The organism is Paenibacillus sp. J22P59 (assembly GCF_059383895.1).
This window is the reverse complement of record NZ_JBXENX010000011.1, coordinates 1-189,111: the sequence shown is the minus strand read 5'-3', so window position 1 is coordinate 189,111 and position 189,111 is coordinate 1. Positions and strand designations below refer to the sequence as shown.

Annotated in this window: 169 protein-coding genes, 3 pseudogenes and 3 riboswitches; of the genes and pseudogenes, 32 read left to right on the top strand and 140 right to left on the bottom strand. The window is 45.2% G+C overall.

The window, feature by feature from the left end:
• Positions 1-382 precede the first annotated feature (382 nt).
• The 5 genes from AC50YO_RS19545 to AC50YO_RS19525 form a co-directional block, all read right to left on the bottom strand.
• Positions 383-1,039, bottom strand: a complete 657-nt coding sequence (locus AC50YO_RS19545; RefSeq protein WP_494849849.1) for a DNA alkylation repair protein — start codon at positions 1,037-1,039, stop codon at positions 383-385.
• 45 nt (positions 1,040-1,084) lie between these two features.
• A complete protein-coding gene (locus tag AC50YO_RS19540) occupies positions 1,085-2,284 on the bottom strand; it encodes a serine hydrolase domain-containing protein (protein WP_494849848.1) in 1,200 nt (399 codons plus the stop codon).
• Between the two features lie 279 nt (positions 2,285-2,563).
• Positions 2,564-3,079 (bottom strand): hypothetical protein, encoded by a 516-nt coding sequence (locus AC50YO_RS19535; RefSeq protein ID WP_494849855.1) that lies wholly within the window; start codon positions 3,077-3,079, stop codon positions 2,564-2,566.
• A 17-nt stretch (positions 3,080-3,096) separates the two neighbouring features.
• Complete coding sequence (locus AC50YO_RS19530; RefSeq protein ID WP_494849847.1) at positions 3,097-3,690, bottom strand: P-loop nucleotide/nucleoside kinase family protein; 594 nt, start codon at positions 3,688-3,690, stop codon at positions 3,097-3,099.
• A gap of 23 nt (positions 3,691-3,713) precedes the next feature.
• Entirely contained in the window at positions 3,714-4,214 is a 501-nt protein-coding gene (locus AC50YO_RS19525; protein ID WP_494849846.1) for a CYTH domain-containing protein, read from the bottom strand.
• A gap of 187 nt (positions 4,215-4,401) precedes the next feature.
• Here AC50YO_RS19525 and AC50YO_RS19520 point away from each other — a divergent pair, with 187 nt between their 5' ends.
• A complete protein-coding gene (locus AC50YO_RS19520; RefSeq protein WP_494849845.1) occupies positions 4,402-4,581 on the top strand; it encodes a hypothetical protein in 180 nt (59 codons plus the stop codon).
• 135 nt (positions 4,582-4,716) lie between these two features.
• Here AC50YO_RS19520 and AC50YO_RS19515 read toward each other — a convergent pair whose 3' ends face one another.
• Complete coding sequence (locus AC50YO_RS19515) at positions 4,717-5,259, bottom strand: hypothetical protein (protein ID WP_494849843.1); 543 nt, start codon at positions 5,257-5,259, stop codon at positions 4,717-4,719.
• 22 nt (positions 5,260-5,281) lie between these two features.
• On the opposite strand from AC50YO_RS19515, the gene AC50YO_RS19510 reads away from it, so the two are divergent.
• On the top strand, positions 5,282-5,626 hold the full coding sequence (locus AC50YO_RS19510; protein ID WP_494849841.1) for a DUF4358 domain-containing protein: 345 nt from the start codon (positions 5,282-5,284) through the stop codon (positions 5,624-5,626).
• 161 nt (positions 5,627-5,787) lie between these two features.
• Here the strand turns inward: AC50YO_RS19510 and AC50YO_RS19505 are convergent, their stop codons facing one another.
• The 3 genes from AC50YO_RS19505 to AC50YO_RS19495 are packed head-to-tail and all read right to left on the bottom strand — an operon-like array spanning position 5,788 to position 8,875.
• A complete protein-coding gene (locus AC50YO_RS19505) occupies positions 5,788-6,627 on the bottom strand; it encodes a metallophosphoesterase (RefSeq protein ID WP_494849839.1) in 840 nt (279 codons plus the stop codon).
• Positions 6,624-7,352 (bottom strand): alpha/beta fold hydrolase, encoded by a 729-nt coding sequence (locus AC50YO_RS19500; RefSeq protein ID WP_494849837.1) that lies wholly within the window; start codon positions 7,350-7,352, stop codon positions 6,624-6,626. The genes AC50YO_RS19505 and AC50YO_RS19500 overlap by 4 nt, the downstream gene beginning before the upstream one ends.
• Before the next feature lie 17 nt (positions 7,353-7,369).
• Positions 7,370-8,875, bottom strand: coding sequence for a DUF4153 domain-containing protein (locus tag AC50YO_RS19495; protein WP_494849835.1), 1,506 nt, complete (start codon positions 8,873-8,875; stop codon positions 7,370-7,372).
• 129 nt (positions 8,876-9,004) lie between these two features.
• Here AC50YO_RS19495 and AC50YO_RS19490 point away from each other — a divergent pair, with 129 nt between their 5' ends.
• The 4 genes from AC50YO_RS19490 (at position 9,005) to AC50YO_RS19475 (ending at position 16,318) form a co-directional block, all read left to right on the top strand.
• Entirely contained in the window at positions 9,005-10,789 is a 1,785-nt protein-coding gene (locus AC50YO_RS19490) for an ABC transporter substrate-binding protein (RefSeq protein ID WP_494849833.1), read from the top strand.
• 161 nt (positions 10,790-10,950) lie between these two features.
• Positions 10,951-12,708 carry a methyl-accepting chemotaxis protein gene (locus tag AC50YO_RS19485; protein WP_494849831.1) on the top strand — a complete coding sequence of 586 codons (1,758 nt, stop codon included), beginning with the start codon at positions 10,951-10,953 and terminating at the stop codon, positions 12,706-12,708.
• Between the two features lie 247 nt (positions 12,709-12,955).
• A complete protein-coding gene (locus tag AC50YO_RS19480; RefSeq protein ID WP_494849829.1) occupies positions 12,956-14,875 on the top strand; it encodes a S8 family serine peptidase in 1,920 nt (639 codons plus the stop codon).
• 216 nt (positions 14,876-15,091) lie between these two features.
• Positions 15,092-16,318 (top strand): DUF5780 domain-containing protein, encoded by a 1,227-nt coding sequence (locus AC50YO_RS19475; protein WP_494849827.1) that lies wholly within the window; start codon positions 15,092-15,094, stop codon positions 16,316-16,318.
• Positions 16,319-16,369: 51 nt separating this feature from the next.
• On the opposite strand, the gene htpG is transcribed toward AC50YO_RS19475, so the two are convergent.
• The 4 genes from htpG to AC50YO_RS19455 form a co-directional block, all read right to left on the bottom strand.
• Entirely contained in the window at positions 16,370-18,250 is a 1,881-nt protein-coding gene (gene htpG / locus AC50YO_RS19470; RefSeq protein WP_494849825.1) for a molecular chaperone HtpG, read from the bottom strand.
• Positions 18,251-18,535: 285 nt separating this feature from the next.
• Complete coding sequence (locus AC50YO_RS19465) at positions 18,536-18,712, bottom strand: DUF3934 domain-containing protein (RefSeq protein ID WP_494849823.1); 177 nt, start codon at positions 18,710-18,712, stop codon at positions 18,536-18,538.
• Between the two features lie 160 nt (positions 18,713-18,872).
• Entirely contained in the window at positions 18,873-19,283 is a 411-nt protein-coding gene (locus tag AC50YO_RS19460; protein WP_494849821.1) for a hypothetical protein, read from the bottom strand.
• Positions 19,284-19,426: 143 nt separating this feature from the next.
• Positions 19,427-20,293, bottom strand: a complete 867-nt coding sequence (locus tag AC50YO_RS19455; protein ID WP_494849819.1) for a phosphorothioated DNA-binding restriction endonuclease — start codon at positions 20,291-20,293, stop codon at positions 19,427-19,429.
• 120 nt (positions 20,294-20,413) lie between these two features.
• On the opposite strand from AC50YO_RS19455, the gene AC50YO_RS19450 reads away from it, so the two are divergent.
• Entirely contained in the window at positions 20,414-21,211 is a 798-nt protein-coding gene (locus tag AC50YO_RS19450) for an AIM24 family protein (RefSeq protein WP_494849817.1), read from the top strand.
• An 81-nt stretch (positions 21,212-21,292) separates the two neighbouring features.
• Here the strand turns inward: AC50YO_RS19450 and AC50YO_RS19445 are convergent, their stop codons facing one another.
• The 5 genes and pseudogenes from AC50YO_RS19445 to AC50YO_RS19425 form a co-directional block, all read right to left on the bottom strand.
• Positions 21,293-21,868 (bottom strand): GNAT family N-acetyltransferase, encoded by a 576-nt coding sequence (locus AC50YO_RS19445; RefSeq protein WP_494849854.1) that lies wholly within the window; start codon positions 21,866-21,868, stop codon positions 21,293-21,295.
• Between the two features lie 276 nt (positions 21,869-22,144).
• A pseudogene (locus AC50YO_RS19440) lies at positions 22,145-22,675 on the bottom strand (aminoglycoside phosphotransferase family protein); the annotation flags it as partial.
• A gap of 238 nt (positions 22,676-22,913) precedes the next feature.
• On the bottom strand, positions 22,914-23,228 hold the full coding sequence (locus tag AC50YO_RS19435) for a hypothetical protein (RefSeq protein WP_494849814.1): 315 nt from the start codon (positions 23,226-23,228) through the stop codon (positions 22,914-22,916).
• Between the two features lie 176 nt (positions 23,229-23,404).
• On the bottom strand, positions 23,405-23,806 hold the full coding sequence (locus AC50YO_RS19430; protein ID WP_494849809.1) for a hypothetical protein: 402 nt from the start codon (positions 23,804-23,806) through the stop codon (positions 23,405-23,407).
• Positions 23,807-23,975: 169 nt separating this feature from the next.
• Positions 23,976-24,215, bottom strand: coding sequence for a nucleoside/nucleotide kinase family protein (locus AC50YO_RS19425; RefSeq protein ID WP_494849807.1), 240 nt, complete (start codon positions 24,213-24,215; stop codon positions 23,976-23,978).
• 504 nt (positions 24,216-24,719) lie between these two features.
• On the opposite strand from AC50YO_RS19425, the gene AC50YO_RS19420 reads away from it, so the two are divergent.
• The 3 genes from AC50YO_RS19420 (at position 24,720) to AC50YO_RS19410 (ending at position 28,114) form a co-directional block, all read left to right on the top strand.
• Positions 24,720-25,226, top strand: a complete 507-nt coding sequence (locus AC50YO_RS19420) for a MauE/DoxX family redox-associated membrane protein (protein ID WP_494849805.1) — start codon at positions 24,720-24,722, stop codon at positions 25,224-25,226.
• A complete protein-coding gene (locus AC50YO_RS19415) occupies positions 25,223-25,789 on the top strand; it encodes a TlpA family protein disulfide reductase (protein ID WP_494849803.1) in 567 nt (188 codons plus the stop codon). The genes AC50YO_RS19420 and AC50YO_RS19415 overlap by 4 nt, the downstream gene beginning before the upstream one ends.
• Before the next feature lie 480 nt (positions 25,790-26,269).
• Positions 26,270-28,114 carry an ABC transporter ATP-binding protein gene (locus AC50YO_RS19410; protein ID WP_494849801.1) on the top strand — a complete coding sequence of 615 codons (1,845 nt, stop codon included), beginning with the start codon at positions 26,270-26,272 and terminating at the stop codon, positions 28,112-28,114.
• Between the two features lie 306 nt (positions 28,115-28,420).
• On the opposite strand, the gene AC50YO_RS19405 is transcribed toward AC50YO_RS19410, so the two are convergent.
• The 12 genes from AC50YO_RS19405 to AC50YO_RS19350 form a co-directional block, all read right to left on the bottom strand.
• On the bottom strand, positions 28,421-29,080 hold the full coding sequence (locus tag AC50YO_RS19405; protein ID WP_494849800.1) for a hypothetical protein: 660 nt from the start codon (positions 29,078-29,080) through the stop codon (positions 28,421-28,423).
• Entirely contained in the window at positions 29,062-29,667 is a 606-nt protein-coding gene (locus tag AC50YO_RS19400; RefSeq protein ID WP_494849798.1) for a DUF2087 domain-containing protein, read from the bottom strand. Before AC50YO_RS19400 ends, AC50YO_RS19405 begins: the two co-directional genes overlap by 19 nt.
• 627 nt (positions 29,668-30,294) lie before the next feature.
• On the bottom strand, positions 30,295-30,978 hold the full coding sequence (locus tag AC50YO_RS19395; RefSeq protein WP_494849797.1) for a hypothetical protein: 684 nt from the start codon (positions 30,976-30,978) through the stop codon (positions 30,295-30,297).
• Between the two features lie 224 nt (positions 30,979-31,202).
• Positions 31,203-31,856 (bottom strand): M48 family metallopeptidase, encoded by a 654-nt coding sequence (locus AC50YO_RS19390; protein ID WP_494849795.1) that lies wholly within the window; start codon positions 31,854-31,856, stop codon positions 31,203-31,205.
• A gap of 14 nt (positions 31,857-31,870) precedes the next feature.
• Positions 31,871-32,521, bottom strand: coding sequence for a hypothetical protein (locus AC50YO_RS19385; protein ID WP_494849793.1), 651 nt, complete (start codon positions 32,519-32,521; stop codon positions 31,871-31,873).
• A gap of 139 nt (positions 32,522-32,660) precedes the next feature.
• Entirely contained in the window at positions 32,661-33,014 is a 354-nt protein-coding gene (locus tag AC50YO_RS19380; RefSeq protein WP_494849792.1) for a VOC family protein, read from the bottom strand.
• Positions 33,015-33,075: 61 nt separating this feature from the next.
• Entirely contained in the window at positions 33,076-33,807 is a 732-nt protein-coding gene (locus AC50YO_RS19375; protein ID WP_494849788.1) for a peptide ABC transporter permease, read from the bottom strand.
• 27 nt (positions 33,808-33,834) lie between these two features.
• Complete coding sequence (locus tag AC50YO_RS19370; protein ID WP_494849787.1) at positions 33,835-34,770, bottom strand: UCP032817 domain-containing protein; 936 nt, start codon at positions 34,768-34,770, stop codon at positions 33,835-33,837.
• 21 nt (positions 34,771-34,791) lie between these two features.
• A complete protein-coding gene (locus AC50YO_RS19365; protein WP_494849785.1) occupies positions 34,792-35,181 on the bottom strand; it encodes an iron chaperone in 390 nt (129 codons plus the stop codon).
• 208 nt (positions 35,182-35,389) lie between these two features.
• Entirely contained in the window at positions 35,390-35,878 is a 489-nt protein-coding gene (locus tag AC50YO_RS19360; protein ID WP_494849783.1) for a cation:proton antiporter regulatory subunit, read from the bottom strand.
• Between the two features lie 26 nt (positions 35,879-35,904).
• The gene (locus AC50YO_RS19355; RefSeq protein WP_494849781.1) at positions 35,905-37,119 is read right to left on the bottom strand and encodes a cation:proton antiporter; all 1,215 of its coding nucleotides are present in this window, start codon (positions 37,117-37,119) and stop codon (positions 35,905-35,907) included.
• Positions 37,120-37,375: 256 nt separating this feature from the next.
• Positions 37,376-38,368 carry a fibronectin type III domain-containing protein gene (locus AC50YO_RS19350; protein ID WP_494849780.1) on the bottom strand — a complete coding sequence of 331 codons (993 nt, stop codon included), beginning with the start codon at positions 38,366-38,368 and terminating at the stop codon, positions 37,376-37,378.
• Between the two features lie 237 nt (positions 38,369-38,605).
• Here AC50YO_RS19350 and AC50YO_RS19345 point away from each other — a divergent pair, with 237 nt between their 5' ends.
• Positions 38,606-39,259 (top strand): formylglycine-generating enzyme family protein, encoded by a 654-nt coding sequence (locus tag AC50YO_RS19345; protein WP_494849853.1) that lies wholly within the window; start codon positions 38,606-38,608, stop codon positions 39,257-39,259.
• On the opposite strand, the gene AC50YO_RS19340 is transcribed toward AC50YO_RS19345, so the two are convergent.
• The 3 genes from AC50YO_RS19340 to lpdA are packed head-to-tail and all read right to left on the bottom strand — an operon-like array spanning position 39,260 to position 42,460.
• Positions 39,260-40,432 (bottom strand): ABC transporter permease, encoded by a 1,173-nt coding sequence (locus AC50YO_RS19340; RefSeq protein WP_494849778.1) that lies wholly within the window; start codon positions 40,430-40,432, stop codon positions 39,260-39,262.
• Positions 40,416-41,048, bottom strand: a complete 633-nt coding sequence (locus AC50YO_RS19335) for a biotin/lipoyl-containing protein (protein ID WP_494849777.1) — start codon at positions 41,046-41,048, stop codon at positions 40,416-40,418. Before AC50YO_RS19335 ends, AC50YO_RS19340 begins: the two co-directional genes overlap by 17 nt.
• Positions 41,049-41,071: 23 nt before the next feature.
• A complete protein-coding gene (gene lpdA, locus AC50YO_RS19330; protein WP_494849776.1) occupies positions 41,072-42,460 on the bottom strand; it encodes a dihydrolipoyl dehydrogenase in 1,389 nt (462 codons plus the stop codon).
• A 188-nt stretch (positions 42,461-42,648) separates the two neighbouring features.
• Between lpdA and AC50YO_RS19325 the strand changes: the two genes are divergently transcribed.
• Positions 42,649-43,215, top strand: a complete 567-nt coding sequence (locus tag AC50YO_RS19325; RefSeq protein ID WP_494849775.1) for a TetR/AcrR family transcriptional regulator — start codon at positions 42,649-42,651, stop codon at positions 43,213-43,215.
• A gap of 505 nt (positions 43,216-43,720) precedes the next feature.
• Here AC50YO_RS19325 and AC50YO_RS19320 read toward each other — a convergent pair.
• The 6 genes and pseudogenes from AC50YO_RS19320 to AC50YO_RS19295 form a co-directional block, all read right to left on the bottom strand.
• Positions 43,721-44,230: pseudogene (locus AC50YO_RS19320) on the bottom strand (DUF6933 domain-containing protein).
• A gap of 153 nt (positions 44,231-44,383) precedes the next feature.
• The gene (locus AC50YO_RS19315; RefSeq protein WP_494849774.1) at positions 44,384-44,728 is read right to left on the bottom strand and encodes a hypothetical protein; all 345 of its coding nucleotides are present in this window, start codon (positions 44,726-44,728) and stop codon (positions 44,384-44,386) included.
• Between the two features lie 14 nt (positions 44,729-44,742).
• The gene (locus tag AC50YO_RS19310) at positions 44,743-45,162 is read right to left on the bottom strand and encodes a hypothetical protein (RefSeq protein WP_494849773.1); all 420 of its coding nucleotides are present in this window, start codon (positions 45,160-45,162) and stop codon (positions 44,743-44,745) included.
• Between the two features lie 210 nt (positions 45,163-45,372).
• On the bottom strand, positions 45,373-45,765 hold the full coding sequence (locus AC50YO_RS19305; protein WP_494849772.1) for a hypothetical protein: 393 nt from the start codon (positions 45,763-45,765) through the stop codon (positions 45,373-45,375).
• A gap of 85 nt (positions 45,766-45,850) precedes the next feature.
• Entirely contained in the window at positions 45,851-46,456 is a 606-nt protein-coding gene (locus AC50YO_RS19300) for a sugar O-acetyltransferase (RefSeq protein ID WP_494849771.1), read from the bottom strand.
• 179 nt (positions 46,457-46,635) lie between these two features.
• Positions 46,636-47,844: an MFS transporter gene (locus AC50YO_RS19295; protein WP_494849770.1), complete on the bottom strand. Its 1,209-nt coding sequence runs from the start codon at positions 47,842-47,844 to the stop codon at positions 46,636-46,638.
• Positions 47,845-47,966: 122 nt separating this feature from the next.
• On the opposite strand from AC50YO_RS19295, the gene AC50YO_RS19290 reads away from it, so the two are divergent.
• On the top strand, positions 47,967-48,773 hold the full coding sequence (locus tag AC50YO_RS19290; protein WP_494849769.1) for a helix-turn-helix domain-containing protein: 807 nt from the start codon (positions 47,967-47,969) through the stop codon (positions 48,771-48,773).
• 114 nt (positions 48,774-48,887) lie between these two features.
• Here AC50YO_RS19290 and AC50YO_RS19285 read toward each other — a convergent pair whose 3' ends face one another.
• Together AC50YO_RS19285 and AC50YO_RS19280 are read right to left on the bottom strand one after the other, a co-directional pair.
• Positions 48,888-49,832, bottom strand: a complete 945-nt coding sequence (locus AC50YO_RS19285; RefSeq protein WP_494849852.1) for an alpha/beta fold hydrolase — start codon at positions 49,830-49,832, stop codon at positions 48,888-48,890.
• 280 nt (positions 49,833-50,112) lie between these two features.
• A complete protein-coding gene (locus tag AC50YO_RS19280; RefSeq protein WP_494849768.1) occupies positions 50,113-50,472 on the bottom strand; it encodes a winged helix-turn-helix transcriptional regulator in 360 nt (119 codons plus the stop codon).
• 217 nt (positions 50,473-50,689) lie between these two features.
• On the opposite strand from AC50YO_RS19280, the gene AC50YO_RS19275 reads away from it, so the two are divergent.
• Positions 50,690-51,259 carry an NAD(P)H-dependent oxidoreductase gene (locus AC50YO_RS19275; protein WP_494849767.1) on the top strand — a complete coding sequence of 190 codons (570 nt, stop codon included), beginning with the start codon at positions 50,690-50,692 and terminating at the stop codon, positions 51,257-51,259.
• Positions 51,260-51,314: 55 nt separating this feature from the next.
• Here AC50YO_RS19275 and rbsK read toward each other — a convergent pair whose 3' ends face one another.
• From rbsK to AC50YO_RS19240, 7 genes are read right to left on the bottom strand one after another with little or no spacing between them, the layout of a single operon-like run.
• The gene (gene rbsK, locus AC50YO_RS19270) at positions 51,315-52,253 is read right to left on the bottom strand and encodes a ribokinase (protein ID WP_494849766.1); all 939 of its coding nucleotides are present in this window, start codon (positions 52,251-52,253) and stop codon (positions 51,315-51,317) included.
• Between the two features lie 56 nt (positions 52,254-52,309).
• The gene (locus AC50YO_RS19265; RefSeq protein WP_494849765.1) at positions 52,310-53,257 is read right to left on the bottom strand and encodes a nucleoside hydrolase; all 948 of its coding nucleotides are present in this window, start codon (positions 53,255-53,257) and stop codon (positions 52,310-52,312) included.
• 18 nt (positions 53,258-53,275) lie between these two features.
• The gene (locus tag AC50YO_RS19260; RefSeq protein ID WP_494849764.1) at positions 53,276-54,709 is read right to left on the bottom strand and encodes an MFS transporter; all 1,434 of its coding nucleotides are present in this window, start codon (positions 54,707-54,709) and stop codon (positions 53,276-53,278) included.
• 16 nt (positions 54,710-54,725) lie between these two features.
• The gene (locus AC50YO_RS19255) at positions 54,726-55,538 is read right to left on the bottom strand and encodes an energy-coupling factor ABC transporter ATP-binding protein (RefSeq protein WP_494849763.1); all 813 of its coding nucleotides are present in this window, start codon (positions 55,536-55,538) and stop codon (positions 54,726-54,728) included.
• Positions 55,507-56,388 carry an energy-coupling factor ABC transporter ATP-binding protein gene (locus AC50YO_RS19250; RefSeq protein ID WP_494849762.1) on the bottom strand — a complete coding sequence of 294 codons (882 nt, stop codon included), beginning with the start codon at positions 56,386-56,388 and terminating at the stop codon, positions 55,507-55,509. The genes AC50YO_RS19255 and AC50YO_RS19250 overlap by 32 nt, the downstream gene beginning before the upstream one ends.
• Before the next feature lie 28 nt (positions 56,389-56,416).
• The gene (locus AC50YO_RS19245; RefSeq protein WP_494849760.1) at positions 56,417-57,181 is read right to left on the bottom strand and encodes an energy-coupling factor transporter transmembrane component T; all 765 of its coding nucleotides are present in this window, start codon (positions 57,179-57,181) and stop codon (positions 56,417-56,419) included.
• A 13-nt stretch (positions 57,182-57,194) separates the two neighbouring features.
• A complete protein-coding gene (locus AC50YO_RS19240) occupies positions 57,195-57,827 on the bottom strand; it encodes an ECF transporter S component (protein ID WP_494849759.1) in 633 nt (210 codons plus the stop codon).
• 253 nt (positions 57,828-58,080) lie between these two features.
• Here AC50YO_RS19240 and AC50YO_RS19235 point away from each other — a divergent pair, with 253 nt between their 5' ends.
• A complete protein-coding gene (locus tag AC50YO_RS19235) occupies positions 58,081-59,979 on the top strand; it encodes a PfkB family carbohydrate kinase (protein WP_494849758.1) in 1,899 nt (632 codons plus the stop codon).
• Positions 59,980-60,152: 173 nt separating this feature from the next.
• Here AC50YO_RS19235 and AC50YO_RS19230 read toward each other — a convergent pair whose 3' ends face one another.
• The 18 genes from AC50YO_RS19230 to AC50YO_RS19145 all read right to left on the bottom strand — a co-directional run bounded on the left by AC50YO_RS19230 (position 60,153) and on the right by AC50YO_RS19145 (position 80,404).
• Positions 60,153-61,070 (bottom strand): ABC transporter substrate-binding protein, encoded by a 918-nt coding sequence (locus AC50YO_RS19230; RefSeq protein WP_494849757.1) that lies wholly within the window; start codon positions 61,068-61,070, stop codon positions 60,153-60,155.
• A gap of 126 nt (positions 61,071-61,196) precedes the next feature.
• Positions 61,197-62,177: a helix-turn-helix transcriptional regulator gene (locus AC50YO_RS19225; protein WP_494849756.1), complete on the bottom strand. Its 981-nt coding sequence runs from the start codon at positions 62,175-62,177 to the stop codon at positions 61,197-61,199.
• A gap of 627 nt (positions 62,178-62,804) precedes the next feature.
• Positions 62,805-62,957 (bottom strand): hypothetical protein, encoded by a 153-nt coding sequence (locus AC50YO_RS19220; protein WP_494849755.1) that lies wholly within the window; start codon positions 62,955-62,957, stop codon positions 62,805-62,807.
• Positions 62,958-63,007: 50 nt separating this feature from the next.
• A riboswitch (cyclic di-GMP riboswitch) is annotated at positions 63,008-63,095 on the bottom strand.
• 230 nt (positions 63,096-63,325) lie between these two features.
• Positions 63,326-64,843 (bottom strand): lipopolysaccharide biosynthesis protein, encoded by a 1,518-nt coding sequence (locus AC50YO_RS19215; protein WP_494849753.1) that lies wholly within the window; start codon positions 64,841-64,843, stop codon positions 63,326-63,328.
• 18 nt (positions 64,844-64,861) lie between these two features.
• Positions 64,862-65,635 carry a glycosyltransferase family 32 protein gene (locus tag AC50YO_RS19210; RefSeq protein WP_494849748.1) on the bottom strand — a complete coding sequence of 258 codons (774 nt, stop codon included), beginning with the start codon at positions 65,633-65,635 and terminating at the stop codon, positions 64,862-64,864.
• Between the two features lie 27 nt (positions 65,636-65,662).
• On the bottom strand, positions 65,663-66,766 hold the full coding sequence (locus AC50YO_RS19205; RefSeq protein ID WP_494849747.1) for an EpsG family protein: 1,104 nt from the start codon (positions 66,764-66,766) through the stop codon (positions 65,663-65,665).
• 36 nt (positions 66,767-66,802) lie between these two features.
• Positions 66,803-67,747 carry a glycosyltransferase gene (locus AC50YO_RS19200; protein ID WP_494849746.1) on the bottom strand — a complete coding sequence of 315 codons (945 nt, stop codon included), beginning with the start codon at positions 67,745-67,747 and terminating at the stop codon, positions 66,803-66,805.
• Positions 67,744-68,589: a glycosyltransferase gene (locus AC50YO_RS19195; protein ID WP_494849745.1), complete on the bottom strand. Its 846-nt coding sequence runs from the start codon at positions 68,587-68,589 to the stop codon at positions 67,744-67,746. Before AC50YO_RS19195 ends, AC50YO_RS19200 begins: the two co-directional genes overlap by 4 nt.
• Positions 68,590-68,610: 21 nt before the next feature.
• Positions 68,611-69,921: a UDP-glucose dehydrogenase family protein gene (locus AC50YO_RS19190; protein ID WP_494849744.1), complete on the bottom strand. Its 1,311-nt coding sequence runs from the start codon at positions 69,919-69,921 to the stop codon at positions 68,611-68,613.
• A gap of 35 nt (positions 69,922-69,956) precedes the next feature.
• Complete coding sequence (locus AC50YO_RS19185) at positions 69,957-71,123, bottom strand: glycosyltransferase family 2 protein (protein ID WP_494849743.1); 1,167 nt, start codon at positions 71,121-71,123, stop codon at positions 69,957-69,959.
• 13 nt (positions 71,124-71,136) lie between these two features.
• Entirely contained in the window at positions 71,137-72,273 is a 1,137-nt protein-coding gene (locus AC50YO_RS19180) for a DegT/DnrJ/EryC1/StrS family aminotransferase (RefSeq protein WP_494849742.1), read from the bottom strand.
• 1 nt (position 72,274) lies between these two features.
• Entirely contained in the window at positions 72,275-72,910 is a 636-nt protein-coding gene (locus AC50YO_RS19175) for an acetyltransferase (protein WP_494849741.1), read from the bottom strand.
• A gap of 1 nt (position 72,911) precedes the next feature.
• Positions 72,912-73,529, bottom strand: a complete 618-nt coding sequence (locus tag AC50YO_RS19170; protein ID WP_494849740.1) for a sugar transferase — start codon at positions 73,527-73,529, stop codon at positions 72,912-72,914.
• Between the two features lie 4 nt (positions 73,530-73,533).
• Positions 73,534-74,418 (bottom strand): UTP--glucose-1-phosphate uridylyltransferase GalU, encoded by an 885-nt coding sequence (galU, locus tag AC50YO_RS19165; RefSeq protein ID WP_494849739.1) that lies wholly within the window; start codon positions 74,416-74,418, stop codon positions 73,534-73,536.
• Positions 74,419-74,526: 108 nt separating this feature from the next.
• Positions 74,527-76,350, bottom strand: a complete 1,824-nt coding sequence (locus AC50YO_RS19160; protein WP_494849738.1) for a polysaccharide biosynthesis protein — start codon at positions 76,348-76,350, stop codon at positions 74,527-74,529.
• A 52-nt stretch (positions 76,351-76,402) separates the two neighbouring features.
• A complete protein-coding gene (locus AC50YO_RS19155) occupies positions 76,403-77,842 on the bottom strand; it encodes a tyrosine-protein kinase domain-containing protein (protein WP_494849737.1) in 1,440 nt (479 codons plus the stop codon).
• A 716-nt stretch (positions 77,843-78,558) separates the two neighbouring features.
• Positions 78,559-78,954: a DUF5071 domain-containing protein gene (locus tag AC50YO_RS19150; protein ID WP_494849736.1), complete on the bottom strand. Its 396-nt coding sequence runs from the start codon at positions 78,952-78,954 to the stop codon at positions 78,559-78,561.
• Between the two features lie 469 nt (positions 78,955-79,423).
• Positions 79,424-80,404 (bottom strand): phosphotransferase enzyme family protein, encoded by a 981-nt coding sequence (locus AC50YO_RS19145; protein ID WP_494849734.1) that lies wholly within the window; start codon positions 80,402-80,404, stop codon positions 79,424-79,426.
• A gap of 900 nt (positions 80,405-81,304) precedes the next feature.
• Here AC50YO_RS19145 and AC50YO_RS19140 point away from each other — a divergent pair.
• Both AC50YO_RS19140 and AC50YO_RS19135 read left to right on the top strand, forming a co-directional pair.
• On the top strand, positions 81,305-82,534 hold the full coding sequence (locus AC50YO_RS19140) for a chymotrypsin family serine protease (protein ID WP_494849732.1): 1,230 nt from the start codon (positions 81,305-81,307) through the stop codon (positions 82,532-82,534).
• Positions 82,535-82,574: 40 nt separating this feature from the next.
• Positions 82,575-82,934, top strand: coding sequence for a DUF3221 domain-containing protein (locus tag AC50YO_RS19135; RefSeq protein ID WP_494849731.1), 360 nt, complete (start codon positions 82,575-82,577; stop codon positions 82,932-82,934).
• Positions 82,935-83,448: 514 nt separating this feature from the next.
• Here AC50YO_RS19135 and AC50YO_RS19130 read toward each other — a convergent pair.
• The 3 genes from AC50YO_RS19130 to AC50YO_RS19120 form a co-directional block, all read right to left on the bottom strand.
• On the bottom strand, positions 83,449-84,231 hold the full coding sequence (locus tag AC50YO_RS19130; RefSeq protein ID WP_494849730.1) for a DUF6155 family protein: 783 nt from the start codon (positions 84,229-84,231) through the stop codon (positions 83,449-83,451).
• 447 nt (positions 84,232-84,678) lie between these two features.
• A complete protein-coding gene (locus AC50YO_RS19125; RefSeq protein WP_494849729.1) occupies positions 84,679-85,737 on the bottom strand; it encodes a beta-glucanase/beta-glucan synthetase in 1,059 nt (352 codons plus the stop codon).
• Between the two features lie 120 nt (positions 85,738-85,857).
• Positions 85,858-86,256: a hypothetical protein gene (locus AC50YO_RS19120; RefSeq protein WP_494849728.1), complete on the bottom strand. Its 399-nt coding sequence runs from the start codon at positions 86,254-86,256 to the stop codon at positions 85,858-85,860.
• A gap of 276 nt (positions 86,257-86,532) precedes the next feature.
• Between AC50YO_RS19120 and AC50YO_RS19115 the strand changes: the two genes are divergently transcribed.
• On the top strand, positions 86,533-87,111 hold the full coding sequence (locus AC50YO_RS19115) for an RNA polymerase sigma factor (RefSeq protein WP_494849726.1): 579 nt from the start codon (positions 86,533-86,535) through the stop codon (positions 87,109-87,111).
• Between the two features lie 865 nt (positions 87,112-87,976).
• On the opposite strand, the gene AC50YO_RS19110 is transcribed toward AC50YO_RS19115, so the two are convergent.
• From AC50YO_RS19110 to AC50YO_RS19090, 5 genes and pseudogenes are all read right to left on the bottom strand, one after another.
• On the bottom strand, positions 87,977-90,928 hold the full coding sequence (locus AC50YO_RS19110; RefSeq protein ID WP_494849725.1) for a type I restriction endonuclease subunit R: 2,952 nt from the start codon (positions 90,926-90,928) through the stop codon (positions 87,977-87,979).
• A 2-nt stretch (positions 90,929-90,930) separates the two neighbouring features.
• Positions 90,931-91,524 carry a DUF4145 domain-containing protein gene (locus AC50YO_RS19105; protein ID WP_494849851.1) on the bottom strand — a complete coding sequence of 198 codons (594 nt, stop codon included), beginning with the start codon at positions 91,522-91,524 and terminating at the stop codon, positions 90,931-90,933.
• Positions 91,524-92,819: a restriction endonuclease subunit S gene (locus AC50YO_RS19100; protein WP_494849724.1), complete on the bottom strand. Its 1,296-nt coding sequence runs from the start codon at positions 92,817-92,819 to the stop codon at positions 91,524-91,526. Before AC50YO_RS19100 ends, AC50YO_RS19105 begins: the two co-directional genes overlap by 1 nt.
• Positions 92,816-94,633, bottom strand: a complete 1,818-nt coding sequence (locus tag AC50YO_RS19095) for a type I restriction-modification system subunit M (protein WP_494849723.1) — start codon at positions 94,631-94,633, stop codon at positions 92,816-92,818. Before AC50YO_RS19095 ends, AC50YO_RS19100 begins: the two co-directional genes overlap by 4 nt.
• 266 nt (positions 94,634-94,899) lie before the next feature.
• Positions 94,900-95,131, bottom strand: a pseudogene (locus AC50YO_RS19090) (IS5/IS1182 family transposase); the annotation flags it as partial.
• A gap of 872 nt (positions 95,132-96,003) precedes the next feature.
• Here AC50YO_RS19090 and AC50YO_RS19085 point away from each other — a divergent pair.
• Positions 96,004-97,257 carry an ISL3 family transposase gene (locus tag AC50YO_RS19085; protein WP_494849722.1) on the top strand — a complete coding sequence of 418 codons (1,254 nt, stop codon included), beginning with the start codon at positions 96,004-96,006 and terminating at the stop codon, positions 97,255-97,257.
• A 289-nt stretch (positions 97,258-97,546) separates the two neighbouring features.
• Here the strand turns inward: AC50YO_RS19085 and AC50YO_RS19080 are convergent, their stop codons facing one another.
• The 8 genes from AC50YO_RS19080 to AC50YO_RS19045 form a co-directional block, all read right to left on the bottom strand.
• Positions 97,547-98,713, bottom strand: a complete 1,167-nt coding sequence (locus AC50YO_RS19080; protein ID WP_494849721.1) for a site-specific integrase — start codon at positions 98,711-98,713, stop codon at positions 97,547-97,549.
• 27 nt (positions 98,714-98,740) lie between these two features.
• A complete protein-coding gene (locus AC50YO_RS19075; protein WP_494849720.1) occupies positions 98,741-98,986 on the bottom strand; it encodes a helix-turn-helix domain-containing protein in 246 nt (81 codons plus the stop codon).
• A gap of 88 nt (positions 98,987-99,074) precedes the next feature.
• On the bottom strand, positions 99,075-99,782 hold the full coding sequence (locus AC50YO_RS19070) for a hypothetical protein (RefSeq protein ID WP_494849719.1): 708 nt from the start codon (positions 99,780-99,782) through the stop codon (positions 99,075-99,077).
• On the bottom strand, positions 99,779-100,306 hold the full coding sequence (locus AC50YO_RS19065) for an ATP-binding protein (protein ID WP_494849717.1): 528 nt from the start codon (positions 100,304-100,306) through the stop codon (positions 99,779-99,781). Before AC50YO_RS19065 ends, AC50YO_RS19070 begins: the two co-directional genes overlap by 4 nt.
• A gap of 167 nt (positions 100,307-100,473) precedes the next feature.
• The gene (rlmD, locus tag AC50YO_RS19060; RefSeq protein ID WP_494849715.1) at positions 100,474-102,165 is read right to left on the bottom strand and encodes a 23S rRNA (uracil(1939)-C(5))-methyltransferase RlmD; all 1,692 of its coding nucleotides are present in this window, start codon (positions 102,163-102,165) and stop codon (positions 100,474-100,476) included.
• Between the two features lie 144 nt (positions 102,166-102,309).
• Positions 102,310-103,224, bottom strand: a complete 915-nt coding sequence (locus AC50YO_RS19055) for a diacylglycerol kinase (protein ID WP_494849713.1) — start codon at positions 103,222-103,224, stop codon at positions 102,310-102,312.
• A gap of 87 nt (positions 103,225-103,311) precedes the next feature.
• Positions 103,312-104,088 (bottom strand): sirohydrochlorin chelatase, encoded by a 777-nt coding sequence (locus AC50YO_RS19050; protein ID WP_494849712.1) that lies wholly within the window; start codon positions 104,086-104,088, stop codon positions 103,312-103,314.
• Positions 104,089-104,094: 6 nt separating this feature from the next.
• Positions 104,095-104,385 carry a YerC/YecD family TrpR-related protein gene (locus AC50YO_RS19045; RefSeq protein ID WP_020619046.1) on the bottom strand — a complete coding sequence of 97 codons (291 nt, stop codon included), beginning with the start codon at positions 104,383-104,385 and terminating at the stop codon, positions 104,095-104,097.
• Between the two features lie 297 nt (positions 104,386-104,682).
• Here AC50YO_RS19045 and AC50YO_RS19040 point away from each other — a divergent pair, with 297 nt between their 5' ends.
• Both AC50YO_RS19040 and AC50YO_RS19035 read left to right on the top strand, forming a co-directional pair.
• Complete coding sequence (locus AC50YO_RS19040; protein ID WP_494849710.1) at positions 104,683-105,225, top strand: tyrosine protein kinase; 543 nt, start codon at positions 104,683-104,685, stop codon at positions 105,223-105,225.
• Between the two features lie 315 nt (positions 105,226-105,540).
• Positions 105,541-106,200 (top strand): DUF559 domain-containing protein, encoded by a 660-nt coding sequence (locus AC50YO_RS19035; protein WP_494849709.1) that lies wholly within the window; start codon positions 105,541-105,543, stop codon positions 106,198-106,200.
• An 834-nt stretch (positions 106,201-107,034) separates the two neighbouring features.
• On the opposite strand, the gene AC50YO_RS19030 is transcribed toward AC50YO_RS19035, so the two are convergent.
• The 3 genes from AC50YO_RS19030 to AC50YO_RS19020 form a co-directional block, all read right to left on the bottom strand.
• On the bottom strand, positions 107,035-108,030 hold the full coding sequence (locus AC50YO_RS19030; RefSeq protein WP_494849706.1) for an inorganic phosphate transporter: 996 nt from the start codon (positions 108,028-108,030) through the stop codon (positions 107,035-107,037).
• Between the two features lie 29 nt (positions 108,031-108,059).
• Complete coding sequence (locus AC50YO_RS19025; RefSeq protein WP_494849705.1) at positions 108,060-108,671, bottom strand: DUF47 domain-containing protein; 612 nt, start codon at positions 108,669-108,671, stop codon at positions 108,060-108,062.
• A gap of 230 nt (positions 108,672-108,901) precedes the next feature.
• A complete protein-coding gene (locus AC50YO_RS19020; RefSeq protein ID WP_494849704.1) occupies positions 108,902-110,029 on the bottom strand; it encodes a DUF3048 domain-containing protein in 1,128 nt (375 codons plus the stop codon).
• 104 nt (positions 110,030-110,133) lie between these two features.
• Here AC50YO_RS19020 and AC50YO_RS19015 point away from each other — a divergent pair, with 104 nt between their 5' ends.
• Genes AC50YO_RS19015 through AC50YO_RS19005 form a run of 3 tightly spaced genes read left to right on the top strand, consistent with a single transcriptional unit; the run spans position 110,134 to position 113,885 of the window.
• Positions 110,134-111,261, top strand: a complete 1,128-nt coding sequence (locus AC50YO_RS19015) for an endospore germination permease (protein ID WP_494849703.1) — start codon at positions 110,134-110,136, stop codon at positions 111,259-111,261.
• Entirely contained in the window at positions 111,227-112,729 is a 1,503-nt protein-coding gene (locus AC50YO_RS19010) for a spore germination protein (protein ID WP_494849702.1), read from the top strand. The genes AC50YO_RS19015 and AC50YO_RS19010 overlap by 35 nt, the downstream gene beginning before the upstream one ends.
• A gap of 4 nt (positions 112,730-112,733) precedes the next feature.
• A complete protein-coding gene (locus AC50YO_RS19005) occupies positions 112,734-113,885 on the top strand; it encodes a Ger(x)C family spore germination protein (RefSeq protein WP_494849701.1) in 1,152 nt (383 codons plus the stop codon).
• A 59-nt stretch (positions 113,886-113,944) separates the two neighbouring features.
• Here AC50YO_RS19005 and AC50YO_RS19000 read toward each other — a convergent pair whose 3' ends face one another.
• The 19 genes from AC50YO_RS19000 to purE form a co-directional block, all read right to left on the bottom strand.
• On the bottom strand, positions 113,945-114,766 hold the full coding sequence (locus tag AC50YO_RS19000) for an alpha/beta hydrolase (protein WP_494849700.1): 822 nt from the start codon (positions 114,764-114,766) through the stop codon (positions 113,945-113,947).
• Positions 114,767-115,096: 330 nt separating this feature from the next.
• A complete protein-coding gene (locus AC50YO_RS18995) occupies positions 115,097-116,488 on the bottom strand; it encodes a sensor histidine kinase (protein WP_494849699.1) in 1,392 nt (463 codons plus the stop codon).
• Positions 116,485-117,228: a response regulator transcription factor gene (locus tag AC50YO_RS18990; RefSeq protein WP_494849697.1), complete on the bottom strand. Its 744-nt coding sequence runs from the start codon at positions 117,226-117,228 to the stop codon at positions 116,485-116,487. The genes AC50YO_RS18995 and AC50YO_RS18990 overlap by 4 nt, the downstream gene beginning before the upstream one ends.
• A gap of 20 nt (positions 117,229-117,248) precedes the next feature.
• Positions 117,249-118,673, bottom strand: coding sequence for an FG-GAP repeat domain-containing protein (locus tag AC50YO_RS18985; protein WP_494849695.1), 1,425 nt, complete (start codon positions 118,671-118,673; stop codon positions 117,249-117,251).
• A gap of 15 nt (positions 118,674-118,688) precedes the next feature.
• Entirely contained in the window at positions 118,689-119,693 is a 1,005-nt protein-coding gene (locus AC50YO_RS18980) for a polysaccharide deacetylase family protein (RefSeq protein ID WP_494849694.1), read from the bottom strand.
• A 282-nt stretch (positions 119,694-119,975) separates the two neighbouring features.
• On the bottom strand, positions 119,976-120,116 hold the full coding sequence (locus tag AC50YO_RS18975) for a hypothetical protein (protein WP_494849693.1): 141 nt from the start codon (positions 120,114-120,116) through the stop codon (positions 119,976-119,978).
• A 378-nt stretch (positions 120,117-120,494) separates the two neighbouring features.
• Positions 120,495-120,632, bottom strand: coding sequence for a hypothetical protein (locus AC50YO_RS18970; protein ID WP_494849692.1), 138 nt, complete (start codon positions 120,630-120,632; stop codon positions 120,495-120,497).
• Positions 120,633-120,668: 36 nt separating this feature from the next.
• Entirely contained in the window at positions 120,669-121,937 is a 1,269-nt protein-coding gene (gene purD / locus AC50YO_RS18965) for a phosphoribosylamine--glycine ligase (protein WP_494849691.1), read from the bottom strand.
• 33 nt (positions 121,938-121,970) lie between these two features.
• A complete protein-coding gene (gene purH / locus AC50YO_RS18960) occupies positions 121,971-123,521 on the bottom strand; it encodes a bifunctional phosphoribosylaminoimidazolecarboxamide formyltransferase/IMP cyclohydrolase (protein ID WP_494849690.1) in 1,551 nt (516 codons plus the stop codon).
• Between the two features lie 122 nt (positions 123,522-123,643).
• Positions 123,644-124,261, bottom strand: a complete 618-nt coding sequence (gene purN / locus AC50YO_RS18955; protein WP_494849688.1) for a phosphoribosylglycinamide formyltransferase — start codon at positions 124,259-124,261, stop codon at positions 123,644-123,646.
• Positions 124,261-125,304, bottom strand: coding sequence for a phosphoribosylformylglycinamidine cyclo-ligase (gene purM, locus AC50YO_RS18950; RefSeq protein WP_494849850.1), 1,044 nt, complete (start codon positions 125,302-125,304; stop codon positions 124,261-124,263). Before purM ends, purN begins: the two co-directional genes overlap by 1 nt.
• 36 nt (positions 125,305-125,340) lie before the next feature.
• Complete coding sequence (gene purF / locus AC50YO_RS18945) at positions 125,341-126,819, bottom strand: amidophosphoribosyltransferase (RefSeq protein ID WP_494849686.1); 1,479 nt, start codon at positions 126,817-126,819, stop codon at positions 125,341-125,343.
• Entirely contained in the window at positions 126,804-129,050 is a 2,247-nt protein-coding gene (purL, locus tag AC50YO_RS18940; RefSeq protein WP_494849684.1) for a phosphoribosylformylglycinamidine synthase subunit PurL, read from the bottom strand. Before purL ends, purF begins: the two co-directional genes overlap by 16 nt.
• Positions 129,028-129,723 carry a phosphoribosylformylglycinamidine synthase subunit PurQ gene (gene purQ / locus AC50YO_RS18935; protein ID WP_494849682.1) on the bottom strand — a complete coding sequence of 232 codons (696 nt, stop codon included), beginning with the start codon at positions 129,721-129,723 and terminating at the stop codon, positions 129,028-129,030. The genes purL and purQ overlap by 23 nt, the downstream gene beginning before the upstream one ends.
• Before the next feature lie 3 nt (positions 129,724-129,726).
• The gene (gene purS, locus AC50YO_RS18930; RefSeq protein ID WP_494849681.1) at positions 129,727-129,969 is read right to left on the bottom strand and encodes a phosphoribosylformylglycinamidine synthase subunit PurS; all 243 of its coding nucleotides are present in this window, start codon (positions 129,967-129,969) and stop codon (positions 129,727-129,729) included.
• A gap of 75 nt (positions 129,970-130,044) precedes the next feature.
• On the bottom strand, positions 130,045-130,941 hold the full coding sequence (locus AC50YO_RS18925; protein WP_494849679.1) for a phosphoribosylaminoimidazolesuccinocarboxamide synthase: 897 nt from the start codon (positions 130,939-130,941) through the stop codon (positions 130,045-130,047).
• Between the two features lie 16 nt (positions 130,942-130,957).
• On the bottom strand, positions 130,958-132,253 hold the full coding sequence (purB, locus tag AC50YO_RS18920; RefSeq protein ID WP_494849678.1) for an adenylosuccinate lyase: 1,296 nt from the start codon (positions 132,251-132,253) through the stop codon (positions 130,958-130,960).
• Between the two features lie 8 nt (positions 132,254-132,261).
• Positions 132,262-133,434 carry a 5-(carboxyamino)imidazole ribonucleotide synthase gene (gene purK, locus AC50YO_RS18915; protein ID WP_494849677.1) on the bottom strand — a complete coding sequence of 391 codons (1,173 nt, stop codon included), beginning with the start codon at positions 133,432-133,434 and terminating at the stop codon, positions 132,262-132,264.
• Positions 133,431-133,916 (bottom strand): 5-(carboxyamino)imidazole ribonucleotide mutase, encoded by a 486-nt coding sequence (gene purE / locus AC50YO_RS18910; protein WP_494849675.1) that lies wholly within the window; start codon positions 133,914-133,916, stop codon positions 133,431-133,433. The genes purK and purE overlap by 4 nt, the downstream gene beginning before the upstream one ends.
• A 237-nt stretch (positions 133,917-134,153) precedes the next feature.
• Positions 134,154-134,253, bottom strand: a riboswitch (purine riboswitch).
• A gap of 347 nt (positions 134,254-134,600) precedes the next feature.
• Here purE and AC50YO_RS18905 point away from each other — a divergent pair.
• Positions 134,601-135,878 carry a glycoside hydrolase family 18 protein gene (locus tag AC50YO_RS18905; protein WP_494849673.1) on the top strand — a complete coding sequence of 426 codons (1,278 nt, stop codon included), beginning with the start codon at positions 134,601-134,603 and terminating at the stop codon, positions 135,876-135,878.
• A 60-nt stretch (positions 135,879-135,938) separates the two neighbouring features.
• Here AC50YO_RS18905 and AC50YO_RS18900 read toward each other — a convergent pair whose 3' ends face one another.
• The 4 genes from AC50YO_RS18900 to msrB form a co-directional block, all read right to left on the bottom strand.
• On the bottom strand, positions 135,939-137,558 hold the full coding sequence (locus AC50YO_RS18900) for an MDR family MFS transporter (RefSeq protein ID WP_494849671.1): 1,620 nt from the start codon (positions 137,556-137,558) through the stop codon (positions 135,939-135,941).
• A 17-nt stretch (positions 137,559-137,575) separates the two neighbouring features.
• Complete coding sequence (locus tag AC50YO_RS18895; RefSeq protein ID WP_494849669.1) at positions 137,576-138,022, bottom strand: MarR family winged helix-turn-helix transcriptional regulator; 447 nt, start codon at positions 138,020-138,022, stop codon at positions 137,576-137,578.
• Positions 138,023-138,271: 249 nt separating this feature from the next.
• The gene (locus AC50YO_RS18890) at positions 138,272-138,844 is read right to left on the bottom strand and encodes a nitroreductase family protein (protein WP_494849667.1); all 573 of its coding nucleotides are present in this window, start codon (positions 138,842-138,844) and stop codon (positions 138,272-138,274) included.
• A gap of 507 nt (positions 138,845-139,351) precedes the next feature.
• Positions 139,352-140,311: a peptide-methionine (R)-S-oxide reductase MsrB gene (msrB, locus tag AC50YO_RS18885; protein WP_494849665.1), complete on the bottom strand. Its 960-nt coding sequence runs from the start codon at positions 140,309-140,311 to the stop codon at positions 139,352-139,354.
• A gap of 258 nt (positions 140,312-140,569) precedes the next feature.
• Between msrB and AC50YO_RS18880 the strand changes: the two genes are divergently transcribed.
• Both AC50YO_RS18880 and AC50YO_RS18875 read left to right on the top strand, forming a co-directional pair.
• Positions 140,570-140,995: a hypothetical protein gene (locus AC50YO_RS18880; RefSeq protein ID WP_494849663.1), complete on the top strand. Its 426-nt coding sequence runs from the start codon at positions 140,570-140,572 to the stop codon at positions 140,993-140,995.
• Positions 140,992-142,062 (top strand): phosphodiester glycosidase family protein, encoded by a 1,071-nt coding sequence (locus AC50YO_RS18875; protein WP_494849662.1) that lies wholly within the window; start codon positions 140,992-140,994, stop codon positions 142,060-142,062. The genes AC50YO_RS18880 and AC50YO_RS18875 overlap by 4 nt, the downstream gene beginning before the upstream one ends.
• Positions 142,063-142,913: 851 nt before the next feature.
• Here the strand turns inward: AC50YO_RS18875 and AC50YO_RS18870 are convergent.
• The 15 genes from AC50YO_RS18870 to AC50YO_RS18800 form a co-directional block, all read right to left on the bottom strand.
• Complete coding sequence (locus tag AC50YO_RS18870) at positions 142,914-143,813, bottom strand: fumarylacetoacetate hydrolase family protein (protein WP_494849660.1); 900 nt, start codon at positions 143,811-143,813, stop codon at positions 142,914-142,916.
• Between the two features lie 88 nt (positions 143,814-143,901).
• Complete coding sequence (locus AC50YO_RS18865) at positions 143,902-145,293, bottom strand: NCS2 family permease (protein ID WP_494849659.1); 1,392 nt, start codon at positions 145,291-145,293, stop codon at positions 143,902-143,904.
• Between the two features lie 123 nt (positions 145,294-145,416).
• Positions 145,417-145,517, bottom strand: a riboswitch (purine riboswitch).
• A gap of 139 nt (positions 145,518-145,656) precedes the next feature.
• Positions 145,657-146,910 (bottom strand): ABC transporter substrate-binding protein, encoded by a 1,254-nt coding sequence (locus tag AC50YO_RS18860; RefSeq protein WP_494849657.1) that lies wholly within the window; start codon positions 146,908-146,910, stop codon positions 145,657-145,659.
• 230 nt (positions 146,911-147,140) lie between these two features.
• Positions 147,141-147,986 (bottom strand): PIG-L deacetylase family protein, encoded by an 846-nt coding sequence (locus AC50YO_RS18855; RefSeq protein WP_494849655.1) that lies wholly within the window; start codon positions 147,984-147,986, stop codon positions 147,141-147,143.
• Positions 147,987-148,022: 36 nt separating this feature from the next.
• A complete protein-coding gene (locus tag AC50YO_RS18850) occupies positions 148,023-148,868 on the bottom strand; it encodes a carbohydrate ABC transporter permease (RefSeq protein ID WP_494849653.1) in 846 nt (281 codons plus the stop codon).
• A gap of 40 nt (positions 148,869-148,908) precedes the next feature.
• The gene (locus AC50YO_RS18845; RefSeq protein ID WP_494849651.1) at positions 148,909-149,778 is read right to left on the bottom strand and encodes a carbohydrate ABC transporter permease; all 870 of its coding nucleotides are present in this window, start codon (positions 149,776-149,778) and stop codon (positions 148,909-148,911) included.
• 100 nt (positions 149,779-149,878) lie between these two features.
• Complete coding sequence (locus tag AC50YO_RS18840; RefSeq protein WP_494849649.1) at positions 149,879-151,153, bottom strand: ABC transporter substrate-binding protein; 1,275 nt, start codon at positions 151,151-151,153, stop codon at positions 149,879-149,881.
• A gap of 133 nt (positions 151,154-151,286) precedes the next feature.
• On the bottom strand, positions 151,287-152,513 hold the full coding sequence (locus AC50YO_RS18835; RefSeq protein ID WP_494849646.1) for an ROK family transcriptional regulator: 1,227 nt from the start codon (positions 152,511-152,513) through the stop codon (positions 151,287-151,289).
• An 89-nt stretch (positions 152,514-152,602) separates the two neighbouring features.
• Positions 152,603-153,496, bottom strand: coding sequence for a hypothetical protein (locus AC50YO_RS18830; protein ID WP_494849644.1), 894 nt, complete (start codon positions 153,494-153,496; stop codon positions 152,603-152,605).
• A 128-nt stretch (positions 153,497-153,624) separates the two neighbouring features.
• Positions 153,625-154,941 carry a 6-phospho-beta-glucosidase gene (locus AC50YO_RS18825; protein ID WP_494849640.1) on the bottom strand — a complete coding sequence of 439 codons (1,317 nt, stop codon included), beginning with the start codon at positions 154,939-154,941 and terminating at the stop codon, positions 153,625-153,627.
• 116 nt (positions 154,942-155,057) lie between these two features.
• On the bottom strand, positions 155,058-155,234 hold the full coding sequence (locus AC50YO_RS18820) for a hypothetical protein (RefSeq protein ID WP_494849637.1): 177 nt from the start codon (positions 155,232-155,234) through the stop codon (positions 155,058-155,060).
• Between the two features lie 135 nt (positions 155,235-155,369).
• Positions 155,370-156,344, bottom strand: coding sequence for an N-acetylglucosamine kinase (locus AC50YO_RS18815; RefSeq protein WP_494849634.1), 975 nt, complete (start codon positions 156,342-156,344; stop codon positions 155,370-155,372).
• A 126-nt stretch (positions 156,345-156,470) separates the two neighbouring features.
• Entirely contained in the window at positions 156,471-157,343 is an 873-nt protein-coding gene (locus tag AC50YO_RS18810; protein WP_494849632.1) for a helix-turn-helix domain-containing protein, read from the bottom strand.
• A gap of 69 nt (positions 157,344-157,412) precedes the next feature.
• On the bottom strand, positions 157,413-158,462 hold the full coding sequence (locus AC50YO_RS18805) for a restriction endonuclease (protein WP_494849631.1): 1,050 nt from the start codon (positions 158,460-158,462) through the stop codon (positions 157,413-157,415).
• A gap of 12 nt (positions 158,463-158,474) precedes the next feature.
• The gene (locus AC50YO_RS18800) at positions 158,475-158,720 is read right to left on the bottom strand and encodes a helix-turn-helix domain-containing protein (RefSeq protein WP_494849630.1); all 246 of its coding nucleotides are present in this window, start codon (positions 158,718-158,720) and stop codon (positions 158,475-158,477) included.
• Positions 158,721-158,855: 135 nt separating this feature from the next.
• Between AC50YO_RS18800 and AC50YO_RS18795 the strand changes: the two genes are divergently transcribed.
• The gene (locus AC50YO_RS18795; protein WP_494849629.1) at positions 158,856-160,586 is read left to right on the top strand and encodes an Eco57I restriction-modification methylase domain-containing protein; all 1,731 of its coding nucleotides are present in this window, start codon (positions 158,856-158,858) and stop codon (positions 160,584-160,586) included.
• Between the two features lie 840 nt (positions 160,587-161,426).
• Here AC50YO_RS18795 and AC50YO_RS18790 read toward each other — a convergent pair.
• Positions 161,427-162,020, bottom strand: coding sequence for a hypothetical protein (locus AC50YO_RS18790; protein WP_494849627.1), 594 nt, complete (start codon positions 162,018-162,020; stop codon positions 161,427-161,429).
• Between the two features lie 472 nt (positions 162,021-162,492).
• Between AC50YO_RS18790 and AC50YO_RS18785 the strand changes: the two genes are divergently transcribed.
• Positions 162,493-163,293, top strand: coding sequence for an SDR family NAD(P)-dependent oxidoreductase (locus AC50YO_RS18785; RefSeq protein ID WP_494849625.1), 801 nt, complete (start codon positions 162,493-162,495; stop codon positions 163,291-163,293).
• Between the two features lie 371 nt (positions 163,294-163,664).
• On the opposite strand, the gene guaA is transcribed toward AC50YO_RS18785, so the two are convergent.
• The 10 genes from guaA to AC50YO_RS18735 form a co-directional block, all read right to left on the bottom strand.
• Positions 163,665-165,203: a glutamine-hydrolyzing GMP synthase gene (gene guaA, locus AC50YO_RS18780; protein WP_494849624.1), complete on the bottom strand. Its 1,539-nt coding sequence runs from the start codon at positions 165,201-165,203 to the stop codon at positions 163,665-163,667.
• A 118-nt stretch (positions 165,204-165,321) separates the two neighbouring features.
• A complete protein-coding gene (locus tag AC50YO_RS18775) occupies positions 165,322-167,679 on the bottom strand; it encodes a DUF4129 domain-containing transglutaminase family protein (RefSeq protein ID WP_494849623.1) in 2,358 nt (785 codons plus the stop codon).
• Complete coding sequence (locus tag AC50YO_RS18770; protein WP_494849621.1) at positions 167,666-169,156, bottom strand: DUF58 domain-containing protein; 1,491 nt, start codon at positions 169,154-169,156, stop codon at positions 167,666-167,668. The genes AC50YO_RS18775 and AC50YO_RS18770 overlap by 14 nt, the downstream gene beginning before the upstream one ends.
• Positions 169,153-170,169, bottom strand: coding sequence for an AAA family ATPase (locus AC50YO_RS18765; protein ID WP_494849620.1), 1,017 nt, complete (start codon positions 170,167-170,169; stop codon positions 169,153-169,155). The genes AC50YO_RS18770 and AC50YO_RS18765 overlap by 4 nt, the downstream gene beginning before the upstream one ends.
• Positions 170,170-170,281: 112 nt before the next feature.
• A complete protein-coding gene (locus AC50YO_RS18760) occupies positions 170,282-171,562 on the bottom strand; it encodes a polysaccharide deacetylase family protein (protein ID WP_494849619.1) in 1,281 nt (426 codons plus the stop codon).
• 727 nt (positions 171,563-172,289) lie between these two features.
• Positions 172,290-173,720 carry a serine hydrolase domain-containing protein gene (locus AC50YO_RS18755; protein WP_494849618.1) on the bottom strand — a complete coding sequence of 477 codons (1,431 nt, stop codon included), beginning with the start codon at positions 173,718-173,720 and terminating at the stop codon, positions 172,290-172,292.
• Positions 173,721-173,996: 276 nt separating this feature from the next.
• Complete coding sequence (bcp, locus tag AC50YO_RS18750) at positions 173,997-174,467, bottom strand: thioredoxin-dependent thiol peroxidase (RefSeq protein ID WP_494849616.1); 471 nt, start codon at positions 174,465-174,467, stop codon at positions 173,997-173,999.
• Positions 174,468-174,504: 37 nt separating this feature from the next.
• Positions 174,505-175,296, bottom strand: a complete 792-nt coding sequence (locus AC50YO_RS18745) for an ABC transporter permease (RefSeq protein ID WP_494849615.1) — start codon at positions 175,294-175,296, stop codon at positions 174,505-174,507.
• 5 nt (positions 175,297-175,301) lie between these two features.
• Positions 175,302-176,096, bottom strand: coding sequence for an ABC transporter permease (locus tag AC50YO_RS18740; RefSeq protein WP_494849613.1), 795 nt, complete (start codon positions 176,094-176,096; stop codon positions 175,302-175,304).
• Positions 176,093-177,166: an ABC transporter ATP-binding protein gene (locus tag AC50YO_RS18735; RefSeq protein WP_494849611.1), complete on the bottom strand. Its 1,074-nt coding sequence runs from the start codon at positions 177,164-177,166 to the stop codon at positions 176,093-176,095. The genes AC50YO_RS18740 and AC50YO_RS18735 overlap by 4 nt, the downstream gene beginning before the upstream one ends.
• A gap of 244 nt (positions 177,167-177,410) precedes the next feature.
• Between AC50YO_RS18735 and AC50YO_RS18730 the strand changes: the two genes are divergently transcribed.
• Both AC50YO_RS18730 and AC50YO_RS18725 read left to right on the top strand, forming a co-directional pair.
• Positions 177,411-178,454, top strand: coding sequence for an LCP family protein (locus AC50YO_RS18730; protein ID WP_494849609.1), 1,044 nt, complete (start codon positions 177,411-177,413; stop codon positions 178,452-178,454).
• A 90-nt stretch (positions 178,455-178,544) separates the two neighbouring features.
• Positions 178,545-179,855, top strand: coding sequence for a glutamate-1-semialdehyde 2,1-aminomutase (locus tag AC50YO_RS18725; RefSeq protein ID WP_494849607.1), 1,311 nt, complete (start codon positions 178,545-178,547; stop codon positions 179,853-179,855).
• A gap of 142 nt (positions 179,856-179,997) precedes the next feature.
• Here the strand turns inward: AC50YO_RS18725 and AC50YO_RS18720 are convergent, their stop codons facing one another.
• The 6 genes from AC50YO_RS18720 to AC50YO_RS18695 all read right to left on the bottom strand — a co-directional run bounded on the left by AC50YO_RS18720 (position 179,998) and on the right by AC50YO_RS18695 (position 185,657).
• A complete protein-coding gene (locus AC50YO_RS18720) occupies positions 179,998-180,849 on the bottom strand; it encodes an inositol monophosphatase family protein (protein ID WP_494849603.1) in 852 nt (283 codons plus the stop codon).
• Positions 180,850-180,950: 101 nt separating this feature from the next.
• The gene (locus tag AC50YO_RS18715) at positions 180,951-181,772 is read right to left on the bottom strand and encodes a sulfite exporter TauE/SafE family protein (protein ID WP_494849602.1); all 822 of its coding nucleotides are present in this window, start codon (positions 181,770-181,772) and stop codon (positions 180,951-180,953) included.
• A 77-nt stretch (positions 181,773-181,849) separates the two neighbouring features.
• The gene (gene uvsE, locus AC50YO_RS18710; RefSeq protein ID WP_494849600.1) at positions 181,850-182,869 is read right to left on the bottom strand and encodes a UV DNA damage repair endonuclease UvsE; all 1,020 of its coding nucleotides are present in this window, start codon (positions 182,867-182,869) and stop codon (positions 181,850-181,852) included.
• Positions 182,870-183,187, bottom strand: coding sequence for a hypothetical protein (locus AC50YO_RS18705; RefSeq protein ID WP_494849598.1), 318 nt, complete (start codon positions 183,185-183,187; stop codon positions 182,870-182,872).
• Between the two features lie 64 nt (positions 183,188-183,251).
• Positions 183,252-184,367 carry a D-alanine--D-alanine ligase gene (locus tag AC50YO_RS18700; protein ID WP_494849596.1) on the bottom strand — a complete coding sequence of 372 codons (1,116 nt, stop codon included), beginning with the start codon at positions 184,365-184,367 and terminating at the stop codon, positions 183,252-183,254.
• 24 nt (positions 184,368-184,391) lie between these two features.
• On the bottom strand, positions 184,392-185,657 hold the full coding sequence (locus tag AC50YO_RS18695) for an amidase domain-containing protein (RefSeq protein WP_494849594.1): 1,266 nt from the start codon (positions 185,655-185,657) through the stop codon (positions 184,392-184,394).
• A gap of 109 nt (positions 185,658-185,766) precedes the next feature.
• Here AC50YO_RS18695 and acnA point away from each other — a divergent pair, with 109 nt between their 5' ends.
• Positions 185,767-188,475 carry an aconitate hydratase AcnA gene (acnA, locus tag AC50YO_RS18690; protein ID WP_494849592.1) on the top strand — a complete coding sequence of 903 codons (2,709 nt, stop codon included), beginning with the start codon at positions 185,767-185,769 and terminating at the stop codon, positions 188,473-188,475.
• Positions 188,476-189,111: the final 636 nt, after the last annotated feature.

The following is a 189,111-nucleotide window of genomic DNA, read 5'->3' as shown; positions in this document are numbered from 1 at the left end:
TCTCGATGTGTTTTGATTGCTCATAAACATTTTTATTGCTTCTCCATCAATCCGAGGATCAATGGGGCAGTTTCGCTCGTTGTTCAGTTTTCAAAGAACAATTACTTTTTCAACAACGCCTATTATCTTATCATGTCAGCGTTTGTTATGTCAAGCTCTTTTTTTCTTTCCTGCAAAACTTATTGGTATGTAGGAAAGTGATCATCGCTTGTTTGTTTTGTTCGTTTCCGTCCATCTCTCTCGGCCGGAATTAGAATATACCATAGGCTTATATACCATTGCAAGCTTTTTCTCAAAAAACTTTTGTGATGCTTTGTTTTATGGTTATCTTCCTACTAATAAAAGACGAAGCAGATAAGTATACCACCCGCTCCGTCTTCTTTTATAAATGCTTAAGGGCTTCTCTTATACTCAATGGAGATAGTGTCGTACGCTCTACGAAACGGCGTACTGCGTCTCCGTCTGTCTTCCCATACTCACGAAGCGCCCATCCAATAGCTTTACGAATGAAAAATTCCTCTTCCTCTTTGCAAGCTCCAATAAAGCTAAATAAACGATCAACATTTGTTTGCTGTTTATAACGAAGCTGATACAAGAGGGCAGTCCGACGAAGCCACATTTCATTAGAATAAATCCATCGCTCTGTATAAGCAGGAATCAAATCAGGAAATCGTTTGAAGAAATCCCCTACATGATGAGCAGCCAAAATATCTACCGTATCCCACCAAGACTGCTCTACTATCCATCTTTCCAGTAAGTCGATATGCTTTGCATCAGCATACCGTCCATACTTGCCAAGCAGTTCGATTGCTACATAATGAAATTCGCGCTCAGGCAATGCCCATAAGTATTCTGCTGTTTCGAGCAGTTTGTCTTTAGGCAAACCATGCTCTTGTATGAAGGATCGTACATATTTGGTGCGATCGGGAGCTTTTATACCTAGAAAAACAAAGTTCCCGCGCATATAAGCTTCCATCGGAGCTGCCTTAGCTGGGTCCGCAAAGCCTCGCAAATGCTTTTCTAATTCTGCTGCCAACATGATATGCTCTCCTCTGTTTCTTTTACTGGTACTTATAATAGGTTCTTATAAAGAGGCTTCCTTTACAAGTCTCTTCACTAGCATATACGTATTCGCCGCACGTATATCCAGCTTCAATCCCTGATTCATAAATATAATCAGACCGGTTTTTTTCTCTGGGTTGGCAAGTGCAATTGTAAATGCTCCTGGATCACCGCCGGTATGACCGAATATCGAAGGGTTATCCAATCCCTTCATATAAAGGCCCTCCAATATCGAATAGCCCCACCCAAGTGACTGCTTCCCTACATTAGATTGAGGCTCCAGCATTTCTTCCAAGCTCTCCTTCGTTAAAATAGCTGTATAATCACCGCTCTCTCCAGACATTATGCTTATAAGAAACTTGGAATAATCAATTGTGCTTGTCTTCAGACCCCCGTCTGGATAAGTCGGAAAAGAGTAATTCACTAGAACTTCGGAGCCTTCATAAGGAATGGCTAGCTGATCAGATGGATTCAAATCCTTATGCAGCCATTTGGTTTGTTTCATTAAAAGGGGATTGAAAATATGCTGCTGTGTATACTCAGGAAAGCTGGACTTGGTAACCTGTTCTACTAAATAGCCCAATAGGCCATATCCTACATTACTATATAGAAACGCTTCACCCGGCTTTTTGCTCGAAAAGTTCTTCTCTTCATCATACCAGGTACCGCCTTTCACTAAAAAATTGAATACGAATTGCTCTAATGATATATCGGAGTCGCCACCGCCATCCTTAATATTGTACAACGACTCATACAACTCCCAATTATTATCTATGCCTGAAGTATGGTTGAGCAGCATCCGGAAGGTAATCGCTGTATCAGGAAACTTGGGATGGACAATCGGAACAGGTAAATAGTTGGTTATGGGATCATCCAGATCAATCAGGCCGTCTTCGTACATCTTCATAACAGCAGTAGCCGTAACGGTCTTGGATACCGAAGCAATCTGGAAGACGGTATCGCTAGTCACCTTCTTCTCAAGCTCCACATCTGCATAGCCATAATTAAGCAGGCGATCTACTTTATTATCTTTAATGATTGCGACTGAGATTCCCGCTGCACCCGACTTATCCATCTTCGCCTTGATGAATTGATCCAGATCCTTCGGATTAGAGAAGTCTACCTGAGTCCAAACGATTACCCCAAGTACAAGCACAACTACTCCAATAAGGCCCCCAACTATTTTGAAAATCCTTGCTGCTAAACTTTTTTGCGCTTTCATGGCTACATCACTCCCATATCGTATAAATGGCTTTCTTTATCAACTGGTTTAATTTTACCAATTTAACCCATGTCCTTCTCCCTTCTGAGGTCACAACAACAGCCTAGACTTATGTCTGGCATAATAAAAAAAGCTCTGTCCCAAAGCGTCGAAAGAGTCCCCCAACGAAAAAGAAGCTCCGAATCCATAAGTAAAATGGATTCGGAGCTTCTTTTTTCTTCTATTTCGATGGGGGGCTGTCTACTAACCAATGGCTTTGTGGGACATCTTTATTCTTTGTTACTGCATGCTCTGATTTAATTCGTTTAAAGTCTGAACCATATGATCAATTAGTTCCGGAATGTCTTCCATTTGTTCTTCATCAATTCGTCTATCGAAACGAAGCGCGATCGTATTGCGGAAGGTAGGCTCGGCTTCCCCGTGAATATAGCTGATCGTCTGTATCGGCTTCAGCTCCCATATCCGCTCTATTATATCTTCCGCAAGCTTACACTGAACCGCGATATCTTGCACACACATTCGAAACCGAAGCTCTAGCCTGCAACCGGGCTTTTCTCCCTGCCATTCTAACAGCTCCGCAGCCAATTCCTTCAAAGAGGCTTCCAGCCGCAGCTCGGCAGAAATTTCACTTTCGCCGGTGAGCTTGAACGTTATAGCGAATTCGCGGGACATCACAGCCATCTCTAAACGGTCCGACCGGTTGGTGACTAGGATCGTCCCATCCAGATTGTCCAGATCATAGACCTGATTCTCCACAGCGACCTTCAAGTTATCAAACACAGTAGGATCAAACATCGGCTCACCACTTCTCATTAGTTAGATTGATTGAATATAAACTGCTCAAGTGTGGTGATTGTCTCTTCACTCAGCTCTTGTGAATTATCCAGATACAGAATGGATTGTTCCGGCAGCTCCCATTGAAGCTCACGCTTCGCAAGTGAAGGACTGAATTCATTCCAATGGGCCAGCTTCCAGCTGTCCATTGCAAGACCCCGTGCTTTAATGCGGCTGTAGTGCTGCTCCTGATTCTCAAGATAGACGATCACAACCTTCACTTCTACCGTTTGTAGGGAAGCCCCTATCTTCGCCAATTCATTTCCGATCCAATGCCGATCCTCCGTCTCCTTAGAGAAAGGACCGATAACAATGGTATCCGTTCCGATATCCACATTCTCAAGAGCAGCATCCATCGTAATCCGATAACCTAGGTCACGGCATAACGACTTGTACATAATCGAATCGCGATCCTTCGGATCATGTCCAGCTATCGTCATTATGCTCTCCGCTGCTGGTCGAAGCAAAGTGTCCATATCAAGGAGCACCATTCCTCTACGCCTTGCCAGCGCTTTGGCTAACGTCGTCTTACCCGCTCCAGCTCCACCGACGAAAAACACTAATCTACGCATGTCACATTCAGCCTCCAAGCTTATCAAGCCGATGCTTCTTGCAGCAGCTTCCACACCGTTTTGTTGCTATACTGTCTCTCCGAGCTAATATCCTGGCCGAACCAATCCGGTGGCACGAATGCATTCGCTTCATCAATGGACTCAAATTCCACTTCAACAACCGCTAGCTTGATCTGGTCATAGCTGTCGATCTCGATAACGATATCGCCCCACTCTGCCGTTATGCGATTCTTCGTCAGGGCTACCGCTCCGAAAGCTTGAATGACCTGCTCATAAATAGCTTCTGAAATTGAATATTCAATTTCCTCTCGAATAAGGCCATTTCCTTTTTTAAAGGTATGTGTAAACTCCACCTCACCCGAGGCTAGATCCTTGATCCGGCGAACCCTTAGTTCTTGATCTGCATCCATAGCTAAATACGTCTGGTCAATACGATGTTCAGACTTCACATGAAGCTGCGCCTCACTTATAACGGCGTCCAAGGGACGAGCCAGTAAAAACTTCCGTTCGATTTCTAATGACATAGTTAATAACCTCCAACTGCTGATTGACCATAATTGTACAAAACTTGTTTCCTAGGAGCAAACTATTTTGCTGAGCTCCCAACAATTAAATTCCGTCATGAAATTGTCCTTTAATGAAGACTTTCCTATTAATAAAGATATGATATACTGCTACTGCAACCCATTAGTACATCGGAGGTAAAACCACTTGAAAATTTATGTCATTCTCTCGTTCAATGAGGACGGGATGGAAAATGTATATGTAGGGGAAGACGAAGAAAAAGCATTGTCATTAAAACCGGAGGACTTCGAGAACTGCGATGCTCTATTCGTTGAAATCTGGGAAGACGGCGAAAAAACCGATGATTACCGCTTGGAGCAAGAATAACTCTCGGCTTGCTTATTAGCCCGGAAGCCAGCGTATTAACTGGCTTCCGGGCTTTTATAAGCATATTAGATTACTCAGAAACTCATCAGAGAGCCGGATGGGTTCTGCAACCTTTTTAAGAACCGTATCGTCTAATCATAGACTTTCATCATGCATACATAAGATAGGGGCGAACAACTTGTCAAACAAAAATAAGTTACGTACGAAACTAGCCGTATTTATTCTCGCTGTATCCATCGTTGCTTCAGGCTGCAGCAATGGCGGAAAAGAAGCTGCGAACAATTCCAATACGGGCAATGAAATCGTAGCCGGCACCACAGAGCCCGGAAAAGATAACAACGCGAATAATTCAGTAGAAACAGAAGTGCCTGAAGAGAGCGAAGCGCCTGCAACAGAGCAGCCAGCTACGGCTACTCCAGAAGCATCGCCTTCTGCTACACCAGCACCATCGGAGCAGCCAACTGCTTCAGAGAAACCAATTGCTTCTGAAAAACCTTCAACCAAGCCATCTCCTAAGCCTTCCGTGAAACCGGAGGCAACGCCAAAGCCGAAGCCAGTAGCAACACCAAAGCCTACGCCGAAGCCGACACCTAAACCAACTGAGAAGCCTGCTCCAACACCAAAGCCTACAGTGAAGCCTTCCAAGCCTTCACCGAGCAGCATCAAAACAGCTGACATTTGGACCAAAATTACAGATGAAATGGAATTTCCAATGCTAATGACAGCCGAGAGTGATCGGGTCAAGGATAGCTATGGTCTTGATGTGAGTATGTTTAAGGACAGTATTTTCTTACAGCCGATGATGAATGTCAAAGCTACCGAGGTCGCTATTGTTCATCTGAAGTCGGATAAAGATTACGATAAGGCTGCGGAAGGGTTCAAAAAACGCGCTCTAGATATCCAAAAAACATTCGAGCATTATTTGCAGGATCAATACGAGGATGCCCAAAACTATCAAATCGTTCGTGAAGGCAACTATGTCCTGTTCTCTATCTCTAGCGAGAATGATAAAATAAAAAAGCTTTTCAAAGCTGCTGTTAAATAATTCATTCTATTAAGTAAAAAAGCCATGCGCTCTGAGCTTCTTCCGGTATGTTACCGGGGCAGCTCAAAGCGTATGGCTTCTTTTATCATTTCCAAAAGAGACTCTTAGTGAGTGAGGCTACTCTTTTTTTATAACATCCTATGCTCTAACTAAGCACTTGCTTAATTAGCAGCAGCCAAATCAACCACTACCAGCTCGGGCCGATTGAACAAGCGCTGTGGAATAATGCTATTGCCAAGACCTCTGCTAACAATCATCGTTGATTGCTCGTTAACGAATGAGCCTGCATCGTATTTCGGGAAGAAGCCTTGACCAGGAGCAATCAGCCCTCCTAAGAACGGCAATCGAAATTGCCCGCCATGGGCATGCCCTGAGAAGGTCAAATCGACTCCATGCCCACTATAAGATTCAAACAGCTCTGGTCGATGAGATAGTAGAACTGTATATTCATCCTGTTCAATAACAGGGAGAGCTGTTCGCAGCTGTTCCTCCATCTCGATGCCAAATGCCGGATCATCGACACCAGCAAGCCGGATTACACCTTGCTCAAGCTTGATTGTCTCACTGGTATTACGCATAACCTGCACACCCAGGTCGATCAGTTTTTTCTCTAAGGCCGGATATTTCCCCGAATTCCATTCATGGTTACCGTTGACGTAATAGACTGGGGCAAGCTTCACAATTTCTTTTATAAGCGTAAGGCTTATTTCTTCCTCATACTTCTTGGAATCAACCAAATCGCCGGTAACTACGATAAGATCAGGCTGAAGCTTATTAACCTTCTGAATCAGCTTACTCTGATCAGTGCCAAATTCTTTATTATGCAAATCAGAGAGCTGTACAATACGATAACGCTCGAGCCCTTCAGGCAGTTTGTCTGAGGCAAGCTTATACTGCGTAACAACAATCGCATTATTCTCAAAATAAAGGAATGCTAGAAGAACAAATAGCAGAATCGGAATAAACAGAAGCAAACGCCGCTTCGTTACTAATCGTTTCAATACCCGTATCTCCTCTCACAGCAGTTAAGTGAATGCTCGTTCATCAACCCTCGTATAGCATTTCTTACAGGCTGCGGTTGATGAATATGAATAGCAGGCCAGCTTACATCAACTACCTTGTGCCTCGTCTCATTCATAAAGGGGTTCAGCTCTAATGAATCACACGGCCATGCTTCATTTCCTTCACCTGAACGCAATACGAATACGGGCAAATCTGGACGCAGCGGCTGCGCTATGGCTCTTTCCTCTGAAGCTTGCAATTGGCTATGGGCAGACCGTAATCGCCTAGAACCAACCACTCGCTTTGCTCCTTCTATAATCCCCCTCAGGAACAGCAAGCCGCCAGGCTTGAACGATCCGGCATTTTTCGTACGCTCTTTCCTTCGTACCGGCGCTGCCTTTTCGTATAAAGTGCCTTCATCCGTGGAATCTATTACGACTAATCCGATTACCTCCTCGGAATACTCTGCTGCGAATAGCCTCATAACTCTCTCTCCGAAGCCATGGCTAACTAATAAATAGGGAGGCTGAGCCATTATTGTCTTCAATAATGCTCTTAAGTCATTCACATAGGCCGCACACGTCGGCTGATTAAGCAGCGAAGCCTCACAGCCTTGATCATAGGTGATGACAGTCGCTTCCTGTGAAAATTCTGGAGCAACGAGAGACCAATGAAGCTCACATTCTCTTGTTGCCGATTCGATTACGATTTCAGGCCTCTGCATATGCCACCTCCAATATATTATTTGATCCGTTGCTGCGACAAATTCCACGATTGCCAGCTATCATAGTACTTGGCTTTGCGCTGCAGGGTCTGGATAACCTCATCCAATCCCTCTATATCTGGATGCTTCGCTTGCAGCTTCAGCAAGGCAGGAGCTGCATCCGCAGACAGGTCGTTCAGATAATACACATCAATGACACCTGTGCGCTCGAAGCGATCACTATTATTAGAAGCAATTCGTGCGTCCAGATTAGCGTAATTCATCACAACATAAGCAATAATCGCGCTGCAAATATATACTTTGCTAAGTGAGAAGTTTTCCTTCCAGATTCGGAACAGAGCTACAGCTAGCAATACAGCCAGGAAAATCATAAAACCATGTACTAACAATCTAATCTGCGTGTAGCCATAAGCCTCTTCATATAAAGAAAGACGGCTGTACGCTGAAATTAACATCACAAGCGTACAACTAATTAATATAGTAAGCGAGAGCTTCCGCGTGAGCTCTGCCATTCTCCCCCCGGGACGAATCAAGTGGAGACCGCCTAACAATAGGCCCATATTAAGGAGTGCGACAGCTACCAATTCGGCGAAGCCTCTTCGTGCATATTCCGCATAAGCTGTTCCTTCTGGAAGCAGGCCATCTGCCGCACCGAATAAATAAGTGAATTGAATAGCTGCGAACAGCACATAGACCAGATTAATGCAGATGAAGAAGGTTGCTGCCGTAACAGGGTCCAGCCCTGGGCGCTCTCTCGGGACTGGAGGGTTGGCATTAATGATCTCTTGCAGCCCTCCCATTTTGTTAACCGATTCTTTGAGCGGGAATAATAATCCCCATATATAGCAGAACGAATACAGAGCCAGCCATCCCCCAACCAACACCCGGGCAAATCCATCTCCAATGTGAAAGTCAAACACTTGGGGCAATTCATTAAGCCATTTTAGAAAAATAAGATCGGCAGAAGAAAGCAACATGAGAATAACAATGAGCAGCGGTGCTGCCAGCAGCAAGCCAAAAGCTACTTTGCTAGCTTGGCTTCTCGTCGTATTCGTGCGGTCACCGGCTTTGAACATTCCACCCAGCGTACTGAAAGGAACGGCGATATGAGCAAGTGGCTTGACTAGCCATTGCAGCAGCATGTCGACATAAAAGGGAATACGATGCCAAGGCTGTGATCCGCTGCGGGTAAGCAGCATGGTCTGTGCTACGATAAGGATAAAAAGAGCAAGCACGTTCAGCACTCGGAAAATAGAATTAGCGAATATCGCATATGTAAGAGACAGCAAGAAGATCGGGATCAGCAGCAGCCATCCTGCTCTAAGCTGTCCCTGCCATTTCTCGAAGCCTCCGATTCTGCCTCTAACCGAATAAAAGAATAAGCCATAAAAACTAATGATGAATAACGGTACAGATATCCCCGCCTCAACTCCAACAAATAAATACTGACCGATTAAACCAAAAAGCAAGGCGAGCAACACCATTCTTTCGTACTTTTTTTGCCATGGCGCAGGATCTCTCATGCTTTTACACTTCCTTTTCTATACAAACTTATTTGTTAATTACCTCCTTTTATTGTAACCTGTAAAACAAGAAGAAAAAGTGTAAGATATATGATTTAAATTTCATGTTTTATGATAGGAGCAGCTATTGTGAAAATAAGGCGGCATTATTTGACGCTCAGGCGTTCATATCCCCACATTCAAGAGAATAGTCCCTTCGAAGCTACAACACAGGAATTGGCCGATATATTGGATTGTACACAGCGTAATATGGTGCTGCTCCTCAAGCGGATGCAGCAAGAGCAATGGCTGTCTTGGACGCCAAAGCGAGGTCGGGGCAATCGTTCCCTGCTGTCTTTCCTTGCAAGCAAAGAAACCGTAGCTCTTGAGGAAGCACAGGAGATGGTGCAGAAGCAGGACCTCTATTCCGCTCTAGAGCTGCTGGAGCAGGTGGACAAATCGCCTATGCTCCGCGACCAGTTCCAGGAATGGCTATCCGGTCAGTTCGGCTTTCATTCCAATGTCCAAGGCAAACGAAGAACGGATATTTTGCGATTCCCGCTGCCGCAGACGATCCATTCTCTGGACCCGGCGACCATTCATTATTTTGGCGAGTCTCATCTCGTTAATCAGCTTTTCGATGGTCTTGTTCGAATGGATGCCAAGGGCGAAGGGATTATCCCCCATCTTGCTCACGCTTGGGAGGTCGATGACTCTCGCATGGTATGGACGTTTTATTTGCGTAAAGGCGTTCTCTTCCATCACGGCGGCGAGCTGCGTTCGTCAGATGTGGTCTATTCGCTCGAACGCTTGAAAAAGCTTGCTCCCCAGGGGCTGTACAGCTGGGTCTATTCTGCAATTGTCGCAATGGAGACGCCCGATGATACGACAATCCGAATTCGGCTAGCGGAGAGAAACGAGACTTTCCTCTCCTTTCTAACAACGAATCGAGCTTCCATCGTACCGCAGGATGCCTGCGAGGCAGCAGGGCAAGAGTTCGCAATGAGGCCGATTGGAACTGGTCCCTTCCGCCTAAGCGGGAATGAACAAGGGGTATGGATATTAGAGGCATTCGCTCCTTACTTTCAAGGAAGGGCTTTCCTTGATCGGGTGGAGCTGTGGACGTTAACCGAGGGGCGGGAGAAATCCAGCTACGAGGAGCTGCGGCATTTTCAGGTGATGCATAACGTTCGGCTAACGGACCGAGGCTCTGAGCAATGGCAGCAGGTACGCCAATCCGGCATGACCTGTAAATTCATAACCATTAATGAACTGAAGAATGGTCCTTTAGTCCATGCAGAGGCAAGAGCAGCCATAGATATGGCCATTCATCGACATAGCCTGCTGGAGCTATTATCAGGGGATGTGATCGAAGGGATTAACAGCTTCTGGCCTATTGGGGAAGATCATGACAGCCAATATAAACAAGCTGCCCTGCCTGAGAAACATGCCGGGTCAGGAGCACTAGGCTTTCACGGTGCGCCTCTAGTGCTCGCTACAATTCCGCAGTATGAAGCGGATGCTAAGCTCATCGTACAGCTCTGCCAGCAATCAGGGATAACGGTACAGATTCACCTAATTCCTGCGGAGGAATTCAAAGGCACAGCTCGCATGTCTGCCGACCTGCTACTCTTCGCCGTCATGCTGGACGAGCATCGTGAGCTCCGTCTTGTCGATCTGTTCAAGAGTATGCAGCAGCATATGCTCCCAAGTATGCAAGCGATGCTGGAGAACGTGATCTCGCATATTCTAGCTGAGCCAGATACTGCGAAACGAGCCGCTCTATTTCAACAGCTAGAGAAGGATTTGAAAGAACGGCATAGCCTTCTCTTCCTCTATCGCAAGCATTTGAAAACAGCCTTCCATCCATCCGTTCGCGGAATATCGCTCGAATCGCTCGGCTGGGTTCGATTCCGAGATATCTGGTTTATCTAGATAACGGATTCAGCATACGTAGCAAATAAAGGAGTTCTAAAAATAAAGGCGAATATTACCGATGATAATCTGAGGGGTCAATTTCACTTATCTACAGAAGATTTTTTTATCACAGCTCAGAAGTACCAACACATTACAGATAAAGTGAGGAATCCACATCTATGAATTTTGTCCAAAAGCTTAACCCGAGAACAATCAAGCTCTCTTTCTTCGGTAAAAACCTGCTTCTCTCCAGTGTGAACATCGTCTTAATTGCTTTCATTCTGATCACATCCAGCTATTTCATTCAAGAAAATACGCTTGTTAAGACGCTCAACCAACAATCTATTTCTTTCTCCGCACTAGCTGCCGATCAATTTGAATTGACAGATATTAATGAGAGTATCGCAAAGCAAGAAGTGAATACGCCTCTTCAGAAAAAGCTAACGTTACAGCTCGATTATCTCAAGCAAGTGAATAAAAGCGTTTCACAAGGCTATATTTATACGGTTGATCTGCCAGACGGCAAAACATCAACCCTGCTAGCTGTTCCTCAGGATTATTTAGATGGAGGGTATAATCCTGGTTCGACCTATGAGCAATCCCCCACCATGCTCAAAGCATTAAAAACCATGCTGGAAACAAAGCAGGCTGCAACGACCGGCATTTACAGCAATTCATACGGGGATTGGCTAACCGTTATCCAACCTATTCTGGATGACAGCGGCAATATAATCGCTGCCTTTGCAATCGACCTTGATGCCCATATCGTATCCGAAGGAAAGCAAGAGCTGCTGCTGTGGACTTTGTCTGTCCTGGTTATTGCTCTAGTTATCGTTCTGCTCATTCAATTCTTCACGCTTCGCAAAGTGCTCGCGCCGATCAAAGAGCTCCATTATGCTTTCAGCAAGGTGACTGAGGGGCAGCTGGATGTCAGTCTCCCTACGAAACGAAGCGATGAATTAGGCCTGTTAAGCGCTCATTTCAATAAAATGGTGAAGAGCTTGCGCGAAATTATTAGCGGCGTGCAGGAGCATGCCCAGCTATCCGCTGCGCAGGCTAAAGAACTAGCAAACAATGTGGAGGAGAACACCAAGCATTCCAGCGGAATTTCGCTTCATATCGCTGAAGTAGCATCTGGTGCGAGAACACAAGAGCAAGTAGCCATTGAAAGCTCGCGAGCGATGGAAGAGGTCGCCCTTGGCATTCAGCGCGTGGCTGAATCCTCCTCCGTCATGGCCGATGCCTCGGAAGAGATGTCGCAAGGGGCCTACCACGGCAATGAATTCATCCAGAGGGTCATTGACCAAATGAAGCATATTGAGCAATCCGTCAACGAATCATCTGCATCCGTAACCTCTCTTAGTGATCGCTCGCAGGAGATTGCCCAGATTGTCGATGTTATTACAGGTATTGCCTCGCAGACCAATCTGCTTGCCTTGAATGCGGCCATCGAAGCTGCTAGAGCAGGCGAGCAAGGAAGGGGCTTCGCTGTAGTAGCTAGCGAAGTCAGGAAGCTGGCTGAGCAATCCGAGCTTGCAGCGGGCAAAATTGGTGCTCTGATACAAGAAATTCAACAAGAAATGGTGAAGACTGTTCAAGCGATGAGCAGTGGTACGAGGGATGTCGAGCAAGGGATGGTCATTGCTGAGGAGACCGGAGAAAAGTTCCAAGCCATATATGCTTCTACCAAACATGTGTCTGACCTGATTCAGGATGTCTCGGCTGTCACCCAGCAGATGTCAGCCGGATCGGAAGAGGTAGCTTCCTCCGTGCAAGAGCTATCTCAAATTGCGAAGAAGTCATCCGCCCTCTCCACTGAAGTAGCTTCCGCCTCAGGCGAACAGTTGACTTCGATTAAGGAAATAGGAGCAGCCTCTATTACTCTGAACGATATGGCTCGACAGTTACAAGAGCTGAGCAGCAGATTCAAATTATAAAGCTTTCTTCAACAGCGTTGGCGTTTCACTGCCAGCGCTTTTTTTACATTTTATTATTATAAAATCTAGTCGCTCTATCTAATTGGAAGAAAGCGATGAATAATTCAGAATTAAGAAGATTGAAGTTGATTTATTAGTATATATACGATTTGACCATTCTCTACCTTTCACTTTATAGTAACATTTGTAATATAGTCTATTAATTTTATTTTATTTACTAGATTTACAAATCGAGAGGAGAGAATTAATGGTTAAGAACAAGGTTTTACATTTCATGATGGCAGTTGTGCTGCTATTATCGGTGGCGTTCGTACAGGGTGGAGCAGCAGTCAACGCTAAGAGCAGCGAGCAGCCTCAGGTCCCAGAGTTGAAGTACCCAGAAGAGATTGTGGTGAAGTTCAAGCCCCATGTCGACATTCCTTATGCCGATCAAGTGGAGGATGAGCTAAAGGCAAAGCAAGACCTATCGCTAAGCCGTGCGTTCTCCGACGTTCCACAATTGCAGTTCAACCGCTTATTCCAAAGCCTTGATGAAAAATCAGCAGCAGGGCTCGCAAAAAACACTGATGCTTCTGTCTTTACCCAATACTACACAGTCTCTGTTCCAGAGGGTGCTGATATCAACCTGCTTCTTAAGCAGCTAAATAGCTCGGCACTTGTGGAAGAGGCCTATGTGAAGCCTCAGCCAGTAGCCCCTCCTTCCGTAACTCTTGCACCGAATTCCACACCCGTGCAGCCGAGTGACGATCCTAGATTCCCGCTTCAAGGCTATGCGTTCGATGCGCCGCAAGGCATTAACTCCCCTTATGCTTGGCAGTTCGAAGGCGGTGACGGAAAAGGCATCACATGGGTCGATGTCGAGCAAGGCTGGGCGTTCAATCATGAAGATCTGGTTGCCCATTCCATTGTAATGCTGCCCGGCAGCGTGAACATGACGTCTTTCGGACATGGCGCAGCCGTGTTCGGGCAAGTGTCGGCCGTAGACAATACGATCGGCAACCTTGGTCTAGCCAGCAAATCCAAGCCCTATGCCTCCTCTCAATATCGGACTAATAATACGTACAATACAGCAGAAGCTATTCTATCTGCGACAACGGTACTGACCGCAGGCGATGTTATCCTGCTTGAAGTACAGACAAGCTACCCTACAACTCCACCGCTCGGCTATATTCCGATCGAAGTCTATCCTGCAGAATTTGATGCGATTCAATATGCTGTAAGCCTCGGCATTACAGTAGTCGAAGCAGCAGGCAACGGCAGCGTGGACCTGGACACATTCAAGAACGTGAATGGCAAGTATGTCCTGAATCCGAATCATCCTGACTTCCGTGACTCAGGTGCCATTCTGGTTGGTGCTGCCTCCGCCAGCTATCCTCACTCCCGCATGTATTTCAGCACTTATGGCAACCGCATTGATGTCTACGGCTGGGGCTCTTGGGATGTAAGCACACTTGATGCAGTAGATGCCAACTCCACCACAGGCTATACGGATACCTTCGCAGGCACGTCATCAGCGTCGCCGATCATCACTGCGGCAGCGATTTCCTTGCAAGGGATAGCGAAAGCAAAGTTCGGCACCCCATACTCTCCTGCCGAGATTCGCAAGCTATTGAAATACGCAGCCTATAATACGCCTTCAAGTGCGCCTTCCAATGACAAGATTGGTCATATGCCTAACCTGAAGAACATTATCGACAACCTGCCAACACCAGGCAATGCGCCAAGTGATACTGTAGCGCCTCTGGCACCAACTAATTTGGTTGCTACAGCGGTTACTAAAGACTATGTGTCTCTCTCATGGAATGCTTCTACGGATGATATTGCACTGACCGGCTATGATATCTTTGTAGACGGAAGCCTTATACCAAGCGCTTGGACATCAGACACCAGCACAACCTTATATAATTTGAGCGCAGGCAATCGCTCCATTACGGTTAAAGCAAGAGATGCAGCCAATAATCTCTCCGCTGCAAGCAGTATCAATGTGAACGTACCCTCACCATCTATCTGCGTGGGGATTGAATGGAATGCGTCAGCTTCCTATTCAACAGGAAACAAAGCCTCCTATAATGGCAACGTCTATCAAGCCAAATGGTGGACACAGAATGATCGGCCAGACCTTAAGAGCGGACCTAATGATGTATGGGCGCTCATTGGTCCCTGCTAATTCGCTTTAGCAATAGGAATAAAAAAAAGCCTCTGAGATAATTAATCTCAGAGGCTTTTTTGCCTCCTTTGGTTGTCAGGAAATATATCCCTTAAAACTATTATATTTCATCCAAAACAAGAAAAATCATGATATAATGAGCGGAATGTGATTCTATAGTCCTAGTACTCAAGGGATATATTGTCGTAATAACTAGAAAAGAGGGGTTTTACTATTATGCAATGTAATAAATGTGGCACAGTGCTTCCTGAGAACAGCTCGTTTTGTATTAGCTGTGGCGCCAAAGTGACCGAGCTTCCAACTGTTAGCCAAAAACAACCGTCGAGCAAAACAAAATGGATTGTGATCGGGAGTGCTGCTGGCGGCCTGATTCTCATTATTGTCGCAGCCTTGCTGTTTATTCTCTTGAATAATAGCCCTGTAGATAAATTCAAAAAAGCCATTCATGAAAATAACTATGAGAATGCAATTACCCTCTACGAGAAGGAAATCGAAGGGGACATGAAGCAAGAGACTGAGGTTGAAGCCTTCCTTAAGAAGAATCTGGAGGCTACTGTACGAGAATTCGAGGAAGAAAGCATTAACTTCAAAGAAGCTGCCAAGCTTCTGGAAACGATAGAAAAAACCAAGCTTATTAAAAGCGACGTAAGCAAGGCAGAGCAGCAAATTACCGAGCTTCACGACTCTAGAACCGCATTCAAAACTGGGAAAGAGCTGTTGGAAGAAGACAAGATCAAGGATGCAATTGAGAAACTAGGCAAAGTGATCAAGGATGATCAAGCCAATTATGAGGAAGCGCAAGACTTAATTGAGGAAACCACTGCTGACTATAAAAAAGCAGTCTTAGCGGACGCAGACAAGCTCTCTTCCGAAGAAAGCTATGAAGAAGCCATTAAGTTGATTGATGATGCTTCTGCTCTGCTAGGCGAGGATTCCGACTTGGCTGCCAAGAAAACTGTCTATGTCAAGAAGCAAGAGGATAAGGCTGCTGCTGAGCTTCAAAAGAAAATCGACTCGCTAAAAACAAAAGAAGAAGTAGTCGTTGAATCAGCAGGCATTATTATTCAAGACGATACTTATAAATCTTTATATCCCGATATGATCCAGGTCGTCGTCAAAAATAAATCCAACAAGAAGGTCAAAAACATGACGATCGCCATGCTTGCCTTCGACAATAACGGTCTGCCTATTAAAATTCTGCCTCAATTCAGCTTCTCTGGCGGCGCTTATGAATATACGGGCACAGCTGACGATGCGAATATCATGCCTAATCAAACCTTCGGCAAGGATAAGGGCTGGAGCCTTGATGAAGCCCATGGGATTACGACCGTAATGGCTATTGTCCAAGAGGCTGAATATTACGACGGAACGAAATGGACGAATGAATATTATGAGTATTGGATCGAGCAATACAAAGAGAAGCCATTGAATAAAGTCGTATAACAAAAATCCCCCACCTGCTCGAAATCATTCAGCAGGTGGGGGATTTAATAGTTACACCATTATTTTGCACATATCATTCGTGAATTCTACTGGATCTTGAATAGGCAGACCCTCAATTAGAAGCGCTTGGTTATACAAGAGATTCGTATACAAGCCCAGCTTCTCTTTGTCTTGCTCATAAGAAGCTTTCAGCGATTGATACACCTCATGATTGACATTGATCTCCAGCACCTTGTCGGCTTTGACATCTTGGCTGTTCGGCATAGCCTTCAAGATTTTTTCCATCTCAATCGTCACTTCACCTTCGGTGGATAAGCAGACAGGATGGGATTTCAGCCTTTTCGACGCCTTCACCCTTGTCACTTTGCCAGCCAGCAGGCTGGTCATATGAGCGAACAGATCCTTGCTGTCATTCTCTTCTTCTGTAGAAGCATTCTCTTCTGCATCCGCTTCAATGCCCAGATCGCCGCTGGATACGGATTTGAATTCCTTCTCTTTGTAGGTCTGGATCATCTTAATCGCGAACTCATCAATATCGTCAGTGAAGTAAAGAATCTCATACCCTTTATCTGCCACCAGCTCTGTCTGAGGAAGCTTCTCGATCCGCGCAATCGACTCTCCGGAAGCATAATAGATATACTTCTGATCCTCTGGCATTCTCGATACGTATTCATCTAGAGTAACCAGCTTCTTGTCCTGGGAAGAATGGAATAGCAGCAAATCCTGCAGCAGCTCTTTGTTCATGCCATAATCGCTGTATACGCCATACTTCAGCTGTCTGCCGAAGGCGTTGTAGAATTGCTCATACTTCTCTCTTTCTTCCTTCAGTAAGCTTTGCAATTGGCCTTTGATTTTGTTCTTAATATTCTTAGCAATAAGCTGCAATTGGCGATCATGCTGAAGCAGTTCTCTAGAAATGTTCAGTGACAGATCCTCCGAATCGACCATCCCTTTGACAAAACCAAAGTAGTCGGGGAGCAGATCCGAGCATTTGTCCATAATCAGTACACCATTAGAATACAGCTCAAGACCCTTCTCGAACTCTTTGGTGTAATAATCAAATGGTGTGTTCTCTGGGATATACAGGATCGCATTATATACCACCGCGCCGTCAGCGCTGATGTGAATATGCTTAAGCGGCTTGTCGAAGCCATAACGCTTCTCGAAATAGAAGTTCTCGTAATCCTCTGCCGTCAGCTCGCTCTTGTTCTTGCGCCAGATCGGAACCATACTATTAACGGTCTGCTCTTCTAGATAATCCTCAAGCTCATCGTCGCTGCCCTCTTTGGGCTTCTGGCCCTTCACATCCATCTTGATTGGGTAGCGAATGAAGTCGGAGTATTTCTTGATAATCGCTTTAAGGCGATACTCATCCAAATACTCGTCATATTGCTCATCCTCGGTGCTCTCTTTAATTTTCAGTGTAATCTCCGTACCTACCGAATCCTTCTCGGTTGTCGTAATCGTATAGCCTTCAGCGCCAGTAGATTGCCACTTAAAAGCCTCTTCACTGCCCAGCGCTTTGCTGACAACCGTAACGACATCTGCCACCATGAACGCAGAATAGAAGCCTACCCCGAACTGGCCAATAATATTGTGGCCGTCCTTGGCTTCATTCTCCTTCTTGAAGGCTAAGGATCCGCTCTTCGCAATGACCCCCAGATTATTCTCCAGATCTTCTTTGGTCATGCCGATACCCGTATCTGCAATCGTTAACGTACGGTTATCCTTATCCGCCGTTACCTTAATATAATAATCCTCTTGGTTGAATACTAATTGGTCGTCGGTTAAGGCCTTGTAATATATTTTGTCGATAGCATCGCTGGCATTAGAGATGATCTCTCTGAGGAATATTTCCTTTTGCGTATAAATGGAGTTGATCATCATTTCCAATAATCGTTTGGACTCTGCTTTAAATTGTTTCTTTGCCATTGAATAGGTCTCCTTTCAATCTACACAACTGAACTGATAAGGTGAAACAGTCCTAATGATTATACCATTAGACAGGAGAATTAGCACTCAAATCATCAGAGTGCTAACGCTTCTTTTTATATAACATAAATTAATTTTGCATGTCAATATGTGTAAGTTATCTTTTCCCTTTTGTCTGGAATTAATGAAGCTGCATTTACAGGAGTAAATTAAGTACAGGGAAGGAGGGGCGTGCGAGGACTATTTGTACAATCTGTAATAAAAAAAATCAAGCCATCCCCTGTCTTAGGCGTTTGGCTTGTTTGATTCGGTTGTGCCCTTTGTTGCATCTGGTTTTTTGGTGCCTTTGCTTTTATATGGCTTTGGTGTATTTGCCGCTTTTTTGGCAGCAGCCTGCCAGCGGTTCCAGCCCTTCTTATCTGTCCCTCTGCCCGTTCCACCTTTTGCCTTAGCTTTACTCATATGCTCACTCCGTTTTGTTTGTAGGTTAGTTTTGCTTGTCTGATGAAATATACAACAAATAAGGCAGGCATTCAACTGCGGACTGAACTTAAATAACAGTTTCAATTATAAAACGCCTGTCTCCAGCCTTAGAATAGGCAGTCAACAGGCGTTCTTTCTATTATCTATTAGCTAAAGACTTTGGCAGTCTCCAAGCCGTAATTACGGCAAACAGAACAAATACAATATCCATGCCACCGAAAAACTCTCCGATATTCTCAATAAAGATCGACATCGTATCGCTTCCGAATATTCCGCCGATGCTTTCTTTCATAAAGTAGCCAAAGATGAAATACTTGCCAAGTAAGATCCCGATCAAGCTTAGTATAACAGCGATAACTTGATGGACCACTGTAATGGTTGGTCTTGAGAAAATCGTAACCGCAAAGCCAACGAGACCCCCGATTCCCCATGCAATCAAGCCAAGCTCATATTCGGTTAGTATAGCAATGAGCGCCCAAATCGCTCCTCCAATAATAGCAGCTAACAAAGCCGCTACTACGGATAATAATAATCCCCCACTCTTGTTCACGTTCAAAATCCCCCTAATAAATTATGACAGCATTGTGATTATATCATAATCATTCATAATGCGACATATTATTACTATATTAGACAAATTTATATTACGTTTTGTTATTATTTATATGAATTATTCAGGTTAATTTCCTATGCCTAAGCTTTATATCTCGCAGGCCCTTTGAATACTTCTCTGCTATGCCATCCTGTAAAGCTGTCTTTAGGCTGGTAGATGGGACTAATCGGAGCCCTAATCCTCTGTCCATGGAAGCGCATCAACCATTCTTCGAATCCTTTCGTACCATGCGCTTCTTCCGCAACAAGCAGCTCCCGTTCCTCCGTAATAGTGAAGACCCCTCGATCAAACAATTTATGATGGAGTGAGCATAAGGCAATGCCATTCTCTTCGATATCAGGACCTCCCACTTGGTGCCACTTGATATGTGCGGCATCAATACCTACAAGATGATTGCCTAACCGTACATTAAATCCACATACCGCACAGCTATATTCATAGGCCCTCAATATTTTGAGCCTGAAATCAGAATCACGACGAAGCTTCTTCCTCATTGCATATTCAAAGCCTATTTCTTCAAGGATATCCTGATGGATCGTTTCCGGAAAATGATCTTCGAGCAGCTGCCCCGCTATTTGTTGAATGAGTTCGCCATTACCTCTAAGCAGCGTAAGAACATCCTCAGGGAAGCCCCCTTCTATTTGATTCATTACTAGCTGCTTATCGGAAAAGCGATTAGGATCAACAGGAGCATTCAATTCCCAAACCCCATCCTTGACCAGCCTGACGAAGGGCTCCTCTGGATGAAAAGACTTTCTAGGCGGACCGAACTCCATCAGCATGTTTTTTAATTTTCCTCGTATACTGTCATATGGCAAAACAAGCTCTCCCTGCTGAAGCTGGGCGAGTGCAATCAGAATCAATAGCGGCTTATGGGGTGCTCGTTGTCCGTTCTTTTTCCAGATCGTCAAATTCTTCATCTTGCTCTTTAACTCATCTGCATCCATTCAAAGCTGCACTCCCTCATTCTAACTCATTCAACAATTCACGTGGTTAAATATGTAAATACATAGTACAATATACTCGAATCTCATACAACTACTAACTCATTTAGGAGGCATTATTTAATGGCCATTAAAATTAACAATGTATTAGATAATAGCAACGTCGTTGTGAAAGAACAGCTTGGTGTTTTTCGCGTAATAGAGTATCTACAGGACCTTAGCTGCACCAACTCATCAGATGCTCAAGAAAATTTCTATATGAATCAGAGCAATATGAGAAAAAGACAAATCATGGTCGAGCTCAATAATAATGAAATATCTATGAGCGCAGGAGCCATGCAGTATATGGCCGGCAATATCGAAATGACAAGCGGCATAAAAGGGGTTGGCGGACTGCTGCGGAATGTCGTATCCGGTGCAGTAACTGGCGAAAGTGCCGTTAAGCCTGTCTATAAAGGTACAGGGACGATCATGCTTGAGCCTACCTACAAGTATTTGTGGTTAATCGATGTCGATAATGACCACATCGTTATGCAGGACGGCATGTTCCTCGCATGTGAAAGCACGTTAGAGCTAAAGGTAACGGCCAGGAAAAAAGCTTCCGCTGCCGTATTAGGCGGAGAAGGCTTTTTCAATTTAAGCGCCAGGGGCAAAGGAGTGCTAGCTCTGGAATCACCGATTCCAACAGAAGAAGCCGTCATGGTCGAGTTGACTAATGATGTGCTTAAAGTAGACGGCAATTTCGCAATCATGTGGTCCAACTCCTTAGATTTCACCGTTGAGAAATCTGGCAAGTCGATCATGGGCTCACTTGCATCAGGTGAAGGACTAGTCAATGTATACCGAGGAACTGGTAATGTGTGGCTAGCCCCTCTAATCGACTACAAAGTACCAGCCCCAGGCGCTGTACGTACATCTTAATTTGCATAAAAACAGTAGAAAGGCTGCAGCCTTTCTACTGTTTTTGCACGTATACCCACAAGAGACGGATTCAGGCACAATTTACTTTTCTGCTTCATACTCCTCTTTTAAAATGCTATAAATCTCTAGGTCCACCACACCCTTGCCAGCCCACAGTGCTGCTTGCCTTAATGTCCCCTCCTGAATGAAGCCATTCTTCACCAGTACCCTCTTGGAAACTCCATTCAGCGGCATAACCTCTGCTTGTATTCGATTGACATTAGCATCGTTGTACATAAAAGACAGCAGCGTCTTCACGGCTTCCGTTGCCACTCCATGCCCCCAATACGATTCCGCCAAATAATACCCAATCGTCACCATATTCACCTTTTGATTGAAATCAAAAGCTTCAATAATCCCTGCCAATTGATCTGGTTCTCGCTGGGTGAATATCCCCCATTTGATTCGTGAACGCTTCATGAAATCTCTTTCGAAATGTCCGATCATGTTACTAACCGTATCCTTATTATGCTTAGGAATAATTCCGCAATATTCAAACACGTTATCATTATTATAAATCTCGAATAATGAATCGAGATGGCGTGGTTCTATCTTTTTCAGGATACACTCTTCTGATTGCAGCACTGGAAAACGATCAAATATGACCGCTATATTCATGCTGGCGGCATTGCTTGCCTTCTTTATGATCGGAAAATCGTGCAGGGCTGCTTCTCTCAAATTGGAGTTGCTCTGGATCAGTTCCCGAACCCTCTTCATCGTATCTGAGCCTTTAGGAACGAAGCCCATTCTATGGAGCAAAATCCATCTGATGCAGGCTATCGCTTCGAATAGCTCAAGCTCTTGCTCTGACATCGAGTTGACAGATAAATAGACGGACCGGAATATCGAGGCATACTGCTTGGGAATATAGATATTTTTTAATAGAAGAGACCATGAGAAATCATAGCGGGCATCTCCTAATTGAGCGTTCGTCCAGTCTATCACGGTATACCGTCCATCTGCCTCCACTATATTTCCTAGGTGAAAATCGCCATGTATAACTTGTTCCTGCTTCAACTGAGCAAGATCAACAAGAGGCTGGAGTAATGAATAGAGATCGGCATGTTCTTTGATCTGAGGATAGAAATAATCAATAAAATCATAATGCGGAAGCTGTACCTGTCCCAAGTCATCCACAGATGTCTGATGCAGGCTTACCAGCATGGTCGCAATGCTCGTTATTTCATTCTCACCCAGCTTGACGACGGGCGCCCCGTCGAAGCCAGTTAATAAGACATCATGCCCTTTCGAGTCTGTTCCCCAGCCGAGCGGCCTCGTAACTGGCAATCGTTGATCATAGAGAGCGTGCAATAAATGGTATTGGAACCCAACATCCGGCGCTGCGTTTCTATTCCATACCTTCATTACAAAGCTTGCTTGATCGGAGCTTAGCTTCACAACCTCAGCCTCAAAGCCCTGATCCATAACATCCGTCGTTAAAGCAACCTCTGCGTGCAAGAGCTCATCCAATCTTTCATTTCGTTCTATCCATTTCACATCCTGAATGTTTGCAGCATTCATCAAGTAAACCTTCCTTCCAGAAAATAGTCGAATCTATTCAATCCAATCATTTAATGTTATATCCATTATTATACACAATAAATAAATCTCCTCTATCAAATGATAGAGGAGATTTATAGATAATCATGAAGGGAGCCTATCTTCAAAACATGAATATTTGAAGAATGCCTAGAACAATCGATGCAGTAACGAGCAACTTAGCTGCAAAAGCCTTGTGCATAAGCTTCATGACAATACCGAGAATCGCAAGAAAGCCGAACAAAGCGGCAACAATCTGCGAAGCAATCCAATTGCTCGGCTGGGCCGTCACATTCATATAAGTAATAAGAAGAGCTAATACAAAGGTAACTGCAAACATTATATTATTGATTCGTGGATCTTTCACCAAGAATAACGATGCAATAGTAATGAAGCTAAATACCACTATAATAATCAGTAAGATCCCTAATACTGCCATATAGAATTCCTCCTTTATTTCCGCCAGCTCTATTACTCGAATGATATTATTTACCCAAAAAAGCACAGGTTCTCACCATAATGAGCAAGAAGATAGCAATATTATAGAAATTAGAGGAGGGAAACCGTTTCAGACAATGAGGTTATATTCTCAAGCATTTTATAGGTACATCAATATTATTGAGATTTCACCAAGTTTAAGACCTCTCTCATATATGGGGTTATCTCCCAACTATCTTCCAACTCTTCTTCTGCCCTTGACCAATAGAGGATTGTATTCATGTGAATCTTACTATCGCTCACGAGAGTACGCTTAATTTGTTCCCAAACCGTCAACTCCATTCCTTTTTCGCTTAATAAGTCGTTGAATGATGAAATGACAACGATCATCAATGCAAACTTCTCATCAGATTCTAAGTGTCCATTTTCGTAGAAGATAAGAAATTCATCAATTCTTGATGGGTTGGCTACTTCGTATTCCCAGTCTTGACTATATTTATCTGGTTCAGGTAAGTTGAGTTTCTCCGCGAGTGCGTACATTACTTCTCTTGTAACATATTTAGGGTAATTATTTTCCATGTTCCCTCCAATATAATTAACTTAATCTTTTGGTTTCGAAATAGGATAGCTACTAATATAAGGATAAGCAGTTCTTATAGAACCATCTTCTTTTATAACAACTCTAAATCTATTTATGAAATTCATCGCCTGTTTGTAGGGGAAACAATAATTCTTCTATGAGTTACTCTTATCTCCATTGCAAATAATAATACCATTCCTCATGCAAATTGTTATAACGAACTTGTCTAGGATGTACGAAATCATCAATATGCAGCACGATTGCTTTGAACCCTATGCTATTAAGGTCATTAACAAGCGATTCCACTAAAGTCGTTTTTCCTGCACTGCCAAGACTATCAATTCCAACTATAAAGCTGCGACGAATGCCGTTGGACGTTATTCGCTCCTGTATCTCAATAATAAGCAAAGTTATTAACCTCCTAAACGAGCTATAATGTAGCCTCTTGTTATTGCTATTATAGCTCTCCATACATATACGAATGAAAAGCTGCCAGTATGCCCATTGTTAATTACAAGGCTACTACCTATGAGATATAGGGTAGTAGCCTCTTTTGATTTTTGTTTCAACTTATATCAGCAGTTCTATTTAATCGGATTCAGCCTTTAATCCGTCTCTTTTCCACTAAGAGGGTATGAGCAAACGCTACCCCAATATGACAAACTGGGCAAAAGAAAAGCAGATAAATTACACATTACATGTACTCCCTGTCGTTTTTCACTCCATGTTCAGACATGATTAGCCAAACGATTAAAGTCAATACAGCCTTAGTACCTGTTTATTTTTTTTAATACACTATTTAGGTATTTATTATCATTATTAATATTTTTAACAAAAAATAGTTGATATCTATTCAAAGCGCATTGTATGATGTGTGCATGGAATAAATAACAAATTTTGGGGAGGATGAAGGTGAATATTAATTTATCAATATCTATTTTTTTATCAACTATATTATTATATTCGTCTATAACTAAAATCATTTCTTACAAAGATTTCAAAAAAACAATCGAGAAATTACGCTTCCCATTATACTCGACCTGGCTAGTTATAGCAGCTGAAATTATTATTGCAGCATTACTATTGGCAGACCCCACTCGAAGGTTTGGTGAAATAGGATCTCTGCTCTTATTTCTCTGCTTTTGCTTCGTAGCTGCCTACTCCATTCATAAGAAGCTGGACGTGCCGTGCAATTGCTTCGGCAAAGCAAGCGAAGAAAAACTCGGTTGGGGCACCATAGCGAAAGCAACTCCTTTCTTTCTTTTATCCCTTGCAGGAGTAACGAGAGATGAATCTACCTCCCTTCTCTCTACAGACATAACTGACTTGATTGGGGGATTCGGACTTTCCCTTGGACTAATTATGATTTACCTTTTATTCAAGAATAAAAATTTATTCAAGGGAGATGCCAATTCATGAGCCTATTTCAAATTTCTTATCTTTTTTTATGGTTGATTGTCGTTATACAAACCTACTTGCTTATTCAATTAGGTAGAACTAAGCGGGCACAGCCTATCAAAATAACAGAATTATCACACCAGCATACTCTCATAGAGGAAGATCACGGCATTCCTCGGGGAGAGGTATTCCCGCAATTGCAGTTTAAATCGGTAAACAAAGGATCAATTAATCTCAAAAGAATTCCAGCCAGTGGAGGATTTTTAATAGCGCTTACTTCTCTTGGATGTAGCCAGTGCAAAGCCATCTATCCCCTTCTAGAAAAGTACAATAAAAATTTTCTAAGCCTACAAATTGTTTTATTGAGCGAAGGAAAAGAAGAGGATGTCCTACAAAATATGATTACTCATCATCTGACTATGCCTGTCGTTCCTATATCAAATTTACTTGACTTTCAAACATCATTTGCTCCCTTCTTCTATTACCTCTCTCCTCAAGGGGAGATCATTGCCAAGAGCGTTGTCTTAGAAGAAGAACAACTGGTGTTATTGCTTAACAAAGGAAATTTTCTTCAAGCGTCTTGATAATAGACTCTAGTAATCCATATGAGATAGTAAAGGCTATTGCCTTTCACTATAAATAATTTGCATGAAAGGAGGTGAATCTTATGTGTCAACTATCTACTTACTGTCATAAATGTGTGGGGGCAGGATATTCAGGAATTCATACTTATCATTGCGGCGGCGGAACGAGTCACAGTGAGGATAAGCCATGTGGGCAATGCTAATTTATAGAAGTAGGTGATTATGCTGTACACCACTTCTATCAACACAAGAAGCGCTCTTATAAGATAAGCAACATTATACTTTTGCAACAAAGGAGGTGAAAGATATGTGTCAACTGATTACTTATTGCAATAGATGTGCAGGATCAGAACCGAAATATTCTGGAACTCACGTCTATGAATGCGGAGGAGGTTTGTCTCACTCTGTGCCTATGTCATGTGGTGATTGCTAATCTAGCCTTACAAAGTGAAGAGCGAATTCCGCTCTTCACTTATATTTATGAAGGTGCAGGTGAATATGGTGCGCACAATTCCTTTCAACAGCAAGAAGCCCTCTTTTAATGATAAGAAACACGTAGTAATTGATGTGTTCCGACGATTCTTGCCTATTATGTTCAAGGTAATACCAGGATCGACACTACTTCTGATTTTAATCAAAGCAATTTCCTCTCTCGTACCTCTCGTTCAAATTTATATTATCAAAGAATTAGTTGACACCGTCACACAAATATTCTCAGGTCAACAACAGCTATTAACCACTGCTTTACAACTACTAGCTTTACAAACGATCGTTGTATTAACTGAACGAATATGCTCTTACTTAGAATCTATTATTGCATTGCGGGCACAGCAAAATCTTAAATACCATTTTGAAAGAGTGTTGATGGAAAAATCATCAAAACTTCCTCTTAGCTTCTTTGACCGTGCAGACTATTATGACCAGTTAGAACGAACTACCTTTGGTCTAGATCTCAAGGGATTCAGAATATTTAATCAGTTATCAGATGCTGGACGAACTTGTATCTCTTTAATCGGCTTAATTGGAATTATACTTTCCTTTCATTGGATACTGGCGGTCGTAGTCCTTCTCATGATTGTCCCAACTATACTCGTAAATACTTATTTTGGAAGAGAAAAATTCCTTCAAATGCTACTTCAAACACCTGAACAACGAAAGACTCATTATCTACTGCAAACTATTCTAAGTCGTAACGCTGCTAAAGAAATTCGTGTGTATAATCATATTTCTTATCTGCTCTCCAAATGGAAAAAGCTTTTCTGGAAAACTTCTAACGAACGCTATGAACTAGAAAAACGAGCAGGCTCCCGAATGCTGCTGGTTCATTTATTCGAATCGCTTATGGATATTGCCGTCATCGCCGTGCTCATCTTGTTCGGTATGCGTGGATCATTAACAATTGGTCATTACGTCTCCCTGACCCAAGCTCTTGGGCAGATACAGGGCATGATTATGAGTCTTGGAACCGGTATAGCAAGTATCTACGAAGAATCTTTATTTGTGAGCGAAGTTCTAAATTATATAGATTTGGATGAAGAGAACACGAGCGATAGGATTGAGCAATTCCCTCTCCAATTAACAGATCAAATTGAAGTTGATAATCTATCATTTACTTACGCTACCCATACTTCTCCCTTGCTTAAAAATATTAGCTTTTCAATTAAACCTGGTGAAAAAATCGCAATTGTAGGGGAAAACGGTGCCGGAAAAAGTACACTGGTCAAATGTCTACTCGGGCTTTACATGCCAAATAAAGGAACCATTCGATTCGATGGAATTGATATCCGTTTCATTAATCCAAAGAGCATGCGCGACAATGTGTCAGCAGTTTTTCAGGACTTTGTAAGTTATCAAATGACCGCCCGGGAGAACATTGCTATGGGGCATGATCAAATAGGTGATAATGCTTCTGTAGAGAGGGCAGCAGACAAAGCAGGACTTAGATTAGCGAAGCTGCCCAATGGGCTTGATACGGAGCTCGGGGTCATGTTTAACAATGGCTATGAATTATCCGGTGGTCAATGGCAGAAAATTGCACTAAGCCGTGCATTTATGCGAGATGCTCAGATTGTCATTTTGGACGAGCCAACAGCCGCCTTGGACCCTAGAGCAGAAGCCGAGATTTACGACAACTTCGCCAAGCTTTACGAGGGTAAAACAAGCATTATGATTTCCCATCGCTTAAGCAGTTGTAGGCATGCCGATAAAATACTCGTCATGCACAACGGCGAAATTATTGAAGAAGGAAGACATGACGATTTATTAAGATACAACGGAGCTTATGCCGAAATGTTTAATACTCAGGCCAAACGATATACAGCTTAACCAAACTATCGTAATCTCTTCTTACCGATAGTTAAGGCATCTGCCTGCCTTTAACTATATATATGTTTCTAGAGAGGGGGACTTATAATGTGTACGGTACATGAGTTTTGTTCTTCCGACATGTGCTGGGTACTGCGTGACGAAAGAAATATTCGTGTACGTTTTCCGGTGAATTGCAATTCCGAAGTTAATTTTCCAGGCATTTGCTCTCATTAATTTATGTAGGTAGGATAAAGAGGAGAGTAACAGCACTCCCCTCTTTATCCAGTATTATTAACAAATCCCAGATGATATCATATTTCATCCTTATTTATTTAAAGGATAAACCAGCAGTAATTCCCTCTCCTCCACTAACCCCTCATACAACACATGATTATGGTCAGCTCCTACAATACATAGAATTCGTTTTCCACAATGTTTCTTGATCGCATTTTTTATTCGCTGAATCATAATCAAGTGCCGACATACCCACCTGAATAAATGGGCTTGCGGATTTATTTGTTCCAACCATTGGTACATTTCTCTCGTGACCTTATCATATTCGAGTGAATTTAACGGAATAGCACCGGCATCCCATGTGGCAAGCTGCCGTTGGAACCATTCGTTTAGCTCACCATTCAGTTGTTGCCTCTGTTCTTCCTCATAGTGGTTAAAAGGATCAAAATCCATCCAAACATCCAGCTCCACCCAATCAATCGGAATGAATTCATAATGATTTTGTATGCATAAGGGAAAAATTAGTTCCCAGTATTCGCTCGGCGGCTCTCCCCAATATCCGCGGTAACTGCTATCTCTCTTATATTGCTCCCAGCTCTCAGGCAGCACTTCCCCACAAATAACATCAGGTTCGAATTCTATAATTAACTCTTCTATCAGCTCCAGCGGCAAATGATACTTTCTCCTAAGCTCTGGATCATGTGTTACACCAAGAATACCTAGCGTAGTGGTCACGATAGCGTCTCCCATCTCGCCCACAGCTCCCGTGGATTCAATTCATAAACTTCACTTTCACGGAACATGAATTGATGCATAATAAATTCTCTTCTTATCGTTGCAAAATCCTCATGGAAGTTTTTGATGAAGGCGTTAATTTCCTTCTCATTATATTTGCGCCCTTTGTCCAACTGAGACACCAGATGCTCCAGCACAATGAGCTTCTTTTTAAGCTGAGCAGGAATGCTCTTCAGCTTCCCTTCAGGCGTGAAGAAGTTTCGAATGGCAGCATCCTTTAACCGTTTATGTTCATCACCCATAACGTCCGTCACCTCTTGGAAATCCACTTTACGGTAGATCAGATTTTCTGTTGCTGAGGCGTTGCTCTTGATGAAGTAATGATTTAATGAAAAAAAGATCGTGTTCTTATCCCGTCGCTCATTAATCAGACTAGCTGCTCGGAGCTTCGCAGCATGGTGCGTGACGGTTGCCGGGGTAACACATAGCTTTTCTGCCAACACTTGCCCATTAAGCTCTCCATCCGCAAGCAGAATTAATATCTTTATTCTCGTAGCATCTGCAAGGGCCTTGTGATAAGCGACTACCTTCTCTAATTGCATCGACGATGTATTTCCCCCTATCTAATTTAATTATTATCTAATTTAATAAATGTTAAAATAGATGTTACAACTCCTTTCATTTACTGTCAATATTTTCTTGCTACTCCTACCTTACTGGCAACATACGGGATCAGAGTGATTGGGCGAGTACGTCCATATCCTATTAAAGTACAACGTACAGGAAGCTAGTTAACCAACCATTCCCATACTGCACTGTACACGGTACCTCACTTTTATATGAGTCTATCTTCATCCGTACTACCTAGTTTCCATTACTAAAGATCATTCTATGAGGCTAACCTCATCGCTCAGGAGCCCGGCCTCCTGAGATGTAAGGCTAGCCTCATACCTCCCGCTACTTTCAATAAATCGCACATATTCTATGTGGTTTCCCTCATTCATTAGCGAAATCACCTCACTGCAGGACCTTGCTCAAACGCTTTTGTGCCTCAAACGCTAAATCAAATCACTAATTAACACGGTACGCTTTTCGAATCCTCAAAGAAAATAGTCTTTTCAAAAACAAAAAAACGACCCTCCCTTCGCATGGAATGGAGAGTCATCTTTCTTATACCTATTCACAGATACCTAATTGCAAACGCGGACGAATGCTTCTTCTAATCTCTCTTATATCGTCCATTGATCATGGATAATGCCAACGAGGGCTTGATCTTCTCCTATTTTCTCAAAGACAAGACGCAAGCTGCGCCAATCCATGCCTTTGACCTCCGGATCAGTTTCTTCGATGTAATATTCCACAAAATTATGGTTAGCCTTCGGGTATACATCATTTAAATTATTGATGGTGTTGCCTTTCCCGAGCTGTTCATTCAATGAGATCTCAGCATCCTTAAAAAAATCGGCGTCATAGACGAAGCGTTTATGATACTCCGAATACTTCAGCTTGATTAATTCACCCGATCCATCCATAGTTCCCCACTCACGAACCTCAGATTCATCCATTAGCCCCTTGAGCTCTTGCCTGGAGAACACAAGATCCTTCTTTGTATCAACATAGGCATAGGGAGAAAAGCGAATTCCCTTATCCGGATGTGCCCACGCAGCGAGCGTTCTCATATTCCCATCCTTAAGTGCCCTCATAACGGTAGTCGCAGCTTCCAGCACGGTTGGCGGAGTTCCCTCTACGGGTTGCTCCTCATTGGGATTCTCCTCATACGGCTGCTCTTCTTGTGATTGGCCTTCTGTTGGTTGTGGTGATTCAGACGCCTCCTTATTTGTCCCATTACAGGCAGCAAGAACAAGTAATGAAGCCAGTACAATTAGCCACCCCACATATTTCATCCTATGCATAGCACTCTCCCTTTCTATTGCGATTTTTCTAATTCAATTGTTTACGCAGATTAATAGTATTACGGATAAGTTCTTTTATTCCCAAGAAAATGACAACTCATCCCCCATTATTTACCCTTCTTCCCATCTAACAAAACCAGAACAACGGGAAGACCCATTCCTGCATATATACCAGAAATAAAAAACGCAATAAAAAACCTCCCTTTAGGTGGGAGGCGTCATTCTCAAAGTGTCATAGATTGCCCATATCTGGCTAGAAACTCTTCCTTTTCCTTATAGTCCGGCATAATGCTTCCGACGCGCCTCCAAAAAGAGCGGTCATGATTCATATGATGCAGATGACACAGCTCATGAATAATGACATAGTCTATCACCTCTATTGGAGCCATAGCCAGACGGTAATTAAAGGTTAGTTTTTTATCCGAGCTGCAGCTTCCCCATTTGGTCCGAGACTCGACGATTTCAATGGATTTTGGCTTAACTCTCAACTGTGTTTGATAGGGAACGATTCGTTCTCCGATTATTTTCTTGCAGCTTGCGAAGTAGAACTTTTTGAGATTTCGTTTCAGTTCATCTTCATTTAAATCTCCAATGTCAATTAACTGATGCAGATAATGCTCTTTCCCCAGATGCAGAAACTTTCCTTCATCCTGATATTCCCTTGCCGTAGGAAGCTCCCGAGCTTTAGCAACTTTTCGTAATTGCTCTAGAATCCATATGCTGTGACGTTCCACCATACTTATAATGATCTCATCACTTGTGCCGTTGGGCACTTTGGCTGTCACAAGTCCATTCGAGTCTATATGAAGGGAAATCTTCTTCCTGTTCCCATATTGAACATTCAGCTCTATACTTTCATTTTCCATTGTAATCTTCATAATCATCATCGTTTCTATAAGGGTTTTATACCATCATACCTTATTTCACCCAACCAGACATCTCCTACCTTTACATGAAGGAGTGTATCCACACCATTGCCTAACTCAACAGACTCTAGATGATAAGCTTTGGCTTTTATCGTTTCCATTTCTTTTTCTGTCCCCAATCCTAATTCGATATCCTCCTGCAGTTGAGAGAGCCAATAGTAATCAGAGTCCTTATAAAGTCCCCATTCAAACTGCTCCAGAGCATCTGCATTTCCGAAAATTTGTGTAGGAAAGGCTTTATTTTCATTGTTTTTATCAAATGTTTGATCATAGAAATGTATGCATTCACGAAAAGCAACAACGATTTGGGATTGAATAAAATTGGGATGATAAAGCCAAATTTTAAGATAAAATGGTTCATCCAAATGCTTCAGCGTTCGATGCCAGCTATGATAAACCTCAACCATCGCCGCAAGCAGAAGTCTAAAAAACCACACAGGAGGGTTACGTCTGGTGAGCCTATAGAATGGATCAATCGATAACTTCACATAATCTCTTTGGTGAACCTTCAATTGTTCCATATTCAATTCAATATAGCGTAATTTCCATTGTTCGATCTGTTTGATTCGACGCTTCCAGCCGCGAATCTTCTTCTTATTAGATAGTGGGTTCCCCATAGGCTACTCCTTTTTTATTAACTGCTCGAACTACACGGAGAATAAGATTTCATGGTCCACTCGCGAAAAGTTTTAAACGCTCAACTAAATTGATTGTAGATAGTTGTTCTGTCTACTCTGTATCGTCCCAAGAGGTTCATTAAGCCAAATGCGCAAGAATATTAACAAGCTTCCCGAATGGATCACGGACGTAGAAGCGCCGAACGCCCCATGGTTCATCTACTGGCCCATATTCGATGCGAAATCCAGCTCTCTCCATACGCTCGAATGCCGTATCCACATCATCCACTTCAATGGATAAATCAGGAGTCGAAGTACCTGAACCACCCTCCGAAGCAAAACTGATCTGAACACTCATCTCCGCTTGCGAGCCATAGGTTGCGATCCAGCCATGGTCCATCAATAACTCCAGACCCAATACATCTTGATAAAAGCTTTTCGCTGCCACTATATCTTGCGCAGCTATATTTGTAACGATGCGCTTGACCTTCATGATTAACCTCCTTGCACTGAAATGCTATAATCTCCGATATCCAATCTATTGTTCCTCAGGATTATAGTTGATAATTCTTTATCGTCCACTCATTTCTTTTATATACAAGCCAACATTCTGACCTTGCTCTTGCCTTATATCTGTCCATATTGTTATACACATCGTCGGGGTCCTTGATCCTTCCGATTACGTAAAAAGGAATCTCCACGCTATTCCTCGATTTAATCATCCGATACAGATCCATTAGCAAGCCATCACTGGCGAATGAAGCAAGCTGCTCGCTTATTTCCACGCTTAATGGCGGCACTTTCTTCTTATATGGCATCAATCGGTTAGGAATGAACTGTGTTAACAAATCAATATAATCATTCTGATCCTTATAGTAAACCTTGTTGTACCACCCATCATCATGCGCCAAATAGACAAACCTGTTACAGAGCTTATCTGAAAATGGACTGCCTAGCGGCTCCTTATAGTGACCCAAATACAATAACTCTGCTTTATCTTGCGATGTGAGATGATCAAGAGAGGTAATATCACCGAAGTCCATCCAACAAAAATCACCGTATCCATATACATCTTCATTATAAAGATCATTCAAATGCTCTTTTCTTACGAACTCTAACCTTAGCCCAGAATGAAAGTCTTCTCCGGCGTACCCCGATTCTAGCAGTAAAATATTATTGGGCTTAACAGTTAACGATGCAATAAAATCTTTAAATTCAATACCCATTGCTATTACCGCATGTTCCTCTTGGTTATGAATCATGTAAAGCACATCTTTTGTTTTCATTCGCAATCCTCTCGTATTCCACTCGAACTAACTGCTGCAGCCTCCGCCGCAGCTGGACCCTCCAGAATCTCCCCCTGAATCTCCTCCGCCAGCATGATGATCAGAAGAGCTGCCGCACGCAAAGCCTGAGCATGAAGAGCCCCCGTTCTGGCTTGCCGCTTTATATTCCTGAGGCAATAGATGCCCCATCTGCTCTTGGTACTGCTCGTTCTCATAGATAGAATAAAAGACGGCTGCCCCAAGTGCATAATTATACATTTTGGCATTCGAAGACGGACGTACATTTTGGGATATGCTCCCTTTCTTCCTCTGATCAGCTTCATTAATTTCAATTTTCATTTTAAGAATTAAGTAGCTTTTTACTTCATGCCAATCCTTATCATTCTTGAAATATTTAATAAGCAGCTCTTTCTCCGACATCTTCCTGAAATCATTAATGATTTTTTTGGACATAGGATGTTGTAAAAAGCCTCCCCAAATCACTCTGCTGTTCGGCGTTGCTTCGAATAGGCTTAAATAAATCCAATCGAAGAACGCTCTCTCATCAGGAATTGGCTTACGATCCATATTAGGAGTGTGGTGCAGCAGCTCTTGATAGAACCCTTTCGAGAATTGCTCATATTCCCTTGTAAACATCAGCATCTGATGCCAAATATCATCAGCCCTTGCACTGAACATCGGTACCGATTTCAACAGAGCGTTCATAACGAAATACCGTTTCAGCTCAAAAAATGCCCACTCAAATTCATGACTCGCCCATTTAGGATGCTCCAATAATACTCGTTCCCTCACCTGCTCTGCATAGGAGCTTGATAAAGCCTTATTCAAGCCTTCGACGATCGGGAGCCCTTCCTCAATTTGAATGCCTAACTGGCTCGGCAATACATCATTCTTCAAGGGCTTATTATTATATTTTTTTGATGATCCGCTGCCTTTAAACCACCCAATCACTGTCTTTAACATTCGCATTCTCCTTTTTGCCCATTACTTCTTCTTTCTTGCTTTCAACTCCGCTTGCGCTATATTCTCAGCCACTCTGAATCGTACCATTCTGCTTATTAATTCATAAGGCAGAGGCTTGTCGATAGGAAATTGCACAGAGCCTTTGGCTCCTTTATAACCCAACAACTCTTGTTTGAAGGCATGGATTCCGCTTGGCGCCGGGTAGAAGCCTATATGGTTTTTGTATGCAGCGAAATGCACCAAATTGCCATGCAAAGCGAACGTGGGCATTTGATAGCTAATTCTTTCCTTAGCATCAGGCGCAGCCTCTTTTATAACTTCTCTTAATTTCTCTAGCAGCTCCTGAACCTCCGGAGAGAATCTCGAAATATATTCATCAATTGAACTAGGGGGCGTTTGGTTTATTTCCATAATGTCTCCTCTCTAACTCCTGAGCATGAATATCTCTTACACTAATTTCGACTATATCCGATATTTCCCTGCTCCTCTAGCATACTCAATATCATCATTAGGTATAATTAAGCATCCTCACTAAATTAAGGAACAGCTAAAAACCTGTACAAAAAAAGTTGCACAGGCTTTCAGGTCTTTTTATTCGATAAAGCATTACTTTATTGTATTAACCATTGACCAATAATTCTTTGAGCTGCTTAATTTGCTTTCTTTCTCCGGCGATTACAAGCGTCATGTCCGCTAATAGAATATCCTCTGGACCCGGGTTAATCTTTTGCTTATGCTTTTCCACAACAGCAAGGATCGTGGCTCCCGTTTTCTGACGAACCTGCAATTCCGCAATAGACTTATTCACACATTTATAATGGGATTCCACTTTACACCATTCAATAACCAATTCATCAAGGCTGACTTCAATTGTTTCCAATGCTTTTGGCTTATATTGCATGCCACCAATGATCGCAGCGACCTGCCTAGCCTCTTCATCCTCCAAGCTAACCATTGAAATACTCTCGTCCTGATCATCGTCTTCAAAGTGAAAAAGCTCTCTCCTGCCGTCATCATGAATTACGATAACCATCTTGTCGCCTGACTTTGCATCCACCTGATATTTTCTGCCGATACCGGGTAAATCTGATTCTCTAATCGTCCCCATTGCTCCATTACCTCCGCTTCAAAGTTTCACTTCGCTTCAACTTTTTCTTTTGCTGTAGTCCATTTGAATATTCTATTAAGGCCCTTATAAATATGTTTTGATTCTTTCGCTAGCATCGGTCCTACTATCGCCAATATTAAGACATAGAGAGCAGAGAATGAAGTAAGCTGCGGCATCAGTCCTGCGGCGATACCCAGGTTTGCTACGATAATTGTGAATTCACCGCGCGCCATAATGGTAAGTCCTATATTTAAGGATGCTTTATGGGAAAGCTTCGCTTGGCGACCCGCAATCATTCCCGATACAACGTTAGCGAGAATAGTCAGTGCAACCGCCCCGACAGCGACCCATGCAGAGCTTCCCAGTGTTAGCGGATTAATACTTAGCCCGAAGCTAAAGAAGAAGATGGCTCCGAAGAAATCCCGGAATGGGACAACGAGATGCTCAATTCTTTTACTATGCTCCGTTTCAGATAATGCAAGACCGAACAGCAGTGCTCCTATCGCTTCTGCTACGTGAAGTTTTTCCGAGAAGCCTGCGATGAAGAACAGAGCGGAGAACACAACAATAATGAATATTTCATTTGAACTAATATTTAATAGCTTGTTTAAAATTTTGGGTCCTTTTCTCGCAATAACAAAGAACAGCAGCATATATCCAATCGAGATCGCGATCGAAATCAGCATTCCACCGATCGACGTCGCGCCTCCGAGCAGCACGCCTGACATGACTGACAAGAATACAGCAAGGAAAATATCATCGAATAGAATCATGCCCAAGATCAATTCTGTCTCAGAGTTACCCGTGCGCCTTAACTCCACGAGCGTCTTCGCAACAATCGCAGTCGAGGATACGGATAGCATACCCGCTATAATCAAGGTCTCATACAGTGGGAAATTAGTTGCAAAACCGTATGCTAACCCGATTACAAAATTCATTACTACATAAACGGTTCCACCAAATACAATGTTGCGGCCTGATTTGACCAATTTTGATACGGAAAATTCCAGCCCTAGGTAGAATAACAGAAAAAGCACTCCAATTCGACCTAAAAATGAAATAATCTCTTGACTGTGTATGAACTTGAGGTCAAATATCCCAATCGTTGGCGCATGTGGTCCAACGAGCATCCCTAGAATAATTAAGAATGGAATAATGGATATTTTTAATTTTCCAGCAAGTAACGAAGCAATTGCGACTAACAGTAGAGCGGTTCCAACTTCAAATATCATGTGTTCCATACAACGTCTATCCCTCCCTGTTTAATTAGTTCCTCCTCTACATTTCTTAACAAATATAAAGGGGTTTCAAAAAAACGATAAGATACTCTTATATTATATATGATTATGCATAAAAAACCAACGAAATGCTGAAATATTCAGTTTTTTTATTGTTTCACACTTTTTTCCTCCTTAATTTAGGGGAGAACACAGACGAAAGGCAGCATACTCCTCACAGAGCGTGCTGCCTTTCGTCTAATAAACTATCTTTCAAGCGTTATGGTGCCACAACCTCGTATTCATCTACTTCGAAGGTAAGTATTTTGCTGAACAGTACATATTCCGTTCTCGATTTAAATGGTCCGATGTTCCAAGTCTTTACAAATTTATATTTCTCGGAGCCAGTACCTGATGCTTTCAAGTCGTACCACGCAATGAAAGCATTAATGTCCGACATTGGCAAATCGTACTCCTTCTCCAGACCATTGATCATTGTAATCGTTAGAATACCGCGGCCCAAGTCAGGCTCAACTGGTGTAGCTATAACCGTGTTATCCTGCAATGATTCATTGCCAGCTGTATCAACCGCCGTCACTCTGAAAGAATATGGCGTGCCGTTCGTTAGTCCCGTCGCCTTATATGTCGTAGTTGCGGCAGGGAGCTGTGTTACATAAACGTTGTCTTTATAAATTTTATAGATTAATACATCCGGTTCAACATTGGCCGTCCAGTTAAGCACAACTTCACCATTCCCCACTGTTGCCAGTAATGGAGCAGGGCTGGCAGGAGGGATGATATCCGGTGTTACTACTCCGAATACATCAAATTCGCGGACTGTGATATTACCAGAGGTACGAATATTTTTGAAAGATACTTTTGCTACATTACTCACTTCTGTTGGAAGATTAATCGTGATCTTCTGATCTCCAGTGCTCCAAGTATAGTTGTAAGTATAGATAATGCTATCCGATTGATCATAAAAATTAATTTCCATATGGTCGTTTGCCAGCAGCTCAATACTGCTTATGGTAACGGCCTGTTCAAATTTGTACCAACCCATCTTACGCAGATTAGAATCTAATGTATAGGTGGTATTCTCATTGCCATCCGTCCACTGAGTCACACTATAATTCGACTGAGTGATATTGGGTCCTCCGTTAATCGTTTTGCCATGAAGCAGTCCTCCTGGATAAGCGCTAACCATATCACCAGGCTTAATCACTGTCAGTACAAAGGATAGCATTAAAAATAATACTACTAGTTTCTTCATTACTTAACCCCCTATTATTGTTAGTATTCACAACTCAACATTTCAAACCATTAACTCCCTTACATTTAGTTTCATCTAATTATAATCATTTATAGATAAAAATAGCAGTCTGTTAATTCTTGCTACTAAATTGTAAAATTGAGATTTAAGAGGGCTGTTTAAAAAGCCATTTTGATGATAAAGATGAGGGGGGCTAGTAGATTGGTACATTTAATGCAAGGCGATATGAATGATCTTATGCTTCCAATTCCGGGTGGAGAAATACAATTAAGGGATGATCGTACAAAAAGGGTGTGGAAGGAGGAAATAAAACCATTCCTTCTTGCCCAATATCCTGTAACCATGGAACTGTATGATGCGATTACGAGGAAATCACCCCGTTCTATGGACAGCAATCACAAACCAGTTGTTAATATTTCATGGAATGAAGCCATTTACCTATGCAATCTTCTTTCCCAGAGGGCCGGATTGAAGGAATGTTATTCTATAAACAATCATCAGGATGAAATCAGTTGCGATTGGGAAGCAGACGGTTATCGCCTTCCATCAGAAGCAGAGTGGCAGTATGCATGTAAAGCAGGCACTACAGGTTATCGCTACGGGGATATAGATAAAATCGCTTGGTATAATGAAAATTCAGCAGGTGAAATTCATGAAGTAGGAAAAAAAGAAGCAAATGCATGGGGTCTGCACGATATGCTGGGGAATGTCTGGGAATGGTGCTGGGATCTATATGATGAGAGGGTATATGGTTCCTACCGGATTTTTCGTGGTGGCAGCTGGGCTGAGGAGGAAAGAGGCTGCGGAGCCTCATGCCGTCGCCGCAGTCACCCCTCATTTTGCATTGATGATCTTGGATTCCGCCTTGCCCGAAGTGTGACCTCCTATTAGCTAGCCGCTGCTCGGCAGAATATTCGTATTCACTAGCGATTCTTGGCTGGAGCTCACATTCCGTGCTTCTCGTAAGAATAATAATCCTATTAATAAGGATACAACGCCAATAATAATCAGCAGCGCCCCGAGTTCCTGACTGTAGGCTGACAGCTCGCCATCTCGGAAGCCCATTCCGCGGATGAGGCGGTTAAGCCAGTTCATAGGCAATGCCCAAGCGGAAATTTGAAAAAACGCTGGAAACGCAAGCGGCGTCAGTTGAATGCCGGTTGCAAGAAAGGACGGATACACGACAAAGTTCGTTCGTAAATTAACCTTCGACAGGTCTTTGGCCGAGTAGCCGATCAACAGGCCCATAAGCGACAAGACATAGGCATAAACAAGCAACGGAAGAATAAAAAGATAAGGCTCCGCTTCAAACCGCATTCCCCCGACCTGCTTTAATAAGCCATAGCAAATGAGCAGCGAAAGGGAGGTCAAGACCGCATAAGGTATAATCCGAACCCACAGCTGCAGCGGCGAGCTTCCGTTTGCAAAGAGCTTTCCTTCCTTACGCAACCTAGGGGCAATCGCGCCCGCTGCGCTTGTTGTGATCATCAGAACGACAATATTCACGAATCCTAGCACCATAAAGCCTACATAGCTTGTGGTCGGATTAAACAGCATACGCTGCTGAAGGGATAATGGAGAAACAAGCCCTTTAGAGGCCTCAGCATCCATCCCTTTCTGAGCCAAGCGGGTCATAGAAAGGTTCATATTTTCCGTTAGAATAATTTCCTGAATCGCGGTTCGGATGCCGGTTAGCCCAGAGGGCATCGTATTATCCATTAAAATGCCAATATTCGTCGATATCCCCTGCTGCTGGAGCAGCTCCAACTGCTTGGGCAGCATAATGACGGCTACAGCTTGTTCATTCGCCAGCAATCGTTCTGGGTTCATGCGGCTGGCATATACGTTGGTAACGTTCATGTAAGGGGAAGCATCTAGTTTAGAGATCAGCTGCCGTGAATATGAGCTATGATCCTCATCAATGACAACAACAGGCGATTCGCTGATCTGATTCTGCGAGAACATTAGACCAAAAAATAGAGCTGCGATAAGCGGGCCAATAAAGATCAGGCGAGAATATTTGCTGCCCGCTACATACTTCCACTCGTCAATCAGTGAGTTCATCGAGCTTCACCTCCGCTGTCATACCCGGAAGCAAGTCAGCATTCGAATCCATAGCTATTCGAACAAGGAACATGCTTAGATCTGCCTGCCCTTTTTCACGTGACATGCGCAAGCTTGCGAATTGAGGGGCGACTGAGATTGAAGCAACAACACCTGTAACCTGGGCAGGCTCATTCAAATATGGAAAATGAACGCCGATGCTTTGATTAATCTCCAGCTTTTGAATTTCACTTTCCTGTATGTAGAGGTCTGCATAATAGTTGTTTTTCTGCAAAATCGCCATCGGCGCTCCTTGTTTTACTTGATCCCCTGGCTTTACAACAATTCGAGTGATTAATCCATCATGCGGCGCAAGTACATCCATTTCCCCTTCTTCCGCTGACTTCACTGTGAATAGCACATCTCCCTGTTTCATAGATTCGCCTACAGCCGCACCGACCTCTATAATTGCCCCTGGACTTTTCTCATAAAACAGTGTCGTTTGCTCCGCCTCAAGCACACCCTGCTTCCTGTTCTCAGCCTGGCTGACGGCATCCTTTCCTTTCACCGCAAGAAGCGAGCCTCCCACAATTAGCGCAATCGCTATCCCAATATAAAACCCTGCTTTGATCTTCATTCTTCGATCTCTCCTATTCCATTCTATTTACTTTGCAGTCTCATTTTTCTTACTGCGTTCTCCGCAGCCTCCATAATGACTTCCCCTAATGTAGGGTGAGGGTGGATTGTCAGAGCCAAATCCTCTACGGTAGCTCCCATCTCAATCGCAAGGGCAAGCTCCGAGATAAGTGTGGATGCCTCTACCCCAACGATTTGTGCACCAAGTACGATTCCTGAGACCGGATCAGCCAGAAGCTTAACGAACCCTTCAGTTTCCCTCAATGCCAATGCTCTCCCGTTGATCGCGAAAGAGGATTTGCCAATCACAATCGGGATGACCGCTGCCTTCGCCTCCGTTTCACTTAGCCCAACGCTTGCTAACTCCGGATGAGAAAAGACAACAAGCGGAATCGCGTTGTAATCAATCTGTGAGGCATGGCCTGCAATCGCTTCTGCCGCAATCTTGGCCTCATAAGATGCCTTGTGAGCAAGCGCTGGACCAGCCGTAATATCTCCAATAGCGAAAATATGTGGAATAGCTGTTCTGCATTGTTCATCCGTAGCTATCAATCCTCTGCTCGTCACTGGCAAGCCTATGCGTTCCAGCCCTAACTGTCCGTCTGTATTTGGTTTTCTGCCGATCGTAACTAACACATATTCCGCCGTAACCTGATGCTTCTCCTCATTTGTTGCATAATGCAATGTAATGGCGTCGGCATGGTCCACTGCGTGCTCAGCTATAGCCCCGGTAATCAGGTTAATACCATCGGCTTTCAGCTGCCGGACAACAGGACCCACTAGCTCCGCCTCGAATCCAGGCAGCACTTGCTCTCCTCCTTCGAGAATGGTTACCTTTGCTCCGAATTTGGCATACATTTGCCCCAGCTCGATACCAATATATCCACCGCCTATAACGACTAGGCTGGCTGGAACCTCAAGGAGCGATAGAGCTTCTGTAGAAGACAAAATACGTCCCCCAATCGGAAATGCTGGCAGCTCAATCGGACGAGAGCCTGTTGCCAGTATGGCATGCTTGAACGAAATGGTTTGCTCCTGTCCAGCTTGATTGATAATAGCGGTATGCTCATCAACCAAACTAGCCTCTCCTTCCAAAATACTCACACCTGCAGCCTGTAATAAATGACCCACTCCTCTTGCCTGCTTACTCACAACTCCTTGCTTGAAATTCTGAGCAATCCCGAATGACGCTGCTGCATCAGCAACGTTGAACCCTCTGAACAATTGATAGCGCTGCGATTCTGCAATTAATGCTTTGGATGGGATGCAGCCAACATGCGTACAGACTCCGCCAAGCAGATTGCGCTCGACAATCGCCGTCTTCATACCAAGCTGTGAAGATCGCAGCGCCGCCACATAACCTCCCGGACCTGATCCAATGACCAACGTTTCAACGGATTCAAGCTTATTCATAGCCTGACACCTCCACTACTTTAAAATATGATGAACATAATATATTATAGTCATCATATTTTACAAACGTCAACATCCCTTTTCAGTCCTTCTAAAGCTAGCCTCTGCCGAACCACTAAATTGACAGCTCTTATTATGACGATTATAATATTTTGAAAGCAGCATCATGAAGCCGTGGAGGGATTACAATGCCTTATCCAAAAGGCCATAAAATGAAAGTACGGAATAAAATTGTGGAAAGTGCTGCCCAGGCTTTTCGCACGAATGGTATTAACGAGGTAAGTGTTCCGTTCATTATGAAGGGAGCGGGTTTGACTCATGGAGGGTTTTATTCACACTTTGACAATAAAGAACAACTGGTCGCCGAAGCCTGCCAGTATGCCATCAATGATACCATCACTCTTCTGCAGACCATTGCTGATCAAGAAAAGCAGCATCCTAGAATCCATACGGTTATTGATTATTATCTAAGTCCCTATCACCGCGACAAAACAGAGATGGGCTGCATTCTTCCTGCTCTTTCTAGTGAAATTGCTCGCTCCTCAGAAGAGATTCGACAGGTATTTACTCAGGAGCTCGAGCGGATGATTGCCTTCATCTCCACTCTGGCTGAAATTGACTCCTCCAAAGGAAGCGCATTGATCAGTACCATGGTTGGCTCGCTCGTTCTCGCACGAGCTGTTAGTGACCCTGATCTCAGCGACAGCCTGCTCTCGGCAGGCAAACAGCAGGCCAAAATGCTGCTTATGGCTTAGTTATGTGAGCCGTTCAGCTCTTATAGACATAGAAGGCCCAACCTTTTGGATACGAATTCATTCAAACACAAAGGGACTTTCCCAAAAGGTAGGCTCCCAAGCTAGAGATGGAATGTCATGTACAATTTAATGAATACATTTGCTCTATCTCACTACTCAGACAGGTAAAAAGGGCCAACAGTGAAGTTATGTTCACTAGTGGAGCAGATCGGTTTCCGACTACTGAATCTAGCTGACGTTATCTCCGATATGCCCCCAGATCAATCCCACTTTTACGAAAAATGCTTCATAAAATAGGGTAAGCTCTTCCTATGCGCTATCTGTAGCGTAAGGGAGAGAGCTCCTAGAATTTTAGGAGCTCCTACCTTTAAAATACCTGTGAAAGAAAGAGGCTGTCCCAAAAATCATCTTCATGATTTTTGGGACAGCCTCTTTCTTGTTTCTTACAGCTAATTTTGCATAAATACCATTGGAGTTCCCTTTAGACCTACAACAATGTAATCGTCTATAGCTCTCTCAAAGCTTTCTTCATCGTCTCACCAGAATACGCTAAAGGTAGCTTCAGCATAACATACTCATTTAAAAGTCGATTAACATTATTAAGTTTAGGATCACCGATACTTGCCATATTGGCTCCCATCTCATAGTGGGCGACCATAATCATTTCATTAATTTGACTAATGATACTTCTCTCGCTAGTTGGCGTACATATGAATTCAACACAATTTCGGAAATACTTATCAACCATCGCTTGTTTCATTCCATCCGCAAGCAGATTCTCAGCAATTTACTCGCGAATCAGCTCATCGAACCGTTTGAAATCAGCTTTCACCAATCCGTACATCACGAAATTGTATCTAGTTTCGTTATTCATTATCAAAGCACATTTTCGACGATTAAAAGTAAATAAATGAGCATGCCAGCAGTATAACGGGCTAGTAAGCTGCGGCTTTTCATCAGAAAAAGGAGTAATGAGCTCACCCTTCAGCTTCTTTGTACATTGAATGATTAGCATAGCAGAATACCCCCTATAGACCCATAGAATATATAACCAGCATGACGTAAAGCTGCGCAGATTTCTCTATAAAAAAGCCGGCAGCCATTGTTATGGCAACCGGCTTACTTATTAGGCAATCGCTATGTATGATTGCGGTTATCTCCAATACACTTACCAGCTAGAATTCGGCCTTTGAATGGTATCCGTTTCTCTGTCGATGTCATTCATCATTTGCTTGAGGCGGTCCAAGCCTTGTTGAAGCTGCTTTTGATGAGCATCAAGGCGATGAGCAAGAGATCTAACTTGCCCTTGAGTCGGAGGCTGTGGCGCAACAGAAAGCTCCATCAGCTCTTTCTCTATGGCATCAATGCCGATCAGACCCGTTCCGAGCATCTCGATACCAAACTTTGCTTTGTCAGCAATATGGTCGATCTTGAGAGCCGTTTCTCTGGATTGATGGTTTCCCCATCCAGTATTGTAGTTAGGCTGTCCTACAGGCGGTGTGTAATCACTCATACTAACAAACCTCCTTATTTTTGATATTTATCTGTAATCTCATCAATTTTATTAGTTAGCTTGTCAATTTCATCCGTTAAGGTATCAATTTCATTCGTTAGTTTGTCTACATCCTTGATGTTCCGTTGAACCTCGTCAATATTTCCAGTCGCAGCAACGACTTTTGACATGACTTCTTGTGCAATGGATGATACAAGAACCTGTACGTGATCAGGAGCGTTCTGGCCAACTTGTCCAACTAGTCTATCAATAAGAGGCTTAACTTGAGATAAAGTAGTCGCAGCGTTCGTTAATTCACGGCCGCAGGAATTAAGCTCTGAGTCAATTTTATCGGCTACTCGGTCAATTTTCGACTGCGTCAGCTGATCAATCTCCCTAACTATTTTATCAATATCATTCGCCATTTCACGTACTGCACCTTTTCCAACTAACATGGACTTCTCCCCCATTGTGCTTACAAATTCTTGAATCTCCTCTGATTATAAGGGAAGATTCGACATTCTTCAATCAAATATATCATCTTCAAACATTACCATAATAAAAAGATCAATAGAGGATTGGCTTGAAGAATCAAGGCTGCCCCTCCATTCCTTCATCCATTCCCCTATTGATCCTATACAACGCACAAGAGCTCTAGCCATTGTCTACTTTAGGTTCAAAACCTCATTAAAAACTTGTCCCTCTTCACCCAATTTAATGATCTTAAGGCGACTCGTAGCTTTAATAAATATGGTCTTATATTGCTTATGGCCTTCTTGGTCAATAAGGAGCAGTATACGTTTGCCTTCGTTATCCGTTACCGTCTTGAAGCTATAGTCCTCCTTGTCGATCTGCTGCATAATGGCATCATATTCGGGTAACGTGGACCATTTCTCATTATTTGGACTTGCTTCCTCGGGTTGATTGTTTACCTGCGTACCTTCTTTTTGCGCGGATGGCTGATTCTTCACCATGTCATTGGTTCTATTAGCTTGATTATTCGTACAAGCTGTCAGCAGGCTTGCAGCTGCCATTAAAAGAATTATGCTTTTTTTCATCATTTAAGTCATCCCCTGATGTAGTGTAGCTATTTATTACCCAATTCAACTATTTAAGCAACAAGCGTCTGCCAAGTGGCCCCTCTTACTCAAGATCAATTTTTCTGTCTTTGTAATAGTATTCTTTGTCACGATCATTGATTTCTCTGAGTATACGGCAAGGATTGCCGACCGCAACTACATTGGCCGGAATATCTTTCGTTACGATGCTGCCTGCGCCGATCACGGTATTATCGCCAATTGTAACTCCTGGAACAATAATAACTCCTGCACCAATCCAGACGTTCCTGCCTATATGAACCGGAAGATTAAACTGTACTACTTTCTCCCGAAGCTCGGGAGCGATGGGATGGCTTGCGGTCGCAACCGTCACATTTGGGCCAAACATCGTATAGTCCCCTACATAGATGTGCGTATCATCAACCATCGTCAGATTAAAGTTGGCATAGACATGATTGCCCAAATGCACATGCTTGCCGCCCCAGTTGGCATGAAACGGCGGCTCAATATAGCAGTCATTCCCCATTTCAGCGAACATTTCTTTCATAAGCTGCTTGCGTTTTTCGACCTCAGACGGGCGAGTTGCGTTAAAATCATATAGTCTCTCCAAGCATTTTCCCTGCTCTGCCATCAAATCCTCATCGGAGCAGTTATATAATTCACCAGCATGCATTTTTTCATATATAGTCATTATCCCATCCTCCAATACATGTACTGCTCATCTTCATCCTACAACCTTTATTCTAACACAATAGGATACCCCCAGCTTTTCACCCTAGATTAGCCTCAGGTACTAATAACAAAAAAAGCATTAATGGAAGCTTAGTAAGCCTGCATTAATGCTTTTTCTATACATTTTCAAACTGGATTCTAAGCTTTCTTCGCTTCACTGCCCATAATGACAGAATCCTTCGGCAGCAGCAGGGCAAATATCCCTAGCAGCGGCAAATATGCACATAGCTGAATAATGAGGGAGACGCCATAGGAATCCATTAACCATCCCATGAGAACTGAGCCTAACCCTGCCAGACCGAAAGATAATCCGAAAAATAGTCCAGCTACCGTACCAACATGACCTGGCAATAGCTCTTGTGCATATACGATAATGACCGAGAAGCCAGACATGAGAATTAATCCGATAATGACACATAATATCATGGCCATCGTAGGGCCTGCATACGGAAGTAATATGGAGAATGGTGCAGTGCCAAGAATAGAGAACCATATAATCTTCTGGCGTCCAAAGCGATCAGCCAGGGGCCCGCCAATAAAGGTTCCTACCATGCCTGCAAATTGTAGAGCGAACAGACACATCTGCGCCCGTGACAACGGCAATTCATACTTATCCATGAAATAAAAAGTGTAGTACCCCGTCATGCTAGCTAAATAGACAAACTTCGAGAACAGCATCAAAATAAGAATAAGCATGACATATCCAATAAAGGGCTTGCTGAACGCTTTACGAGGCGCCTCTGCTGGAAGTGAGCGTTTGCTGATAGCTACCTCCTTCACCTTCTTGCCATACCACCGTCCCACCATATATTGCACGACAATTCCAATGAGCGCTAATATCGTAAACCATAAAAAACTGGATTGACCAAGCGGCAAGATCAAGACTACGATAATGACAGGTGCCAGCGCTTGACCGAAGTTGCCTCCTACCTGAAAAATAGACTGGGCTAGTCCTTTCCCTTTACCCGCTGCCAAATGTGCGACGCGTGATGATTCTGGGTGAAGAACAGAGGAGCCGACACCAATAAGGGAAGAGGCTACCAGTAGGAAGCCAAGGGATGGTGCAAAGGCTAAACCAATCATGCCTAACAGGGTGAATACCATCCCTATGGGCAGCAGCAGCGGCATCGGTTTGCGGTCTGTACAATAACCGATCAGCGGCTGTAGAATAGAGGCTGTAACATTCAGCGTAAAAGCAATCCATCCTACCTGTGTGAAGGATAGATTCAAATTTTGCTGAAAAATTGGAAATGCGGCCGGCACGACCGATTGCATAGCATCGTTTAGCAAATGTGCAAAACTAACGCCAAACAGGACGGTCATTGCCGTTTTTGTTGTGTTTGTCATAGATGACATCCTTCCCTTGTTTTTGATAAGAGTAATTGTACCGAAAGAAGAAGGGGGAAGTCGCCGTCAAAATTGCGATATTCTATGCAATTGTTGCTACCTATCAGAGAGGTGATTGATTTATGCATATGCAAATTGTTTTTCCCCAGCTGGCGCTGCACAGCATAGAGAGCAGCTTCACCAATGATCCGCATGTTCATCCGGCTCATTACCAAATGACTATTCCACTACGTGGAAATTGCCATTTCACGCATAATAGCAAAGAAAGAAGATTAGTGGCTGGCGAGGGGCTGTTGCTTCCTCCACATGACCAGCATCATTTCCATCAAGGCTCTGAGGATGGCCTTATTATTTTTCAAATCAATGATGATAGCCTATATCCTGACGATGCCTCCGCATTTCCTGAGCCAAAAGATAAATACGAGTTCGATCCAACCGAAGTGTCCACCTTCCTTCATCAATGGAGCTCCTCGTTCTTTCCTACTGGAGCTTCAGAACGGTTAGCCATTGAGGAGAAAGAACTGCAAGCACTCCATTATGTACATCGCTTAATTTGGGGACTGGAATCCAGCAGCACTAAGCAGCTTCGCACACAGTACGACCAAGATAACCGCTATATGAGCAGAGTGCTAGATTATATCCATGCTCATTACTCTGAAGCTATCCGAATTGAGGAACTATCAGCAATCGCCCTGCAAAGCCGTTACCACTTTATTCGATGCTTTAAGGCCAATACTGGCTTTACCCCCTACCAATATGTGCTTAGACTACGAATAGAGAAGGCACAGCAGGAGCTTAAACAAACGCAAAAATCCGTAATGATAATTAGCCTAGAATTAGGGTTCGCAAGCCCGCGCCAATTCCATCGCTCCTTCATTAAGAATGTTGGCATTACGCCCGAGCAATATCGTCTGGCTACGACGAGCTAGAATGGATTAGATTTGGAACAATATCTGAATATAAAAAAGAGAAAAAGGCATGAATGGACGGGGATGCTCCCAGTCTTCATTCATGCCTTTCCATGTATATCACGTCAGCTTTTCTTATTTAATCCCTTCCATATATGCCCTTAATTTTTCGACGATTTCTTTCGCCTCGGTACGATACAAATAATGATCTGCTTCAAATGTCATCACTTTACCATAGACAGAATCTTTTATTTGCTTCTCATGCTCTGGTACCCATCTCTCAGTTACTGGATGGTTGGCTTGTATAAAGAAAGCAACGGGAAGATTTTTCGGGAATGTTAAGCTTTCAGCCCTATTAAAGTTAGAATACATCATTTCGATCTCATTGAGTTGGCTTGGATTATACATGTTTCTGAGACCAATCATTCTCATTTGTTCTTTTGTTTCATCATCATAAGGTAGCTCAGCATATGGGTCATCACCTAGCTTTGCATGCAATCTGGCGAAACCTAACTTTTTGATAAGACCTACAGCTCTTAAAGTTGATGATTCAATCTTTTGTTCGCGCAGCGTTGGAACACTGCTATCGAGCCCAACAAATGCGCTCACTTCATGTTCATATTTGTTCACATAATCTAATCCGTAAATGCCCGAAATCGAGTGAGCCATTAGAATATAACGCTCGATTTGCAGACTCTGCAATGCTTGATGAATTTCACTCACAATATTTTCTGTCGTTCGTTCCTTATCGGTTAGATCACTTAATCCATAACCAAAAGGCTCAATCACGACAACTCTGTAGAACGGTGATAGTTCATCTATTAACGGCTTAAAATCAAGTGCTGGCGCCGCAGTTCCAAAACCAGGCAAGAGCACGATTGTTTCTTCCCCTGTTCCTTGAATCACAGCGTTCATCTTTTTCCCATCTACAAGCACTAATTGACCATAGGATTGTATTCTTGCCTGCTCCGTTTTAGTGGCGACCTTATCAACGATAAAAACAATAGCTATAAATACAACCACTAATATAGCTAATACTGCTAATGCTTTCAGTAAAAAGAAAAGCACTTTTTTTATCATTGGAGTTGGTTTTTCACCTGTAGTCGGATCTTTCTTCCGTTTTATTAACTCACTTAGTTTCACTCAGATCTACTCCTAACCTCACCTATTTATTAGCTGCAATTCCCTGAAGAAAGCTTACACGACAAATATGGACTCTTTATAACGACAATATGAACGGAATATGAACAGGTAAAGAATTAGTGGCAACAAGAAAAAGGCATGAATGGCGCTGGGGTTTTCCCCCATCACCATTCATGCCTACCCCCTGCTTGTCACTTCTTTATTCAGGCGTTATTAGTTAGGTTAGTAACTCATCCTCCAGCAAGAGAATATCTTCTCCTTGCTGTTGTCTTATTTTAATATTATCTTTCCCCCAAGCACACATAACATCCACGATTGTATTGGCGGTAACACCGTATTCCGTGAGGCTATATTCGACTTTTGGCGGCATTTGCTGGTACACATATCTACTTACGAGCCCATCCTTCTCAAGCTCGCGAAGCTGCTGAATCAGAACCTTTTGTGAAATGCCTTGAATATTGCGCTGTAATTCACTTGTTCTCTTCACACCGGACATTAACATGCATATGATCAGCGATTTCCATTTCCCGCCGATTATTTCAAGAGTTGCTTCTATGCCGAGATTATAACGTTTCATAGAGTAACACCTCGTTCCTGCTGATCTAATAAAGCTAGTCTAAAATTTCATTGTTGCATATATTTTTATTTGAGTCTAGTACGTACTTTGAGGTAACTGCCTTACTTTATTGTGTGTATTTTCTTTTTGTTATACCTACAGGATAATGATGATATCGAATAAAAAGAGGCGATCTGAAGTTATATCCTCAATAGATACCGAGATAGGAGAATTCATAATGAAAACACTGGTGATTTTGGCACATCCGAACCTTGAGACTTCAAGGGTGAACCAACGCTGGAAAGAAGAGCTGCAGCAATATTCGAATGATATTGCCATTCATGAGATTTACAAAGAGTACCCTAACTGGAACATTGATGTTCCTAAAGAACAAAAGCTATTAGAATCCTATCAGCATGTGATCTTGCAATTCCCGTTATATTGGTACAGTTATCCCCCTTTATTGAAAAAGTGGTTTGACGATGTTCTTGCTTACGGATGGGCTTATGGATCACAAGGTGACAAGCTTAAAGGGAAAAAGCTAGGACTTGCCATGTCCATCGGAGATAAGAAAGAAAATTATTCGCCGGAAGGCTCTATTTCCTTTACCGTGGATGAATTGATCACCCCTTTCAAAGCCAGTATGGGCCATGTAGGCGCAGTGGCATTACCCTATTTTGCTGTCTTCGGGGCTTCATATCAAGCTAGCGATGACGAAATCAATCAAAGCGCGAAGGAATATATCCAATATATTGTTAAGCATCAGCCTATATTGCGTAGCGCACCGCAAAAACCCCTGACAAGATAGAACTTGTCAGGGGCATTACCTAAATGAATTCAACTCACAACTCAGAAATCGTTAGTTACTCTGTCACTAAGCTGTTTGCTTCAGATATGTTGATTTCTGATTCGTATGGGATAGATTGCTGTGCTCCATATCTTTGAACGGTTAACGATGCGGCTTTGCTTCCATGTATAATTGCTTCCTTAATATTACTACAATCAGCAGAAATTTTGGTAGCTAATACGCCAATAAATGTATCCCCAGCAGCCGTAGTGTCCACTGCCTTAACTTTGAATGCTGGTACAAAGCCTGTATTTCCATTTGCAAAGGAATAGAACGCGCCTTTACTTCCCAAAGTGACAATCACGATTTTAATCCCCATATCATGTACCTTTTGTGTTGCTGCAATCAACTCTTGTTGATTCGTAATTACTTGTCCAGAAATTATTTCTAACTCTGTTTCGTTAGGAATCAATATATCTGTTAATTGAATAATCCGTTCAGGAATAATTGCTCTCGCAGGTGCCGGATTCAAAATCGTTGTAACATGATATTGTTTCGCGATTTCAAAACCTCTCTCGATACTGGACAAATTGGTTTCAAATTGAGCGATTACATAGTCACTCTCAGCGATTAAACCGCGCATCTCATCTATATGGTCGTCTGTAATCGCTTGATTGGCACCGCCATGAATGAAAATACTGTTCTCGCCTTCATCGTTGACCATGACATAAGCACTGCCTGTTCTTGTTGTATCTAACTTCCTAATACCTGCAGTATTGATATGATCTCGATCGAGCAATTCCAGCAAAGCTTTTCCTGTATCATCATTTCCTATTGCACCAATAAAGTTAACTTGCCCGCCATTCCTGGCGGCAGCAATTGCTTGATTAGCTCCTTTACCGCCACCATTAGTAAACAGTCCTTTAGAATGAACGGTCTCACCTGGTTTTGGTAGATGCTCTGTTCTGATAGTGGTATCAAAATTAATACTACCAATTACTGTAATTTTATTCATTTTGTTTCTCTCCATTTAGTACCGCCCTATCAACGAGTGGCAAACATCATTTTGTTTTAGGAAAAATACTTAATAGTATCCATAGTTAATTTTTTGAATTTAGCTAAGTCAAGATTAAACGCCACCAGGACATTTTTCTCTTTTTTATACACATTGTCATAATCAACAACTGTGCTGCCCAGTGCTAGTGTTTCACTAGTCTCAACTTGTACATTCATCGGATAAACAGTAAACATATCGGGATCAATTACATACGCAACGGCACAAGGGTCGTGCATATGAATGCCTTCAACATGATTCTCATCTGCCCAGAATGGGCGAGTTGTTGTTAAATTGAAGAAATCCAATAAGTCAGCCATTGTTCGTGCAACGTCATTCCCGACTTCTCTAATTTCCTTGATGTCATTTTCAAACAATTGAGCTTTTAACGTAACATCTAAACCAAACATCGCTACAGGGACCCCTGATTTCACAACAATATCTGCGGCTTCCGGGTCAACATAGATGTTGAACTCGGCATGGGGAGTGATATTCCCTCCGAAGCATGCACCGCCCATGAATGAAATCATTTCAATTTTTTCTTTCAGTTCAGGATGTGACAACAGGAAAATAGCGATGTTGGTTAAAGGTCCTGTCGCAACAAGCGTCACTTTCTCCTCAGATTCTCTTAATATCTTAGCTATCAATTCATTGGCAGGAATACCTAGATCCTCAATGTTAGATTCAGGCAATTCTGCCCCATCGATCCCTGACTCTCCATGAACATCATCAGCAATAATCAGATTTCGACGCAAAGGTTTGGATGCACCTTTTGCTACTGGAATATTTTCACTTTTCGCTAAGGTTAACAATCTTTTAGCGTTTAAATATGTTTTTTCGGGAATTTGATTGCCCGCAGAAGTAGTTACTGCTAGCAAATCAATTTTTTCAGAGGCGATAGCCATCAATAAAGCTAATGCATCATCATGTCCGGGATCACAATCCAAAATAACTTTCTTTGTCATATTCTTCTCCTCCGTAAATCAATCAATTTTTTGTTGAACTTTTTCAGCATGTGCATAAATCATTTTTTTGGTAGCGAGGAAAATGACCAATGCTACTAATATAACGCCACCGCCAATCAAGAAAACATTAGCATATGTGGAGGCTAGTCCAGCTCCAGTACCAACCATACTTCCTCCGCTCATAACACCTGATGACATCATCCCAACAAATACAGCTACACCGACAGAACCAGTAATGGCTTGAACCAGGTCATTAACACCAAGTACCCGACCTGATTCTTCCGGTGTTACGGTTAGTGTTGCGGTATCCACGATTGGTGAATAGAGGAAGGAGGTACCAAAGTAATAAATACATGGTGCTATAGCTAAAGCCAGAACTTTGCCGTAAGGAATGAAAAACGCAACTGCAATCAATCCAAGCCCCATGAATAGCAAAGCCATAATAATTGAAGCTGAGCGGCCAATCCTCTTAACAATTGGACCAGACACAAAGCCCAGAATAGCCGCCAGAAGAATCGACCACACTAATAGCAAGGCAACTTGTGCAGAGTCAATACCAAATACGTTCAATCCAATAGCATTCACACCCGCATTTAGGGTATAACTGAAAAAGTAACCGATGAAGATAACCGTCATTGTTGCGATAAAAGCCGGGTTCTTCAAAAATTTAGGAGTAATAAATGGATTCTTAGCTTTGTTGATGTAGACAAGGAACAAAATCAACGTAACAACAGAAGCAATAGCCCAGAAAAGATTCATATCTGTAAAGAACATAGTCATCGCAGCGGCGAACGCGCCGATAAGTATAAATCCGGGCCAATCTATATTTGCACCCTTAGCATGTTCATTTGGCAAGTTTTTAAGTAAAGACGGAATGAACAGTACAGCAATCAGTGGTACTGCAAAAAGCCAGCGCCAGTCGATGTTTGTGATATATCCTGCAGCTACTACGCCTAATGCAGCAGAAAAGCGGAAAACAGCAACGAAAATGCCATAATAAATAACGCGATTTACTTTTGAAATATATTTAGAAACAAGTACTAGGAATACTGAGCCTGCCACCTGACCCCCTGCAGACTGCAATACGCGAGCAATAACGACTGCCCAAATACTACTTGGTCCAAAAATAAACCCAATCGCTGAACCAGCAACAAACAGGACTAAGCCTAAAAGGGTCATTTTCTTAAGCGAAACAAAATCACCTAGTGCCCCATAAATAACACACACAATGCCCAAAACAATACCTGGAATTGAAGTAATTAACGAAGCTAAATTGGGTACTCCTAACTGTTCGCCAATATTAACAAAAATCATTCCAAATGCTTGTTGCTCCAAAATACCTAATGTAAAAATCAATAAAACAAGCGGAATGGCCCTCTTTGCCATTTTATTCATACGCTCAAATTCTGCTGTCCCTTCTTTTGGAACAGGAACACCAATTACTTTTTCCATTTCAGCTGTCCTCACTTCATCTATGATGTATTCTTCTTGCGAAGTTATCGATAAACTCCTCTTTACTGAATGAAATTTCTTTAAGTCCCAACGCTTGTCCTACACGTGTGATAGGTGGTGGAGCAACATGGCTCTCTAATAAAGTTTTTACATCAGAAAATATATTATACCTACTGCCGGACATCAAAATCTGGCCTTTTGACATCACGATGATCTGATCAAAGTTACGAGCGACAAACTTCATATCATGAGTAATCGTTATACAAAGTCGATCATTGTTCTTAAGATAGCTGATGATCTCAGCTAATCTTTGATTACCTTCAACATCCTGACCGCAAGTTGGTTCATCCAAGATGATTACTTTGGGATCCATCATTAGTATGGAACCAATAGTACAAAACTTTTTCTCAGTCGCATTGAGATCAAAGGGATGTGTTGAAAGCCGATGTTTTAGTCCAACCAATTCTGAGATGAATTCCATGCGCTCACTAATTTCATGTCTTGACAAGCCTTGTTTCTTAGGTCCAAATTCAAATTCTTTTCTTACCGTTTCTAGAAAAAGTTGATTATCGGGATTTTGAAACACATAGCCGATATACTTTGACCAGTAGGCAGTCGTGTGTTCATTGATACTCTCGCCATCAATCAGAATTTGGCCTTCGGTAGGCCGCAATAAACCGTTGAGGTGTTTAGCAAAGGTCGTCTTGCCGGCTCCATTTTGGCCGATTATGGCTATAGGCTCACTTCCTTCAAAAGTAGTATTTATTTCTTTGAGAGCCTCACCTCCAGAAGGGTATTTATGTTTGAGGTTCTTGATTTCTATCTTCATAGAGAACAACCTCCTGTAATAATGCAATCGCCTGACTTTCTGTTAAAGCAAAATCTCTTTCACTATAGCCGGGTTTGATAAAACCCTTGGTTATCTCATAATAATCAGGCGGATTTACTGAGAACTCTGCTAGATGCGGTGAACAAAACACTTCCTCGGGTGTGCCTCCTAGAACAATCGAGCCATGCTGTAAGACATAGACTTTATCTGCCAACTCAGCTACCCTTTCCATGTCATGATCTACCATTACAATCGTCATTCCGCTTTCATTTAACTTTTTAATACTATCCATTATTTGTTTGCTGCCAACAGGATCGAGCTGTGTTGTACACTCATCCAAGACGAGAATTTTCGGTTCTAGAATTATGGCTGATGCCAATGCGACTCTTTGAACCTGACCTCCTGAAAGTTCAAGGGGGTTTTTATCCAATAATTCCTCTATCTGAATTAGCTCGGCTATTTCCTTTATCTTGCTGAACATCTGGTCCCTCGGAAATCCACGATTACCAAGCCCATATGCTAATTCTTCAGCAACAGAATCTGCCGTATAAGACAACTGATTAAAAGGGTTTTGAAAAACAAGTCCAATGGTTTGCGAAAGTTCCCCCACACTCACGGAAACCGTATCTTTTCCATCAACTATTATGCTCCCTTCACTAAATCCAACAAAAAAATTAGGAATCAGCCCTACTAAGGCATTACATAATGAGGATTTCCCTGAACCATTAGCACCAATCAATGCAACAAATTCACCCGCTGCAATTTCAAAATTGACATTCTTCAACGCAAATTCCGGTTCTTGGTTGTAACGATAAGAAAAATTACTGACTTGTATTAATTTACTCGTCATTCTTGTCACCTCCCCTCTTCTTCCATAATCAGAGGAACCTTGGGACTAAACTCGAGATTAAGAAACAAATTGCAATGATTCTTAGGACGATGTCCACCCTTGTAGTTTCAACCTTTATATAACTCGTCGGTTTGACTCCACTGATTCCAAACCCTCGGGTTTCGAGTGTCATTCCTCTTTCTTGAGCGTCTGTTAAAGAGGAAAGAACAACCGGTCCGATAAGCGGCAAAAATGCTTTCGTACGTTGTATGAATGTTCCTGAGGTTTCAACACCACGTGATTCTTGCGCTTCTTGAATAACCTTAACTTTTCTCTGCATTTGAGGGACAACATTAAGGCTTGCCAAAATTAAATATCCTATTTTCTTATTAAGCCCCGACTGTGTTAAGGTAGCTACAGTCTCTGAATTTCTTGTTGTTTGCAGCATTAAGTAGAAGGCGGCTAAGAATACTAAAAGAGTTGACGAAATCTTTAATGCGTACATCGTTCCCTCTAGTCCCATTTGTGCAAAACCGAAGTCAGCAATAATTGTTTTATTGTTAGGACTATATAAACCTTGGATAAACAGCAGCATTAGTGTTACCGGAATACCAAAACCAAATACTAGCTTTAAAACCTTTTTTCCTTGTCCGATTAGAATACCCAGTAGTACAAGCAAACCTAAAATTCCGTATCCAACAAACGGTAGGGGGTAAATTAGACAGCCAATTCCGAAACAAAATACGATAAGCAGCTTCGTGATCGGATTTAATTTTCTAACTAGAACAGATAGAGATTTATTGATCATTTGCATTGTTCCATCACCTTCATGACCTTTTGCGGCTTGTATTCAAGTAATAATCCTTGTCCAACGGAGCGTACTGGCTTGAAAAACGTCGTGGGATTTTCTTTACTAACCAGTAAGCGATTAGAAATACAATCCCTTTGTCGATGAGATTTTCGAGTATTGAAGTCGAAAATACCGAAAGCATGATTTCTTTTGTAGCTGCGATCAATGCTGCTGTAAAGAGGGAACTGCTGTTAATGCCTGTAGCGCCACCATAAACAAAAATCGTAATGAAAGCCGCACTTATCGCATTAGTTAAAGAACAAGCCAGCCAAGTGATCACTACACCAACAACATTCTTAAAGAAGCCTGCTTTGACCAAGTAGCCAGTTACCAATCCACATAAAACGCTTACAATTGCAAACGGCAGGTACACTGGATTAGTGACGATGGATAGAAATAAATTTGTTGTCAATCCACTAAGTGCGGCAACCCAAGGACCTGCAAGACATGCAATCAAGACCGTTCCGATCATATCCAAAAAAAGCGGTAACTTTAAGGTTGAGCATAAGGTACCTCCAATTAAATTTATCCCTACAGCGATAGGTATCAAAACCAATGCTTTCGTAGAAAATTGTTTTTGAAGAAACCTTCGAAAAAAAGAGTATGTCATAATAGCCCTTCTCTTAAAAAATGTAATATAATGATTTGAGAAAGTGATTTCGGAAAACACTTTCCTGTAACAGAGACTATCATCGATAAATTGAAATGTCAACAGGATGCTTTTATTATCAGGTCTAGCTGTTTACTAGAACTTATCTTTACCTTGTCTAATTTTGATGATTATGTAGAATTAAAAATGACACACTAAAGTCTTGATGCAACTACTTGACGGGTTTCAAAAGACACTATGAAGGGAGAAGGCTATGAATATCAAAGATATCGCCAATTTGGCAGGAGTTTCCGTTTCCACAGTTTCAAAAATTGTGAATAAAAAAGATCAAAGCATTAGTAAAGATACCCGTGAACGAGTATTAAAAATAGTCCATGAATACAACTACACTCCTTATTCGTCTAGTATTAGCAAATCGACTTCTAGTGGAATAATAGGGGTTTTGATAAATTCAACCGTTTCGACAGACTCTACGCTAAACGGAATTATTAACGAAGCACAACGCAATGGATATAGTCCATTGATTTTTAATAGCTGTGGGGATTTGAACCAAGAGTTAAAAAACATGACTTCACTAATTACGAAGCAAGTGGATGGAGTGATATGGGAACCTGTAAATGGCGAAAGCTTAAAACATCGTATTCATTTTGATTCATTAGACATCCCCGTTGTATTAGTCGGAGGGGGTGAAGAAGCTAATTCTCTGGAATTACCTTATGAGTTGGCAGCTTACTTCCTTACAAAACAATTGATTGATAAAAAACATACGAAGATCGCATGTATATTAGGGGAAGGACATAGAAAGAAGGCCTTTATAGAGGGGTATAAGCATGCGCTTTTTGACAATAATCTAAAATTCCAAGAATCTATGGTGCTTTCATCGCTTGACGAAACCATTAATGACTTTATCATAGGAGGACAAATTTCAGGGTTTATTTCCTCGCATTTATATAAGTCTATTGAACTTTATAATTTAACTATTCAGAGCGGTTTGAAATCACCAAAGGACTATTCATTGCTTTCCATACAAAATGACTACGACCTCTCTTTGGTTACAGATCAAAGCAAGATATCTACCGTAACCGTCAATAATTCTAGCTTTGGCACCTATATTTGTAATGTACTGATCAACTCCATAGCTGGAGCTGATGCAATAAAACCTTATGAGGAAAAAATGGTATTAGACAACACCAACACTTTAGCTTTCCCAGATGAGGTTGGGAAGCCTAAAATCCTAGTTGTTGGAAGTATAAATATGGATACTTATCTCTACTCCCCTCAACTGCCGCATAATGGAACAACGAATTTTATATCTAGCTTCACAAAACTTCCAGGTGGAAAAGGGTTCAACCAAGCAGTAGGAACGGCAAAGCTTGGACACCGGGTCAGGCTTATTGGATGCTTAGGATCTGATATGGAATCAAACAGCATCTTCCAAGAGTTGGAGAGGAATGGTGTCAGCACAATTGGAATCACACGTTCAAGTAATACTGAAACAGGTCAGGCATACATTTTTGTCGAATCTAGCGGAGATTCTATGATATCCGTCCTTCCAGGAGCAAATGCAGATCTTTCGCCCAAAAAAATAGAACAACAGACAGGACTATTTTCTGATGCTAAATTTTGTTTGATTCAAACAGAAATTCCGATCAAGACCGTTGAAAAGGCTTGCTCCATTGCAAAAAATGAAGGACTAACCATCATTCTCAAGCCTTCAGCATCAAAGATCATTCCAGATGCGATCTTGAAAGAAATCGATTATTTGATTCCGAACGAAGACGAGCTCTTGGAGTTGTGTCCCCAATTCGATTCTATAGAACAAAAAGTGGATTTTCTTCTATCTAAAGGAGTCAAAAATGTCATCGTAACATTAGGGAAAAAAGGATGCTATTTAAAAACAACAAATGTTGAAAGATTCTTCCCTGCAGCAGAGTTTTCTGCTGTCGATAGTACTGGTGCAAGTGATGCTTTTATTAGTGCATTAGCATCCTATTTGCTAAGAGGATGCTCTCTGGTGGATGCGATTCAAATCGCAACCTATGCCGCTGGTTTTTCAGTTTCCCGCGATGGAGTCACCAATTCATTAGCTGATCGAGCTACTCTAGAAAGCTATATTGCGAAGAAGGATCCGAGATTATTATCCTCACATTAGAAACTGGAGGCGGCCGCCTAGATGTGTATGTGTGGAAGGAAATTGCTATTCCACCTCCGTACATTACAATTAAGGCGGCTATACTGCAATGGCTCCCCATTGCAGTATAGCCGCCTTGTCTATTGCTCTCGCTTATCCAGAAAAGCTCCCTTTTCGACTATTACAAGCTTAACCTACCTTTTATTGGCGCCTAATATTTGTTCGGAGAGCTGTTCCAGCAATGCTTTTTTCCCAATTGCAAAGAACGCCTCGTTGTAGTTTTGTCTGCTTGTTATCTGATAAACATTGCCATTCTTAACGGCCTTAATTCTGTTCCAGATTTCACTTGATTGCAACAGTTCACTCTCCGTATCCGCCAAAAGAATTATATGATCGGGATCCATGACCGACAGACCCTCCAAGCTGGTTACCTTGCCTCCCCATTGATCCGGGTCAGGAGTATTGGGTGATTTAGGCAATTTCAAATCATTAAACAGCATATCTGCGACACCTGTCGCTGAATAAATGCGGATTTCTTTCTCTGCTCCTTCGATAACAGCAAAATTCTCACCGTTTGTAGCGGCTGAAATCTGATCATGCAGCTCGCTTGCTCGCTTATCATAGTCAGCAAGCCACTTTTCCATCTCTTGTTTTTTCCCCATTGCCTCGGCCACAAATGCAAATCGATCGCGGAAGGCATTAAAACCATGAGGAACACGGATCACCGGAGCGATTTTCTCCAATTGCTTCATATTTTTCTCTTGTGTAGGGCCAGCAAGAATAAGGTCAGGCTCAACTGCTGCAACAGCTTCAATATTAATATCCGTTTGAAACCACCCAGCGATAACTACACCAGGCAATGCCTCATTTACAAGCGGGACAGGTTTTGTCGGATCACCCATATCTGTATTTCCTGTCAATACTGGCTTGAATCCCAGCACCAGAAGCTCTTCTGTTGAACCGGAAATATCTGCAATCCGTTTCGGATCGGCAGGAATCCTCGTTTCATTCTGCTTGTCCGCAGGCTCTTTAGACGTACTACAGCCATTAAGCATCGCTCCCAATACAATCAATATTGCACCAACCACATACAGCCTTCTAAGTTTTAACATTGTTGTTTAACCCCTTTTCCATATTGATAATGATTCTCAAATACTGAATCAATTGTAGCCCCCTTAACGAAAGGTAACTACCCCACAATGGATTTTTATGCGGTTAAACGGATTAATTTTATCGGGCTATTCCAAGGCCTTGCTTCTACGTAAAAGCTCAGACGGGTTAATGCCGAATTGCCTGCGAAACGCTTCTGCAAAATGGCTTGCATTCGTATAACCAGCCATTGATGCGGCCTGGCCAACATTATACTTGCCGATTAGCAATTGCTCTTTGGCCCTGTCCAGCTTCAAAAGGCGCAAATAAGCAAAGACAGACATGCCATATTCTTCTTTAAAGCCTTTTTTTAATTTAAAATCGTTGATACCCGCCATTTTGGACAATTGAAGCAGCGAGGGCGGCGAGTCCATCTGGCTGACGATCAAACTACGCGCCTCTCTAATCTTCTGCCTATCCGTTCTGGAGAAATGAAAGTGGTCTTCTTGCTTGCTTCCTCTCTCATATAAAAGCTGCTGCAGAAGAAGAGAAAGAAGCTCCAGCGCCTTGCTTTCCGTATATAGTTTGTATGCAGAGCCGGCATAAACATTTGAATCCAGCTCATGAATAATTTTCCACGCATCCGGACTGATGCCCGTTCGGAAGCTGCAGAAAGAACGTCCTCCGAGTATATTCTTCCAATCAGCTTCAGGCTTGCTTGTTTGCCCGCTTGAATAGTATTCGTACAAGGAGAACGGCATGCCAATGGACAATGTGCGCACAGCCGTATTCGGCTTATAGTGAAAAGAAGCGGAGAAGTTATGCATAAACTGCAATGCGCAATTACCCTGAACAAGCTCATGCTCGCTGTCCGCCAATTGAACATAGCCTTCGCTTTCAAACATAAATGTCAGTTCAACCATGCCTGATTCTGAGCTTACTTGAACAGGCTCCTTGCCGGTAAAAATAAAATTGCACGGCGCAACTGTCAGCCCGGAAGGAGCTATGAACCGTTTATCCCCATACACAGCCGTTGACTGCCTGATTTGTTCATCCCTATTTGTCCATCCTGTATTATAAGCAGAAACAGCTTCAAAATAAGCACTAAAAATCGGTTCTACAGTATGCAAAGCATTGCACTCCTTTCAATAAAGATCATCTAATAATTTAAGTCATTTATTCATTCAAAAATATAAAAGTAATAAGTCATTTGAAATATTGATAATGATTATCAATATCATGTATAATTTATACTAAACTAGCGCATTTGTCTATTGTGTATGACTGTACTTCACTATATTGAGAAAGAACTAATCGCGATATGACCAATCATTTCTCTGCTGCCTATGAGGATTGCGAGACAAGCAGCCTTATTAAGGCTGATTAAAGATAGACGAACCATCCGCAAATTTGAAGAAGGAAATCTACCGTCCGCTTTGCTCTACAAACTTCTTCAGGAATCTGCTGAACTGACAATAGGACCCGACAGCGAAACTCCTTTTCGATTCATTCTTGCAGTAACAGCCGAAGAAAGAATTTGGCAGCAGCTATTATTATGCTATATAAGTTGAACAAATGCTCCTCTCAAACAAGGGGCAGAATTTAATTCTGTCCCTTATCATTACGAGGAGTACAGTTTTCTCTTATATTGCGTACGGGCTGTTTTAAGCATAAAAAGAATGCCTCCTGAAGTAGGAGACATTCTGAAAAAACCGGCCCATATGCTGCGTCCCGATATCATTACTTAGATCCATCTCTTAGCCTTGCGATAGTACCAGCTTATTCTGATGTCGGACGATCTTCAAGTAAATCTCGACTCGCTTCTCTTCATCCAAACAGCCTTCTAACAGCCACTCATGAAATCCAATACAGAGAACATGCCACTCTTTCAATAATGATCCTCGCATCATGAACAATTCCCTCCATTGAGCCATATAAACTTCACGTTGGAGGCACGATATTCGGTAGCTGGCTGGCGTACTCGATTTGCGAGATTAGCCCCTATAGCTTTGCGCCGCCATTTTTCAACGGTTTTGCCATTATCGTCCAGTTTATATGGTAATTATTTCTCTTTATTGTAACAAAATTCATAGTGGGTGTATACATGAATCGACAACGAATTTAAGAGAATATGTCGAACAATCCGTCTAAACTCCTCTATTTAAGGCTTAACTCACCAGATTTCTATTATTTTCGCACCACTTAATCGCCTGAGTAATCCCTGTAACAAAGTACTACTTCCAGTATTAAAGCACTATATCCAATAACGATAGAGCCTCTACACTCTTCTTAACAAAGAATGGAGCAGTTTGGAAAATCGGCTTATAACAGCTTTCATTTCTCCTGCTTCTCTTGCGAAATTAATTGCAAAGACTAGTAAAGCTGTCCAAACCGAGAATAGCAACGCCGTAATCATCCACTCCAGAAAATTGTCGGGGGAAGGAAGCTTCAATAATTTATACGGAGCAATAGATATGACAATAGCAATGATTAGTCTGGCTACTCTTTTACCCGTATTCTTGAATGGAATTCCAATGAGCTTGCTGCTATACAGCATATCGATAGACCGATATACAAGCCCTATAATACTTCCTATTAATACGCCTTTCATTCCCATCATATTCACAAGTGCTACAGAGGACACGATGGTAACGGCCGCTTCAATGATCGCTCTATTTCTCGTTTCCTTGAAGTGGCCTGCTGATGCAATAATAGTAGACTGAGGCAGCTTGTAATTATTAAGAATACCCATAATAACAAACAGCATAAACAATTCACCATCTACATAATTAATATCAGAAATTCCTCTCGTATAGATGGTTACGAAGGGAAGCCCCAATATGACTACGCAAGAAAAGACAACCGCTAAAATCATATAAAAAACAAACTCATATTGGGAATAGGCTTTTCTTAGCACAGAATGATTTGGCTCAGCGAAGAGCTGGCCGAATCCAGCCGTAAAGCCGTTGCTGAATACGCCCATAATCATGCTGACCCCTGTAAATATAAGCGCATAAATGGAGTATACACTCACATCATTCAACGAACAGAATAAGGTAAGCAAAATAATTGGCGATCCAAATACAATCATAGCGGAAACTTGATGAAGCAGCACATCATACCGTTTCGATAAAGCATCGAGATCGGGCTCCGTATTAAAGTCGATGTAAGGATGCATTTTTCTAGCAATCTTAACGACCAGAAGCATCTGCACAATATTAGCTGCGAGCGAGATAAAGAATACGGTAGACAGTGAGATCTGCTCATTTATTAATACAACCATAATGATTGTATTAATAATTAAATATACAATTCTGGTAAGCGACAAGACATACCCGGCCTGTGCCGCTTGAAGCAGGACATTATATTTCGCAATAGTGAAATAATTAATAATACCCGATACTCCGATTGCAAGCACGAGCAGCATGACATCCACATACGTAATTTCGTCAGTTGTTACGAAAAAGGGATAGATAAGAACCATCGCCGTGACCAGTCCGCTAAAGTATAGGCCGATCTGGTTGTACGATTTTTTCGCGGCAGCCAATATACGATTGATTGTGCCTACATTATGCTCAGCCAAGGGCTTATATAGGGAATAGATCAAAGCGCCTCCAAGGCCCATTTCAATCATATAGAGATAGCCTAAAAACTGTGTAATGGAGGCTCGTAGTCCATTAAACGACGAGCCGTACACCTCGATGATCAAGCGGGGAATAATTAAGCCTACAATAAATGTTGCCACTTGCACGAAGATTGCAGTAAGTGTGTTGTAAATCGCTTTTTTAGTGCGCATAATAGCCCCTTAACAGCTCTACTTTATTACTAGTTTTTTTATTCGATTATAATTGGCTTCGCCCAGTATACGCCTTGTCCATTTTACGCCCACTCGAATGACAGGCCCCCCATAAATCCATAGCAGGCTGCTTCTTCTCTTTTTCACTGTCACATCATGCCAAGAACCAGAGAAGTGATGAATCACATAAGTATGATTAGAATAGACCGATTTATTAGAGTCCCATTCTAATGGGGAAAAATAGGTTTTGGGATAAATAGCAAGAGAATTGCCCAGCATTTGATAGCTGTCGTTAAAGTTCAATCCATTCTCAATGCAATGTTGGGTGAATACTTTAACATTAGTCGTCATATCCAATGAGCCATCATCCAGATAGAAGGACCGATTCTCATAATAATCTTTAAACTGCTTGATAATCGGACTTCCCTTAGCTGCGCCTATAATACAAGTCGCAATTGCTTTATTCGATTCAAACCCAGAGAATGCCGCATGGCTTAGGAAACCATCCAGCGATTGAACCACTTCAACATCGGTATCGAGATAGATGCCGCCATGCTGATACAAAGCGTGGAGCCTAACATAATCAGACACAAACGCGAATTTTTTATTCGTATAAGCCTCTTTGACATATTGGTTACTGCTTGTATCAAAGTTATCTTCATTCCAGAGCATCAATTCATAATCGGGAAGCATGGCCTTCCAGCTTGCCAGACATTTTCTCTCCAATTCCGGCAAGGGGCCTTTGCCAAACCAGCAATAATGAATAATTTTGGGGATGGAGTGCTGCGTCATTATAATCTCCCATTCTTGAATAATAGTTTACTGCGTATAGAACAGATACGGCATTTGCCCTTGCCCGCCTTCACTTAACGCCCTATAAAATAAATAGAAGCACAGGCAGACTACTCCCATCTTCACAAGCATATGAAGCCAGTTCCGAGTGATCAAAGCATAAAGCACGATTTCATACATCATGGCATACGTACCGAGACGTTCAATATATCGAATGAAGTAACCCATCATTGTGAATCCAACCCCAGACAAACAAATGACGATTAGCGGCCTAATAAATGCGCGTTCCTCACCTTCAGCCTGATTCCACAGCAAGAAGCTAATCAACCCTATAATCATAAGACGGATCAAGAAAAAGAAGCCTAGCTGTGTTTCGCCGCCCCCTGCTCCTGATAAATAGGTATTCTGATATTCATCTAATGTGCCGGATAGCCCAGTAAGTGCCATAATCTGATTGGAAAATAAAACAAGGGGAAGGAAACCAGCAGCGATTAGTAATCGATAGGTCAGCGACATTTTTTTCGATAAGAGCATATGTATAAAAACAAAGGTGATCGTCGTAAACGCTGTCGTGTGGATAGTTCCTGCTACTATAACAAAAGCAATAAACACCTTATAGTTAGCCTTAAGAAGATAGCGGAAAGCAAAAAATAGGATGGCAACGGCCAGCCATTGCCTTACAATATTGAAGGTTTGAAAATAATACATGCAAATATAAACAAGCATCGCAAGAGAAAAATTGATTCGGTACCGCATATTCCACAAGGAGATGATGATTAAACCATTCGTTAGTAGAGCAAAAACTAGCAGTACGAAATGCGGCTCATCCAGCAGATTAACTAAAAATTTCGTAATGAACTGGAAGCCGGGCTCATAGTAGGTATAAAAGAGCTCTCCTGAATAACTGTCGTGCGCACTTTGGATAATTTGCAGGTAGGTAATCGTATCCAGACCGACAGTCACTCCTCGGAGGCCTGCCGGAATGGATACGATCAGAATAATAATAACAATGAGAACAATGGACAGCTTAATTTTTCTTAAAATCTGCGCGAAAAAGGCAAGCGCAACCGCAAAAAAAAGAATACCCGTGTACAATAGCGCTGAATCGGGAAAAAACGCAATATAATCCATCTGTCTCCTCCTCCTGGCTACGCACCGACGGCATTCTTATTTCGTAAGGTTATTCACATATTTATAAAGATGCTTATTCAATACAAATAGCGCGACTTTCATTTTGTTCTTTCTTGACTGCGCTTTGCCGAATAGAAACCGTTTATTGTACAGCTCGCGATGCTGCTTCCCGTACAAGCTGCCTAGATGAACAGCGCTCAAGAACTTAATCGCAAGCAGGTCGAGCAGCAGCTTTCTAAACGATTCGTCCTCCACCTTGTTATACAACTGTTCAAGCTCATAGCAGGTATGAATAATATCAATGCCGTTCTTCGTTTTATCCTTCTTTTTGGTAATCGAATCCGTTCTTATTATATAGTAGTAGAAAGCATACGAAGTGTACATAACCCTTGCAGCCTTCAGGAACACTCTTGGCGTATATTGCTCATCCTCATGAAGAAGTCCTTTCTTAAATTCCAGCCCGTGCTGAGTCAGAAAGGATCTTTTGTACAGGTTGAGCCAAGCAGCCATATGCATGGCCTGATGCTGAATCTGCTCCTTCATAAAAGCTGGACCCGTCATCACTTTATTCTCGGATACTTGATGATGCCTTAGACCAGTTGACTGGCCATCCTCCACCTTTAAAGCGTCACCTGCAACGATATCAAGGTCATCCCTCAGAGCAAGGCCGTACAATTTTTCGCAAGCTGCCTCATCTATATAATCATCCGAATCGACGAATAGAATATATTGCCCCTCTGCTATGCGCAGTCCACTGTTTCTAGCATCGGAGAGCCCTCCGTTCTGCTGATGAATGACCTTTACCCGCTTATCATGCTTAGCATATTCGTCGCAAATTTGTGGACAGAGGTCTGGGCTGCTGTCATCCACTAATATAATCTCAATTTCCTGTAAGGTTTGATGAATCAGGCTGTCCACGCATCGCCGAATTTCATTCTCCACCTTATATACCGGTACAATTATGGACACTTTTACACTCATAGTGGTCTCCCGTGCTCCTCGCTATTCAAGCTTTTCCCCGCTTGTATCCACTCACTGTACGACTTGCCTTTTCTGAATCCTCTCATTCCGCGCGTTAAATGAAGCAGTCTCTGCTTAATAGACAGCGTAGAACGCTTGCCGAATCGAAGAGCCAAATATAAGGCAGCCGCATATTTAAGCTTAGGGAAAAGAGCCGCAAGCAGCGCCCCTTTATCATAAAAAAACTTCTCGTTGTAGCCGCTGAACCATGAGGAGCGATTCTGCTTCACCGTCGCGATGACAACTGGATACGTGTAGATCTTCAGCCCTTTGCGAAGCGATTCTCGCAGAAACAGGCTATCTTCTCCCGAGCCGTATATCGCCCCTCCGCCAAACCAGACCGAGAACCATATGTTTTTGGAAAATACCTTTTTTCTGCGGAATGCGATTCTCGCAGTCCCATAATTCATAAAGTTGTGCAGCCCAACTCTCGATACTTTATCGTTTAATCTCCGCATCGAATCGCCTTCGGTTCGAATATTAAAAATAATAATATCGGCATCGGGGATTTCGTCGAAGGCCTGCTCCACAGCTTGGCCATAGCCATCAGCATAGACCATATCGTCATCACTGAACATACAAATATCCGAAGCAGCATTGAGCAGTGCCACATTCCTATTCTTCCCTACGCCTCGACCTGTTGTCGAATACATTCTGATTTGCTTTCCTTTGACCGTCTTATCCTGATAGGCATATTCCTCGGACTGATTGGCCAATACAGCGTCGGTCTGCAAATTCATTTCCTCGTACTTCGACAAATCCGTCTGGTTCATCGTTGCAACAAGCACTTCCACTTTCGACACCCCGATCTTGCCCCCTGCCGCCTAATTCCTTCCGATACAATCATAAGCGATTCCAGCCTGCTTCATTGCACTTGGCTCATAGCAGTTCCGGCCATCCAGAACGATAGCTTTCTTCATTAACCTAGCAAAGCTCTTATAATCATACTCTCTAATTTCCAACCATTCGGTAAAAATAAAGCAAATGTCCGCGTCTTTGATCGTATCATCGATAGTGCTGCAGTATTCAATCGCTTGATAGGATTCGATATCGCTATGCTCCATTGCTCTTTGAAAGTTTGGAATACCAACAGGATCATAAGCCTTAATTCTAGCCCCATCCTCTAGCAGGATCGGCACATTTGCAAGCGATGGCGCTTCTCGCAAATCATCCGTTCCAGGCTTAAAGGTCAGGCCAAGAACGGCTACCGTCAGCCCTTCGAAGCTGTCATAATATTTTTTTGCTTTCTTAATGAGCTTTAGCTTTTGCTGCTCATTCACTTCAATAGCTGCTTTTACTGTCTTCAATTCATAATCATTCATATTAGCCAGCCAGTGAAGTGCTTTTGTATCCTTTGGAAAACAGCTTCCGCCATAGCCGATACCAGCATTCAAAAACTTATTTCCGATTCGAAGGTCAAAGCCCATTCCTGTCGTTACTTCTTCAATATTTGCTCCGACAATTTCACACAAGTTAGCAATTTCATTAATATATGAAATTTTTAATGCCAGAAAATCGTTAGAAGCATACTTCACCATCTCAGCGCTTCTTCTGCTCGTCACGACGAGTGGCGCATCAAAACCTTTATAGAGGCTGCGCATCATCTCCTCGGCGAATGGGCTCTCGACTCCGATGATGATCCGGCTAGGATGCAGCGTATCCTTAATCGCAGTTCCTTGGGCAAGAAACTCTGGATTGGACACCACTTCTATATGAACATCCTGATTTTTATTCTCCTTAATCAGATGCTCGATTTTATCATTGGTCCCTACTGGAACCGTTGATTTCACAACTACAACACAGTGATTTTCCGCAGATTGGGCGATTTGCTGCGCTACCTTGAATATAAAAGCAAGGTTCGCTGAACCATCCTTCTTCTCAGGAGTACCCACCCCAATAATAACAAGGTCCGCCTTCTTATAAGCTTCCCTATAGTCAGTGGTATAGTGAAGCCTATCTGAATTGCGCAGCATCAATTCCTCTAGCTGCTCTTCGTAAAGGGTGGCCTTTCCTTCTCGAAGACTATTAATCTTCTGCTCATCAATATCTACACAAACGACGGAAAAGCCCTTCTCTGCCAAGCATACGGCTGTCACTAAGCCGACGTATCCTGTTCCCGCTACTGCTATTCTCATTTTACGATCCCTTCCATATCTCTCGTAATGGCAGCTCAGCGCGTACTCTCCGCTTTTTCCCAGAACGGCTTGGCCTTTCCGCTTATTACTCGGTAAGCTCCTACCCACTGGGCTATAATTGCAACGGTATAATAGTAAACGATATTTAATATTTTATGATTCGATTTAGTAGCCAGCTTAATAAGAGCTAGTATATAAAACACCACTTGGCCTAGAAAGAAAACTGCATATAGGCCCGCATAAGGAGCCAGGTATCCGCTTGTTAGGAGCAGCAGCAAATGCGCAATCCATAGCAAATACCTGCAGGTTCTATGACCGAAGTAAAAATAGGAAAACCAGCCTAATCGAAACACATTCAGCAGCTTAATAGAAGGAAGAATATGCTTTAATATAATCCGGTTCATTCGAACCTTTCGGCCAAACTCATCTTGGATCGTTTCTCCAGCCTTCTCATAAGCAACGGCATCGTGGTTGGCAATCGCCCTTTTGCCCTTTAAGGCATAATATAAAGGCATCGCGCTATCATGGCACTCGATCGGATTGAAATCGTAGTAGTCACTTGTTCGGCAAGCATAGATAGCGCCGTTGCCTGCCGTAATTGCTTGAATTCTGCTCTCAATCTCGCGAATAAAGAGATCGCTGTCCCAATAGCTTTTTTCAGAATTGCTCACATCGTTGGCATTATCATTGACGATCGACAGCTTGCCGCTGACGTATGCAATATCGCTAGAGGTAAAAGCGGCCATTAGCTCCTTGACGGAATCGCGCTCCATTCGTGAGTTCGCATCTGTCATAACCAGAAATGGTGTCGTCACTGTTTTGTGTGCTTCATTCTGAGCGTTTGTTTTGCCTTTGCGGGATTGCACCTCGAACAGACGGAGGTTAAGGTCTGGATGCTTCTTAATAAACGATGCAACAATTTCATTCGTGCGATCCGTGCTATTATCAGATGACACGATAAATTCGATTTTATCCTTGCAGTAATCGAGCTCTAGCAAATTATTCAATTTCTGAAGAATAACCTTCTCTTCATTGTGCGCAACCACCATAACGGTAACGGCAGGCTGGTGACTATAGTCCTTGAGAAGCTTTCTATTCTTATAAAGCTTTCCTAGCCATTTAATCGACAGCGGATAACCGATCATCGCCCATACAATAATAAAACCGCTCAAATAAAATAGAACCTCGATGGTTATCAACATACCCGCCTCACCCTTAGAAAGATTTCAGACATTCCTGAACAATCGCAATAACCTTATCCTGCTCGTCTACAGTAAGCATACCGCCCGAGGGCAAACAGATTCCTCTTGTGAACAAATCCACGCTTACATCCGCATCATGAGGGAAAAACGGAAGCTCCGCAAAAACAGGCTGCTCATGCATCGGTTTCCATACCGGCCTTGATTCAATATTCGCCGCTTCCAAGGCCCGTATAATACGCTCCGGACTGACGCTGCAGCCCTGATCGACCGTTAATACGGATAGCCAATAGTTCGGGCTGCCTTGCTTGGCTATTGGCAGCATCGTTACAGGCAAACCCTTGAACTGCTCGGCATATTTTTCAAAAATTTCTTTTTTGCGTTTGATTCGATCCTCCAGCACGAGCAGCTGTCCACAGCCTATTGCCGCGCTGACGTTGGACATTCTATAGTTGTAGCCGATTTCCTTATGCTCGTAATAGCTGACTGGTTCTCTTGCTTGTGTCGACCAGAACTTCATTTTCTGAATCGCCTTTTCGTCATTCGAGACAACCATTCCTCCGCCGGAGGTTGTAATAATCTTGTTGCCATTAAACGAGAATATTCCGATATGGCCGAATGTTCCGCATGGTTTGCCTTTATAGGTCGCCCCCAAGGCCTCTGCCGCATCCTCAATGACAGGTACGCCATATTTCTGGCAAATGGGAAGCAATTGATCATAATCTGCGCTTTGTCCGTACAAATCGACGATAATAATCGCTTTCGGGATTTTATTCTCTTTCTCCGCCCACTCAAAAGCTTTCTCAAGAGCTTTCGGAGACATATTCCATGTATCTGGCTCTGCGTCGATAAAGACCGGAATCGCTTGCTGATACCTAATTGGATTGCAGCTGCCTGCGAAGGTGAGGCTGGAGCAAAACACGTAGTCTCCTGCACCTACACCCAAATATTTTAGCGCCAGATGAATGCCTGCTGTGCCTGAGGTAACAGCCAGACTATGATTCATGTCGACATAACGGCTGAGCTCTCGTTCGAACGCATCCAAGTGGGGGCCAACAGGAGCAATCCAATTCGTATCAAAGGCTTCTTGAACGAATTTAATTTCCTCTCCTCCCATTTGAGGCGGAGATAGAAATATTCTTGGAGATTCCATTCTAATCTGCTCCTATCTTCTTTTTAATAAGTGCGGGAACCCCGGCAGCCATCACATAATCCGGTAGGCTGCTTATGACCGCAGCTCCGGCAGCAACAATAACATGGCTCCCGATCGTTACATTGTTAATAATGTTCGATCCCATACCCGCCCAACTGCAATAACCGATTCGTACTGTTCCCCCGAGCCGGGCTCCCGGAGACAGATGTACCCCGTCATCCAGCACGCAATCGTGATCAACGCTCGCTCCGGTATTAATAATACAGCCTCTTCCGAGCTCAGCATTCGTTTGGATGATTGCCCCGCTCATAACAATGCTGCCGGGCCCGATGCTGCTGAAGCGGCTAATGATGCTCGATGGATGCTGCAATACTGGAACTTGAAAGCCCTGCTCCAGCAAACGGCCGATCCAATCGAGCCTCGTGCGATTATGTCCAATTGCAACAAATGCCTCCCACTTAGTGGGCTCAAATTGCTCTAATTTCTGGAAGGAACCGTAAACGGGAAGCCCCAGCACGCTGATTATCCCCGTTCTATCATCCAAAAAGAAGATCTCACTCCAATGACCCAGCTCCAAGGCTATGTCAGCAGCTACCTTGCCCTGTCCTCCGGCACCTATAATAATTAATCTTCGCATATTACTCCTTAGCTTCACCTGCAAATACTGACATCGTATTGTCGCTTGAGCTGTTAATCCCCTTTGGGGCAAATACATGTTGAATGGTCAAGTAGGCGATTTTAAGATCCGTCATTAAACTGATGTGATCCACATACCATACATCGAGCTCGAACTTTTCTTCCCAGCTGATTGAATTTCTTCCGTTCACTTGAGCCCATCCCGTTATTCCAGGCGCAACTTCATGCCGACGCCTTTGAACGGGAGAATAGTGGGACAAGTATTGAACGAGAAGCGGCCTAGGTCCAATAAAGCTCATTTCACCTTTTACAATATTAAATAATTGCGGGAGCTCATCAATGCTTGTCTTGCGTATAAAGGCGCCTACAACTGTTATTCTTTCCATGTCCCCTAGCGGGGTTCCATCACTCCGTGCTGTCTCCACACGCATCGTTCTGAATTTATAAATAGCAAAAACCTTGTCGTTCTTCCCCGGCCTCTGTTGTTTGAACAAAACCGGACCTTTCGAGTCCAGTCTTATTGCTATTGCGGCAATCGCCATAATCGGTGCTGTCACAATCATTAATGGAACAGCGCACAGCAAATCCAATAGTCTCTTTACTACGACATAAGGCTTCATCGTATCACCTGATCAATTTTTCTTTTTCGATAATAGCAGCCATATAGTCCAGCAAGCTGCTTCTAAGATCATCGCGCTGGAGAGCAAATTCAATCGTCGTTTGAATAAAGCCCATTTTTTCACCTACATCATACCGCTTGCCGTCAAAATTATAAGCGTAAATATTCTCATGTTGCAGCAGCTCCGCGAGTGCATCCGTAAGCTGTATTTCTCCTCCAGCGCCTGGCTTTTGTTGATCCAGTATTTCAAAAACTTTCGGGGTTAGAACATATCGGCCCATAATCGCAAGATTAGAAGGAGCATCTTCCCGTCTAGGCTTCTCTACCAGATTCGTTACCTGATAGAGCCGATCACTCTTCCATAGCCCCTCTACAATTCCGTATCTCGAAACTTCTTCATCGGATACTTGCTGCACGCCAATAATAGAGGACTCGTTCTGCTCAAATTGATCCATCATCTGTTTCAGAGATGGCTGCTTGGCCTGTACGATATCGTCGCCTAATAGGACAGCAAAAGGCTCATTCCCGATAAATTTCCGCGCACACCATACGGCATGCCCCAAGCCTTTTGCTTCCTTCTGGCGAATATAATGAATATCAACCATTTTCGAAGACTTCTGGACCTCATTCAACAATTCAACCTTGCCTTTTTCAAGCAAGCTTTGTTCCAGTTCAAAAGAATGGTCGAAATGATCCTCTATCGCTCGTTTGCCTTTTCCGGTCACAATAATAATATCTTCAATTCCCGACTCAACCGCCTCTTCAACGATATATTGAATAGTCGGCTTATCTACAATCGGCAGCATCTCCTTCGGCATCGCCTTCGTTGCCGGAAGAAACCTCGTCCCCATGCCCGCTGCTGGAATAATCGCCTTGCGGACCTTCATCATTGTCCACTCCCTTAGATAGTTGTTATTTTATTTCTTATACTCATCTAGTTGAATTAAGCTTTATCTGCCTCCATCTGAAAAGAAACGACCAATCCCCGCACTCCCTTATTAGGATACGTGGGAATAAAACGGAACCAAATGCTTGATCGCTGCTCTTACCGCATTTTGATTTTCTCCCAATACCTTTTCGAACAATTTCAACTGCAGGTCCAGCTCCGATTGGCTAATATTTGCCGACTTGCCGATAAAAATTCGCTCATGCTGCGTTGACGTTACAGCTTCTTCACTCGTTAACAGTTCTTCGAACAGCTTCTCGCCTTCCCGCATGCCGCTAAACTGGATAGGAATATCTACGTCCGGCTCATAACCCGATAAGCGAATGAGATCTTGAGCCAAATTAAGAATGCTGACCGGCTTGCCCATATCCAGAACAAATATTTCTCCGCCTTGGGCGAAAGCGCCAGCTTGAATGACCAATTGTACCGCCTCCGGAATGGTCATGAAGTATCTCACCATGTCAGGGTGGGTAACCGTCACAGGGCCTCCCGCAGCAATTTGCTCTTTGAACCTTGGAATAACGCTCCCACGGCTGCCAAGCACATTGCCGAACCGGACCGCAACAAACTGAGTATTGCTCAATTGATTCTTGCTTTGAATATACATTTCGGCAATGCGCTTCGTTGCCCCCATGATGCTAGAGGGATTGACCGCCTTATCCGAGGAAATCATGACGAACCGCTCCGAATGATATTTATCTGCACAATCGGCGACATTCTTGGTGCCAAATATATTGTTCTTCATCGCTTCTGAAGGGTTACGCTCCATTAATGGCACATGCTTGTGCGCTGCGGCATGGAATACGACCTGCGGTCGGAACTGATCGAACACCTCATCTATGCGGCTTCGATCCTGTATGTCTGCAATGATCGTAGCCAGCTGGAGCTCTGGAAACTTGTTTTTCAGCTCCATTTCAATGAGATAGATACTGTTCTCTCCATGACCTAGCAGAAGCAGATTGGATGGCCCAAATGAAGCGATCTGGCGACATAGCTCAGAGCCGATTGAACCGCCTGCGCCTGTTACGAGCACCACTTTGTCGGTCATATATTGGGCGATGCCTCCCAAATCCGTAACAACCGGCTCACGGCCAAGCAGATCCTCTACCTCTACGTTGCGAAGCGTCGTAGCAGCCAGCTTCCCTTTAATGAAATCGTTAATGGCAGGAATCATTTTTACTTTAGCGCCTGTCAATTTGCAAATATTAATGATATCCGAAATATCTGCACGTTTTGCCGAAGGCATTGCAATAATAATGTCCTGAATATTGTTTTTCTCCACGATTTCTTTAATCTTTCTACGATTGCCGAGCACCGGCAAGCCTACAACCTGCATATTCAGCTTCTGGGGATCGTCATCAATAAAGCCCACAATACGATTTCCAGCAAAGCTGCTGCTCGTCATCATTTCTTTAGCAATTAAAGCTCCGCAGTCCCCCGCCCCAACTACAAGCACGTACTGTCTTGAATCTGCCTTTCTGGTTCTGTTCACCCGGAACAATCGCCACAAGAACCGCGAGCCTCCCATGAACAGCAGCATTAATTCAAGCGTTCGAGTCGCAATAGATAATGGCACCCGTTCTCCGCTAAGCAGCAGGGTTGCCAGATAGGACAAGGTAACGCCGACAATGATCGCTTTGATCAGTTCGATTATTTCGCCAATGCTGGCATACTGCCACATTCTCCTATACATTCGGAAGTAGCCCAAGCTAATCGCGCAAATCGTTGTCGTAAGCACTGCAAATATAATAGATTGCATTTTGTAGAACGGAGAAATTTCTCCATTGAACCCAAGGAAATAAGAAATCACGATCGTAATCCAGATAATGAATATATCTACAACCAATATGACCAGCATTCTATTTCTATTGTTCATCTAACTGCCCCCTCCACAACGGCAACATTCTACAAATGATCAGATGAGCGCCCTATTTGTCATGTGTTCCATAGTAGTGGTAGTAGGCTTCCTCTATCGGTTTGCGCTTTGCGTTATTTAATACAACGCCAACTATTCTCGCCTTGACGCTCTCGAGGCCCTTCACAGCCTTCTGAGCAATTTCTCGTTTTACCTTTCCCTGTTCAAGAACAAGAACAACCCCATCGCAGCGGGCAGCGATCAACTGCGCGTCCGTAACAGGCAGAAGAGGAGGCGTATGAATTAGAATCATTTCGTATGCTGAACGGAGCTGTTCAAGGACAGCACCCATTCTTGCCGAAGCCACCATCTCCGCTGGACCCGGAGGAATCATTCCTGAAGGGAGCAAATCCAGCATCGGAATATCTGTTGCGTAAATCGCATCCTCCAGCGCGCAATTTTGCGAGAGAACCGAGGACAGCCCCAGGTGATTTGGTACCCCGAACGTATGATGCACGCTAGGCTTGCGCAGATCGGCATCAACAAGAATGACCTTCCTGTCTGCCTGGGCGTAAGTATTAGCCAAATTCGCAATTAACGTTGCGTTGCTCTCGTTAGCTCCTGCCGACGTGACCATCACGACTTGAAGGTTCTCATCAGGCAAGGAGAAATCGATATTCGTGCGAAGCATTCGATACGACTCAGATACCGGCGATTTTGGATGCATACGGGTTACGAGCGGTCGTTTATTTCTCGAAGTGACCCGAGGCGGTTCGCTATCCTTGTTGCTTTTACGAAATTTTCTTTTTCGTGCTAAATACGCCTTCTCTGAACCTAACTTTGCAATTAATGCTAGAGTCGACATTTTAAGCACTTTCATAACATCTTCTTCCGTCCTAATGGTATCATTCATGAATTCAAGCAAAAAGACGAAGCCAACAGCAGCCATAGACGACAATGCAAACGCAATGGCGATGCTGAACGGAATATTAGGAGACACTGGGCCAGGCTGTTCGTCTGCCGCCGCGTAATTCAGAATAAACACATTATCCACCTTGAAAATATTATGGATCTCCTTCTGAAACACATCCGATACCGCATTGACAATATTGACAGCTTTGGCATATTCGCTGTCGTGCACAATAAGCGTCATGACCTGCGTGTTGTTCACAGAGCTGACTTGAATTTTGGCTGCCAATTGATTCGCTGAAAGCCCCCATTCGGGATGTACCTCAACCGCTTTGGCTGTTATGGCCGGTGTTTTGATAATCTCCTTATACGTATCGATCATCTTAATATTGGAGTCGATTTGATTGATATCAAACTGCCCCGTAGCCAGTTGAACAGTCGTCTGATTCACGATAATTTTGGTCGACGCTTGATAGATAGGGGTCTTGAAATTTTTACTATAGAGGGCTGCCAACACGGTACACAGAAGGACGAATAGAAAGATCAGCTTCCATCGCTTCTTAATGATTGCAATATATTGATGCAAGTCTAGCTCATTAGACACTTTTAACTCCTCCATTGGTTACAGAAGATGTCATTCATGTTGCTTCCCAAGGATCTATATCCTTGTGCATATTCATCTGGCAAATGCCTAGTCATTTGATGCTGCAAGCCTAAGCTTCCCTCAAAGTCACTTTCCTTCACCTCATCTAACTAGATCTACCTCGGCAATACCTCCTACAGCTTCTTTTTCTCTGAGCACACAAAAGAACCCGACGTGCAGCGCTCTGTAAGCTGTCGCTGCTTTGGGTTTTTTTATTACAGTTGATATAGCTGTTCTCTTGTAGAAACTCCTCTATGCTGCTCATGCCATTCAATTGTCTTGTGAAGCCCATCGCGAATAGCCCCATGTTGCCTAACTCTGCACACGTTAACTGCAAGCCATATGGGGATAACAGCAAATCATGCTATTATACGAATTCGATAACACCACTCTCCATTCTAGTAACTATAACTATTTCGGCCTATAGTTTACATAACTGCATCCAATATCTATATCGACAGATTATATTGCATTATTTACATCAAATATGCTGTTTTTAAAAGTATTTCCGAACTATTTCTTATGAAGGGAATGAAAGCGTACGTCAATTTCCTGATAAGTGGAAGATAAAATGGGAAGGGAGTGCGAATTTTCAGAAATTAGTGAATATTCCTTTTGGAATCAGACTAGCAAAGCTGCAACTGATAACCTATAGTGATTTCCAATCAACGAGGCATTTAAGTGCTTTGTAATTTCTCCAATATCTCTAGCGCTGTTAGGTGTACTTCTTCAAGAAATTCCCCATCTGTAGGTTCGAAAGCAATTCTTCTTGCTGCTTCTTCAAATTTCTTCATTAATTCAAGTGGCAATTCTAATATAAAGTAACGTAAACACCATTCTTTCCATGCATCATCATCACCTCTGAGCACATTGAATACATAAGGTAATGTTTTATCTGGAACAGTTAATAGTATTTCTGAAATGGCTTCAGCTATTGGCCAGTTCATATTCTGCAGCCACTCCAACAGATCAGGTATGATCGTTTCAAGCTCTTTTTTATCTAAATTTTTTAGAGCATTTACTCTTTCGAAATCATGCTTATCTCGAGGTAGATGCTCATTTGAATTTTTCATAGAGCTTTCTCCTTATTTCTATAGCAATCGTTTTTAAATTTCTTCAACCTAAATGATCAAGTTTCCTTAAAAAGCATTTTAAAAGCGCTTACATTGTTACTATTATACTATATATTAGGACTATTGCATCATATAAAATTCACATAATAGCTAAATAGGATATATACGGGATGTAAATCCCATACTATTCGTATGCATGCTGTTCCCTCTTCTGAGAACACCTACAAAAAAAATGCCCTCTCAATAACGAGAGAGCACTTTTAACCTCTTAAGCGATTGAAAATAGGCTATATGCTATTTTATTTAATTCAGAAAATAAAAAATACCTTTTTATGCAACTGTTCAAAATCTATGCTTTCTCAACTAACCTACCCGTTACTTCAATAAAAAATCAGCAACACAGTTTGACAGAGCCAAAACAAACAAGATCCACCTTGCATTACACTTGGTAGATCTTGTTTTTCACTTCTCAGTGTTGCTCTTGAAATCCCCGTCTCAAATTATCTCTAACACGAGCGAACTTTAACTTTACATCATCAAGCCACTTGGGTGCATCTGCGACCTCGGAGCCTTCCAACGACCACAACAATTTCGAGAACCTATATAACTTCATTAGTCTTTGAAAATACGGAAACTGGTTAATATCCTCATTGCACAGCGGAATTACTGAACAGTAACCTTTTAGAAACGATTTCACTTGAGAGTTATCCAAGTTCATATCATCACCAAGAAAATCATCAAGTGCAGTTACAATGTCGTGAGCGTACCAACTATAAACAGCATCATCAAAATCAATAACACTGAACGCACGATTATTCTCTTCATAAAAAATGTTGTCCAGATGAAAATCATAATGGATTAATCCATAGTTGTTGGTTGAAATAGGAAACGATTGGAGCCGCTCAGTAAGTATACCAAGTTCCTCAATCGCTTCTTTTTCATCTGGGTAGGCTTGTAACATAGCATCAATCTTCCGTAGTATATCCTGCCAGTTCAATCTTTTCGTACTGAAAGTCTCGTACACCCTTGATAATTGATGCAAGTAAGCAAGTGATCTTCCCCAGTCCTCACATCGCACTTCGGTTATGTTTTCATCCAATGTAGTGCCTCTGGCTGAACTAAACACAACTGCAAAATACGCTCCTTCTGAGTTCTGTACTGTCTCAATATACTTACCATTTACTGAAAGAATAGGAGAAACACAAGGGTAATGTTTCGACTTCAAATATTCCATGAATTCAAGCTCAGCTTTAATTTGTTCGATTGAATTTTCTTGATCATAGCTGAAGCGCAAAAAATATTTCTCCTGCTTATTCTCGAAAGCATATACGAAATTTGAACTGGCACGCCAGTACTTTAATGAGCCATCGTCATGTTCCCAATTTTGAATAAGTCTTTTGGCAACGGCATCCGAAGCCATACCTTTAACCATGTTACATAACTTCATCATTTTGTTATTTTCCTCCCGTTATTTATGAGAGGACTGAACTCCGCTAAGAGGCAAGCCCTCTCATAGACACACAATTTTGATTATCCTTCCTTTTCAAAACAAGTCACCCCTTCCATCATTTTCAGCAATAAACAACTTACACCAATATGTTACCATAAAATGTAACAAGCTGTATGATTAAGAATCACTTTAAGCAATTCTTCCAGTGGGTGCATAGAAACTATAGGAAGCCAGATGAATATAACATCATGACAAACACTTTGATGGTGACATGCTCAAAATGAATATGACGATTACTTAGCTTCTTTAAACCAGGAAATAGACGAAATGATCAAACGAAAGTATGAACTCGACAAATCACTTCAAGTGAGTGACAATACATTAGCCTTTACAGAACTAAAAAAGAGCCTTGATGACTTTATGTCATTCAATGAACTCACTCCAGAATTACTTCACAAACTAATAGACCGAATTGAAATAAAAGCAGAAGGGTTCGAGAATCTTTTACAGATTCTCGAACCCTTCTGCTTATTCTTTACTTCTCACTATCAACGCACAGCATTCAACGTGTGTAGAGACGTGAAAGGGTTATAAACTTAAAATTGAATTTGGTTTTAGTTAGTTTTTTGTAAAATAAAATCAACAAATTGTTCATTGATCCATTGAAAACATTTTGCAAAAGGAACAACTGAATTGGGTAAACCTTTCTCTAATGAAGAAACTGAAGAAGTGTCTATAGCACATAAAGTAACTGGCATATGTTTATCAATTTTCCCGACCTCCATAACACCAAGATAATTTAGCAAAACAATAAAAGTTTACTTTTTGTGTAAAATATTCTAAAATATACTTAATAATGATGTTTGTTCTTCCTCATTATACATTTCTGGAGATGTAAGAATGTTTCAAAGAATAGTATTGTTCACATCCATTTTAACCATGTTGTCTATTTTTATGGTCACGAGTGTTGGAGTAGCGCAAACAAGCAATGAAGTTAGAGTTTATCATTATAATGGCAAGGAGTACCGCACAATTTCAGGAGTCTTTAGTGAAAATGAAACAAGTCAATCACAATCTCTCTATGGTAATCAAACTAAAATTATAGAAGATAGAACAAAAATCAGAGATTGGGTAATTAAAGAGTATCCAGAGTATTATGGCGGTGTGTATACTGAAGGTGAAACCAATGTAATATTAGTTACAAGCAATTCAAAAATTGAAGATCAAATCAAGAATATTAGCAGAGATTCTAACAATACAGTTATTAAACTTGTTAAATATAGTGAGAAAGATTTGATAACAGCAAAAGATAAGCTTGTGAAATTAATGCGCACTAAGAGTTATGATATTAGTGGTGTGGGAAAAAGTAATAAAGATAATAAGGTAAACATATATATATCTCAAGTAAGTTATGAGAAAAATAAAGAAAAAATATTAGCTGAATATAATGAAGATATGATTAACTGGGTAATTGGAGATTTTAAAACTGAGCTTAATGCATATAATATACGAGCAGGAGAAGAAATAAATCAACCGTATGATTATTTTTGCAGTGTAGCGTTTAATGCTACAGCTGGAACTAAAAAAGTTTCTGTTACAGCAGGTCATTGCAATACGGGTACTTGGTATGATTATGAAGATGGGACTGCTTCAATTGGTACTAAGCCTTTTGGTATTGGTGGTCATGGTGCAGGAAGTCCTTATGATGCAGGATATATCCAACTGGTATCTGGTGTTACTCCAACTTATTATTTGAATAATATTCCATTAACGCTTGGTACTATTGATTACAATGGATCGCGCAGAGAAGTTGGGGATTACGTTAAAGGGATCGCACGTTCAGGCAATTTCTCGACTTCTGTTCAAATAGTTGATGATTCATTTGCGGCTATGAATGGACCTGACGATGCTTTTCTTACTAACCCTATTGGGATGACATTTGGTGATAGTGGTGGGTTGATTTATTCAATGATTAATAACGGAGTAAAAGATTTTGCATGTGTAGAAGGGGTTTATAGTGGGAGACAGATAAATACTTCAAATGGACTCGCATATAGTGTCGTTTCCAAATTTGATTTAGTTTATGATGGTTTGGGATTGACTGGTGTTTATGTTGACCCTGCTTATTAAATAATTGAGATTTATACTTCATATCAATAGGAGGACTTCCTTGAAAAAATCAATTGTAGTGTTGATGTTAACAGTTGGTTTATTAGGATGCAGCAACAATTCCGAACAACAGGAAACTTACGAACCGCCACAAGGCGAATGGGATTATAATACAGGTTATATTGTAGAAAAAGAAGACCCTAACAAGGTTCTTGTTGTGAGATATTTGGATTCCAAGGGTGTGAAATCTAAGGAAGTTCTCGGTCTCCCGGAACAAGGAGCAATTTGGTTTACTGTAGAAGAACAGGATCAGTACGACCCACTTAAAGTCGGTGATAAGGTTAAAGTAGTCAATAATGGAGGCATACTAGATTCTTATCCAAGCCAAGCAATAGCAACAGATATTACGAAGATTGATTAATATGTCTTACAAAGGACTAAGTATCGTTCGAGTTAACACGTAGAGCGGATGCTTAGTCCTTAATTGTTTAGATATAAAGTAGTAACCGCCTCTACACCCATTAAAATGTTAGTATTCTTCTATGTATAACTACCTATCATCTGTATGAGGTAATCGTCTTTTCCACGTAAAAGCAAGACCCCAAGGGACAAAACTCCCCCGAACCACTAGTCCGAGGGAACATAATATACAATTCAATATTCACCTGAAATTAACCAAACCTATTGATATCAAGCGATATTGCCTTACCACGCTTTTATTCTCGCTTGATGAAACATATCATCATTTTCTTCGATGTAATCAAGGCATTAGGCAAGATTCCCTTCAATTAAGCTATGCCACTGCCCCGTATGACATTGCGAATCAACTCCATACTTATCTCCTTGTGCATCACAAAGTACAATACGAGCTATTGGAAACTCCACGTATTTTCACAAATTAGGGGATTCACGAACTTCATATCAGGAATAAATGCTTATTCTTCTATAACTCTGCTACCATGCTCGCAGTCAGCGCAGCTTCCTTGAAGGATAATGCCATACTTATTTAATTGTACCGAGAAATCTCTGATCGTTGTTACATCCGAGCATTTTCCGCACCAGACATTACTGATATATTTTTGACGTACATCCTCTGGTATTTTAATCCACTTGCTCATTGCTGCATAGGAAACAACACCCGAGGCATGATCAATGTCGTTTTCTTCCTCATCGGGATCTACCCATTGAAGATTCGAATATGAGCCTGTTAACGAGTCTTGTATTCCCCAGCTATCATATTCAAGTATCTGAGCAATAGCCTTCACACGGCCTTTATACTTCTCAAATAGATCGGGTGTTTTCTCTTTATTCAATATCTCAATTACCTCTTCATAAACATCAGTTACAAAGTCCCCCATATCTTCACCTATATCTGCATCCTCATAAATATACTGCACTGCTACTTCACAGAAGTAAACCATCAATTCAAAGGGCCTAATCGTACCCTTACCTATTGTCATCATTTCAGAAAGAACTTGTTCAACTATAGATGCCCTTAGCTTGGGGAATCCACGAGTTGGGTAAAATTCCTTGTAAATTCGCTCTTTGGATGCATCAATAATTTCGAGTAAGGCAGGTTCGCCTTCCAGTTTGACAGAAATATAGGTTTGAGCATCCTTATTGGCTTTGACTGTCTCGTACAAAAGCTCAATAAGCTCTTCTTTCGAGCATTCCTTTAGCTTGCGTTTGATTTTAGTAGGAGTCAACAATACAATCATCCTCACACATCGTTTCGACTTATGTTCAAAATACAATCTTTATGATTAACGGAAAGTATAAAACCTAAGCCAGATATTTTGCGAAAAGTGATAATGTACTCTTCCCATCTGAATTTTTTCATAAATACTAAAAATATAAAACTCTTCTTTATCCACATCAGATTCAGTAATAACTTGATTCTGTTTGTAAGTATACCCATTGTCCCAGCCGTTTGTTTGAGTGACGTTTCTTGAACGTAATCTTTCAATATTTCATTGCCTGTAAAGCTGGAATACTCGATATTAAACTTACATAGAGCTTGCCACAATCAGCACAGAAGAATTTATGATACAAAAACAGAAGAGAACCCTACGTTATGATAAATAACGTGGGGTTCTCTTCAACCTGCGAAGTTCTCATTGCGGAATTTTTTTTGAGCGAATTGACCATTCATCTTCACTTACCTCTTATTGCTTATATAGTAGTAGAGATGGAGTCTTCTGAACTATTATTATATGATCCGGGAAGTCATTCGCATTAATAGGTACAGAAACCACATAAAACGTATTGAAATCCTCTAGCTTATCTAATTCAATTTCAGCATCAATAACAACCACATTCCCCTTAGATAAAACGGTTTCGAATGAACTGACTTCCTCATTAGCTAGGGCTTTATGGTTAATATAAAACGTATTCCTATATCTTATTTCAGGATGACCAAAAAGCTTGAATGTAATTTTAAGTTTTCCACTTTTATTAATCTTAAAATTGTCTTGTTTTGTTTCACCGTTCACAGCTAAGTCACTAAACACACGCTTTTCCAATGCTTCTATATCAACTTTCTCCATCACACTATGTATCTTCAGCAAATCCTCCGTCACGAGTTCCATTGACTGGTGAACATTACTTAATCCCTCTTGTTGCGAAAGAGCTACAATATCCAGCATTTCTGTGTCTTGGTTAAAAATTAATTCCGTGCCCGTTTCCAACGCCGTTTGGTAACCTCCATAGGATGTCGTCTCTTTCATATCCGGAATAAAAGAAGGGTTATACACACTTATAATGCTAACATGAAGATTATCCCCTGATTTCCCTGTGATCGGAGTAAACAAGAATGCGAATGGTGTGTCTTGATCATCCTCCTTTAACTGTAACGTATGCAGATATTTATAGGGTTCTGTGGGTTTATTCAATTTGTAGGGCTGCGGTTTTCCATCAACAAAGATAAGAAAACCGACATTTTTGGCATCCCCCGAAGCTCGCACGGAATAATTAAGCGTTAACTCACCACCGTTGTACTGTAAAGGGAGCATTTTTCCTTTTTCATCAAGATTGGGATTATAAAAACCATGAAATAAACTGCCTTTAACAACTGTATTCTCTTCCGGTGTATTCTGAGTTTGAGTTGTTTTGCTAGGAGAAACCTCCGAATGCAAGCTATTCGCATTATTCGTAGAACAGCCGACAATCAATATTGTAAAAATCATAAAAGAGATTGTCCCTTTAAAGCCCCGTAGCTTTTTCATCTAAATACTCTCCTTGTTCTATAAATAAAAAAAGAAGATGCTTATACCAATGCAGATAAATACGAAAATATGCTTTATCTGCACGGTCTAAACATTCTTCTTTCTAACTATTAATCAATCTTAGATGCGTACATACGTATAAACCGCATATGCGCCATATGTGTTTCCACCTTGTACACTATGTGTTCCATTAACAGCATAGGAACCTGTCGGAAGACCAACATGAGAACCATAGAATGTTGATATTCCTCTTGAACTATTGGTTTGTGGTTTCGTAGCAATGGTTGAACCCGATGAATTTTGAACCGACGAAGAGTATGATAAGTATGCTTGATCATTATTTGAAGTTACATTTGTAATAAAAGATGCCGTGTAGGCTGTACTGGTTAACGTTCCTTTTAAAATTCCATATCCATTTGTCGATCTAGTCTGTACGTCTGCAAATGCTGACACTGAAAATAAAGATGCGCTCAACATCGCAACTGCACCAAGGGCAAATACTTTTTTACTGAATTTCATAATAATTCCTCCTCGATTTTTTTGATTTTTGAATGCCACCAGACTAAATTAGCCCAGTCAAACAACCATAGATAAAATACCACCTCCCTATTAATTGTCAGCTACGCTTATCTTTTTCAGAGCAAGATGATATAGCAACCTTGTGGGCTGATCTGCTACCTAAACGACTCCCACTAACAAAACATGACGATTTTTTTATATTTTATTTCTTGATCATTAACCAAAATTACGTTCTATTTGATACAATATGTATCAAAGGAGGTGGTTTCAAGTAATATGGAGGAATGGCTATCTTTTGTTCGATGTAATTTTTATTATCTAGATCGATCGGCACAAGAATTGATTTACCAGTCATTCCGAGAATTAATCTATAAAGATATTTACATTTTGTTTCAGAACCATGAACTAGCAGACGACGTTGTACAAGAAGCCTTCATAAAAGTAATTACCAAAGCATCTACATTACAACATCCAGTGAATTTAAAAGCATGGATCAAGAAGGTGTCTAGAAATACCGCTTACGACATGTTCAAGAAAGATAAAAGATATCGTTATTTTGCGGATCCAAATATCGTAAAATATCAATACCTTAATGGTTTTCCACCTACATACGAGTTAAATGTAGCTGAGTTAGTTGAAGAGCAGCTTCGTGATGGAATGTTACATGACTCCCTAAAGGATTTAAAAACAAAGTATCATTTTGTTTTGCTAATGTACTACATAGAGGGCAAATCGCATAAAGAAATCGCTCACCGACTTAATATTTCCGAACAAGCTTCTGCACAGTTATTAGTCAGGGCGCGTAAAAAACTATTACAAAACTTCTCTAAGAAATGGGTTGAGGATGACGTATAGAAAGAGGTATTAAGATATTTGTGCTATTTAAAATGGAACAGAAAAAACCTACGTTATGAAAATGACGTAGGGTTTTTCTTCAACTTGATAGGCGCTATACTCACTTATTATTTTCGCCAATACATCTCAACGATTAGTCGTTCTTGACTAACAGTACGCAACACTCCACATGAACCGTATGCGGGAACATGTAGGTGTTGTTTGGGTTCTGTGTTAGTTGGTTAAAACCCTTGATTTATAAGGGTTTTAACCATAGCATAGTGTTCGTTCTGTTTGAGTTTGATTGCTTGTTGACGATGTTCGTCAACAAGTCGTCAACAAGTTTGTATGGTTCTATACACAACAAAAATTCCTCATCCGGCTTTTTGTTCAAGTTGCGAATAGTGGGTACCTAAGTCCTGTATATCTATCAGATACCACAGGACTCATGCTACTTATCCTTGAATGCTGAGGACCGGAATTTAACCCGTATAGTGGCCATCCACCGCAGGATTTAGTTCTGAACCGTCCTTCGTGCCCCCTCTTCTACATCACGAAAAGCTAATGTATAATCCTTTAATCATGCGGCTTAAAGTCACTCTTTATGTTCTACGAGCTCTATGTTAAGGAAGATGCACGGAGCCATATTAGCAAAAATGTTAACATAAAAAAGAGCAGAAGTCGTGTGATTCTGCTCTTTCTTTGGACAGCCAAGCTTACAATTGATGCTTATCCAATAAAAATGTGCTTGGAAACACTTTTCCAGGCATATGCATCGTATGTGGGGAGCGACCTATTCCCGCGATATCGGTTATAGTCACTTCGGGCATAAGTTTTAAAATAAATACTTCATATCCCCCTTGAGGAACGCCCTTTCGTTCTTTATTTATACCGTAACCTCACCACTAAAAGGTTTGCCATCGGTGTTATATGTCACGTTGAAAACCATATCCGCTAGCCACTTCTTGAAGGACGGATTGTCGCCCCATTGTTTGAACATTTCCATATTATCAGCCATAATGCTAAAAATCACTCGTTGTAAGGCAGCGTCGCTCTCCATACGGGCGTTTTGCTTATCAGAATTCTTCATAGCGTTTCGGTACTTGGTATCCTTTGATACCATGCCCGGAATACGCTGTATCTGTGCCCGTACATTATCCGCGTCCTTCCAGTCGATGTTTCCGAACAGGTCGTTGAAAATTGACAATATGTTCGTAAGCATATCAAGTTCAGGTGGCTGCTTGCCACTGATTCCGCCAGTCGGAACAGGGGCAACTTGGGCATTATCATCTTCAAGCTGAATTGAAATCATAGAGCGGGCTTCCGCACGATAGCTATCGAGGTCGATTGATTCCAATATACCCGCCGACAAATCTTCCTCTTTCGGTGACGGAAGTTTCGGTAGCAATAAGTTTATGAAGATGGACAGCTTTTCCCATTCGGCATTACCGTAAGGCAGTATCGCACCGAGAAATCCATATGTTCGTACAAATCCTTTTGCAGAAGACTTAAATTCGACTTGTCCATCTTCATCAAGTTTTTTGTAATTGATGGCACAAGCGTCCAAAATCGGATCGAGTTTATCGCGCTCCGCATTACCGAGATAAAGGTCAATAAAACCGTCCACATGATTTTCTGTGTAGACTTGGTGTTTTTCCATTGTTAAGATCAAGTCATATAACTTGTTCGGGTCTGTTTCGCCTGATAGAATTGTTGTGCGATAATAGCGAGAGAATGCATCGCCAATATCTTCCGCTTCGTTAGCAAAATCTAAAACGAAAGTGTCAAACTTACCCTCTTTTGCGCGATTTAAACGGGAGAGGGTCTGTACCGCTTTAATGTCGGTCAAAATTTTGTCTACATACATTGTGTGCAGGAGTGGTTCGTCATAGCCGGTTTGGAACTTGTCCGCAACTATTAAAAAACGATAGGGTTCTTCAGCGAACACATCTTCAATATCCTTGCTGGGGAAGCCGTTAATTAGGCTCTCGTTCAGCGTATTGCCGCCGTATTCCTTGTCACCCGAAAAGGCGATGATGGCTTTATAGGGACTCTTTCGGGCTTCGAGGCAACTGCAAATGGCGTAATAATATTCAATTGCCCGCTCAATACTGCTCGTGACAACCATCGCCCGCGCCTTGCCGTCAATCTTGCGGCAGACGCTGTCGTGGAAATGTTCGACCATAATGCCAGCCTTAGTGGCAATAGCAAATCGGTCGCTTTCCACATAGGCCCGGAGTTTCTTCTGTGCCTTTTTCTTATCGTATTCGGGATTGTCGGTTACAGTCTTTACCAACTTGTAGAAGCTCTTTATCGGCGTATAGTATTTCAGCACGTCCAGAATAAATCCCTCTTGGATAGCCTGTTTCATCGAATAGTTGTGGAACGGAAAATGCTTAACCGTACCGTCTGATTGCGGAGCGGGAACGCCGAACATTTCAAGCGTCTTGTTTTTGGGTGTGGCGGTAAAGGCAAAATAGCTGGCGTTGGTCAGCATTTTGCGCCCTTCAACAAGTGAGTTTATTTTGTCCTCTGTGTCGGCTTCGGGGTCAAAATCGCCACCGAGGGCGACGTTCATGAATGCAGACATATTACCGCTTTGACTGCTATGCGCTTCGTCTATGATAATAGCGAATTTTCTGCCCTTATGCGCTGTGCCGATGTCGTCTAAAATAAACGGGAATTTGTGTACAGTCGTTATAATGATTTTCTTACCACCGGCGATTGCTTCCCTCAAATCTCCCGAATGCTCAGCCCACACCACGGTATTCGACACCTGCATAAACTGCCTGATAGTGTCACGGATTTGTTTATCGAGATTCACACGGTCTGTAACCACAATCACAGAATCCACCACCGCAACGCCGTTCACTTCAAGACCTACGAGCTGGTGAGCAAGCCACGCAATGGAGTTTGACTTACCGCTGCCCGCACTGTGCTGGATAAGGTATTTTTGCCCGACGCCATTGGCGTGAACATCGGCAAGCAAAGACCGAACAACACTGAGTTGATGGTATCGTGGAAAAATCTGCCTTTCGGTTTTCTTTTTTGTCTTTTTATTTTCATCAATCACCACTTGGGCGTAGTTTTCGATGATATTGGCGAGGCTGTATTTTGTAAGTATTTCTTTCCAGAGATAGTCGGTCATTATGCCGTTGGGGTTGGGCGGATTGCCCGCGCCGTCATTGTAGCCTTTATCAAACGGTAGAAACCACGACGCTTTCCCTGCGAGTTTCGTGCAAAACTTCACCCTTGCGTCATCCACGGCGAAATGCACCATACACCGTTTGAAACTAAACAGAAGTTCCTTTGGGTCGCGGTCGGTCTTATATTGATAAACGGCATCTTCCACGTCTTGCTTGGTTAGCTGGTTCTTCAACTCGCTGGTGATGACGGGCAGACCGTTTATAAATACGCAAAAATCTAAAGCGAGCCGAGTGTTATCCTTACTGTATTGCAATTGGCGGGTGACACTGAAAATATTCTCCTCGAACAGCATCTTTGCAGCCGAATTCTTTTCAGATGGCGTCATGTAGAACATAACAAGATTTGTGGGATAAATTTTCAGGCCGTTACGAAGAACGTCAATAACACCACGCTTGGCGATTTCCCCCTGCAATCGGCCAAGAAACTGACTATACTTATGTCTGCTTTGCTTAACCCCAAGCAATTCCAGTTGTTTGGGCTGCGTCTCCTCTAAAAAGCGAAATAGCCGCGTTTCGTCGATAGCGTATTCTTTGTTATAATCCTCGTTTATGCCTTGCTCGTAGCCGTTTTGAGCGATGAGCCAATCTACAATAAGGGTTTCAAGCCCGGATTCTTTACTATTCGTTGGCATATTCAAACCTCCATCGCCATTTGTGGCAGTTCGTAAACATTTTTTAGCAATTGGCTGACGAAGATTATCGTTCGCTCTGCTTCTACCTTTGTTGCCACGTCTATTTCGTGGATATAATAGTTCCCGAGTTTCCTTATTTTATCAACCCAAGTACGGTTGCTCCGCGATATATGTCCCTCGGATTCCAAAAAATTAACATACTCAATAAAGTTAAGTTTCGAAGCCGCGCCTTTATCTACTGCTATATGCATCATCAAAGAGCGGGCGACCATTATGACCGAATAGTAGCATTCGGTAGAAAAAGACTTCCTACATTCAACATACATCTTTTCAATCTTATCTGGCAGATGTTTTATATCTTCAAACGGCAGGAATAGAGACGGCGGAATTATGTTGCCGTCTTGTCCTATCGTTACGGGCATACAGCACTGCGAACACTTGAAAATGTGATACTTTATCGCACCGAGTTCAGTATCAACAATTCTTGTGTCGGCAGTTGTGCGGACAATAACGTTGCAGTACGGACAGCGAAAAGTTACTTCTTTTCGTTCTCGCTTGCTTGGCTTTTCCCACATCCATTCTTTTATTGCGAGCATCACTCATCACCCGCCTCTTCAAAGCTATCTTCCAAATCATCCTCCACAACCGCGGTTTCCTCTAAGTCATAATCGGGGATAACAACGCCGCGCACGTCGAGTTTGCCTGTGACCAAATCGGAGATGAGGCGAGTACGGTATTCGTGGAGGAGATCGATTTCGTTGTTGAGTGTGCTGGCAAGTTTCTCGATGCGTTCACTTTCACCATCAAGCAAAAGTAGGATTTTTCTCTGCTCGTCAAGTGTTGGAATTCGCATTGTAATTGTGTTAAAGTCCTCGGTATAAAGCCGCCAAAATCCCTCGACGACACCGCGAACCCTTATGCGCAGCTCGTATCTGCACACATCGCTTTTTAAGTAATACTCAGCATACTTAGGAAGGATTTTTGTCGTAATCGGCTGTAAAACAGTATAGTCTGGGCTGATAACGCCTTTTTGATAGGCAAGTGCAAAAACACCCAAATGTGCTTTGAGTCTATTAAGCACAATATCATTTTCACAACAGATTTTCCCACCTACGTAGGATTCAGACAGCATTCTCCGTTCGTCTAATAGTTCATCGCTTACCAAGCCATATTTTTGACTCATAGAAAGGTGGGTTTCGTTCCCATGCTCTGAACGTTCGTTTCGCTCTTTAAAAAGGTACTTCGCACGATAGTTATGCCAAGTATCGCTGCTTTTTGAAAGAATGTGATTTATGAATGTTCGCTTCTGCTCCTGCAACAACGCACTCTGCTTCTTTTTTGCATTTATTAGCTTGTTAATCTGCGACATCTTCCAGTCGAGATAACGCACGATTTGGTCTTGCTCGGCGCGGGGTGGTCGGGGGAAATGCGTCTGCATAAAAGTGTTTATGCCAATGACTTTCCGCAATCCAGTGTATAGCGGACGCATTGCTTTCACGTCGTCAAGCGATAGATAATAATATTCAAAAAAACGTGGATTTACACCGTTGAGAGTGAAAACATCGTAAGCACCCGTTATCATGCCTTGATGCTTTGCCAATCCGACCGTTCGTGGCGTTTCGTCTATATCAAACAAACAAAAGATTATTTGCCCATTTTCTACCGTTTTGTATGTCCCAAAATCGCTAGGGAATTTACCTTTCATCTGCGTTAAGTCGCGAATGATAACGCCACCCTTTGTCAACGACAGGAGCGTAAATTTTGATGACTCACCGCCAACTGTTATTTTTGATTCCTTCAGAACTACCTTATTACGTATCATATCCCAATGGGCTGGCACAGAAGAAAGCCATGGCAATGTTATGGGTTTATAAGTAGAATAAGAACTCATTCCAGCACCTCTCCCAGTAGCCCATGGGTCTCTGCTTCCAACGCCCGAATATCTGCTACAATTTCCGAGAGTTCGCGGAGTTGCACCGGCTTATAAAAATGCTTGGTGAAACTGATTTCATAACCGATTTGGTTCTTGTTTGCATCAACCCAAGCATCGGGTGAGTAAGGTAAAACTTCTTTTTTAATGAAAGCATCAATACCGCCTTTGTAGTCGAGCGGAATCTGTTCAGTATCGGTCAGGTCTTTGTTCGGCACGAGTTTACCTTTTTTATCGTGGAGTGGCTTGCCGTCCTCCCCCAACTGCGGACGCAAAACGGTAACCTTCCAATAGCCAAACGCGCTGTTGTCAAAAATCTTGCTGTATTCGTTCTCCTCAAAATCAAGGAACAATTGCAGAATCTGCTCACGCAACGCCTTTGTTAGCTCGCAGTTCTTTTGCCCGAGATTCTTGCGAAGCGGAGATTTAAGCTCGGTAGCATCAATCAACTGTATTTTGCCCCTGCGCCGCGCGTCTTTGCGGTTGGAGAGCACCCAAATAAACGTTCCTATGCCCGTGTTGTAAAACATATTGTTCGGCAAGGCAATAATCGCTTCTACCAAGTCCCGCTCAATCATATAGCGACGAGCATTGCTTTCTCCTTGCCCTGCATCACCCGTAAATAATGAAGAACCGTTATGAACCTCGGCAATGCGCGAACCCATTTCGGTGGTTTCTTTCATCTTGGCCACGTTATTAAGCAAAAATAAAAGCTGACCATCGCTTACGCGCGGAATCATCGAGAATTCGGGATTGTCATCGAAAGATGTAACAAAGCGGGGGTCCTGAATACCTTTCTTGCCGCCGAGCCTATCCGCATCAGTTTTCCATGATTTTCCATATGGGGGATTGGAAAGCATAAAATCAAACTGTCTGGAGGGAAAGCCTTCGCTCGACAGTGTAGAACCGAACGCGATATTGTCCGCTTCCGCACCCTCTCCTTTTAACAGCATATCCGCCTTGGTGATGGCATAGGTTTCGGGGTTGATTTCTTGACCGAACAAATGAATAGACACCGTGAGGTTATTCTTTTCAGCAAGAGAAAGCAGGCGGTCTTGGCTCACAGTGAGCATACCGCCGGTGCCGCTCGCGCCGTCATACACGGAATATGTAGAGTCCTTTATTTGGTTGGCAACAGGTAAAAAAATAAGGTCAGCCATCAACTCTACAACGTCCCGGGGAGTGAAGTGTTCCCCAGCTTCCTCGTTGTTTTCCTCATTGAAGCGGCGAATAAGTTCCTCGAAAATGACTCCCATCGAGTGGTTGTCCAGCGCGGGTATGCGAACACCGCCTGTATCATCCAACACAGGGAGTGGGCTGAGATTAACGCTTGGAGACACGAATTTCTCAATTACTGCACCGAGAATGTCCGCGTCAATCATCGTGTCTATCTGGTTGCGGAATTTGAACTTTTCGAGAATTTCTTGCACGTTTGGCGAAAAGCCGTCTAAATAGGCGATAAAGTCAGTTTTTAATTTCTGCTGGCTTGCACGGCTCGTCAAGTCACGTAGACGAAATTCCGATGAGTTGCAAAAAGACTGTCCGGCGGCATTGCACAATGCTTCGTTCTGATTGGTCACGCCCGCCGCGTCCAGCATCTTTTTCATATCAAGAACAGCTTCTTTGGTATCTTCAAGCACGGCATCCAAGCGACGGATGACCGTCATGGGTAAAATAACATCGCGGTATTTGCCGCGTACATATACATCTCGCAGGCAGTCATCTGCAATGCCCCATATGAAACTGACTATTTGGTTGTGGGTTTTGTTATCCATCGTTTGTTCTCCTCCGAAGCATCTATGGTAATTTATTTCTGCCGCTTGTCCTGAACGTATCCCTGAGCCCACTTCACACTTCAACTTGCACTTCGGAAACCAACGTTGACTGTTCGCTTAAGGATCAACGGCGCTCTTTTTACCCGTTTCCATGTATTTGTGATACCGCCGCTGGGCCACTGTCGTCGCCGTTATTATCGTTTTTTGTGTCTTCCGCGGCGATAATCTCGTTCAGCTCAGCAAGTATTTATTATAGCATGTATGGGATTTTTGCTGATCGTTACTAAGGTCTCTCGGTCGGAAAGCTGCATTCTCTCTTGAATGATGAGCGCGCAAAGTCCCATCCGCAAACTGAACGTTTGCTGACCTCGGAATGTATTTCTTCGCGACCGCTGCCCACGGCTCCAGCTGCACCAACTGAACCTTGCGATTTTCTTCATCCAGCTTTCCACGGAATGGTAGGAAGAAGTCACCTGGCAGAATCAATTGATTTTCCAGTTGCTAGGTTGGTTTGAACACACGTCCGCTCCATCTACAAAGGTTTTATGTTATTTCAGAAGATTCCTTTACATATGATTAATTCGACAAAAAGAGCCAATACCCTTGTTTATTTTTAATTTTCAACCACTTCCAGTCGTTCGGCAAGCCCTATGTATGACCTTTAATCATGGGTAAACATGTGAATTAAAATACATCACTATAAACAATTAGGTAGTTCAACTCCAAAAGTTCTGCAAGTCCTTATTATTTTTTCTTATAAGGATTACACCAATACTTCCGTTCATATATCACCAATTGTCGTTCTTATTCGTTTTCATAATTTAGAAACTCTTCATCCAATTCTTTACGTGTAAATACCCATGATCCCCAGAATCCTTACTAGAGTTACATATGAACCAAGCTATGATATACTACGTATCCGCATTTGCTTCTAAATACTGCCGTGCTTCAACCTTTCCCTGTGGAAATAGTATTACTGCCTTACCAAGAAGATCTGCAGGCTTTTGTCGATATGCAAATTGTAGGAGTAAAAGAGACTTGATTGCGTAAAAATATTAATGAAATTTCTGAAGTTCTTGGTACCTCAACAAACTATATCTATGTAATGGTCCGTGAGAAACAATTAACACATTCTCAGAGTAAGAAGAAGATCTTACTCTATCAGCCATTCTGAAAGTTCATCATAGCCCTCCAAACTACCTAAGCATCGCAAGTAGTCATGCCCTCCATCAAACCTACTCTACCACAAGTTCGTCATATGACTTCTCTTTAAAACTAATGCTTCCTCGCCACTGTGAATGGCTAAGTCTGTTCCGCAGGGAAAATGTCAATACTACCAATTAACAACTTTAACTAGGGTGGTAATGACGATGTGGACGCCAATTAGTAACAAAGATAACATGATTGCAGATATGTTTAGAATCGCGTTAGAACTCGAAGAGCCATGGAAACTAACCCATATTGAATATGATGACAAGGACGAAGCGTGGCACTTATTCCTGGACTTTGAACGTGGAGCCCTCTTTGTATGCCCCTCGTGCGGTGCTTCATGCAAAGCGTATGATGCGGAAAAGAAAGACTGGCGTCATCTGGATTTTTGGAACTGGAAGACGTACATTCATGCTCGTGTGCCAAGAACCGACTGCACGAGCTGTAAGAAAGTAACCCTTGTACCTGTGAAATGGTCACGCCCCAAATCACATTTCACGCTCCAATTCGATGCATGGGCGATGCGGCTTATGGCTGAAATGCCAGTCAATGCTGCGGCTCGGGAACTACGCGAGCACGACACACGCATGTGGCGAATTTTCCATCACTATGTGAATCAAGCAATGGAACAAGTGGATTTGACTGCAGTGAAACGAATTGCCGTAGACGAAACGTCATCACGGCGCGGCCATCGCTACATTACGCTATTTGTCGACGTGGATACGAAGATCGTCTTGTTTGCAACGGAAGGTAAAAGCAAAGAAACTTTGGCCAAATTCAAATACCATCTAGAGAAAAGTGGCGTAGATACTGCGCAAATTCAAGAAATATGCAGTGACATGTCCCCGGCCTTTATTCGAGGCATTCAGGACCAATTTCCGAAAGCCGAGATTACCTTTGATAAATTCCACGTCATGAAGCTAGTCAATGAGGCGGTGGATGAGGTACGCAGAGAAGAGCAAAAGCAAGCACCTGAGCTCAAGCGAACCAAGTATCTGTGGTTGAAAAATGAAGTGAATTTAAAGCACGAACAGAAGGAAGAGCTGGACCACCATCTCAAAGACAGCCATTTGAAAACAGGTAGAGCATACCGGTTAAAACTGGCTTTGCAAGACCTCTGGGGCAAACCACATCTCTTAGCAGATGTTTATTTACGGGAGTGGATGAGCTGGGCCAGACGCTCGCAGTTAGAACCCATGGTGGAATTAGCAAAGACGATTAAACGCCACGAAGAAGGTATTCTTCGCTGGTTCCACAGTAAAATGACCAATGGATTGCTGGAAGGAATAAACGGCCTCGTCCAGGCATCGAAGAGAAAAGCACGCGGCTACCGCAACGTTGGAAACTTAATTGCAATGGTCTACATGACAGCAAACAAATTACGGCTTCCAACGCTCGCAGCACGTCGAGCATAGGGTTTTACCCTTTCCCCTTTTATACCAGATCCTAAGGAATCTCTTAGAAATTAACGAAACTATGTCTCTATTTAGACTGGGAATACCCATCCAGTAGAGCGAACAATAGGTCATTTTCTATGAAAATAAAAGAGATTCCTTGAAGTAGCTTAGTCTACTTCAAGGAATCTCTTTTGCCCGTTACGGACTTACTCTCTACGAATCTACAAATGCTCATTACGAGCTTGAATAATTTCCATATTAGTCCATTAAGTTGAAATCGTCAATGAGCACTCTTCTTGATATAACTTTACCTTGTTTTTCTCTTCTTCAATGGAACAATAGAATTAAACTTATTTGCAGCTTCACGATCGGCCGACTGAAGAGCATGGCCATATACATTCATTGTCGTAGTGATGCTGGCATGCCCTAGCCTCTCTGAAATGATTTTCGCATGGACGCCTTGATTTATTAATAATGTCGCGGAAGTATGTCTCAAATCATGAAACCGGATGTAGCGGAGATTATTCTTCTTCAAAAAGTTACGAAACCACAGATAAGGCGTCTCCGGGTAATATGCATTGCCTTCTGAATTTGAGAATACAAAGAAATGATCTCCTCCCTTCCAAGCATCACCTAACGTTAATCTCTTTTTGCGAGAGTATAAGTGATATTCTTTCAAATTCTCAATAATCGAGTCCGGTAGAGATATTTTTCTTTTAGACTTTTTGGTCTTTGGTTCAGTTATGATTCTTTCTCCGTTCTCTGATAGTGAGATACTTTGCTTAACTTCAATAATTCCAGTGTCTAAATTAATGTGTTTCCATTCCAGCCCAACCAGCTCCCCTCGTCGAAGAGCAGTTGTTATAGCTAGCAAAATTAAAATTTGCCAATGGAATGGTTCCTTTTCTAGAGCATCGAATAATATACTAATTTCATTTTCATCGTACACATCAATTTCTTTTTGTGTCACTTTAGGCTTTTTAACATCCGAGACAGGGTTGTTTTTGATAATGCGCCATTCAGTAGCCCTTGAGAAAATATTCTTGAGTATGCGATAAAGATACTCTAATGTTCCGGAAGCAAGTGGACCTTCTTTGCCATCCTGCCGTTGTTCGCTTGAAAGAAAGTTAACAATATGAATCGGCATTATTTTGTCTAAACGAATATGGCCGAACGCTGGCAGAATGCGATTTTTTAAGAACCTGTCATAAATATCAAGTGTTTTTACACCAAGCTCTTTTCGAGCGTGCTTCTCACGCCATTCATCTACAAACGCTGAAAAAAGCATTTTTTCAGGTGCGATATACTCGCCCGCCTCAACTTCCGTCTCAAACTCAGCTAGAATCTTGCGCGCTTCGCGAATACCTTTAGCCTTTACGGTCTTTGTATAACGATTTCTTGTTCCATCAGCTTTGTTACCAGCCTCTACTACTAATAACCATGAGTTATCTCCTCGCCTTTGAACACTTGCCATTTAGAGATACCGTCCCTTCGATATATGTTAATTGGAATAGGTTACATTCAGAGACTCTTGCTGCTTGAACCATGCCTCTAAGGTGTCACGACGGAAAAGAATTTTCGAGCCAATCTTTGCATGAGGAATGCGCCCCGCTCTAACCTCTGCGTAGAGCTTGTCCTTCGAAATTGCTTTTTCGAATACCTCATCCCATGCTTCAGCAAATGTTAGTACATTACGTCGACTATTTTGTGATACCTGGATATGCTCTAATTGAGTGACGGTATTCATGCACGATGCCTCCTATATAAATAGAGTATTGTTCTTAAGCGTTACCAGCAAATTTCAAAAAGTTTTTTTCCGCTGCTTAAGGGAAGAATCAGCTATGAGTAGTAATGAGCTTAGTTAATTCAAGTCCGAAGGTCGTAAGGCGCTCGATATTCTCGAGAAGCATTTTAACGTTTTGTTGTCCAACATCAGCTATATAATCAGATCGAATCAAGCTCTCCAATTTCTCGGATGATGTTTTGGTATCTAGTGCAAGATCGATAACCTGTCTTTTACTCAGTTCTTGCTTAGTAATAATACTTTGTTGCGGCGACAGAATACTGTCCGCAAACTTCTCTGCTACTGAAACCGGATTGGAATAGAGCCTTTCTCCGTCCGTTTGTGGTTCTGCCGGCCCTGCAATATCCTCATGATAATCGCTTGAAAATGATTGTATGATGACCGAGAGCTCATTTTGTTTAATCTTTGACAGGTCACTTTCAACCTGGCTTATTCTTTCAAAGAGGAGCACTTGCTGTTCATGATTATGCTTACTGATCTCGGCTGCCAATAACAAGCCAATCTTTTTACTCTTTATAAATGAGTGAAAACTTTCGTGAAGGTTAACCAACCGTCGATACCGTTGAATAGATCGCGGTGCTAGCCCAAACAAGCGAGCGATATCCGCAATTGTAAACACGTCATTCTGTCGCGATTTACGCCCCTGTACAATGTTGTACCTTGCACATAAAGCATCAATGTGACTAGCGACTTTTATCGCGTCTCTCTTGTAATTCTGGCTGTAATCTAGTAAGTTCAATAGGGAGCCTCCTTTCCACGTCCTCCTAGGGTTTGACGGAAGCGATAGGATTCGCCATCAAAGAGTGGGATGTGCGAGTGATGGGTCAGTCGATCTAGTAAGGCTGTGGTCAGTGCAGGGTCACCAAAGACATCCACCCATCGGGAAAACTCTAGGATAGAGGTGATAATGAGGTTGCCTTGCTCATAGCGCTGGGAGATGAATTGAAAGAGTAACTTGCCACCTTCACCAAGCAGTACGTAACCAAGCTCATCGAGGATGACCAGTTCGTATTTATTCCAACTCTTTAGAAAACGAGGCAGACGGTATTCCGTCTCCGCCAGTTGCAGTTCTTGAATGAGTTGCATGACAAATACAAAGCGAACCCGGTAGCCAGCGAACATAGCACCCATCCCAATGGCCGTGGCTATAGGGCTCTTTCCCGTACCCGGCCTACCGACATAGTACTTTAGGAGTGATTGTTTGTTTGCTATATTAACTATTTCCAATAACATATTGGGAAGATTATTCTGTACAGTTTTCATATAATATCGCTTCCAAGGAGCAACTAAAAACCGCCTGATCCGTAATCAGGCGGTTCCTAAACAAACTATTTACGTCAACAATCAGTCAACTCTACTATTTTCACGCTTCTGTTTCATACTTTCAACTCATCTGTACTACTCCCTAAACCCGCTCCACCACTGCAATCTCAGCGATCTGTACCATCCCTAACCAACAAAGCCACCGATTCTACATGCACCGTATGCGGGAACATATCCACCGGCGTAACCTCCACCGTTCTATACCCGCCGTCCTCCAGCACTCTCAAATCTCTCGCGAGTGTAGCTGGGTTACAGCTCACATATACGACTCTTTCTGGCTTCATCGCCAGAATTGTGTCCAGCAGCGCAGGATCACAGCCTTTGCGCGGCGGATCAACTACGATAACTTCGGCCACGGTGCCCTCTTCACGCCAACGCGGGATAACAACCTCCGCAGGCCCCGCTTCAAACGTCGCATTCGCGATACCATTCAGCTCAGCATTGCGCTTCGCATCCTCGATCGCCTCTGGTACAATCTCAACACCATAGACGCTGCCCGCTTGGCGCGCTAGGAACAGCGAGATCGTGCCGATCCCGCAATAAGCATCAATGACCGACTCCGTTCCGGTCAGCCCTGCATATTCCACCGCTTTGCGGTACAGTTCAACCGTCTGAACCGGGTTAACCTGATAGAACGAGCGTGCCGATATCGCGAAGCGAATACCGTCCAGCTCATCATAAATAACCTCGCTTCCCCACAGCACACGCGTCTCATCACCGAATACGACATTCGTATCCTTCATATTCACGTTCTGTACGATGCTTTTCACGCTAGGGAGCGCTGCACGAATTTTCTCGATCCACTGCTCAGCTTGCGGAAGCTTTCTTCCATTCGTAACGAGTACGACCATGATCTCGCCTGTTATGAAGCCTGTCCGTGCCATAACATGGCGGAGCAGCCCCTTGCCCGACTCTTCATCATAGGCCGATATGCCAAGCTCACGCCCGATTGTCTTCACAATACGCACAACCTCGTCATTGCGGTCATGCTGGATAAGACAATCATCCATATCAATAATGCGATGGCTGCCACGCGCATAGAAGCCTGCGATAAGCTCACCACCAGCACCGCCGCTTGCACCAACTGGAACCTGCGCTTTGTTGCGATAGCGCCAAGGTCCTTCCATACCTACTGTCGGATGAACGATGATACCATGATTTGTTCCATTGCTAAGCTCATGCTCAGCGGCATCACCTTCATTTTCATTACCATCCGCACTCCCCCCAGCGCGTCTAAGTCCATCACTTCCTGCTACATGCAGCTTTCCGATCCGCTCGAGCGAGTCAATCACATGCTGGCGTTTCCAGCCCAGCTGTGCTTCATAATCAAGGTGCTGCAGCTGACAGCCACCGCACTTGTCGAAAATATCACAAGGAGGCGACACGCGATCATCACTCTCCACCAGAAGCTCCTCTAAACGTGCATAGCCATATTTGCTCTTCACCTTCATTACTTTCGCACGAACCTTCTCGCCCGGCAAAGCTCCTTGAATAAACAAGGTAAAGCCATCTGCACGGCCCACACCCTCGCCGTCATGAGTCAGTCCCATAATATCAACGGTTACTTCATCATTTTTATGAAAAGGCGCGTCCTCACGCGGCTTTGTATTCACTCCCGCTCTAGAACCTGTCCGCGCTCTTGCTCTTGCACTTCCTCCAGCACTCGCACCTGTCCGCGCTCCTGACCTTCCACTTTCTCCAGCACCCGCCCGTGCCCCTGTTCCTACACTTGCCCCGGCGCCCGCATTCCCGCGTCCCCGCTTATTATTGCCTCTGTTCGTATTGCTTCCTTTACTCATCGCTCTCTCCGCTTCCTTGTATTGCTGTTATCCACTCGTTATACCACATCTCGCAAACGAAATAAACCTCTATAGCAGTCTGCCGCCATCAGCGGTCTGCGTATAAAGGTTCACTTTTACGATACTTCTAGCTATACTTCTAGCTTAACGATACGTCGCCAAGCCCATTTCATCTACAAAAATCCGCAAATGCGAAGGCAGCACCGAGAACGTGAAGGGCAGCGTTCCCCCGTACTCTCCATCCAGATTAATTTGTACATAATCCGGCGTCGTCACCTTCAGCTCATGCGTCCGAAAATGAATGACATGAGGGTCATTCAAATGCTCTCCACGCAGCGCCAACGTAACCAAGCGAATGAACTCTGCAAGATTGCACTTTTTCAGCAAAATAACATCGAACAGCCCATCATCAACCTTCGATTCAGGTGCAAGCTTCTCGAAGCCTCCAACCGAATTGCTGTTGCAGATCAGGAAAAGCATGAATTCATCATGGAAGCTCCCCACGCCCGCAGCCTCGAAGCTTAGCTCGGTCGGGCTTAGACGAGTCATTTTCTCCATACCCTTCATATAATAAGCCAGCTGGCCAATCATCGTCTTCAGCCTGCTCGGCACATCATAGGTCAGATCCGTCATCGATCCGCCGCCAGCAATATTAATGAAGTAACGCTCATTTGCCTTCCCAACATCAATCAGCCGAGTATAATTCTGAATGATCAGATCACATGCATATTCCCAATGTCTCGGAATTCCCATCGCCCGGGCAAAATCATTCGTTGTCCCCAGAGGCAAAATGCCAAGCGGCGGACAATTCGGTTTTTCGGCGAGTCCATTAATAACTTCATAGAGCGTTCCATCGCCACCGGCCGCTATAATCAGATCATAGCCCCGCTCCGCTGCTTCCGCAGCTGCTAATGTAGCATCACCCTCACCAATCGTTGCATGGCAGCTTGCTTCAATCCCAGCTTGGTCCAGCTTCTGGAGAATATCCGGCAAGCGCCGTTTCATCTCTTCTCTTCCTGAAGTTGGGTTATAGATTAACCTTGCCCGTCTATATGTCATACGCCAATGCCCCCACAACGGATCTCCATACATCACCTATAGCTGCTGATGACATAGATGACACCGCATCTCAATCCCTATACTAGTCTAGCTTAATTTGTCCAACCAATTCGTCATCTGCTTCTCCAGCCATCTCTCAATCGCCGGATGCGGCAGCATCGCTTGTCCATTATATCGGTAATTCAGACCTGACAATCGTGCAGGTATAACCTGATTCGTGAAATAACCTTTGCTCAAAAACAACGGAACAACAATAACCGCTTGCTCCGGACGTTCCTCTTGCATCTCCCGCAGCCGGGCGGCAGCTTGATCTGGCAATAACATCGCAGTCTCCGCATGAGCGAAGCCGCCGAGCACACGCAGCCGCTCCGCCATCAGACTCAGCCCGGTCTGCCAGCGCTCATGGAAAACGGTCTCCTTACTGCCATGAGCCACTAATAGAACAGCTTCCCGCGCTGCATCCTCAGACAAAGCACTGATGTTGGACAACAATAACGCCGCAATATCCGGGTCGTCATCAATAGGCATGCCTACATGAACGTTTGCTTTCACACGGAACGTACCAAGATCACTCTCTAGCGTGGAGACAGGCGGAAGTCCAAAGGCTTGCCCAATCTCATCAATATGCGTACTCCCAGACGAAACAAATAACGGAAGCACGTACATCTCCGTTACACCTTGCTGCTCTAATGCATCTATTCCATCTTGAATCAATCGACCATCCACTATTTCCAGAAAGGATGAGTAGACGGGTATGTCTCTCAATCTCTTCGAGGATGCCGCAGCTTCCACTGCCTGATCCACGAGTTCTACCCATTCCGCTAGTCTCGAGCCATGGCTAATGACCAATATTCCTTGCTTCATTCGTCCTTACCTGCCAAGACGCTCTAAAGCCATTTTATACCCATCGTTCCCATAATTCAAACAACGCTTCACCCGTGAGATTGTAGCCGTGCTTGCGCCTGTCTCCGCCTCAATCTGGTTATATGTGCTTCCTTTACCGAGCATACGGGCTACTTCCAGCCGCTGCGACAAGGATTGAATTTCATTAACCGTACATAGGTCGTCGAAAAACACATAACATTCCTCAACCGATTTCAATGTTAGAACAGCCTCGAACAACTGGTCAATTGCTTTATCATTCAGCTTTTTGAGCTGCATACAATCACTCCTCAGGCGTAAACGGCCAGCTCTCCAATAAGAGCGCTGAGCTGCGTTCCGCAATAAAACATAAGATGGCTATAGCGATAGCGCTTATATTTTCTAATGATCATATTGTAGCGATTTTAGGCTGTTTTTTCAAGCATTACCGTATTACTGCTTTACAGGACGGAAGAGAGTTGCCCTAAAAAATTTCTTTTAAAAACCGGGTCATTCGTCCAATCCTTATGTTTGCCTATGCCATAGACTACTATCAAGCATACTACCTCATACTTTGACAAAAGGGTTGTGATCCGCGTGAATCACCGTTATAACGCTGGTGGTGGCGGCTATCCGCACCAATACCAGTATCCGCCTCACTCGCCGCACGGCGGCCATCACCGCCAAGGCCTTAGCGAAACAAGCTCAGGCATGAATGAACATGAAGGGGCCTTCGGTATTAGCAATGACAGCCCCATTCCTTCAGCCGTCCTGCCTGTACCGGCTCAAATAGAAACGCTGCCCACGGTTGTTCCCGCTTCTGTTGCCGAGCTGGTGGAGACTGCTGCGCCAGAGAAAAAAGGCTTCTCTATGCCGAATTTGAATGAGATCAAGGGCTTCGTTGACCGGATTGGTGGTATTGACGGCATACTGACCACTATGACCAAAGTACAAAAGGTTGTCTCCAGTGTGTCGCAAATGGCACCTATGGTCAAAGTTCTCATGGGCTCCTTCAAAAAAGACAAATCCGACGACGATGACGAGGTCGTTGAGCGCGTAAAGAAAAGACGCAAGCGTCGCAAGCCCGTGGCAGGAAGTACGCCAGCAGGCCGAAGACGCAAGCGCAAGCGGAAACGTTAGGCTGGCCCTGCGCCCAGCCACTAAGACTTTTATCGGCTGTGTCCATATCTTATGCCCTTGCCTTTGGCTCTGTCATGGCTCCTATTTAGCTGTTGCATGGCGCCAGTCTATTGGTTGCGCCTCACCTCTTGTCTTTGACTCAGCCATCTGTTTCTGTCACGACTATTGCTGAGGCCGAAGAAAAAGACTATTATTTTCCTATACACCATAGCTCGGTGTGAAGTACACCCCGATTGCAGCCTTTTGGCTGTGATTGGGGTGTTTTTTGTTCCGGTATTGTTTAGAATAGCGCAATAAAGAGAGGAGCTAAACAATGTGCCTGCAACATTAACACAGTTCATCGAAGAATTTAATCAAGATGCCGCATTAAAGGGTAACTATCGCAACAAGCTCGGAAAGAGTGAGCTTCAATTCCTTGAGCAGGTTTGGGGGCCTGCTTTTGAGTACAATTATGAAGGCCTCAAGGCAGAGCACCCATTTGTAGATTTTAAAGGGGGCCAGCGTTTCGCAGACTTTATCTACATGAAGCATGGAATCAGGCTAGCTATTGAAATCGATGGCTTCACTACTCATGCAAGAGACATTTCCCCTGGTCAGTTCAGTGATCATTTATCCAGGCAAAATGACCTTATCTTATCTGGCTGGACCGTGCTCCGTTTTTCTGCATGGCAGGTTGAGAATCAATCGACCACTTGTCAGACAAAAATCATGCATGCAATTGGTCGCTGGTGGTCACTGTCCCATAGTGGCAGCTCGGGTCGATCATTGGATATATGGGAGACTCGAAAGCAAATGCTGACCCAGCTCGCTATGCGGCTGGGAGGTAAAATCAAGCCTAGCGAAGCAGCCAAAGAGTTCAAGATTAGCAACCGAACAGCCGTTGACTGGCTCCGCAGATTTGAGCAAGCAGGTATCTTCTCTCCGCAGCTTGCCGGAGGCCGTGCCACTTCTTACTCATTAGTGGACTTTGAGTAACAATAAATTGCTAGCTAGCAGACCAACTCCAAACGATGAATTAACCAACTAGTCTTTTCACACAGCAATAAGCTCTCACTCGCATCAAACCAACTTATTCATCACATACGTAATTCACCTAACTAATTCTGTATCTATCTCATTTACTCGACTAACGAACCTTCACCTGCGAGCGCAACAGTAGCCTCACTCTTCTGTGAGGCTACCCTCATCCATCAGATCTGCTAACCCTGCACTACAAGCATTGTATGAGGCTAGCCTCATACCTCAGGAACCTATCCTCCTGAGCTGTGAGGTTTAACTCATACATCCCAGCTTTCCTCAGCAAACGCACCAATTATACGTGTCTTGCCTCACACATATGTGATCTTGCTTCATAGCCATGGTTAACCTACCTCTACATCCATCTATCTACTCAACTAACGAATCCCCACCTGCCAGTGCAACAGTAGCCTCACTCTTCTGTGAGGCTACCTCATCCATACGACCTACTAACCCGGCACGACAAGCATTGTATGAGGCTAGCCTCATACCTCAGGAACCTATCCTCCTGAGCTGTGAGGTTTGACTCATACATCCCAGCTTTCCTCAGCAAACGTACCAATAATGCGTGGCTAGCCTCACACATATGTGATCTTGCTTCATAGCCATGGTTAACCTACCTCTGTATCTATCTCAGTTAACCTACCTCTGTATCTATCTCAGTGAGCCTACCTCTATACCCATCTATCTACTCAACTAACGAGTCCCCACCTGCGAGCGCCCCCCTAGCCTCATCTATCCAACAGTCCAACAAAAAACAGCCGCATCCCTAAGGATGCGGCTGACTATTTATTAAAGGAACAGTAAGTCAATACCCCAGAACACAACTGCTGCCATCACTACCGTAATCGGAATTGTGATTACCCATGCAACCAGGATACGGCCTGCGACTGACCAGCGAACGCTGGAGAAGCGCTTCGCGCTGCCTACGCCGAGAATCGAAGACGTAATAACATGCGTCGTACTAACTGGCAGATGCAAGAGTGTAGCAGTCAGGATTACACCTGCCGAACCGATATCTGCTGCGAAGCCGTTGATCGGTTCGATCTTGAATATTTTCGTACCCATTGTTTTGATAATTTTCCAACCGCCGACGGATGTTCCGAGTGCCATCGCAAGTGCTGCGGACAGCTTAACCCATAATGGAACCTCCATGTGATCCTGTATTCCTGCTGCAACCAATGCGAATGTAATAATACCCATTGCTTTCTGTGCATCATTTGTACCATGCGAGAACGATTGGAAGGCAGCCGTCAGAATTTGACCGAAGCGGAAGCCCTTGTTCACCTGATGCGGACTCGATTTGGCAAAAACCTGCTTCAAGATCCACATAATAATGAAACCAGCAGCAAAGGCAATCAATGGCGATATCAGCAAAGCCTTAACGATATCCATCATGCCCGAGCCGTTAATCTTGTCCATACCTGCGCCTGCGATAACCGCGCCCGCCAGCGAGCCGATCAAGGCATGCGAGGAAGAGGAAGGAATTCCGAACCACCAGGTTACCAGATTCCAAATAATAGCTGAGATCAACGCAGCTATTACAATTTCTACACCATTCGACAATTCGGCCGGGTTCGCTACCCCGCTGCCGATCGTCTTGGCAACGCCTGTAAAGGTCAGCGCACCAACAAAGTTCATGACTGCTGCCATCAGTATCGCTACGCGCGGTTTAAGCGCACGTGTCGATACGGAAGTAGCGATCGCATTAGCTGTATCGTGAAAACCGTTTATGAAATCAAAACTTAGAGCCAAAAACACAACTGTCCATAGAATGAGTAAATCCATTTGAATTGATTCCTACTCTCCGTGTAAGCTTAGCTGTTGCGCATAATGATCGATTCCAGCGTGTTAGCCACGTCTTCACAGTAATCGGTCGTTTGCTCCAGCATCTCGTAGATTTCTTTGCGTTTCATCAGTTCAATAGGATCCTTCACATTCGTGAACAGGCCCTTAATACATACACGAAGCAGATCATCCGCTTGATTCTCAAGCTCATTAAGCGCAATGTTCGGCTCGCGAATCGCCAGCAGCTTCTTCTCTGTAAGCAAATAAATTGCTTTCTTGATTTGGTGCGCGCAGCGAAGCAAAATATCGCCAAACAGCGTTATGTACTCGTCCTTCTCTTGGATGTGGTACATCTCGAAGCGTGAAGCGCATGCTTCAATGCCGTCAAGCACATCATCGAGTGACGTCGTCAGCGCCATAATATCTTCCCGCTCAATAGGGGTAATGAACGTTTTGTTTAATTCTTTTAGAATCGTGTGTACAAATTGATCGCATTTGCTTTCGTACTCTTTCATTGTCTTAGCAAATGTCGTCACATCCGACAGGTCTGACACGCCATTTGAAAAGTATTCTACTGCCTCGACTAAAGTGTCTGCCATCTCTTCAAACGTCTTAAAGAAAATATCTTTTTTCCTAAACATTGTAATCCCCTTTACCTGACTGGATGGTGGGCCGCTTCAATGAGCCCAGAATATCTTATCACAGTTTACTTTAGAATTGTTAAGGGAATGTAAAGTTTCATGAAAAATTTCTCGATTTTCAAAAAAAATGTTGAAAAGCGCATTCCCTGAGGAATGCGCAGCTCATTTCTTTTGCTGTAACCGCGAACTCACTCTACATCTGTTAGAAGTGTGTCCGATTAAGCGGCTTCTTACCCAAGAATCAAATGCTCGTTAATTGTCTTAGATTTCGGCACGACATGGAAGAACGTTTTCCCCGGCACAAAAGGCAGCTCTGCCCCGTCCTTTATAATCCGAATCATATTATCGGCATCACGAATCCACGTCGCCGTAATCGCCTTGCCCTGCTGGATCAACACAGCATCGCCCCCAGAGCTTAGATCAACGGACAGCCTCCCCACATTATCCAAGGTTTTGTGGGCTGCATTCAATACGACAAGATTGGCTGCCGACAGCTGCTCTCCATTGTTCAAATCAATATGCGGCTGATCATTAATCGAACGATTATATAAACCGCTCGCCGAATCATAAGCATAGGAAACCTTATAGTCCTTCAATGTAAAAGTTAAGCTTGCTGTAACCGCAGGCTCTCCCGAAGAGGTCGCTCCAGCAGCGGCAAAAGGATAGGTCGGAACCGTCACTTCCTTGCGATAGCCCCGCTTCTCTGCTCCTGCCCTAAGCTTCTCCAGATCCGTATACAGATTATGTGGAGCCTTGCGGTCCTTGCTTCTCCAGAAAAAGCTGCCTGCATTCGATATCTCATCTAGGTAAGGCTTGTCCTGACGCTGAAGAATAGCATACGCATCGTTGCTTCCTCCAGCATGGGCAAGCACGCCGCCATAGGTTTCGCCAAGCTCAATTAAGTATGGCCGGATACTGCGGACCGGTCCAATCGAATCGGTCACTTTATCTGTGCTTTGGAATATGGCTATAAGCCGTGTGATGCCGCCCTCCGCCAGCACCTCCCATACAATATCTGCATTCGTCAGCCCCGACTGGGGCCGGGCTGGCTTCAAATTGTTAATCATCACGGCGATGGGCCGATCAAGTGCCTCCCTCTCCATCCGAACACCCGTGAGAGACGCGACATAAGGAAGCTCGGGCTTCGGTGTCTCTCCCGGCTCTATAGGTGCAGTCACCGTTGGAGAGCTGGTTGGTGTCTCTGGAGACTTCCCGCCTCCACAAGCCGATAATGCTAAAGTTACGGATAATAGCAGCAAACCAATTGTCATTAATCCTCGTTTTTTCATTCCATTGTCCCCGCCTTTAATATAAGTGAAAGCTAGCGCATCAACTTCCTCTATCTCCCATTTAATCATAAACCGCGGAACCTGTCTCCTTTGTTTATTTTTTATACCAGACTAAAAAAACCAATCTTGGCACAATATAACCCTATCTCTCATCGGGAAAGGAGCGGTTATCTATGGTTAAGAAAAAGGGGCAGCTTACGATATGGATGGCCTTCTCTCTCCTTCTCCTAAGCAGCGGACTGGTCAGTCATGTGATGTCGATTCCTATTATTCTGGACATTGCCCATCGCGACGCCTGGCTGTCGGCTATAATAGCCGGACCTATATTCCTTCTATGGATTACCGTTCTCTTCTTTATCCTGAAGAATATTAAAGGCCAACGTCTAACCGATTGGATCGAACGGGAATTCGGCGCTGTCACCTCATGGACCTTCCGTCTCTTGGCGGCTATTCTGATTTATGCTGCCGGCACCTTTACCTTGCAGGACACAACCAGTTGGGCGATTACCACCTATATGCAGCAAACCCCCATCGTCGTATTGGCGGGAGCAGGCGTTCTAGTTGCCGCTTTTGCAGCCATGATAGGTCTGCGCTCCATTGCCCTGACAGGAAGCATTCTGCTCCCAGTCGTCATTATTCTTGGTTTTTTCGTGATGAGTGCCAATACGAAGTATAAGGACTTCAGCCTGTTGTTCCCTTTAATGGAATTTGGGTGGGAGCCTGTAGTGAAGGGTGCCTTCTACAGCCTGACTGGCCTCATGGAAATCTGGATTCTGCTGCTCTATCAGCATCAGCTTCAGAGCAAGCTTCGCTGGTGGCATCTTATTCTGCTGGCCTTATTTCTAATTATGATGACGATTGGTCCAACGCTTGGTGCAATTACCGAGTTCGGGCCGCATGAGGCGAGCAAGCAGCGGCATACTGCCTTTGAGCAGTGGAAAATATTACGGCTGGGGCAGCTTTTTCAGCATGTCGATTTTCTATCCATCTATCAATGGATGTGCGGCTCCTTCACTCGAATTGCGCTCTCGCTTTTTCTTATTCCTGATTTATTAAATATTCGCCGGCCCCGCAAACGATATTGGGCCATACTCATTCTCTCAGCGAGCATGTGCCTTATCGTTATGCAGCCATTTCGTGATGATCAGACACTTTCGTACCTTACCTATATCCAGTTTCCAGTCACCCTCGGATTCGTTTTCGTTTTAACCATCCTATTAACAGTCGCCGTTCTTATTGTGAAATACCGAAAGGAGGCACACTCGGTTGAAGCAGCAGAGCAACAGCAGCAGCAAGAATAAAACCGTACTTGTGGAAGAGAAGACCTTCATCCATTGGTTTGGAACATGCAATGATGTGATCATTCACAGCTGCTTATTTGGTGATCCGCCAGCAACAGTAAAAGCGATTTTCATCTATTGCAGCGGCATGACCGAAACGAAGATCATCAATGACGTCGTCATGCCGGAACTGCGTGAGGTCTATAAGAAGACCCAATTCCTGCGCAGCGAAGACATCTCAAGGGAAGCCGATATGCAATGGTCTTCCCTCGAACAGATATCCGAGCAATTCGATCGCAGCACAATAGCTGCCCGAGTGTTCGAGGGCCATTTGCTATTTTGTTTGCCTAACTTACAGACCATATTTACAGTAGACATTGCCAATTTCCCTAGCCGCTCTCCCAGCGAATCCTCAAGCGAGGTATCCATACGCGGACCGCGAGACGGCTTCGTAGAGCTGGTGACTATCAACGTTGCTCTAATTCGCAAGAGGCTGCGCTCCTCCACCCTTGCCTGCGAGTATTTTGTTGTGGGCTCACGCACGTTGACCAAGGTAGCGCTCATGTACATCGAGGATGTAGCCAATCGGGGCATGATTAGAAGCGTTCAACGCAAGCTAAGAAAAATGGATATTGAAGCTTTGACCTCCACCAATCAAATAGAGGATTTGCTTCCTGATTCCAAATATCATCTTTTTCCTTTAACCAGCTATACGGGAAGGCCCGATTTCGCAGTTGAATGCTTGCTTAACGGTCGATTCATCGTGCTTGTAGACGGGAATCCGACTGTTCTGATCGCTCCTATTAATCTGTTCCTGCTGTTGAAGTCCCCAGAGGACGCCTTTTTCTCTGCTTGGGGCACGAATGTGGGACGAATACTCAGGCTTGCAGGCTTGCTCATCACCATCTTTTTGCCCGGCTTCTATATCGCCTTAACCGCCTTTCATATGGATCAGATTCCCTTCTCTTTGCTCGCCACCATCTCCACGGGGCGATTCGGCCTGCCGATGGAATCTGCTCTAGAAATGTTTTTTATTATGTCGCTTATGGAGCTCTTCCGAGAGGCTGGCGTCCGGCTGCCTACTTCGATCGGTCAGACCCTAACCGTTGTCGGCGGTCTAATTATTGGAGATGCCGCTATTCGTGCCGGGCTCGTATCTCCGCTTATGATCGTCGTAACCGCCATCACGGTAGTTGCCGGATCTACACTGGTCAATCAAGTACTGACAAGCTCAATTATCATTATGCGCTTCTTATGCTTCCTCCTGTGCTCTGTGATTGGCATGTACGGATTCATGCTGTCGATCATTTTGATCGTCATCTACCTGTCCAGCCTGCAATCGTTCGGCGTCCCTTATCTTGCTCCTGTAGCTCCGTTAGAGCTGAAGCAGGCCATTGTCGCCGTATTCAAAATGCCGTTTACCTGGAGGAAGAAACGCCCTGCCTACCTCAAAACACAACAGCCTGCTAGAAAAGGAAAGAAGGGGTGACGTTATGATGCGACAGCGTGCCTTATTTAACTTAGCCATCCTAATCATGCTGCTCCCTCTTGCAGGGTGCTGGAGCAGCAAAGAAATTCAGACACAAAGCTATGTAAAAACAGTTGGCGTAGATTTTGTGGATAATCAGATTGTCGTATATTTGCAAATGCTTGATTTCTCAAGCATCTCCAAAAGAGAAGGAGGCGCCCAGAATGTAGAAGCTCCTGTATGGGTTGGCAAAGGCCGCGGGAGAACGTTGAATACAGCCATCAATGATTGCTTCAAGACCTCTCAGCTCTACGTTTCTTGGGGCCATGTTACGGCTGTTGTTGTTACCGAGAGGGCGCTAAGAGCAAAAGAAGTTTCATTAGGGGATATGATTAACCGTTATCCTGAGGTTCGTTATAATGCTTGGATGTACGGGACAAGAGAACCGCTGGACAAGCTGCTTAGCGTGACCTCGCTCTTCAAGCAATCCCCCCTTACGACTATACTTCATAGCCCGGAAGCTTATTATAAGCTGGATTCCATTCTTCCTCCGACGCTCTTTTTTAAATTTCTAGCCGCACAAAGCGAGCCATCGATCGCTGCTTATCTTCCAAGCTTAGCGATTAATAAAGACCAGTGGAAAGAAAACGATCGTCCCCATGAATTGTATGTGATTAACGGCGGTTTCTTTGATAATAACTTGGAGCATAGAGGCTACATACCTAGAAATAAGCTGATGGGCTATCATTGGCTGCAGATTCCCATGTATCGTTCAGCGCTCGATATCGTGAAGGACGGTGTTATATATGGATCTATATCGGTTGCCGGGAAGAAAGTGAAGGTAATGCCTGTTATCCATGGCTCTGAAGTGAAATTTCGGATTAAGGCGAGCTATTATGCTGGCATGTATGAGTATATGGAGGATATGTCATCCGAAGAAATGAGCAAGTTTGCTGCTAATAAAATCAAAGAAGAGATCATGGCTACCTATAAAGAGGGGCTTAGTATCGGTGTGGATATTTTCCATCTAGAAGAGAGCTTATACCGTAGAAAACCGCGGCTATGGCGCAAGCTGTCCAATGACGGTCACAAACTTATCATTGATAAAGACTCCATTGAAAAACTGGATATCGACATCAGCATTCCCTATAACGGCAAATTCAAGCGGCAAAGATAAAGCAGGCAGCGGATTGATCCACTGCCTGCTTTATTTGAAAGAGTTCTTTATTACCCTTATTAAATACTCCAATGATGCCATTCCTGCTGCTGCTGATCGAGTCCAGACAGCCAGCCCGATGTCAAGCGTATTGCCTCTTGCTGATGTTCCCTTGAAGAATACGTATGATTGGCTTGAAAAATAATTTCCTTGTCGCATAAGCCTTCATTGCGAGTCCAGAGCACCTTCTGGTACAAAAAGCTGTAGTCGACCGGAATAAGCTCATCACTCGTTCCGTGGATCACCAGCACTTCGCCTCCAAAGCGCGTTGCCGCCTGGAACGGTTGATGCTGCATCAGTGAATCGAAGAACACCGGCTGAAGTGTATAGCCTGCATGATCCGTACTGCCACTCGTAATTGCCTCATCATAACCGGAACGCCCTACGATCCGAACGATATCATTGAATGGATACGCAACAGCAGACCAGAGGACAAGGCGCTTGACTCGCTTATCCTTAACAGCTGTCATTATCGCAATTGCACCGCCAAGGCTATGCCCAAGCAGGACAATTCTCCGTTGATCTACGCAATCCATATCCGCTATATAATCAATGGCTGTTCTCGTCTGGTCGATCATGCTATCGAACCCGAGCGCACCGTAGTCGCCGCTGCTTTCCCCGCATCCGCCATAATCGAAGCGAAGCACGTAAGAGCCTTGATCAGCAAGCGCCCTCGCCGTCTTCACGAATAATCGGTCAACACCCACTCTGCTTCCAATGAATCCATGACAAATAATGATAGCCTGCTTCTTCTTTCCGTCATCTTTCAAGCTATCGGTTGGGTAATGAAGCGTCGCCGTTAGCTCAAGGCCTTCATGCCGAAGTATCAATTGTTTCTCCAATGTCATAACCCCCTGCAATCACCATATATATACTATATAAATCCTACCTGAATACTATGAATTATGTGTACGATCATAATATCATCAGTATAGCAATGATGTCAACCGTATTTCCAGCATAATAAAAACGGGCGTATAGCCCGCTTTTATTATGCTCAACCTATGGGATATGAAATAACGAAAGGAGCTGGTCTTATGCCTCTGTGGATCAAGTGGTTGTCCGAGCACTGGCTGCCTGTCATGTTGATCGCTGGCATTATCGTCGCTGTCGTTTATGTCCTGCTCAACCGTAAACTACTGTTCTATAAACAATAGCTTTTCATTTCTTCCTCAGCTCTCCAGCATTAACGGCAGCTTAATAGTGACAATTGTACCTGCACCGCTCTCACTGTCGACTGTTAGCGTCCCGCCATGAAGCTCCGTTATCTCCTTACAGAGCGCCAAGCCGATGCCGCTGCCGCCTCGGCTGGTATTCGCTTTGTAGAACTTTTCAGTGACATGGGCAATATCCTCTGAAGCAATTCCTATTCCTGTATCTGATACAATTAACGTCGCAAATTCATGGTCGGAGGACGTCGTTACCCGGATCGTTCCCCCGCTCTGGGTAAACTTGAAGGCATTATCAATCAAATTAATGATGACCTGCTTCAAGCGATTCGCATCGCCATGAACTAGAATCGGATGCGGGCTCAGCGCAGCAGATAAGCGAACCCCAGTCTGTTCCTTGCGAACAGCCAGTTGATGGACGGTCTCCCTCACAGGGCTATTCAAGTCCAGAAGCTCCGGATGCATCTCCATGCCTCCGCCTGCCAGCTTGGAGAAATCAAGCAGATCCTCTACAAGCCCGGATAACCGCTCGGTCTCCCGGCTTATTATCGTCAGGCCTAGCTGCATCTCCTCCCCATTCGCAGGATCACCATCCTTCAAGGTTTCGCTCCAACCTTTTATAGACGTCAGCGGAGTCCGAAGCTCGTGGGATATGGAGGAGATGAAATCATTTTTCAGCTTCTCCCGCTTGTTCAACTCCACCATCATCGTATTAAAGGTCTCCGACAGCTGTCCAATCTCATCATTGCTTCTCTTGACCGCCCGCCTGGTCCAATCCCCCTCCGCCATATGCCTTGCCGCTCGTGTCAGCTCTTGAATCGGCCTGACAATGCGCTGCGTCATCCATAGGCTAAGCCCAAGGAATAATAATACGACTGCTATCGCTACGAAAGCTGTCATTTGCAGCAAGCGGCTAACCATATCATCAATTTGCGTCACGGAAGCTGAATAGCGGAGCAGCGACACCACTCTCTTATCGTTGAAGATTGGGATTGTAACTGCAGCAACTCGTTCGCCGTACATCGGATCTTCACCCTGCCATGTGCCCGTTGAACCCGCTAATGCCGCTTTGACGTCGGGAGTCATATAATCCACGGAATGGGCAAAGCCATCGGAATCCATACGCAGCTTGCCGTTATGATCAAGCAGCTGAAGACGTATATCGCCTTCGGCCATATACTGAAGCATATAATCGCCTTGGTCATATACCTGCAAGGAAGCAAGCGAACGGCTATGCTGGGTATGAGCAGATACAGCACGCTGTTTGACAGCACTTTGCGCACTTCCGTAATAATAATTGTAGATAAGCGTTACAAATAACGCACCCAGCACACATACAACAAGTACGATGAGCAGCAAATAACTCCAGACCATTCTCGTCTTTAGGCTGCTCATTGGTCCATGCTCCGTTTCCATCTATAACCGAAGCCCCATACCGTCTCGATAAAATCCGGATCAGACGGATTGTTTTCGATTTTTTGCCGAATTCGGCGAATGTTAACATCGACTACCTTGAGATCGCCTACATAATAACGGCCCCACACCTCGGTCAAAATATCATCACGGCTTACGCTCTGGCCCACACGCTCCATTAATAGCCGAACAAGGGTCCATTCTGTCGGGGTAAGTACGACTTCTTCTCCGTTCTTCCACAGCTTGCGCTGGGAATGAGACAGCCTGAAGCCCTCTATACGAATCTCATCCTCTCGATTCCATTCCTCATCCGCTGCATTCTCCGCTCCATTCGGGAGAGCAAGGCTTGAAGGCACGGTCTTCATCCTTCTGCTGAGCGACTTGATCCGGGCGATCAACTCCCCTGGGCTGAAGGGCTTCTGCACATAATCATCTGCCCCTAGCTCAAGCCCATGAATTTTGTCTTCTTCTTGGGATTTCGCTGTCAGCATAATAATGCCCATGTCCGGATAAAGCTCCCGAAGCCGCTCGCATACCTCAAAGCCGCTAATCGTCGGCAGCATCACATCAAGAAGCGCAATATCGAACGGCCCCTCAGCTTGTGCAAGCGCCAATGCCGCTTCTCCATGATCTGCTTCTGTTACCTCCATATCATTGCGCTTCAAATTTATTCGGACGAATCCGCGAATGGCTTCTTCATCTTCCAATAATAAAATCCGCATAGGTCACCTGCCTTATCCCATCAATCCTCTATTAATCGGAACAATGCCTCCAGCTGCTCTCCAGCAACAAATATAGAGCTGAATATCTTCTTGTCCCTTTGCTCCAAATGAGAAGGAGGCTCCGTCTCAATAGTCATTGCATAGACCAGCCCGCCGTCTTCCTTCAGTACCTTATACAGTCGAGACTCATCCTTCCACGCAGCTTCTCTGACTTCCCATTCCAACTTGGGTACAACGTACATGGATGCCAATTCTGCAGTAGCTCTCGTCGCTTGGTTATAGTAATCAAAAGTGACGATATTTCCCGCTTTTTGCTGGGCTTCATCTGGTGCATGAATGGTATACTGACCCTTCCATAGGTCAGGAATCGTCAGACTGAACCGGTAGTTATAGTCGCTGAATTCTTCTCTAACCAGCCGGAATTCATCTCGCCCATTCCACTGCAGCCATTCATTGATCCACAAGCTATCCGCATAGGCCTTGTCTTCTTGGCCAGGCGCTCGTTTCGTCGTCATTAGCTCAATGATTCCGTCACCGTTAATATCTTCGCTTTGCGTCGGCCTTTCGGTAATAGCCACATCATACAGGCTCTCAGCAGCAGGGGGATAGATAAGTCGAAGCTTGCCGTTATCCCAAGCATACATCGCCGTATACATGGCATGCGCTCCCGTCTGGGCCTCAACGAGAATGCCATTATGCCGTGGAGAGACCTTGCCAATTAGCATTCTGTCATAGACATTAACCGCCGGATACAGATCAAGCTTTTGCAGTGTCTTCAGCTTTCCTTCGCGCCAGTCATACAACTCAAGCCTATACCCAGACAGCTCAATATCCTGAATGGCGCCCTCAGACATAATGACCGCCAGCTCCGGCTTGCCGTCTCCATTTACGTCGTCAATGTCCATATACATATAAGGAATAGACTCCAGCGGCTGCAAGACCAGCTTGCCATCCTCATTCCTCACGGGCTTTGTCTGAAAAGAATAAATTTCAGCCAGATTCGAATTCTCGAACGAACCGCTCCAGCCAACAACCAGCTCCGTCCTGCCGTCCTGATCGAGATCCTTCGCTTTGATCCAGTCGATCTGACGGGCTATCGGCTGCTGGATAATAATCCATGGCTTCCACGTGTCTGCTGACATGCGAAGCACCATAAGCTCCGGCGAGCTATACTCATTGTAATAGCTCACAATAGCCTCATGAACGCCGTCGCCATTCAAGTCCATTAATCGGATGGCACCTTGTCCATCATCCTTCAGCGGCAGCGTGAGCTTGCTATAGAGCGGCAGCGCTTCGTTGACTACCTGCATAAGCGCCTGCTTGTCCTCCGTCAGCTTGGGCTTTGTCAACAGATCGGCTGGGGCAGCCGTATAGCGGCAGCCTGTGGCGAATAGACAAAGCAAGGCGGCTGTTAATGCCGCCCTGCTCAATTTGAATAGAAGCAATTAGCCAGCCTCCCCTTATAATTTATCGGCTGTAACGAAGGTGTATCCCATTTTCTCCAGATCATCAATAGCATGCGGAAGCATCTCTACTGTGTTTTTAATATTCTTGCCACCGAATGAATGCATTAATATGATGCCTCCGGGCTTTGTTTCATTCCGAATCATTTTTCTCATGGCCGCAACGGATGTCCCTGCCCAATCCCGCGTATCCACATTCCAGCCTATCATGTCGCGATCCTCTGATGCCATAATTTCCTTCAATGTAGGAGACACCGCTCCGTAAGGGGCACGGAACATCTCTGGCTTGAAGCCTACCGCATCCTCAATTAATTCATCGGTTTCATTAATTTCCTTCAATATCTGCTGCTTCGTGAGCTTGGACAAATCTTTATGATGGGTAGAATGATTGCCGATCGCATGTCCTTCCTCTACAATACGCCGCAGAATCTCAGGGTCCTTCTCTACTTGTAGGCCTACTAAGAAAAATGTCGCTTTAACGCCCTTTTCTTTCAATATATCCAAAATGGCTGGCGTATAACGCTTGTCCGGGCCATCATCGAATGTTAAAGCTACAACCTTCTCACCTTTATGCGCTTTATCGGGCTTCTTCTCTGGCTTGTCTGTCTTATCAGGCTTGTCTGTCTTACCCGGTGTATCAGGCGTAACAGGCTTTTCAGTTACAGCAGGCTTCTCGGTGTCTGGAATGACAACCTCAGGAGTCGTTGTAGGCTGCTGCTCATTATCTGGCTTTGTTTCTTCCTTATCTTGCGGCTGCTTCTCGGGCTCTTCAACTTGATTATCTGGCTTAACAGCTTCCTCTGATGGCTTCTCGCTGGCATCTGTTCCTGAGTTACTTCCTGAGCTGGTGACTGGCAGCAATGCTGATAGGCCAAGCGACTTGCCTGCACCGCAGCCTCCGAGCCATATAGTCAATGCAGCAAGCATAAGTACGAGTACGATCAATCGACGACGATTTTTTTTCTTGTTTCGAATCTTGTTCCTTGTGTTAGTCCTTTCCATCTGAATCACCTTTCCATTCCCTGCTGATAGTTTAATAGTATAGGAATAGTAGAGAGAGGGAGTTACAAATTAGTTACACATTCGAGCTATCCCGACACCAATATCCACCACCCGCCATATAACGCTTATCTAACCACTTACCCAATCTGGGTGTGAGCCAAAAGACCTTTTCGTTTTCTGCGAAGGAACCATTCAAATTAAGCAGGAAATGCTGCTCAGGATTATAAAAAAAGCGCAAGTTCGCGGAGACATTCCCTTGAAACTTGCGCTTTTTCGTCATCCTCACTTACTTGAATAAACAATGAGTGAGCGATAGCTTTGTTCTCCACCATATCTTGTTCTAGGAGGCTTTCCAAGTGCGATTTTCACTTTCACGTTCTCTTTCTCTTTCTCTTTCACTTTCTCTTTCACTTTCTCTTTCACTTTCTCTTGCGCTTTCTCTAGCTATAGCTCCACACAACTTATGTCCAGCGGTTGGGCCTGGCTAATCCGACATTGCATTCATTTCACTATTAATCTATTCATTGTAATCTTGCTGAAGCTATTTTTGTTCGTATAAGGAATTGATTTCGCTAATTAGTGAACCATATGATCTTGTTACGCTACTTTTACGGGTGGGAAAATGAAATAAAGAAGCTGAGTTCACTAGTGGGGAACCAAGCTTCTCGACTAGGAACCTTGGTGACACTAATCCTCGATCAAGCTCATAAAGTACTCCAATTAGTAACAATAGCCTCATTAAATAGCGAAAAAGCCTCACTAGAGACTAATCAAGTTACGTGAACGGGTTTATTTCCACATCTACTTGTCCATCGGCTGGTAAAAACGTTCCCAAAGTCCATTTGTGAGAGTGCCGTAATCCTGCGTATAAATAAAAGAAGCTTCAAATCCGCTTTCTTTTGGATTTGAAGCTTCTTTTTTTATTTGGGACTTTTTCATTTGGGACTTTTTAAATATATTTGAGAATAGCTGTAGCTAGCCTTTAAGCGCTTTGGCAGCAATATCTGAACGGCTGTGCATGCCCTCGAAGTGAATTACACTTACGGCTTCATAAGCACGTGCACGAGCTTCCGCAATATCACGGCCTCTGCCTACGACTCCGAGCACACGACCGCCATTCGTAACGATAGCGCCATCCTTCTCCGCTGTTCCAGCGTGGAAGACAAGTGCCCCTTGTGCTTCTGCAGCAGCAAGGCCTTCAATGACTCTGCCCTTAGGATAAGCAGCTGGATAGCCCTCGGACGCAACAATGACGCAGACTGCTGCTTCATCGCTCCATACAAGCTCCAGTTGATCCAAGCGGCCATTCAATGAAGCAAGAACGATATCAACAAGATCCGTCTCCAGACGCGGCAATACGACCTGTGTCTCAGGGTCGCCCATTCGCGCATTGAACTCAATCGTTTTCGGGCCATCCTTCGTGATCATCAAACCTGCGAACAACACGCCGCGGAAAGGACGTCCTTCACTAACCATCGCTTTCGCAGTCGGAATCACGATATTGGCGATAGACTCGTCGATAATCGACTGAGCGATATGAGGAAGCGGCGTATACGTACCCATGCCCCCAGTGTTCGGCCCTTTATCATTATCGAATACTGGCTTATGATCCTGTGCAGGCACCATCGCCTTCACGGTCTCCCCGTCAACGAAGGCAAGGATCGACATCTCTTCGCCCTCAAGGAATTCCTCGATCACGATCTGATTGCCTGCATTGCCGAATACCTTGTCTACCATCGCTTCGCGAAGCGCTTGCTCTGCCTCTTCCAAGGTGTAAGCAACGGTCACGCCTTTGCCGGCAGCCAATCCATCAGCTTTAATTACAATCGGCACCGCCTGCTCACGCAAATACGACAAGGCTGTCTCATAATCCGTGAACGTCTCATACTTCGCAGTAGGAATGTTATATTTTTTCAGCAGGTTTTTCATGAAAATTTTGCTGCCTTCGATTTCCGCAGCCGCTTTGTTCGGTCCGTACACTGGAATCTGATGCGCTTCGAACGCATCTACAATTCCTTCAGCTAGTGGATCATCCGGACCCACGAACACAAGATCAATCGCCGCATCCTTCGCGAACTGAATTAGCTCGTCGAACTGATTGACTGCTATAGGAACACATTCGGCTAACTGAGCGATTCCTGCATTGCCCGGCGCACAATAAATATCTTTAACCTTCTCGCTCTTGGTCAAAGCCCAGACGATTGCATGCTCACGGCCGCCTCCGCCAATTACTAAAATTCTCATTGCTCTCGCTCCCCCCTGCTTCATAATCCGATTCTAATGTTTGAAGTGACGTACGCCCGTGAAGACCATCGCGATATTGTTCGCGTTAGCTGCGGCAATCGACTCTTCGTCCTTAATGGAGCCGCCTGTTTGAATAATAGCGGTAATGCCTGCTTTGGCGGCAAGCTCAACGGTGTCTCCCATTGGGAAGAAAGCATCCGATGCCATAACCGAACCAACTGCTTGCTCGCCAGCTTGCTCGATTGCGATGCGTGCAGAGCCGACACGATTCATTTGACCAGCGCCTACGCCGATTGTCATATCGTTTTTAGCCAGCATGATGGCATTAGACTTCACATGCTTCACAACTTTCCAGCCGAACAGCAATTGCTTCAGCTCTTCTGCCGTTGGCTTGCGGTCTGTAACGAACTGCAGATCCGCTTCGGTCAGGCTGCGTACATCGCTTTCTTGTACAAGCATGCCGCCATCAACGGTCGTAAGCAGCCACTCAGGCTGACGCTCAGCAGCAGCTTGTGCCAGCTCTCCAAGCTTAAGCAAGCGAAGGTTTTTCTTCTTCGTTAGAATCTCCAGCGCTTCTGGCGTAAAGTCTGGTGCAATAATAATTTCAAGGAAGTATTGGGACAATAGCTCTGCTGTATCCGCTCCAAGCGCACGGTTAGCCGCTACGATGCCGCCAAAGATCGACGTTGGATCAGCTGCATAGGCTTTTTTGTATGCTTCATGGATATCCGTGCCGATGCCTACGCCGCAAGGGTTCATGTGCTTAATCGCAACGACTGCCGGCTCATCGAATTCTTTGAGGATGGCAATCGCTGAGTTAGCGTCATTAATGTTGTTATAAGACAGCTCTTTGCCGTGCAGCTGCTCAGCTGTTGTAATCGTGCCAACCGCTGCAAGCGGTTTTTTGTAGAAAGCAGCCTTCTGATGCGGGTTCTCGCCGTAACGCAGATCCTGCACCTTCTCATAAGTAACCGTATAGCTCTCAGGAAGCGGCTCTCCTACTTGCTTCGACAAGTAGTCTGCGATCAGAGAATCATAGGCTGCTGTATGACGGAATACTTTCGCTGTCAGACGCTTACGTGTCTCAAGCGTCGTATCTCCACTTGCCTTCACTTCTTCCAGAACTGCACCATAATCAGCAGCATCTACAACAACCGTTACAAAAGCATGATTCTTAGCTGCGGAACGAAGCATCGTTGGACCGCCGATATCAATATTCTCAATCGCATCTGCATAAGCAACATCGGGGTTGGAGATCGTTTGCTTGAACGGATACAGATTCACGATAACAAGGTCGATATAGTCGAGGCCAAGCTCCTTCATTACTTTCGTATGCTCTTCATCATCGCGCACGGCGAGCAAGCCGCTGTGTACAGCAGGATGCAGCGTTTTTACGCGGCCGTCAAGAATTTCTGGAAAGCCTGTTACATCGGAGATGCCAATAACCGGAATTCCCTCTTTCTCAAGCAGGCTGTAAGTACCGCCAGTCGAAATAATTTGCACGCCTTGATTGGCAAGCTCACGGGAAAACTCCACAATACCGGTTTTGTCGGATACACTAATTAACGCTCTACGAATTGCCACGCGATCATCCTCCTGAAATGGTTAGAAATGAATAGCTCAGCCTCATGCAGGCCTCTATATAAGGAAGCCCCGAATAGGGGGCTTATTGTTATTGCATCTGATGTTCTTCTAGGTTGCTCTTGTTAAGCGCGTTCTGTTATCGTCACCTTGCGACCGTCAAGAACTACACGGCCTTCGGCGATGAACTGCAGCACCTGCGGCAGCAATTGCTGCTCCGCTTGATGAATGCGCTCGGCAAGTGAAGCCTCGGTATCGTCGTCCAACACTTCTACCACCTGCTGTGCGATGATTGGTCCGCTGTCCATACCGCCATCCACATAGTGAACGGTAACGCCTGTCTGCTTAACGCCATAGTCCAGCGCTTGCTTAATTCCGTTGACACCGGGGAATGAAGGCAGCAGAGCGGGATGAATATTGACCATCCGACCATAATAAGGCTCTACCAATACCGGCGTAATAATGCGCATATACCCTGCTAGAACGATCACATCAACTTCCAGTCGCTCCAGCTCCGCTAAGATCTCAGTCTCATACGCCTCACGTGAGGGATACTCCCTAGGGGAGAAGAGAAATGTAGCAATTCCCGCCTTGCGAGCACGCCCTACAACTTGCGCTAGAGGCTTATCACAAACAAGGAGCTCGATGGACGCATCGAGCTCTCCTTGCTGCACCGCATCGGCCAGAGCTTGGAAGTTCGTTCCCTGCCCTGACGCGAATACAGCCAAACGTATTGCTCCCATTAAACATCCGCCCCCGTAAACGTAACGATTCGGCTTCCTTCCGTTACAGTTCCGATGCGGTAAGCCTGCTCACCAAGCTCAGCAGCAATGCGAAGCGCTTGCTCTGCCTCATCAGCAGGAACAACTACTATTAATCCGATGCCCATATTGAAGGTTGTGAACATATCACGGTTCGTGATTGCACCTTTATCCTGCATAAGCTGGAAAATAGGAAGAATCGGCCATGAGCCGTATTCGATATCAACATTGACGCCTTCCGGCAATACCCGTGGAATGTTCTCGATGAAACCGCCGCCAGTAATATGCGCCATTCCTTTTACTTTCACTTCCTCAATCAGCTTCAATGCCGATTTCACGTAGATGCGAGTTGGCTCGATCAATACATCGCCAAGCACTTCATCTCCCAGTTCAGGAAGCTTCTGATCCAGCGCATAGCCGCACTCTTCAAGAAGCAGGCGACGAACGAGCGAGAAGCCGTTGCTGTGAATACCGCTGGAAGCAAAGCCAATAACAGCATCGCCGGCTGCAATTGTCGTTCCGTCGATAATCTTTTTCTTGTCTACAACACCCACCGTGAAGCCGGCGATATCGTATTCATCTCCTTGATACATGCCCGGCATTTCTGCCGTTTCGCCGCCGATCAGTGCACAGCCGGACTGTACACAGCCCTCAGCGATGCCTTTAACGACCGCTTCGATTTTCTCAGGAACGACTTTGCCGCAAGCCAGGTAATCGAGGAAAAACAATGGCTCTGCGCCTTGTACGATAATATCGTTGACGCACATTGCAACCGCATCAATACCGATCGTATCATGCTTATCCATTGCAAATGCCAGCTTCAGCTTCGTGCCCACGCCATCCGTACCAGATACGAGTACAGGCTCTTCATATTTGTTCTTGTCTAGGCCGAACAATCCGCCGAATCCGCCAAGATCCGTCAGCACCTCTGGACGGAATGTCCGTTTGACATGCTTCTTCATCCGTTCGACTGCTTCATTGCCGGCAGCAATGTCGACGCCTGCTTTTTTATACGCTTCTGACACTTCAGTCAACCCCTTTATATAGTGCCTCGCGGCGATTTAACAGCTGCAGCTTTTATCCGATTCTTCATTAACCGGAGTTGGATAGTCATTATCAAAGCAAGCTAGGCACATGCCGCGGTTATATGCGCCATCGTTGCCGCCTACTGAGTCGATGAACCCTTCATTGCTTAAGAAAGATAAGGAGTCGGCATTAATGACCTCGCAGATCTCCTGTACAGTCCGGAACGAAGCGATCAGGTCCTTGCGGTCAGGCGTATCGATACCGTAATAGCAAGGGTTCTTAAAAGGCGGCGAAGTAATCCGCACATGCACCTCGGTAGCTCCTGCTTCCCGCAGCATGTTGACAATCCGGCGCGAGGTTGTACCGCGCACGATCGAATCGTCGATCATGACGACGCGCTTGCCTTCTACTACTTTGCGAACAGCGGACAGCTTCATCTTCACGCCTTGCTCGCGAAGCTCCTGCGAAGGCTGAATGAAGGTCCGGCCTGTATATTTATTTTTGATGAGACCAAGCTCATAAGGAATGCCTGTCTGCTCCGCATAGCCAATAGCCGCCGAAATACTCGAATCCGGCACACCTGTAACGATGTCCGCATCCACGAAGGATTCCATAGCCAGCTGCTTGCCCATACGCTTGCGAGCGGAGTGAATATTAATCGTATGGATATCACTGTCCGGTCTCGCAAAATAAATGTATTCCATCGCGCAGGTTGCCCGGCGCTCTACTTCTGCATAACGATCCTCACGCATGCCGTTCGCATCCAGGTAGAGCAGCTCGCCCGGTTGAACGTCGCGCACATATTCTGCACCAATGGACTCGAATGCGCAGGACTCGGAAGAGAACACATAGCCATCGCCAATCTTGCCCATAACGAGCGGACGCAGACCATTCGGATCAGACGCAACGAGCAGCTTGTCATTCGTCATAATCAGGAAGGCAAAGCCCCCTTCAATACGCTGCAAAGCTTCTTTCGCTGCTGTCTCGAAGTCTTTAGAGGAGCGCGCAATCAGATGCGCGATAACTTCCGTATCGCTAGACGTCTGGAAGATCGAGCCTTGGCTCTCCAGCTCCTTGCGAATAGCGGGTGCATTCACGATATTGCCGTTCGTCGCAACAGCCAGATCGCCATCCCGATAGCGGAAAATAAGCGGCTGTGCATTCGCCAGCTTGCTCTCTCCTGCCGTCGAATAGCGCACATGACCGATGGAACGATCACCAGTAAGCGAAGTAATCTTGTCTTTATCGAATACTTCCTTAACAAGCCCCATTCCGCGGTGATAAGCAAAGCGATTGCCTTCTGAAGTATCAACGGTACAGATCCCCGCGCTCTCTTCGCCGCGATGCTGCAGAGCATGAAGGCCATAATACGATAAGGAGGAAGCGTTCGGGACATTGAATACCCCGAACACTCCGCACTCCTCACGTAATTTATCAAATATATCGTCACGGCCAATGCCTTCGTTATAGTGATTTCCCGTCCACAGCGTGAGCTGCTTTATTTCATCAGACATGGAATCGCATCCTTCCAGACCTTCTCCAGTTGTTGTACCGGCGCCTGAATGCCGGGTTTTCCGTTAATGGTAATGGTCAGGCTGCTGCCTTTGACATTGCCGATTACTGTATTTACGACACCTTGCTCTGTCAACAAAGCTTGCAGCGCAGCCGCTTGCTCTGGTTTCGCAGAGAGGAGAATACGTGATTGTGATTCGCTGAACAGCGCGTGATCCGGACGAAGATCCGTCACGAAGTTCACTTCTGCGCCTAAGCCGCCGCCGCTAATGCTGGATTCTGCGATTGCAACTGCCAGACCGCCTTCAGACAAGTCATGCGCCGAAGCAACGAGACCTTGCTGAATCGCGCTTAGTACAGCTCCGAGAGCTTTTTTCTCTGTTGCAAGATCAATGGCAGGAGGGCGTCCTTCAGCTACGCCATGCAGAACATATTGCAGCTCGCTTCCGCCTAGCTCAGCCTTCGTCTCGCCGACAAGAATAATAACATCGCCTTCGTTCTTGAAGCCTTGCGTCATAATATGGTCGATATCATGCACCAGACCAACCATGCCGATAACTGGCGTAGGGTAGATAGCACCCTTGGCATTCTCATTGTACAAGCTCACATTACCGCCGATAACTGGCGTATCCAGCACACGGCAAGCTTCGGACATGCCGTCCGCTGCTTTTTCAATCTGCCAGAATACTTCCGGCTTCTCAGGGTTGCCGAAGTTCAGGTTGTCCGTAATAGCCAGCGGCTCTGCGCCGGAGCATACGATGTTGCGCGCTGCCTCAGCAACCGCGATACGACCGCCCACTTCAGGATCCAGATAGACATAACGTCCGTTACAGTCTGTCGTCATTGCCAGACCCTTGCGCGTGCCGCGAATAGTTACAACAGCAGCATCCGAGCCCGGTTGAACGGCTGTAGAAGTACGTACCATGTAGTCATACTGATTGTAGACCCACTCTTTGCTTGCTACCGTCGGGGAAGCAAGCACCTTCTCCAATGCGCCAGTCAAATCTGTCACTTCAGGATAAGCATTCGTGTCGATTGAAGCGTTAGCCCCATAATAAGCCGGCTCTTGCGATGGCTTTTCATAGACTGGGCACTCATCGACGAGTGCTTTAACCGGCATATCCGCTACTTCTTTGCCTTGGTGGAACAGGCGGAGACGGCCGTCATCCGTTACTTTTCCGACCTTCGCACAGATAATGCCCCAACGATCAAAGATCTCCATCGCTTGTTCCTCATGCTGCGGCTCAATAACGAACAGCATACGCTCTTGAGACTCAGAGAGCATCATCTCGTAAGGCGTCATGCCAGTCTCGCGCTGTGGAACTTCATCCAGATACAGCTCAAGGCCGTTGCCGGCTTTGGAAGCCATCTCTGCGCTGGAGCAAGTAAGACCTGCTGCACCCATATCTTGAATGCCAAGGACGATTCCGGAATTGATCAGCTCAAGCGTTGCTTCCATAACGAGCTTCTCCATGAACGGATCGCCGACTTGAACGGCTGTACGGTTTTCTTCGGATTCCTCAGACAGCTCAACGGAAGCGAATGTCGCACCGTGAATACCATCGCGGCCTGTTGCAGGACCTACGTAGAATACCGGGTTGCCTACCCCTTTAGCTACACCGCGTTGGATTTTGTCATGATCGATCAATCCTACGCACATTGCATTAACGAGCGGATTGCCTTCGTAGCTCTCGTCGAACATTACTTCGCCTGCAACGGTTGGAATACCGATACAGTTGCCGTAGCCAGCAATACCGCTGACAACATGCTCGAACAAATATTTAACGCGATCATTCTCAAGGTTGCCGAAGCGCAAGCTGTTAAGCAAAGCTACAGGACGAGCACCCATGGAGAAAATGTCGCGGATAATGCCGCCTACACCTGTTGCAGCGCCTTGATAAGGCTCAACTGCTGAAGGGTGGTTATGCGATTCAATTTTGAATACGACCGCTTGGTTGTCACCGATATCCACGATACCAGCGCCTTCGCCTGGTCCCATCAGGACGCGTGGTCCAGTAATCGGGAACTTCTTCAAGATCGGCTTGGAGTTCTTGTAGGAGCAGTGCTCCGACCACATAACGCTGAATACACCGATCTCCGTATAGTTAGGCTTACGTCCGAGAAAACCGCAAATAAGCTCAAATTCGTAATCTGTTACGCCGAACTGCGTGTAAATCCTCTGATCTGCGATTTGCTCCGCTGTCGGTTCCTTAGCCGTTAACTGCTGCGCCATGCTGTTCCCTCCATGCATTCAAAATCGATGTAAACATCCGTTTGCCGTCTTCTGAGCCAAGTATTTGATCTACTGCACGTTCTGGATGCGGCATCATGCCGACCACATTGCCGTTCTCATTGCTGATGCCGGCGATATTCGCAAGCGAGCCATTCGGGTTCGTATCGCCCGCGTAGCGGAATACGATCTGATCATTCGCTTCCAGCTTCGCAAGCGTCTCATCGTCACAGTAGTAGTTGCCTTCACCGTGTGCGATTGGAATACTGATCACTTCGCCTTGCGTGTATTGATTCGTGAATGCCGTCTTATTGTTGACCACCTCAAGCGGTGTTTGATGACAGCGGAATTTCAAGCTGTTGTTGCGGATAAGCGCACCTGGCAGAAGGCCTGCTTCGGTAAGAATCTGGAAGCCGTTGCAGATGCCAAGCACGAACTTGCCTGCTTCTGCCGCTTTTTTCACTTCAGCCATAACAGGAGCGAACTGGGCAATTGCTCCGCAGCGCAAGTAATCGCCATAAGAGAAGCCGCCCGGTATAAGAATTGCATCGTACCCGGACAGGTCGGTTGCTGTATGCCACACATAATCTACGGACTGGCCAATTGTATCTTCTACTGCTTTGTAGCAGTCAATGTCACAGTTGGAAGCAGGAAATACGATTACTGCAAACTTCATCGCTTATCCCTCCAGTTCAAAACGGTAATCTTCCACTACCGTATTGGCAAGCAGCTTTTCGCACATTGCTTTCACACGCGCCTCTGCTTCGGCACGATCATTCGTGTCGAGCTGCAGCTCCAAATATTTGCCGATGCGAAGCTTTTCAACTTCTGCGAAGCCCATTGTGTGAAGTGCTCCTTGAACGGCTGTGCCTTGCGGGTCCAATACATTTTCTTTAATAGTGACGTAGACGATTGCTTTCATAGTGGCCTCCTGAAAATGTGAATTTACGTGCTTGGTCGTGCAACCAATAACCTTGCTCAGTTCATATGGATATGCTTATAATTCAGCGCCGGTAAGACGGCGGTAGATATCTCTGTAACGCTTCGTCGTTTCCGCAACAACCGATTCCGGCAGCGGGTCCGGCTTGCTGTTCTTGTCCCAATCCGAGCCAAGCAGATACGTACGAACCGGTTCTTTGTCCATGCTATCGATCTCAATGTCGTAAGCATAGTTGCCCTCGGCCCAGAAACGTGAAGAGTCTGGCGTGAAAATCTCGTCGATCAGAATGACTTTGCCGTCAATAAGGCCGAATTCAAACTTGCAATCTGCCAGAATGATGCCTCTCTCTGCACAGTAAGCATGAGCGAATTCATACAGCTGTATACTGCGGTCACGCAGCTCAAGCGCAAGCTCAGCACCGACCAGCTCCTGCATCCGCTCGAACGGGATATCCTCATCATGCCCAACATCATTCTTCGCCGCAGGGGTGAAGATCGGCTCAGGGAACCGTTCGTTCTTGCGCATGCCAGCAGGCAACGCGATGCCATTGATCGCAGAGGTTTGCTGGTATTGCCGCCAGCCTCCGCCTGTGATATAGCCGCGTACGACGCACTCAATATCAATGCGCTCTGCTTTGCGAGTGACCATAATGCGGTTCTTGAGCAGCTCAGGCTCGGTAACCAGGTCGCCAAGCTTTTCCACATCGGTATGAACCACATGATGCGGTCCAAGCTGTGCCGTCTGCTCGAACCAGAAGGCCGAGAGGCGATTCAGCACATTGCCCTTGTCAGGCACAGCCGGATCAAGCACATAATCGAACGCTGAGATGCGATCGGTAACAACGATCAAGTAATGCTCGCCCAGATCATAGAGCTCACGTACTTTTCCTTTGTACAGCAGCGGAGCTTTTACATAATCCGCGGCTGTAGACAAAGCTTGCGATTGTGCGGTCATCTGCTTTGGCTCCCCCTTAGTTCAATCCAAGACGTGTGAAGATCGTATCGACATGCTTCAAATGCCACGAAGGATTGAAGGCATCATCAATTTCTTCCGATGACAGCATGCTCGTAATCTCTGGTGTAGACTCGATGATATCGCGGAATTGACGCTGCTCCTCCCAGGCCTGCATAGCACGCGGTTGAACGGTGTCATAGGCTTGCTCACGGCTAAGCCCTTTGTCAATCAGCTTCGTCATCACACGGCCAGAGAATGGTACGCCGAACGTACGCTGCATGTTGCGCTTCATGTTCTCTGGGAACACTTGCAGGTTATTAATAATGTTGCCCAGACGATTCAGCATGTAGTTCAGCAGCATCGTTGCATCTGGCAAGATGACGCGCTCTGCGGAGGAATGGCTGATATCGCGCTCATGCCACAGCGGAATGTTCTCGTAAGCCGTTAGCATGTGACCGCGAATGACGCGGGACAGGCCGGAAATATTCTCGCAGCCGATCGGATTGCGTTTGTGCGGCATAGCAGAAGAGCCTTTTTGACCTTTTGCGAACGGCTCCTCCACCTCGCGGAACTCACTCTTTTGCAAAGCGCGAATTTCCGTAGCGAATTTGTCGAGCGAGCTGGCAACCAGCGCGAGTGTACCCATGTACTCCGCATGACGGTCGCGTTGCAGTGTCTGAGTCGAGATAGGCGCCGCTGTAATGCCCAGCTTGTTGCAGACGAATTCTTCAACGAATGGATCAATATTGGCATAAGTGCCGACCGCGCCTGAAATTTTACCGAATTGTACGCCGTTAGCTGCATGCTGGAAGCGCTCCAAATTCCGTTTCATCTCTTCATGCCACAGTGCCATCTTCAAACCGAAGGTTGTCGGCTCTGCATGTACGCCATGTGTCCGGCCCATCATCGGTGTATCTTTATATTGAATCGCCTTCTCGCGCAAGATAGCGATGAAACGCTCAATATCCTTTTGCAGAATCGCGTTCGCTTGAAGAAGCAAGTAGCCTGTCGCTGTATCAACGACGTCAGTCGAAGTCAGACCGTAATGCACCCATTTGCGCTCTGGTCCCACTGTCTCGGATACGGCACGTGTGAAGGCAATAACATCATGACGCGTTTCTTGCTCGATTTCATAAATACGGTCAATCTCAAAGCTTGCTTTCTCACGCAATGCTTCTACATCTTCCTTCGGAATAACACCTAGCTCTACCCATGCCTCGCAAGAACAAAGCTCCACCTCAAGCCATGCCTTGAACTTATTCTCCTCGGTCCAGATCGCTCTCATTTCCGGTCTGCTATAACGCTCCAACATTTTCCGTCTCACACCTTCCAAATAGTTGTTTCTTCTACCCATTCAAGCGCTTGCTCTATACGGTCTGCAAGTATATTCACATGACCCATCTTCCGCTTATGCACCGCATCCTTCTTGCCATACAAATGCACCTTGGGAGCGACATTCAGCCTTTCAGCCGCTTCATCCCGCTCAGCCATCCGAGCCAGCAACGGCTCGACATGCTGTCCAAGCACATTGACCATTACCACTGGTGTCAGGAGTGCTGTATCGCCAAGCGGCAGGTTGCATACTGCCCGTACATGCTGCTCGAACTGCGAGGTTCTGCAAGCTTCCATTGTATAATGTCCACTGTTGTGCGGGCGGGGAGCAAGCTCATTGACAAATAGCTCGCCGTCCGCCGTCAGGAACAGCTCTACTGCAATCAGGCCGACAACGCCAAGCCCTTCTGCAATTCGCATCGCCAATTGCTCGGCTTCCTTCTGAATCCGTTCTTCGATTCGAGGAGGAACAATGGATAGATGCAATATGTTATCGACGTGAATATTCTCCGCAGCAGGGAAGGTTCTGATCTCCCCTTGCGGACTTCTCGCCGCAATGACTGATAATTCTTTATCGAACGCAATGAACTGCTCCAGTACAAGCTCAACTCCGGCACGGCTCAGCGTCTCATAGGCCTCTTCGATCTCATCGAAGCTGCGAATGACCCACTGTCCTTTGCCATCATAGCCGCCCATCACGGTCTTCAACACACAAGGAAGACCGAACCGTTCGGCTGCCCCGCGAAGCTCGGCGGCGCTGCGAATCTCGCTGTAGGGAGCAACCCGTACGCCAGCCGCTTCGATTGCACGCTTCTCGCGAAGCCTATGCTGCGTCGTGTAGAGCAGCTCGCTGCCTTGCGGCACATACGCTTCCTTCATGAGCATGGCAGCTACATCAGCGTCCACGTTCTCGAACTCATACGTAATAACGTCTGCTCGCTTCGCCAATTCCAATGCCGCTTCACGATCATCATAAGCGGCAATAATCTGCTCAGCCACCTGTCCGCATGGCGCGTCAGGCGTAGGATCGAGCGCTATGAAGCGATACCCCATGCTGCTGCCCGCGTGAGCCAGCATTCGGCCCAACTGGCCTCCGCCAAGAATACCGATTGTACTGCCGGGAAGCAGCTTGCGTCCCTGCTTGTCCGCTTCTGCCGTCATAGCGTCTCACTGCTTTCCAATACTTCCTGCGTAATCCGTTCACGACGGGCCTCTACTCTAGCCTGCACCTCTGGATCGAATGCACCCAGTATTTGTGCTGCCAGCAGACCTGCGTTCGTGCCGCCAGCATTCCCGATAGCTACAGTTGCAACCGGAATGCCGCCGGGCATCTGTACGATGGACAGCAGCGAATCGAGCCCGCTCAGATTGGAGGATTTAACCGGAACGCCAATAACCGGCAGAACCGTCTTAGCGGCCACCATGCCGGGTAGGTGAGCAGCGCCGCCTGCACCAGCGATAATAACCTTAAGTCCTCGCTTAGCTGCGGTCTCTGCATATTCAAACATCAGATCCGGTGTACGATGAGCAGATACAACCTTTTTCTCATACGGGATTTGGAGCTCTTCAAGCACATCACAAGCTAGCTTCATTGTGTCCCAATCTGACTTACTACCCATGATGACGCCTACTTTGGCAGACATGCGTTCAAACCTTCTTTCATCTATTGATTGGAAACAGGCCGGAAGAAACAGAAAAATCCCGGGCGAGCGAACGTACAATTCTCATACGAATGCTGCCGGGACTTCGAGCGGCAACTCATCAGAGGACCCGATAAACGGACATCCTATTAGCTGCATTTGGTGTCAATAGCTGTCTTTACTTCTCTAATGCATCAACGCAAAGACAGTATAAGGTTGTCCTGTGAAGGACAACCTGCCTTATTGTTCCACCATGCTCGTAGTCCGAAAAATAAGGTTTTCGGGTAGAAACTTCCGGGCCTATTCCCGAGGATATACGAGTTTTCGACTATTGCACGGAATAATCCGCCTTGACCTATTCTAGTTTATCTAATCCCCCGATAGCTGTCAATGAAATAAGAATAAAATACGAACATTAAAATGCTTTTCTTTTGAAAAGGTTCGTTTTTGCACCCGTTCTCTTTGTTATCTTGCGCAAACCCTTCGCCCTTATCCCCTATCCTTCGACAATTTCCAAGATTAGCGTTTCCAACTGATCAAGCTGCCCCCATCCAGCGGGGATCGCATTAACCTAGCATTCCCCGAACAACAGATTCATCGAGGCATCATAAACTCGGTCAGTTCAGGACATTCATGGAATACACTTAATACATAAGCGATTCTCGGCTACAAGGAGGAGATTAACGCGTGCAAATTCATACCGTCCAAAGAGGGGATACGCTATGGCAGCTTGCACACCAATACGGCGTGATGACAAGCGATATTACAGATGCCAATGGCATAAGCCCAGCAAGTACGCTAGTCATCGGCCAGGCACTTATTATCCCAATTAACGTTAGCAGCCATCTCGTATTGCCTGGAGAGAGCCTATGGACCATTTCGCAAAAATACGGAATAACGCTTCAGGAGTTAATAAGAGCGAATGCGATGAAGAATCCTGCCCTGCTTTATCCGGGCCAGCTTCTTCGAATCCCCAGACCCTATAAACCAACCATTGAAGTGAATGGCTATATCGAGAAATTCGGAGCTAGCGGTGTGGAGCTCACGAACGAACTCAATGAGAACCTTACTTACCTTAGCCCCTTCAGCTATCGCGTCCAGCTTGACGGCTCCTTAACCTCCTTGGATGACACCGCCATTATTCAAGCTGCTTATCAGGGCCGAACTGCTCCGATGATGGTCCTCACTAATTTCGAAGCTGGCACCTTCAGTCCAGAAATCGCTCATGCCGTTATTTCTAACCCTGTCATTCGAGACAAAGTAGCAGCTGCAATTCTTGATACGATGCATACAAAAGGATACTTAGCACTGAACATCGACTTTGAATATGTCCCACCAGCTGATCGGGAGCTGTATAATGATTTCCTTCAATTAATGGTCGATACCCTTCATCCTTATGGCTTTCTCGTATCCTCTGCCTTGGCTCCCAAGCTTACAGCTGATCAGCAGGGAACGCTTTATGAGGCGCATGACTATGCCGCACACGGACGAATTGTCGACTTCGTTATTCTCATGACCTATGAATGGGGGTGGTCAGGCGGCCCGCCAATGGCTGTGGCACCGCTGAATGAAGTGTCCAAAGTCCTTCAATATGCGCTCTCGGTCATTCCCGCTAATAAGATTGTTATGGGCATGCCGCTGTACGGCTATGATTGGACTCTCCCTTATGTACAAGGCGGCAAATGGGCACCCACGATAAGCCCGAAAGAAGCCATTAACCGTGCTGCTAAATACGGAGCAGAGATTGAGTTTGACCCGATCAGCCAATCCCCGTTTTATTACTATTATGATGAGCAGGGACAAGAGCATGTGGTCTGGTTCGAGGACGCCCGCAGCGTACAGGCTAAGTTCGATATCGTCAAGGCTTACCAGCTCAGAGGAGTCAGCTACTGGGTACTCGGCGTCGCTTTTCCGCAGAACTGGTACGTCCTTCGAGAAAACTTTCATATCCGCAAGCTTATATAGAAAAAGGACGGAAGATCGCCATAGTAGGCGTATCTTCCGTCCTTTCTTATTTACTTAAGCTTATTTCGTACCTGCTACCTTCGCATCTTTATTCAGCTTCATCGCTTCTTCCTCTGGTGCTTTATTCGAAGTCCGCAGTGGGATCTCCTTAATAAAGTAAGTAAGCACCACTGCAATAACGAGGATAAGAGCACCTGTCAAGAACACAGTCGACAAGGAAGAGCTTAGGGCATCACGAAGCGTATCAATGAATTTCGTGAAGGTCGCCTGCATATCAGCAGGAAGGCTTTGATGCAGCTTTTCAAGCGCTGGCTGATTCGTCAGCAATTGAGGATTGGAGAACTGAGCGAATTGAGCAGCCGTAGCTGGATCAAGCTTCGAAAGATCTACTGCATCAGGTGATTTGGCCAATTCAGTCAGATTGTTTTTCAAGCTTGTGGACAATACCGTACCCATTACTGCGATACCGATCGTACCGCCCAAGTTACGGAACAATTGCATAGTTGCTGTCGCTGCACCCAGCTCCTTATGAGGAACCGCATTTTGAATGATCAGTGAGAATACCGGCATACCAAGACCAAGGCCAAGACCGAATACGACCATGGCAAGAACCGCCATCCATACGCTGTTCATAAGAACCATGATGATCATACCTGCAAGCATAATCGGCATACCAATCAAAGCAAAACGCTTGTATTTACCTGTTTTGCTAATTAGGGAACCGCTGATTGCACTTGTAATAACCATACAGATAGACATCGGCATTGTTACATAACCCGCATGTGTCGGCGAAATAGCCAGAACGCCTTGCACGAAGAAGGACAAGTAGATGAGCGCGCCCATCATACCGAAGTTCATAATAAAACCAATAATGTTCGATAGCGTAACGATATTGTTCTTGAACATGCTCAGTGGAAGCACTGGGCTCTTAGCTTTCCATTCCACAGCAATGAAGATTGCAAGAGATACCAGCGTAGCTGCCAGCAGGCTTAGAATTTGCCATGAGCCCCAAGCATACTCCGATCCTGCCCATGTAAAAGCAAGCAGCAGCGGCACAATCGTTGTTGTTAAGAACAATGAACCAAGGTAGTCAATAGATTCAGCCGGCTTGCGCTCTGATTTCGGGAATAAGGACAGAATCATCACGAAAGCAATAACTCCGAGCGGCAGGAAGATCCAGAATACCCAGTGCCAAGCCATGTGATCGACGATGTAACCGCCCAATGTCGGGCCAATTACGCTGGAGAAACCGAAGACGGCTGTCATAAGTCCAGTCCACTTGCCACGTTCACGAGGAGGGAAAAGGTCTCCTACAGCTGTGAAGGCTGTTGCCATGATGATACCCGCACCAATACCTTGAATACCGCGGTACGTAATGAATTGATACACGTCAGTAGCCAGACCCGACGTAAATGCGCCTATGATGAAAAATAATATACCTGCCAAAATAAATGGCTTCCGCCCATAGATGTCGGACAGCTTACCAACAAGCACTGTTGCGATCGTGGAGGTCAGCATATAAATGGTAATTGTCCATGTATAAAGATGCATGCCCCCAAGCTCTGCAATAATTCTCGGCATCGCCGTACTTACGATCGTCTGATTAATTGCTGCGAAGAACATTGCGAACATAATAGCGATCATAATGGATAATTTACGTTTACTTGATAAATGTTCCATGATTTCTTTTGCTCCTTCTATCCGATTTCATTATATTTCTCTATATTCTGAAGCAACTGAGTAAAAATCCGTTTCAGATGCTGAATATCCTCTTCCGGCAGCTGATCGAAGAATGATGAGATCGTCTCTTTTTGTGTCTCCATAATCTCCTCAAGCATAGCCTTGCCTTTCTCCGTGATTTCAATGTATACCACTCTGCGATCATCGACCGCCCGCTCCCTTGATACATGTCCTTCACCAACCAGCTTATCCACTACACCCGTTATCGCTCCCGAGGTTAGCCCGATCGATTCCGCAAGCTCCGATACCTTCTGGGAGCCAGAAGCACGCAGCTTAAAAAGCACTTTGAATTGCGTATAGTTTAAATTGCAAGGAATATGCTTATTCCACTCTTGGTTGATATTCTTCATGAGTGTCCGGAATAAGCCGGTGAATTCCATGACCTCCTTACTCCTATCCTTCATTTCTTCCCTCCTTAGCAAGACTGACCAGATAGTTATGAACAAAATAGTTTAGAGCTAAATTAAATTGAACTAAAGTATTTACTACTATATATCTTTTCATTGAATCAGTCAATTATTAAATTAACCTTACATTTGCAAATAAAAATAGCCTTCCGGCGGATCACGCTTACATACGTGATTCCACCGAAAAGCTTATTTGCCAAGCAATCACATCATCACATCAATCATTCGTTTTGTATCTCAGTACTCTTACGACTCCAACCACACCGTCTTATCTGCAGCTGGTGTGCGCTTCACATCAGGCGGAGTCATATCCGGATAACCAATATAAATAAGTCCTACAAGCTGCTCCTCTGCTTCCAGACCAAATGTATCCTTCATTAGAGGATGGTACATGGGATCTCCTGAACGCCAGATGGCACCGAGCCCATTCGCATGGGCAGAGAGCAGAAGATTCTGTACAGCAGCATTCGCTGCCGCTACCTCTTCCACTAATGTTGCTCTAGGATCATCGGACGGGGAGCATACTACAGCAATAACGACTGGCGAACGGTAAGCCTTCGCCTTCTCTTTGGCAAGACGCTCTTCAAGCGCGTTGCCAGCCGCTGTATCCAGTGAAGCCATTGCCACACGGGCATAGCCTTCGCCAAGCTTCGCCCGGCCTTCTCCTGTCATCACGATGAACTTCCACGGTTGTGTATTATGATGGCTTGGCGCCCAAGTAGCCGCCTCCACTATTTTTTCCAACAGCGCGCGGTCAACAGGGTCCTTCTTCACCCGACCAATCGTACGTCTGGATTGAATCGCTTCTTCTATATTCATGCGCTTGTCCACTCCTTATATATGATATAGATTATTCCGCTATACTTGCTTCATTGGTACTAGCATATCATTTCTAGACATGTATAAACAATTATTGTACTTATCCTACCTGTTGTGTTGTGAAAAAACGGCTCGCATTGACCTGTCATTCATAAGCCATTGTGTCATGGCATTCAATAGCGGAACGGGCTTCCGCTATTTAGTATATTCTTGCTTAAATAAATGAATTAGCGGAACACAGTTCCGTTAATTCAGAAAAATCTGACGTAGAAAGCTCTATTCCCAATAATAACGGAACCACGATCAGTTATTTTATAACAAAAGAGAGTCAAACACAAAATAACGGAACCTGATTCCGCTAGACTTGAAAGAAATCCACAATTCTGCGCAAGCCTTTCACACTCAATTTTTGATGCAAAAAAGACTGTCGATATTTTCTCGACAGTCCATGCTGTAGAACCGCGTTTCCACAGCCTTTTTTAACAACTTCCTTATTACATAATTCCTTTATTCATTAAACAGAGACGCGTATTCGCCATACCCTGCTGCTTTCAGCTCATCCTTTGGAATAAAACGCAGCGAAGCGGAGTTTATGCAATACCGCAGGCCATGCGGACCGGGACCATCATTGAACACATGCCCCAGATGAGAATCGCCTTCCTTGCTGCGTACTTCTGTCCGAATCATGAAATGGCTCGCATCGGTATGCTCCGTAACAGCGGAGCCCTTCAATGGCATCGTGAAGCTCGGCCAGCCACAGCCCGAATCGTATTTCTCCTTCGAGCTGAACAATGGTTCACCTGAAACAATGTCGACATAAATCCCTTCGCCTTTGTGATCCCAATACTCTCCGGTGAAAGGTCTTTCTGTTCCGCTGTTTTGCGTAACCTCATATTGAATCGGCGTAAGGCGTGCCCTAAGCTCATCCTGATTCTTCTCCAGCTTCCAATGCTTCTCGATAAAAGCGTCTCGGCCGGAGCCTTTGCGGTACATTTTGTAACGAAGAGGATTCGTATGGTGATAGCCCTGATGATAGTCCTCGGCAGGGTAGAACTCCTTCGCCTCAACGATCTCCGTCACAATAGGCTTATCGAATCTTCCGCTCGTCTCAAGCGCAAGCTTGGAGGCTTCTGCCTTTTGGCGCTGTTCTTCATTATAGTAAAAAATAGCCGGGCGATACGATTCCCCGCGATCATGGAATTGCCCGCCTGCATCGGTCGGGTCTATCTGTCTCCAGAAAACATCCAGCAGCTTCTCATAAGTGTATACCTCTGGATCATACGTAATTTGGACCGCCTCAGCATGGCCTGTCGTCTCCGAGCAAACCTCCTCATACGTCGGGTTCACCTTATGTCCGCCTGTATAGCCTGATACGACTGAGATAATGCCTGGCTCTTCCTCAAAGGGCGATACCATGCACCAGAAGCAGCCTCCCGCGAACATTGCTTGTTCTGTTGATTTTGTCATTTTCTCAACCTCCTATATCTTCTATATAAATGTTATACCTTGAACATCCTGTAATGAACCTTCCGGTCTTCTTATTATAACGTATCCAAGAGATCCCACAAACTGCTCTACAGACCTCACCCCAAAACTTTGTTACAATGTAGTGACGCCCCGCAACAATTGTCTTTTTCGGTCGTTTAATAGTATAGAGCGTCCTTTTTGCAGTTCGTTCATCCTGCTTTATTCGGCACTATGCACACAAGAGGTGAACGTACAAATATGTCTAATATGGAAACAATGCCATCCAGCCAATACGAACGGGCTCCGCGAAAGAAAAGAAGCAAAAGCATGTTCTTTACTTTCCTGCTCGTCTGGCTCATCTTAATTACTTCCGGAATAGTGGGAGCCAAGTTGTACAGCGATCACATTCAACAACAGGTCGCTGCTGACATAGCCCAGCAGACTGCTACTCAAATTACTGCTATGCAGAAGCAATATGATGAACGGTTGAATAAGCTGGAGACCACTTACACAGGTGAAATCACCGAGCTCGAAGCGAAGGTAGATGCTCTGAATGAGTTGCTCACCTTCACGAAGGACAACGCTGACGTTAAGACAGACAACAGCAACAAGCTGTATACACAATTGAATGAAGTGAAGAAACAGCTGAAAGAACTGCAAAAAAGCTTGGATGTGTTGAAATGAATCTATCCGTCAAAGCATTGAATCGTACGATGCTGCTGACCTGTGCGCCTTTTCTTGGCATTCTTCTATGGCTGCTTCTGTCAAATGTAGCAGTCGTTCTATCTGAAGAGACATTCCCCAAAGCAAGTGTTGAAGAAGTGAAGCCTGCTCCTGCTGAGCAGGCCGCGAAGAGTCTCGATAAAGCGCATCAGCTAGCGCAGCAAACGAGCCAGTCTATCCAGAAGCAGCTCAAGCTGTATGCCCAGACGAATGCTGATATGAAGCTCATCGCTTCCACTGCCGCGAAACAAGCCGAGCGTCCACTAGCTATGTATGATCAGAAGATAACAAGCAAGCTCGGCACGCCATCAGGTACGATTACCTCGGACAAGCTTCGAGCGCAGCTCTTCTACATAAAAGCAGAGAACTTTCAAAGCTATGCGTTGAAGATTAAGCTCAAGTCGGATAAAGGTATGAAGATGGTGCTTGGCAATGACACGCTCGGCGGAGCAGAGACTACACTTGCTGCAGTGAAACGCTATGGCGCGATTGCGGGCGTGAATGCAGGCGGGTACGCGGATGGCGGCGGCAAGCGGTATCCGCTTAGCACGACGGTCCTCGACGGCAGCTACGTGAATGGCTTCGAGCCTTCATTTGCGGACTTGTTCTTTGTCGGTCTCAATGAGGATAATGAGCTTGTTGGAGGCAAATACACCAGCCGGGAGAAGCTCGATCGTCTAAATGTGAAATTCGGTGCTTCATTCGTACCTGTTTTATTGAAAAATGGCGTACAAATGCCCATCCCAGCGAAGTGGCAGTCGAGCCCCGTAAGGGCACCACGAACCGTTATCGCTAACTATAAGGATGATCAACTGCTGGTCCTTGTTGTCGATGGACGCAACGAAGGCGGCAGCTCGGGTGCTACGCTTGAGGAATTGCAAATGCTGCTACGCAGATTCGGTGCCGTCGATGGGTACAATTTGGATGGCGGAGGTTCCTCCTCACTCATCTGGAATGGCCGGGTTATTAACAAACCGTCTGATGGGCAATTGCGCAAGCTTCCTACTCACTTTTTATTTTTCAAATAATCACTCTATTTAATTAAAGCAGCTCTGAAATTAAGGGGGCTGAGGCCTCAAAAGTTACTTTCGTTAAGCCCCCTCTGCGCATAATCATGGACGATAAAAGAACCTTCAAATCCGCTATCCCAATGGATTTGAAGGTTCTTTGCATTATTTATGAGGTTAACTAACTCGCATCACTTTTTGGGAATGTTAGGGTTAGCCGCTCGGTGCGCTCATAGTTGAAGATTCGTTAATGGAATAAACCGTTTATAGGGTAAGATGAACCTTGCGATCCGCAACTCAAAGAGGACTATTCTACCGCTGCTCGTGCGCTCGCAGTCGAAGATTCGTTCGTTGAGTAATCGTCAGTATGTAAGGCTAGTTGACCCATACGATTACAGCCGAAGTGAACCTTTCTGTTGGTCATTAATGTGAGAAGGTTAGACATATGAAGCAAGATCACATATCTGTGAGGGAAAACACCTACAATTGTGGTGTCCGTCGAGGATAACGGGAAGGTATGAGGCAAACCTCATACCTCAGGAGGCTTGGCTCTTGAGCTATGAGGCTAGCCTCATAGAATGCTTGTCGTGTACAAAAATCAGCCCTTATGAATGAGGATAGCCTCACAGAAGAATGAGGTTACCCCCACCGCTCCCAGTTGAAAGATTCATCAGTTGAGTAATCGTCAGTGTGCAAGGCTAGTTGAGCCTTACGTTTAACAGCCACAGTCGAAGGCTCATTAGCTGAGCAAACAAGTGCATAGAGTTGACAGTGTAGAGAGCTAGTCAGGAGCTATCCCGCACCTTAGCAGCTCTGGATAGTCATGCTTACCAAGCTCACAACTGCACTTGTGATTACCTTTTTCGCTCTGTCTACTGGGCAGCCATAACATTGGTCAATGCACCAAGCTTTTCAATCTCTATGGTCACAACGTCACCGTCTTGAAGATAGACCCGCTGCTCAGGCGGAAGCCCGAACACCACACCTTCCGGCGTACCTGTTAGGATAATATCGCCCGGCAGCAATGTCATATGCTGCGAGATATAGCTTACGATCTCATCACATGGGAAGATCATATCTGCCGTACTCGAATTCTGACGGACAGTACCGTTGACGGTGCAGCGAATGTTCAGGTCATTCGGGTTGCCGACTTCATCGGCTGTCACAACATAAGGGCCAATCGGCGCGAAGCCGTCGCAGGACTTGCCAAGCAGCCATTGGGCTGTCCTATTCTGCAAGTCGCGTGCAGACAAGTCATTCGCATTGCAATAGCCGAACACATGAGTCAGCGCCTGCTCCACCGATACATCCTTCGTCTTGCTTCCGATAACGATAACAAGCTCGGCCTCATAGTCGACCTGTTCGGATACCTTAGGAAGCGTAATGATATCCCCCATCGCTGCCAAGGCATTGTTGAATTTATTGAAGAGGATCGGATAGAGCGGAATTGCCGCATTGGTCTCTTCTGCATGCTTGCGATAGTTCAAGCCTACGCATATGATTTTGCCAGGCCGGGTTACCGCGGGCGCAAGCTTCAGCAGCCTTTCCTCCAGCAGCATATCCTGATAACGCTCAGGCTCGGAATCAACTGCTTCTAGAATCTTCTGCAGCTCGCTCAGCCTATCCGCTCCCCCTTCAATAATCGAATGGATATCGCTCGTTGCGGGAAGCCCTAGCTCGTCTCCTGCTGCTGCCGCATCTATAACGCCATGTGTCGACAGAATACCTAACTGCTGCTGCCCGTCTTCCTTATAATAGGTTAACAATTTCATTCAAGCTTTCTCCCTCCGCAATACCTGTTTTCCCTTATTTTCGCATGAAAAAGCAGCGCCGGTCCAGCGCTGCTTGTCAATTAATCTATTATTCTCCGCCCATGAACAGGTAGCGCCCGATAATAAGCACTGCCAGAATCCACATGAGCCAGTGAATTTTATATTTGCCTTTTTCTTTGCCAACCATATTCCCTACTGCTGCAAGTACAACATAAGTTACGATACCAAAAGACAGACCGTTAGCGATGTTGTAAGTGAGCGGCATAAGAGCAAGCGTCAAGAACGATGGAATCGCGTAGACCATATCCGAGAAGTCAATCTCTTTGACGGATTGCATCATCAGTACGCCGACAATGATAAGCGCTGCATTCGTAGCAGCTGGAGGTACAAGTGCAACAAGTGGAGCCAAGAAGATCGCAAGCAGGAAGCAGATACCCGTTGTTACGGAAGTCAGTCCTGTACGTCCGCCTTGTGCAACACCGGCAGAGCTCTCAACGAACGCTGTAACTGTGCTTGTACCAAGTACAGCACCGCCGCTTACGCCGATAGCGTCTACGAACATGGCCTTGCCCACAAGCTTCTTGCCCTTCTCTTTGTCCTTCATGAATCCCGCACGGTTAGCTGTACCGACAAGCGTACCGAACGTATCAAACAATTCCACGAAAGTAAAGGTCAGAATAACCGTTACCAGACCCACTTCCATGACGCCTGCAAAGTCAAAGTGACCAATGTTCATTGTTGTAAAATCAGGAACCCAAGTCTGGTTCGTGAAGGCTGCGCCAACATCAACTTGGCCAGCGATAATCGCAATAATTGTCGTGCCAAGGATACCCCAGAGGATTGCTCCCGGAACGCGAAGCACCATCAGAATACCGATCAACAGCAGGCCAACTACGGTCATCACTACCGAAGCACTATGGAAGCTGCCGAGCTGAATAACGGTTTCATTACTGTCAAGAATCGTGAATTGACCTTGCTTGATATCGCCGAAGCTGCTGAGAGCAATCGTCATAATGCCGCTGCCCTTCAAGGCGATAATGGTGATGAATAGACCGATACCAACCGTAATCGCATGCTTCAGACTATCCGGCACCGCTGTAATAAGCATCTGGCGAACCTGAGTAAGCGTCAAAATAATGAAGATAATACCGGAGATAAATACCGCTGTCAGTCCCATTGCAACCGAGATCGGTTGATCGGTCGCTTGCGATGCGATAATGGTCGATGCAAAGTATGCATTCAATCCCATACCTGGAGCAAGCGATACAGGGAAGTTAACGAACAGCCCCATCGCAATCGAGAAAATACCTGCTGCAAGTGCCGTTGCTAGAAATACGGCTGTCCAGTCCATGCCGGCTGGCGACAAGATCAATGGATTGACGGCTAGTATGTAAGCCATCGTCATAAAGGTTGTCAAACCCGCCATAATTTCCGTTCTAAAATTCGAGCCGTTTTCCTTGAGCTTAAAGAAACGTTCCATCTTAATCTTAACCCCCCACAAAATGTGTCCAAGCAAAACGAAAAGCCTAGTCAAAAAATGCGTCTATCGCGCATGTTCTTCTAGGCTTTGCAAAAAGGGGAAAAGTATTCCGCGGACCGTGCGGCACTTTTCCACACTTTTCGTAGCCAGATCATTTACGGTGATCGAGTAGAGACTCTCAAGCCAATCCTTGAGATTATACGAAAAGGAATATGCTATTGTCGTTGTTATTCGTCTATCATCATAATAAGGAATACGTCATTTTGTCAACAACTTTCACGAACATTAACCTCAACCAAAACCTTCAATATTCGTGTTTAATATATGTTAACCCGATTTAATGAGGTTTCAAACCATTATTTTCTAATTATTCATATTTATTCGTCTGGCCTTTTCGAGCACATCCCCAGCTTCTCTTCTCCCGCCCATGACATACACGAGACCGATCAAGAAATCATTATAGGATTCCCGACTAACATAAGAGTCAATCGGCATGACAAAGTCCTTAGCCTCGCTGACCATCTTGTTGCCATCAACCAGAAGCTTCGCAATGTCGTTAGACTGATCAACCTCTAATGCATACGTACCGCCAATTGCCGCGAATTTCCCTGTTATTTCGGGAGAAGTCATATACTTAACGAACGCAAGAGAAGCCTCATATTCCTTCGGGTCCGTGTTTTTCTTCATGTACCAGCCAGAGCCGAAGCCCGAAATAATGATATTCTCGCCTTTTCCACCCGGTACCAATGGGAACGGTGTTATTTGGAAAGCAGGATTCGTGCTAAGTCCCGCTGCTGCCCATGAACCGTCGAACATCATCGCTGCCTTACCGCTTCTGAACGTGGACATGGCTTTCCCCTCATCTAGAGCAAGAACATCTTTGGCGAAGGCCCCCTTGTCATACAGAGCGTTGAAAATTTCTAGTGCTGGCGCCCATGACGGATCATAAGCTTTCTTTTGCCCCTCAATGCCAACCTGCGATAGAATCACAGCCTCTTGCAAGTAAGGAGTGATGAACGATGTGCTGAATGGAATGATATCATTAGCCGCGAACGTATCTACAGCTGTAATGAAAGCTTCATAAGTAGAGGGGGCCTTCAGATTGAACCGATCGAATAGCTCTTTATTCCAGAACAATCCTTCGTAAAATCCAATATACGGCAAAGCATACAGCTTGCCCTCATGTTTCACCTTTTCCATAATGCCGCTGTTAAACTGCTTCGCCCACTCCGGGTCCTTCGCCAGTTCCTCTTCCCAAGAAACGATATCCCCTGTCTCCATCAGCATATCCGTATCGCTGCCGTTGAAGAAGAACATCACATCAGCTATATCTCCTGCTTGAACATCCGCCTGTACTTTGTTGCGCAGAATATCTTGATTCACTGGCACAGACTCATCGAGAATACTTATTTGAGGATGCTCCTCTTGGAACTGCCGGATCGCTTCCGTCCAAGCCGGTACCCATGTATCTGTTCCAGCGAACGAAGTAACGACCCGTATCGTAACCTCAGGCATCTTGCCTTCCTTCTGCTTGGCCCCTCCGCATGCTGCCGTCAGCAATATTAAGAACGCCATGATGACCAATACTCGTGCCTGACCTGCTGTCTGTTCTCTCATTTACTCTAAGCTCTCCCTCGACATCCATCCCTTTATTTGAAATTTGGATATACTACGTAGTAGCTATCCAAAGAACAATCGCTATGCAAGCACAACTATACAAGTATAAAGTAGTGTCCCCCATTAGTGAACACCTGCTCTTGCAATTAGCGAATCTGGTACATGGAAGTAAAGCCTGCTTAACGTAAAAAATACAGAAAGGGATTACCCCCTTCCTGTATTTCTGCCTATTATTTCGTTACCGCAGCATTCAGCATCGGGAATAGCTGCTTCAGCTCTGAATCACTCGGTCTTCTGCCATAATCCGCGATCTCGAACGGTTCAGCATACTGTGTTGTTGCTGATTTCCCCTCTTCATATAAACGATCCAGCGCTGGCAGCATCTCCGGGGACACCTCAATAAAGCTGCTCCAATGCTCTAAAATGTACGCCCGTTTGGCCTCCCAAGTCTGTGGAACCAGATCCAGCAGATTACGCTGCCATGGTGCGAATTCATAGAATTGTGATGCATGCGCATCGCAGCCAAGCAGCTTCTTCTCAATGACAGAGCCGATATCAACAACTAGATCAGGAGAATAAGAGCTTCGCTTACCGTAGTCCGGCATAAGCAGGAACAGCGGAGACTGCTCTAGGCTTGGTGCATCAGGTACGGAATTCGGCACCTTCGCAATAAAATCTGCAGCATCCCTCACGATTCTTCCTGCATTGCGGTTATCTACATGCCCTGCCCCTTCCGGATGGAAGGTAATGACAACGTCTGCCTTCCAATTGCGGATTTGGCGAATGACCTCTTCCCTTACCTCATAGCTATTGGCAAGGCGTCCATCCGATATATTCAATATGCTATAGTCAAGAACACCCAATCGCTTGGCGGCCTCATGGGCCTCCAGTGTTCTTCTGTCCACCAGCTCTTGTCCGCTAAGCGAGTAGTGTCCGCAATCTCCATTGGTCAAGGAAACGAATTTCACCCGGTGCCCCAGCTCTGCGAATAACGCAGAGGTGCCTCCCGCATAAATCTCCGCTTCGTCCGGATGAGCGGCAATAATAATGATATTTTTTTGTTTTTGTATAGTCATCGTTTCTCTCTCCTCCTGTATGCTAAACCAGAGCTGTTATCCTTTCACAGCACCAGCTGTCAATCCTTTAATAACCGTTTCTTGTGAGAACATGTACAGAACAAGCAGCGGTACAATTGAAATCGTAATCGCGGCCATCATAGCGCCATAGTCTGTGCCATACGCATTGGATACAAGCGACAATAGAACAGATATTGGCTGCATTTCTCTTATTGGCAAGTAGACGAGAGGCAGCAGCAGCTCATTATAAGACCATAGGAAAACCATGATCGATACCGTTGCAAAAATCGGGAAGCACAGCGGCAGCGTTATTCGATAATAGATTTTCCAGATCGTTGCCCCATCCATGACCGCCGCTTCCTCTAGCTCCCCTGGCAAAGAGGCCATGAAGCCCGTAATCATCAGAATTGCGAAGCTCAGGTTGCCTGCTACCTGCGGGAGAATAACCGATAGATAAGTGCCGTTCAAGCCTAGCTTTTCGATAATGACGAAGTTGGGAATGATAACAGCAAACTGCGGCAGCAGCATACAAATAACAAAGATAGATGTGAAATATCCTTTGAAGGAAAATTGGAACCGCGCCAGTATAAAAGAAGCCATGCCGCCGAACAGAGCAACTCCCAGCACAACAGATCCCGAAATAAGCATACTGTTCATAAAGCCTTTAACTACATTAATGTTGCCGTATTCATTCAGCTTCAAGAAGTTGGACAAAGACCAACTGTGTGGAAGAGCGAAGGATTGCGTTAAAATTTCCTCAGATGTTTTGAAGCTGTTAAGCAGCACCCATAATAACGGGACTATCGTTGTGCATGCCCATAAAATAAGCAGCGCGTATACGGCAAGCTTGGCCGTACCCGGCCTTACCAGTCTATTAACCATCTACTATCACCTTCTCAAGCGGGCTGTTTGTTGTCTATCCTTAATAGCTGACAGCCTCTTTTTTAACCAACTTATTCAATACAACCGTTATTACAATGCCAAGGATCATCATCGCGATGACGATGGTACTGGCGTAGCCTGCGTTTTGTCCATTGAATGCTTTCGTATACATATAGGTACTGAGCAATTCACTTGAGTTCAGCGGACCGCCCTTAGTTACGATGTAGACGACATCGAATACTTTCAATGCTCCTGCCGTTGCAAGCGTAAGACAAGAAGCAATGACATCCCGCAGCAGAGGAAGCGTAATATAGATTGATTTCCTGAATCCTGTAATGCCATCGAGCATAGCTGATTCATAAATATCCTCTGGAATCTTCGACATGCCTGTCAGGAATATCACAAAATAAAACCCGACATACTGCCATAAAATCGGGATCAGCACCAAATAAATCGCGCTTTTCTCCGTTAGCCATATTTGTTCGGATAGACCAAGCCCTCTCATGATGGCATTCATAAGCCCATAATCATAGTTGTAAATGAGAGAGAACATGAGGCCAATCGCCGTTCCCGAGATCACAATCGGAAAGAAGAAGACCGTTCTAAAAAATTTAAACCCTCGTTTAATGCTGTCCGTCAACAGCGCCAGTACAAGACCTCCCCCTGCTTGCAGGAATACGGCCCCCAATATCAAGATGAACGTATTCTTCAATGCAATCCACACAACCGGGTCATGTATGAGCTGGTTGTAATTGCCGAAGCCGATGAACTTCTTCGTATTGGAGAAGTTATACCATTCGGTAAAGCTGTAATAAACGGACTGTATGAGCGGATATAAAAGAAAGGTGATTAATAATAGCATCGTTGGCGCCAGGAAAAGCACAATGTATCTCTTGTCCCTGAATATCACAACTGAACGCCTCCTCTTCGTAAGCAATAACTTCAATTCTACTAGCGGTTATTCGTCCCGGGTGCCGACGACATGCCGATCCCCGGGACAGCGTGCACAATTACTTGTTCTTGTCGTCTAATTTCTTCGCTTCACTTAGAATAGCCTCAGGCGTTTTTCTGCCTGCAGATACATAAGCAACGCCCTTCAAAAATTCGGTGTACGATTCCCGAGTTACATAAGAATCAATCGGCATAACGAAATCTTTGGCTTCGCTCACCATTTTGTTGCCGTCAATCAATAGCTGTGCAGTGCTGCTGGACTGTTCTGTATCAACCGCATAAGTTCCGCCTATTGCTGCAAATTTTCCAGCTGTTTCTGGAGAAGTCATAAATTTAACGAAGGCTAACGCCGCATTATATTTGGCCTGATCTTCATTCTTCTTCATATACCAGCCTGAGCCAAAGCCGGATACGATCATATTCTCGCCTTTGCCTCCTGGAACGAGCGGGAATGGCGTAATTTGAATAGCAGGATTGGAGCTAAGACCAGCTGCTGTCCATGAGCCATTGAACATCATGCCTGCTTTTCCGCTTGCGAACAACGATTGCGCTTTTTCATCATCAAGTGTCAGCGCATCTTTTGGGAACGCTTTCTTATCACTCAATTCTTTGAAGATCGCAATAGCTGGTGCCCATGATGGGTCATAGGCCTTCTGTTGTCCTTCTGGACCAACCTGTGAAAGCACCAATGCCTCTTGCAGATAAGGGGTTGTAAGCGACGTCGCGAATGGAATGATATCGTTAGCTGCGAACGTGTCTATCGCTTTGATAAAAGCATCATAGGTCGATGGCGCTTCCAGCTGGAATTGATCAAACAGCTCTTTATTCCAGAACAAGCCCTCATAGAATCCGATATAAGGCAGGGAATAGAGCTTGCCATCGTATTTAACCTTCTCTGTAATTCCGCTATTGAATTGCTTCGCCCACTCTGGATCTTTGGAGAATTCCTCTTCCCATGCAACGATTTGCCCTGACTCCGTCAGAATAGCTGTCTCGCTGCCGTTGAAGTAAAACATAACATCAGCCAAGTTCCCTGTTGCTGCATCCGCTTTCACTTTTGTGCGCAGTGCCTCTTGATTGACAGGTGTAGACTCATCGGTAATTTTAATGCCTTTGTTCTCCGCTTGGAATTGCTTAATAGCTTCTGTCCAAGCAGGAACCCATGGATCAGACCCAGCGAACGATGTTGCTACCCGCAGCGTTATCTCTTTTGTATCGCTGTCGGGCTTTCCGTTCTCATCTTGTTTGGCTCCCCCGCAGGCAGTCATCAGTGCTGTGAATAACACCATGACCACTACTAGTACCAATGTCTTGCTCGCCGCCTTCTTCTTCATTGCTCAACTCTCCTTCTGTTCATATCATTTATTGAAACTTGAACGAGTCAGAGGTCAACTGTTCAAGGAACAATCCTTCATTCATTCATTTAGTTAGTTAAGTTTATTAACGAATTAGTTATGAAGAAGGCCATTAAGCCTCCTGCTCCTCCAGCAGCTCGCTGAACATCGTCTCCAGTCCAATAGCGATCCCGCCTATCAAAACAACCTTGGTCTTAAGCGCGGTATCAACGATAGAGGTTTTGATGAAGCCCAATCGCTTCACTTCCTCTCTTAGCGTATCGGTATAAGCCGAACCAAGAGTAACGAAGCCCCCTCCTAATATAACGGTATCCAAGTCGAGCAAATACAGCATATTCGCGGTAAAGGCCGCCATAATTTTTGCACAGCGCTTAACATGCCTTATGCTGAGGGAATCGCCCTCTAATGTCGCCTTGATAATCGTATTAAAATCTATCCTAGCAATATCTCCATCCACTTCCTTCAGGAGAATGCTGTCGCCCCCGGCTTCCAACTCGGTTTTGATCGACCTAACCAATGCTCCTACTGTAACCAAATCCTGCAGACGAGAGCTTCCAGGCTGGTGTTCCGCTCTTTCCTCAGCCTCTTGCTCTGCATTCATGATGAAGCCCGCTATTTCTCCAGCAGCGTGGAAGCTGCCAGGATACAGCTTCCCACCGAGCATAATGCCAAGGCCTACGCCTACGTCTGCGCTTACAAATATAGCATTATCATGCCCTTGTGCGGCCCCGAAGTTAATCTCGCCTATGACTGCCGCATTGATATCCTTCTGGACTAATACCCTAACACCGAACCTCTCATGAAGCGGCTCTCTGAAATTCACTGTATCCAGCGGCTTCAGATAAGATTCGCACTTTACGATGCCAAGCTCGTTATCTACTTGACCAGGTACAGAAATCGAGATGGCAAGCAATTGATTCAACTGCACACGGCTTGCAACAAGCAGCTCATCAATCTTACTTATTAGCAGCTCCATTAATTGGCTGATCTCGTATTGCTCAATATCGAATTTAACCTCTTGGATAATCTCCGGCTTCAGGTCAGCAATAGCTACCGTAATACATGGGTTGCTTAGATCAACAGAAATGATGTAGCCAAATTTCTCGTTCAACCGCAAGCGGCTAGCTTTTCTCCCCACGCCTGTGGAATCATCCTCGGTTTCTCTTACAATACCTCGATCAACCAACTGGTCCACATTCGTGCATACGCTCGGAACGCTAAGCTTCAACAGCTTAGATAATTCACTTCTCGTAGCGCTTTCATGACTTCTAATCGCATCTATTATTAAATTCTGATTCATGATTCTTACATGCTTTTGCTTCGCCGATACTTTGGACAAACGACAACCTCTCTTCTCACGACTCTTAATTAATTAAGAAACTTAATTAAAGAATAAGATCTTCGTATTCATTTGTCAACAACTAATATCTACATATTCACGAATACAATAGCCAGCAGGCCTATTGCGATACCGATAATGCCTCCGCGTGACAATTGTTCCTTGAATAAAACAGCAGAGAGAAGCGTTAGAAGCACGATCATACTTCCATTAACGAGCGGGAATAAATGCAGGCCTGACATACGCCCTGACAAATAGGTCATGATCGCATTCCCGATTCCGGTTGATCCTGCTATCCCAATAATGCACAGCGCCAATATTCGAAGCTGCCGCGCTCCAGTGAATGGCTTGTTTTGTTTCTTGAATCCACCTGTCAGAAGGACACCAATAATCGAATATAACCATGCTGAACCGAAGCCGATCGCCATAAAAGGGATTAACTCCTGCCCTTCTAGTGAAATCTGCTGCCACTTCATAATAATAGGCAAAGTACCATTGCAAATGAAAGCAAGAAGACAATAAATCAGCCATTTCGTGCCTGCTGCTCCTTGCCCCTTATTCCCATAGACGTTGATGAAATAGAAGGAGGTAATAAAACAAGCAAGGCCGAGAAATTTCATGAGCGTCATAGGCTCCTGCCAAAGAACAACACTTGCAACTACCGGCAGCAGTAAGCTTGCCGAGAAATAAAAAGCCGAATAGGACAACGGCCCTGTATTCATCGCGAAGGAATAGAACAATACGGTCAGTACAAATACAATTCCATACAATGCCCCAAGGATAAGCGTAGCCGTATGGATAGCCGTCACGTCTGCCATCAGCCATGGGATTGAAAAACCAACAGCAATAATCGCCGTATACGCCGAGCTAAGCTTGAAATAGGCATGCATTCCCTCACTTGCGCCCACACTGCGGGCCTGCTTCAGAGCTAGCGTCTGAATGATGAACATTAGAATAGCGCCAGCGGCCAAGAGCACATTCATCTGTTTTCCCCCTCTATTCTATGAATAATAACTGGAAGCTAGTGATTGGGAAACAACACTAAGAACGGGAAGGGATGATCTCCCCCCTCCCGTTCTCAATCAGGTATAAGAATTATTACTGCTGACGATTATTGCTGTGGAAAAAAGTTCGGCAAATATTTTTTATTTGCTTCCAGCATTTCGTCTAGCAGCGTTTTGGCAACCTCAAGGCTATGGACAAGCGGATGGTGAGCCATCGCTTGCAGCGCAATGCCCCGATCGCCTGTAATCGCTGCTTCGATAGTCAGTTCCTCATACGTTTTTACAGCATGAAGCAAGCCTTTGATCTGCGATGGAACATTTTGCGGAGGAAGCGGAATTGGTCCTTGCGCCGTAACTACACAGTTCACTTCAATGCTTGCATCTTCCGGCAGGAAGTCAAAGATGCCGCCGTTTCTAACGTTCAAAGCTTGGATATCACGCTTGTCCGTATAGAGGGAATGCATCAGGTTAACAGCCGCCTCGGAATAGTAAGCGCCGCCGCGTTGCTCAAGCTGCTTCGGCTTCTCTGTTAGGTTCACGTCCTTGTAGAGCTCGAACAATTCTTCTTCTACACGGCTAACCACCTCTGCACGCGTACCGTTTTTCTCCATGGATTGCTTCATTTCGGCGAACATCTTGTCTTCCATGTAGAAATAACGCAGGTAGTAAGTCGGAATCGCACCCAGCGAGGTCAGGAAGTCTGCATCCCAGTCGAATGCCGTAACGTTCTTCGCTGTGTAGTCTTTACCGCCATTAATCATCTCTTGCAGTTTGTCTTCCCCATTCACATAAGCAGCGGTAACCCAGTGCAAGTGGTTGATGCCCACGAATTCAGGCAGTGCTTCACGCTCAGTAACGCCGTACTGCTTCGCCAGGAACTTCTGGAAGTTGATCGGCGAATTACATAGGCCTACTGTCTTAACCTTGCTGTGCTTCTGTACAGCTTCCGTTACGATACCGGCTGGATTCGTGAAGTTAAGCATCCATGCATTCGGAGCAAGCTCCTCAATGTCTTTACAAATATCCAGAATAACAGGAACTGTACGCAAAGCCTTCAGCATCCCGCCGGGACCTGTCGTCTCTTGGCCGATCACGCCATGGGAGATTGGAATATGCTCATCGCGACGTCTTGCTTCGAGCAAGCCAACACGCATCTGTGTAGTGATGAAGTCTGCGCCAGCAATAGCCTCGCGACGGTTAAGCGTCAGATGGACATCAATCGGCAATCCGGATTTCTCGACCATGCGTTTAGCCAGTTCTCCTACGATCTCCAGCTTGTGGCGGCCTTCCTCAATGTCAACGAGCCATAGCTCACGAATTGGCATCTCGTTATATTTATTAATAAAGCCTTCGACGATCTCTGGTGTGTACGATGAACCGCCGCCAATTACGGCAATTTTCAATCCTTGTTTTTGCTCTGTCATTTGTTTGGACCTCCTGAGATTTTATTTAATTTAACGCCCTAATACATACATGGTAAACCCTTGGCTGGTAAACTGCCGCTGCGAGGATGGATTGTCCTTCCGATCGCTGTTGCCCCTTAATTTTTTGGATTATACCGCTGCTCACGGTGAAAATCCCTGAGCTGGTAAACTGCCGCTGCGAGGATGAATTGTCCTTCCGATCGCTGTTGCCCCTTAATTTTTTGATTAAACCGCTGCTCACGGTGAAAATTAAGGGGCAAAGGCGAACGCTGCGCTTCTCCACGACAATTCATCCTCTCCGCTACCACCAGCTAATACCGATAAACCGTAATACCAATCAACCGCAATTAAGAAAAGAGCAGAAAACTAAAACAACGAAGATATATCAATGCATGAAAAGCTATATTTAAAAAGGAAACCTTGAATAATTAGTCGAACGTAATTTTTCTCAGCGTTGCATCGGTCGCCGCATCAATAGTGATGCCGCTGTTATCCATAGCGCTCATCACGGCGCCAACTACCGGATCTACCGTCAGCTTGGCAATGCGGGCATTCGGTGATACCTCTACAACCGCTTGCTGGATCGCATTCACCATGTGCGGGGAACTGCCTCTAGAGAGGACACTGCCCGTCAAGACAACATCGAAGCTGTCTTGCTCCATACCCAGACGCTTAATCAGCGCATTAACCGAATTCGCATGCTCACGGCCTGCTTCCTCCAGAATGCGGATTGCCACTGCATCTCCTTGTTCTGCTGCTGCGAACATAATCTTGGAAAGTGTGATCGGAGGACGCTTCCCATTGTCCAGCATATCATCATACATTTCTTGTACCGAGCCATAACCAAGCTCACGCGGAACAAGCTCTGTCAGCACCGTTGGCAGCTCGCGGCCTTCCCAGCTGCGTACTGCGCTGCGGAATGCATGAATCGCCATATCCGTTCCTGAGCCATGGCCATCTCCGAACAAGTAGCCGAATCCGCCATATTGAAGCTCTTCGCCTTGCGCATTACGAGCAGCACTGTTGAAGCCGGTCCCGCTAATAATAACCGCTCCATAAGATTGATTCGTGCCTGCACGCATCCCGATCATCGTATCACAAGCAATTGCATGCCGTTCATAGCCAAGCGAAGCGATCATAGGCCTGAGAATCTTGAAATCCGGCTCACGATCCGCACCAGCTAGTCCGAAATAAGCGAATGATACATCCCCCTTCGTTGCCCCAGCTTCCCGCAGCGCCTGCGAACAAGCATCGTCGATACTGTCTTTTGCTGTCTTAGGTGCTGTCTGATGATTGCCATTGCCTCCATGCCCTCTACCGAGCACGCGTCCTGTCTCATCCGTAAGCAAAGCATGTGTCTTGCTTCCTCCGGCATCGATTCCCAGAAAAATAATCGGGTTCACGCTCCTAATCAATGTATGGTAGAAAAGCGTAAGATCGAAATCCCGCTTAACCTTACTTTCATTCTAAAATAAAAAACATCGCTCTTCTAATGATAAAGAACGATGTTGTAATACAATCTTATTGTTTTATTTCGTCCGAAGCTCTGATGGCATTTTCCCAACATGCTGCTTGAACAGTCGATTAAAGTTAGATAAGTTACGGAATCCGCATTCCGAAGACACATCAATAATCTTCTTGTCTGTTGATTCTAATAGATTGATTGCATGCGATAGACGCAGTTGAATCAAATAATCCATAGGCGAGGTCCCGACCGTCTGGACGAATAACGCACTGAACCGGGACGGGCTAAGATGGGCTGCATCAGCCAGCATTCGTAACGTCCACGGATGGCCAATATCCGCCTCAATCTGATGGAGCACATTACGTATTTTCTCCATTCCTCTGGCTTGGATCATACCGCTCTCATTATTTTTCGCAAAATAACGATTAACAAACACAAGCAGCTGAATCAGCTGTGCTCGCACAACCGCCTCAAAATGGTATTCCTTCGCCTTATATTCCGAGTCCATTTCCTGAATAATCGTTCTCAGGCGGGAGATCATCGGATGGCTGCGGTCCAGCAGATTATCAAACCGTATCCCCATCTCGCGGAAAGGAACGAGCAGGCCGGTATCATAACGCTGCTCAATCGCCAAGTAAGACGGATCAAACATAATAATTAACATAACGAGGCCGGTATCCTCCGATTCAAAAGCGCGGTGAAGATCATTGGAGTTAATGAGGACGATATCCCCCTCCTGAAAGTGGTACCGATTGCCGTTAATTAAATAATGTCCGCTTCCCTTGCAAATATAATTGATCTCAAGAGCGGTGTGCCAGTGCAGCCTTTGAAAGGACTGACTGACTCCCTCCGTCTGGGTAATAAGAAGCGGAAACGTATGAGGAAGTTCAATATGATCACGACTTATAGAAGGATGCTGCTTCGACAACAGATTCATAAATGAATTCCTCCTTCATGCTGATATAGTTCAGATTATAGCAGAATTTCGACAGCTAATGTCTATTTGCTACTCTTCCCAAAACTCATTAACTAAAGGGATTTGAAGCTTGCGATTGATCTTTCTGCCCTCGAATTGCCGGAAGTGATCGAAGAAGTCTTCGCCTGTAACGAGATAGAAATGAGTAAGCTCTATTTCATCCCCTGTGACAGCACCGTAGAAAATCGCATACCTGACATCGCACATCCGTACATTTTCCCCATTTAATTGAGGTAAGTCCAAGTAGGAAGTATCGCTTGGCAAGAATAAGCCTAGGTCAACAGTATGTGAGGTCTGCAGCTTCACTTCCAGCAATTGATGCTTAACATCCGGGAACTTCCCGTCATCCTTGAAGTAACGATACCCGAGCGCTTCGCACACCATTTTATGAAGAACGCCGCCTCGATTGCGTTCTTGCAGTGCACCCAGATATGGAATTCTCTCTCCTACAAGATTTTTCAGCTTATCGAACAGGGAAGCAATCGGCAGGAGAGCTGCTGCTGCTGGATAATCTGTAGGATCTTCATCACCTGATAATTCGTCATTGCCTGACAGGATATCCGCCAAATGTGCGGTGTCCCATTCGCTTAATTGCTCAGCCGCCACAGCCTGTGGCTTCCTATAGCTTGCTTGAAACTTCTGTGTCAGCTTCCCCGTCTTATCCAATTCCGCGATGGTATCGCCAGTTACAACCTTAACCTTTGTGATTACATCCTCTTCGGATATACGAATCAAGACATACCGCCGCGAAGGGGCAATCTCCTCATTCCAAATTTGCAGGTTATTTGATTTTTGCGTGTAGATATCGAAATTTTGACTGAGAAACCGCGGCTGCGTTTTCTTAAACGATTTGGGAACGAGGCAGCCCAATGCTTCGCATACTTTTTGTTTCACAACTTTAGAGCGCGTCTTCAATGCCAGCCCTTCCAGATCGAGGCCAACAAGCTGCTCGGATAACAGAAACTCCAATTCCTCTGAAGGCAGCCAATAATTCGGATCACCGACTTCAATTACATCGTATATCGTTAGCTCTTTTTCAATTGCGTTGCTTCTGATTTGATATGCCATTGCCGTATCCATCCTGGATTCCCCCTATAGTAAATCTGAGATTGAAACTTCCAATACATCGGCCAGTTTCTTCAATTTCGAAACCGTAATGTTTCTTTCGCCCCTTTCTATGCCGCCAATGTATGTGCGATCCAAATTCGCGAGCCGACCTAATGCTTCTTGCGACCAATCCTTTTCCCTTCGGTACTTTCTCACTTTTAGACCCATGCTTTTCAAGAACTCTTCATCCTGTTTTCTTTCTTCTTCATAATGTTTTCTCGTATTATCCATGCTATAATTATGTTATGTAAACACAGACTTTTCCACCTATTATAAGTATCATTTTGCATATTATAAGTATCATTTAGATGATTTTAAGTATCTTATCCTGTTTTATGGAACAAATAATTAGTTTAGAGGTGCTTCATGAATTCTTTATCCATTAAGAAAACGGGATCTCATTATACTTCGAATGATCTTTCCACCTATATGGCACGAAAGCTGGCCTTTCACTATAACGCGCTGCCCCAGCATTTCCAAGGCAGGCTATCCGTATTAGATCCCTCCTGCGGCGATGGTGAGTTGTTAAAGGCCGTAACCTCTCAGCTAATGAATCAAGAAATAGATTTGATTGGCATAGATACGAATGCTTCTGCTATCTCGATTGCAACTGATTATCTAAGCGAGCATGCGGATGCCCATTTATTCAATCAGGACTATCTGGAGTTATTCCAACAGGAAGAGAGCCATGACTTGTTTAGTGTGAAAAATGAGGGCGGTCTTTTTGAAGAAGGTATCCTAAAACCTGTGGATTTAATTATTGCTAACCCGCCGTATGTCCGTACACAAGTGATGGGAGCTGATAGATCACAGGAATTAGGGAGCAAATTCAAGCTGAAAGGCAGGGTTGATCTATACCAAGTTTTTCTGGTGGCGATGACTAAGCATTTGAAGGAAAACGGCTTGATCTGTGTCATTACCTCCAATCGCTATTTAACGACTGCGGGCGGCAAGGATATTCGTCAATTTTTGAATGACAGCTATGAGATTTTAGAAGTAATTGACTTGGGGGATACCAAATTATTCAATGCGGCTGTATTGCCGGCTATATTCATAGGCAGGAAAAAAAGCGCAGGCGAGCAATGCGACAATAAATCGGTGAAGTTCACGCGTATATACGAGCATACGAAGAAACTAGCTGATAAAGAGGGCTTTACGAGCGCCTCTTCTATTTTTGAAATACTGGAACAAGAAAGCAGCGGATTATTCGAATCTGACGGCAAGCTTTATAAAGTTACCATTGGGTACTTGAGTACCCCCGAAGATCCTAAGGACTTATGGGTTATGGCTTCCATGGAAGATAAAGCGTGGGCTGATCAATTAAAAGCGAATGCCAAGCATACCTTTGATGAAGTGTTCAAGGTACGGGTCGGGATCAAGACAACGGCAGACGCCGTCTTTATTAGAAAGAAGTGGGATGATCTTCCGGAGGCTCAGATTCCAGAGGATGGTTTAATCTATCCATTGATCTCATCCGATCATGCAGCGAGATGGTCATTCGGCCATGATTTGGAGCTGAAGATTTTATATACCCACAAGGACCTTAACGGGAAGAAAATCGCAATCGACCTGAAGGACTATCCAAGGGCTTCTAATTATTTGAACGCTAATCGTGAGCGATTAGAAGGAAGAAGCTACATTCAGCAAGCGAACCGGCAATGGTATGAAATATGGGTTCCTCAGGACCCGCTTGCGCTTAGCAAGCCGAAGGTCGTTTTCCCTGATATTAGCCCGACTTCCAAATTCGCTGTCGATCTGAACGGTTACATGGTGGATGGCAATTGCTACTGGTTATCCTTAAAGGATGACACTCAGATCGACTTATTATATCTGGCAGCTGCAATCGGAAACTCCGCAATAATGAACAGATACCATGAAATTGAATTCCAGAATGTCCTCTACTCCGGCCGCAAACGCTACCTGACGCAATATGTGAAGCATTATTTATTACCAGATCCGGATAACATCCATTCTAAAAAAGTCGTTCACTACGTAAAAGAAATTACTTCTGGCACAAGGAATGCTGATGAAATTAAAGAGTTAGAAGGAAAGATTGAAGAAGAGATCGCTGCTGCTTTTGAGATAGAGATGCTGTGAGTCCTAAAAGAAAAGAACATGAGGATGCTTCTATTGGGTAAAGCTCCTAAACCTCTCGGAGCTCTACCCTTACGCTACAGATGGCACGTATGAGGAGCTTACCTTATTCTATGAATCCATTTTCGTAAAAACAGGCTTAATCTGGGGGCAGATCGGAGATAAAGTCGGCTATATTCAGTAGTCGGAAACCGACCTTCTCCACTAATGAACATAGCTTCACTGTTGCTCCTTTTCACCTGTCTAAGCAGTGAGATAGAGCAAATGTATTCATTAATTTGTACATGACATTCCTTCACTAACTTGGGAGCCTGCCTTTGGAGACTTTTTTCAGGACGGCGATTGAAACAACTGCTGGATGAGCGATCCTGACACCATCTTTCATGAATGAAAGATGGTGTCATGCTTAATGGTCCACTTAAGCCTAGCTACAATGTGCAGATCTGAACGGAAAATAGTGAATTTTGAATTCGGGTAGCTTTCGCTCGCCCACCATTTGCAGCAATAGACCAAAAAGCAGAGATGGCGGTGCAGGGATAACCTCCCTGGTATCGCCATCTCTTTAATTTCCACCTAATTTCCATTAAGCAAACTTTTTCATCAGGTGAGCAGACTTACTTTTGGAAAAGCCACTTTTTTGCTATCGGTATTTTGAAAGTAGTGTGAGATGTATACCTTACTTTTTTCCACCTTTGTTCTCTCTCGATAATTAGATTATTCATCTAGATCATCGCATTTATCAAATATTCGTTCAAGATCGCCCTCTTGTATAAGGTGTTCAATTACTTCTTCTACGCGGCTGCGACTACACTCATCCACAAGCAGCATGTCACTTCCCCCAACTTATTCCCAATCTGTGCCTAACTCTAACTCCTCCGAGTAATTCGTTTTAAGCTCTCTGAATATAGGCGCCTTATTTAATTCTCCTGCAACAGCGTCATCGGGATCAGTTCCGTCCAAATTGAATTTACCGGCTTGCATATTAATGATACTATATTGGCCAAACGTGTTTTTACGCATAAATATGACGTATCTACTGCCTTTTTTCATTGCAGTATATCCGTCGCCTGCCATTCTGACTTTCCCCTTTATAGTCTGTATGTCACCGACAGGCTCAATCACTGTAAGATTAAGAGCATCCCCTATCGGTCCTTTTAATACCTTCTCCACCTTAATCTCTGTAAAAGTGGCAACATCCCCAATCACACCCGTAGAAAATTTCTTGAAATGCAGCTTACGATCCTCATACTTTTTAATAGGAGTTCCGATGACAACCAACTCAGCACCTCCGAATAGATCTTGTGCCGTGCGATACCCCTTATACTCCGATATTCCAAATGCGACATGAACGGAATTATAAATGGCAAAATAATAATAAGCTGCTGCAGCAAGGATTACAGCCAAGACTAGCGATGTCAAAAAAATTCTTTTTTTCAAGAGCAATTTAACAGCCTCCTATAATTTAATCTTCTATTTAATTTATCCGTATTTACTCCTGCAGGTTATTGTATATGCCTTCTCTCCACCTCCAATTCTACCAAAAATATGTAATTTGGTCGATTTTTACTGCGTGCCTTGAAAAAAAGGCTTCCCCATTTATCTATTCTTTTACAATAAACGTCCTTTAGCTTCCCTTTGGAGCCAAAAAACATTAAAAATCCCAGCTGCAATTGTTCAAATCATTTTTATCAGAGAATTTTTAACACCTCTAGCTTTCTATTCACTAGCATCGAAATTACTATTCTTATAAATATATATTCAAGTAATTGTATTTAAATAAATATAAATTGAGAGTTTATTTGCGGAAATTGCGAAAATAGCGAAAACTTTAAAAATAAAAATCAGTATGTTAATATTAAATAGCAACAAGAAAAACCTTTTTTAAAGGGTAACCAAAGGGAGCATGCATATGAAGAAATTAGAAGGTAAAGTAGCAATTGTTACTGGAGGAGCTTCTGGTATTGGATTAGGAACCGTACTTCGTTTGGTGGAAGATGGCGCTTCGGTAGTTGTTGCGGATGTTAACTACGAGGCTGCACAGCAAGTTGCTGCAGATATTGCCGCAGACGGCGGACAAGCCATCGCTGTAAAAGTAGATGTATCCGTAGAAGCTGAAGTAAAAGAATTGATTGAAACAGCAGTAAAAACTTATGGCAGATTGGATATCCTTCATAACAATGCAGCATGGGGTCCAATTGATGATAAAGAAGTCCCAGATATGGATGTAGAGATGTGGGATCGGGTGATGGCCATCAACCTGCGTGGTCCGATGCTGGGCTGTAAATATGCAATCCCTGAAATGATAAAAGTTGGCGGAGGCACCGTTATTAATACCGCTTCAGCAAATGGTAAAGTAGGAGACTATGAGCGCACTGCTTATTCTGCCTCAAAAGCTGGCTTAATGTCTCTAACACGCTCTATCGCTACTCAACACGGAAAAGATAACATTCGCTGCAACTCCATTTTGCCAGGCCTTATTTTAACGCCTGCAACGAGAAGAAAATTCTCTAAAGAGCTAATGGAATTAATGGAAGAAGGAAACCTGCTGCCAGCTATAGGTGAGCCAGAGGATATCGCAGCATTAGTAGCATTCCTTGTATCCGATGATGGCAGATATATTACTGGACAAGAAATTAATTGTGATGGCGGGGTGCTTGTTCGTGCTGGTGCTGGCGCTATCATGAAATATGTACGCGATCGTCAAAACTAAGCTTTTCACTCTTCTTAATACCAGATGCAGGGCAATTTTTTATTGTCCTGCATCTGGTATTATTAATTTAAATAACTATTTATCCCCTATATCTTTTATGCCGCTAGTTTAAATTAGCGTATAGCCCCCCGCCTATATCATAACAAGCATCAGTATGCTTGCTCTCTGCCTAAGATTTGAGCCGATTCTATCCTTCACTCTTTGAACTTGGCCATAAAAAAACTCCCTTCCATTTGCGACTAATACGCAAATAAAAGAGAGTAGCTTTTATGAACTGTATTGCTTCATTGCTGCATATACGAATCCCATCAACGCCGGAAGCCCTTATAGATCAAGGCTCCCGCACAATTGTTGACATTCAATTATCCAGCCTATTCCCACTCAATTGTTGCTGGCGGCTTCGAAGTCACGTCATAGACGATACGGTTAACGTTGTCTACTTCGTTAACGATACGAACCGAGATTTTCTCAAGCACATCCCAAGGAATACGTGCCCAATCCGCTGTCATGCCGTCAATGGACGTTACTGCACGGATACCTACTGTGTAAGAGTAAGTACGAGCATCGCCCATTACGCCTACGCTCTTCATGTTCGGAAGCGCAGTAAAGTACTGCCAAATTTCTCGATCAAGGCCAGCTTTGGCAATCTCATCACGAAGAATAGCATCCGATTCACGAACGATCTTCAGCTTGTCCTCTGTTACTTCGCCCAATACGCGGATCGCTAGACCTGGACCTGGGAATGGCTGACGCCATACAATGGCTTCAGGCAAGCCGCATTCTTCACCGACTTTACGAACCTCATCCTTGAACAATGCTTTGAGAGGCTCAACAAGCTTGAACTTAATGTCCTCCGGCAAGCCGCCGACATTATGATGGGACTTGATCGTCTGTGCTGTAGCAGTACCGCTCTCGACGATATCCGTGTACAAAGTACCTTGTGCCAAGAATTCAAAATCATCAAGCTTATCCGATTCCTCTTGGAATACATAGATAAATTCGTTGCCGATGATTTTACGTTTTTGCTCAGGATCGTCTACGCCCTTCAGCTTGCCGAGGAAACGCTCCTTCGCATCGATTTTGAGTACCTTCATATCGAATTTGCCGACAAAGGTCTCCATTACGCTCTCTGCTTCGTCTTGACGCAGCAAGCCATGGTCAATAAACATACAAGTGAGCTGATCGCCAATCGCTTTGTGGATCAGCATAGCTACGACGGAGGAATCTACGCCGCCAGACAAAGCACATAATACTTTCTTGTCGCCAACTTGCTCACGAATATCACGGATAGCATCCTCGATGAACGTTTCCATCGACCAGTTGCCCTCACAGCCGCAAATATTGTAGAGGAAGTTGCGTATCATTTCGTTGCCATAGACAGAGTGGCGCACTTCTGGGTGGAATTGCACGGCGAACAGCTTACGTTCAGGGTGGCTGATCGCTGCGATTGGCGCATGCTCTGTGCTCGCATCGATCTGGAAGCCTTCAGGAAGCTCAACAACAAGATCGCTGTGGCTCATCCATACCGTTTGGCGGGACTCCAGACCTTCAGTCAGATGGCTGCCTGCAGTAAAGTCCACCTCTGCCTTGCCATACTCACGCTTGCCTGCGCGTTCAACTTTACCTTGCAATTGGTACGACATCATTTGCATGCCGTAGCAAATACCGAATATAGGAATTCCAAGATCATAAATAGCCGGATCTACAAGCGGAGATTTTTCTTCATACACACTAGCAGGTCCTCCCGAGAAAATAATGCCTCTCGGCTGCAATTCGCGAATCCGCTCCACCGAAGTGTTGTATGGCAGCAGTTCACTATATACGCCCAAATCACGAATACGGCGGGCGATTAGTTGGTTATATTGTCCTCCGAAGTCCAGAACAACGATGATTTCATTTGGCTTGTTCATTACCGAGCCTCCCTCAATTAATGTAGTAATTATATATATAGCTCTTCGAGCGAGTCAAGGCGTAAGCGACGAAGTCTAACAAACGGCAGGAACTCCAGTCCCTGCCGTTCCATTTTATTCAAGATTTGCTGCTGCCGCGAAGCTTCTGAGCGGCAGCGGCAAGCTCGCCGGGCTCGGGAGGCTGCCACGCCTCTCGCTGCCCGAATCTTGCGGCGTCGTCCCATTCGACGAACTGCCGCAATGCCTCCGCGCGCGCTGGCGGCAGCGATGCCGCCAAGGCATCGGCGTATTCGCGCGCGGTCTGCTGCGGCGGCCGCACGCTTACGCGGCGGCCCAGCAATTGCCACATCGCGGCGGATATCGCCGCGAACTGCACCTGCGCCGCGCGAGTATCCAGCGCGGCATACGCTGCGCCATAGCGGCGCAGCGCCAGCGCGAGCCGCAGCCGTTGCTGCTGCGCGGCTGCGACGCAGACCGCCGCCAGCGCCAGCACAGCGGCGCCAGCGATGCCGATCGCGGCAGGGCTTGCCTCTGCCGCGCCCATAGCAGCTGCCTTCGCTCCGGCAGCTGCCAGAGCCGCCATGCGCTGCCAGACTGCAGGCTGCGGCTGTGTCACCACTGCGCTGGCGCTAATTGCAGCAGCAGAGCCATTGCTGGCTGCTGCCGCACCTCCCATGCCAGCTTCCGCCGCTGCTCCGCCATAACCTGGCGTCGGATCGAATGGCACCCAGCCAATGCCGGGGAAGTAGACCTCTACCCAAGCATGAGCGTCCTTCGCCCGCACCTCATACGTGAACAGCTCTGCATTCCCTTCTTTATTCGAGTCTGCATTCCCGCCTTCATTCGAAGCCACCTTAGTGCCGGGAGCAAAGCCTTTAACCCATCTCGCGGGTATTCCTTGCGTCCGCAGCATGATGACCATCGCAGAGGAAAAATGAACGCAATAGCCTTTTTTCTGCTCGAATAAAAAGTCATCGACGAAATCTGCACCTTTTGGAGGAATAGCGCTCTCCTGCAGCGTATAGCTGTAGCTGCTCTGCAAGAAGCTCTCCACAGCCTTCACCTGATCGTAGCGACTGGTTAAGCCTCCTCCTGCTACTTCTGCGGCAAGAGCTTCGACTCGGCTTGGCAGTGATGCGGGGAGCTGCAAATAGATCTCGCTTTCCGCATCTGGGGCAAGCATATCTGCAAGCCTCAGCTTATTCTCATCCATCTCCGGCAATACGCTTCGAATCGTATATTGCTCTACTTTTACAGCAAGCGTTGAGGCATATAAGGCTCCTGTCGTATCGTTCTTTATATACGTATTCAGCTTCTGCCTCGGATCAGCTGCGAATAGCTCCGTTACCACCCCTTGAGGAGCAGCCGCGAATAGCGGAAGGCCTGCCTGGATTTGATTCAAGCGCACACTTTGCACCACATCAGCATCATTCTCCTCAGAGCGCTGTATGTCTGTCAGCATAGCTGCTGTATCGTCGCTCGCAACCGAATGCAGGGTCTTGCTGTTCCAGCCCATGGACCAGCCTCTGCCGTCATACATGCTCTTAGCTTCTCCGCGCCAGTAGGTTCTGACTGGAGTCTGAGCGGTGAAGATAAGAGCCTCATCCTGCTTCAGAGAAGCCCCAAGCTCGCTGTCCTCGAATCCGTAACCTGTACGAGCCACCGTTCTTTCTCCACCCAGATTGAGCGAAGTCATCCTGTTATTGCTGCCGAGAGACAAAAGCGATTGCTCTAATCGCTCCGTTATCGCAGCCGTCCAAGCCGCAGGGGCCAAATGGGACGGTCTGCCGCCAGCAAGAAGAATTCCCGCTCCAATGCATATCAGCATGATGAACATAGAAGCCGCCACCCAGCTTCCATTGATGCCATCGCCTTTTTCTTGTGTACCGCCATGCACCCGCTCGACTCGTGCCAGTGCCACTAGCGCACCAAGCAATAATCCTGCAGCTGCTGTCCGCAGCAAGCCATTCAAGATATCCATCCCGAGCCATACATGAAGCAGCAATAAATAAGCTGCTGTAACAGCAGCTAGCCCAAGCGCCAGCTGCCGCATCCAGATAAGCGCTTGCAGAGCAGGAGCGAGCATAGCAAGCCCAATGAACAGCAGGAGCGTCTGCAGCTCACCTGACATCGTCCATAGCCCAAGGGTGAACAGCTGCATAATATCTGCCCATAATCGCTCGGGAAAAGCCAATAGCCACTGCACAGCCCCCACCTCCGAGCCCTTGAATAGCCACATCAGCCCGAGCATGCATAGCCCGCCATTAAGAAGCATTGATACATACCATGCTGGTCGGAATAAGCCCGCCCCCAAAACGCAGCCCATAATGACCAGCAGCGGAACCAACGGACGAAGGAAGTCGCCGCTGCCAGCATGCGCCCATGGCATCAGCCACTCTGCCAGCAGACAAAATAACAGCATACTCGTCAGCAAGCGGTAGCCTAGCGAGCGTTCTTCCCCATTACTCGGCAGCATACGATCCGCCCCCTCTCACCGCGTGAGGTTGGTTGTTCATCTGCTCTGGGAAAGCAAGCCAATGGACCTGAACGCCGTTCTCTTCCAGCCAGCGCTGTTGCTCACGCATGGCATAGGACAATACCGTTTGCCTAGTAACAAGATGAAGCACGACCTGATAGCCTCGGCTAGCCGCGTACGCCGCCAGCTTCCCCCAGCTTTGAGCACTGCGCCAATCTCCGGAAAAGCCATGTATCATTCCACGCGCCTGAATACCATCCATAGCCAGCTTGACGGTGTCAATCGGCATATGATTCTTAATCAGCTTAAGCCGAGCCAGCTTCTCTACTGCTGTCTTCCCGCCTCGTTGTCCGCTCTCTGCTGCACCCAATTCTGTTCCAGAGCTATCCGTACTCTGAGAAGCGATAAGGGTAATCTCCCCTCCGCTTGCAATCATTCGTTCAATCGCATACGACGCCCAGCCCGTACAAGCATCGAACAATCGCTCATCTTTCCCGTAGGAGCTTGCTGCTGTATCCACAACAACGACAAGCTCAACAGGCTGCTCCAGCAGGTGATGCTTCGTATGGAGCCCTTGTCCTCTTGCTGCCATTCTCCAGTTCATATGCCGTAAGGAATCGCCTTCGCGATAGGGACGGCTGTCAGGTCCTACTCCTGATTGACCCATAAGCAGCTCAGAGCTGCCAAAGCCGATTTCGCCTGCCTCCGTTGTCGCTGTGAGGACTCGATTCGAGTGCCCTGCATCTTCTTGCAGCGTGACTGCTCCGCCCTTCACTGCTTCGCGCCTGCTTGCTGCCCCCGGCAGACTAGGCAGCGATAAAAGCTCACCCGAACATACCAAGGTACGCTTAATAGCTGTCAGACCAAGCCAATCACCGACCGTAATCGTCAATTCGCTGAAATGATGCTCTCCCCGCCTGAGACCCAATAAGGTATATTCTACGATTACTTCTTTGCGGAATAGAGGGGTAGCTATAAAACGATAGCCTATCCTCCCAGCCGATACAGAAGTTACATTCACTAGCTCATCCTTAATAGCCAGCCATACGAATGGCAGGTATGAAGAGCGGGTAATATAAAGACGGACGACCGCTTCGCCTCCGTCTCTCACTTGCCTGACCGCCATATGACGGCTTGCTTCCAATCCGCGAGCTGCCAGCACAGGGCATAGAACAGATACAACCATAATCAGACTGAGCATAGCTAGCAAAAAGATTTCTATCGACCCGCCGCGCATTATAGATGCGGCCAAGCTGACAGACCAAGCGGCAAGGATGATGAACCACACCCCCCATCTTGTCCGATAGACGGCTGCAGCTCCCTCCTTGTCTGTCTCACTGCCAAAACCTGTTCCCTCGGAATTCGCACTTGCCGCCCTATCCGGAATCGGTGAAGAAGCATAATCTCTCTGACCACCGACGAAGCCAGCATCCACATAGCTGATAGGCAAACTGCTTCTATCCCGCTCCGCCTTCATCGGGACCTCTCATTCACGACAAAAGAAGGCATTGGCGTTGCCCTAATCAGCCTAGCCAGCACCTCAGCAGCAGTGCTTCCACGCATCGACATGCCAGCGTACGCATCCAACCGATGCAGCAGTACCGCCTCTCCCGTAGCCAACAAATCATCGGGCAGCACATAACCCCTGCCCTCCATATAGGCTCTTGCCTGCGAAGCGCGCAGCCAATCCCTTCCGGCTCGGGGGCTTAGACCTAAGGCAAGCTCTGGCTCCCGGCGGGTAGCGTCTGCCACCTTAACGATGTATTCCAAGAGTCCCGGATGGACATGCGCCCGCAGCGCCTCTTGCTGCATCCGCATCCATTCCTCCGGCATCAGTACAGCCCGAAGCTGCTGCGGGTCCAGACGCTGGCCCGAGGCATACTGATCCAGCATCCTTATTTCGTCCTGCTGAGCTGGATAGCCGATCGACAATCGCATCATGAATCGATCCATCTGAGCCTCCGGCAATCTATTCGTTCCTTCGCAGCTCATAGGATTTTGCGTCGCGATGAGCATGAACGGCTCAGGCAGCTTGCGCGTCTCCCCTTCGACACTAATATGCCGTTCTTCCATTGCTTCCAGCAACGCAGATTGCGTGCGAGAGGATGTTCGATTAATCTCATCAGCCAATACGATATTCGCCATAATCGGCCCTGGCCGATAGACTAGCTCGCCGCTGCGGCTGTCCCATATCGCCCCGCCTACTACATCCGCAGGCAGCATATCTGAGGTGAACTGGATCCGTTTGAATTCCCCGCCAAGCGCACGAGCGCACCCTTTAGCCAGTAGCGTTTTTCCCACACCGGGAACATCCTCAAGCAATACATGCCCTCCGGCGAGCAGAGCGGTCAGCATCTGCTTCACCGTCTCTCTTTTGCCTAGCAATACAGCTTCTACTCTATGAATAAGCCGATGCAGCAGCACCTGCGGCAGCTCGGGCCAATGCTTATCCTCCTGCTTTGCCGTATCAGCGAACTTTGGCGATATCATCGAATCATTCGACCCCCTGGAAAATAAAATCTATTCTATCTTCCAGTCTCGCCAGCTTGAGCCTCATTTAGACCTGCTAGAATGTCTTTGCGTGTCTAATCTTTCAATTTCTCTATTTCTTCTTTGTCCAAATCTCATTGCTTATATCGTTGAATGAATAATTACTTATTTCCATGCCAAAATACGGCAGCGTCGTGCGAATAGGCACCATCACGCGCTTGGACTTGATCAGTCCATGACTCCCTTCTGGCAGCAGCGTCTTGAATACAAGCCCTTGGGCTGTGTATACTTCAGCGCTCCCCTTCTCCAAATCCCATTCGACACGCCCGCCCAGCGCTATTGCCAATTCAGCCAAGGATACGCTCATGATTCCCTTTTCCATTTTGTAATCTCCTTGAGCAAATACAATCTCCTTATTTTCCGTATGTACAATTAAGTCCGGCTGCTTGGTCTGAATATACTGCTTTAACATACTTGCTTCTTGTTCACTAAGCTGCGTCCTGCTCCACTTCAGCTTGTCCGCAACCTTAAAATGCACAGGCTCTACCTCATTGGTCAAGACGCCGAATGAATAGCCCTTTTCCTTGTAGTAAGCGATGATTGCCGGAAGCGCTTTGACCGATTCCCCATGGTTCAAGCTGTCATGCATCAGCACAACATTTTTGTCGAGCAGCTTTGAGCCTTTGACCGTAGAGATGATCTCTGCCGCAGGAACCCCCTTGCGCTTGGAATCGCCGCTGTCGACATTCCAATCATGTACAATGTACCCCGCTCCTTGGAGCGCATCGAAATAACCTTTGTCGAAATTGCTATAGGTTCCTCCCGGAGCACGAACCAGCCTCGTCCTTATCCCTGTAGCTTTATAGATCGCTTCATCCGTATCTATTATTTGCTTCGCAAACTCTCCGAAACCGTTGTATAGTTCCTTGTAGACATGATTATACGTATGATTGCCAATTCCATGCCCTTCCTCAACAATCTGCCTTGCTATAGCAGGGTTCTCCACCACATGCTTGCCTAATACAAAAAAAGTGCCAACCACACTCTCCTTCTTCAGAATCGCCAGAACTTCCTTCGTACGAAGGCTGGGACCATCATCAAAGGTCAAGTAAACGGTCGGGCCTTCTTGCTTCTCTACCTGTACCTGCGGCTCTTGCTTCTGCGCAGAAAACTTACCCGCTCTAGGTATAACAGCTGCAACCGGGCTCAATAGCAGCGTCCTACTCTTCTGATGGACCGATGCCTCAGCCACATTTGTCCGAATATAGCTCGTTGCCTTTAACCCCTCCGCTTTATACGTCCCTGTACTCACCGAGCTATCTATTCCAATTATTCCTGCTGTCCCTAACCATAACAAACTCATACATATCATCGTCTTTAGCATACGTCGCATCTGATTACGCCACCCTTCCCCTGCCTACGAATTTCTTCTGATAGAGTATATGAGCATCGAATCTAGCAAATGACAAAATCTTTCCCCGCCTAATTAAATGTAACAGAATTCCGATTACGCGGACTATGGCACAGAAGTACGGAGGATCGTTCTGCTCCTTAGTGGCGCAGCTAATAAAAAAAGACTATGCTAGTCATACTTCGCACAGTCTTTTGAATCTACCATTTCTCTAATTTATTGAGGATCGCTTCAGAGGAAGCAGCTAGTCTGTATTCCTCTAAAATTACCGAATATGTTGTCGCCCTTTTTGCTCATTACTGTTGCAGAAATTGAAGTTGCTGCCTCTCTCTTGGCGAGGTCGCTCCTCTAGCCCCCTATTGCTACAGAATAACGGAACTCCATTCCGCTATTCTAGCCTACATCACTGTTCAGCCGTATATAACGGATCTGCGTTCCGCAAATTATCGAAAGTGCTCCCTTTTCTGCTCATTTCCCAGAATTAGCAGAACTCCATTCCGCTATTCTAGCCTACATCACTCTTCAGACCGATATAACGGATCTGCGTTCCGTTATAAACCTCCCCTATTCGGCAAACGGTAGGCATCGACCGAAAGAACCGCGCAGCTCAACCTACAGAGCTTTCATACAAACTATCCACTCAACATTTATCGCCCCACCACGCGCTGTGAACTGTACGCGATGCAGACAGACAGCCTGCTCGAACCTGTTACTTCTCCGCTAATGTCTGAATACGTTCCATCATCCCTGCTGTATCCATACCAGCATGATTGCCTAGTAGAATCACGACAACCCCATTGCCAAGATTCCGTGACATTCCGGTAGAATAGCCGCTGCCACTGCCATTGTGATAGACCGTCTTATTCCCCTCGCTGCTCTGCGGACTTACGATCCAGCCATACCCGTAGCCTTTCTCTGAATAGGGGGTATACATAGCGTCTAGTGAAGCCTGGCTCAATAATCGCTTGGACGCTAGGAGACGATCCCATCTCAACAGATCATCAACGGTGGAATATAACGTGCCCGCTCCTGATTGGGATCTATAATAAGGGGCTTTGATCCACTGCCCATTTTTTAATAGATATCCTTGATTCGTTAATGTTGCAGGGGTTGCAGTTCCTGAGCTTCTCATGCCTGCAGCTTGCAGCAAATGATCAGCTACATAATCCTCATAGCTCTGCCCAGATAGCTGCTCAATAATATAGGCGAGCAGCACATAGCCATTATTGCTGTATTTATAAGCCGCCCCCGGCTCAAATTCTAGCTTTTTCGTCCGAATCTCGGCAACGGTTTCCTCTATTGTACGTGGCTTGTCCCGACTAAATTCGGAGGGAAGTCCCGATGTATGCGACATTAGCATATGTAATGTAATTTCACTGCCCCTAGGAATTCCAGCTATATAGTCTGACACAGGATCATTCAGACTCAGCTTGCCCTCTTCCTCCAGCTTCATAATCGAGGCCGCTGTGAATGACTTCGTTATCGAGGCAATCCGCGACTTGGCGTCCGGACGATTCAGCTTCGTGCTGCTGGATAATCCATAGCCTTTTCGCAGCCAAAGATCGCCGTCTTTAGCAACAAGCGCCATTCCTGAATAAGCCTGCTCTTTCAAATATCGATCAACTGCGGTCATTTTTTGAGAAAAATAAGTAATAGGATCTGCATCCAGATCAATAGTCATTGCCTTGGAGGTATTCGCAATTCGTAGGGATGCCTTTAACGAGTCCCCTAATGAGCGAGCCGGTACCATCAACGTTCCTTGGACAGTTCGCGATTTGGCTGTCATAGCCAAAAGATGGCCCTCCGCACTTAGCGCAGACGTGCCTGCCCGATGCGTAATCGTATCTCCATGAAGACGGATCGTTGCTGTTCCCGTCGAATTGCTCCATGATACGTTCCCGCCCAGCGCCTTCGCCGCTTCACGCAGTGGAATGAAGGTCGTGCCTCCTTGAACGAAAGGCTGCGTACTCCAAATCGTCTGCTTCCCGTTCACCTTCACTATTATCGCTTTATCAGCCGCTCTACTGCCGCTAGCCTCCACCGTACTGCCCGCCATCGCAACCATAATAACGATCGCCAGACCTACTATGGTTCGCAGGCCGTCAGCCAGCTGTTGTACTCTTGTTGTCCGTTTTTTCATTGACAAACCAACCTCCCCATTTAGTAGCTCCTCCTCTATTATGACTTTGAAGAAAGCACTGTGCAATTTTGACCTCATTCTGTCTATTACCCGTATCAATCAGAACATAAACTACTTTTTATTTCTTCCCCATAAAAAACAGCCTCCCATGGAATGCTGCGCCTCATAAACTAGTAGCCTCTGCCAAAAAAAGCATCCTTTCGCTGCTCTTCACCCTCACAAGAAAAAAAAGCTGCCCACAAGCCGAGGCCTGTGGGCAGCTAACACATAACGTATTTATTTACTTCCGTCAATTACATCCAGCACTTGCTGCACATGGCCCTTCACTTTAACTTTACGCCATTCGTGAGCAAGCTTCCCTTGCTCATCAATTAGAAAAGTAGAGCGTACAACGCCCATATATTCTTTGCCGTACAGCTTCTTCAACTGCCACACGCCATACAGCTCGCTGACCTCATGCTGCTCGTCCGACAGCAATAGGAACGGCAGCTCTTGCTTGCCGATGAATCGCACATGCGATTTGACCGGATCAGGGCTAATCCCGAGTACAACTGCGCCATGACCTGCCAATGCTTCATTCGCATCACGGAAATCGCAGGCTTGCTGTGTACAAGCAGGCGTACTATCCTTTGGATAAAAATAAATAATAACTTTACTGCCCCGATAGTCACTTAGCTTAACCTGCGTCCCATCAGAGGCTGGCAATGTGAAGTCGGGCACTTCCTGCCCTATCATCATCGTCGTCATCGCCATTCCCCCTTTCACAAACGAATAGCTGTACAGGCTACGAACCCGCACCTCTATAACGTTTTACCCCATTATTCCATAATAGAAGCCCTAATGTGAATACGACAACCCCAACTACAGGGGTCAACATAGCCAGCTTAGACAGATCATCGGTCTTCTCCGCCAGGAAATAAGAAGCCGGTATAACGCCGACAAACGCGAATGGCAATATCCAAGTTAGAAGAAAACGAATCGTTTTGTTATAAATATTAACGGGGTACCGTCCATAGTTCTGAATGTTGTAGATCAGCGGCACGATACCCGTTGGTGCGTCTGAGTAGAAGGAAATAGCCGACAAAGCCGTATAGATTCCTGCATAGACAAGCACCGCTCCTGCCACGAATAGCGCAAGCACGAACGGATCGTACCAATGGAACGGCAGGCCAAGCTGTGACCAGCTAGTTGCCATAATGATTCCGCCGACTAAGGAGCCAATTAAAGATGGCGGGTCAACGTTCTCAAGGAGCACCTGAAATAGGCTATGTGCCGGTCGTGTCAGAACACGATCCATTTCCCCTTTGACGATATAGCGTTCACTGAAATTCCATACGTTGAAGAACGTCGCGAATAGACCATACGGGATCATAAAGAAGCCATATACGAACACAACCTCAGCCTCTGACCAGCCGCCAAGCGATGACGTATGCTGGAATACGACAAGGATGAAGATCAGGTTCATCCCTTGGAACAGCATATCAGAGATGACCTCTACCCAGAAGTCTGCTCGGTAGGTTAGTCTTGTTTTTGCATAGTTTTTGAGATATTCCCAGAACAATACTGCGTAGATCATTGCTATTAACCTCCTTGCACGAACAGCCGCTTACGCGCCGCCCGCCAGGTAAACCAGATTGGAACAAGCAGGATGGAGAACCAGGCCGCCTGCAGACCCATTAGACCAAATGCTTCATGAAGCGGGGTCCGTCCCGTAAAAACAGCACTTGGCAAATACGTAATCGCTTGAAATGGCAGCCATTTCATAATCATCTCCAGCCAGCCTGGGAAAAAAGCGATCGGAATAAGAACACCCGAGAACAAATCAACGAGAACACGCTTCATCCGCATCATGCCTTCATTGTTTTCCACGAAGAAGGCGAACAGTCCCGTCAATATGTTGATTTGGGAATTAATAAGGAAACTGAACAACAGCATGACCAGATAGACTGCCCAAGTTGCTGGATCAGAAGGCAGCGTGACCGGAAAGATCAGGCATACGATGACCATACCCGGCACCATGAATAGAAGCATGCGGAACAGTCCTTCACCGAACCCCTGCATCATCTTAACGAGCAAATAGGAATATGGCCGAATTAACTGCATCGCGATGCTGCCATCCCGAATATCATTGGCAATCTCACGATCTAGGTTGTTGAAATAAAAGGCACGAGCCATCCACGAAACGGCCACATAGGTTGTCATTTGTGCCAACGTGAAGCCAGCCAATTCTTCCTGCGATCCATAGATCGCTTTCCATAGAAAATAGTAAGCGCCAATATTAATTGCATAAATAATAATGCCGCTGTAATAATTGACACGATAAGCCAGCATGGTCAAGAAACGAATACGAATAAAGTCCAAATAAGCACTCATCATCGTACAGATGTCTCCTTGGCCTTATCTTCGGCTTCCTCATCAACCGGGCGAATAGAAGCAGCCATCGTTGCCGTGGCAGAACCGGACTTATAAATTTCTCGAACAATTTCGTCTGTATTCGTCTCAATAATCTTGATGTCGCGGATATCGGCTCCTCCGACCACAAGCCCGAGCGCATCCGACACATTAATCGAATGCGGCAGCCACATCGTAGCGCTGAGGTCGCTGTCCATTTTCCAAGTTACATCCAGCCCGCTGGTCAAATGCTCCAGCCTGCCAATTGGCGTCTGTTGGCCGAATTGGAATTGCACCTCGCGGCCCTTGCTCCATCTGCTCTTCAGATCCTCAAGCCCGCCATCATAGATAATGCGGCCATCATCCAGCATAATGACACGGGAGCATAACGCTTCGATATCCTGCAAGTCATGCGTCGTCAGCAGAATCGTCGTACCCTCTTCTTTGTTCAAATCTGTCAGAAATTCACGAATAGCCGTCTTAACAACAATATCAAGGCCGATTGTCGGCTCATCCAGAAACAGAATAGCTGGATTATGGAGCAAGGATGCTACCAACTCACAGCGCATGCGCTGGCCAAGGCTAAGCTTACGAACAGGACGATTCAGCAGCTCTCCAAGGTCCAGACGCTCAATCAAATTATTCAGCCGCTTGCGGAAATCCACCTCAGATACCCCATACACTTTGCGTAGCAGCTGAAAGGACTCAATGACCCCGATATCCCACCATAGCTGCGAACGCTGTCCAAACACGACTCCGATCCCGCCCACGAACTTCTCACGTTCCTTGTAAGGAACGTAGCCGTTCACCTTCAAAGTGCCCGAGGTTGGTACGAGAATTCCTGTCAGCATTTTGATAGTCGTGGATTTGCCTGCCCCATTCTCTCCAATATAGCCGCAAATTTCGCCCTGCGGAATTTGGAATGAGATATCTTTGACTGCCCGGATCTCGTTATACTCTCGTTTGAACAAGTCCTTCAGCGCACCCGATAATCCCTCGCGATTCTTCTGTACTTTAAACTGCTTTCGCAGATCTTTCACATCTATTGCAAGCATGCTGTCTGTTAACCCCTCTCCGTGCATACGGTCGACATTTCCCGGGAAATTGTGATCGTTTTCCAGTTAAAACGATAAAACTTGCTTCCACATGACGTTCCGCTTTATAATTTTATGATATGTAATACTACAATAGTTATTGTAATGCGTAAACGTCTGTCTTTGCCAGAGGCGGATATAACTATTGTACAAAGGAAATATAACTTAATAAGATGTAGTTGCTGAAAGGAGCACTATTAAAGAAATGCGCAAACAACCGAAGAAAAAATCAAAAACCTGGAAATGGCTATTAACCAGCTTCCTCGTACTACTAGGCATCAGTATCGTCTTCGCAGTATATTGGGGCACAGGTGTATATAAAGCATTAGATAATTACAGCAAGCCTAAGGAAGAATCACGCTTCGGTCAATTCGAGGAAAAGCCAGAGCTTGAGGCTCCCAAATGGGAAGGTACCGAACGCGTAAATATTCTATTGCTGGGCGGGGATGCTCGTGGCGTAGACGAAGGACAGGTTCCCCGTTCGGACTCTTTGCTTATCGCTTCCTTTGATCCAATTACGAAGAAAGCTCATTTATTCTCGGTTTTGCGTGACACCTACGTAAAGATTGAAGGCCATGGACGCGGGCGTATTAATACCGCAATTACCCTTGGCGGACCGGATCTGGCAATGAAAACGGTGGGTGAATTGTTAGGACTTGATATCCAATATTATGTGTACACGGATTTTGAAGGATTCAAGGCATTAATTGACACCATTGGCGGCGTATATTTCGATGTCGAGAAAGATATGCACTACACGGATAATGCGGATGAGAATCGCTATGACATCAACCTCAAGAAAGGCTACCAGCTGCTTGATGGTGATAAGGCATTGCAATATGTCCGCTTCCGCCATGATGCAATGAGTGACTTCACCCGTACTGAGCGGCAGCGTGAATTTCTAAAGGTTGTTGCCAAGGAACTGCAATCCACTTGGAATATTATCAAAATGAAAGAAATTCTTGAGAGCGTATCGCCTTATGTTGAGACGAACCTATCGGTTGGTGACATGCTCAAGCTTGGACAACTCGGTGTTGAGAGCCGTGTAGGCGGGACGGCACAAGTTCCTCCAATGGACATGATCGCGGATGAGAAGGTTGGCGGGGCATCGGTATTAACCGTCCGCAACCCTGAGGAGCTGCTTGAGTTCGTCAAAACTACGCTCGAAGCCGATGAGACGGTTCCAGATCCATCCGAAACGCCAGCAGCTACTGCTGACAGCGTTACAAGTGAGACAACAGCGCAATAAACGTTTGTTGCGGCTTCATTCCGTTATCGGAATGAAGCCGTTTTTGACACTAAAAATAATGCAGACAACATCAATAGGAGGTTCATTACGATGATCATGCAACGTACACGTTCTGAAGCACTTTATCAAGAAGCACTTGAGCATATTGTTGGAGGCGTCAACAGCCCCTCCCGTTCTTTCAAAGCCGTTGGAGGCGGTGCGCCCGTCTTTATGAAACGAGCCGAAGGCGCCTACTTCTGGGATGTCGATGACAACCGCTACATCGATTATTTGGCGGCCTACGGTCCCATCATCACGGGTCATGCCCATCCGCATATTACAGAAGCGATTATTAGAGCAGCTCAGAATGGCACCCTCTATGGCACGCCTACAGAGCTGGAGATTAAGCTCGCACGCATGCTTAAGGAAGCTATCCCATCAATGGATAAAGTTCGCTTTGTGAACTCCGGGACTGAGGCAGTCATGACGACAATTCGTGTCGCTCGTGCCTATACGAAACGCAACAAAATCATCAAGTTCGCTGGCTGCTATCATGGCCATTCTGATCTAGTGCTCGTTGCTGCCGGGTCTGGTCCGTCTACGCTTGGCATACCTGATAGCGCCGGTATTCCTACGAGCATCGCCCAAGAGGTTATAACGGTGCCCTTCAACGATCTGGATGCGCTGAAGCAAGCCTTGGAGCGTTGGGGAGACGATACAGCAGCTGTAATGGTTGAGCCGATCGTTGGCAATTTCGGTATGGTTATGCCAGAGGCAGGCTTCCTCGAAGGCCTTTGTGAGCTTACCCGCGCTGCAGGGGCGCTTGTCATCTATGATGAAGTGATTACAGCCTTCCGCTTCCACTATGGTTCAACTCAGACGATGGATGTGTTCCCGGATCATCAGGCGATTGAGCCTGACTTGACGGCGCTTGGCAAAGTTATTGGCGGCGGCCTTCCAATCGGTGCTTATGGCGGACGCAAAGAGATCATGGAGCAGGTTGCTCCGCTAGGCCCTGCTTATCAAGCTGGTACGATGGCAGGCAACCCGGCATCTATCTCAGCTGGTATTGCTTGCCTTGAAGTGCTTCAAGAAGCCGGTGTCTATGATCGCATGAATGCGCTCGCCACTACACTAGCTAATGGCCTGCAAGCGACAGCCGATCGTCATGGCGTTAAGCTGACCATCAATCAGATTCGCGGGTCCTTCTCCGCCCACTTCTGCGACCATCCCGTAACCAACTATGACCATGCACAGGATACCGATGGCGAGATGTTCGGCCGATTCTTCAAGCTTATGCTCGATCAGGGAATTAATTTGGCCCCTTCCAAATATGAGGCTTGGTTCTTGACTACCGCTCATACGGAAGCAGATATTGAAGCGACTCTTGCAGCAGCGGACTATGCCTTCTCCAAACTGTAACGTCCAAAAGGTTTGATTCCTGTCAGACCTATTTTCAAGAAAATTGTCTAACTAAAAGAACCTTCAGATCCGCTTTCATAGCGGTTTTGAAGGTTCTTCTTAGTTTCAAATACTACGGATTACGTCAAACAATCCACCGGTGCTACTTCACAGCATCTGCTTGAGTTAGAGCATCAAGCAATGGCTGATGGATAGTCCCATTGGAAGCCACAACGTTACGTACGCCTAAATCGTATGGCTTGCCTAATGTATCGGTCACGTTGCCGCCGGATTCCTGTACCAACAGCGCCCCTGCTGCCAGATCCCAGCTATTCAGCCCAATCTCCCAGAACCCGCTGAGCCTCCCGGCCGCTACATAGGCTAGATGAAGGGCGGCAGAGCCGCCTGAGCGAATGTTGCGCACCTGTGGAGCAAGAGCCTGCAGGCCCTTCATGTTCAGCGGCAGCGCATATTGCTGGTCGGTTGGGAAGCCTGTGGCGATTAATCCCTGCTTAAGCTCCAGTTCGGCGGATACATTCATCCGTTTGCCATGGACATAAGCCCCTTTGCCTTTCTCCGCAAGGAATAGCTCATCCCGCATTGGATCATAGACCACCCCTAGGATGACCTCTCCCTTATAAGCAAGAGCAATGGATACCACGAAAAACGGAAAGCCATGAACGAAATTGGTCGTCCCGTCAATCGGATCGACAATCCATAAATATTCTTCTTCACGGACTTCAGCAAGCGCACGGGTCGCAGCCTCAGGTCCTGGCTCAACCCCTTCCTCACCAAGGAAAGAATGATGAGGAAAATGGGTTTGTATTAATCGCTTGATCAGCACCTCAGAGCCTTTATCAATCTCTGTTACCAGATCATGCGAGGAATGTTTCATATCTAGCTTCTCATAGTTTCCTAGCTTCGTCTTAATCCACTCTCCGGCTTTGGCCGCACAGTTTATGGCAACGGCAGTGAAGCTTTTTCCGCCAACGACGAAAGTATTCTTTTCACTCACAGACCATCACTCAACTCTCTATTATAATTATGAATCGCTTATGATCTAGTTCTATACGCTTAAGCTCTCTCATAAGTTCCCACTATCTTATTACAAGGCACTTAAATTTCCATCCAGCCTTGAATGATAAGCTGGCAAGACAAGGCAAGAAGCGTAAGCCTGAGCAGCCATAGCAAGCCCTTGCCGCTCATTCTGCCAGCAATCTTAGCACCAAGCCTGCCTCCAATCCATGCTCCTGGAATCAATGCCAATACTAGCCAATAATTGATTTCTCCCAACCAACCATGCATTCCGCTGCCTAATAAAGAAGAAAGGAAAATAACGAACATCGACGTCGCTGTCGCCGTATGCGGAGGAAAGCGGAATAATAATACCATTAACGGTACGAACAGCGAGCCCCCTCCAATACCGAACAGCCCTGATATAAGGCCTACGCCAAACCCAATCGAAAGTGCTGGAACAAGCGCATAACCGTAAGTATATACACGGCCAGTCGAATCGGTGACCGAGCGTTGGATTGGCCATTCTTTTGTAATCGGTTTCATATAATCACGCGCAATGAGCAGACCAGCCATTAACAACATGAATATACCGAAGGATAATGAAAAAGCAGCGCCTTGGAACTTGCCCGTTAGCGCTGATCCCAGCAAGGCAGCGGGACCGCTAGTAATGAAGAACATCCAGCCGCTGCGAAAGTCGACCAGTCCCTTACGGGCATAGCTCATCGTAGAAGCTAATGCCGTAACGATCAACATCGTTAACGAAGTTCCGACTGCGGTAGCATGATCAATGGCTCCGCCTGTAAGCTGCGGGCCAAGAAGCATAAGGGCAGGAACGATAATAATTCCCCCGCCAAGCCCTACAATGCTGCCAAATATAGCTGCAACTGCACCTAGCAGCATCAATAATAGCCACTCCAGCATAGCCTAGTCTTCACCGCTTCTCTTTTTTTAGAATACTGGCAGAGCAACACCGCCAAGACAAATCTTGGCGGTGTTATTCATGCCCAAATTTCAACACTGCCTTCATCAATGACACGTATATTTTGCCCTTGTGCCTCCATAGCCCTTAGATCCTCCATAAGCTTAAGCAATGCAGCATCCTTGCTCTTGGCTTCCAGCATACAATCCAACCTAGAAGTAGAGCCTGCAATCTGGCGAAGGAACTGCACCAGCGTTTCAGCCTCCACATAGTCGGCATGACCTCTCGGATCGGATAGACTTTTCGGACTGGAAGCGTGAATCTTCGGAGGCAGCTCGTTTTCAGCAAGACCCAGCCGAATTTCCTCTTCCCTCCACGTACGAACAATTCGCGGCCAAAGATGCGTACACAGCTCCTCCATAGATTCATCCCCGCCATCATTAACCGCATGATGATGAATGTCCAGCACCATAGGCACCGCCACTTCTTCCGCAGCTTCCAGCGTCTCTCTCACTGTGAAGGTCTTATCGTCATTCTCCAGCGTCACCCGCTCCTTTAAACGCAGCGGCAGAGCGCCAAATTGCTCTACAAAGCGGGCCTTGGAGGTTGGCTTGTCCCCATAAGCACCGCCTATATGTATATTGCATTTGACGGTGGCAGGAAGCTCCATTGCTTCCAGCATTGCGATATGATAATTCAGATCTCGCTCTGAACTGGCAAGCACCTCTGGCCTTGGAGTACTAAACACGCAAAAATGATCAGGGTGAAAGGATACTCTCATCCCGGTTTTTTGCACAAAAGCACCTAATGCTTTGAAAGAGGGCCCCAAAGCTTCGAAGGGATTCCAATCCGCCAAAGCATCATGCGTAGCCAGCGGTATTAGCTTGGAGGATAAGCGGTACATTCGAATGTCATGCGCAACAGCATGCTTCATAATGCGCAGAGTGCTATGCAGGTTATCTTCTGCAATACGCTCAAGCTTGCGAATCGCCGCTTCTCGATCAAGTAGTTTGGAAAAATTTTTAAAAGTCATCGTGCGAGACGGCGAAGCATTCTCCAAAAGCACACTCATCGCAACAAAGCCGAAACGAACAATCACTTATGCCCGCTCCCCAAAAAACATTTCGTAAGCCAATGCTGTCTGCACCTTAGACTCTTCTTCTGTTAGCTTTCTCACTAGCTCCATCTCCACTTGTGTAACTTCTTCGCCTTGAAAATTAATTTCGGCAATAGAAGCGAGGATGCGTACAATCGCGATTGCCTGATTGGCAGGTGTATAGGCAATTACCTTCTGTCCGGTAGGGTATACGCGAAATCCGCTCTTCACCATTTTGCCCCGGCCGTATTCAAGCAATTCATAGAGTTCCTGTTCAGACTTGAATTTGCATACGGAATTAAACTCAGTTGCAAAACCCATGTAATCTACCTCCTTCCTTGTTGTATTTTATTTCACCGTTCTCCCAAAGCTTATTTTCCGTTACTTATTTGCCGCCAAAATCAATACTTTGTTTGTCCGTATAACGTTTCTGGGCAAGCTCAATCAGCTTATCCAACAAATCCCTATAGGGCAGCCCTGTTTCCTTCCACATTAACGGATACATACTGAACGGGGTGAAGCCTGGCAAGGTATTTACTTCATTGATGAATAACTGATTATTGGATTTGCGCAAGAAGAAATCTACGCGGGACAACCCTGATCCATCAATGGACAGAAAAGCGCGTACCGCCATCTCCCTAACCGATTCCGCTACGCCCTCAGGAAGATTGGCCGGAATTTGCATTGTCGACTTTCCGTCCACATATTTGGCTTTATAATCATAAAATTCATTCGAAGGAGCAATTTCACCTGGAACGGATGCTTTAGGCTCATCATTGCCAAGTACACTTACTTCAATTTCCCTTGCATCTACGAATTCTTCAACGATGACTTTGCGGTCATAACGGAAAGCATACTCAATAGCAGCCATAAGCTCCTCGCGATTCTTGGCTTTGGATATCCCTACGCTTGAACCAAGATTAGCTGGCTTGACGAAGCAAGGGTAGCCGAGTGAAACCTCACATTCCATAATAAAGAAAGAAGGGTCCTTCTCCCATTGCGTGCGGTTAAAATAACGGAACACGCATTGCGGTAATCCATCCTGCGCGAATACCTTCTTCATCATAATCTTGTCCATGCCAACTGCCGAGGCTAGAACTCCAGCCCCAACATAAGGAATATTAGCGATTTCCAGCAGGCCTTGGATCGTACCATCCTCACCGAATGTCCCATGCAGCAATGGGAACACCACATCAATAGAATGGCTTTCCTTGCTTCCTTCGGAGGCTGTGCGGTTCAACCGTTCGAACAACGGAGCAAGCGGCAGCACGTTGCTTCCTTCACTGGCCGCCTGTTCAAGACGAAGCACATCAACCGTAAGAGGTTTGCTAGCAAGCTTCTCTCCAACTCTCCACTCCCCGAGCTTGGTTATATAAAATGGTGTTATTTCGTATTTGGCATAATCGAATTCACCCGTAACAGCAAATGCGGTCTGAAGCGACACATCATGCTCCCCTGACTTGCCTCCATAAATAAGCCCAACATGTATCTTCTTCCCCATAGCCAATCCCCCGGTATAATCAATTTATAATAAGTCTGCGATATGAAAAAAACGATATTGGGTCTGCTCCGTCCATGCATAAGAATCGCGATAATCCCAATAACGATGTCTGCTAGGTACGGTATTGGCGTTAACCAGCGGCATGCCTGCGGCATCAAACGCCGTCACAATCGTGCTATGCTCAAAACGATTATCTCCGTTCCAATCATACGTAATAACGTCACCCAGCTCGAGCTCCTCGGCTGAATGCACAATCGTTGCCCGGAGGCCTGACTTGCGCTCCGCGGATAAATAATTAGCCAAGGCATTCGATACCGCCCAACTGTAGCTCCACCATTCACGGCCGCCGTTACGGCCTTTATACCACCAGCCCGATCCTCTTTTACCAGTATAGTTCATCGGAGCATTGCCTGCAAAGATCGACTGGGAAATGTAGTTCGTACAATTGACCTCAAACTCCTCATAGGACTGGTTTGGCTGATTCCAATGCGCATCCGCATAAGCAGCTGCCAAGTCTCTCCTGTAAGGAATACCCGCTTGGCGGTGTTTGAATTGCGGGAATAGGTCATAATTTAGATAGGGCATTGATGTCGCAGGAGGATCATTGTCAAGCAGCTCATTTTGCTGCTCTTCTGACCAGCTGGTTTGTTCGATCCCGCCATAACGAGGCCGCCTCTCCGCTATGACGGGCTCAATGCGGACAACCTGCCAATAGTCACCGAGGGAGGAGAGCCATAACCGCTCCAGCTCGGTTCTTTCTTCCATATAATAAAGGCCGGCATGCTCCATCAATCGCTTGATATGCAGCTTAATGAGAACAGATACCTCGGACGGTGACTCATTGATCCGAATAAGCTCCGCCTTCGTCTCGCCTCGAGAAGGCAATACGCCGCGAAGCAAATCGCGCTCACGCAAACGAAGCAGGCGCGTGCCGAGTCTTGCGCAATGATCCTTGTCTGTAACAAACCCATCAATAACGGCAGCATGCTGCTCAGTCTCCGCCTGATTGTAGAGGCTGACATATTGATGGACAGCTGATTTCCAGCCTGTTGGCCTGACCTGTCCCTCGTGAACATAATCGGATGAACGCAGCAAAGAGGTCATCTTTGATTGGGACTGTTGATTCCGTGGGGACTGCTGTTTTTGTTTCTGTGCCTGCGGTTTTAACTGCTTCGACTGCTTGGCCTGCGGCTGCGGTGTTGGCGTTGTTGATGATGTGCCAAGCAGGGGTTGGTTGGTTTGCTTAGCGGCATAAATTCCCGTCCCTTGTTTGCCCGATCGCGAAGACATCGCTACCCCTCCTAATCCATGATTTGCTGGTTCATTATATGAGGGAAAGTTTCATTTCATGTAACATTCCCTAAGCTATTCGCTATTTAAAGGAGGATCATTGAATTCTATGTCCAAGCTTCAGAATCCATACGGCGTTCATACTTCCCTTGACTCAGGCGGTTCAAGCTACGCGTATTACCGAATAGCAGGCCTTGAAGAGCAAGGTCTTGGCCCTGTATCCAAGCTTCCCTTCTCTATAAAAGTGCTGCTGGAAGCAGCGGTTCGTCAATTCGATGGTCATGCAATAACAGCTGAGCATATCAAGCAGCTTGCTTCATGGGCAGATGGGCGTGAGGATAAGGAAATCCCCTTTATTCCTGCCAGAATTGTGCTGCAAGACTTTACTGGTGTCCCGGTCGTTGTAGATCTGGCAGCGATGAGGGATACCGTCAAGCACGCAGGAGGGGATCCGAAGCAGATCAATCCGCTCGTTCCGGTCGATCTCGTTATTGACCATTCCATCATGGTCGATGCCTTCGGCACTCCTCAATCGTTGGAATACAACACTAAAGTAGAGTTTCAGCGGAACGAGGAGCGCTACCGTTTTTTGCGATGGGCACAGACCGCATTCAATAATTTCCGTGCAATTCCACCAGGTACGGGCATTGTTCATCAAGTGAATCTGGAATATTTGGCCTCCGTAGCTGCAACCAGACATATAGATGGTGAGACCATCGTCTTCCCCGATTCGCTTGTTGGTACCGACTCCCATACGACGATGATCAACGGCCTTGGTATTGTCGGCTGGGGGGTAGGCGGTATTGAAGCTGAGGCCGGCATGCTCGGACAACCGCTTTACTTCGTTACACCAGAGGTCATTGGCTTCAAGCTGACTGGCAGCCTAGCGGAGGGCTCGACCGCAACTGATCTAGCGCTTACCGTGACCCAAATTTTGCGTAAAAAAGGCGTCGTCGGCAAATTCGTAGAATTTTTCGGCTCCGGGCTATCCAATATTAGCTTGCCCGATCGTGCGACTGTCGCCAATATGGCACCTGAGTACGGAGCAACGATCGGCTATTTTCCCGTTGATAGCGAGACTTTGCACTTTCTTCGTTCAACAGGCCGCTCGGAAGATCAGATTAAGCTCGTAGAAGCTTATTACAAAGCTCAGGATATGTTCCGAACTGACGATACGCCTGACCCTGTATTCAGCGATATAGTGGAGCTTGACCTCTCAACCATCGTCCCTTCCCTTGCAGGGCCGAAGCGTCCGCAGGACCGTGTAGAGCTGACTGCCATGAAGGAGGCCTTCAATACCATTATTCGTACGCCAGTGAATAAGGGCGGCTATGGCATGACTGAGGATAAAATCAAGCAAACCGTAAGCATTACCCATGACAACGGCGAGGTCAGCAAGCTGACAACAGGCTCAGTCGTTATTGCTGCCATTACAAGCTGTACGAACACATCCAACCCAAGCGTTATGCTCGGTGCCGGACTCGTGGCTAAGAAGGCGGTCCAGAGGGGTCTAAGAACGCCTGCCTATGTCAAAACCTCTCTCACTCCAGGCTCGCTTGTCGTTACCGAATATTTAGTCAAAGCAGGCTTGCTTAAGCCCTTGGAGAAACTCGGCTTCTATTTGGCTGGCTATGGCTGCGGCACTTGCATAGGCAACTCGGGGCCGCTCCCTCCAGAGGTAACCGAAGCTGTGTTGAATGAGGACCTCACTGTCGCTGCTGTCCTGTCAGGCAATCGTAACTTTGAAGGGCGCGTCCACGCTCTTGTAAAAACAAACTATCTCGCTTCTCCCCCGCTTGTAGTCGCTTATGCGCTTGCAGGAACCGTCAATATTGATCTGGCGAGTGAACCAATCGGCTATGACCGCAGCGACAGCCCTGTATTCCTGCGAGATCTGTGGCCTACGGCCCAAGAAATTCAGGAGGCCACTGCTCTAGCCCTGAATCCACAAATGTTCCGTGACAAATACGCCCATGTATTCACGCAGAATGAGCGTTGGAACTCTATTGCAGTGCCTGAGGGTGAGATTTATGAGTGGGATGCCGATTCAACCTATATTCAGAATCCGCCTTTCTTCGAGAAGATTGACAAGGGATTGAATGAGATTGCCGATATCCATTCGGCGAGTGTCCTTGCCTTGCTCGGGGATTCGGTAACTACTGACCATATCTCGCCTGCCGGCAACATTAAGGGCGACAGCCCCGCAGGTTTATATTTAACGGAGCATGGCGTAGAAAGACTGGACTTCAACTCTTATGGCTCACGCCGCGGCAATCATGAGGTTATGATGCGGGGAACCTTGGCTAATATCCGGATTCGCAATCAGATTGCCCCAGGAACAGAGGGCGGGGTTACAACATATTTGCCAACTAATGAAGTGATGTCCATCTACGATGCATCAATGAAGTATCAGGCTAACGGCAAAAACCTGATCGTCATTGCAGGCAAAGAATATGGTACAGGAAGCTCACGTGATTGGGCAGCAAAAGGAACCTATCTGCTAGGCGTCAAAGCCGTAATCGCAGAAAGCTTCGAGCGTATACACCGCGCTAATCTCGTTGGCATGGGCGTACTCCCCCTTCAATTCCAAGAAGGTCAGAGCTGGACAACTCTTGGTATTAACGGCCTTGAGACCTTCGACATTACCGGTCTGAGCGATGATGTACAGCCTGGTCAAGCCTTAACCGTGCAGGCAGTAAGAGAGGATGGCAGCCGCTTCGAGTTTGTTGTGAATGCTCGCCTCGACTCCATGGTTGACGTTGATTATTATCGTAATGGAGGCATCCTTCAGACCGTGCTGCGCCAGATGATGAATTAAGGCTCGGCTATCCTTTTTGTGCTAGTAAAACAATGGGGCTGGTTCAAAACAGCCTTGTCGTTACCGAGTATGAGCAAGCTAGGATTCTTTTCAAAAAGCGCAGTGTCTAGGACATTATTAGTCCAGTACCTGCGCTTTTTGGCTTGGCATGAAAGGAGCTCCTCTACCTTCTATGGCTTTAGTGCACCTTTTTTCTCATTCATCTGCCCGCACACCTATATGATTCAGCCTCAACATTATGCCTGTACGCAGCTCCCAGCGCGCGGTGGGGCGATACGTATTGGCAGTCAACTACAATGTTCCAAATCTCAATTAGTCGAAAGTAAATCAAGGTTTTCTTCCTCAACAATTAATATGGAGGCTCCAATTTTCAAATGTGGCGTTTAAGACACTCCTTTTGGGATTAGACTTCCTCATTAATGTCGTTTGCTAGGATGATACAAGCCCGCGGGCAGCTCCCAGTGCGCGGTGGGGAAATAGGTGTTGTCACTAAAAGCAGCTTTCCGAGTTAGATAAAGTATGTATTGAGATTAAACTAAATAGTGGACACACCATAAGGAAAAACCTTTAAAATAGAATTAACTAAAAGGTCGAGGTGTGACATGGGAAATAGCCGCCAGCAATATGATGAAATGT

Coding starts and splice junctions, on each gene's coding strand:
- AC50YO_RS19545 (WP_494849849.1), bottom strand. CDS start 1,039: ATGTTGGCAGCAGAATTAGAAAAGCATTTGCGAGGCTTTGCGGACCCA.
- AC50YO_RS19540 (WP_494849848.1), bottom strand. CDS start 2,284: ATGAAAGCGCAAAAAAGTTTAGCAGCAAGGATTTTCAAAATAGTTGGG.
- AC50YO_RS19535 (WP_494849855.1), bottom strand. CDS start 3,079: ATGTTTGATCCTACTGTGTTTGATAACTTGAAGGTCGCTGTGGAGAAT.
- AC50YO_RS19530 (WP_494849847.1), bottom strand. CDS start 3,690: ATGCGTAGATTAGTGTTTTTCGTCGGTGGAGCTGGAGCGGGTAAGACG.
- AC50YO_RS19525 (WP_494849846.1), bottom strand. CDS start 4,214: ATGTCATTAGAAATCGAACGGAAGTTTTTACTGGCTCGTCCCTTGGAC.
- AC50YO_RS19515 (WP_494849843.1), bottom strand. CDS start 5,259: ATGTCAGCTGTTTTGATGCTGCTCGGTGAAGGCTTGGAAGGCTTCACT.
- AC50YO_RS19510 (WP_494849841.1), top strand. CDS start 5,282: ATGGAATTTCCAATGCTAATGACAGCCGAGAGTGATCGGGTCAAGGAT.
- AC50YO_RS19500 (WP_494849837.1), bottom strand. CDS start 7,352: ATGCAGAGGCCTGAAATCGTAATCGAATCGGCAACAAGAGAATGTGAG.
- AC50YO_RS19495 (WP_494849835.1), bottom strand. CDS start 8,875: ATGAGAGATCCTGCGCCATGGCAAAAAAAGTACGAAAGAATGGTGTTG.
- AC50YO_RS19485 (WP_494849831.1), top strand. CDS start 10,951: ATGAATTTTGTCCAAAAGCTTAACCCGAGAACAATCAAGCTCTCTTTC.
- AC50YO_RS19480 (WP_494849829.1), top strand. CDS start 12,956: ATGGTTAAGAACAAGGTTTTACATTTCATGATGGCAGTTGTGCTGCTA.
- AC50YO_RS19475 (WP_494849827.1), top strand. CDS start 15,092: ATGCAATGTAATAAATGTGGCACAGTGCTTCCTGAGAACAGCTCGTTT.
- htpG (WP_494849825.1), bottom strand. CDS start 18,250: ATGGCAAAGAAACAATTTAAAGCAGAGTCCAAACGATTATTGGAAATG.
- AC50YO_RS19465 (WP_494849823.1), bottom strand. CDS start 18,712: ATGAGTAAAGCTAAGGCAAAAGGTGGAACGGGCAGAGGGACAGATAAG.
- AC50YO_RS19455 (WP_494849819.1), bottom strand. CDS start 20,293: ATGGATGCAGATGAGTTAAAGAGCAAGATGAAGAATTTGACGATCTGG.
- AC50YO_RS19450 (WP_494849817.1), top strand. CDS start 20,414: ATGGCCATTAAAATTAACAATGTATTAGATAATAGCAACGTCGTTGTG.
- AC50YO_RS19445 (WP_494849854.1), bottom strand. CDS start 21,868: ATGAATATAGCGGTCATATTTGATCGTTTTCCAGTGCTGCAATCAGAA.
- AC50YO_RS19435 (WP_494849814.1), bottom strand. CDS start 23,228: ATGGCAGTATTAGGGATCTTACTGATTATTATAGTGGTATTTAGCTTC.
- AC50YO_RS19430 (WP_494849809.1), bottom strand. CDS start 23,806: ATGGAAAATAATTACCCTAAATATGTTACAAGAGAAGTAATGTACGCA.
- AC50YO_RS19415 (WP_494849803.1), top strand. CDS start 25,223: ATGAGCCTATTTCAAATTTCTTATCTTTTTTTATGGTTGATTGTCGTT.
- AC50YO_RS19410 (WP_494849801.1), top strand. CDS start 26,270: ATGAAGGTGCAGGTGAATATGGTGCGCACAATTCCTTTCAACAGCAAG.
- AC50YO_RS19405 (WP_494849800.1), bottom strand. CDS start 29,080: ATGGGAGACGCTATCGTGACCACTACGCTAGGTATTCTTGGTGTAACA.
- AC50YO_RS19400 (WP_494849798.1), bottom strand. CDS start 29,667: ATGCAATTAGAGAAGGTAGTCGCTTATCACAAGGCCCTTGCAGATGCT.
- AC50YO_RS19395 (WP_494849797.1), bottom strand. CDS start 30,978: ATGCATAGGATGAAATATGTGGGGTGGCTAATTGTACTGGCTTCATTA.
- AC50YO_RS19390 (WP_494849795.1), bottom strand. CDS start 31,856: ATGAAGATTACAATGGAAAATGAAAGTATAGAGCTGAATGTTCAATAT.
- AC50YO_RS19385 (WP_494849793.1), bottom strand. CDS start 32,521: ATGGGGAACCCACTATCTAATAAGAAGAAGATTCGCGGCTGGAAGCGT.
- AC50YO_RS19380 (WP_494849792.1), bottom strand. CDS start 33,014: ATGAAGGTCAAGCGCATCGTTACAAATATAGCTGCGCAAGATATAGTG.
- AC50YO_RS19375 (WP_494849788.1), bottom strand. CDS start 33,807: ATGAAAACAAAAGATGTGCTTTACATGATTCATAACCAAGAGGAACAT.
- AC50YO_RS19370 (WP_494849787.1), bottom strand. CDS start 34,770: ATGTTAAAGACAGTGATTGGGTGGTTTAAAGGCAGCGGATCATCAAAA.
- AC50YO_RS19365 (WP_494849785.1), bottom strand. CDS start 35,181: ATGGAAATAAACCAAACGCCCCCTAGTTCAATTGATGAATATATTTCG.
- AC50YO_RS19360 (WP_494849783.1), bottom strand. CDS start 35,878: ATGGGGACGATTAGAGAATCAGATTTACCCGGTATCGGCAGAAAATAT.
- AC50YO_RS19355 (WP_494849781.1), bottom strand. CDS start 37,119: ATGGAACACATGATATTTGAAGTTGGAACCGCTCTACTGTTAGTCGCA.
- AC50YO_RS19350 (WP_494849780.1), bottom strand. CDS start 38,368: ATGAAGAAACTAGTAGTATTATTTTTAATGCTATCCTTTGTACTGACA.
- AC50YO_RS19345 (WP_494849853.1), top strand. CDS start 38,606: ATGCTTCCAATTCCGGGTGGAGAAATACAATTAAGGGATGATCGTACA.
- AC50YO_RS19340 (WP_494849778.1), bottom strand. CDS start 40,432: ATGAACTCACTGATTGACGAGTGGAAGTATGTAGCGGGCAGCAAATAT.
- AC50YO_RS19335 (WP_494849777.1), bottom strand. CDS start 41,048: ATGAAGATCAAAGCAGGGTTTTATATTGGGATAGCGATTGCGCTAATT.
- lpdA (WP_494849776.1), bottom strand. CDS start 42,460: ATGAATAAGCTTGAATCCGTTGAAACGTTGGTCATTGGATCAGGTCCG.
- AC50YO_RS19325 (WP_494849775.1), top strand. CDS start 42,649: ATGCCTTATCCAAAAGGCCATAAAATGAAAGTACGGAATAAAATTGTG.
- AC50YO_RS19315 (WP_494849774.1), bottom strand. CDS start 44,728: ATGAGTGATTACACACCGCCTGTAGGACAGCCTAACTACAATACTGGA.
- AC50YO_RS19310 (WP_494849773.1), bottom strand. CDS start 45,162: ATGTTAGTTGGAAAAGGTGCAGTACGTGAAATGGCGAATGATATTGAT.
- AC50YO_RS19305 (WP_494849772.1), bottom strand. CDS start 45,765: ATGAAAAAAAGCATAATTCTTTTAATGGCAGCTGCAAGCCTGCTGACA.
- AC50YO_RS19300 (WP_494849771.1), bottom strand. CDS start 46,456: ATGACTATATATGAAAAAATGCATGCTGGTGAATTATATAACTGCTCC.
- AC50YO_RS19295 (WP_494849770.1), bottom strand. CDS start 47,844: ATGACAAACACAACAAAAACGGCAATGACCGTCCTGTTTGGCGTTAGT.
- AC50YO_RS19290 (WP_494849769.1), top strand. CDS start 47,967: ATGCATATGCAAATTGTTTTTCCCCAGCTGGCGCTGCACAGCATAGAG.
- AC50YO_RS19285 (WP_494849852.1), bottom strand. CDS start 49,832: ATGATAAAAAAAGTGCTTTTCTTTTTACTGAAAGCATTAGCAGTATTA.
- AC50YO_RS19280 (WP_494849768.1), bottom strand. CDS start 50,472: ATGAAACGTTATAATCTCGGCATAGAAGCAACTCTTGAAATAATCGGC.
- AC50YO_RS19275 (WP_494849767.1), top strand. CDS start 50,690: ATGAAAACACTGGTGATTTTGGCACATCCGAACCTTGAGACTTCAAGG.
- rbsK (WP_494849766.1), bottom strand. CDS start 52,253: ATGAATAAAATTACAGTAATTGGTAGTATTAATTTTGATACCACTATC.
- AC50YO_RS19265 (WP_494849765.1), bottom strand. CDS start 53,257: ATGACAAAGAAAGTTATTTTGGATTGTGATCCCGGACATGATGATGCA.
- AC50YO_RS19260 (WP_494849764.1), bottom strand. CDS start 54,709: ATGGAAAAAGTAATTGGTGTTCCTGTTCCAAAAGAAGGGACAGCAGAA.
- AC50YO_RS19255 (WP_494849763.1), bottom strand. CDS start 55,538: ATGAAGATAGAAATCAAGAACCTCAAACATAAATACCCTTCTGGAGGT.
- AC50YO_RS19250 (WP_494849762.1), bottom strand. CDS start 56,388: ATGACGAGTAAATTAATACAAGTCAGTAATTTTTCTTATCGTTACAAC.
- AC50YO_RS19245 (WP_494849760.1), bottom strand. CDS start 57,181: ATGCAAATGATCAATAAATCTCTATCTGTTCTAGTTAGAAAATTAAAT.
- AC50YO_RS19240 (WP_494849759.1), bottom strand. CDS start 57,827: ATGACATACTCTTTTTTTCGAAGGTTTCTTCAAAAACAATTTTCTACG.
- AC50YO_RS19235 (WP_494849758.1), top strand. CDS start 58,081: ATGAATATCAAAGATATCGCCAATTTGGCAGGAGTTTCCGTTTCCACA.
- AC50YO_RS19230 (WP_494849757.1), bottom strand. CDS start 61,070: ATGTTAAAACTTAGAAGGCTGTATGTGGTTGGTGCAATATTGATTGTA.
- AC50YO_RS19220 (WP_494849755.1), bottom strand. CDS start 62,957: ATGATGCGAGGATCATTATTGAAAGAGTGGCATGTTCTCTGTATTGGA.
- AC50YO_RS19215 (WP_494849753.1), bottom strand. CDS start 64,843: ATGCGCACTAAAAAAGCGATTTACAACACACTTACTGCAATCTTCGTG.
- AC50YO_RS19210 (WP_494849748.1), bottom strand. CDS start 65,635: ATGACGCAGCACTCCATCCCCAAAATTATTCATTATTGCTGGTTTGGC.
- AC50YO_RS19205 (WP_494849747.1), bottom strand. CDS start 66,766: ATGGATTATATTGCGTTTTTTCCCGATTCAGCGCTATTGTACACGGGT.
- AC50YO_RS19200 (WP_494849746.1), bottom strand. CDS start 67,747: ATGAGTGTAAAAGTGTCCATAATTGTACCGGTATATAAGGTGGAGAAT.
- AC50YO_RS19190 (WP_494849744.1), bottom strand. CDS start 69,921: ATGAGAATAGCAGTAGCGGGAACAGGATACGTCGGCTTAGTGACAGCC.
- AC50YO_RS19185 (WP_494849743.1), bottom strand. CDS start 71,123: ATGTTGATAACCATCGAGGTTCTATTTTATTTGAGCGGTTTTATTATT.
- AC50YO_RS19180 (WP_494849742.1), bottom strand. CDS start 72,273: ATGGAATCTCCAAGAATATTTCTATCTCCGCCTCAAATGGGAGGAGAG.
- AC50YO_RS19175 (WP_494849741.1), bottom strand. CDS start 72,910: ATGCGAAGATTAATTATTATAGGTGCCGGAGGACAGGGCAAGGTAGCT.
- AC50YO_RS19170 (WP_494849740.1), bottom strand. CDS start 73,529: ATGAAGCCTTATGTCGTAGTAAAGAGACTATTGGATTTGCTGTGCGCT.
- galU (WP_494849739.1), bottom strand. CDS start 74,418: ATGATGAAGGTCCGCAAGGCGATTATTCCAGCAGCGGGCATGGGGACG.
- AC50YO_RS19160 (WP_494849738.1), bottom strand. CDS start 76,350: ATGAACAATAGAAATAGAATGCTGGTCATATTGGTTGTAGATATATTC.
- AC50YO_RS19150 (WP_494849736.1), bottom strand. CDS start 78,954: ATGAAAAATTCAAATGAGCATCTACCTCGAGATAAGCATGATTTCGAA.
- AC50YO_RS19145 (WP_494849734.1), bottom strand. CDS start 80,404: ATGATGAAGTTATGTAACATGGTTAAAGGTATGGCTTCGGATGCCGTT.
- AC50YO_RS19140 (WP_494849732.1), top strand. CDS start 81,305: ATGTTTCAAAGAATAGTATTGTTCACATCCATTTTAACCATGTTGTCT.
- AC50YO_RS19130 (WP_494849730.1), bottom strand. CDS start 84,231: ATGATTGTATTGTTGACTCCTACTAAAATCAAACGCAAGCTAAAGGAA.
- AC50YO_RS19125 (WP_494849729.1), bottom strand. CDS start 85,737: ATGAAAAAGCTACGGGGCTTTAAAGGGACAATCTCTTTTATGATTTTT.
- AC50YO_RS19120 (WP_494849728.1), bottom strand. CDS start 86,256: ATGAAATTCAGTAAAAAAGTATTTGCCCTTGGTGCAGTTGCGATGTTG.
- AC50YO_RS19115 (WP_494849726.1), top strand. CDS start 86,533: ATGGAGGAATGGCTATCTTTTGTTCGATGTAATTTTTATTATCTAGAT.
- AC50YO_RS19110 (WP_494849725.1), bottom strand. CDS start 90,928: ATGCCAACGAATAGTAAAGAATCCGGGCTTGAAACCCTTATTGTAGAT.
- AC50YO_RS19105 (WP_494849851.1), bottom strand. CDS start 91,524: ATGCTCGCAATAAAAGAATGGATGTGGGAAAAGCCAAGCAAGCGAGAA.
- AC50YO_RS19100 (WP_494849724.1), bottom strand. CDS start 92,819: ATGAGTTCTTATTCTACTTATAAACCCATAACATTGCCATGGCTTTCT.
- AC50YO_RS19095 (WP_494849723.1), bottom strand. CDS start 94,633: ATGGATAACAAAACCCACAACCAAATAGTCAGTTTCATATGGGGCATT.
- AC50YO_RS19085 (WP_494849722.1), top strand. CDS start 96,004: ATGTGGACGCCAATTAGTAACAAAGATAACATGATTGCAGATATGTTT.
- AC50YO_RS19080 (WP_494849721.1), bottom strand. CDS start 98,713: ATGGCAAGTGTTCAAAGGCGAGGAGATAACTCATGGTTATTAGTAGTA.
- AC50YO_RS19075 (WP_494849720.1), bottom strand. CDS start 98,986: ATGAATACCGTCACTCAATTAGAGCATATCCAGGTATCACAAAATAGT.
- AC50YO_RS19065 (WP_494849717.1), bottom strand. CDS start 100,306: ATGAAAACTGTACAGAATAATCTTCCCAATATGTTATTGGAAATAGTT.
- rlmD (WP_494849715.1), bottom strand. CDS start 102,165: ATGAGTAAAGGAAGCAATACGAACAGAGGCAATAATAAGCGGGGACGC.
- AC50YO_RS19055 (WP_494849713.1), bottom strand. CDS start 103,224: ATGACATATAGACGGGCAAGGTTAATCTATAACCCAACTTCAGGAAGA.
- AC50YO_RS19050 (WP_494849712.1), bottom strand. CDS start 104,088: ATGAAGCAAGGAATATTGGTCATTAGCCATGGCTCGAGACTAGCGGAA.
- AC50YO_RS19045 (WP_020619046.1), bottom strand. CDS start 104,385: ATGCAGCTCAAAAAGCTGAATGATAAAGCAATTGACCAGTTGTTCGAG.
- AC50YO_RS19030 (WP_494849706.1), bottom strand. CDS start 108,030: ATGGATTTACTCATTCTATGGACAGTTGTGTTTTTGGCTCTAAGTTTT.
- AC50YO_RS19025 (WP_494849705.1), bottom strand. CDS start 108,671: ATGTTTAGGAAAAAAGATATTTTCTTTAAGACGTTTGAAGAGATGGCA.
- AC50YO_RS19020 (WP_494849704.1), bottom strand. CDS start 110,029: ATGATTAAATGGGAGATAGAGGAAGTTGATGCGCTAGCTTTCACTTAT.
- AC50YO_RS19015 (WP_494849703.1), top strand. CDS start 110,134: ATGGTTAAGAAAAAGGGGCAGCTTACGATATGGATGGCCTTCTCTCTC.
- AC50YO_RS19005 (WP_494849701.1), top strand. CDS start 112,734: ATGATGCGACAGCGTGCCTTATTTAACTTAGCCATCCTAATCATGCTG.
- AC50YO_RS18995 (WP_494849699.1), bottom strand. CDS start 116,488: ATGAGCAGCCTAAAGACGAGAATGGTCTGGAGTTATTTGCTGCTCATC.
- AC50YO_RS18990 (WP_494849697.1), bottom strand. CDS start 117,228: ATGCGGATTTTATTATTGGAAGATGAAGAAGCCATTCGCGGATTCGTC.
- AC50YO_RS18980 (WP_494849694.1), bottom strand. CDS start 119,693: ATGGAAAGGACTAACACAAGGAACAAGATTCGAAACAAGAAAAAAAAT.
- AC50YO_RS18970 (WP_494849692.1), bottom strand. CDS start 120,632: ATGAAAAAGTCCCAAATAAAAAAAGAAGCTTCAAATCCAAAAGAAAGC.
- purD (WP_494849691.1), bottom strand. CDS start 121,937: ATGAGAATTTTAGTAATTGGCGGAGGCGGCCGTGAGCATGCAATCGTC.
- purN (WP_494849688.1), bottom strand. CDS start 124,261: ATGGGAGCAATACGTTTGGCTGTATTCGCGTCAGGGCAGGGAACGAAC.
- purF (WP_494849686.1), bottom strand. CDS start 126,819: ATGTCTGATGAAATAAAGCAGCTCACGCTGTGGACGGGAAATCACTAT.
- purL (WP_494849684.1), bottom strand. CDS start 129,050: ATGGCGCAGCAGTTAACGGCTAAGGAACCGACAGCGGAGCAAATCGCA.
- purQ (WP_494849682.1), bottom strand. CDS start 129,723: ATGAAGTTTGCAGTAATCGTATTTCCTGCTTCCAACTGTGACATTGAC.
- purS (WP_494849681.1), bottom strand. CDS start 129,969: ATGAAAGCAATCGTCTACGTCACTATTAAAGAAAATGTATTGGACCCG.
- AC50YO_RS18925 (WP_494849679.1), bottom strand. CDS start 130,941: ATGACCGCACAATCGCAAGCTTTGTCTACAGCCGCGGATTATGTAAAA.
- purB (WP_494849678.1), bottom strand. CDS start 132,253: ATGTTGGAGCGTTATAGCAGACCGGAAATGAGAGCGATCTGGACCGAG.
- purK (WP_494849677.1), bottom strand. CDS start 133,434: ATGACGGCAGAAGCGGACAAGCAGGGACGCAAGCTGCTTCCCGGCAGT.
- purE (WP_494849675.1), bottom strand. CDS start 133,916: ATGTCTGCCAAAGTAGGCGTCATCATGGGTAGTAAGTCAGATTGGGAC.
- AC50YO_RS18900 (WP_494849671.1), bottom strand. CDS start 137,558: ATGGAACATTTATCAAGTAAACGTAAATTATCCATTATGATCGCTATT.
- AC50YO_RS18895 (WP_494849669.1), bottom strand. CDS start 138,022: ATGAAGGATAGGAGTAAGGAGGTCATGGAATTCACCGGCTTATTCCGG.
- AC50YO_RS18890 (WP_494849667.1), bottom strand. CDS start 138,844: ATGAATATAGAAGAAGCGATTCAATCCAGACGTACGATTGGTCGGGTG.
- msrB (WP_494849665.1), bottom strand. CDS start 140,311: ATGACAAAATCAACAGAACAAGCAATGTTCGCGGGAGGCTGCTTCTGG.
- AC50YO_RS18880 (WP_494849663.1), top strand. CDS start 140,570: ATGTCTAATATGGAAACAATGCCATCCAGCCAATACGAACGGGCTCCG.
- AC50YO_RS18875 (WP_494849662.1), top strand. CDS start 140,992: ATGAATCTATCCGTCAAAGCATTGAATCGTACGATGCTGCTGACCTGT.
- AC50YO_RS18870 (WP_494849660.1), bottom strand. CDS start 143,813: ATGAAATTGTTAACCTATTATAAGGAAGACGGGCAGCAGCAGTTAGGT.
- AC50YO_RS18865 (WP_494849659.1), bottom strand. CDS start 145,293: ATGGAACGTTTCTTTAAGCTCAAGGAAAACGGCTCGAATTTTAGAACG.
- AC50YO_RS18860 (WP_494849657.1), bottom strand. CDS start 146,910: ATGAGAGAACAGACAGCAGGTCAGGCACGAGTATTGGTCATCATGGCG.
- AC50YO_RS18855 (WP_494849655.1), bottom strand. CDS start 147,986: ATGACTATACAAAAACAAAAAAATATCATTATTATTGCCGCTCATCCG.
- AC50YO_RS18850 (WP_494849653.1), bottom strand. CDS start 148,868: ATGGTTAATAGACTGGTAAGGCCGGGTACGGCCAAGCTTGCCGTATAC.
- AC50YO_RS18840 (WP_494849649.1), bottom strand. CDS start 151,153: ATGAAGAAGAAGGCGGCGAGCAAGACATTGGTACTAGTAGTGGTCATG.
- AC50YO_RS18830 (WP_494849644.1), bottom strand. CDS start 153,496: ATGAATGTGCTCTTGGCCGCTGGCGCTATTCTAATGTTCATCATTCAG.
- AC50YO_RS18825 (WP_494849640.1), bottom strand. CDS start 154,941: ATGACAGAGCAAAAACAAGGATTGAAAATTGCCGTAATTGGCGGCGGT.
- AC50YO_RS18820 (WP_494849637.1), bottom strand. CDS start 155,234: ATGAATTGTCGTGGAGAAGCGCAGCGTTCGCCTTTGCCCCTTAATTTT.
- AC50YO_RS18810 (WP_494849632.1), bottom strand. CDS start 157,343: ATGAATCTGTTGTCGAAGCAGCATCCTTCTATAAGTCGTGATCATATT.
- AC50YO_RS18805 (WP_494849631.1), bottom strand. CDS start 158,462: ATGGATACGGCAATGGCATATCAAATCAGAAGCAACGCAATTGAAAAA.
- AC50YO_RS18800 (WP_494849630.1), bottom strand. CDS start 158,720: ATGGATAATACGAGAAAACATTATGAAGAAGAAAGAAAACAGGATGAA.
- AC50YO_RS18795 (WP_494849629.1), top strand. CDS start 158,856: ATGAATTCTTTATCCATTAAGAAAACGGGATCTCATTATACTTCGAAT.
- AC50YO_RS18785 (WP_494849625.1), top strand. CDS start 162,493: ATGAAGAAATTAGAAGGTAAAGTAGCAATTGTTACTGGAGGAGCTTCT.
- guaA (WP_494849624.1), bottom strand. CDS start 165,203: ATGAACAAGCCAAATGAAATCATCGTTGTTCTGGACTTCGGAGGACAA.
- AC50YO_RS18775 (WP_494849623.1), bottom strand. CDS start 167,679: ATGCTGCCGAGTAATGGGGAAGAACGCTCGCTAGGCTACCGCTTGCTG.
- AC50YO_RS18770 (WP_494849621.1), bottom strand. CDS start 169,156: ATGAAGGCGGAGCGGGATAGAAGCAGTTTGCCTATCAGCTATGTGGAT.
- AC50YO_RS18765 (WP_494849620.1), bottom strand. CDS start 170,169: ATGATATCGCCAAAGTTCGCTGATACGGCAAAGCAGGAGGATAAGCAT.
- AC50YO_RS18760 (WP_494849619.1), bottom strand. CDS start 171,562: ATGCGACGTATGCTAAAGACGATGATATGTATGAGTTTGTTATGGTTA.
- AC50YO_RS18755 (WP_494849618.1), bottom strand. CDS start 173,720: ATGAAAAAACGGACAACAAGAGTACAACAGCTGGCTGACGGCCTGCGA.
- bcp (WP_494849616.1), bottom strand. CDS start 174,467: ATGACGACGATGATGATAGGGCAGGAAGTGCCCGACTTCACATTGCCA.
- AC50YO_RS18745 (WP_494849615.1), bottom strand. CDS start 175,296: ATGATCTACGCAGTATTGTTCTGGGAATATCTCAAAAACTATGCAAAA.
- AC50YO_RS18740 (WP_494849613.1), bottom strand. CDS start 176,096: ATGATGAGTGCTTATTTGGACTTTATTCGTATTCGTTTCTTGACCATG.
- AC50YO_RS18735 (WP_494849611.1), bottom strand. CDS start 177,166: ATGCTTGCAATAGATGTGAAAGATCTGCGAAAGCAGTTTAAAGTACAG.
- AC50YO_RS18730 (WP_494849609.1), top strand. CDS start 177,411: ATGCGCAAACAACCGAAGAAAAAATCAAAAACCTGGAAATGGCTATTA.
- AC50YO_RS18725 (WP_494849607.1), top strand. CDS start 178,545: ATGATCATGCAACGTACACGTTCTGAAGCACTTTATCAAGAAGCACTT.
- AC50YO_RS18715 (WP_494849602.1), bottom strand. CDS start 181,772: ATGCTGGAGTGGCTATTATTGATGCTGCTAGGTGCAGTTGCAGCTATA.
- AC50YO_RS18705 (WP_494849598.1), bottom strand. CDS start 183,187: ATGGGTTTTGCAACTGAGTTTAATTCCGTATGCAAATTCAAGTCTGAA.
- AC50YO_RS18700 (WP_494849596.1), bottom strand. CDS start 184,367: ATGGGGAAGAAGATACATGTTGGGCTTATTTATGGAGGCAAGTCAGGG.
- AC50YO_RS18695 (WP_494849594.1), bottom strand. CDS start 185,657: ATGTCTTCGCGATCGGGCAAACAAGGGACGGGAATTTATGCCGCTAAG.
- acnA (WP_494849592.1), top strand. CDS start 185,767: ATGTCCAAGCTTCAGAATCCATACGGCGTTCATACTTCCCTTGACTCA.